Source organism: Pseudoalteromonas luteoviolacea H33-S (assembly GCF_001625695.1).
In the GTDB taxonomy this organism is placed as follows: Bacteria; Pseudomonadota; Gammaproteobacteria; order Enterobacterales; family Alteromonadaceae; genus Pseudoalteromonas; species Pseudoalteromonas luteoviolacea_B.
The window spans coordinates 1-230,686 of the sequence record NZ_AUXY01000133.1; the positions used below are offsets into that span (position 1 = coordinate 1).

Consider the following 230,686-nt stretch of genomic DNA (forward strand, 5'->3'; position numbering starts at 1 on the left):
GCCTATTTGATCAACAAGGCAAATCAAAACTAAAAAGGAACGAGGTTCATGGATAATCCTATAAGTAAATTTAAAGTGTGGTGGCAGGACTCACAGGCTAATAGCCCTTTAAATCAAAAAAATGCAGTGTGTGTATCTACTCTTGATGAGGGCGGTTTTCCATCAGGGAGATTTGTCGATTTAAAAGCTGTCAGTGATGAAGGCTTCGTTTTTTGCTCTTATATGGACTCAGAAAAAGGCAAGCAGATTTCGCATAACTCAAAATCAGCTATGACTATATGGTGGGATCATGTCGGCTACCAGGTTCGTGTTATCGGCCATGCAAAAGAGATTTCAAAAATTGAAGCCGATAGGTTTTGGGAAAAAAGAACAAGAAGTGCTCAGTTAACAACGTCTGCTTTTGAACAAAGTGCACCGCTTGAATCAGAAAGCCTTTTAGAAACGCGTTTACAGAAAGCGTCTATAAAATTGGATGGTCAGCCTGTGCCAAAACCTGATAATTGGGGAGGTTATGTCATTAAGCCGGTCTCAATTGAGTTTCTTACGTTTCGAGAGAGCAGGCTTCATTTGCGGGAATTATATGAGCGCACTGACGGCTATTGGAGCAAACAACTCCTTCAACCGTAAATGACATACTAAGGTTGTTAAATAGCGAGTTGATACGTAATTGAATTTGCAGTAGTGATACATGGCAAGGAAACAGTGAAGTACCTATTTATAATTCTGTTAAGCCTCATACTTGTGGCCTGCAATGGTGATAACTATCTGCGTGGTGAGGTAAAGCCATCGACGAATGGTAAAACATACTTTGGTGTCATCGATGATAATGGTGGTGAGTGTGGCCCTTTGCTCTTAGACGGTAAACCATGGAGTTTAGCGTTGGGTGAGATAACAGAAATTGAGGCTGGCGAACACACTATTCACTGTGGTGTATCAATTAGTTTCACTGTGCCTGAGGGCGTTATTTTTAAATTTGATTATTGGGGACCATAGCCATATTACAAACGTTTCATCTTATGAGGCCAAACTAGTAGGGCTTCACTTCCAGCTCGTTAATTTTCTTATTGTTATTGTGCGGGTTTGACGAGGTTATAGGGAATAACAATGAACATTCGACCATATACACAAAACGATCTTGCGGCGATTTTTGATATATATCGTCGCTCAAAGCTTGATGAGCTTAAGTTTGAGGAGAAAGTATTTACACTCCTGCCACTGGAGGAAGATAAGGAGCGGTTAAGAGGTTTAATGGAGTCACAAATATATGTGTATCAAGAACAAGGCCAAATTCTAGGGTTTGGCGCTAACTGTGGACATGAAATTCGCGCATTGTTTGTCGCTCCGAAGCATAGAGGGAAGGGAGTAGGGAAAGCATTGTTTGAGTTTTTATTGTCCAATATACATGGGCAGCCGTGCTTATATGTGGCAAGCACAAACCAACCAGCTAAATACCTATATCATGAGTATGGCTTTAGTGTCACAGAAACATTTGAAACTACATATAATCAAGTATCTGTGATAGCGCAAAAAATGGTGCGTATGGCTTCAGTTTAAACATCAGTAACTCAAGGACAGGCACATACTTATTGTTCAAAAAACTTGTTAATTGAAATTTAGTATGGTGTTTAAATTTAAAGGTGCCTGTCCTATTTGAAGTCTCTAATTAGACTATTAGCCCAGCATACCCTCATTCAAGACATGAGGAACGTAATAATATGTTTAAGACTAACTCGGAGGTGTTTAAAAAAGTCATAAGCCTTGTGGTTTCATTGCATTTTTTTAATTTTAGTAAAATGTAATGTTCATAAATTTTAAGGACATAGTTGTTTTTCAAGCAGCTTGATTTAACACGCATACAACGACTAAAAGAAAATAAAGTATGCCAAAGCAAGAATGGATGTTTATATGAAAAAACAAAATACAGTCGCAAAAATAGCGTTATTGATTTCAGTGTTTTCAGCTCAGTGGACTGTACAAGCTGATGATAAGTTAACAGCCATTTTAAACAACCTAGAACCGAAGTTGTTTGCACCAAATATTGTATCTACCAATCAATTTGATTATGGTTCTAGTTTATCTCCCGATGGCAAAAAGTTTGCGTTTGTTAGGGCGTTGGCCCGATTCTCACACAGTGCGCTTGTCATTACTCATAAACAAGGGGGTAGTTGGCAAACTCCAACTTTAATGCCATTTAGTGGCGAGTTTCATGATACTAACCCGTACTTCTCCAAAGACAGCAACACATTTTACTTTACTTCCAGAAGGCCCATTGAAGGATCTGATAAAGGTATATTTAAAATGTGGCAAGTAAACTTTGATGGCGATAAATTTGGTCAGCCCGAGTTAGTGCCTGGTAAAATTAACGGTGATCATAATGTGATCTATCCGACTGTACACACTAATAAAGATATCTATTTTTCATCTGTTATAAAAGGTTCTAAAGGGGGTATGGATCTCTTTATATCTAAGTATCATCCTCAAGGTTATCTAGCGCCAACTGAGATTTCAGAGCTTAACTCCACGGCCAGTGATGCAGATCCAGAGGTATCAACGGATGGAAAAGTGCTATTTTATACTTCAATGAGAGCGGGCGGTTTAGGGCACTATGATTTGCATGTATCGGTTAAGCAGAAGGATGGTAAGTGGGGGGAGCCTATCAATCTAGGCGACAAGATTAATTCACGTAGAATGGACTCAGATCCTATTTTATCAGCTGACGGCAATACGCTATTTTTCTCAAGTGATAAGAATCCAGAAGTGAAGGCCGTAAAAAATTATAATGAATTACTGAAACGACAGGAGAGTATTCATAATGGTCTTATGAATATTTATAGTGTCGATATAACCGAGTTAAATAGCTACCTTCGCAATAATATCTAAGCCATCAATCACAATACTTATTGCAATAATAGGAAAACATGTAGATTTATTTGCATGTTTTTCTGTTTGAACTCTATTACTAGAGGCACAAAGCTTTGTTATTGCTTCAACGCTATTGTAACGTGCCTAATTATGTAGTTGCCTTGTCGCTCCACGTTTTAGCTCGACAAACAAGGGGCAGCTCCAATTTTTGCCTCAGCATTGCTTTTTTGAGTATGAGCGGGCAAATGGAGGCAAATGGGAGGAGGCAAATGGGACAGGCAAGATTTGTCCACAACGCCGTACAAAGTCCATCTACCAAAATACTGATGAGATATTTTCTTTCAGAGGAGGAGAACGGCTACAGGTTTTTGAATTACCTAAAGCCGTAAGACCTAGTTATGTAATGCTTGGCATTGTTCGCCCTGCTAGATCTGCAGGAAAGCCTCTTTCTAGGGCAAGGTATTCAGCCCTTTGGGCGATTTGTTGTTCAGATATATCGCTAGTCATGGAGGTATCAACAAAGCTATTTCGACAGTGTTGTGAGTTTTCGTCAGTTAACAAACCAAGTTCGACTAATTTATCAAAGATGGTATTTGCCGCTGGCAGGGCAGACGATGCCTTGACGATTTCACATCGAGCATAGCTATTTGATTGAAAAGCCACATCAGCAACCCTTAGTGTCGCGTCAGCACCTGGTATTTGCTGCGCCCCATACATAGGGCGGCCACCAACATCAGCACTATTAAAATCAGGAATATAGCCAGCTACTTTTTCGATAGCTTTGGCGGTTCTTTCATTGATGATTTGTTCGTCCCACTGATGATTTACTTTTCTGATGTATTTGCTCGGTAACTCTGGTTGAGCACTTTCCTGTTTAGACGACACTAACCCATCCTCAAAAAGGGTAATGTCAGGCGTCATTGCGTGTATTTGAAAGTAACCATTAGGGTATGGAGTTAACTGCGTCATGCCATCTTTAGTGCCTCGAGTACCATGAAAGATAACTTCGGGCCATTTAGTCTGGGTGTCATTCCAACGGCTAATATAAGCGGCTTTAAATTCAACCATACGCTTTGGTTTGGCACCTACCATGTCATCAATGGTACCAGTTCTAAACCCACAGGCATTAATTAGATAGTCTACTTCAAATGTCTCATCTATGCCCGAGCGTGTTGTTTCAATCATCCATTTTTGTGCACTGTTTTGTGTGACTGAAGTCACTTGAGTGCTTGTGAGTAACTCACAATGTGGACTATTTTCTAGTGCTAAACTGGTTAATGCTGCTAGCCTGAAAACGCTAATGCCATATTCTTGTACTAAAAAGATCGGGAATTTAAGCCGCGTTAAATCTGTTTGCTTCGCAAAGGCTATCATCCATTCATCGGGGGTTTGTGGATGATTTGGAACCGATAATTGCGACAATTTTTCAATGTCTGCGCGTTGGTACAATCTAAAATACTCGGATGCAGGCCCCAGTATTTCATTTTGAGGATCTGACTCGACGAGCCTCTGATATTCCCTCTGCAGCACTGTTAGCCTAGATATAACATCGCTTGGTTCGCCTTTATCGTGCGATGGTACAGCCACGATTGTCGGCCTGTAATCTATGGCTTCTTGATACAGCTTTGCTGTATTAATCGATTGTTTTAATAAATCGATACACTGCTGATCTGATATTTCTCTATATAAATTGCCCCCTGCGTGCAGGTGACACATTGGCGGGCCATTGACTAAGCTACTCTCTTTTTCGAAAAGTAATACGTCAGCGCCTTGTTGGCTTAATTTTAATGCGATGGTTGCACCGCCAATACCACCGCCTATGATCCCGACGCGAGTATTGGCAAACTTTGGCTGTTTATTTATCATGCTCTACACAATAATGGAAATGTTAAAACGTCAAACTTCAAAAGGCTGAGCTTGTTAATGCGCTGATTCTGCAACGGGAGCTAGGGCTTCAATGATGTCGGCAAAATTATCTAACACCAGTGATGCGCCATGGCTATTAATGTCTTCACCGTGATTATATCCATAGGTTAAACCGATACTCTGCATCTCTGCTGCTGTTGCTGCAAAAATATCGTTTTTCGAGTCACCTATCATTAAACACGACGATGCTTTAACGCCGAGCGTTTCACATACGTAAATCAACTGCATAGGGTCTGGTTTGCGTTTTGGCAAGCTGTCTCCTCCGACAACCATTTCGAAAAGGTTGTCTAGACCTAAGTGCTTTAGAATAGGGCGAACAAACTGCTCTGGTTTGTTTGTAACAATGACCAAACGATAACCATCACGATGCAAGGTTTCTAATGTGCTTTTTACATTGGGGTATAGTGTTGTATCAACACATACATTTTGTTCGTAATAAGCTAGAAAAATTGAAAGTGCTTTTTCGACGTAAGCGGGATCCAAATCAGGGTTGATGTCAATATGACCTGATAATGCTCTTTTGGTTAACACGGCTGCGCCGTTACCAACCCAACTGCGGATCGTGTCGGTAGGGTAGGGTTTCATGTCTAATTCATGTAGCATTTGATTAATGCTGAGCGCTAAATCGGGCACACTGTCTATCAATGTGCCATCCAAATCAAATAGCAATACGTTTTTGTCGGTGAATTTCAATGTAAATTCCTAATATTGGCCCTAGTTTAAACCGCGCTAGTGTATCTTTAAAAAGAGCCACTTTCTACGGCTATCCTAGCTAAATCTTTGTGTTCTGTGTAAACCTTGTTGAACTGAGTTTTGTTCTTAACGTTTTAAGATTTTTGCACCAGAACTGTTATCCAAACGACTCTGTAATACGCCCCCTAAGTATTTTCGGTTCAAAAAAAATAATGAGTTTTTCTACAAATGGATAAGATGGTTTGCATTGCGATATCTTTGACGAACCGTGGTGAGCAGGAAATTTGGTTATCTTTACAAAAGCCAGATAATTGGCTTTAGATAAGAGACCATTTCCAGCGAATGGTTCGTGGTGAGCTGAGCTAATTAAACAACCACTATCATGCCTCGCTGAAGCTCAGTGATAATTTAGGGTGGGTAAGTCATGCCCTAACTCGAGACATCTTCAAAATATATCTGTCCTAGTTGTTCTTCTATTTGTCCTTCAGTTCGCTTTAAGAAGTGCCTGTCCGGTTTTGAGCGCGATTTTGAGGTTGGTTTTGCTAGTCATTTACTACTTTAAAAATACATTTAATAATTTTATATTAAAAACAAAAAAGGCCTAATTTCAGGGAGGGTAAAAGTACATGAATTACACTTTACGTAAAGCAAATGACGGTGATTTGGATTTTTTATTGAGCCTGCGCCGAATAACAATGGATAACTATTTGTTAAGTGATGGGGTGGATATAAGCGATAAAGAGCATATCTTCCGCATAAAATATAACTTTGAAGACGCTCAGATAATCCAAGTCAACAATAAAAATATTGGATTGTTTAAAGCTAGTTTCATTTCTGAAAAATCACAATGGTATATTTTTCAGATACAAATACTACCTTCATATCAAGGTTTTGGAATAGGTAGGAAACTAATCACTGATTTATGTGATAAAGCGAAAAAAGACAAACTATCGGTAGGCCTAAGTGTTCTCAAGAGTAATCCTGCGAAGAACCTTTATGACGCGCTTGGGTTTCAGGTTGTCGGCTCAGATTGTTCTGAATATGAAATGGAGTACGGTGCTTAACAAACGTGACAACAAGATAATAAGTAAAGCGATTGGATTGCAAGCCAATTTTCTAATTTGAACAAGTTACTTGTTATTACACACCCTCATAGCAATAGGTGGTTTTGCGCTTGTTTATTAAACGAAAGGCTTGGACATAGACATTATCTATAATGTATATGATGTGTGCTTTAGTGTTGGTTTCTGGAGTGTTGCAACATATGAGGTTTACATACAATTTACTATAACTGAATGTTCCTTGTTTAAAATGTTTGATTGCGCTTATATCGATGCATTAGTCTTTGATTGGTAAGTAAGCTAGGGTAACTTTCTTGACATATTTGCTGCGATTTCTAGGCTGCAAGTTTAAAATTCATTCCAATGATATCTCGCCGAAAATGCCGATTATAAGGTTGGATTTGTTCGTACATTGTAGATATTATGCAAGTTAGTTTTGCAGTTTATGATTGGTGTATTAAATTAGTTATATATGAAACCAGAAAAGCCAACAATACTTGGGAGTAATGAATTTAGACCATCAGCTAGGTGTCCTAATTGTAATTTAATAATGTATTTGGGGAATCGCTGCCCGCATTGCAACCATTTGTTAAATCATCCAGAGCAAAAAGCGCAGCATGAGTTCTGGAAGAGAACGCAAAGAGAAGGGTACATTAAAGGGGGTATCTTCTTTTCTTCATTTTTTATATTCATAATTCTAATCTTTGGTCTATGAGCAGTTAATTCTATCAAACGAGAAATTTTTATTAGTGCATTATGGTTTTTGGTTGCCACGGCTGTTGCTTGGGTATTTTAAATCTATACCTTCTAATGTTTGTTATAATTTATTTTTTTGATACAGCCTACTTAAATATGAAAACGATTATTTTAATCGATGACTAACTTTAGGTAAGATAATGTGAGCGTCTTTTTTAAGATTGCTTTGTTATGTATCTAAATAGGTAAATATTCAGCGACTGACACACTCTGTATGACAGTCGCTGATCAGCGGGTTAGTAGTAATACGCCATAAAGCACATATTACCAGTACAAGAAACATTGTAGTCGAGGGTCAAATTATATAGATATTCAATTGAACTGATATCGACTTCTGACAATTCGTTGTTATGTAACTGGAGGTAGCTTAATTGGCTATTATTTGCGAGGTCGACAGTGGTTAACTTGTTGCTGTCCAGATATAACTCTACAAGTGCACTGTTATCACTCGTATTGAGCTGCGTTAGCTCGTTGTTGTCAGCTATTAAATTTGTTAATGCTTCACTTTGGGTAATATTTAGTTGGGCGATATTGTTTCGACTTACTTTTGCGTAGGTTAGTTCAGGCTGCTCAGACAAATCAAGTGCACTTAGTTGATTATCGTTCACATGTAGCTCAGTCAGCATTGAGTTGGCGGCTATAGTAAGTTTGGTCAAACTATTGTTGCTTGCATGTAATGTCTGCAATGAAGGGTTTGCAGTGGTATCTAGGTCAGTCAGCTGGTTGTAGTCTACATTAAGAGTAATGAGAGATGGGCTAGACGCTAGAGTGAGCTCTGAAAGTTGGTTATTCACTGCCTCTAGTTCAATTAGGGAGTCATGGCTTCCCAAAATCAGTGATGATAAGTGATTTTCGCTTATATTGACTTTAGTCAGTAATGAGTGACTGCTCAGGTCAAGTTGTGTTAGTTGATTTGAATATACATCCAAATTTTGTAGTGCTGAGGCTGAAGATAACGCAAGTTCTGCTAATTGGTTATTACTAACATTAAGTTTCTTGAGTATGCTAGCCCCATCAAGATTAAAAGATGTGAGTAAGTTGTCAGAGGCCTCAATAGATACTAGAGCAGGTGTATTTGTTACTGTTAACGTCTCTAGTTTGTTATCGTTTACATTTAGTATCTCTAACTTAGGTTGATCTGAGATATCCAAAGTTGTTAACTCGTTAGAGTATGCAGTTAGAAAGTACAATTCAGTATTTTGGGTTATGTCTAATTCTTGAAGCTTATTGTTAGATAATGTAACACTTTCCAGAAGTAAGTTGTTGGATAGGTCAATTTCGGTTAGCTGATTGTTCGAAAGGTATAAAGAGGATAAGGCGATATTATCGCTAATATCCAATTGATAAAGTTGGTTATATTCCAATGATAAATATGATAAAAGCACATTGTTAGATAAGTCTATATTGGTTAGCTTATTGTTCGAGGCGTATAGGGTTATCAACTCCGGATTATTGGAGACATCTAGCTCAGTCAAAGCATTGCCGTTAACAGCCAAGTAATTCAGTTCTGTATTGCGTTCAAGGTCAAGACTAGTAAGTTGTAACCCATTGGCAGAAAGAGAGTAGAGCTCTGGCATACCAGACAGGTTAAGTGTCTTTAGTGGCAAGTGACTTAGCGATAATGAGTTGAGTTGAGAGTGAACGGATAAGTCTAAGTCATTTATCTGTATATCGCTTAGTTCTAGCCTAGTAAGCCGTGTTAAATGAGACAAGTCTATGTCTTTTATGTAAGAGCTAATACGGAGCTCTCTGAGATCAGGTATGGCAGAAAGGTCTAGCTGTGCTAGTCCGTGAGCAGATACAGTCAGTTCCTCAAGCTGCGAGTTGTTAGATAAGTCGAGTGAAGCGAGCTTATCACTATAAACGTGAAGGCTGTGAAGCTGATTATTATAAGATGTGTTGAGGCGGTCTATTCCCCGCGCATTTACATGAAGATTTTGCAACGATTTATTTGAAGAAATGTCGAGTTTATCAAGCTCTGAACTGTATATTTGCAGTGTTTTTAACGCTGTATTATTTTCAACATTAAGTGTTGTAAGGGTGCTGCTCTCAAGTGTTAATTGGGACAGAGCGGTATTTTTTGACACATCTATTGTTTGCAAACTATCCGAAAAGACGCTTAATTCTGCCAGGCTGGCATTTTTATCTAGTTTAATGCTTTCAAGTTTGGAGTCTGAAACTGACAGTTTTTCAAGTGCTTTAAAGTTCGAAAAGTCCAATTCTGTAAAACCATGGCCAGAGACGGATAGTTCAGTAAGCAATTCATTAATAGGGAAACTAAGTTTTGTAAGTTGGTTATTTAACAGGTGAAACTCTGTAAGCATTGGGTTGTGCGAGATGTCCAGTTGAGTCAGTTGGTTATTCTCTACAAAGAGTTTTGAGAGATTCGGTAACCCTGTTAAATCTAATGTCGAAAGCTTGTTATCCGCCAGTCGTAATTCCAACAACTCTGGATTTTGCGACAGTTTAATTGTGTTTAATGCATTATTCGCAAGATCGAGTGATTGCAAATGCGGATTATTCTTTAAATTTACGCTTGTTAGCGCATTCGAAGATAAATTTACATTCTTCAAGGCAGTATTCTTACTGAGGTTGATCTCAGATAGTTGGTTTTTTGATACTGTCAAAAATGTCAGGTGTTGAGCATCTGAAAGATCTAAGTTTATTAGTTGGTTGTCAAATAGCTCTAAATGGTTCAAGTTTTGCGAGTTAGCTAAGTTTAAAGTGGTTAGTGGGGTATGTGTGATAAACACATGACGTAATTCAGAGTTTTGTGACAGATCTAGCTGAGTAATATTGACTTCGCTGAGGGATAAATAGTTAAGTTTTGGGTTGTCAGAGAGTTGTAAATTGGTAATAAATGCATTTTCAATATACAAATTTTCAAGGTGAATATTTGTATTGACGTTAAGCTCCCAGAGCACTTGGCTGTTGATTGATAATGAGTGTAACTCGACGTTTTTAGACACATCTAAGGTTTCTAACTGAGCTGCATCTACAGACAAGCCTTTGATTTTATGATTCTTTGTGATATCGAGCGCTTTTAGTTGCCCACTGGAAATAGCAAGGTCTACGAGATCTGTGTGGTTAGAGATATCTAAAGCGTTTAATTGACTTTCATCGATATTTAGCCATTTGAGTTTGGCGTTGTTTGAAATATCAAGCGTTTCAAGGAGTGGGCTAGAGATCTCAAGCCAGTACAACTCTGGGTTTTCTGAAATATCGATGTTTGTAAACCTTTGATTATACAGTTCTAAGCGCTGAAGTTTTGAAAAATGCTTAATGGCTTCCGGGTTTTCTATGGGCTGATGACAGGAAATGGAAGTAACTTCATCTGTAAACGTGTATTCGCCTCGCATAGATAAACATTGAGTCAGTACAGGATCTATATCCAATGAACTGAGTTCGACTCGAGGTTTAAATATAATATCAACCGTGCAGTCTGACTGCATATTTTCAATGCTATACCAGTCGCCTGCCAATGTACCACCACACCCAGTCGCGGAGGCGACATAGTAGCCTTCATCTGGCTCTAGTAAGAAGCCAGTATAGCCATTTGCATTCACTGTATTTGCAGGGTCAATGGCTCTACCAGATCCGACAATATTGGTCGTTAAGGTATAAGTAACAATATTTGTCGTGGAAGAAGAGCTGTTTGTATTACTATTGTTGTTACTGCTGCTGCCACCACCACAGCCAATTAAAAAGAATGAGAGCAATGCAGCTACAGAAAAAGTTGGTTTATGTGTCAATTGTATACTCCAGAAGTTTATGCTAATAGCTTATCAGAGCGAAAATGCTCCGTATACGAAGTTAAGTTAACGGTATAATATAATTCTGTAAATAAAAAATATATAATTGTTTTATATTTTAAGTTTTATTCTTTTGCAATGGGTTTTGGTGTGTGACTTTCTTTAATTATAAATATATTTATCTTTATTTTTGCGGTGTTTTATACCTTTTTTGATTTTTTAGTGGGTTTATAGTGGGGTTTTAGGTCGCATAAAATCTTCTAATTTTCTTTAGAAGTAATGGGGTTTAATATAGTCTTTACTACACATGAAACTACATGCGCTGAACTTTTTAACCGAGCGAGTTTTTAGAAAGTAATTTAAAATAAAAGTATGGTTACTTAAAGGGGCAGGTATTTATGTTTGATTACTGCCTTCTCTGATTCCTGAATATATAGATATTGATCATTCGAACATGAATAAAGTGATCTCGCTCAAAGGCTTTCCTTAACAGATATATGGACTTATCAAGCTTTAAGCGTTGCTTTTAGAATGTTGACTCTAAAAAGCTTTAGGAAAGAGTTGGCATGCTAAATTCAGATGAAAGCTTCGGCTTAGTTTTTGGAAAGTAAGAAATGTTTAAAATTGAGAGATAAGGCGGTAAACTAGGCTGAATAATATAGTCACATTTTTTGGTCTCAGACTTAATGTGTTTGGATTGAACGCAGGTAAAACAATAATAGATAGGAGTATACATGCCACATTTTGTAATGGATTGCTCAGAAAGTATTTTAAAAGTGCATGATGAAGAGTTTATTCTTGAGCAAGTTTTTTTGGTAGCGAGCGCGACTCAATTATTTGATGACAATGATATTAAAGTGAGAATTAACCCTTTTAAAAAGTACTCAGTTGGTAACAAACGAGAGGAGTTTATTCATGTGTTTGCCTCTATTATGCAAGGTCGAACAGAAGAGCAAAAGGCGGCATTATCTCAGGCTGTGGTATCAAAACTTGTTGAGATGTTCCCAAACGTACCAAATATCGCCATGAACGTCGATGATTTTGAGAAGGCGACATATTGCAATCGTTCAATGATTTAGCGTCTTTATAAAAATATTGTAACTCGCATAGTCTCAACTCTGAAACGATATATCGAGATCATCAAGAAGTGGCATTAGTCGTCTAAAGATGGGTTAGGTGTTTGCTTGATATTTATGCTATTTTTTCGATAGATATTTGACTTGAATACAACTTAAGTAAGTCTACAAAGAATGGAGTATTTTTTGAGTGCTGACTCGAGTATTTGGGTAGCACCGCTTTGTATGTTTTGATGGTGTATGCGCTTTGATAAAAGGATATGTTGTGGTGACTAACAGCAAATATAAAAGGCTAAGCGATAGTAGGGATTTTATTGTTGATAATTACCACGCACCGCTTAGTTTATCCGATATCGCAAAACATTCATGTATGTCCCCATACCATTTTTTGCGTGTTTTTAAGGACAAATATGGTGAAACACCCAATGAATATTTGATCCGGCTAAGAGTCGAACAAGCAAAGATAATGCTTATTACAGAACAGTGCAGTGTCTCTGAGGTTTGTGAAAAAGTGGGTTATGCAAGCCTAGGTAGCTTTTCCTCTTTATTTGTAAAACAAGTAGGCCTGGCGCCGACGTCATATCGACGTAAGTTATGGGCTTTATCAGCAGAAGCCTATTGCTTTCCTGCTCAGGCGATACCTGCGTGCTATGCATATCACTTTTTGGGTAAATTGACGAAATGAGCAAGATTGAAGAAATATTCTTGAGATTATTTTTGTATGATGAAGATGATTGAACAAATAAGGAATATATAAATGATCACATCTATAGCACATACAACAATTTATGTTCTCAATCAGGAAGACGCGCTTGATTTTTATAAAAACAAGCTTGGTTTTGAAGTAGGAGATGATATGAAAGTGGAGGGCGGTTTTCGATGGTTGACTGTGCACCCGAAATCTAACCCCGAGCTCCAATTAGTATTGGCAGAGCCTAAAGAAGGGCCCATGTTTAGTAAGGACGCGGCAGAGAAAATACGCAGTCTAATTGAAGAAGGCGCATTTGGTGCGGGGGTTTTTGAAACAGAAAACTGCCAAAAAACGTACGAAGAACTTGTTTCGAGTGGCGTGGAGTTTATTCAACCGCCAACAGAGCAGTTGTATGGTGTTGAAGCGATGGCGCTGGATAACTCTGGAAATTGGTTTAGCCTGGTTCAACGGAAATAAGCATTGAATTTTAAAGTAGGGCATTTTTAATATATGCCCTAAATGTGGATCTTCTTTGAGTATGCCACTCAACCAAAACAATGCGTGTAGGTTAAGTGGCTTGCCTAGTGCCTCAACTTTTTAGCTTTGTGTTTAAATAAATGCAGGCAGGATTTTTTCGGCAATGACCTGCTTGAACGCAATGCTGTTATCGTTGGCTGTATGCACAATCAGTAGGTCTAACTCATCAATGATCATAATGATTTGACCGTTGCCGCCTTGAGCTGACACCCCTAAATATTTTTTATCCCCAACTTTTAAGTCTACTCCCCACCACAGATAGCCGTAACCTTGTTTAGATACATCTTTACCGCCCCAATGCACTTCATCATCACCGGTAATGACAAGTCTGCTAGTACCATCAGTGATAAACTTTTCAGGTATAAGTTGCTCGCCCTGCCACTTCCCTTTGTTCATCGCGAGCATGCCCCATTTGACCATATCCCGTGAGGTCATATTGGTACGCCAACCCGCTTCTGGCAAACCTGAAGCCCCATTCGTTCTCCATCGATAATTGCTGATCCCCATCTTGTCGAGTAACTCTTTTTTAATGAAGTCTTTTGCTGAGCCCGGAACGACCGCTTCGAGGACGTGCATAACCAGTAACGGCCCATAGCCATACTTGAATGTTTGCGAGTCTTTGGTGACGGGTGTGCTGTAGTTTAGTATTGTTTGGATCTCTTTTTGGCCCATCAATTGGTTTGGTAACTTATTTATCTGTGCCCTTTGCTCATCATTGGTTCGAATGCCTGAAGTCATGGTCAATGCGTGACGCAAAGTCACTTTATCGGCGCCTTTTTTAATTGCTCCTTCTAAGTTTAATTTTGTTAGAAAGCTCGTTATTGGCTTGTCTAAGTCATCCATGGAAAGGTAGCCTAATTGAATGGCCCGACCGAGCGCTAAACCTGTGTAGGTTTTTGTGACTGAGGCCTGATAATGAGGCAGGTTGACTCGGCCTTTTGCATAATAGGATTCAAAAACCAGTTTTCCTTTGTGGGAGATTAAAAGGCTGTCGTAATGACCATGCTTATAGTCTGCAAGTTCTTTTGCAAACTGTATGACCTGTTGTTTATCAGCTCCAGAGTTACCTAGATTGCCTACGGAGATCCCATCCTGTCTATTTTCCGGAGATGTATCGATAAATGCTTTTTCAAGAAAGGGAGTTTCTGTATAACCAATCTGTATATCTGCTTTTGCAACTACAGGGGCCTGGTGCGTATTTTCTTTATTGCTTGCTGAGGCAAGGCCGCTATAGCTGGATAAGACAGCAATGGTAAGTAAGCTTTTCACTGCGCATTTTATAGTCATTCTTTATCCTTGTTACTTTGTTGATAATTATTATTTAAACCGGATTGAGGTGATTTATGTTCGTTATTATTCACGCCAATTCATCTGCTGCTAAGTACTATAACGAGATAAGAAAGATGGACTTGAACTCCCTATGATTTTTTGATTACAGCTTGATGATTTGAATTATATCCATACTTATCAGTTGCTTGGGTTTTGTATGATTGTAGGTGAATTCAATCAACCTAGACCTCTTAAAGCGTTTATGCAGATTGTCTATTGGTTTTTTGGTTTATATTTTGTAATTTAGGTGAATAGGGATAACAGTGGAGTATACAAATGGATAAGGCGGTTAAAGCATGCTGGCAGCAGTATCCTGAGCATGTACGAGCCCGGCTGGAATTACTTCGCGGGTTAGTTTTTCAAGTTGCCAATGAACTCGATTTAGGTGACGTTGAAGAGTCTCTTAAATGGGGAGAGCCTAGCTATAAAGTAAAAGTAGGTAGCCCAGTAAGAATTGATTGGAAGCCCAAAACACCAAACAATTACTTTCTGTATTTTCATTGCCAAACAAAGTTGGTTGATACCTTTCGCGTGTTATATAGTGAAGCACTTGAATTTAATGGGAATAGAGCAATAGTACTCTCTTTAGCTGAGCCACTGCCAAAGGCGATCATTAAGCACTGTTTAGAATTAGCGCTTACCTACCAGCAAAGGAAGCACTTACCATTATTGGGCGCTTAGTAATCAGTTATGGTTTAATCATGAATGACTATTTGGCTCTACAAAGCTTACTATGACCGAGTAAAACTAGGAGCTGCTTGATGCGTGGTAAGCAGCTCTTTATGCGCACCAGCTAACAGTGCAATTTGATTTTATGCCTATATCAATTAGATTTTAAAGTTTTTCTCGGGATGTTTTGATTGATGTATCCAGAGCTAACAAGGTTGAGCTGGCCAAATCAAAAGTATAAAACTGGGGAGATTGGCCTTCTTGCGATATAAGCAACTTATTGTTTTCAATTGTTCTAAATGATCCGACGTCTTCCAATATTAGGCTTAAGCTTTTGCCATCAAAGGTTGAGGTAAATAACTTGGCTGAATCTTCATGGTCAAGATACCCATTTTGATTAGTGTCTTCATTAATGATCCGGTAAACGTTTTTATTTAATAAGTGCTCCTCTTCACTTGAGGAGAACCTTGCCTTTGAAAACTCAAGTAGTAGTCCGTCTTTTCTCAATAACATATGTGGTTTGCTATTTTCTCTTACAAACATCAAGTTAACGGCGTTCCTGGATAAGAAGTGTCCATTATATAAGTCGTGTGACACTTTTGGGCCTGTAAACATAGAATAAATCTCACTGTCATGATGTTGAGTAATATCAATTTCTTTGGAGATCAACTCAAAAATGTACACATCTTTTAACTTTGTTGAATACTCTTTTGTGTACTGTGTTTGTTTAATTTGCTCTTGAGGATCACTGTTATCGACCAGTGCAATTTTTGGTGGCTCATATTTATGGTCGAAGAATTTCGAAATAAACTCGACAGAAATGACGACAATAAAAAGTGTCACGGCCAAAAAGAATAAGACGTGATTAGATTTTTTTATGAAGTTTAGCGCGCTATCCATAATTCTCCCTGAAAGTGAAAAAGCATTTTAATGTTGCTTAAACACTATTTTATTGAATATGACATTAAGTGTCAGTTGTATATTTGTGTTTGTTTTTTGATAATCAAGGTGTGGAGTGTAATTTTAAGCTTAAATTTTGGTTCTCTCATGAATGTAATTATTTTGCGTTGCAAAAGAGTAAGTTCATCGAGCAATGTCTAATAGTTATGTAGTGATATGTTTATAAGTATATGTGAACTCTACCTTTCTCAGGTGTATGCTTGTTTATTTGACGGTGCAGACTGTCATTGAACGAATTAAAGACGAAGGAAGCTGACTGTGTTGGACGCGATAGAATGTTTGGACTAGAAAAACACGGAATATTACTAAGGTTGTGAAACGCGGTTTCGGATGAGGAATTATCTAGTGTACTTAAGGAGGTTTTTTATACAACCAATCACATGAGAGGGGTTATGAGTAAAAAGTGTTTGTACACAGCATGGTATAAATGGTAAGTACATACAGTCTAGTTACAGTGTTTATATCAGCTTTGGTGTTCTTATGCTCACGATATATATACACTGTCGCCATGAGAGTTATGAACTGCTTTTATCATTTAGATATAGTGGTCACTATTTTTGCTTAAAATGATAAACAAGCAAGGTTGCTACATGAAGACACTAATAGCCATTTCGCTATCTACTGCTACTTTTTTGTTTCTAATTTTTATCGCTAGCCTTTTTGCTGCTCAAAGTGCACATGCCAATGCTTCTATTGACGGCAGTGAAAAAATAGTTGAGACGCAAGCGTTAATCGGGTTAGAGCAGTATGTCGACTCTTTGATTGAGCGAGGCATGACGCAGCATTCAATACCAGGTGTCACCCTTGCCATTGTTAAAGATGGCGACGTAGCGCTGCTCAAAGGCTATGGCTATGCGGATGTGAGTGGCCGAAAGAAAGTCGACCCCCATACCACCCTGTTCCGTATAGGTTCAATCACTAAAACCATGACGGCCATCGCGGTTATGCAATTGGTAGAGCAGGGCAAACTTGCCCTTGATGTTGATATTAATGACTATCTCACTGAATTCAAAATCCCTAATACATTTGAAGCGCCAATAACCATTGCTGCTTTGCTCAGCCACCGAGCAGGCTTCGAAGAAGCGGACGCTGGTCATTTAATCAGCGACCAGCCTGAGCACATGCTAAGTACACCTGAATATCTGGCTAAATACATGCCAAAAAGAATTTGGCCTGTTGGTTATAACATGTCTTATTCAAATTATGGGTTTGGTTTGCTGGGGTATTTGGTAGAGCAAAAATCGGGTATGGACTTGGCATCCTATATGAAGCAGAACATGTTTGCTCCTCTAGCTATGCAAAATTCTACGCTACGTGAGCCGCTTGGTAGCAGCTATGGTGCTGCCAATATGAATGACACTCTGCGACAACAGTTGGCAACGGGGTATTTCAAAGACACTGTTGGGCGCAATTTGGCAAAGCCGTTTGAATTTCTAGGACATATTGGCGGTGCTGGGGCGGCCTCTTCAACTGCACATGATATGGCACTGTATATGCGTGCCCTGATGCGTCAAAACAATCAACTAGTCACGCCATTAACCAACGAAAGCATGAAGCACAGGCTTTATGACGATAGATCGCTCGCTGCAGATGTCGTTCATGGTATGTTTGAAGGTCACTTTAGAGGGCATCATTACTACCATCATTCGGGGGCTACGCTCACTTTCTCATCTAATATGGTAATTTATCCTGAGTTACAGTTGGGTATTTTTATCGCGAGTAATATGGTTGGCGGAGCCGCTCATTTAGCAGACTCTTTACCTAAGGTTATTCTACATAAGTACTATCAAAGTAAACCGTTAAAGTTAGTTGAGTCAACTGCGGCTGGTGCATATAGCCAGTTTCTGTCAGTGCCTGTTGCCACGCGTAAGTTAGAAGAATATACCGGATCTTGGTTGAGTACCCGTCGCTCTTACACTCAGTTAGAAAAAATGGCCGCCTTGGATAGTTCAGTGACAATTTCACTCGATGCACAGGGTGATTTGAAAATGCGTCGTTTGGGGAGTAACGTGTCATTTAAACTAAAACGGCTTCAAGAAAATGTATTTCAAGCAGAGTCTTATCACGGTTCTATTTTTTATTTTTATCCAGATAGTTCAGGAAAAATAGCACGCTTCTCTGCAAGTATGTGGTCTGGTGACTATGAAAAGATGAGCTTGTCGCAAAGCCCGTTTTTCTTTTATTTTGTCTTGGTGCTTGCCTCATTACTTGCACTGTCCACGTTAATACTCACTGGTAATCGAAAGAGCCGGGTTAAGCGCCTCAGTATATTCGAAAATACAGCCTGCATCTCTGCAGGTTTGATACTGGTTACTGTGATTGGTTTTATTTTCATGAATTCCGGTTTGGTGTTGGACGAATATAATTTCTTATTAAATTTCCCGACACTTGAAGTGAAATTGCTACTTTGCTTTGTTTTAGTCGTTGGTTTTACTACGTTAGTTAAGGTGGTTGGACTGGCATTTATTTGGCGTATGGTAGAGTTAGGGTGGATGCACAAGCTTCTTTATTCGATTTTTACTCTGAGCTGTATAAGCTTTTTATATGTTTTTTGGGTATGGAATGCGATAGGGTTTAACTACATCAGTTAAGACAATTAGCTAAATAGACTCAGTCATACGCAAGCTCTGCGTATAAAAGCTTTTTGTGTTGAGCCCACCATACCACTGTTGCTGAATGATAAGTGGGCTCATCTGAGTCTAAAAGATAGCGTAAAGCTTTGCTGCTATTTGCTCACCTTTCTTAGGTTTAAATCATGAAAGTTATAAGAAAAATCAGTGCTACTACTTACTGCTTTCATTTTGAATCCGCTGACCTTACCATCGAAGTCGACGTCAAAGTTTACAAAAGCATCCGCATTTAGTGTTCGGTCATGCCATTTTGCAACAAATCGGTTGCCTTCTAGGTGGTCAAGCTTACCAGTTAAAGCATTACCGCGAGAAAACTGAATATTAAGCTCGGAGCCTGTCACTGTGACATCCACTGTGCCATACCAATCATCCCTGTAAGTACCGGCATATTGAACAAGTGCGATAGGCGGTTTGGATGTGTTCAGTTGTAAGGGCTTTTCTGTTTTCTTTTGTTGTTTTTTGTAGGCTTCGTATCGTTTGTTGCCTTCTATGTACACATCAATGTAATTTGTGGGTTCTGCTTCAATATAGTGTTCTAGGATAGTTGCGGTTAGACCTTGAGCTGCTCGTGACCATTGATTTGTAAGCGCAATCACAGCAACATCTTTTTCAGGTAAAAAAGCGATATGTGAGGTCATGCCTTGTACCGCGCCGCCATGAGAAACATGTAAGTGACCATGAAAGTCCATCAAATTCCAACCTAATCCATATGCTTGAAAATGTGTCTGCGCGTATTTTTGATCAATATAAGAGACTTTCTTTAAAGTCACTGGCTTCCACAGTTCTGCGTGTTGTTTTTCAGAAAGCAAGTTTTGCCCATCAGGCAGTTTTCCTTTGGAAAGAAATAGCTGTGCCCACTTTGCCATACCCGCTATGTCACAATTAATTTGGGTATCATCTTTGAAAAAAGTGGTTTTGAGCTCACCTTCCACTTCCATATGCGGTATTGCACGTTTACTTGGTATTTTAATTCGAGTCGGGCTTGCTACACAGTGAGTCATTTGCAGCGGTGCTAATAATGCTTTTTCGACATATTCGTCCCAAGGCATCTTGGTGATTGCGCGTATAACTTCTTCGGCGACAATATACATTAAATTAACATAAGAATATTCAGAACGAAATGAACTGGTTGGTTTTAAATACTTTAATGCTGAGATGATTTCATCAGGCGTTGCGTGTGCCTGTGCATCAGGCCATTGTAATAAGTCCCCAGCTCCCAGAGGCAAACCAGAGCGATGAGTTAACAAGTCGCGAATAGTAAACTCTCTTGTTACCCAAGGATCATACATTTGAAAGTGCGGCAGATAATCAATGACCTTATCGTCCCAGCTGAGTTTGTTTTCATCTACGAGAAGTGCCAATGCCGCAGTTACAAATGATTTTGAAATTGACGCGACCTGAAATAGGGTATCCGTGTTTACTGGAGTATTGCTTTCAATCGATTGAACGCCATAGCCTTTTGCATGGACCACTTCACCACTTTTTACAACTGCCAATGCAATTCCTGGCACATTAAGCTCGTCTGTTGCTTTTTCAACAAGTGCATCTATTTGTTTTGGCGTTAATTGTGCACTTAGACATAGTGGGGAAAAAATTAACTGTGATAAGACGATTCCTGTATATACAGACTTTTTGATATAGTTCATTTAAATAGACCCTTTAAAGCAATTTACTAATTGATAAGGACATTACCAATTACTTCTTATTTTTCCAGTGCTTATATGCAAGCGGTGGCGTTTCTTCTGCAAAAGGCAGCAAAACTTATCAGTATGTGCGTTCGACTCTTCTTGAATCCTATTGTGATAAATATCAAGCAGATATGTGGGTGCTTTTTGGCTATTTTTAGCATGATATTCTCGACACAACTCGTAGCAAATGAATTTAATAAGCAATTTATTCAAGAGGTTAGGGTTTGTTATGATGAAGGCGAAAAGCTGTCTTCAAAGACGTTTTTCCTTCAAAACTGCAAAAAGATGTCGCTGGGTGAGGTAAAGCCGGGCAATAAGTTAACATGGATAGGCACCGCGTTTGACATAGACGCACCTGAACACATCGATAAACCAATTGGGTTGTTTTTTTCTGCCCAAGCGGCGGCAGAGTTTTACTTTAATGGCGAATTAATTGGCCGAAATGGTTATCCCTCTTCTCAACCTGATGAAGAGCTGCCAGGTGTGATGGACTTTGTTACTTATATACCTAAAGGGCTGCTGAAGAAGTCTCAGAATGAAATTATTATTAAACTGTCATCTCATCATAAAGCGTTTAATATCAGTCGCTCCATTGGGCTTGCGATAGTGGCATACTATGACTCACCTCAAGATATCGTATTGCATCATTATTTACCCACACTGGTGCCGTTAGGTGTATTGATCATTGGTTTGTTTTTCTCAAGCTTATTGGTGCTACAAGACTTGAATCCAAGGCGAGGCGCTTTTTGGCTTCCTTTACTCTCTTTGCTGGTAGTACTTCAATTGTTGACAGAAGTGTCAAGGGGATTAGTCGCATACGAATATACTTATCATGAAATTCGATTGGTGGTTATTTTATTACTTGGGACGTTGAGCGGTCTGAGTTTGCTGTTATATATCATAGATGGTTTTGTAAAGAATCATCGTAAGATCTGCTTTTTCCTATCCATGTTATTGACGTTTATATCTATTTATCTGGGCAGTACGATAGAAGACAAAACTGTGATCGCCATACAAGTGCCTGCTGGTATCAGCTTTTTAATCACAGCTTTTCAAGTATTTAATAGGCAGGAAAATGCGAGAAAACATGCAAGCGCACTTTTAATATTTTTTACCATAATTGCGGTGAACCCCCATGAATTTCTCGATCTCTATTTTTATTATTTTGTTGCTGCGCTTTTGTTGTTCTTTTTTGTTCAACATGCAATTGCATACAAAAACGAGCAATCTCAAAAGCAACTTGCACAGCAAAGAGCTGATCAGCTACAGCAAGCATTAGATGAGTATAGTGAGCAGCAGACGCCATCTAAGATAAAACTCAATCTTGCAGATAAAAGCGAGTGGATATCATGTGAGAGTATTTGCTTTGTGAAAGGAGCGAGAGATTATGTGGAGATCAGTCTAGTAGATAGGCGCAGCGTGTTGCATAACGAGACTTTGACTATCATGGAAGAAAAATTACCCGCAACATTTTTGCGTATACATCGCTCATACATTGTAAATAAGCAGTTGATACAGTCTCTTCAAAAGCTTCCATCAGGCGGTGGAAATTTGATACTGAGTTCAGGTGACACAGTACCCGTAAGCAGACGGATTATGCCAAAGGTTAGAAAGCAGCTTGATTAATGTCTTAATTTAGCAACGTCACCTATAACAAGTTCATTACAGTGGAGAGTACTGTAGATAAATTCTTAGATACTTACAAATTCAATAGTAAGTATCGCTCGCTTTTAAACCATAATTTATATCTTAATAAACCAGCTCATTCCTTCAAATAAGTGATATCAACTAGAGTTTGCCTAGTTTGAATATTCACACTCCTCTTGGTTTTTCGTTATCTATTAAAGTGTTTTCAGGACTTTTCGCTTAGCCTCATGTTTATAACTGAAATTTTTCGTCTGGTTTTTATTAACTTTAGCTTAATTAAATGTTTTTTTATTTTATTTTAAACTTGGTTTTTAAATTTCCAAGAGTTTGCCTTTGAAGAGGGGGATATACTTTTTAAGCTTTATTGGTGTGTGCTCTTTTCTTAATAAAAGTTTCGAGAATTCCAGGTTCTTCATTTAGGTTTATGTTTTTAAAGGTTTTAGTTTTTTGTTGTAATATTTGGTTTCATTTGTTGGCTCTCCTGCTTTGTTACTTTTTATTGTGTTTTCTGTGTGGTTTTCTATTTGTTTTTAAGTCATTTTTTTGAGTTTTGATGTTTTCTTTTTTGATTATATAGTTTTTAAAAAGTTGGTTTTTAAATGTCCTTGTTTTTTTAAAGGCCTTTTTGGGTTTTTATAATTGAGTTTTATTGGTTTTTATAAGTAGGTTTTTTTTGGTATTTAAAGAGGAAAGGAAGTAATTATGGGGAAGAAGAGTAAACTAAACCCGATTAGTATTTCAGTTAAATTGATGTGCTTAGGTGCACTCAGTACAGCACCAGCTCACATAGCATATGCAAATGAGGGGGCAATTGAAAAAATCGAAGTTACAGGGTCGCGCATCATACGTGAAGGTGCAATTGCGCCCAGTCCTGTTTCAGTGCTCTCAGGGCAAGATTTGGTTAATACTGGCGCACTGAGTATTGGTGAAGCACTAAATAAACTGCCGAGTTTAAAGCCTACTTTTGGGATGCAAAACTCAGGTCGTTTTATCGGAACTTCGGGCCTGAATGTATTAGATTTAAGAGGAATGGGGGTTGATCGGACTTTAGTACTTGTAAATGGGAAGCGACATGTGTCTAGTAGCGGAGGCTCCGCTATGGTTGATACGAATACCATTCCGACCGAGTGGGTTGACCGCGTAGAGGTTATTACCGGAGGGGCTTCTGCAATATATGGTGCTGATGCCGTTACGGGGGTAGTCAACTTTATACTGAAAGAAAATATTGAAGGTTTTTCTATCGCGGCAACCCATGGTGAGGCGGAAAACTCAAATTACGATAACCAAAAATTAAGTATCTCTTTTGGGCAAGACTTCTTAGAGGGAAGAGGAAATTTTGGTATTTCTTATGAATTTGCAACTCAATCAAGGTTGAATGCACTTGATAATGAATTTACAAACTATGCTGCTCGCGAGTTGACTAATTTTGAACAAGATCCGAATAGGCCTGATGACTTAAATAATCCAGACGAAAAATTTTATGACAATGCTGGATTCTTTAATTTGACGGAGGCAGGTGTATTTAACGCAGGCGGTGTTTATTATACGTTCAATGAAGATGGTTCTCCACGACCAATGCAGCTTGATTATAATAAGTTGGATGGGCTTGCCTGTGTTGATTGTGAGTATTTAAACCTACGTAAATTTTTAGAGATCCAGCCAACGTTTGATAGGCATATAATCAACTTTAAAACCAATTATGATATTAATGATGAGACTACTTTTTATTTTGAAGGTAAATTTGCAAAAATAGAGTCTGAGAATTGGGGGCAACCAAGTTATCATACGCGCTCAGGAATCACCCTCTCTCGGGACAATGCGTTTTTACACCCGCAAACAGCACAGATAATGGATTCAACTCTTGATGATGAGGGTAATCCAATAACTGCTCTTCGTATTAACCGTTTTAACGAAGATATTGGTCGTCGATTCGAAATTAATACACGTGAAACAACACGTTTTGTATTTGGATTGAAAGGTATTGTTGCTGAGGACTGGGACTACGAGGTATTCATCAATTCCGGTGTGACAGAGATCGAACGTGCAAATCATAATAATCTCGTCAGACCGAACTTCCAAGCCGCAATCGATGCTGTGTTCGACGATTCCGGTAATGTGGTATGTCGTGATACACAGGCGCGTGCTGATGGGTGTATGCCTATGGATATAATGGGTTTCAACCGCCCAAGCCAAGAATCCATCAATTACGTTAATACTCTGTCTGTCGGCACTGCGAAGTTAGAGCAGCTCAATGCTGGTGCAAGTCTTGCCAACGCTGGCGTTTATGAGTTGCCTGCCGGCACTGTAGGTATTGCTTTTGGTATTGAATATCGTGAAGAAAAAAGTCGTCAAACAGAAGATGACAATGCCAAAACTGGTGAAACTTTCTTTAATGTTTTAGGTGAAGATGAAGGTGAGTATGATGTATCAGAAGTGTTTGTTGAGACATCCATTCCTCTGCTAGGCGATATACCATTGGTTGATACGCTGACCTTAGAATTGGCAAGTCGCTATGCTGATTATAGTACAGTGGGTGATGTGACGAGCTGGAAAGTCGGCTTGGATTGGCAGGTATATGATGATTTAAGATTACGATCTACGTTATCTGAAGCGATTCGAGCACCAAATATCGTAGAATTGTTCGGCGCTACAAGTGAAACTTTCTATGGCGTTGACGACCCTTGTCGAGTAAAAAATATTAATAAAATGTCTGGGGCGGCAAAAACACAAAGAGAAGCAAATTGTGGTTTAATTGGTGTACCAGCAGGATTTGACGATTCATATGATTCTGCTAGGGTCCGGGGCGCACAATCTGGCAATGAAGAGCTTACTCCGGAAGAGTCGACAAGTTACACGGTAGGTGCAGTTTTTACGCCTAGTTTTATTGATGGCTTAACCTTTACTGTCGATTATTGGAATATAGAGCTAGAAGACTCTATTTCTCGTATTCGTTCTCAGCAAATTGTCGATCGCTGTGTTGATTCTAGTAGCATTGACAATCAATACTGCGAATTAATTACTCGTGCTGGCGATGGCCGAATGACTTTAATTGAGAGTAAGTCATTAAATATTGCAATGCAAAAGTCATCGGGTGTCGATTTTGAACTTAATTATGATATCAAAACGAGCTTAGGTAACTTTAAAACTCGCTTGCTTGCAACGCGCTTAATCGAACGAAAGCAATTTCCATTTCAAGAAGAAGTCACTGCGTTCGAAGAGTATGCCGGTGTAGATGCTGAACCGTCTTGGTCGGGGGCATTTGATATTGGTTACGCTTATGAAGATTTTTTTGCAAGCTGGAAAATGCGTTACATTGAACAGACAAATCGTTACCGTCCTGATGAGCTTGAAAAGAACCCTAACCCTTCAAATCATATGCAGTGGCCAACTTATGTGGTGACTGATATTTCAGGCGGGTATAACTTTGACAATGGTATAACAGCTAAAGTTGGAATCGACAATGTGTTTAATAAAGAGCTTATTCGCTACACCACAGCGACGTCTTCTGAAACTTCATCGTTTGACAATATAGGCCGCTTTGGTTACGTGCAACTCTCCTATAAATTCTAAGGAGAATTTTAGTCACATTGAAAAGGCATGCGTTTGCGTGCCTTTTTTGCGTAAAATAAGAACAAATGGTTTGGCCAAAAAGAGACGATAGAGTTCTAACAAAACTCATCGGTTCTAGCTGATTAAAAATGTAGGCTTTAGGTGAGTTGGCAAGAGCACTGGGGCAATCCTAGCGCTCCAATAACTTATTGTTTAGGTATGGTATTGCGCTTTGCTTGAAATAAAGAGCGCTTCTTTGGATCTGAGGACCTTTCAACTGCCAAAGCAAGTAGTTTATCTGTCTTCTCTATGTCCCCTTTTGAATGGTAAATTCTGGCTAATTCAAAATAGGGCTCAGGGAGGTAGGGCGTCTCAATGATAACTTCTTTTAGTGCTTGAATTGCTTTAGTAAATCGTCCTTTTTGAGCAGATCTTTGAGCAACTTGAATCTTATCAAACGGAGTCAATGCCGTTTCATCAAGTAAATTTTCCAACTGCTCAACAAGTTCAATATTATTCTGATTTTTGGCAATAGAAAGATAATTCGCAAGTAAGTTTTGACTAGTTAGATTATAGCTCTTTGCGTATTCATAAATCTTCATAGCATGACTTTCTTGCCCACTACGACGGTGCAGTACTGCTGAAATATTTATCAGCTCAGGGTCATAAGGTTTGTAACTCAATGCTTGCTTGAGCATATTAAAGCTTTGATTGAAGTTGTCCTCTAATAATGCGTCAACGGCTCTATTTGCATAAAATTTTGTAACAAGATCATGGTAGTTTGCATTATCGATAAAAAAACTGTCTTGGGCAGGGAAGTAATCAACGACTGTACCAGCTCTAATGACTTCAATTGTGTTTGGGTCAGAAGTCGCTTTTGGCGCTAATAGCTTGGTACGAAAATGATTTGAAATGAGGATGGTATTGTTACTTTTTTTAAATACAGGGACGGTGCCTACTTCTATAAATGTCGTATCCACTTGTGCAAGCTTTGCATATGCTTGAGTGAGTATGGCTAATGAAATGCAATTACCTTCATTTCTTTCTAATGACTCAATTGCCGTGAGGGTGTCACCGTCGTAAGTAAATAGGTCGATACGTTGTTCAAGATAATTAAAAATGATCTTATCTTCTCTAATCCCCTTAATGAGTTCGTTATTGAAATAATCTAAGAATTTTTCTTGTTCTTGGACGGGGAGTGTAAATATTTCTTGCTCATTTATCGTAAGTGCTTGCTCAAATGTGTCGTCACTAAACAGGTCAGATACCAAAGGGATTGTTTCAGGAGGAGTATCTTTTGTACTAGAGCAGCCACTTATCAGCGCCATAAAAAGTAAAAAAGTTATGTGCTTAGTCATAAATAATATCCTTAACGATTGTGACAACGGGTTTAGTTATGACATGAATTGATATGGTTTTCAATATAAGTGCGCAATAATAAGTGAGCTAAATCAGGCTTATATAGTATGTAAGCAGCTGTAGTTGCTTGTCGAGTTTGATAAATATAATTTAAAAACTATCCACAAATTCATTATTACTTGTAAATAGTAGTGGGTTTTAAAATAAATTATCTTTGAGCATTTTTTACCTAAATACCTGTTATTTCAATTTGTTATTAGTAAGTGAAAATAAATCAATTCATATTTGTTGTAATTTTCAACAGTTGGCGGTTAGTTTATATTTTTAATACAAACAAAAGGAAATTAAATATGAAGTTATCTCTTATGGGTATGGCAATTATCTTACTCTCTGCAAGTACATTGGTACCAACGGCTCAGGCATCTGGTTCTCCATATACACTGTGCAAGTATGAATTCGAGACCGGCGCTCCAGATCATATTAGGCCACCAAACTCAGAATCGTTCACTAAGTACTATTCTGGACATGTGAGCTGTCCATCAACCTATGTAGGGGCTTGGGGTTATTATTTATTAAAGATTCAAAGGCACTTTAATTAGAGTCAACCTAAATAAGTAGGTTACACGGCCTAGGTAACACGGTTTACTTTCAGAAAACTTGGTGCGCTAAACCTGCAAGTGCCTTGGCTGTGTAGATTTAGGAACTTAATCTTCATATAAGAACATTATTTAGCCTCACCGTTTTGTTTACTTATTTCAAGCCTACATACATCAATGTTTTAACAAATGAGCTTATAGCCTTATTGGTTGCTATCGAGAGTGTGTCGTTAGGTAAAGTTAGCAGTCAAAAATATGAGCAAAATATTTCTGCTCGTTAGTTTAGGGTTTTGACAAGTGCGTTCATTGTTTCTATCTATAGGTAAATTTAAAACTGCGTGCAGCGAAAAGGGGATCACAAGAAGTACTCACAAAATAGGAAACCAGTTTGAACAACTCAGTATATTCACGCCTTTGGTATCAAGCGTTTGCTGAGTTAATATTAGCTTTCGTACTGAGAGCTGAGCGTTTTCACCCTTTGTAGAAGCTACTTTAACTAAAATTGAAGCAAATTGGACTAGGAGCCAGGTTATAAAAAGCTGTATTGCACAAGTGGTGATATCTGGCGCTGTAGTCGTGCTATTTTTTAGAGGTGTAATTATAAAATTAGTAGTATTTGGTGATTAAATTTTATTTTTATTAAAATAAGAAAGTGATGGTTTTTGAAGTTAACCATCACACCGTGATTTATTTTAGTTAAATAAAATCACATTAACACATAGCAGTCCAACAGCAGGCTGTTTGCTGTTTATTTGTATATAGCAATGTATCACATGTTTGTGCTTTGACAGAGCCACAGTGATTGGTGCAATTATCAGTAAGGCGTCCACCACCAACTTCAGGGGTTGCGTTAACTGGAAGCTGCTTATTATCTTGGCTTAGGGATTTAAAGCTTTTTTTATTTAGGCTAAGTTTCATATTCAATCCTTTTAAATTATAATTGCAACTATAACTTAGTTGCTGCTTGGTTTTTATTAATTTTAAATGTATTTTAAAAATATAGTGCCCATTTAATTGGTATTTCTTTCTGAAAATTTTTATATTTAACAGTTCTTATAGCATTACCAATACGATTCAGTCATTTCTGGCTGTATAGGCCCCCAATGATACCTTTACCATGCTCACATCATTAGATATTAACGTCATAAAAGCTTAACGCTACTATCACTTGAGTGTTTTTGTTTTAATGTAATGTATCATAAGGAGGTCCTAAGTTACAGATTTATTTATATTGTGTAAATGTCTGGATTCTATAAAATTAAATATTTAATGCAGTTAAATTTCAGGCTGTTTTTTTCAAGACTTTATTGTTGACAAAGCCTAAATTAAATAAAATCATCAGCTTTGTTTTTATTGAACCTTTAGTTATGTCGAGCTTAAAAATATGATGTCTAAAATAACCGCTTTAGTTGAAGCAAAGCTTTTCCAAAACTTTTTGATAGCAGTCATTTTGTTTAATGCTGTTACCTTAGGCTTAGAAACCACCACTTTTGGCAAAAGCAATGCTGACCTATTGCACAAAATTGACACTGTCATCTTACTGATTTTCACTTTTGAGTTAGTGTTAAAGCTAATTGCTTATCGATTGCAATTTTTCAAATCCGGCTGGAATTGCTTTGATTTAATCATTGTTGCAATTTCTTGGGTACCTGCTGGTGGCGCGTTGTCAGTGCTACGAGCGTTCAGAATTCTCAGAGTATTACGCCTGTTCTCTGTTGTGCCACAGATGCGAAAAGTTATCGGAGCTTTGGGCCATTCGTTACCTGGGATGGCTTCGGTTGTAGGCGTGTTAGGGGTTGTGTTTTATGTTTCTGCGGTATTGACCACCAAGCTATTTGGTCAGCATCCTGATCCGAATATGCAAGAGTGGTTTGGGAGTATTGGCGCGTCTTCGTACACGTTGTTTCAGGTCATGACGCTAGAGAGCTGGTCAATGGGGATTGTAAGGCCCACAATGGAGCTGTTCCCTTATTCTTGGTTGTTCTTTATTCCCTTTATTGTTTTTACGAGCTTTGCGGTGCTAAACCTTTTCATTGGTATTATTGTCGACGCGATGCAAGTAATGCATGAGCAAGAAGAAAAAGAAGACGGTGCATCTGTAACAAAAGAGGACATTCAACGTCTTGAGGCCAAGCTGGATGCGTTGTTACAAAGCAACAAACACAGTTAATTGAATTTGTGCTGAGCAAAGCAGTTCAAAAGGGTGAGTGCAATATAATATCTTATTGCACTCACTCGGCGCTCTATATCGAGTGGTTAATTTGATTGAGACAAGTAATCGAGGGTGAACTCAGTGAGTGCACGAGTACCTAATTTAAAGGCTGATTCATCGGCAAAAAAGTAAGGTGAGTGGTTACTTGGTGCGTCTTTGGGATGCGTGTCTTTCGGGGTTCCTCCTAAAAATACGAATAAACCAGGTACCTCCATGGCGTAAAACGAAAAGTCTTCGGCGCCAGTCACTTTCGGCATATTGATGAGCCCTGATTCGCCGACTACTTTTGCAAGCGATGGTAGCATTTTCTCGGTCAGCAGTGGATCATTCACAGTCACAGGGTAGCCTTCTTTAATCACGACTTTGGCCTTATTGCCAGAGGCTTTTGCCGTATGCTCTGCGGTATGGGTTATTTTATCAAAGATCTGTTGTCTATTTTCCATATCAAAATTGCGAATTGTCCCTATCATATTTACTTCTTCCGGGATGATATTGTTTCGCACGCCGCCTGAGATTTTGCCAAAAGATACGATTGCAGGCTCTTTGGTAATATCAATTTGTCGACTCACAATATGATTGACTCCAGATACAATTTGAGCGGCGGCCGCAATGGGATCTGCTCCAGCCCAAGGTGTAGAGCCGTGCGTTTGCTCTCCGGTCACTGTAATTTCAAACCTATCGGCACTGGCCATCGTTGGACCACTTCGATATCCGATTTGGCCGACATTGAGCTTGGATGTGATATGTAAACCAAAAGCCACATCGGGCTGATATCTATCAAATATTCCCTGCTTTAACATCAGCTCGGCTCCGCCTTCTTCTCCTTCAGGCGCACCTTCTTCTGCTGGTTGAAAGACGAACATGACGTTACCTGCAAGCTCGCCTTGCATACTGCTGAGTACTTCAGCTGCCCCCATTAACATTGCGACATGTGTATCGTGGCCGCAAGCATGCATAATGCCGACATCAACGCCTTGATAATTTGTCATTTTGGTTGATTTAAAGGGCAAATCAGTTTTTTCCGTCACAGGGAGTGCATCCATATCCGCACGTAGCATGACTGTTGGCCCTGGCTTTGCGCCTTTTAAAAAACCGACGACACCAGTGTAGGCAATGCCTGTTTCGACTTGCATCCCTAAAGATTTTAAATGCTTTGCGACGAGCGCAGCTGTGCGCACTTCACGGTTGCCTAGTTCGGGGTTTTGGTGGATATCGCGCCGCCAATCAATGACTTTTGACTCAACTTGCTTGAGCAGTTTGATGTGATCTGATGAAGCCAATGTGTTATAGCTCAAACCCATCAACAAAATTGATAGCCCTATTTTATTTGTTATTTTCTTCATATCCTTTCTCATATTTTTGCTGCTAACACTTAGCATATCTAACACGCGGAATCGTTATTTTGAATTAAATTCGATGAGTTGCTAAGTAAAAAGGATTGATTTTGCTTTGGTTATTTTAGTTTGAAATGTTCTAAGATGTTGGGCTAATTTTTATATAGCTGTATTGTTATCAGTTTTTATTAGAAGCAGAGGAAAATTATTATGGGATATGTACTCATAGATACTTCATAAGCCTCAGCTGTGGATACTTCGCAAGGTGAAAGAGCAGACATGTTTGTCGCGATTGTAAATTGTTGTAAGTTTTATCTCTTTAAATTTCAATATCGCTATTTCTTGAATTAATCATGCTGATATTGTTAGAGGATAGGGTGAAGCGCTATCTAATTTATGCTATTGATGTGCCTTATTGCATACAGATTATTATCGTCTCTTTATACTTTTTTAGAAGTATCCGGTATATCAAGCAAAAAAGTAAAGCTGAAGCCTGAGCACTATATGAACGATGCGTACCCTTGCTTTTGGCAAGGTAAGCATCGTTTTTTAACTTTGATTACTTATTAACAAAGCCTTGAGTGACAAGTACCAAAAGAGTGGCAGCCATAAGTTGTACCTGTACAGTCTCTCCAATCCGTTCTGAAACCGCCAGCAACTTTGTCTGTTAGCTCTTGTGGTAGATTTTTATTTGTTTTAGTAAGGCTTTTCATACTTTTTTTGTTAAGCGATAGTTTCATTGTAATTTCCTTTTTTGTTTAATAGTTGCACATTAATCATAATGCGATTGAGTTATTTGGCTATTGAAAAATAATGAAATTAAATATTTTATATTTACTTCAATAAATGGGATAAAACTTGGTGAAAACAGACGTTTTATAAGTTTATTAATAGGTATAAAGTGCTGGATTGATTATTGAATTAAGTTTTTTGTACTTTTTATTTTAATAATATGCCGTGCTGTTACACATTCAGATTGTTCAAGTTTAGCCTTTTACCTCAGCATATTTATTACGTGTCTGGTGCTATTTTCATAAAAGTCATAAGTGACTAACTAGCTTCAAGCTTAATCGCGGCGGAGTCTGCTAGTTTGAGCGCTTTTCTTTTCGCAAAACACGGAGACTTGATAACAAAAGTTATTTGAGGGACGCTCAGGTAGTTAAGCCGATTAGGCCTAAGAGAGCTCATCTAATTGTATGAATAGCTTCTAAAATTCAACATGCTAGTTTCCACCTTATTACAGTTATAAATAATTAAGCAATTGATTTTAATGCTTATTATTATTTTTTGTGCTCCATTCTGATTTTCAGGAAAAATCAATGAGAAATCATAGAGACGTAAGGCGATTCTTTTTTGCATTGCATAAGCTGAATTTGCTTAATCGAGTTTGGCCTCGATGAGATAACGAATTGCGCCAATAATAAGGAAAAAACAATGAAGCTTTACTCTCATTCAATCACGTTACTTTTATCAAGTTTAATATTTAGCGCTACTGGATTTGCCAAAGGTATTGCGGGCCCTTATTTTGGGCAAACACCACCTGGCGAGACGCCAGAAGTTTTCGCGCCCGGTATTGTATCTAAGGAGCATCGAGATTGGACTGGCAGATTTACGCCAGACATGACTGAATATTACTTTACAAGAAACAATCGTGAGGCTCGAACCAGTACACAATTGATGTTTAAACTGATTGATGGGAAATGGCATGAAAAAGAGTTAGCGGCAGGTGTTGGCGGCGCTGTTTCCGCTGATGGTATGAAAATGTACTCAGGTAGAACCTATCGAGATCGCATAGGTGATCAATGGTCTGAACCAAAAAGTATTGGCAAGGCGTTTCAATCGATACCTATTATGGTGATCAGCGTATCAGACAAGGGTATGTATGTTTTTGATGAGCGCGAGGTTAAAGGTACAATTCGATATTCCCGTTTGATTGATGGCAAACGCGAGGCACCAAAAGCTTTTGGCAAGCAGATAAACTCAGGAAAATGGACTGCGCATCCATTTGTAGCACCAGATGAAAGCTATATTATTTGGGACAGTGAAAGAGAAGGCGGCTATGGTAAGACTGACTTGTATGTGAGTTTTCAATTAGAAAACGGCATATGGAGCGATGCAATTAACTTAGGAGATAAAATCAATACGCCTGGGCCAGATACAGGCGCTGTGGTGTCTCCTGATGGAAAATACTTATTCTTCAACAGAAAATTTAGCGAAGATGATTCGGATATTATGTGGGTAGATGCCAAAGTCATTGATGATCTTAGACCCAAGCGTTAAAAGTCATAGTATATTGTTAGTTGAATAAAGGCGCCTATTGAGCGCCTTTATGCATTTTTGTGTAATTGTTGTCCTTATAGTTTAAGTAATCGCTGTTTTTTCACCTACTCGTGCATATATTAATTTTTTTTCGCTGAGATACTCTACAATGGAGCTTGCACCTTAAGAGCGCTAGGAGAAAAGTTTGGCTAAAAAATATTATGTTGTGTGGAAGGGCAGAGAAACGGGAATTTTTACGACATGGGCACAATGCAAGTCTTTGGTTGATGGCTTTGCGGGAGCTCGATTTAAGTCTTTTCCGTCGTTAGCAGAAGCTGAAGCCGCGTTTGGTAAAAAATCTAATTTACAAGGTGAAACAAGTACGGCAAGTAAAGTTGGTAAAGCCCCAAAACCAGCGCCGTTGACGCAAGCGCAAATCGATACTATGCCATATGAATTTAAAATCTTTACTGATGGTGCGTGCGATCCGAACCCCGGTGAAGCGGGAACAGGTCTTGCGATTTATCATAGTAATCAATTATCTGAGCTTTGGTATGGGTTTTATCAGCCGGTTGGCACAAACAATACGGCTGAATTGCGAGGGTTAAAGCAAGCACTGGTGGTTGCTCTTGCTTATCTAGAACAAGGGCACTCTGTTGGAATATTTTGTGACTCGAGATATTCGATTGATTGTATTACTAAATGGGCCATGGGTTGGCAAAAAAAAGGTTGGACCAAGTCCGATGGTGAGATCAAGAATTTAGATATTATTCAACCGGCCTTTGAGATTTATCAAAAAATTGCGAGTAAGGTTAAGATCCATCACGTCAACGGGCATGTTGGCATAGAAGGTAATGAGCTTGCTGACAGGATGTCAATCGTAGCTATCGAGCGTCAATGCGAGACACTACGTCAGTTTGAAGACGTAGATAATATTGATTCTATATTGGCTTTGCGAGCAGGCTAGGCACACTATATAACACAATGATTTTATTTAAATAAGAGCAATCTACTTTCGGGTAAGAATAATATAGGGAGATATTGAACAATGAAATTCAGTTTTATCATACTTGTACTGGTGATTTTTTCTGGATGTACTTCGCAGCTATGGCAGGCACCCAGCTATCAAGAGAAGATTACCGGTTTTTACGCGGCTAAAGATAAAAAGTTATTGCTAATTACAGGCACAAAATACAGCTATGTTTTTGAGGCTGATGATTTACTGACAAGTTCATTAGAAGTAAGCAGACATATTGAATTTATTCCTACATATAGCGGTTTCAAAATCGATAGGAACAACCAGCTCACAGGTACACTTAAATTAGTGTCTAATAGGGTTGCAGATAAGAAAATGCTCGAGGTAAATAACATCCCATTAGATCAGTATGGCAATGTAGCGCTTGAGTTTAATTTAAAAGGTAAGCGCTATGATGTTGAAGGAGACTTTCCTTTTCAAACCTTAGCGGATGATCACTATGTTGTGATTGAAACGCCTGAAAGTGGGGTTACTAAAGTGGGTAAAATTGTCGTGACTCCCGTTGCCGTAGCCATTGATGCTGCAACAGTTGTGCCTATTGCTGCTTTTTTTGGTGTGTTGGGTATTTTAAACAAGGTTTAAGGGCTCGCCCATGTGAAACAAATGCACGGCAACAAAGCGTTTTATTTTATATCATGCTTTTTTTTACTTATGAAAAGAAGGCTCTGAGCTTTTTCAAGTCAGTTTTATTGTTAGGTCGATACTTTAAGAATCGACTACTTTACATTTGTTTATACTCTCTTTGTCTCATATCTCTTCTGTAATGACGGGCTCGGCCCAGCCATCTATTAATATTTTTTCATCGCGAATGCGCTTCCACGTTTTACATTAGTTTACACCACATATCGATTAAAGTTGGTACATTGGCTTCAGTGAATTGAGAGCTACTTGCTTGATAATAAATAAAAATAAATCTGTTTTGTTTGTTAGTAGGTAAACACTCGCATGAGTGCGATTGACCAGAGTAGTAAAACAATATGCAAAGCAAACTTGGAAACCTAAGCTGATTTTCGAGTGACAAGAAGTAAAGGATAAAACCATGAATAAAATTAAATCAATTTCAAGTGTGATATGTATTGCAGCGACAGTGATGTGTAATGTGAGTGTAGCTGCCTCATTTCCTGCGCTTAAAGGGGATTGGTTCGGCCAACAAACACCAGGGTTAAAGCCAGAGGTATTTGCAGCAAATACGGTGTCAATTGAAGGGCGTTATGAGTTTGGCGTCTCTTTTTCTCCTGATTTGAAAGAGATGTACTTTACCGCATTAGATGTGATTGAAGGAGTGGATACAAGCCCTAAAATTATGTATTCAAAAATCGAGAACGGGTACTGGACAAAGCCTAAAGAAGCTGGTTTTACCGGTGGAAAGATGAAGTATGAACTCGTTCCTTACGCAAGTTTAAATGAAGATCGAGTGTACTTTACCGGCAGAAGCCCTGACTCTAAAGAGTCTGGTATTTGGTATGTTACCAGAGAAGATGAAGGGCTAAGCGCAGCAAAGCGTTTTGAATCACCACTTAACACTGGGCGACTTTCTGATTTTAATCAGGGCATTGATGGAGATATGATCTTTACCAATATGTCAGAGCGCAGAATGTATACCGCAAAAAAGGAAAATGGGCAGTTTTTAAAGGCTAAGCCGATGGACATTGAATTTGGTTTGCATGGTTTTATATCACCTAATGAAGATTACTTGCTGGTTAACGCGAGAAACCGTGACGATGAAGCGAGAAAAGACAGTGATTTATTTGTCTACTTCAAAGAAGCTGATGGTAGTTGGTCCAAACCTATTAATTTAGGTACGAGTATCAATACACCTTACTCAGAAACTGTGGCAAGAGTGTCGCCAGATGGTCAGTATTTATTTTTTGCCAGATATAACGAACCAGATGATGTATCAAATATTTATTGGGTCAGTACGCAAGTTATCACTGAGTTGAAAGAGGCTTACTTCAAAGGGTAGTTAAGAATCATACATGAGCATGGTAAGGAAACTAACTTACCATGGCTCCTTACTGGGTAAAACTATTACTCTTGTCTGAGCATTTAATATTTCACAATATCAGTGATCATGTCTTTTCTTCTTTTATAGTTTCGTTTGGAAAAAACAATCCTAAATGCTTTTAGCATTGAAATTTAGTTTGTTGTATTTTTTAATGAACTTTATCATGCAGTTAGACTCTATACTCCGAATATTCACTAAACTTGATAAATCAAAGAAGTAAGTAACTGTAATTAAAGCTCATTGTTTTTCTATTGGATTCATACAAAAAAGTGAGTAGTGGGACTTTTGAAAATGGATAAAGTAGCTTATCAACTTGGCTTTATTGGTACGGTGGAATAATAAAAATAAATCAAGGAGATATATAGAGTGATTAAAGTGGCCCTTATCTTTTTGCTGTTGTTGCAGTTTAGCGTACATGCACAATCGCAAGTCAGTATTGCAAAAAGCTTTGAATTTGAATCAAAGATACTAAAAGAGCAGAGAACAATAGTGGTATCTCTACCGGATGGGTATGACGCTTCAAAAGCCGCTTACCCCGTGATCTACCTACTGGACGGTGTTCAAAATTTGAAACATGTAGTGGGGAGTGTTGATGTTTTAACACGCGTTGGTAGCATGCCGCCCAGTATTATTGTTGGGATCAAAAGTGAAAACCGAATGAAGGATTTTAGCCCAACAAAAATGGCTGGTGTTGAGGAGAGTGGCGGAGCGAAGGTTTTTTTAAATTTTTTGAGCAAAGAACTCATTCCTTATATCAATAATACATATAGAACAAATGACTTTAGCGTGTTAGAAGGTCATTCCCTAGCCGGATTGTTTGCCGCTTATACATTGATGGAATCGCCTGATTTATTTGATGCTTACATAGTGATGGGACCCGCATTTTGGTGGAATAAAGAAGAACCAGCGAAGGACTTTAAAGCATTTTTAAGCGATTCTGATACGTTAGATAAAGCACTGTACTTTGGTGTAGGAAAAGAAGATGGTAATCGCCATTCGTTGAAGCGATTTGTCAAAGAGCTCAAAAATACAACACCCAAAGGTGTTCGTTGGAAACATGAAGAGTTTGATGATGAAGGGCATATGTCGGCACCGCTGCTTAATAATTATTTTGCGCTTAAATTTATCTTTTCAGATATGAGGCTACCTCAGGCGGTTATGGATGACTTTAGCAGTGAGAAATTCTTAGCCCATGAAGCTGGCATTATGAAAAAATATGGTCAAGCAGCAAAGCAGCCTCAAGAAATATATGTGCCTCTGGCCCTGGAGCTGATGAAGCAGAAGGACTATGCAGGTGCTGTCACGGTATTTAGACGTAATGCTGAAGCTTATATCATGAATAAATACCCACAAAACTATGTATGGTTAGCTGAAGCGCTAGAAAAAAATAAGCAAGTGAAAGAAGCCATAAAAGTATATGAGCAAGCTTATACACTTTCACAAGAAACCGGTTATGGTGAGGCTGATAAGTTTGCTGAAAAAATTAAAGAGTTAAAAGCAAAGTTGTAAATATAGGTTTGTTTATTTCACAGTGTGCTCCTTGAATATTTTAAACTTGGGGCATACTGACAACACATATTTTTAGCGGGTAGGCTGAGTAGCCTATTTAACTGGAAGTACAAGTAATAACCAGTTGGTTTTACTTTCCATCTTATATTGATGGCTTTGAGTTGTTTATTTGGATCACTTGTGACCGCTGAATAAAGGGAAAGAGAATAATTACTTTCCCTTTATTCATAGCTTATTCAACAGGACTTATTTGAAATTAGCGCTTTCTAATACCCGGTACACAGCGGTAAAAGTTTGTTTTTGGTGCGCCAAACCATCCCATTGCTTTTGAATCATGCACAGCGTATAGCTCATATTCAGCACCTGGCTCTAATGTAATAGCAATAGATGTCATACCTTTAAAGCCAGCACGCTCAGGCTCTTTACTAAAGTTACACTCTAGATTAAGTACAACTTCACCAGATAAAACTTCACGAGGTTGACTTCCTTCGCCTGTATAATAAATGAAGCCGTGCTCATCATACTGTACACCAGGGATTAATAGCGCATTATTGTTATCAAAATCGAAGTCAGAAACTGACACCATTTTAACCACATCAACATGTGCGTATATAGTAGGGTCTGCAACTTCAGGTGCGTTTAATACTTGGTCATACGAGTAAATTGTCGCAGTTGTTGCCATTGCTGAGGTAGATAGAGCCGTTAGGGCAAGTGCAGCAAGTAATTTTTTCATTTTTTTATCCTTATTAAATTTAGTGAGTTTATGATTTATCGCCTGTTGACGGAAAAATAGTACCCGCGGAATGTTTTAATTGGGTTTATGTTTTATTAAGTGTTTGTTAATTGCGTGGTGTGGTGTGGTATTTATAGATGATATTTATCAAAGGTCAGTATTGATGATAATAGAGCATTCGTGCTTGAGATTATTTGCATAAATGATTGGGCTTTATTTTGTTGTTGCTATGACAAATGTGTGACTTCTGATTTAACTGAGAAATAACAATCTTGCCTCTATTTATAATGAAGTTGAAAAATTGCGCATGTATAAGGGTTGCTTATATAGCTGGGTGAGAAAGGCAGCACTTAACATTCAGATTAAACGACGCTAAGATGTCGCCAGTTTATTTTATATCAGTTCGATAATTAGCCTCTATTGTGCTTAATGCTTCGGCTGTAGTTGAGAGGTTGCTCCAAGATTATGCGCAAATCAGATAAAAAATTAGAAAAGGCCATTGTTGCTGCTTTGACAGAAGCGTGTGAGGATGCTTTAAAAGTGTATAAAGGGTTTGAGTGGTTAACGCATGTGGTTAATTATCAAAACTTTCCCGACAGCTTAACAGTCGTTTGTATTTTTGATAATCAAGAGAGCTTAAACTTGGCAGTGGGCGACAATAAAGGTACAGGGTTTAAGTCGGCGATTGAGCGTAAGTTAACGGCACACAACATCAAGATTAAAGGTATCACAAAGCGCATTTTATTTGATACCGAAGAGGCATGTGACGCTGAGCACAATGGTAATTGGAGTAAACGGTTGGATGGTGTGCAGCACGCACGTCATGTTTAACCGAAAGTGGACTTTTATGCTTACCCAAGAGATGGTCAGTCTTTCAAAAACAGACCTGTTTACACTTTAGTATTTTATCTTTCTCAAATTTAGAGTTAAAACTCTAGTTCGGGGTTTTGTAGCTTGCTAACTGGTTATACCAGTTGTAAGCTATAAGCATATATTCCATCATTTATTGCAACTATGCCATATATTGTATGTCGAGAAATCACAGTGCACTGTGAGGATAAATACCGACTTTCCGCAACTGTGTTTTTACCCAAAGGTACATTGAGAGGAGCCACTCTAATTGGCCCTGCTACTGGGATAAAGCGACAGTTTTATACCGCATTTGCAGAATTTTTGGCTGCCAATGGCTATGGCGTTTTAACTTATGATAACCGTGGAATTGGGCAATCTTTACAAGGTAATGTCAGTGACCATGACGCGACATTACAAAGTTGGGGGCAGCTTGATCAACAAGCCGCCATTGCAGCGCTGATAGCTGAATTTCCTGACTCCAATTATCATTTAATTGGCCACAGTGCCGGTGGACAGTTAATTGGTTTGGCATCTAACGCACTGAAGCTTAACTCAATGTTTAATGTTGCGAGTTCTTCGGGTCGGTTACTTAACATGAAGTTGCGTGATCAAGTTAAGTCTCATTTTTTTATGAACGTGTTTATTCCGTTTTCTAATTTACTTTTTGGTCATACAAAGTCTCAATGGTTTGGCATGGGAGAGCCGTTGCCTTCAGCTGTATCAAAACAGTGGCGTACTTGGTGTAATGGAAAAGGCTATGTGAAAACCGCATTTGGTAAAACCATAGACAAGCACTACTTTTCAGAGCTGACGCTTCCCGCTTTGTGGGTGAATGCCGTGGATGATTTTATTGCAAATGATAAAAATGTGCGGGATATGATGTCTGTGAGCCCTAACATGAAAGCAGAAACTTTAACTTTAAAGCCCAAAGAGTTTGGTTTGAAAGAAATTGGCCATATGAAGTTTTTCAGCCGCAGATCAGAGGTGCTTTGGCAAATATGTTTAGATTGGTTAGTTAAACACTCCGAACCGTGATTTTTAGGGTACGCCTTGTGAAATTGATAGTGGTATAATCATGTCCTTGAATCTGAATTAGCAGTATAGAAATCAGGAGATTAAATAAAAAATGGAGTTTAAAACAGCGCAAAAAGTTAAGTTGCATGGGCTTTATTTAGCTTTAACTCTATTAACTATGTCACTTGGGCTTGTAACCAGATCGAGCATGGTGGATTTTCCTCAGTGGGTCCATCTTTACCTTGGGGATTTTTTGTGGGCGCTAATGGTGTTCTGGTTAATATGTTCATTAAAGCCCAAGTTTACAAATATGCAGTTAGCTATGATCGCATTATTGTTTGCTTATTCGATTGAGTTCTCTCAGCTTTATCAAGGTGACTGGTTAAACACAATCAGGCATACCAAACTTGGCGCCTTGGTGTTTGGGTTTGGTTTTAAAGTGAGCGATCTAGCAGCATATACACTTGGTATTGGGTTTGGTGTGTTTATTAAACATACATTGTTGAACCAGAAGAAAAAGCATCAACTTCATTTCATGTAATATTCATCGCACTATTTACTACATCTATTTGTTACTTTGATTTAAAGCTGTGTTTTTAAACCTTGTTGACACCATTGCACTAAATATGGTGACAATACAGTGTAGCCAATTAGTAATACTTAATAAGGATTTTCTCATGAGTGCACAATCGGGTAATGAGCGAACTAAACATACTCAGGCATACTATATTGGACAGGGCGTAGCTGTGGGTAGCAGCATTGGATGTATTATTGGGTTGGCGATAGGGATACCATTTGGTTTACTCGCTTATATTGGGATCCCTATTGGTGCGGGTGTCGCTATTGGTGTTGCAGGTGGCGTAGCTATACACCGTGCAAAGCATCAAATTTTGGATTTACCGTAATTATTTCAAATGCGATTGGAGGGCGTTATGGATTTTTCGAGTACTATCGATGGTTTGATCTTGTTGTTTAGTGGTGCTGCGATCTTACTTTATACCAGTGGAAGATTGTTTCCTAAGCTCATCAAGAGTGAAGCGGCACTCGGCTATAAAGCCCCTTTATATTTTGTTGGGGCCGTCATCACTGTGCTGGGTTTTAGTGCAATAGTGCACGTGCAGCTTTGAAAAGATAATTTGGCTACGTATTATTTTTCATAGACACCTAATTACCTTCCACTTGTATTTATGTTTCTTTTCATTATCTATTAACTTTTGATTTTAAATGTCTCATTGTCAATGAATTGTATTAGCAATAGCTTATGGATTAGCTTTTGGTTAATAAATCGGTTCGTGCAATAATGCTCTCGATATAAATAACAAAACAATATGTGAAGGTTTATCTAGGGAGTAGTCATATTGAAACTAAAAATATTATCACTATTTTCAGCGGGTGTTTTTTCTTTATCGGTGCAAGCAACTACATTTGGGACGTGTGACGTTGCAATTAATATATCAGGTTTTGAAGCATCCACATGTGCCAAAACACAGGTGCCACTTGATTATACAAACCCAGATCAAGGCCAAATAGAGCTTGCTGTTCGTCAATTTCCAACAAAAGATGCTAAACAGTCTCGTGGACAAGTATGGCTTATACATGGTGGACCAGGTGAAGCAGGAGCAGGGTTCACTCCGTTTTTGTCTGTATTTCGGGAAGCGTTTAAAGGGTATGACATTGTTGTGCCGGATCATCGAGGCACCGGTGAGTCTAGTCGACTTTGCCCAGCTCAGGAGTCAGGAAGCAGTGAAGCGGGTTATGCACTGGGTAATACAGAGTGGGGGCCCTGCATAGGCTCTTTATACGCTAATCCATCAAGAACACAGGCGTTTACAATTACTCATGCTGCTAAGGATCTGGCAGGCTTAATCGAAAAGTACGGCTCTGATAAGGAAGTATATGTCTATGGTGTATCTTATGGTACGCAATTGACGTTACGCTTGATGCAAGTGGCTTCACCAAAGTTAGACGGTATTATTTTAGATGGGCTTGTACCAAAAGAAGGTGATACAGAATGGGAGATCAGCCATCGTACCAGAGTTGTTGATACTGTAGGGCGTAAGCTACTGACAGATAAACAAGAAAGGCAGTTTGAAACATTACTAGAGTCTGATAATAAAGTGTGGCAGTCAGTACTTGAGGGAGGGGATATTCGCCTTTTCATGGCTTCATTGCTTAACTATCATGACTTACGAAACCAGATCCCAGATTTAATTAAGCAATTAACTGCGGGCGATACGTCACTTCTCAAGCAAATATTGCAATCACTTAAAGACAAACAAGGCGATATCATTTCAGCATACCCAACAGCAGTGCCTTCTTTACCTCTTTCCATGTTGATCACAAGTTCTGAAAATAACAGCAGGACTAATTTAACCAAGGAAATAGTGAGTAAAGAGGCTGAAGGTGCGCTATTTACTAGTCACTTACCTCGATTGTTGGTAGATGTACCTGCGCCATTATACCCACGTGATAAATACTTCGGGCAGTTACCAAAGCAGCTCCCGAGAACCTTGATTGTGCAGGGCACGCTAGACCCTAATACACCTTATGAAGCAGCTCAATTACATTCAAAGCACCTTGAAAAGCTGGGTGATGTTCAGTTTGCTACAGTTAAGGATGCTGCGCATATTCTACCTATGGTCGCGCCTAAATGTTTTACTCAGTTGGCGTCACAATTTGTATCTAAAAATAAAGTCTCTGAAATATGTGAACTTTAAACAGGCCTAGTAAATGTACCGAGCAACTTATCAAAGTGTTCGGTGCTTTACTTTAAACTTCAAGCTTGAACTGAGTTTTATAAAAATTTACGTTCATAAAAATAAACTCTACAAAATGCTTGACCCTAACGTTAGGTGATAGTTAACGATGGGCTTGTCTTTCAGCAGTAACTAAAGGATTTAGAGTTGAATAAAGCAAAACGTTATAGCGTGAGTCAATTGAGCCAGCTTGCTGGGGTGAGTGTTCGTACGCTGCACCATTATGACAAAGTTGGCTTGTTAAATCCGCTCCGAGGAGCAAACGGTTATCGTGAGTATTCGCAGACTCACTTGATTAAGTTGCAGCAAATTATTGTGTACAAAGAGCTCGAATTTACCCTTGAAGAAATACAGAGTATTTTAAACGCAACGGATTTTGACTTATTGCAAGTTCTAAAAGACCAAAAAAGTATGCTGTTGAAACGACAAGAAAAAACACAGTTAATTATCAACAGTTTGGAGAATTCAATGAGTATATTAAATGGTCAAAGCAACTTAGATATCTTATTTAAAGATTTACCCTTAGAAAAAGTAGAGCGCTGGAAAGATATGATGGCCCAAAGCGCAGAAGATGGTTCCTTAGATGAGTATTATTTATCATTGCAGCACTTGAGTAGTGAGGATGCTGAGTTTGAATTACATGATTTCGATGTGTGGGTTTCAAATTATAAGCAATTACTGAGCTTGCCAGTTCATAGTAAAGAGGTGCAAGCCTTAGTTGAACAGCACTATGTCATCACTAATCGGCTTACCTACAAGACGCATGATGACGATACAGAATTCAAAGGAGTAAGTTATGAGGGGTATTTAGTCTATGCAGACTCAATTGTAACAAATGCGATATCTCGAGAAATGTATGAGCATTACAGTATAGGGCTGGCAAGCCATTTACATAAAGCAATGTTGCACTTTGCTGAAAACACATTAAAAGGCAATATCGACAAGTTCAAAAATTTGGGGCTAGTTAATAGTTAAACAGAGGGCTAATCCCCAAATTTGTATTTAAAATCGGTGATGGTGTCATCAACCCAAATATATTGACAAATCAAAACCAAACAAAGCAAATTCCTTCCCTTAAGGGCATTATCACTTATGCCCTTATTTCTTGTTTAAATTCATACTATTTCATAAATTTAGTACTTCAAACTCAGGTAAAATATAGGTGTGACCAGTTAATCACCTTGATTCCTTTTAAGTTATGACCGTTTTATGTAGTCTAGACGGGTTTTTATTTTTGGAGGCATTTCGCTATGTTGCGAATTCTTATTTCTGCAAGCTTAGGGCTTGCAGTAAGTGCAGGTGTGTCAGCACAAGATGTGATGACCCCTGAAAAACTGTGGGAAGTTAAACGTGTTACTGCGCTGGGATTAAATAAAGATAAAACCCATGTAATTTACAGCGTAACGACCCCGAGCGTGGCAAATAATGATTTTGCCAGCAAGGTATATCAGGTGCCTGTTAAAGGCGGGAGTGCACAGCTATTAGAAGCCTATCAAGGTCTGTTAATCGATAGCAACATCTCTCCTGATGGTACTAAAAAGCTATTTCATAAAAAGGTGAATATTGAGTCGGTTTTAGCTAGTCATAGACATAAAGACTTGTCTCAAGCAAATGCTTATGTGTTCGATGATCTAAATTATCGCCACTGGGATACGTGGAATGATGGTGGCTTTAAGCATGTTTTCTATCAAGATTTAGCGACTGAAAAGAAAGTCGACATCATGGAAGGTAAGCCTTACTCAAGCCCAACCTCTCCATTTGGTGGCTCAAGTGATTACATTTGGGGCCCTAAAGGCGAGAACATTTACTATGTGAGTAAAAAGCTGACGGGTACTGAATATGTTACCAGTACCAACACCGACATTTATCGTTATAACCTAGCGAGTAAAAAAACAACCAATATCACTGAAAGCAACCTAGGTTATGATAAGAGCCCTGCGTTTTCGTCAAAAGGAAATCTAGCGTGGCTTCAAATGGACGTGCCAGGGTATGAAGCGGATAAAAACGACATCATAGTGCGCATCAAAAACAAAGAAGTTAATTTGACTGAGCATTGGGATGGCACGGTAAATAGCTTCAAATGGAGCCCTGATGGCAAGCGCATTTACTTTGTTGCGCCAACCGATGGCACAATCCAATTATTCCAAGTATCAGTCAGTACTAAGCCAAAGATCAAACAGCTAACGAAAGGCCAGTTTGATGTGAATGGGATTGTTGCGGCAATGGATAAGCACTTAGTTGTGACACGTAGCAGCATGAACCGCGCATCAGAAATTTTCCGTTTTGACCTGCGTAAGAAAAACCTAACAGCACTGACTAAAGTCAATGACGCATTTTATGCAGGCCTTGACTTACCAACCGTTAAAAAGCGTATGGTGACGACAAAAGACGGTCAGGAAATGCTAACTTGGGTGATTTATCCACCTAATTTTGATGAAAGTAAAAAGTACCCAACATTACTTTATCTACAAGGCGGCCCTCAGTCTGCACTTTCGCAGTTTTATTCGTTCCGCTGGAACTTCCAAGTAATGGCATCACAAGGGTATATCGTTGTAGCACCAAATCGCCGCGGAATGCCAGGTCATGGTGTTAAGTGGAATGAAGACATTACCCAAGATTGGGGTGGTAAGGCGATGCAAGACTACCTTGATGCCATCGATGATGTGTCAAAAGCATCTTACGTTGATAAAAAGCGCATTGGTGCAATCGGTGCAAGCTTTGGCGGTTACTCTGCATTTTATTTAGCGGGCAACCATGATGGTCGCTTTAAAACCTTCATCTCACATTGTGGTATCTTCGATTTACGCAGTATGTACGGCACAACGGAAGAGCTATTCTTCGTAAACCATGAATTTGGTGGCCCATATTGGGAGCAAGGCAATGCCTCTATCAACCAAACATATAATGAGTTCAACCCAATTAATTATGTAGATAAGTGGGATGCACCTATGTTTGTGATCCATGGTGGCAAAGACTACCGTGTACCATTAGGCCAAGGTATTCAGGCGTTCCAAGCTGCAAAATTACGTGGTTTAGAGAGCCGTTTCTTATACTTCCCTGAAGAGAATCACTGGGTACTGACGCCGCAAAACGGCATCGTATGGCAACGTGAATTCTTCAAATGGTTAGAAGACACACTATAAACTAGCAACAAGTTAGTTTGTATTAAACGTTTTAATGCCTGAGTACAAACCTGTGCTCAGGCATTTTTAATTGCTTTGATAATGGTTTTGAAGCGATAAAGTCGAGTATTATCATGGGAGTTACTAGGTTAATTAAAGGACTATAAATGCGAAGCGGACTCAATCAAATTGCGGGTGTTAGGCTTCCCTTTGTTGGCTTGGCAAATTGATTAGATGAGCGCATTAAACTGAGATTAACTTCACCCGAAAGCCTTAATGGCCCGTCAACTACCTTGCAATGGGCTGCGCCGACAAAAAACAATGCGTATGCAACAGGAGTGCAAGTGCTTTGGGAGATGGAAAGCCTTCAGTAACACGTAAAAAGAATATACAAAATTATAAGCTTAGTTCTAGTACATCTTGATTCAATTAGAAAACCTGATCTAACAACACATACTTATTTTTATGTCTGATATTTTCCAAGCGAAGGGCTTGAGAAGTTTGTATTTATTGATGAGGGCTGTGTGTTATTAGCCTCTTTTTGTCGATTGGTGAGTAACTAAAAACTGAGCTACCACCTCTTCACCAAGTGTTTTAGAGTGCATTAGATTACGAAATCAGATAAAGACGGTTATCCAATAGAGATAACATGGAATGTTACTTTTGGCATATATCTGCGTAGTCATATGCGCTTGAAGCATAGATAAAAATGGCGATTGAGTAGTAAGTTCTATTTTGATTTATTTATATGTACAGATATACATCGCTCAGTATTTGTCAAATATCACTGTTATACGACAAGTGACGTATTTTAATCATTGCTAATTTGGTGACATCTGTTTAAGTTGTTGTTATGGTTGATAGTAATAAAGTGCGTATTTGAATCGCTGTTGTTATGCAACAGACATTACGCTGTTGTTATGCGACATTTGTCGTAGATAAAAATGTTAGGTTCTTAAGTGTTACAACTAGCATTTCATATTAAACAAAGTAAGGATATTTCGTGATTAAAGCATTTTTGTCTCATTCAAGTCAGGATAAAGAACACTATGTTCGTAATGTAGCCAATTGGTTGGATAAAGATGAGATTATTTATGACGAATATACTTTTGAAGAAGGTGAGAGGCCTTTAGATCAAATAATTGATGGCTTAGATAAGTCGGAAATTTTTGTACTTTTCTTATCAGATAATGCACTAAATTCTGAATGGGTAATAAAAGAAATAACTGAAGCTAAGATTAGGCTGGACAGTAATCAGATAAACAAAATATTTCCTATTATTATTGACGATAAAATACAGTATACAGATTCAAGAATACCTGAATGGTTAAGAGATAATTACAATTTAAAACCTATCAAAAGAGCAAATGTTGCTGCCAGAAGAATTCACAATAAATTAAGAGAAGTAAGTTGGACAAAACATCCAGAGCTAAAAATAAGAGAAAACTATTTTGTTGGCCGGCTAAATGAATTAGATTCTTTTGAAGAGAGAATACATGATTTTTCTAAAGAAAAGCCGACTGTTTTAATTTGCTCTGGTTTTAACGGTGTTGGCCGAAGAAGCCTTATTCACAAAGGGTGTTTAAAGACTAATATCTCGGAATGTTCTCACAAACCTTCCGCAATATTCTTAGATCGAAATGTATCAATTGAAGATTTCATATTAAAGCTAAACGATTTTGGTTTGATTGATTTTGGCGACTCACTTGAAGCATTGAGTGATAAAACTGTCGATGAAAAGATTGAATATATTCATCAGGTCATGAACGCAGCTTATAATTCTAAAGAATTAATCTACTTCATCGATGATGGTTGCCTTGTTAACTACAAAAGGGAGCTTAATAGCTGGTTTGCAAAGGCGATAGCTACTTATAATAAAACTGCTTATCCTATCTTCTGCATCGCATCAAAATATAAAGTAGCATTTCCCGCTAGGCCGAAAAATGACAGTTTCTTCTTTCTCGAAATAACTGAGTTAAGTACTGTCGAGAGGAAGCGTTTTTTTAGTCAGCTAGCAGGGTTATATAAGTTTGAATTATCACTTGAGCAGTTTAACGATATTTGTAATTTACTATCAGGGCTACCAGAACAGGTTACATTTGCAGCTGATATGTTAAGAGAAGATAACCAAACAAGCTTTCATGATAAATTGGCAATTTTAGCTGATTATAACTCTGAAAGAGCTGCGACCTTATTGAATAAATATGAAAACAACGAATCAACTTTAGATTTTATCCGAATGCTTTCAAAGTTTGAAGTTATTACTATGGATTTTCTGTTTTCAATAGTGAGTGAAGAAAAATTCTATCCTGTAATCGAGGAACTCGCAGCGGAGCATATAGTCGAATTGATCGGACTAGATGGAGATATTGTTCGATTAAACGATGTTGTAAGAGATTACATTGCAAGAAATAGATTAACTTTTAGCCCAGAACTTTCAGAACGAATCACAGAGCGAGTAAAGACCACGATTGAAAGAGATGATCTATTTGAATTGGACTCATCTGAGTTTATTTTTTCCATTAAAGAGGCTTTGAAAGAAGGCACTAATATTAATGATAAATTCTTAATTCCATCACATTATCTAAGGTGTATGAAGGATCTTTATTATAACCGAGGAAGTTTACAAAGGATTATTGAGCTAGCAGATTTAATTCTTGAGAAGGAGAATAATATCGATGACTCTGCCTTGCAGGATATTAGGTACTATTTATGCTTGGCTTTAGCAAAAACAAAGAATTCAAGGCTATTGAAAGAAGTGCAGTTAATAAAAGGCGATGAACATCACTTTTTACTTGGATTTTATTATAGATTGCAAGGTCGTTATAAGGATGCACTTGAGAGATTACAGAAAATTGAAAACAGCAGATATGTTGCAGCAAGATGTAAAAGGGAGATAGTACAAGTATATGTACAAATGGAAGAGTATGATAAGGCACTTGATTACGCAAAGAAAAATTATGAAGACAACCGTAGTAACCAATTTCATACCCAAGCCTATTTCAATTGCTTGATTAACACTGATGAGGCCAAAAAGAATAGTGTATTACTAAAAGAGTTGATTCATAACTTAAGGTCTATTGGATCTGAGCAATCAATTGAAATGTCGAATATCGCCGAAGCAATCTTTGAAGCTAAGATTAATGATTCAGAGGTTACTGCCTTTGATAAAATAAAAGACTGTATTGCTATATATCCTGATAATCACTATCCGCTACTTGCTGCATGTGATATAGCCTTAAAATTTAATAATTTAGGAGAGTTTGAATCGGCTCTCGAAGAGTTATTGCGAATAAGTAAAAATAATCATATATCTCAACGGTCTTTAAATCGATATAGAGCATTAAGTGCAGCTCTAAAAGGTGATGAAGGTGCTGCACTTTCTCTAATTAGAGATGATATAAATAGATACCCAGAAGAAAGTCGTCAGAGAACTACTCGAATGATTTGTGAGTTTGCTAAACGGAATAGAACCTAACAAGTCAATTCAAAGGTAAAAAATAGCTGGCTTTACTCCTTCGTCGCTAAGTTTAGCCAGCTATTTTATTGCCTCTGATTGAAGCGTTAGGCATCTTGATGAATTGGATTCATCTTCAACTATAAGGAAATAAAAGATGAAAAATAAACTTATGTTCGCTGCTCTATTTTTTAATGCTGCCTCCGCACATGCAATTAATTCTGATCTAAGAGGAGTAATTTTAAGTTTTGATGATATTCGATGTGGTGAATCGAAACAGGAACAAAAAGCAAACTTCAAAAAGTATACTCCTGCTCTCCTAAAACCACGTAAATCATATGGTGTAACCGTAATACCTCATGAGTATTCGATAGATTCTAGATTTAGTGTTTTAAATCCTCTAGACACAAAAGCTATAGCTTTCAATTGGTATCGAACCGAAATACCATCTGGGTATAAGTTCGAATTGCTATCCTATTCAAGATACATCATTCTTGGGCCAGAGAATGATAAAAATTTTGCATTACAAAACTATATGAAAATTGAAACTGATCTAAGGGAAAAACTAGGTGTAGAATTAGGTAGTCCACCTAAAATTCAAAAACATGGTAACACTGAACCTCAAAAATGGTGGCTCTATGAGCAAAAGCCGTTCAAGGGTGAGCTTTTTGTTAATTTGGGTTCGTTTAAACACAAAGGACAATGGTTAGCATCTGTTGAGAACTGAAAAAGGACAGACACAAATTTAGTCTCAGCTGAAAGCCATTATGGTTCATCAATGTTCTTGCACTAAACGGAGCCAACAAAAAGTAATGCGTATGAAACTGCAAGCGGGTGCTTTTGGTAGTGGATCGTCCTCTCAATCAGTCATAAAAATAAGACAAAAATTATAAGTAGAGTTCCACCGCATCTTGATTCAGCTTTATGAGCTGAACTAACAATATATGCTCATCTTTGATATCTGACATTTTCTATGTGAAGGGCTTGAGAGTTTTTTATTTTTTGATAAGTTTGCCACTTAAGCTGTACTCGTAATCTAAATGCTTTAATCAATCACAAGCCACTGCCATACAGTAAATAGGCTTTTAGTAAATGTCGATGAATGCTATGTGACAATTGAAGTACTTTGATAGTTTCTGTTTTGGTTACATTTGCCTAAGTTATTGTTATGCTATGGGTCGATAAAGTACGTATCTGAATCGTTGTTGTTATGCGATGCTTGTCGTAGTTAAAAGTGTTAGTTGTTAATGAAGGTTTGGTGTAATGGATACAATCATTTTTTATCTTTTAGGTTCATTAGCATTTGTATTTTGCTTAACAATAATTGTTCTTCCTCAGCTCCTTTACAAGTATATTTTACCATCTGCACCAGAAAGAGAGCTATCAATTGAAGCTAATATGTGGCCTTTAACGTTAGCTCCTGAACATTTTTCTAAATCAGGGCAAAGAATTAGGTTTATAGGTTTCAAAATTCTCTGGTGTTGTGCAGCCAGCATGGGTGTAATTATTTTAGGTATAATTTCTTTTTTGCTGGTTGTTAATTAACACCTAACAAATGAACTGAAATAGGACAGGCATAAATTTTTTGCTTTAATCGTGCAATGTTACTACTGTTTAAATATCCAGTTTAAAGTTAAGTTGAATAGAAAAAGGAATCTAATGGGACAGGCACATATTTATAGGCACATATTTATAAATTTATCCTCCCCATAAAACCGCGATTGCTCATCAATGATCTTGCACAGCACTGAGCCAACAAAAAACAATGCTCATACCACATAAAGCAAGCGCTTTTTGAAGTGGAGTACCCTCAATAACTCAAAAAATAACACAAAATTATAAGCTGAGTTCTACCACATCTTGATTCAGCTCGATAAGTTGGTCTAGCAACACATAGTTACCTTTTATATCTGATATTTTCCAAGCAAAGGGTTTAAGAGGCTTTAATTTTTTAATAAATTCCCCGTTTAAGTCGTATTGGGTTAAGTAACCTGATTTTATGTCATAGCTATAAAAGTGTTGTTTGTATAACACTAAGCTGTGGCCATTCAGTGTCGGCATTCGCTGGTATTCAGTGCTCTCAGAGTTAAGCATTCGCTTAAAAACCTGCCCATCAAAGTCACTGATATAGAGTGCATGGTCACTGAGCCAGACTGACTGAACATCGTCAACTGAGTGGGCTGTAAAAATTTGCTTGTCTAGGTCCAGTTGCCAAAGTGTATGGGCAGAGGGGTGTGATGCCGTGACAAAAACCCCTGATTGAGGGTGCCAGTTTAGTACTTCCACTAGTGGTGCTGGCGCTTCAATGATGTGAGTTTCTCCATTTAAATTAACCATGTTGAGCTGGGTTTGATGAATGACAGCCAGGTTTTGACCATCTGGAGACCAGCTAAACTGCTCAATTTTGCTGTGCTGCGAAAAGTGTGTCAGTTGCTTTTCTTGTACGCCGTCCCAAAGCCATATCTGATCTTGTCCACTGCGAGCAGAGATAAAGGCAATCAGCTCACCATTTGGTTGAAATCGGGCATACTTTTCTCGGCTTTTAGAGCGTGCAAAGCTTGGATATGGTTGTACGCTTTGATTCATTACGCGCTCTGTTTTGACGTCTAGATCACCACTGAAAGGGATGAGTGCGATATCCGTATCTTTATTGCCTTTGATGGCGATGATCTTGGAAGTCAAAGGGTGAGATTGCGCACTCACAATATCATTGAGTGCAGTTTGATACGCAGTCACTTTGCCATCCAGTGTTAAGTGATAAAGCTTACCATGTGAGACTGCCAACAATGCATTGCCATGATCCGAAAAACGGATAGAAAACTGGCTTACTTGCAGCTGTTGATTGCTTGTGTCTATTTCGCTTTGTTGCAAGAGTTCGCCGCGCTTATTGAGTATGCTCAGTATATGCTGGTTTTCTTGATTAAAGGAAAGCACTGCATACTGTGCATGTATTGGGTCATAGTCATATGTATAAACAGAATGACCTACCAAGTTAAATAGGGTGCCAGTGTGTTGTGCTAGTGCATTGAACTTAATTAAGGTCTGTGTGTTACCTTGGCGGCTTAAAAACGCATATTGGTGGTTTGGCAGTGCTACGGGTCGTGTTATCGAGTTGGCTTGGCACTGATAGGGCACAGTCGCAACTTGAGGCGTATTCAAGGCGGTAGCAAAATTCAGCATATTGATTTGCCAGCAGTTAGCCTGTAACGGTTCGTGTTGCGTGGTTTTGCTTTGATCACAATGGCGTTGCTTTGTATAAAGTATGTTACGCCCATCCGGTGTAAAACGTGTATCGCGGTAAAAGCCGGGCTCTACACTTAGCTGTTTTTCAATACCTGTTTGTAGGTTTTTAGCCCAGATATGGCTTTGGCATGAGTGCGTATGGCGATTAAATACGATGTATTGTCCATTGGGACTATAGGTTACTTCACTCTCAAAGGCATCTGTATAAGTGAGCTGTTTTAAAGAGTTCACTTTCAAAGGTTCGGGTTGCGTATGCCACCCTGTCAGTAAGCCAAGCATAATAATCAAAACGCACGGCAACCCAAAATATAGAGCCTGTTTGAGACTCAGTGAACTTTGCATGGCGGCGAATTTGGGTTTGTTTTCTGGTAGCCATTGCACATCTACCATGAGCCGATAGCCTATTTTGGGATGTGTCGCAATGATATGTGGCGACCTAGCGTCATCCCCAAGTACTTTTCTTAGCCGTGCAATACACCGCTGTAAGGCATTAGGGACAACCTCACTGCCTTTCCAAACCTCATCCATGATTTGTTGGTGGCTAACCACTTCAGGCGCGTTTTGTGCGAGTAAAAGCAGTACCTGTAAAATTTTGGGTTCTACCTTGGTACTTTGCTCTGCATAAGAGATTTCAGAACGAGATAAGTCTATGAGATGTTCTTGAATATAAAAACGCTGCGTTGGGGACATAATCTTATTTTACGGCTCGAAGTATGCTCGAGTATATGCAGTTAATTAGAGGCTGTCGAGTATCAAAATATTATATAACCTATTGTAAATTATAGATATCATCTATTCATCATGAATTCCTCAGTGTGCCTTTGTTGTGCTTTTCGGGCTTTAAAGCACAGTAATGGCGCAAAAGTCATTACATATGAAGGGAAATATTATGCGTATCTATTTCATACGAAAAACGTGGTCAAAGGCACATGACTGTCGAGCTTTATTTTGTGCACTCGTGGTGCTTCAAAGTGGTTCTGCTTACGCTGATGAAGCTGCTATTGAGGCAATTACGCGCGCTGCTGAAGTTTACGGTATAGACACAATTTCAAAACTCAAACAATTAAAGGTGGAGGAGTCGCTATATCGTTATATGCAAGGACAAAGTGGTCATGTTGAAGAGGGCTCGCATAGTCTGGTGTTACATCGGTATAAGCAACAACTTGAAATTAACTTTGCTGCCAAGAGTAAATCGTTTAAACGCAGTGATGAGAACTTAATTGGTAATTATGGTTATCATTCATTAGTTACGCTTGATAGACGTTATCTAAATGGCAAAGGGATGAAGGTAGATCATTGCATGCAAACGTATCAGCCCAGCACCAGAATGAGTTGGGACTCTGTGGCTTTTAATATGGAGCAGAGTGTAGACACGCTAATTATTAAGGAGCTCAGTGACAACCGTGCGGATGTGAGCAGTGGTGGGGTTACCTATATTCAAGGGGACGTTCATACGGTACTTAATTGGACGATTAATCAAGTGCGTAAAACAGCTTATATTGGTTCAGCTTCTGGTCTGTTGTCGCGCTTGACAACGAAAGAAAAAGGAAAAATGACGCGTTATGACTTTTTAGGCCATACACACAATAATCAGGGGCTTACATGGGCGAGTCAAACTATTGTAAGTCAAGAGCATAAACCCACCTTGCATGTGACAGAGCGCGTTGTCACACAGAGTACTCCAACTTTCCCCTTAGTGTTAAAACCTGATGGCTACAAACTTAGCGACAACGACACGTTTTTAGAATTTGCACAGGAGAGCGTAAATGAAGTTGCTAAGGGCGTATTTTTAGTCGGTCAAGGGTGGGGCTTTACTTTATTTGTTGATATTGGCACTTCCTATATCTCGGCAGGCTCATGGCAAATGCCTAATGATACATTCACATGGCAGCAAAGGTTAAACAAGTTGGATCAGCATCTGGGCACTCATAAGCCAGTGTCTCAATTTATTGTGACACACCACCATGACGACCATTTAATGGGGTTAAATGAAGTCAGTACACATGGCGCTAAAATACTTTTGATGGCGGAACATCAAAAGGCGGTAGAAGCGAGCCTAGAACAGCCTTTAACACCAAAAAATAGTGCGTTTCTACACGACGGTATGATGCTAGCCAATAACCAGGTACAGGTTTTTGATGTCCCAAGCAGCCATGCTGATCATAACCTCGTTGTGTATTTACCAAAGCAAAAGGTTGTATTTGCGGAAGATATGTTTGGCAGTAGCTTGGAGACGGGATTCCATTCACCTAATAGCTGGCCAAGTCGAGATGTATATTATCGGGCGCAGGTTTTAAACGAGAGGCTTAACGAGCTTGGTATTCAGGCTGAACATTTTGTGTCGTCTCACCATGGCCGAGTGCTCTCGAAAGATGAATTTAAAGCACTAGTGAACTTAAGTTGTCCAGAAGATAGTGTGTTAATAAAACGCCTTTATGTTCGTTAGCTCATTGCTCATTGCTCATTGCTCATTGCTCATTGCTCATTGCTCATTGCTCATTATTATGAACTAATATTTCAAAATAAGAATAACTATAAATTACACATTAAATAATTAATATTTGCCTAGTTATTTTCTTAATTCGGTTTGTATAATAAGTTCAGGAAGCGTTTTTATAAAATCGACTTGGAGGTCAGATGAAGTTTATATTTTTAACTTTATTAATGTTAGCAATACTTGGCTGTAGTCCGTTAGATGAGTTTTCTGCGCTTAAAAAGTTGAACGATGCTGAGCGGGTTTGGGTTTTTGCGCAGTTTAATGTCCCAGAAGAAGGCGGTGAGATAGAGTCTTATTATTACTATGGGGAAGTATCTAAACCTCTTTACGAGTCTATTTCAAACAATGAAATTGGCTCTGGGTTTATTTTAATGTCGAAGGTTAAGTATTGGGGGGATGACGATTTAATTCATGACTATGACAACAAAGAGACCTCAGGAGAGCTGGTCTTTCGAATTGAACATATTGCGACAGTAAATTTGATTAACACCCCTCCAGTTGCTGGTAAAGGTTATGAGCAAGTTGCAGACAAAGACCCATCTTCAGAGAGTGAATCTGCTCAAGCAGCTAGAAGTTCAATATAAAAGTTTTAGATGAATGAGTTAGATATGAAAGTAGTTGTTGTCGAGGCGCATGTCTCAGAGTTTCCAGAACCCTTTTTTTTAAACCAAGGTGAGCAAATAACGCTTGGCAATATGGATGATGAATTTCCAAATTGGGCTTTCATTAAAACGCAGTCAGGCCAACAAGGGTGGGCGCCAACTCAGTACATTAGAAAGAGTTCTGTAGCAAGTGAGGGGGTACTTACACAGGATTATGATAATAATGAGCTAAACACCTCGGTTGGTGAAAACCTGACAGTGCTCTTTGTGTTAAATGCGTGGTATCGGGTGAAAAGAGGTTTAGAAGAAATTGGCTGGGTGTCGGTTAGTACGGTAAAAACAGCAAAGTGAGAGTGAATTCTGGGGGTTGTTACAATGTCGTTTGGCGTTGTAGCTTACCCACTTCATTTAGAAAACAACAGCAAGGAAATGCGATGACTAGAATTGCTTCAAATAAAGAAGAGCTGTTGTCTGCCATTGATACGATTTTCCCTAAATTAATGGCAGATTATCGCTCGATATCTGCCAGTAAGTCTCGAGTATTAGGTGTACAAGGGAATATTAAAGGTTCCGTTGTGAGCGTATGCGATACCTTGGCTTATTTGTTGGGGTGGGGGAAGCTTGTTTTAAAGTGGCATTACTTAAAGCAACAAGCGCAGCCAGTGGACTTCCCTGAACGCGGATTTAAATGGAATCAATTAGGGTTATTGGCAGAGCATTTTCATCAAACATATGCTCATTGGCAATATGAAGATTTGCTTGCTGAGCTCGAGGTGTGTGTCACAGATATTCGAACACTGATCTTAAACTCAAATAACCATGAATTGTATGAAGTACCTTGGTATGAAAAGTGGACGCTAGGGCGTATGGTCCAATTAAATACGGCTTCGCCAATGATGAGTACACGCACAAAAATACGCCGGTTTAAGCGCCAATATTGCTAACAGGATATATTAAAATGAGCATGTGACAAAACCTGTGTAGATTTAACTAATTAGTACAGTAAATCTGACCGGCACAGTAAACAATTAGCTCGGGTATAAGTTAGTTTACCGAATGAGATGTTAGTTAGAATAACAAGGATAACGTTATGAAAACAAACGCGGTTTTTTTATACATTATATTAATTTTATGCAGCTTTACATCTGTTGCTAAGTTTTCAACCTTAGATGAGTCTTTAAAAGCCAGGGCGCTCACTCAGCAAATAGATATGCTGGGCAAAGAGGGAGAGTTTAGTGGTAGCGTTTTATTTGCCCGTAAAGGGCAAGTGCTATTTCACAAAGTTGTAGGGCAGATCCATCCTCAATCTAACCAATTAATAACCGAAAGTTCAGCTTTTAACTTGGGTTTATTGTCAAAGCAATTTACTGCAATGGCCATTATGATACTTAGGTACCAAGGTAAGTTAGATTACGATAAACCGATTCAGGCGTACTTACCTCATTTCCCTTACCCAGAAGTAACAGCGAGGCATTTGCTAACACATACTTCGGGTATCGTGAGCTATGAGGAATTGATAGATAAACCCATCCCAAAGCAGCTATTTACAAATAAAGATATAGTGTCGCTGTTTATCCAATTTACGCCAAATTTGGCGTTTATTCCCGGTAGTCAGTATAACGTTAGCAATACTGATTATGTGATGCTGGCGCATATCGTTGAGAGTGTATCTGAACAGTCTTTAGAAGAGTTTGCTAAGCAGCATATTTTCACACCACTCAATATGCATAACACACGTATATTCACGGCGTTATCAAAGAACGCTGAGTTTAAAAATAGAGTCTACGGGCTGTCAGGCAGCAAACAAAATGACCAGGTCCAAGTTAAAGGCGTGACAGGCGGCGGTGCTGTGTATTCAACTGCGGTCGATCTTTTAAAGTGGCATCAAGGCCTAAACAGTAATAAATTACTGCCGCCTTCGTTGTTAAATGAGGCATTTTCTCCAGCTATACTCAATGATGGTTCAACCGAATATTATGGTTTTGGTTGGGTTATTGATGAGCACCGCCCTGAAATAGTCTCTCACTCAAATGATGTACTTGGCTCAAACGCTTTTATTATCAGAAATATGAAAACAGATGAGCTACTGATTTTGATGAGCAATTACACTAAGGATATTAAGTTTACCAAGCTTAAAGCGCTCGTTTACTCTGGATTTGAAACGCAATTTAGCGATATTTATTAAAACCGCTGTGAGATGTGGCTGTTTTGCCATACTGAGGTATGGCAATTAAGTTATCTCTACACGATTTAAACGATGAGATTTCAATGGTAATAACTCACTCACGACTACACTATGAGATAATGAAGTATTTTGTTGAGCATGCAAAAGCGCCGAGTATAGACGAGTTGAGCGTTTTATTTGAACTCAATAAAGATTGTATTATTAAGGCACTAAAGTTATTACAAGCGGAGCATGGTGTTGTTTTGCACCCAATATCGAATGAAATTTGGGTGATGCATCCGTTTTCTGCTGCGCCAACTAATTTTTGGATTAAGTCTGGTGATATGGGCTGGTGGGGAAATTGCGCTTGGTGTGCTTTGGGGGCAGCTGCACTACTTGATCGAGACTTGACCATAACAACTACACTAGGTAGCGAGTCAAAACAGGTTGTGATTGAAATCACAAATGGAAAAATAGCGAACAAGCATTTGTATGTTCATTTTCCTATTCCCATGAAAAAAGCGTGGGATAACGTAATTTACACTTGCAGTACTATGCTGATGTTTGAGTCTGAATCTGACATTGATGCATGGTGTGAAAGACACAACATGCATAAGGGCGATGTTCAGCCAATTGAGCAGGTTTGGGCGTTTTCAAAAGCTTGGTACGGGCGACACTTGAGTCCTGATTGGGTAAAATGGACTGTGCAAGAAGCGACAGAGATATTTGAGCGCTTTGGACTCACTCATTCTATTTGGAAATTGCCAGTGGAAAAAGGCCGGTTTTGAGCAGGCCAATTAGCCTGCTCGTGAGCAATTATTTTACACAAGTATTTGGCAGGAGAATATCAACCCACACTAATCTGTGATCCGAAGAAGCAGCTCTATTCGCCACTAATTCAGCACCGGACTCGTGTTGTGCTGGCCAAAATACACCACCATTAATGACATTTAAATCACTAGATGGCAGCACGTAATCAGCACGCATTCCCCAATGTGCAGTATGTGCTACTGCATTTGCATTTTGCGGTTTGTTTAATCTTCCACCTTCTGATTTAGGCGTGGCTAAGTTGTTTACTCGACTGTGTGTGAGGATCTGCTTGATGGCATTAGGGTGCCCATCACCATCGACGTCACTGGCATTTAAATCACCGACAATCACAAAAGATGAACCGCTGAAACCGCCTTTCACACCTGCGTCATCGTAAATGTAGCTGTGACCAGTTGCAGAAATATAGTCTTTCCATAGCCTTAGTTCATCATGGTTTCTTTTACCATTTCTGTCCTCAGGCCCATCAAAAACAGGTGGCGTGGGGTGGCTAGCAAGTACGTTTAGTTGCTGGTTGCAGATCTGAACTGGAATATCCCAATGAGACTTTGAAGAAAGTCGCATGATGTCACGCTCAGATTGTGCATACCAGCTCTTACCATCTTTGGTGGTTGGCATCATGTTGTTTGGCATATCTTTCCATAGAAAGTTTTGAAAAGTACGCACTTGATCAGCGTCTATTGGGAACTTTGATAGTAGCACCATGCCGTATTGGCCCGGATATTTGCCAAAACCATAATGAGTGAGTTTGCTGTCTTTGCCAGTCAAAGGTGTTTTAACGCCCGTATTGACAGGTGCTAAATATACATGAGGATAAGAAATTGGTTCAAAACCATTTTGAGACACCTCTAAGTATTTACTTTTAAATAAGTTTATACCTTGCTCTGGGTCGGCAATATAGTCAAATTCATTTAAAAGGATAATGTCTGGGCGTGTGCGTTGAATGATCTCGGCAATATTATTGATTTGCTTTATTTCACCGCTTTTTAAGGCCTTAGTTAATACATTACCAGAAACATCTAACGCTTTGTCAGCTTGATAGTTAGTTGCTTCCATACTTACGTTAAACGTAGCAACACGTATCGTGGTGTCGTTAACAGTGGCTGCGTCAGTTGTTTGAGTTGATGTTTGTTGACAGCCTGTGCCTAGCAAAGTAGCAGCTAAGGCGATAGATACTAGTGATGGTTTCATTATTAACCTAATACAAAATGCAATTGACGATAGTCTACCTGTTTGTTGTTCAAAGAGGGTTTAAAAGTATGTTAATTATTTGGTTTTTATATTTTTTGAGAATAATTATGTAGATACTTCACAAACAATGAATATGCTGATAGTTTTTGTTATGGGTACTTAAAGTTACAAAAGAATTTGTAATTAGCCTAAAAACTGCGTTTTACAAAAATATAGTTAACTGAGCGAAGGTGCACAGTCAAACTCACAAAAACACCTGTTGTAGTATTTTACACTTAGGAGTAAGGCCTTGGTAAAACTAGAAGTAAATGATGAAATTTGTTTGAAGTTATTGTCTTTGTCGGATGCCCCAACGTTATTTACACTCGTTGATGACAACAGGCAGCACCTAAAACAGTGGCTACCTTGGCTTGATTTTACCCAGTCAGTTCAAGACTCTGAAGCATTCATTAAAACAACTCAAAAGCAATTACATGATGAACTTGGTTTGATGGGCGGGATATATTTAAATCATACCTTGGTTGGCATGTGCGGATATCATCCCATAGATAAAAGAAATAGATGTGCATCAATTGGTTATTGGCTTGCTAAAAAGTATCAAGGGCAGGGTATTGCAACCCAATCTGTGAGCTACTTAATTGATCATGCATTTGAAACCTTAGCGCTTAATAAGGTCTCCCTTTCTATTGCAGAGCACAATTACAAAAGCCAAGACATTGCGCTTCGATTAGGTTTTGTGAATAAAGAGTTTAAGCCTGACGCTGAGTTTTTATACGACCATAGAGTTAATCATATCTGTTATTGGATGGCGCAAGAGGAGTGGTTAGCGCATCAGGCGCATATTGATTAACAGGGCTTAATTAGTCATATTGAGTTAAAAACGTCACATCTAAATCGCCAAGGTGAGTGTGGGATGTTTTTATTTAAGCAAAGTCTTATCCTGTGTTAAATATGCACTTAGCACACATATTGCTTATTAATCTGTTCCGATAGATGTTACGCGTCTTATCTTGAGCGACTTTATTGCTTGCGTAATTTCTAGTATAAACTGGGTTTTTTATCGTGGATAAGAGTATGACCCAGTCAATACAGCAGCAAATTGGTAACATCGCCCTTGTCGTTGAAAGTTATGATGATGCCATCGAGTTCTACACAAAAAAACTACAGTTTACCCTAGTTGAAGACACTGATTTAGGTGCTGGTAAGCGTTGGGTTCAAGTTGCACCACCAAATTCAAATGGCACTAATTTGCTGTTGGCAAAAGCAAGCAATGATGAGCAAAGTCAGGCGATCGGTAATCAAAGTGGCGGACGGGTGTTTTTGTTCTTACAAACTAATGACTTTTGGCGTGATTATCATTTTATGAAAGACAATGGCGTGGTGTTTCATGAAGAGCCAAGAGTTGAACAGTACGCAACTGTTGTCGTTTTTGAAGATTTATATGGCAATAAATGGGATTTATTAGAACCAAAAAAATAGCTGCTGGCTCGAAGAAGGAGCTTCGTTAAGCTGGTCATCGAATATAGGCATATACCAAAAAATAGCGCATTATTTGTATTTAAGTTTGTTTTACCTCAATTCATTGTTTAATAAACACACTTCAATTAAATTTTTTATTAATTACTGAGTCTATGAAACGTATTCTTGATGCGTTCATATATTGCTTTGCCCTAACTATACGGGAAAACGAGCGATATACAGTGCACAGGATAGCAGCATGTGAGCGCATTAATGCGATGGCATGGTGAATGATTGTTTAAATATACAGACTGAGTAAACTAACATGGATATACGCCTATTCTCTCCTTACTTTCTTGGCTCTTATGGTGAAAATAACCACGAGTTTGAAGATATCTTTTTAGAGTTCTTTCGGGACCACGTTTATTGGCGACGTAGTTTTCATCCAGAAGATTTACCGCCAGTCTCTATTATTGAAAAACAATCTTCCCATTACCTAGAAACCATGGCCAAAACCAAGCAAGAACTGCATAAGCTAAGTGCGGATTTAAAGCAATCTGTGCCGTTTTCAAACCCACGTTATATTGGGCATATGGCATCTGATTTGCTGCTACCGGGAATGCTGGCGCAATTTATTACAGCGCTGTATAACCCTAACAATGTTACAGAAGAAGCTGCGCCAGTCACCGTTAAAATGGAGTTGGAAGTGGGTAACAAACTAGCGCAAATGTTTGGCTACAACTTGGACGCAGACAAAGGCGCAGTCGCTTGGGGGCATTTAACCTCAGGTGGTACGGTGGCGAACTATCAGAGCTTATGGATGTTTCGCTCCGTGAAGTACTACCCATTGGCGGTAAAGCGCTGTGGTGAGCTGGCAGATATTGACTTTGTGGATGGGCAAGGGCGTTCACTGCAAAGCATGTCTACTTGGGAGTTAATGAATCTCTCGATTGACGAAGTAGTGCAAATTCGTGTCAATTGCTTAAATAAGCTCAAAGCCATGGGTGATGAGAAGTATGATGAACTTATCGAGTTACTCAGAGAGCAGCGTATTGAACACCAAGGCCATATTGACTTTTTTGACCAGCATAAAGATTTAAAACAGCCCGTGGTGTTTGTGCCAGCCACTGCTCATTATTCATGGATAAAAGCCATGAAGATTTTGGGTATAGGCAGTAAAAACCTATGGCAAGTTCCTACTGATGAAAAAATGCGTTTAGATCCGACGGCACTTAAACAGTTACTGCTAAAAGCAAAATCTGAAAACCGTACTGTCCTTGCGGTGATTGGCGTTTTGGGGACTACCGAGTTTGGAACCGTTGATCCTATCGCTGACATTGTATCTTTGCGTGACGAAATGATCCGAGATGAGGGATTGAATTACTATATTCACGTGGATGCCGCATGGGGTGGCTACTTGTCGTCTGTATTTAGAGATGAAGACAATCGAATGCGCGAACATGAAGCGGTTAAAGCTGGGTTTGAATACTTCCCATCTGTCAAAGTCTACAATGCATTTGCCGCGCTATGCGAAACTGACTCCATTACGGTTGACCCACATAAGCTAGGTTATATGCCCTTTGGTAGCGGTGCATTTATCGCCAGAAACAAAAATATGTGTGGCTTTGTGGTGCAAGAAGCTGCCTATGTATTTGATAAAAAGAACCGATTTGTTGAGCCTGAGCCTAAATTAAATCAGTTAGGTCAGTATATTATGGAAGGCTCAAAGCCGGGAGCAGCCGCAGCAGCAAGTTATGTGGCACAAAATGTTTTACCACTCAATGCTGAGCATTTCGGAAAATTACCAGCGAGCACAATTCGCACCACAGAAGTGTTTTACCATAAGATTGCAGCATTGAGTGAAAAACTGGCAGGCAAAGCGACCTTGATTGCCCCCATAGAGCCTGACACAAACCTGATTTGCTTGGCCATTAACCCCGCGGGTAACACCAGTACTCGAGTGTTAAATGACTTTACTCGAAAAGTGTTTGAGCACATTAAAATTGAGAAGTCGACGCCAATGTTTAGTAAGGAGTTTATTGGCTCTTATACTTCTATTTTTAGAAAAAACATCAATGATAAAGTAGCACATAATTTATGTATTAAGCTTGGTCTTGATCCGCACTCGTTTGTGAGAGATGTTGAACAGGTTGAGTATCAAGATAACGCACTGTTTGTCTTACGACATACTTTGATGAACCCATGGTTATCAGATGATAAAAATGGCGTTACTTATATGGATATGTATCTTAACTACCTTGAGGAAATCATTTTGAAGGTAGTAGAGCAATAAATTCGGCCTATAAAAGATGCTGAGCTTTGGCCTGACAATGATGTCTGGGCTGAGCTTGGCAGATTAAAAGGTGAATATCTCAAGTTAATTCAGTCGACTGGATTATCTGCTTTTTGCTTGAGGTTGTTTTTTTGTACTGAAATAAAAAGCGGATTGTATTACCAGGCTCATTATTTTTCATAAGGGACAAAAATGAAAAGAATCTGTTTTGGAATCGTATTACTACTTTTATCTGTATCCGTGTTTGCGCGGCATGAAGGAGACTTATGTTGGGGGTGGGATGATAGCAATCCACCCGAACTTAAAGAAGAGGCGCTAAGAAGCTTTTTGGCCGATAGCCGGATAGGTAATATTTATATCTGTGGACAACCCATATTAATTACTAAACCTTTGATAATTGATAGACCTGTCCGATTTGAAGGTATAGGGCATACCGCTCAGATTATTGCTAAAAGTAAGTTTGCCGATTCTGCTGCTATGCTCAAGTTTACCGAAAATGCCAGTGGGAGCCAGATCAGGCAAGTTGTGATTGATGGGGGCTTTTTAGCAACAAAAGGCGTAGAAGTACAAGGTGTGGATGGCATTGATATTTCTTACTCGGTATTCAGTCGTTTTTTAGGAACTGATTTTAAAACGGGCACCATAACGCATTACTCAGAAATTTACCCAGCTCGGGCGATTCAGATCACAAACAGTCGTAATATTCATATTTTCAATAATTTCATAGATAGAGTTGGAGGGTATGACGCCAGTTCTGATAGGTATTTTAATGGTGTAGATCTTGTGAGGGAAGGGCGTTTGGCGCACAGGGGAATATCTATAGTCGGGTCAGCTTCTGGTCAGGTAGAAGTATCTAAAAATACCATTCGTGATGTTTATGGTTATTTAGATTCAAGCGCAATTTACGTACAAAGTATGGACTGTGTGGATCGTTGTTATTATGGAGTGATCTCAGATAATGACATTAATGCTTTTGGTAATAATGGCATTAAGCTTTTAGCAAGTAATTTCAATGTTCACTACAATCGCCTCTTTTCAAATGGTCAAAGTAACAGTGTGGATCGCCAAACAATAGGCACTACTTCATCCGCTATATTTTCACTTTGCCACTCGACGCCATGCTCAGAAAATATAATTTCAAGCAATGTCATAGAGCTACAAAGAGCGTACAGAGGGATACAAGCTATCGGTGAGCATTATGTTGGCGGTAATCAAGTCACAATTCATAGCCCACACATCACAGCCAGAGGTATGCTTACCTATGAGTTTTCACTTCAGGTTAGCTCAGGGTTGAGCCACTTCAGTGGTAACCGTATTTATGGGGAGGCTAAAAACCCGCATTTAGGTGCGACAAACTATGCAGATGGATACTGCATTAATAGTGTTTCACATACTTACCGTAGTGAGGTTTACCATGACTGTGATCCTGTGTTGCCCAGCACTGTCTTACTAAGGCATTAAAGGCAAATTCACTCACCCACGCTCGCAGCTTAGCTGGGTGGGTGAGACATGCTGCGACAACGCTGCACATAGTGCTTGTTCCTTGCTTTTATTTCTTTAAATTCCTGCTCAATTTATAGACTTTTTTGCCGATAACCAAATTACATGGATGGGCTTGGAGGAGCTATGAAAATTGAAAGTGCACAAATTGAGATGCGTAACAAACATGAAGGGCAATTTCACGTCAGTGAGCAGCGGACAGAAGTTACAATGCCTGAAGAGGAGCAAAGTGCTTTGTCCATGGCTGACACTGAAGTTACTAAGGCAGAGCAAGCTGCAAGTGACATGGAAATGGGCAACGATGCTAAGCTGTATATTCTTAAGTTATTGGTACAGAAGCTAACCGGAAAAGAAGTGAGTTGGTACGATGACACCATAGGTAAGGACGTAGCAGAGGCTGAAGCTGCCGCTGAGCTTGCTGCTGCAGATGCCGAGCAGCCCGAACCAACTCATGTTATTGTTGAGCGTTTAAGTCACGAGCACCAATCTAATGTATTTAAAGTAGGTGGGCACATTACACTCCAAAATGGCGAGCAAATTGCTTTTGCGTTTAAGTCTGTATTTGAGCAATCTCACACCAGTTACGAGCGTACGATTGAAGATATAAATATGAAAGATCCGCTAATTATCAGCTTTACCAATAAGGCAGTTGAGCTGGATAGTGAGCAGATGCAGTTTGATATTGATGCCGATGGCAAAGCAGATACATTCTCCCATCTTAAAAAAGGCTATGGCTTTTTGGCGCTGGATTTAAACAATAATTCGCGTATTGATGATGGCACTGAACTATTCGGAGCGCTAAGTGGTAATGGCTTTGCTGATTTAGCCAAATACGACCAGGATGGCAACGGCTTTATTGACGAAAATGACGAGGTATTTGACAGCCTCAAAGTATGGATAAAAAACAAAGATGAAGACAAGTTGGTGACACTGTCAGAGGCTAAAATTGGCGCTATAGGGTTGCAAAATGCAGATACCCCGATGAATATTCGCGAGCAAGGCGAGCTGAAAGGTGCAATCAGAAAATCAGGTTTTTATCTGGATGAGCAGGGTAACCCAAACTTAGTGCAGCAGATTGATTATGTGGTTTAGTTAACTGTGTACAAGCGACTAAAAATAAAAATCGACTTGGGGAATTGCAATATGTATTTAATTATTAAGGCTCTAGTTTTTTGGTCTGTTTATATGTTTTATACCGCCGGTTTACTATTTCTTTGTATCTTTTATAATCAGAAAAGGCATCAGAGAGCAGCTTCAAGTCGATGTTAAGCTCTAAGCCTTGTAATTGAATGAATGTAAATAAGTTAATAAATATGCAGTGCGAAAACCTAAGTTCATCTCTAGAGTAAGAAAATGGTACCCTGAGAATTGCAATGAAACTTCTCATTTCGTTCATTGAGATTAATGTCTTTCCTTTTCGCCATCTATCAAATTTTTTCTTTATAGCGGTGATATCAGGTTCATGTAACTCAGGAGAGTTTGAACTAATGGGCGGGTTCGTGATATCTGGATCTTGCATTCTCTTTTTAGCTATATCGCGATATAGGTCGGCCCATTTGATAGTCCGCTCGTTGGCATAGCCATGCTCGTCGCGTGACCATGCTTTTTTGAAATTAATAAGGAACTGTTCTGTTGAAAGGCTTAGTTTGTTAGTTTTCTCATTGAAGATTGGTAAAACCTTGTGGAGATATGAATATTCAGTAGTATTAAATTCAAGCTCCAAAAATAATTCAAATAAAGCTGCCCAGTACATTACTGATTTAACTAAATAAATATACATGGTGTTGCCGTCTAGATCAAAGTTGTTCTGTGTCTTGATGCTAAGCCATGTTTTTAAGTAACTTTCTATTAACTCAATGCTTTTAGCGGAACTTAGTTCTTCCAAAATAGTATGCTCAAGGTCACAATGAGCCTCTAGAAAGCTCCAGTAATATCTTAAAGCAATGTCTTCTTCCTGATTGTTATACTTACCGCCGTTAACAAAGGATTTTAATAAGTACCAGCTACCCATATTTTGTGGGTTAGGTTCTCGACTAAAGTTTAGCTTAAGAGAATCAGTATCAATATTGAAGTACGATTCAAAAATAGATAATCGTCTTCTACCATGCCTTATATCTCTAAAGATTTGATGATCGTGTGAAATGTTTTTATCTCTTTTAAGTTTTCTGGCGAGCTTAACTAATAAGTCTGATTCTGATGAAATGCACTTTAATGAAATTATGATTAACTCCGGCAGGTAATTAAACAGTAACCCTTTATTCATGCTTGTAGGAAATATCATATTTCAGTGAAAAGTCCCTTTTTTCTATTTGCTTATATGAAAAACTAACACTCAATTAAACAATAGAAAAGGAAATGTTATGACAAAATCTAAAATTACACCGCGAAACAACTCTGCAAATATGCCAAATGCTAATAAGGGTACACCAGGAACTAATAGGCAACACGATCAAGTTCATGGGAACCGGAGTAAACAAATTCAAAGGAGGCGTCAAGGGAAGAAATAACCTATAACAATTGGAAGTCTGAAAATATATGTAGGTTGGAGTAAGCTGACTTTTCATGATTATAGATTTTACTAAAAAACAATTAATGAACAAAAATCGCTCTTTTAATTGTTTTTTAGTATTTATTCAGATGGATATTATTTCACTTTATCATGTCGATTTGACGCAACTGCTTTACTACCTTCTAAATCCAGCATATACACCGCACCTGATGAATTGCCGTTATCATCGCGATGTGGTGCGGCAACGATGGCATGTTGATTTGATAGCGCGAGATTCCAGCCAAATCTGTCATCGATTTTTCCGTCTTTGGCGACGATCTTTGATGTGTAGTGCCACTGGCTACCTTGTTTTTTATACATATAGACAGCACCTGCATTGCTGCCGTTGGCGTCATGGTGCATCGCACTAATTAGGGCGGTGTCATTAGAGAGTGTTACGCCGCGTGCAAATCGGTCATCTGCATGAGCATCTGGCGCGACCAGCTTTTGTGTTTGCGTCCATTTTCCATCCGTGCGCTCAAAAATGTACGCTGAACCTGCATCCTCACCTACACCTTCAATATCGTCTCTTCTGGCAGAGATCAGTGCAGTATCGCCTCGCAGCGCAACTCGTACTCCGAAGATATCTGTATGTCCACCATCTTTTGCCATCAGTTTAGCTTGTTGCTGCCACTGTTTACCATCAAATTCATAGGCATAAACTGCACCGGCCTCTTGTGCTATTTCATCATGTAAGTCTGCACCGACAAGAATGGTATTACCATCAATCGCCACACTAATACCGAATAAATCATCCGCAGCACCGTCTTTGGCTGTGAGTTTTGTTTGATACTGCCAAGCACCGTTTTCGCGAGTATATACATAAGCTGAACCAGAGTCTTTGTGTGGAGCGTCACTGTGCGGCGCACCGATGACTAAAAAGCGCTCAGTCAGTGCAATGCTTTGTCCAAATACATCGCCAGCTTTACCATCAATTGCAGTTAAAATTTGTTTTTGTGTCCAAGTGTTGCCTTGTTTTTCGAATACCACCACGGCGCCAGAGTCTTTACCTCGGCTGTCTCTTCTTGATACACCTAACATGGCCATATTATTTTTAAGTGCCACATTACCACCAAGTGTGTCCTCGCTGAATGCAGGCTCTGCCACTAACTTTGCTTGTTGGTACCAGCCGTTGCTGCCGAGTGCATACACGTAGGCGGCCCCTGCATTTTGAATTGTTTTTGTATCCGCTTTAAAGGCACCGATCAGAGCAGTTTTACCGTCTACAGCAACGCTAAATCCAAAACTGTCATCGGCTTTGCCGTCATGAGGTAAAAGTTTCTGTTGATTGGCCTCGCCCTGAGAAGCCACAAGCAGAGTTAGACAAGATAACACTTTAAGTAGAGCACCCGATTTCATTATTATTTTCCTTGGGTTAGATAATGCTGTGCCAATATATGAAACTTTTTAATGCATAACAAGTGTCTACAGCGTCGGGTTTGTGCAAATTTATTCGAGGTTGACTCATATGCTATAAATGTTTGTTGAAACTGATCTTTGACTACTCCATAAGCCTTCTTAGAGTAATGCTGTGTAATAGATTTTTCTTATGAAAGTCCGTAATTTCGTGTCGAACACACATATATCAAAGGATTATCTAAAGTGAAGCTAGTTATACTATCTTTAATGTTTCTTATTGCTATGCCCATGTTTGCAGCGAGTAACGGGCAAGAAACGACAGCAAAAGGTATAAATACACAGGAAGCGCGGATAAAGGCGGAGCTAGAAAAGCGCTTAAATACCGCGATTATCTATTTGTTAGCATCAAATTTTAACGACCCTAGCTATTTGGCCAAATACAAATCTTTAGTCAAGGATTCAGAAGGAGATTTGTCGGTAAAAGCGCTGCGAAAAGCACTTAATGATGCGTCTGTTCTACTTGAAAACGCGCGTTTTATCAATCCACGCCAGGCTGTACTTTGTTCTCGAGAAGATTTCCAAAATGGCGTTTGTTTTGCACCGAGTTGTACACCTTGTATATTTGATAAACCAGGACCATTGGGGACAGGGTTATTGTGTAGAAAAGAAGAGTCGTCAGAACAGCTTCAAGCGTGTTGCGTCTCTGATGGTGGTGCGCCATGTGAAGTGTTTGATGACCACAGTCGCTTGAAAAACTCCGAGCTATTTGAATAAACTTATATCAGAGGACCTAGAATAATGCTTTAAATAAAGTTTTAATATAGGTTCTCACATACAAAATACAAAGCAATTTAATCGTCTTAATCCATACACAGCATTTTTGCTTATATTCATCGATAACAAATGGTTACATTCACTCTTACAAGGTAGAGTTCATACCGCTTAGACCTTGACTATACTCTGGTCTAATCAAGGTTTTGGTTCTCAAAGCGACACTTTTGAGTGTTATCGGTTTAATAAAGCGGATTAATAGCATGATCAAATTTACACTTGCTGCGCTGACTATGTTGGCTTCAAGCATGGCGCACGCGCTACCTAATATTCAATTCTCTAAACTCGACTTAACGCAAAACAAGCGTTTAATCATTTTTGTTGATAACGCGAATTCATTAAGCGGGCTTGCGGCGCAAGTAAACACAAAAACAAATGGTCAATTGCAAGGCGCAATTGAGAGCGCAGGCTTTAAAAGTGGGTTTGGTAAAACACAAACGTTTTATGGTCTGGCGCCTTTTGCACAAATTACAGTGATCGGTACTGGCTCTGATGCATTAACACAAGCTCAACTGCAAGACCTAGGTGGTTACGCAGCAGCGAGCACACCAGATAATGGCCATGCTCAGTATGCGATCGTGACTGATGCGCTCAATACGCAAGTTTCAACACCTTCAGCTTGGGTCGCAATGGGCGCAGGTCTGCGCGATTATCACTTTGATAAGTATAAAGCACAGGCAAAGCAATCCTCACCTCGTAACTTTGTGCTTCATAGTAACAACGTTGCTGCAGCTACTAAAAAATATAATGACGATTTACAGTACATGGTACAAGGCGTGCATCTAACCCGTGATATGGCGTCAGAGCCGGGTAAATCAATTTATCCGCAGAGCTTTGTAGACAGAGTAAAGGACGCTTTCGATGATATCGATAACGTTGATATCAAGGTAATGAAAGTCAGAGAAATGAAAAAGCGCAACATGGGCGCGATTTTAGGTGTTGGCTTGGGTTCTATCCATGAACCACGGATGTTGGTGATCAACTACCGCGGCGGTAACAAAAAAGACGCGCCAATTGCATTGGTGGGTAAAGGGATCACATTTGATACTGGTGGTATCAGTTTGAAGAAAAACAGCGGTATGTGGCAGATGAAATCTGATTTGTCTGGTGCTGCTGCGGTTGCCGGTACAATGTTAGCAGTGGCTAGTAGAGGTGAAAATGTCAATGTTGTCGGTGTGATGCCACTTGCTGAAAATATGCCAGCGGAAGATGCTATTCGTCCGGGTGATGTACTAACAACAATGCAAGGGACGACGATTGAGATCATCTCAACGGATGCCGAAGGCCGTTTGTTACTAGCCGATGCAGTACGTTATGCACAAGATGAATTTAAACCTAGAATACTGGTTAACATTGCGACGTTGACAGGATCAGCCGCAAGAGCGTTAAGTGATGAGTATGCGGCCATGGTTACGCGCGACTGGTCTCTTGCTCAAAATATGATGCAAGTCGGTGAAATCAGTGGTGAAGCGGTTTGGCCTTTGCCTCTGCACCCGAATTTCTTTAAGCAAATTAAGTCAGATATTGCAGATATTAAAAACTCAGGTGCAGGTAACCCGGGTGCAAGTATCGGTGCGGCAGTCGTTGCGACATTTGTAGATAAAGATACTCCATGGGTACACTTGGACATTGCAGGTGTTGATTGGTTAAATCAGCCGATTGCGGTGGCACCAAAAGGTTCTCAAGGTTGGGGTGTACGCTTTCTAGATCAATTAGTGAGACAAAACAGTAACTAATACATATCTTACCCTTTTTATGAGTGTTGCTGCATTTTAGTAGCACACTCTTTTCTAAACTAACAATTTGCATTGGGCTTGCCACCAAATCTTGGTAGCTTTGCAATTGACGAACTGTTACACCAAGGTCCATGCTGGAGCCTGAGCTTGTGAACTCGTGCAATGTTTAAATCGCTCCGTTCTACTATGGTGATTAATAGACTGCTTTTATTCACTAAATAAGCTGCATTACTGGTATTGAAAAACAGTATTGCGCTCATAGTTGTCGCTGCAAGCAAGGCGCCCATAATCAATGGCAGGTTATTTCTCTAGGTTTTTTATCTATAACTATTTTATGTAATTCAATGCCTTAAATGTTTATTTGTGCTTGAATGCGTTGTGAGTGAGATAAAGTATAGTGAGAGTAATTAGGGAGAAGTCGGCGAAAGAGTAAAGTCGAGGGCATTGAGAATTTACAAAAGTTTGCATTTAAACCTTTGCGAAAATTGGTACACTGCATATGCACAGAAAAGGGCTGCTGAACCATTTATAAAAACCAATGAGAAAGAAGGTCAGCGATCACATCGATTTTTACATCAACAAAAGGAAGTGGTTTGAGCATTAAACCAAAACTGCTCATCGTTGAAGATGAGCCGAGCATTTTAAGAGGCTTGACGGATTTATTTGTATTTCATGGCTATGACGTAGACAGTGCCGTTGACGGAAAAGAAGGTTTAGATAAGGGGCTTTGCGGCGATTACACTTGTATTTTGCTTGATGTCATGCTGCCTTCAATGAATGGCTTTGATATTTGCAATGCACTTCGAGCTCACTCTCGCACTCAACCAATTATGATGCTCACAGCAAAAAATGCAGAAGAAGACATCATTAATGCGCTGACTCTCGGTGCCGATGATTATGTATCAAAACCTTTTTCAACCTCAGAGTTAGTTTTACGTGTCAGTGCACTAGTTAGGCGCTCAGGGTGGACTGCAAAAGGCGATGTTATCTCGCTCAGTGATCAAGTTTCAGTGTGCTTACAGTCATTGACGGGTAACTCCTATCAAAAAGAGGTGAAGTATACCCGCAGAGAAGCAGAGATTTTGGCTTATTTAAACCGCAAAGGCGGTTTAGTGTCACGAGATGACTTGCTAAAAGATGTTTGGGGATACAAGGAGACCAAAGATATAGATACGCGCACTGTAGATATTCATATCGCTAAAATCCGTAAAAAAATAGAAATAGATCCCAAAACACCAAAGCACTTAATCACCCACAGAGGCGAAGGCTATCAGCTCTATACACTATAAGAATAACAAATGACTTTTATAAAAAATAAGCGCTTACTTAATTATTCTGAGCGTTTAAGGCGATTGCAGATTTCGGCGGTTTTACTCTTATTGCTGCTCCTCATCCCTCTCTCTTTACTGTTTTGTATTAGTTATCAGCAAGCGGAAAAAAACCGCTTGTCTGAGTATCAACAAGAAGCCAGCAATTTAGTCAGGGTTATTAACAGAAAGCTGTTTCGGATGACCAGTGCGAGCAATCAAATTCCGGTTGATGCATTTAACTATTATCGCTATGTGCATAACCCAGTTACTAAGCAAACACAAAAAGTAGTCTCACCTTTAGCACAGCTTGATGGGTCACAAAATATAACGGGACTTGTGGGGTATTTTCAAATTGATCATAAGGGCAATTTTAATTCTCCAATTTGGCCAAATGCGATTACAGTTGATGAGTTGTCTGACACTTCCAATGAAATACAAACCTTAGAGGCTATTACGCGTCGCGAAATGGCTGTATCTGTTTATCGCACTGTATTTCAATCTAAATCGATTAAAGCCATGTTGAATACTGGACTAGACCTTAAAAAAAATCAGTTTGATGTGAACTTCGACTTGTCTGAATATATCATCTTTTATCGTATTGTCCCTGTTTTGGAACAGCCCGTGCTGCAAGGGTATGTGGTAAAAAGAGGCCCGTACTTACACCCGCAAGTGATGGATATTCTTGAGAATAGGCGGTTTGATATACCGATTATGGTAACGCTTAAGATTGTGGATGAGACGCTACCCCATGCACACTTTTTATATCTTCCTTCAGAGAGTACACCGACAGTCTCACAGCCGAAAACAGTAGAAAGTAGTTACATACAACAGCCTATCTATGAAACTCGACTGGATTGGCCATATAAAAACTATACACTATCGGTGACATCAAAGCCCATGCCACTGGCTGAATCAACCATATTTAGCTTGATTTTTAACGGCATTTTATTAATCGCCATCGTTTCTGCTTGCTATGGGTTCTATCGCTTTAGTGTTAAGCAACTTGCACTTTCAGAAGAGAAGGTTAACTTTATTTCATCGGTAAGCCATGAACTAAAAACACCCTTAACATCGATAAAGATGTATTCTGAGATGCTTAAATCTGGCATGGTGGCTTCGCCAGAGCACCAAGGTGAGTATTTTGATTTTATCTGTGATGAGAGTGATAGGCTAGCAAGGCTCATTGATAACATTTTACAGCTGTCTGCTTTTGAGCGTCAGCAGCAAAATGTGGCGCCAGAGTATGTCCCGCTGACAGTATTGCAAAACATTATTCATTCTAAAATTTCGTCATTGACTGACAAGCACGGTTTTAAACAGGTGCATTGTATGGAATTGGCAGAGCCCGAGTCTGTTTTAGCGTATATTGAGCCTGATGCGTTTACGCAAGTGGTGATAAATATTACGGACAATGCCATCAAGTTTTTTGAATCAGCAAAGATAAATGACAATGATAGAAAGAAAATTGATTTTACTTTTTGCAGGCACCCCACAAACCAAAATATGGTTCAATTGGAGATCCGAGATTATGGTAATGGCATAAGCAAAGAGCAAGAAGAAAAAATATTTGAGCTGTTTTACCGAGGGAGCAGTGAACTGACGCGAAATACCAAAGGGACGGGGATTGGCTTGGCCCTTGTCCGCGAACTGGTGTTGTCACAGCAAGGAGAGGTCCAAGTGCAAAGAAGGCATCCAGGGTTGGCCTTATTGGTCTCATTCAAGTTAAAGTTGAGAGGCGAGTAAACAGCTGGTAGGGGTTATAACGCTCAAAGAACTTGAGTGCTAGCTATCTCTATAAGTTTTAGAGTCATTAAGCTATGGAGTTGATAGGTTTTTCAACTCCAACTTCTATTCATCTTTTTGATGTTGTGTAGGCTATGTACCTACCCCTTATTCCACCAAGATATAATATAGCTGTAACAACCTGTAATAGTTTTATTTTATACCTCCACCCACAATAAAGGCATTGTATTAGCACGTATAAAAGGAAGCATCGCAATGTTTTTAACCCAATGCCAAAAAGATGATATTGATTCAATTGTTGGTACGAGTAATGTGTTTTACCCAAATGATGGATTAAATGAGCTAGATGGTAAGTACAACGAGTCTCGTAAAGTATTTAATCGCAAATTTGATTTTGTACCAAGCGCGGTAGTTCATGTGACCAGTACTGAGAAGGTTTCTGGGCTCATCGCGTATTTACAGGATGAGGGGATCGATCTTACCGTTAAATCTGGGGGCCATGACCACGAAGGTGAGTGTGTTGCTACGGGAAAAGTATTGATTGATTTCAAATGCATGAATGCGGTTGAGGTAAGTGATGACAAAGCGCAAGTCAGGATCCAGCCTGGTGCAAAGTTTGTCGATATAAAAAAGGAACTTGATGCGCATAACCTTGGGATCCCGCATGGAACGTGTATGACAGTGGCGATTGCGGGTTACACTATGGGTGGCGGTTGGGGGCCTTGGACACGCAGATATGGCATGGGCTGTGAGCGATTAACGGGTGCAACGATTGTGCTTGGTGATGGCACAGTTGAATACCTTGGGGAAAGCGCGACTTACCATAATAAAACTCAGTCTGCTCATAATAGTCAGCTTTTAAGTGCCCTACGCGGTGGTGGTGGACTGAGTTACGGCATTGTGACTGAGTTTTTCTTTGAACCATTCGAGCTGCCAGAAATCGCACAAAGTTTTGTTATTAAGAATGACACGATACCAGCACTGAAAAATATTAAAGCAACGACCATTATTGCAGCTTGGGAGCACTTAATTGCAAACGATAAAAATCAGAACTTAATTGGGACCAACTTAAAAGTTGATGCCAAAGCAGTGGCCTGTGCATCTGAAATCAGTAAAGATGCTGTGCTAGATTGGCAAATGAATGGGCACTTTGGTGGCACAGTCGAAGAACGTGATGCGTTATTAGCTGCATGGGCAAAAGTCGTTGGCCTGACCGGGGGAGCAACTTCACAATCAAACGCTGCTAATTCTCTGTCGGAACTGTATAAAAACGTCAATGCAGATACTCAGGTACATTCAATTGCCAGTAATGCAACTGGTTATGCTTTGAATTTTGATAGCTGGGATCGTAGTACTGGCATTGAGCTTGAAACAGATGGTCCTGCACCGCATAAAATTACGTCGAGAATGCCGACTCCTGATTGGGATGAGCAAGGGCGAGAAGCGCTTGTGATGTCTTTACAGTCAACGTTGCTCTTTGATCAAAATAGTGACTCGACGGTATCGGCATATATTACGCTAGGCGCAATTAGTGGGCCGTTCTACACAAATAAACTCAAATCTCCATTAAGTGAAAGAGTGTCATGTGCATTTCCTTATCAAGACAGACCTTTCACCATTCAATATCAAGCATGGTGGGATCAACCTGACAAAGATAAGCCAGTGAGCAAAGAGCAAGAAATTGCCACACGCTTTTACGAAAATAGAGCGCAAGATTGGATTGAGTCATGCCGCAGCTATGATATTCCGCAAACTCATGGTTCGTTTATCAGCTTTAAAGATGCTTCGGTTGAAACGAAAGACTACTTTGTCGATAAGTATGAAGAGTTGATCAACACTAAACAAGAGTGTAGTAAAGACGAAAAATGCTTACTTAGAAGCCGTAAGACGATTATTTAAGGCTGTTTTATTTCCAGTCGAATCGCAATCACGCTACCCATGTTTTGTGGTTAGCGTGATTGATAAAGTAATGCTATCAAAACCCGCTATAATACCCACCATATTGAATTATTTATTAATTTAATCAGAAGCTTGCACTTTAGAACTCTGCGAGATAAGTTTCAGAGCCTAATGGCGTATTTATTTACTGAGAGAGACCAAAAAATGGAAAAACTGTTTTCATATGGCACATTGCAGTTAGAACATGTTCAAATTGAAACGTTTGGCCGTAAGCTAAGAGGCAAAAAAGACCAGCTTGTTGGCTATGTGCTATCTGAGGTTAAAATTACCGATGCAGAGGTGATTAAAACCAGTGGTAAAGACATACATCCGATTTTGAAATACACAGGCAACGAGTCAGATATTGTTGAGGGCACGGTATTTGAAATCACCCCAGAGGAGCTTGCTCAGGCTGATGAGTATGAGGTGGATGAATACGTTAGGGTAGCAGGGCAGTTTCAATCAGGTCAGCAAGCTTGGGCTTATGTCTGCGCGGCAACAGAGTCAGCAAGAGGCTAATGCTTTTCAGTGTGTATCTTATAAAGCATTGAGCAGTGTATGTTGTTCGGCGATTTGCAATAAAGCGGCTTTATAGTCGCCATTCACTTTTGTAAAGGTGAACATTATCAAGCCCGCTTCTGAGTCCAAAGAGCCTGTACTCCAAATAACAAAAGCCTCAGCTTGTCCTCCTAAAAATCTGAAATGGTAGGGTTTATCCCAAGGGTCTAGGGGGACATTATCGATTAGTTTAGGGGCTGTTTGCTCAAGGGCGTGTAGTTCTTTGATTTGACTAATATCATGTTTTAAAAGGCTGCTATATAAGGCAGCGGCAGTGCCTAAATGTTGGATATCCAGCTTAGCTGCTCTTTCTGGGGATAGCGGAAAACAATGTATTGTTGGTTGATATATTAATACTAACAGCAATAAAGGAACTAATATTAATAACGCGACAATGGGCTTGCTCAATGGATATTCTCCAGGTATGTACTATTCATCACTTTGCCTTGTCAGTAGTGATACTTTGTAGGTACTTCCTTCTTCTTTGAATAAATACATCACCAAGCCTTCCTCTGAGTCAATTGAACCCATACTCCAAATGATAAAAGTTTTAGGTTCACTTCCTAAATATTCAAAGCCGTATGGTTTACCCCATGGATCGAGTAGAGAATCATTTAACGTCTTGGTGAGAGTGTTTTTGTATTGCGTTACGTCGTCTGCGCGACTCAAATTCAGTTCCAGTGTCTTTTCGTTTAAAGCTAACATTTTGCCTATCACTGCGACATCTGATTGGATTTTTAACTGTGGTGGTGGGCCACATAGCGTTGTTGGCATAAACACAGGAGCAATACAGATTATTGTAAGTATAAGTGCGACATAAGCAGGGTAACGTTTCACGACTCAATTTCCTTGTTGCTCATTCATGTAAATACAGTTCCACTAAGCAATAACTTACTTAGCATGAATGAATCCTCACTTAATTAAAGGGGTAGTTTGAGAGCAGTGATTTATCCTGTTGTATAACTATGAAAGCTGTTTACGCATATTGAGCCCGCCACTTACTTGGGGTAGTGCCCAGTTGCTTTTTAAATTCCGTGTAAAAAGAGCTTTTATTATTAAAGCCGCTATCAAGGGCGATTTGAGTGATGTTATCCCTGGTTGTACTTTTTTTGAGTAGCTCACAAGCGAAATGGATTCTGTGCTCATTGAGCAATGTATAAAAGCTCTTGTTCATATGCTCATTGAGCAGCTCTGAGGTTTGATGTTGAGTCAGCCCAAGCTGGTCTGCAAGCTGTGCAAGCGTCAATTGGTTGTCTAAAAATACTTGTTCTTCTTCAAGTAACTCTTTGAGCTCATCGATGCAGCTTTGGGCAATCGATGGGCTTAGTTGCAGCTGCTTTTCTGATATTGGTGCACTAACTGTTCCAGCAAGGTGAGTTTGCTTGATGCGATAGACCGCAGTGAAAGAACATGCCAGTAAATAAACACAAACGCTGGTATTCAATAGTAGCCAAAGAGGGTAAGTCAATGGTGATTTACTTAAAAATGCGATGGCAACACCGCCATTGAGTGCAACTACAAACACGACCCAGTACAGCAATAACTTACTTTTCTTTAACGTTTTTGCGTTTTCTACACTTTGGCTATGCCAGATCGCCGTTATATAGCTGAACATCAAGCCAAAATAGACAACATACATGAGCGCTGTTTGTGTATGAAAGTCGGCGAGTTTGACTATTAGAAAAGCAAAAAAAGGCGTGCAATGTAGCAAGATTGTATTGAGCTTGGGTGTTACGTCATATCGATAGAACAAATAAGCAAGCCCACAAAATAATAAGATACAGTTGTTGGCTAACTGGGAAAGTAAAGGTGTATGAATATTAAATTTAATTTGAAGATAGCTGGTGAATGGGATCAGCAATAAAGCACAATTCGCTAAGGTCAAAAATGGCAAGCGGGTAATAAAGCTACACTCGAATCTTTGCATTTGGCCTGCACAAAATAATGTTAATAAACATGATACGAGATAAAACTCTTGTTGTAGTTCAAGCCACATAATCAACTTATCCTTAGTGAGCGTGGGTAATGCATGTTCTGAATTGTCAATTTAACTAAATTGACATGTGTAATGACCTGATAGATATCGATATTAATTCAAAGATTTCCTCTTTTATCAAGATGGAATAATTTTGTTTGCAGCGCTTTAAAACTAAAAAGGTGATAAATACAACGACTAGGAGTCATCATGAAATCTATTCAAGCAGGTTTAGTTTTATTAGGTTCGAGCTTTTTAAGTTTTAATGTGAGCGCTGAGCCATTAACAGCAGTGCAAGTAGAGCAGGTAAAACAAAATGTACTTGCATATATGAGTTCTTGGAATATTCACGAAGAAGCTGATCGTGTGAGTAATTTAGAGCAGGCCGTTAATCCAGGGTTTCGTTATCAAGACCCAACAACCGCTGGACTTAGAGTTACAGGGGCAGAAAGCATCAGTAATTGGATCGGGGATTTTCAGGGGTATATGCATGAGTATGGACTCTGGCCTTATGATGCCATTTTGGTGTCAAATATCGAAATTCATGGCAGCGTTGACAGCGCGAATATAAGGTTTAACTGGCATATTTCAGCATTTGATGGTGCTGTAACCATAGCTGAAGGGGTTGATTATGGTACTTCGTCAAACCTCAAGCTAGATTCGATTACTGGATTCTATGGTGCGCTGTCACCGCTATGTAGAGCGCCTGAATTTGAAGCTGGCAACACCTATGTGAGAGATAACCAAGTCACATATGAGCAAGCAATTTACAAGGCGAGCTGGTGGACTCAAGACTCACCTGAACAAAATCCAGAAGCTTGGGTAAAAGTCACAGACTGTAGCGTCAATCCGTAACGATTAGCAATCGTCCAGAGCGGCTCATCACGAGCCCTCTTTTATTCTTTCAGAAATTATTGAAACTTTATTTCTTGCCGCTAATATAAATAGGGTTTTGTCTAAGAAATAAAGGATTATTTTATGAAGAATAAGCACTATTTTATCGATCGTTCCCTTCACTGGTTTGCCGCTTTTTTGATCCTATTTATTTTAATGAATATGGGCACGCAAATTCACAATATCGATTACCGTATAAAAGGTCAGGCGCTGCACCGTCAAGATGCGATTGAAACGCATGCATTAATGGCGCTGGGCGTATTTGGTTTAATTTTGGCACGGCTTGGCTGGGAAAAGTTATTCGTAAACAGGCTTCCCCGTCAACCCATGCGCAATACATTCCATTTGGGATTAGTAAAAAGCGTACATACATGTTTTTATTTAATATTATCTGGGTTGGTGATCACAGGATTGGGTATGGCGATAAACGCCGAAGTGGTTATTCAATTATTTGGTGTGCAACTTTCTGATGCGATTAGCATTGACGGACGCTTCTATGCCAAAATGCTAGACATTCATTTAATGCTCATTGACACTCTGTGGTGGCTGATAGGTTTGCACTTTTTGGGCGTGTTGTATGCGCGTAAGTAGCTAGTTAAAATGCAGGGACAATGATTGTCCCTGCAAAATAATTTTTACTTGATGGTATCTTCTAAAGCTGCAAGCAATAAGGCCACGTTTTGCTCATTGGCTGTGCTGCCCATCAGACCTATGCGCCATGTTTTTCCTGCAAGCTGGCCAAGTCCAGCACCGATCTCTAGGTTGTATTTACTTAATAAAGTTGATCTGACTTGCGCATCTTCAATCCCATCAGGCATCAATACAGAATTGAGCTGAGGTAGACGATGTGTTTCATCAACCAAAAACTCAATGCCGAGCTTTTCAAGGCCATGACGAAGCTGCTCATGTAACCTTTGGTGACGCAGCCATGCGTTTTCTAGCCCTTCTTGCTTGAGCATAAGTAAGGATTCATGTAGCGCATACAATGAGTTAATCGGGGCAGTGTGATGGTAACTGCGTTTACCTTCACCAGACCAATAATCCATCACCAAGGATTGATCTAAAAACCAGCTTTGTACCTTGCTTTGACGAGATTTAAGTACTTCAACTGCTTTTTCACTGAAGCTGACAGGCGAGATCCCCGGTACGCATGATAAGCACTTTTGAGAACCTGAATAGATGGCGTCAATACCCCACTCATCAACTCTAAGCTCGCTGCCACCAAGCGAAGTAACAGCATCCACGATGCTTAGCGCGTTATATTGCTGTGCAATTTGGCATAAGTTTTTTGCATCACTGCGTGCACCTGTTGAGGTTTCTGCGTGCACAAACGCCAAAGCTTTTGCATCAGGGTTCGCTTTGAAGGCGTCACTCACTTTGTCAATTGAGACTGGATGACCCCATTTATCTTCGACAACAATGGCTTTTGCACCAACGCGTTCTATGTTTTCTTTTAAACGACCACCGAATACACCATTAATACACACAATGACTTTATCACCGGGCTCGATGAGATTCACAATACAGGCTTCCATTCCCGCAGAACCCGGCGCAGATAGGGCAATAGTAAAGGCATTTTGTGTGTTAAATGCATATTGCAGGAGCTGTTTTATCTCGTCCATTAAGCCGATGAATTGCGGGTCTAAATGACCAATAGTTGGCCTAGATAGGGCGCCTAAAACTCTCGGAGATACATTAGAGGGGCCTGGACCCATTAATATACGTGGTGTTGGATTAAAAGACTCAAACATAAAAATTCCTGTTGTTAGCGTGTTAGTCGATTTAAGCGATGAAGCGTTAAAAAAGCGCTTGGATTTTATCGAAGTTTTATTGTGTGTTTATTGATACATATTATCCAGTGTTTAAAGAAAATTTTATTTAATGATGGTTTCTGTTGAGCATGTCGTATTTTGCCATTTGACGTACATTAAATTCAAAAGACTGGCCAGTGCAACCAAGAATAAGCAGCCGCTCAAAACCGGAAACAATAAAAAGTCGATGTGTGTATTGCCTGCCATGATGATGACAAGCGGGGTAGCGCCTGCTGGCGGATGAACCACCTTGAACATCTGCATTAGGGCAATTGCTAACCCAACACCAATAGCCATGGATAAAAGGCTTGAGCCAAATAAAAATAATATAAACAAGCCGATAGCAGCTGAAAGGCAATGCCCGCCGAAGACATTTTTTGGCCTTGATAACGGGGAGTGAGGAACCGCAAAGAGTAATACACATGTGGCGCCATATGGGGCCATTAAGAGCGGGTGATGCACAAACGAAGAGAGCATACCTAATCCCCAAATTCCTAAAAAACCACCCACAAAACCTTTTGTGATATCAGTTAATCTACTCATTTTATCTCCTTATATTAGCGCTGTAATTTTAAATATGTACAAGTCTGTACACCACTTGATAAAAAGAGTACAGATTTGTACACTTTCAGACAAGTAATTTTTTTGGCAAAAAAACATGGATATACAGCAGCATATTTTGGATGTGGCAGAAGACTTATTTAACCAGCATGGGTTTAACGTGGTTGGTGTTGACCTAATAAGAGATGAAGCCAAAGTGTCCAAAACCACCTTGTATCGCCGCTTTGGCGATAAGCTTGGTTTAGTGGAGGCAGTGTTGCATAGGCGGCATGTGCGCTTTGAGCAAATGCTAGATGAGGTTGTCAGTGTTCATGACTGTCCGAAGGATAAAATCTCAGCCATTCTCGATTGGCATTTTGATTGGTTTGGTTCGCCGCAGTTTAAGGGGTGTATGTTTATGCATGCCCAATCAGAATTTAAATGCACAAAGCAAAAACCAAGTGAAATTGCCGTCGATCATAAAGCATGGCTGTTGTCCTTGTTTATTCGTGCTCTGGGTGAAAATCAAGTTAATGCACAAAAACATGCCGAGATGCTACTGACTTTTTTTGAAGGCATGATAGTACGCGCTGAGTTCGGTTGTATTTTGCATGATAAAGCGTTTTACAGATCTGCATGTTTGAAGTTACTACCATAGAAATAAATACATGTTTAGATAAATTGCTTTTTAAGCCAGTCAACAAAGATTTGCTGTTGTTGGCTGTAGCGTACTTCTTGCGAGGGCAAATAATATCCTAAGCTTGAGGAAACAGGTTGGTGAGCTGAACAAGTTAATACACCGTTTTGCTCAAGCATGTTAACTAGGCTGTGTGAGGCAAAAACACAACCAGCGCCAGCAATGGCTTCTTGAATGCAATAGAGTTCTTGGTCATAAGTGATAAGTTCATGCTGTTTATCATTCATCTGGTTTTGACTTAACCACGCTGACCAGGGGGCTTCGGAAAGAGATTGATTTTTCCACTTTGGCATAAAAACAGTACTTGGATTTATGCCGTCAAGGTTTGGATTGAGATATAAGTTAAATTGCTCAATTGAGAGAATTTGGTGCGTTTCAATGTGGCTAATATCACCAAACCGAATGGTAATAGCTTGATTATCATGAACCAGATGTTCGCCGGTGATCACCGAGACATCAATATCAGGGTTTAATTTCGCAAAATCTCTTAAGGCAGGGATCAGCATTTGGGCCGCAAAGGACGAGGTGGTGTGCACCACCACGCATTTACTTTGCTCTACGAGCTGATGAAGCGCTCGCTCTATGGTACTAAATCCAGAACTGGTGGCTTTTGCCAAATCTGCCCCAGCTTTAGTCAGCGTGACTTCTCGTGTTTTTCTAATGAATAGTTCGATGCCCAAGCGCGTTTCAAGGTTTTTAATATGATGAGACACATTGGTTGCCGTGAGATTCAGCTCGTCGGCTGCGAGTTTAAAGCTATTGTGGCGCGCTGCAGCGTCAAAGACCTTAAGTGCTTGCATTGATACGTTGGTCATCGGTTATTCCAAAAACGAAAATCATTTTAATTATACATGAGTAAAACTTATTTATAACTGGGTTCTTTTCATTTGTCGTGATATGGCAAAAACAGCAAAATTGCAGTCATAGAACAGCAACAATAGGTATATAACTCGATGTACTCAATACTTCATTTAGACTCAAGTATCAGAAAGCGTGTCAACGACAACCCAAACCATGACTCAATCTCTAAACGCTTAGCCCACAGCTTTATCGATAAATTAAAAGAAAACTCATCCATAAAAGCATATCAGCACCGCGACGTGGGGATGAACCCTCCACCTTTTACTGATCAGGATTGGTTAGGCGCTGTATTTACGCCACAACAGAGCCGCAGTGAACAACAGCGCCAGAAGCTGGCAATATCAGATCAATTAATTCAAGAAGTGAAAGTGGCCGATATCATCGTTATTTCTACCCCAATGTATAACTATGGTATGCCCGCACAATTAAAAGCATGGTTTGATCAGATAGTCAGGATCCACGAAACATTTAGCTTTGACTTAAATCGAGGTGATTTTCCACTAGAGCCGATTTTGAGTGGGAAAAGCTTGGTCCTAATTACGTCATGTGGAGAGTTTGGCTTCGAAAAAGGGGGAGTAAGAGAGACGATGAATCATTTAGCACCGCATATTAAAACCTTGTCCAAGTACTTAGGCTGTGAGCAAGTATTTGAGATTGCCTCTGAATATCAAGAGTTTGCTGACTTACGTCATCAAAACTCACTGGAGACGGCGTTTGTTGAAACACGCTCATTAGCAAATAAGTTTGCATAATCAATTTGTAACAGCAAAAAGCGATTTTTGCTGTTTATTCTCGGTCTGACTGTCTTTATTATTGGTGCATATCCATTAATTTGCCAAAAGGAGTATGGTTTGGCTGATAATTCTCAAGACCCTTCAGTTGCTCAAATATGTAAACATTATTTTGATGATCAAGGCTTACCAGAGCGGAAACTTGAAAGTTGGCACTTTTGTGATAATGAAGTGGATGCAAATGCATGCCTTGCTTTGGTGCTTTCAGGAGAGAAAAAGGCCACATCACCGTCTTTATGGTGGTATGAAGCAAATGATGAAGCATTGCCGCAAGTAGGAGATTTAAATGTAGTGACAAACTACCAAGGTGAAGCTCAATGCATTATAAAAACAACCAAAGTGTCTGTTACCCCATTTAATCAGATCAGTGAAGCTTATGCGCAAATAGAAGGAGAGGGCGATAAGTCACTTGCTTATTGGCAGCGTGTACACTGGGCATATTATCATCGAGAATTGGCGGGGACTGCATTTGTGCCTAAGCCAGATATGCCTATTGTATGTGAAGAATTTGAAGTGGTTTTTGCATTGGAGAAGCTATGATAGAAGCGGTAATTTTTGACATGGATGGCACCTTAATTGATTCCGAGCCCATGTGGCAACAAGCTGAAAAACAGGTATTTACAAGTTTAGGTGTGGATGTGACAGATGATTTGGCAGCCAATACTGCGTCAATGACAACCATTGGAGCTGCTGAGTTTTGGTATCAGCAATCTCCATGGAATGGACCTTCTATTTCACAAGCCGCTGATAACGTCGTCTCTTGTGTAGCGGAACTTATTTTACAAAAAGGTAAGGCATTATCTGGTGTGCATGAGGCTTTGGCTTATTTAAGTGAAAAGCAGATTAAGATTGGTCTTGCGACTAATGCGCCAGAGAGGCTAATTCCTGTGGTGTTAAATGTCCTCAATATTGCACATTATTTTTCCGTTTGCTGCTCATCAGAGGACGAGCTGTCAGGTAAGCCCAGCCCAGATGTCTACTTGAGTGCTGCGGCAAAGCTCAACGTTACTCCAGAGAAATGCTTAGCAGTGGAGGATTCTGTCACAGGGTTGCTTGCCGCAAAGGCTGCAAATATGCGCACATTAGCAGTGCCTTCAAGCGCTCAATTTAACTGTGTGCAATTTGCACAAGCAGATTTCAAATTGGCTAGTTTAGCAGGGCTCACATCACGACACTTAATTGGAGCTTGATAAAGCAGGTTGAACAAAATGCGTTCAAACACAGTTAAATAGGGTGTCTGACTTTGCAATTATTGCGAGCTGTTACTAGCATCAATTTGTGGTATGCACAAAATGACAACAGTAAGGAAGGCCATGAAGATTTTGATCGTAGATGATACCTACTTTATGAGAGAGCTTATCAGTGAAAGCCTGCAAGAACGAGGATTTAAAGAACTAACACAGGCATCCAATGGTGAAGAGGCACTCAAAGCCATGTCGGCTAAGTGTTACGATTTAATTGTAACTGACTGGAATATGCCAAAAATTAATGGCTTGGAGCTCATCAAAAGGATGAAGAAAAATCCGGCCTGTCGTCATACGAAAGTGATCATGCTCACTGGTGATACCACGCCAGAAAAAATACTTGAGATGAAAGAGTTAGGTGTAAACGGTTATATATCAAAGCCATTTACACCTGAACTACTCACGGATCTGGTACTTAAGCTGGCATAGCAAAGCGATTTAATTGGTTATAACTAGCCCACAAACCTTCCTCAAGCACTTGAAAAAAATCCAAAAGGCGGAGACTATAAGCGCAGTTTATCCACTAACCTGAAATGGAAATTAAAATGACTAAAGTTTTGCATACAGAATCTGCGCCTGCGGCAATTGGCCCATATGTTCAAGGGGTTGACTTAGGAAACATGGTGATGACTTCTGGTCAGATACCAGTAAACCCAGCGACAGGTGAAGTACCTGAAGCCATTGCTGATCAAGCAAGACAATCACTTGAGAATGTCAAAGCAGTGGTTGAGTCTTCGGGCTTGAGTGTTGCAGATATTGTAAAGCTTACTGTATTCGTTAAAGATCTAAATGACTTTGGTACAGTTAACGAGGTGTACGGTAATTTCTTCGATGAGCATCAAGTTGCTAACTACCCAGCGCGTTCGTGTGTTGAGGTTGCACGCTTGCCAAAAGATGTAAACATCGAAATTGAAGCGATTGCAGTACGCAAATAGTGCTGATGAAATGGTTAAGAGGGGCTTAGGTTCCTCTTTAAGCTGTAATGCTCTCTTAATTTACATACGAATAAAAATTCAGTAGCAAAAAAATGCTTAAACTCATCCCCTCTATCGCCGAACATATTGATGCCTTCATCGAGATGGAGCGACGCAGTGATACCTCAAAATTCATTATCCCTTATACAAAAGCGCAACATCAAACTGAAATGCACAAGCAGGATGTCATTTACTTATCGATATTATCGCATAATGCTTTATCCGGATTTATCATCTTAGCGCGACAAGCCAACAGAGAAGTTGAATTTAGACGAATTGTTGTCGATAGCAAATTTCGTGGAATTGGACAGCAAGCGATTGTACAAATGGAACAGTACTGCATGGCGCAGTTTGATACTCAAAGGATCTGGCTGGACGTGTTTGAGTCAAACCAACGCGGATTACATATCTATAATAAATTGGGTTACAAACAGTTTAATACTTCGCTGCATCAAGGAAAACCTCTAATTTTGATGGAAAAGTACCTGTAGATAAAAAACAGTTTTGACAAAAAATACAGGTACAGATATGCTGATAAAATGCACAAAATAATTAATCAGAATATTCGACACATTATTATCATCATTCCATAGGAATGGTGGGATTTGATGTGCAAAGATTTTATCAAACCCGCCCAATACGGCGGGTTTTTTTATGCGGTATTGGGAGACAAATTATTAAGGAAAATAAATGAAAAAAGTCGCCGTATTTGGCAAGCCAGGCAGTGGCAAATCGACCTTTAGTAAATATTTAGCAAAACAGGTAGACTTACCTCTGCATCAGTTAGATATCATGGTGTTTAATCAAGATGGCAGCCAAGTCTCACGAACGCAGTTTGATGACAACCACGACAAAATTTTACAGCAATCTAGCTGGATTTTAGAGGGGCTGGGTCCGCTGAGTTCTTTCAAGCAGCGCCTAGCTCACGCTGATACTCTTATTTATATCGACTTACCCTATTGGTTGAGCTATTGGCTTGTGACAAAACGCGCAATTAAGGGCTTAATTAAAACCCCAGAAGGGTGGCCACAAGGGTGTTCGATTATACAGGGCACACGTCAGTCATATCATTATTTAAAACTATCACGACAGTTTTGGAATGATGAGTTTGAACAGAACTTAAAAAACATCGCCAGTGACAAACAACTCTATATCGTACGTTCACTGAGCGAGCTTAAGTCGTTACAACGTCAGTTAGTTAGCTAACCTCTAAATAAATGAGCAATCGCCATTGCTCATTTTTACTATTCATCTTGGTCGAATGTGGCTTGCAGTAAGGATTCCGTTTGAATCGCAATGTCTTTCATTTTGATGGCATATTGTTCTAGTGCTTTTTGCTCTGGTGTTTGAGCAACAAACTTTGAAACTGGGATGGGGTAACCTGCTTGATCCATCGCGATAAAGCTAATGATGCAGTGGTTGGTTTCGACCATGTGTTGTTTTTGCGGATCGCCGCATCGAACCTGAATAAAAATTTGCATACTGGTTTTTCCTGTATGCGCAATTTTTGCTGACACCTCAACAATCTGACCCACTAAAATAGGCCTGTGAAAGCGAACGCCTGCCACGGATACGGTCACGCAATATGCACCGCTCCAGCCAGCAGCACAGGCATAACCAGCTTGATCTATCCACTTCATAACAACACCACCGTGTACTTTCCCACCAAAGTTGACATCGGTTGGTTCAGCTAAAAATCTGAAAATCACTTCTGATTGGTTGGCCATGTCTACCTCATCATTTTTTGAGTCTGAGGTAAGTATAGAAAAAAAGGGGCATTTCGCCCCTTGCAATTTAGGATATGTAAATAATTGGTTGGTTTTACATATTCGGGTAGTTGGGACCGCCTGCACCTTCAGGGGTTACCCAAGTAATGTTTTGACTGGGATCTTTGATATCGCAAGTCTTACAGTGAATGCAGTTTTGTGCATTGATAACAAACTGTTTCTCACCTTCTTCATTTTCATTCACTTCATAAACACCGGCAGGGCAATAGCGCTGTGCAGGCTCAGCGTACTGCTCAAGGTTCACAGAAATTGGGATCGTGCTATCTGTTAACTGCAGGTGGCATGGTTGCACTTCTTCATGGTTGGTATTAGATAAAAACACTGAAGAGAGCTTGTCAAAGCTGAGTTTGCCATCTGGTTTTGGATAAGTAATTTCTGTTGCATCTTTTGCAAGTCTCAATGACTCATAATCCTTGCTGATGTCTTTGATGGTGAATGGTAATGCGCCGGAGAAAAAGTTTTGGTCAATCATGTTGTAAGCACCGCCTAAGTAGCGGCCTAACTTGTGCATGGCAGGGCCAAAATTACGAGACTGATATAACTCTTCGTGTAGCCAGCTGGCTTTAAACTTATCATCGAAGCTGTGTAAATCTGCTTTCGCATCTTCTTGTGAGAGTGCTTCGATAAGGGTGTCTGCGCCAATGATCCCTGATTTCATTGCGGTGTGATTACCCTTGATCTTTGCAAAGTTCAAAGTTCCCGCATCACAACCGATCAATAAACCACCTGGGAAGTGCATTTTTGGTAAAGCATGTAAGCCACCTTTGGCAATGGCTCTAGCACCGTATGAAATACGCTCGCCGCCTTCAAGTGTTTGCTTAAAGACAGGGTGGTGTTTCATGCGTTGAAATTCATCAAAGGGGCTAAGATATGGGTTTTTGTAGTTCAGGTCGATAATAAGACCCACCACAACTTGATTATTTTCGGCATGATACATAAATGAGCCACCATGTGTCTCGTTATCAAGAGGCCAGCCTGTACCATGCACGACAGTCCCTTCTTTGTGTTTTTCAGGGTCTATTTGCCAAATTTCTTTAAAGCCAATACCGTAGTGCTGAGGTGTCGCATCTTTATCTAGCTCAAACTCTTTGATTAGCTGCTTACCAAGATGTCCTCGGCAACCTTCTGCAAATACTGTGTACTTGGCTCTAAGCTCCATACCTGTCATATAAGTGTCTTTTGGTTGGCCATCTCTATCTAAGCCCATGTCACCTGTGACAATGCCTTTTACTTCTTTGTCTTCGATGATTAAAGAGTGGGCACTAAATCCTGGGAAGATCTCTACGCCGAGCTCTTCAGCCTGTTCCGCTAACCAACGACAGACATTACCCATAGAAACGATGTAGTTACCGTCGTTTTTAAATGTTTTTGGCACCACCATGTGCGGCAAGTTTGTCGCGTTTTGCTCATCTTTGAATAGGTAGATTTCGTCTTCAGTGACTTTGGTAGTAACTGGTGCCCCTTTTTGTGCCCAATCAGGGATGAGTTCATCTAGTGCTTTGGTTTCGAATACCGCACCGGACAAAATATGCGCACCCACTTCAGAGCCTTTTTCTACCACACAGATCATGAGTTCTTGTTCTTTTTGCTGTGCTTGTTGAGCAAGTCGAATAGCGCATGATAGACCCGCAGGGCCCGCCCCCACTATGACGACATCAAATTCCATGGTTTCACGTTCGACCATTTTTACCTCGTATACATTGACGGTAGATTAACTTAAACTCAAGTTAAGTTCTTTTTACGTTAAGCTAAGGTTATTTTAGGTTGACGTTTACGTCAACAGGAAGTAGGCTGGTTTCATCAAATTGTTTCATTGACGTACGCGTCAGCTATACAAATAACCAGATGATGGAGTAACCATGAAAGTACTTGTACCAATCAAACGCGTGATTGACTACAACGTCAAAGCGAGAGTCAAGGCAGATAACAGCGATGTTGATCTTACAAATGTAAAAATGGCCATGAACCCGTTTTGCGAAATCGCAGTAGAAGAAGCGATTAGATTAAAAGAAGCAGGTAGTGCAACTGAAGTAATTGCCGTATCTATCGGTGATAAAGCTTGCCAAGAACAACTTCGTACTGCACTGGCACTTGGTGCTGACAAGGCAATCCACATCGAAACAGATGCAACATTAGAATCTCTTCATGTTGCTAAATTACTGGCTAAATTAGTAGAACAAGAAAACCCAGAATTGGTCATTCTTGGCAAGCAGTCAATTGATGCAGATAACAACCAAACTGGACAAATGCTAGGTGCATTGACTAAACGTGGTCAAGGTACGTTTGCATCTAAGCTTGTTATCGAAGGCTCAAACGCTGTGGTAACTCGTGAAGTCGACGGTGGTCTACAAACAGTCTCACTAGCGTTACCTGCGATTGTAACCACTGACCTTCGCTTAAACGAACCACGTTATGCAACACTGCCTAACATCATGAAAGCAAAGCGTAAGCCGCTAGATGTTATTGCAGCAGACTCATTGGGTGTAGATTTAACACCTCGTGTTGAGCTTGTTAGAGTCGATGAGCCTGCTAAGCGTGAAGCAGGTGTCATTGTAGAGAGCGTTGAAGAGCTAGTAACAAAACTTAAGACAGAAGCAAAGGTGATCTCATGAGCGTATTAGTTATTGCAGAACATGAAAATGGCGTATTGAAGCCAGAAACCGCAAAAGTGATCACTGCGGCTGTTAAAATTGGTGGTGATGTTGATGTATTAGTCGCGGGCAGCAATGTAGCTGCTGCGGCAGACTCTGTTGCTGGTATTGCTGGCGTCACGTCAGTGAAATTAGTAGACGATGCGAATTTTGAGCACCAATTGGCCGAGAACACCGCTGATTTAGTGGTCGAGTTGGCAGGTGGTTACAGCCATATCTTAGCGAGTGCTTCTACGACGGGTAAAAACATTTTACCTCGTGTTGCGGCGCTACTGGATAAATCACAAATTTCTGAAATTGTCGACGTAGTAGATGCAGACACCTTTAAGCGCCCAATTTATGCGGGTAACGCCATTGCGACGGTTAAATCACTTGAGTCACAAAAAGTTATCACTGTTCGTGCAAGTGCATTTGATGCTGCGAGCGAGCAGGGCCCTGTGTCTGTAGAGTCACTATCAAATGGCGCAGCGAACAGCCTAAGCAGTTTTGTTGGTGTTGAGCAAACTGAATCAGAGCGCCCAGAATTAACTGCTGCACCTGTGATTATCTCAGGTGGTCGCGGTATGCAAAACGGCGATAACTTTGCACTATTAAACGGTGTTGCTGACAAGCTAGGTGCAGCAATTGGTGCATCTCGTGCTGCAGTTGATGCTGGCTTTGTACCAAATGATATGCAAGTCGGTCAGACAGGTAAGATTGTCGCGCCAGATCTGTACATCGCGGTGGGCATTAGCGGTGCTATTCAGCACCTTGCTGGTATGAAAGACTCTAAAGTCATTGTAGCCATCAACAAAGATCCAGAAGCACCGATTTTCCAAGTTGCTGACTATGGTTTAGTCGCCGACTTATTTGACGTATTACCTGAGCTAGAACAAGCTCTGTAGCCTATTCTGGTTGTTGAAGCCGTGTGCGTTATGCCGCGGCTTTTTTCATTTAATATGTTTGAATTATAACAATTAATAATTATGCGCTGGCATGAAAGCCAAACTGATACACTTCAAGTTTGTTGATCATAGTTTCATAATTTCTGACCACATCTTGTGTTGCTGCGCCCTGACTTTTAACGGTGGATAAGTTTTCTTTTAATTGACCTATCACATCGAACTTTTCAGCTTTTGCTTGTGCAAGCGTCGTCCCGCCGAGCTCACCATCATGTTCAATTAAATTATATCGCCCAGTTAAAAATGCAACCTCGCCAATGCTTAACACGCCTTGCTGATAAAGCGCCTCTGCAGCATTTGATTGCTCTTCTAATGTCATATTAGAAAAATCAAATTGCCTACTGCGTATACTATTATGAGTATCTGTATGAGCACTATGGGCTGAGCTCGTTTCAGTCATGGCTTGGCGGTTTTTTAAAGCTTGATGCCCACTTAAGACTTGGGGAGAACTGGCTGTAATGTTACTGTTCATCTTTTATCCTTAAAATGAGATTGGGTGTATGAAGTATAAGCAATTAACATTCCATGAGGCATTCATTGTGAATAGACAACACTCGGGGACTGTCTAAGTATTTCGAAGCTCTGACGGTGTGACACCAAACCATCGTTTAAACGCGCGGCGAAAATTAGGTAAATCGTTAAACGCGAGTGCTTTTGCTACCTGTGCATTTGAGTAACCTTGTTGTTGAATACAAAATGCGGCCTGCTGGCTAAGCACTCTGTCTTTTAAGCTACTGAATTGACTGTTATGTTGACTGAGTTTTCTTTTCATTGTGGCTTCGCTTATCTTAAAGTGGTTGGCGAGATCTTCTAAGCATGCTTTGGGGTGATGGATCAAAAACGTTTCTGCATAAGATAAAAAGCCTATTGATGTGCAGGGCTGCAAAGTGACTAGATTGCTTTGTAAAGCTGAAACGGCATCGTATTGCCGCGTTTGAAGTGCTGTTTTTCGGATCTCGACAGTACAGGCGTGGTGACCAAATGATAGCTTACCAACCTGCATCGCATGGTAATGTTCAATGTGCGCAGGCGTGCTGTAGGGCAGTTGAAATTGTATCTCTAAATTATTGAATCGCCATTTGATAAAGCCATTTATAAGGCTAAGCCAAACCTCGAGTAAAAATTGATAGGTGCAAGTGGATGGCTCACTGACAGCGGGATTTACAAGTAAATGAATAGCTTGCCCTTCTCTAAGCATACGTATGCTGAAGTAGGGAAATAGGTCATTTTCCAGTTGTTTACAGGCTATCAGCAACGCCTTCAAGTCGATACAATGAAACAAATACGATGCATATTTAGCACAGAGACTATGCAATAGGTGTTGGCCTAAAACAAAGCTAATGTCTTGACTTAAATTGTGTTTTGTAATGTTTTCTATGATCTGTTCTAGTTGCGTATAACTCGATTTGTGGTTTTGATTTTCGAAATCCTTGTAAAATATTTTTGTGCCTTTGAGCGCTTTGTCTGGATGTATTCCCCGTTGCTTTGCCAGCTCAACCAGTGGTTCTAACAATTGATGACTGTTAAATCTTAGATTGTTTGATTCAAAGTAAGGCATTAACAAGCCTGCTTATTGTGAGCAAGTTGAGCCATCAGCTGCTCAAAAATCTGCTCACTTTGCATTGCAAATGAAACTTCAATGCACGCATAGTGCAGTGTACTCGGGTTTAATGTGACGAGATTTTTATCGTACTGGTGGTGGACTTTTGCGGCAGTGCACACTCGGTTTGTGATGTCTATGGCAGTACTGAGCTTAGTCGCAGGGTATAAAACAATGAATTTATCACCAGCGTAACGGCAGGTGAGATCGCAGCCTCGAATATTTAAAGTGATCAATTGCCCTGTGTCGCGAAGTAATAGTTCGCCTTTGGTGATACCGTGTTTAAAGCAAAACTGGCTATAGGCTTTTAAGTCTAAGATTGCGACACAGAACCGAGTACCATCATCGATGAGCTGCGAAACCTCCGCGTCAATTTGCTTTTCCATGTAGCGCGCACTGTATAAACCAGTCACATAGTCGGTAAAGGTATGCTCTCTAAAATGTCGCTCTTTTCTTAATAACGTTAAGTTTAAAAAAGTTTGCTCTTGATACCACCAATACATGGCAATGCTCATCACAATCATACCGAGTAATGCGGGGAAAGCTTCAAGTGAGCTGAGAGTTGGATGGATGTGGTTAAAAGAAAAGAACTCATCTAGGCAATCTAAGAGCAATGAAATCAGCATCAAGGTTAGGCCAAAAGAAAGCGCCGTCGTAACGCGTCCTTGTGGGCGGCTCAATAATGTTGCAACTAGCCACACTAAAGACATGGCAGCAAGTCCTCCTTCACCAATTGCGTCAAGTATTTCGAATTGGGCGTAAGGTTTTAATTCACCAAAGTGTACTGCCATTAATATTGTGATGGTGACAGACACGATAAGCAGTGCCCATAAATGAATGTGTTTTATCGATGTAATAAAGTGAGCCATAAATTGATGCCGAGCAAAATGTTTATTGTTGTTATGTTATTGCAGTGAAATTTCTTGAACAGGGTCAATTTAGCTCATTACTTTGACAGTTTTTTTAACTTTGATGGCAATTTAAGGCTAAAAGAGTCTCAGTTTATTGTTTTGAGCTTATTTAAGAGGGTGAAATTAGCTCAAATGCTCAGTGTTTTAATCTAAAAGCTAGCTAAATCAGTACCTTCGGTTTAGTGATGAAATAAATAATTCATATTGTCCAGATATTGTTGCTGCGATTTTTAGGGTAATCAATCAACACAATCTGTAAGAGATAAATATGAAACAATCACTACCGTTACCTTTTTCAAAGTCCTATCAAGCCATTGCGCTACTATTGGGCGTGTTTGCAAGTGGCACACATGCAAATACACTGCAAGGGCAAGTAGGAGATACACAAAATAAAGCGTTTTTTGAAGGCGCGCATGTCAAACTCGTTGAGTTAAATAAACACATCAGTACAAGTCGAGATGGACGTTTTGTGTTTACTAAACTGCCCGCTGGGGAATACACGCTGGAAATCTCCTATATTGGTGCTCAATCTTCCGTTCAAATAATAACAATCAATGACGACCAACTAACGCAAGTGGCTGTGAAGCTCAAGCCTGTGCAAGAAGATTTGGATAATATCATTGTGGTTGGCCAGCGCGCAGGACAAGCAGGGGCATTTAACCGACAAAAAAATGCCGACGGTATTATGTCTGTGGTGAGTGCAGATGGCATTGGCCAGCTTCCTGATCAAAATGCAGCAGAAGCATTACAGCGTTTACCGGGGATGTATATTCAGCGCGACCAAGGTGAAGGGCGCTTTGTTGGAATTCGCGGTATTGATCCTGGGCTGAATAATGTGTCGATTAATGGTGCCAACGTACCTTCGCCTGAGGCGGGTGTACGCAGTGTCGCAATGGATGTGATCCCCAGTGAAATTATTCAAAGCTTAGAAGTGAGCAAAACCGTTACGCCAGATATGGACGCCAGTGCGATTGGTGGCAGTATCAATGTAAAAAGCCTCAGTGCGTTTGACAGGCAAGGGCACAGTTATAGCTTTACGGCGCAAGGCTCTTATAACGAACAGGTTAGTGAATCCAGCCCTAAATTGTCAGCGAGTTTTAGCGATATATTTGCGCTTTCCAATGATACGCAGTTAGGTGTGGCGACAGCCGTTTCTTGGTTCGAACGAAAGTTTGGATCGCATAATATGGAAACGGATGGGGGTTGGATGGCTTTAGAACAAGAAGAGGCCTCAACAGGAGAAGATACTGCATTTTATGGCGCCGAAGAGATAGAGCAGCGTTACTACCTAGTAACTCGTGAACGACTTGGTGCTGCGCTCAACTTAGACCTTCATCATAATACATTCAATAAGTACTATTTGCGGACTTTATATAGTGAATTCTCGGACGATGAATATCGTCTTCGCAACGAATATAAGTATGACAAAGGCAAGTACATTGAAGCAGAGTCAAGTTCAAGTGCGGCATATTTCACTGACGCGGAAATGGACAGGGACACCAAGGACAGATATGAAGAGCAAAGTATTCTGTCGTTGGTGGCGGGAGGGGAGCACATACTGCAAAGCTGGTTTGTGGAATACAACCTTGGCTATTCAAAATCGGATGAAATTGAGCCTAACCGATTAGATGTCGATTTTGCAGGAGAAGGTTTTGCACTGGGTTACGGCAGTCTAGGTGACGCACCAACACTCGCTCACTCGGACAATGCCCATGACCTAAGTAATTTCGCATTAGATGAGATTGTCAGTGAGCATAACCTCAGCGAAGATGACGCGCTCAGTTTTAAACTCGATGTGAGTAAAGATTTAGTATTAAAAGGGCACAATGCACAGTTAAAAGCTGGTGTTAAATACAGCGACCGTGAAAAACGCAACCTTGTGAATACCAGCGTTTATGATGGCGGTTTTGATGACGTTACGGCAATGCGCTTTGCAACAGACAATCCAGGTTACGATCTTGGCCAGTTTGGACCTGGTCTGTCGCGCAGTGGCATAAGACGTTTTTTTGTAGAGAATCAAGCGCACTTCACGCTTAATCAATTAGAAACAGACATTGAGAGCAAAGGTAAATCTTATTCATCTGAAGAGCGTGTAGCGGCTGCATATGTGATGGCGAGTATCGACATTAATGATTTAAATGTTATTGCTGGGCTGCGCTACGAAGATACTGACTATGAGACATTAGGGAGTCGCGTTGAGCTGCTTAAAAATGAGATTGAAGACAGCGAACAAGTTGTAATTACGCCATGGAATGTCAGCAAAAGCTACGACCACTTATTACCAAACCTGACTTTCAGGTATGCCTATTCGGATGAAGTAATCACGCGTTTTGCCTACACACATACGATTGCAAGACCAAGCTTTGGTGATGCCGCTGCTTTTCAGTTATTAGAGAGCGAAACATCCAGTGATGACGATGGTATTCAAGTTGAGCGTAAAGGCGAGGTTGGCAACCCCGATTTAAATCCTTATGAATCGAGCAACCTTGATTTCTCAATTGAGTATTACCCCGGCAAGATTGGCATTATGTCTGCGGGGCTGTTCCACAAAAATATCGATAACTATATTGCTAAGCAGCAAGTCCAAGACAATGGCAAGTGGGATGGCTTTGAAGAGGTGATCCAGTCGGTCAATGGTGGAGAAGCCCAACTCAGTGGCATTGAGCTGGCATATACGAAAAACTTTGATAATGGCCTGATGATTTCAGCGAATGGCACTTTTATTGATGCGGATGAGGGTCTGCCAAATCAGTCTGACACAGTGGCGAACTTGATGATTGGTTATGAAAATGACGAGATCAGTGCCCGCCTCAGTGCTAGCTACAAAAGTAAGTCGTACATTATGACCGAGAATGATGCGCGAGTGTATCAAGACGCCCATAACCAAATAGACCTCAGTGTGAAGTATTTCATAGATGAGCAAACCCAGATTTACTTTAATGCAGTCAACCTGACGGATGAGCCGTACTACGTGTATCACGGCGAGCAGCGTTATAACTATCAGTATGAAAGTTATGGCCGCGCCTATCAATTGGGTATCACCTTAAGTTCTTTCTAATTTTCTAAAAACAACAATGGCGCTGCTTGGGTAACCTTGCAGCGAAAATGTATGAAGTTATCTACCTCTTGCTTCGCAGTATCTGCGTTATTACTCAGTGGCTCATTTAATGTGGCAGCTAAAGATTCTATTTCGTTTTTGGCTTTTGGTGACGGGGGATATCACCCTGATTATCCAAAAACTAAGCATATTAAAAAGCCTAAAAACAAACTGCAATTTATAGAAGCCGAACGCGCTGACTGGTTAGAGGATCACAGGCCAATAGAGGAATTTAATCACGCGCCAATTTACGTTTATCCTGGCACAGAAATCGCAACAGAAGATACCGGTGCTGCGGCTGTTGGTAAAGCAATGGCGACACTATGTGAGCGCAAAGCTTGCGAGTTTGGCATTCAGCTTGGCGATAATATCTACCCAGATGGTGCGGATGCGAATGATGGCAAAGATGACCAAAAGCGCATGAATGATTTGATATTAGGTCCCTTAAAGCCGCTATTTAAGAATAATAAAGAACTGGTGGTGTACTCTGCACTCGGCAATCATGATTGGAAGACATCTCGAAAGGGCGTAAAACTGCAAACGCAATGGATGGCTAATCAACCTAACTTTCATATGGATAAACGCGGATATTACAGTTACAAAATGGGCGAGGCAGGCAATGACGTAGAGTTTTTTGTGCTCGATACAAATATGCTGTTATCAGGGCAGCATTATTATGAAATTCCTCTGGCAAAAGATGGCAGTGAGCAAGGTCTTGCGACGGCACTGGCACACGGACATGCTGAAGTAGAGGACATAGAAATACATGAGTCGCCGGTCAATGGTGAAGACCATAAGCAACTTGCTTGGCTTGCTAAGGGGCTGAAAACATCAACCGCAAAATGGAAGATTGTGTATGGACATCACATCTTGTGGTCTATTGGTGGAACTAAATATGATGAGGGCCATGTACTTAGAAGACTGATTTTACCTGAGCTATGTCAGTATGCAGATGCCTACATTGCAGGACATGAGCATGATCTTGAGTTACTGACGGATGATTGCTCTCGTGTTATGCCGGGTAACAACAAGCCAAAACTTCCACTTATTATCAGTGGAGCAGCCTCAAAAATGCGTGGGACGCACACACCATTTTCTCAGCAACAAGAAAAACGTTACCCAGAATATGACTTAATTTGGGCTAAAAGCTTTATTTGGGGCTTTGCCCATATTGAGCTCGATAATCGTAGCGACAGCTTAAATGTGAGCTTTTATACCACACCACATGACAAGTCTGGACAAGTGATCCCTGAAGCGAGCTTTTCTTTTAAACATCGTAGTGAGTAGGACTATTTAAATTGCACTGTTGTATGTATCTGTGTGCAGCAGTGTTTTTGATTGTTAAAACTTATCAATAATTTGGAGTACTAGAAAATGGTAAGAATAATTCCCAAAACTTGTTAGAAAAGTATCTAAATTACGCATATGGGTACAATTGCAGCTGTTATATTTATGTAACTATCCAGTCGAGGCAACAATAAACATAGGAATAAGGAAATGAAACTTACAAGTTTAACATTGGCTGTGATTGCAACTTTGGGCGTGGCGCTATCAGGTAACGCGCAAGCCGAGGCGGAAATAAATTCACCTGTGCGTGTCGCGATTGATCATTTAGGCGTGCCTTGGGTGCATAAAGATGACTCAGCTGGGCTGTGGCGTGAAAAGCCATTGCCACATGGTCAAAAGGCCATTGCAACAGCAGGTGGATATTTTCACTATCATTTTGGTACCGGACCTGATGATAAAGGGTATGCATATTATGAAGGAGCGACTTTTGCGGTTGGAGAAAACGGCAATGCATATCGATACCAAAACTATGACTGGCAATCGGTTGTTGGCTGCTGGGGCGCAAAGGATGTAAGCTCATTTACAGTTGACCATGCATACTGCGTGAATGGCGATGGTACTTTGAAGAAGTTCAATGATGTCAGCGATAGTTTCGAAGGTTACTATGCCATTAGCAATGAAAAAATTAAAAAAATTGATGTTGCGCTGGGTGGTGTTATTTGGGCTATCACCGAAAGTGACAAGTTGTTTAAATATGATGGCGTAAAGTGGGCACAACAAAAAGTAGCCTGTGGCGATTTATGTTCGCTTGTTGACATCGCAGTTGGTGGCGGCCAAGTGTTTGTTGTAGCCAGTGTTTATGGCAGCAACGATGGACCGCAGAGCGTATACACACTGAATAATGGTAATCTGGTTAAATTTGGCTCATTTTATAATATCGATGTCGATAGAGAAGGTGTCATATGGGCTATCTCAAACTATACACGCACGCTATTTTTGAAACGCCCAGGCATGAGCGAATTTGTTGAAGATGTTCAAATGAGCTATAAGGTGTCGACTAATATTGGTAGTTAAATACAAATGTAAATGAAGAGGGGGAATAGACCGCCTCTTCTGACTTTAAATAACTTTTATTATTTATATGTAAAACTCTGCAATTATTAACTATTCAGTCTATCTTCATTCGCTTAGTCATATCTTACCGTTCTAGATTTACATTATTTTCCACACCTTATGGCTCATTTTAAGCTAATTAATATATGTGGAATATCCATAGATATATAAAATAAAACTAGGAAGTAACTCATGCTTAATAATTGGTATAAATCGACCTTATTCATTACATCTTTTTGCTTTTGTTTCGGTAGTGCGCAGGCTGCGAACGAGACACCTGAATCTAATTTAAAATATGAATTTGCACTTCAAGTTGGCACAGAGGCCTTGTATGAAGTCAAAATGACACTCAAAGATGAACAGCCTGCGGATATCACCTACTACGATGAAAAGAACAGACCGACTTATAGAGTAGTTTTAAATGTAGACTATGAAAAATCTATCAAGCGTGGAAAAGCGAGCACCATAAAGCATTCCATTCAAAAGTATAAAAACAACGATTGGGTAGAATTGTTTTCTCCAGAAATGACTTACTTGGTTGGACTACCAGGTAAACTCGAAATATATAACGAAGACAAGGTTAGAATGTCATTAAATGGTGAGCTGACCATTGCCGATAGTACGCACCTTTGATGATTAATTACTAAGCTTTATGAGAAATGAAGCTTAGTCAAACTAACAGTCAATGAGCAACATAAAATGACAGAATAATACATTTTTCATTTTCTTTGTTTCAATATAGAACAGCATTTAAGCTCGGGTGATGTTACCTTGGCAAATTAACATGGCTATACGAAGATAATATTTTTATCCATAGTTATTAAAAATCCAATATATCAATGGCCTGGGTTTATTTTATAAATATATTTGTAACATATGCGCTTATCTTCTAGAATCTGAGCGGTTTTCTGACTGAGTAAAGCGTTCAAATAATTGCGAGGTTGTCATCTCGCAAGGTTTTGGACAAAGGAGAGTAATGAAAAAAGCCATTTTTACTTTGGCCATTGGTGACAACCCAATGTACAAAGCTGCACTACATAGTTTTAAACTTTACGCGCAAAAGGTGGGTGCTGATTTAATCGTATCTGATCAATTACACTATAAAATAGATATTGTTAACCCCAAGTTTAATGCATCTCCTGCTTGGACTGAAAAGCTTAGGATTGGGGAGCTATTGCATGAGTATGACAGAGTACTCTACGTTGACTCTGATATTATCATTCGACCAGATGCACGAGACATATTTGAACTGCATCAAGAGTTAGATACAACTTATTGGCTTAATGAAGGTTTGCTAAAAGACCGCCAAGCAGATATTTCGCTTATTTGTGAAAAGTTAGGGCCAGTAGAATGGGCAACTGAAAGTGGTATGCCGACATATTACAATGCAGGAGTAATACTGACTTCTAAAGAAGCTGGGTTATTCTCAATAACTAATTTAGAAGACCTGCAGCTGTTATGTAATGAGGTCTCTTTTTACGAGCAAAGCTACTTTAATTATTGTTTGCATAAACATGGTTTAAAACATCAGGGGATTGATAAAGCATTTAATCACATGGATATGTTTGGTAATGGCAGCTACCTAGATGCCGACTTTATTCACTATGCTGGCAAGGGGTATGCTAAAACCAGTCGACGTCGAGATGTACAGTTTTTAAAGGATTTCTCGGCAATTTTCGACGGTATTGTATCTGCGGATGAACTTAAAAAGCTCAAAGAAGACGCATGGCAGGCCTATCTGAAGGTAATTTATAAAAAGTATCCTTTACCTAATATTTTGATAAAACTCTTTACTGAACGCTTTGTGCCGCGTTAGGAAGGTGGTGATAGCAGGGAAGGGGAGTAAGAAAGTGCAGTAAGGCTTACTGCACTGTAACCTTACAGACTAAGAAGTCTTTTTTTGACGGCTAACTAAACAATAAGAACCGTCTTTTGTGCTGGTCATATAGCCAACAAAGTTTTCATCTCTTTTATGAGCAAAAACATGTGTCTCGTCGTTCAATTTACCTTTGAATAGCCACTTTTTGAATACTTCCTCACGCACCACAATGCATGGGTTTTTAACAGCAAAGCTTTCTTTATACGCTACTTCACAATGACCCGCACTGTGAGACATAGAAAAAGTGATATGGCTTTGTCTGTCTTTATATTCAAGTACACCCGTTACCAACAAGGTTTCAAGCTCATTTTTGTTGGTTTGGTTTGATACCAATAAACGATGTTTTTTTGAACCAATAATATCACCTGCCATCGCTTTCAATTCACTATGACAATGTTTGACATTATATTTTTCAATAATCGTTTCAATCGAGTTTTTTGCAACCACCTGAGTACTTGCCATTAAAAGGCCAGCTATGAATAAATGTGTCTTCATAGCATAAGCTCTCTAATTTGAGCTGCAAGTTCATTAGGCGTTGTTGTATGGCTCATAGCGGTAATTAAATCGCCTTCTTTATTTATGATGTAGAATCTTGATGCATGGGCTACTGAGTATTCCATAAACGACTCTTCAAGGTTTTCGTCATCATAATAAACACCATATAATCCACCAACTTCTTTGGTTTGCGCAGCGCTGCCAGTCAAACCAGTAATACGCTCGTGAAAGTAGTCAGTATATTCCTTTAAATCTTCTACTGTATCACGCGCAGGGTCTACTGTAACAAGTAAGCCCTGCACCTGATCAAGCCCTTGCTTCTCTAAACGCATAAATGCATTTGTCATTACCGCCAGAGAGTTAGGGCATACCTCTGCACAAGACAGGTAGCCGAAGTACATGACGACGACTTGGCCTTTATAATCAGAGAGCGAAACAGGTCCGGCATAGCTTTGCAGCGTAAAATCTCCACCCAATTCATCGAACGACTTTCTTGTTTCGTTAAAGTCTTTAGTGGTTGTTGATAGATAAAACCAAATGAGTCCAATAATACCAAGAAAAGATAAAATCCAATGTAAGTGAGCGGCTTTAAACTGCTTCATAACTCTACCTTGCTGTCACATATGCATTTTGGTCAATATGAGCAAAATCAACTGACATTAGAACACTCATAGAAGTAATGGCAACCAGCGATAAAATAAATACGCGTTTTGCCCAAGTATGATTGTCCATACGATGGAAGTCGAAAATTGTGCTCAATAGCCAGATCAAACCAATGATGAACGTAAATGAGGCGAAAATAGCGCCAACATAGTTCAACGTGAATAGAGAAAGTGCAAGTACAGTAAAGGCAACAATAAAGCCAATCATGTGTTTTCTAGCAACTTCAACACCACTGACGATTGGTAAAACTGGAATATTTGCGTCTTTGTAGTCTTTGAATCGGTAAATAGCAATGGCATAAGAATGCGGGATTTGCCAAATACAAAAGATTGCCAAGATCACAACGGCGCCAATATCAAATTGACCGTTAACAGCACAGTACCCCATAACAGGAGGACATGCGCCAGAAATACTGCCTACAAAAGTACCGTATATAGATTTTCTTTTATAATAAAGCGTGTAAAGGCCAACGTATACCACGAAGCCTAGCACACCGAAATAAAAGCTCATCATTGATGCATACAGTGCTAAAGAGGCGAAACCTATGCAACCCAAAAGGGTTGCATAAGCCAAAGCTTTGTTCACCGAAATCGACTCTAAGAGTGGCTTTCGGTACTTTGTGCGTGACATCAACTGGTCGATGTCACGGTCAATCACATTATTAAAAACGCAACCAGAGGCGATGATACAAACTGTACCCACTATCATTGCTGTAAACGTAACGAAATCAATATTACCTTTGGCTGCGAGCACGTAGCCCGCAACCGCAGTGATTAAGTTACCAAAGATAATGCCTGGTTTTGTAATTAACAGGTAACTTCTTAACATTTTAATGTCCCATGAGCATGTTGTGATTTAAGTGCTCCATAATCCAAATGGAGCCAATCACAACTATGGCCACTGTCAACACAATAAACGCGGCTGAAGTAGTGTTCCATATTTGCTCAGAAGATGAGTTCATGTGTAAGAAAAATACAAGTTGTACAAATAGCTGTGCAATAGCTGTAACTAGGATGATCCCAAGCGTGATAGCTGGAGATGCCATATCGTACATTACAACTAAAAACGGAATAGCAGTTAGTACTAGAGATAGAAGTAAACCTATCGTGTACTCTTTAACGCTACCGTGAGATGCACCGCCAGTGCCATGTTCATTATTAGTGTGGCCCATTACATCACTCCTACTAAGTACACAACGCTAAATACACAGATCCAGATGATGTCTAGGAAGTGCCAGAATAAGCTTAGGCAAGATAGTCTTACCAAGTTATCTTCACTAAATCCGTCACGCTTGAAGTGAACGAATAGAACAAGCATCCAGATGATACCACCGAATACGTGCAAACCGTGTGTTGCTACTAGTGCATAGAATGCAGACCAGTAACCACTTGTTTGCGGCGTAGCACCAAGTGTACTGAAGTGCCAGAACTCATACATTTCTAAGCCAAGGAAACCAAGGCCTAGAAGTAATGTGATGACCAACCAAGTGATCATGCCTTTCATCTTGCGCTGGTTGGCTTGAAGCATTGCCATACCAAACGTAAAACTACTGAATAGTAGGAACGCAGTACCAACTGCAACTAGGTTAAGGTCAAATAACTCTTTTGGTGTAGGGCCGCCTGCGAAGCCGCCACTTAGTACTGCATATGTTGCAAACAATGTTGCGAACAAAATACAGTCACTCATGATATATATCCAGAATCCGAATATAGTATCACCACCGGTATCATGATGCTCATGATCATCGTGATGATCGTGAGCGTCGTTTGCGATTACGTGATCGTTTGACATGATTTAAAACTTTCCTCTACTTGCCTTTATTAGCTGCGTGTTCTGCAACAGCTGCCAAGTGCTTTGACTCGATTTCTTCAACTTGATCTACTGGTACGTAGTAGTCTTTGTTGCGATCAAATGAGTACGCAATCCAAGAAGCTACGATACCGATGAAGCTAGCGATAACCATCCACCAGATGTGCCATACGAAACCGAAACCTAAAGATAGTGAGAATGCACTGATCACAAAGCCAGCCCATGTATTTGAAGGCATGTGGATCTTTGAGTACTTCTCAGGCTTTTGGTAAGCAATGCCATGCTCTTTCTTGTAATGATGCTCATCACGGTCATGGATTTTAGGCAGCTTAGCAAAGTTGTAGAATGGAGGAGGTGACGAAGTAGCCCACTCAAGAGTACGACCATCCCACGGATCACCAGTTACGTCCATATTTTGCTTACGGTCTCTGAAGCTCACGTAGCCCATGTAGAACTGAACAGCAATACCAGCAGCAACGATGAATGCACCAACCATTGCAACGATCAGTAGTGGCGTCCACTCTGGGTTGTCATAGTAGTTAAGACGACGAGTCATACCGTTGAAACCAAGGATGTATAGCGGCATGAATGCAACGAAGAAACCGATTGTCCATAGTGCACAAGAAAGCTTGTTAAGTTTCTCGTTCAGCATCCAACCAGTTGCTTTTGGCCACCAGTAAGTAAGACCTGCGAAGTAACCAAATACTGCACCACCAATGATTACATTGTGGAAGTGTGCAATTAGGAACAAGCTGTTGTGTAGTACGAAGTCAGCAGCAGGTACTGCTAGCATTACACCTGTCATACCACCGATTGTGAATGTGAATAGGAAACTACACGTCCACCACATAGAAGCTGTGAATTCAACACGGCCCTTATACATAGTGAATAGCCAGTTGAAGATCTTAACACCGGTGGGGACGGCTATGATCATGGTGGCGATACCAAAGAAGGCATTTACACTTGAGCCTGCACCCATTGTAAAGAAGTGGTGTAGCCATACAACCATTGCTAGAACCATGATAACGGCAGTTGCCCATACAAGTGATGTATAACCGAACAGACGCTTACGTGAGAATGTAGCAGCGACTTCAGAGAACACACCAAATGCAGGTAAGATCAGAATGTAAACTTCTGGGTGACCCCATGCCCAAATGAGGTTTACGTACATCATTTGGTTACCACCAAGGTCATTAGTGAAGAAGTTTGTACCTAGGTATCTATCTAGCGTTAGAAGCGTGATAGTTACAGTAAGGATAGGGAACGATAGAATGATTAGTACGTTTGCACATAGAGAAGTCCATGTGAATACAGGCATTTGCATAAGCTTCATGCCAGGCGCACGCATTCTGATGATAGTAACGAAGAAGTTAACACCCGTTAGTAGAGTACCAATACCTGAGATCTGTAGTGCCCAGAGCCAATAATCGACCCCGACCCAGGGACTGTATTCAATACCTGATAACGGCGGATATGCTAACCAACCAGTTGCAGCAAACTCACCAACGAATAGTGAAATGTTAACTAGTAATGCACCAACCACGAATAACCAGAAGCTCAAAGAGTTCAGGAATGGGAATGCAACGTCACGCGCACCGATTTGTAGAGGTACAACTATGTTCATCAAGCCAACAACTAAAGGCATGGCTACGAAGAAAATCATGATTACACCGTGAGCAGTAAAGATCTGGTCATAGTGTTCTGGAGGTAGATAACCCGCCCCCACGCTGTCAGCGGTTGCTAACGCTTGGTGAGTACGCATCATAATTGCGTCCGCGAAACCACGGACCAGCATCACAATCGCTGCGATGATGTACATAATACCTATTTTTTTGTGATCCACTGAAGTGAACCATTCTTCCCAAAGGTATTTCCACTTACCCATTTTGGTAATAAGTGCGAATAGGAAGATACCGCCAAGTATTGCACAGATCATTACTGGCAAAATAACAGGGTCATGAACAGGAATAGAATCCCAGGTCAGTTTACCCGTGAGCGGATCCGGATCTGTGATTATGGTAGCTTTACTTGCCATTTTGAACCCCAGTGTATTTCTCTATGGTTTTCTTAAAGTGCAGAGGGTCGACATCCGAGTAGTAAACTACAGGATGGTCTTTTGATTTCTCGCTAAGCGCTTTGTAAGTAGGTTCGTCTAGCACATACTCTGATGCTTTTACTTTGTTAACCCAAGCATCAAAGCCAGCTTGATCTACAGAGTGAGTTTTGAACTTCATGCCTGAGAAACCAAAACCACTGTAGTTGGCAGACATACCGCGGAAGGTACCTTCTTTAGATGCCATCAGGTTAAGTCTATTTTCCATGCCAGCCATCGCATAAATCTGGCTACCCAAACGCGGAATGAAGAATGAGTTCATCACTGTGTCTGAAGTGATTAGGAACTCTACCGGCGTATTTACTGGGATTGAGATTTCGTTGACGGTTGCAATTTGCTGCTCTGGATAGATGAATAGCCATTTCCAGTCCATTGCCACTACTTGAATAGTCAATGTGTCTTTGTCTTTACCTAGCGGCTTACGCGGGTCTAGAGTGTGAGACGTGACATATGTGAAATATGCAAGTGCTGCGATGATCATACAAGGCACAATCCAAACAACAAGTTCGATTTTTGTTGAGTGTTCCCACGACGGCTTGTACTCAGCTTTTTTATTGCTAGTACGATACTTGTACGGGAAGTAAATAGACATAAATAATACAGGGATTATTACAATAAGTAATAAAGCCACAGAAATTATAATCAGGTCTTTCGCCTGCTCACCAATTGGACCCGCAGGGTCAAAAAGCGCTAGCTCACAACCTGTTAGAAGAAACGCCATCGTAAAAACCATTACGAATGACAAGGACTTTTTCAGCATATTCAACCTACTTGATATCGCGGGTAATTACCCCATTACCTGCCTGAATAAATTAACGAGATTAATGCAATTGAGAACTGTTTCCATTCACACCCCTCTCGGAGGGGAATGTTATAGGGAATGCAGCTAAAATTCAAGATTGACTTGACCTACATCAATACGTTCTAAATTCAAATTTAGATGTTTTTTGAGCGATTTATGTCTAGACTTCGTATTGACACCGTCAAAAAAAATTCTGGAGCGTGCGATATGAAAAGACTATTTTATTCCACAGATAGCTTGGATGATGCAGAAATGATTTCGGACGAAGTTCATCAACTAGGTATTGATGATCACCATTTTTACGTACTATCTCGGGATGAAAGCGGCATAAAGACGCATCATTTACACGGCTCAACTCAGATAGAGAAAACACAAATATTGTCAGCAAGAAAGAGAGCTTTTTTACTCGCAGGCGCAACTGCATTAGCATTACTGACATTCATGTATTTTTTTACTGACTTAACAAATAAATTTTTAATACAAGCTCTAGCAGCAAGTATTATTGGTGGTTTTGTTGTCATGTTCATCGTAAAACTAGCTGGAAAGTCATTTGATGAGTATTTCCAACTACTTGTCAATGAACACCTCGATGCTGGTGATGTGATAATTATCATCGATGTTGAACGTTCTCAAACACATAAAGTTGAAACCCAACTTGAGGGACACCCAAAGGCACAGTTTTTAGCCGATAGTTCAAATCTGGCGTCGCCAATACCAGACTGAACAAACAAGGTTGAAATAGTGGTGATAAACTTTGGAGAATGAAAAAAGTTATCACCACTCGTAGCATCAACTTTTGATTGCAACTTATGCTGCAGAGCTTACTTCCTTGTCAGCTTCCTCGTCCTTGACTGCCTTTAACTTGGGCAGCGGGTTTCTCGAACCAACAGCTTCTTCTATAGAATTAAAGCCATCGGCCTTCAACAATTTGACAAGTCCACGATTGATCTCGCTAATATTTTGCGGTCCGTCAAATATGAGAGTTGAAATCATGTGCAGGATGCTTGCGCCAGAGGTAATTTTTTCATAGGCGTCTTTGGCTGTGAATACACCACCTACACCAATAATTGTGAGTTTACCGCGAGTTCTTCTATAAACATGTCTGATCACGTTGGTAGAAATACGCTGAAGCGGTAAGCCACTCATGGCACCTTTGTGGAAGGGGAGTTCTTCTTTGACATATTCTTGGTTGAACTTGGGCTTAGCGAGGTTGGTTAACACAACGCCATCCATTTTATGTTCAACGCAAGCATCAACAATGATGTTAATCTCATCCAATGTCATGTCTGCAGCGAGTTTGACATAGATAGGGCGGCCATCAACTCTGTGCTTGTTTACTGCGATAAGTAATGCATCTAGATTGTCTTTATCAACAAATGGTTCGCCATCTTGCGTATTTGGACAGCTTATGTTGATAGTATAGTAATCGCCTATATCTTTGAATAGCTCCATTGTTTTGGTGTAGTCGTCGATAGAATCTTGTAGATCAAACTCCGGCGTTATATTCGATTTAGCAGCATTTATCCCCACTTTTAATTTACCAAAATTCACACCTTTTAATCGTGATGAAATTTTCTCAGCACCTTGGTTATTCAGGCCGTACCAAACGAGAATTGATTTTGACTTGACCATTCTAAATAAACGCTTACCAGGATTTCCTGGACAAACTTCACCGGTAAATGAACCAAGTTCAGCCAAGCCAAATCCAATCGATGGGTAAATCTTGGTTAATTCGCCATCTTTGTCAAAGCCTGCGGATAAACCTAACGGGTTTCTATATTTGATACCGTCAACTTCAATCTTCAGGCTGCGATGGCCGTAGTTGAAGAAAAAAGAAGTGAGCCAGCGGGTTAGAAAGTTTGAGCCCAGTATCACTCCGACACGTTTAAACATGTAGTGAGCATCTTCTGGGTCCATCAGGAATATGAGCGGACGAACCGCTCTGTATAGTAGCTTTAAGACAAAGTTACGAATGCCGATGATAAGGCGCATTTTCAACCTCCAAATTTGTCATCGATTGTTGTTGTTGGGTGCTGTTTTACGAGCACATCAGGTAACTCATGTTTTTAGCTTATGATCATTAAATAATAATAGCAATAAGAATTGTTATCATTTACAGTTGTTGTTATTCAAATTGGAGGTGCTGATGAAAAAGTGGATGCTGAAGCTATTGGGTACAGATGTAACGAAGCCGATTGTACGAAGTGTAGTCGAGCCTATTTGGCAAAGTACAGGCGAAGTTTTTTATTTATTGAATACTTTGCAATTACGCTATAAATCTCGTTACGGGATGGTCAGTGTTGATGCGTTTGATATCAATTCATTTATTAACAACGCGCACGATCCATTAGATGAACTTGTAAACGAGTTTGGCGAAGAGTTTTCTTTTTCTGTTTGCGCAGTTGGGTGGGAGAGACTTGGCAATCAAACTCGGGTGAAGGCCATTGATAACGCCGCAATGTTTAGATTTAACAAGTCATTAGATTCACCTACGCAGGTACTCTTTCAGCATCAGTTTTGTGCATCTGATGAGGTCAATAAAAATGAAGTTAATCTTGCTTTAACTCGAGGGGTATTTAAATATTATAATGTCCAAATTGATGAATTTATTAATCAATTGAAAGAAGCAAATAAAAGAATTAATCATGACAGAGCAAAATGTCATGGGATAACTGGAGAAAACTTTAATAAAGATGTCTTTGACAGGGTGTCTATGGCTTAAATAAGCCTTTGAGTCGGAGTGGATTTATTAAAAAACCACTCCATCTAAGCGTTACTGATCGTCGTAAGTTGCGATTTCTTGCTCTATGACAACTAGTTCAACGCCTGCCATCTCAAACATATCTCTGGTTTCTTGCGCTGCATGATAACGTTTTTTAGCAACGACTTTAGAAATGCCGCAGCTGATGATGAGCATTGCGCAAACTCGGCATGGCTCCATCGTGCAATACAAGGTGGCACCATCTAAAGGAACGCCATAGCGAGCAGCTTGGCAGATAGCATTTTGCTCAGCGTGAATGGTTCGCACGCAGTGTTGCCTTGTGGTGCCATCGCTATCGGTAACTTGCTTCATTAGGTGACCGACATCATCACAGTGTGGCAAACCAGAGGGCGAACCCACATAACCTGTTGATATTATTCTTTTATCTTTAACTATAATACAGCCTGATTTACCTCTATCACAGGTGGCCCTTTGTCCAACACTGTCAACTAAATCAATGAAGTATTCATCCCAATCTGGTCTCATTGCTTGTGCCTTCAATACTACTTACATGTCAATAGTATACTCAGTATCTAGCATAATTCGAAGCTTATCTTATCAATGAGTTATATCTTTAAAACGGATCAAATGTATCTGACGAATATAAAATTAATATGATTAATGTATCTATTTGTTTTGTTTTTTAGTATAAATTGTTTTTTCTTTTTTTATACTTTTGGTGTTGTGTGAAAAATAAATATTTATTGTTTTCTGCTTATTCTAGCTTTTTGGCGGCTGTTTTACATCTTGGGTGTATTATATTCGGTGCGCCTTGGTATAGATTTTTCGGGGCTGGTGAGCGAATGGCTACGATGGCTGAGGCGGGAGAACTTGAACCCACGTTGACTACTTTTGTGATTGTCTCTGCTTTAAGTACATGGGGAGTATTTGCATTGTCCGGTGCTGGCGTGATACGTCGATTACCTTTCTTAAAAACAGTTATCTTTATGGTTGCGTTAGTGTTTATTGGCCGTGGGGTTGCATTCCCGTTTATTATGCCTTTGTTTCCCGAAAACTCACTCACATTTTGGATAGTGAGCTCTTTGATATGTTTGACTATCGGCCTGTGCTACGCGTTAGGTGGATGGCAACTGCATAAGCAGCAAGCCAACTTATAAAATGACGCTTTGTCAATATAAATAAATTGATATTCATGGATTTTATATTACGTATATTCTGACTGGAACCACAATTACCTCCTATATTTCAATTTGGCACTAAACTTGATGTTCTAGCGAATAAGCAGATTTGGCTAGCTGAAATTCTACTTATTCGCTTATCAGTAGGTGAATCTGAGCTCATCAACAAGATGTATCTAACTAAAATTGTGCAAAATGCACCAATAGGGGGCAATAATGAACTTCTATGAAGTTAATTTCGATGGACTTGTCGGGCCATCACATAATTACGCAGGCCTGTCATATGGAAATGTCGCTTCAAAAGCAAATGCGAAAAAATTCTCTAATCCTAAACAGGCAGCGCTACAAGGATTAGACAAGATGTACGCTTTGGCACAGCTGGGCTTACATCAAGGCGTGTTAGCACCTAATGCGCGTCCAGATTTAAAAACGCTACGTGCTCTTGGCTTTGGTGGCAGTGATGGCGATGTCATTGCTAAAGCAGCCAAACTAGAACCTCAACTACTCAAAGCATGTTATTCAGCATCGTCAATGTGGACAGCAAATGCGGCTACGGTGTCGCCAAGTTGTGATACGCAAGACAGGAAGGTGCATTTCACGCCTGCTAATTTAAACAATAAATTACATCGTGCAATAGAAGCTGAGACAACGTCTCGTATTTTAAAGCAAGTCTTTAGTGATAATGATTATTTTGCGCATCATAAACCGTTACCACAGCATCCCCTTTTTGGTGATGAAGGAGCTGCAAATCATACTCGTTTGGCTGACTCGTATAATCACTCAGGTTTAGCTTTGTTTGTCTACGGACAGGATAATCAAAGCGACATCAGGCCGTCTAAATTTCCTGCTAGACAAACACGTCAAGCAAGTGAAGCGGTTGCACGCAGCCATATGCTTAAAACTGAAAACTGTCTTTTTATACAGCAAAACCCGGATGTGATAGACGCCGGCGTATTTCATAATGACGTAATAGCGATTGGTAATGAGAATGTATTTTTATTCCACGAACAGGCATTTTATGATCAGCAAACGTCAGTCAAGAAAATCCGTGAGGCCTATAAAGGTAGCCGACCTTTGCACTTAATTGAGGTCTCAAATACAGATGTGAGTGTTGAACAAGCAGTACAGAGTTACATTTTTAACAGTCAACTAGTTAGCTTGCCTAATGGCGGAATGGCATTGATAGCGCCGAGTGAATGTCAAAAAATCAATGAAGTTGAAACTTATTTAAGCGCACTTAAACAGGCAAGCAATCCAGTCAACGATGTTATCTATATGGATGTGAAGCAAAGTATGCAAAATGGGGGCGGACCTGCTTGTTTACGTTTGCGTGTAGTTTTATCTGAGCTTGAGCTTAAAGCCACAAATCAAGCTTGTTTGTTGGATGAACAGCTTTATAGCACATTATCAATTTGGATAAATAAACATTATCGTGACCAGTTAAGTGAATATGATTTGGCCGATCCGCAGTTATTGGAAGAAAACTATGCGGCTTTAGATGAGCTGACACAGATCCTAAAACTCGGGTCTGTATATGATTTTCAAAGAGAGTAAGCACTTAAGTTAGGCTATTCACAAGGGTAGCCTGAACAAACATCGTTATAGCTTGTTTTACTCATCAATTTTTACCCCTGTTAAATTCAAAAAATTATAGGTTTCTATAAGATATGAATACTTAGTATCGGACTTTAATTACGATATTGTTTGATTGTTCATTTTTATCTTTTTCTTCGAAATTAATGCGAGTCTGAATGGTGTGCTTGATTTTGTGTACTACATGAATCTTTGCAAAAAGTTGTGATTATCTATATTCCTCGAAAATGTACCCGAAATCTAAAGTGAATTTTTAACGTCCTTGATTATACTTTGCATATCTCTATCTAGGCATGTTTTATGTTTTCTGGTCGTTATCGGGTCGACGGTTAGATAAAGAGGTCTTGCTTGGAGTAGGTAGTGATGAACATACGATAACCAATGATAGGTGATTAGCTATGTCACTAGTACTTCGATGCGCACAGTACGTTTTTATAACCCTTGCTAGCCTGAGTAGTTCAATATGCCTAGCACTGGATAATCCATCTCAATCTGATGAGAAATTGAAACAAATCCTCAGCGATATTAACGCTAACTTAGTTGAAAAAGACTATCAATCAGCTTATCAAAAAGCGGAAGCTGCAAGTGACGAGTGGGCTGGAGAGCCAAGTTTTGACTTTTTGTATGCTCAAGCGGCTTTAGAACAGGCCAAATATGATGAAGCTATTTTTGCATTAGAGCGAGTGTTGGTTAGCTGGCCAGATCATATTCCTAGCCATTATTTGTTAGGTTTAACCTATGCGAAACAAAAAAACTATGCTCAGGCTAGTAGCGTTTTTTCAGATTTGTTAAATGCGCAATTAAGTTCGACAATGCGCGAGAGGGTAAGTCAAGCATTAGAAGCAATTGACCGCAATACACAAAAACTGGAGCAGTCATTTAACCACGCAATCTCGCTTGCACTGGGTCATGACTCCAATGTGAATAGCGGGGCGCTGGATGACAGAATTGTTATTGGCGGGTTGCCTCTCACTCTAGGCCAGAGCAGCTTGAAAACATCAGATAACTTTATGCGGTTTAAGTATCGTTTTAGAGGTAGTTGGCAGCAAACTCAATATCAAGGTTGGCGTTTGGACGTCAATTATTCAGATCAACGTCACAAGGATACTGAACAGTTTGATAGATACCAAGGCAATATTCGCTTTGGCTATGAGCATAAAAAAGATGACTTAACGCTCACCGCAGGTGGTCAATTTGGTGTTTTGGCACTGGATGATAATACCTATCAACAAGATATCGGAATGTATGGCTCTGCGCAATACAACATATCAACTCATTATTTCGCTGCTTTGAGCAGCTTTATTTTTTCGCAAAACAATGTTCAAGACCGAAATCTTGATAGTCGTATTTATACGATTCAAGGATCTGCAGGATATTCATCAGCGTTATGGTTGTTGAGGGCTGATATTGGATATACCTGGCAACCTGCAAGGTATGAAGAGGGTGAGCATTACGGCCGAGATTATAACTTTATTTCCGGGTCGGTAAGCCATAAAACCGGAGAAAAGGGGTTATTGAGCTTTAAAGCGCAATACAGAGATATTGAACATCGTGCAGATCACCCACTTTTCTTGTCGACAAGAAATGAAGAGCTTGTGATTCTGAATTTGAATTGGCGATACAGATGGAGCCAAGCGTTGAGTATTTATTTGTCAGCTTCCTACTACGACAAACATAGCTCAATTACCTTATATAGCTACGATAGAACAGAATGGTTCACGGGAGTCCGTTATGAATTCTAACTTTAAGTTGATTGTAAACTTTACATCAATATCAAGTGCCATGGCTCTCGCTGTAGTATTGCCATTTTTTGTCCATGCTGAACAAGCAGGGAAAACCATTATGTCTCGTGGTGATGTGGTTGCGACAGACAGCAGTAATGCGTCACAACGAGATCTCAAAAGGCGCAGCCCAATTTATAATGTCGATGTTGTAAATACGGGTGAATCAAGTCAGGCCCAGCTCAGAATGCAAGACGGCGCGCTCATTGCACTCAAAGCTCAAACTCAATTGAAGATTGAAGAGTACTCGCTTGGCAGTGCTGAAGGTGGCTCAGTAGTTATGGAGCTTATCTCTGGCGGACTTAGAACGATTACAGGTGAAATTAAAGGTGATAAAAGTAATTATAAATTAAAAACACCTGTCGGCAGTATTGGGATCCGTGGCACGCACTATGAAGTCGAATGGAAAAATAATGAGTTATTTCTAGCTGTTTGGGACGGTACGATTGAGTTAGATATGAGTGGTGCAACAGGTGCTGAAGGGCCTGTATTACTGGGTAAAGGCGGCGACTTTTCGTTTGCAAAGGTGAGTGAGAATGGCGCCGTTACATCACTACTTAAACCCCCTTCTGAGCTATCTTCATTGTCTTCGTCAGTAAGTGAATCTGCACAGTCAAGTGACTCTGAAGAACAAGGCACTACGGTTGCGAGTGCTGAATTAGACCCGAGCGAGCAGCCAATCCCGATATTAGAAGGGAGCTTTGCTCAAGTAGCCAATGATGTATCACAAAATGAGTTCATCAATGAACAAGAACTAGATAGCTTGGGGACCGCAGATATTGGTGAATTGATTTCCGAGCGAACTGGAAGCACAGACTATACGGTACTTGAAAGCATAGATGCCAGCTCGAGCCTAGGCGCTGTAAGCTCTATAAATATGCAAATGACAGTTGATTTTGATCGAGGAACTGTTGAACAAGGGGCATTGTCCTTTCAAGATTCTGGTGGTGAGTGGTTTGCAGCATTTAATGGCTTAATAACTACCGAAGGCATGGATCTTGGTATTAATTTTGCCTCTCATGGAAATAACTTAGCTCATGGGACAATTCAAAGTCGATTTATAGATGGACTTGAAAAGTTGAGTGGTGACTTCAATTTAAGAGAAATAGACAACCCGAGTGTGACTGCTCGTGGTGATTTTCTATTAGGCCAGCCTTAGGAGAAATATGATGAACCTAAGTGCATTAATACGAATTTTAGTTGCGATTATATTCGCAACGCTTATAGCGGGCTGTGGTGGTGGAGATGATAGAAAACCACTTCAGCAAAATAATAGCGCTTCTGAAGCGGCTGAACAGTCAACACCTTCAAATCCGCACACTTTTTCAAGTGCGCCTGTCGTGGTTGACTTTTCTTATCAACCCAAATTTAGACATGCTCGACTAGGTGCAACTCAGGTAGTTGACGAGCGGATGATAAATGGAACAGGTGATCTCACCCATCCTCAAGGAGCGTTTACTGAACGCGGAAATATCACAGTTGCGGTTGATAATATTGAAGACCCTGATGGCATTGCTCGAGTGCTTTTGGGGTTTGATAATGCAGAGCAAGCTATTGAGCTGTGCAGTGCAAATTGTGGTTCGCCTTTTAAATTTACTCAAACCGGAGTCAATCCATTTGACTTTGGCCAGCAAAGTGGCACTGTTAATCTCCAAGTGTGGGTAGAAGATCTTAATGGCAACCTCAGTGTAGTAGCGATTAAGCAGGTGAACTGGCAGCCGCAAAGTATCGTCGTTGAGCCTGCACAAAGGCAAGATGATGGTACCGTAGAGGTTAATTGGCTGCCACTTGATAGCGCACTGAGATACAACATTTATTTGTCAGAAGAGCTTATAAACAGTCGTGCGACGATCAATTCACTTCCTGCTAGCAATCGATTTGTTGCTTTGACACAGACCACTCAGTCATTTTCTGGTCTGGATCCTACAAAGCACTATTACGTCATGGTAACAGGCATAGATGGTAGCGGTGAAAGTGCTTTTAGTGAATCAATCCTGTTGCCTGCTACTGAGAACACGCCACCAATTGCAAGAGATGATAGTTTCTCAGGGCTTCAGTTTGAGTCAATTTCTGGCAATGTTTTAAGCAATGATGATGATTTGGGTTTTGGTCCGATTGAAGTTTTAGATGAGCTTATTACAGCGCCATCAAATGGTACCGTTAATATTTCTCCAAGCGGTAACTTTACTTATACCCCAAGTGATAACTTTTTTGGTAATGACAGCTTTATTTATCAAATTCAAAATTCACAAGGCGCAACGGCTCAGGCGGCCGTTACGTTGGAAATAGAAGCGGTAAGAGTTTCAATACTTACGCTTAATAATAGTTATGTAGTTGAAAAAAACACGGAGTTGGCTGTTACTGGGCGCGGCGTACTTGTGAATGATGTGCATTTATTGGATCAAGCACTGCAAATGGACACCCAGCCTGAGCGTGATGTAGAAAATGGCGCTTTGACACTAAACTCTGATGGTAGCTTTATTTATGTGCCAAATAGTGACTTCATCGGCGAGGATTCATTTATTTACCGTGTTCGGAGTAATGATGGTGAAGTGCAAATGGCAGAGGTATTTATTTCTGTACAAGATAGTGTTACCAGTATTCCTCCTGTCGCAGTGAATGACATGTTTGAGACCAGCGAAGATTTTATTTTGTCGGTTAGCTCACCCGGCGTATTAGAGAATGACACGGATCAAGCGCTGGATAATGTTTCGATTGGTATTGAGACAACCACAATGAGTGGTACTTTGGAATTGACCGAACAAGGCGGGTTTAGATATATCCCTAATGCAGACTTTTCTGGGCAGGACTTCTTTATTTATAACATTACCAATGAAGATGGCTTGAGCGCTAATGCTTTTGGTTTAATTAATGTCATCAGTGTCAATGATCCACCTATGGCCGTGGATGACTCTATCGAAGTTGCACAGGGTCAACCAACTGCAATAAATGTAACAAGTAATGATAGTGATAAAGATGGTGAGCTGGTTTTATCGACATTAGAAATTGTTATGCAGCCAATGCACGGAAATCTTTCGTTTGATTCAAGCAATGGGCAATTTATTTATCAGAGTGATGCCAATTACCGAGGTCCTGATTATTTTGTTTATACAATTGATGATAATGAAGGTGCTAAATCTAACGAGGCGCAGGTACAAATATTTGTTACAGGAGAGAACACAGCCCCCATGGCTGTAAATGACACTGCCAGCACTTCTCAAGGTATACCTGTAGATATTGATGTTCTGTCAAACGACTCAGACTCAGATGGCACGTTAGTGTTTAGTTCTATTGAGATCACGACAAACCCAGAAAATGGGCAAGTGAGCCTTAATTCAAGCGACGGCATTTTGGTCTACACGCCAAGTTCAGGGTTCTCAGGCACAGATTCATTCCAATATCGAGTTCAAGACAATGAAGGCCTAGTTTCTAATATTGCGTCGGTTATTGTGACGGTACAAGCTGTCAATCAGGCTCCTGTGGCAAATGCAGACAGTGCACAGGTGGAAATTGGTGCATCGGTTGTGGTGGTTGTGCTGGAGAATGATATTGATTCAGATGGCATGATTGATGGTAGTACTGTAGAGGTAGTCGCAAACCCTAGTAAAGGCACTGTTAATGTTGAGTCTACCGGAGAGATTTTGTATGTGCATACTGGGACAGCGGTTGGCACGGATAGCTTCTCATACCGAGTAAGAGATGATGATGGTGCACTCTCAAATATCGCACTTGTTTCTATTAATATTGTTGAGCCAGATACTACGCCAGTAGCGAATGCAGATACAGCGTCACTTGATAAGAACACGTCCGTTATGATTGATGTGTTGAGTAATGATGATGCCAAAGGACAGACGTTAAATTTATCTACCATCGAAATAATCAATGCTGTAGAGCATGGTTCCACTTCTACTGATACATCTACAGGCTATATTAGTTATATTCCAGTGAGTAACTTTGTTGGTACTGATAGCTTTACTTATCAAGTTATGAATAACTTAGGTGAAACTTCCAATGCTGCTACAGTCACCATTACAGTATTACCTAGAAATTACCCACCTACGGTTTCGCCCAACTCTGCAAATATAGACACAAATGTTTCAATTGGTGATCTGGTGCTTCAAATTGCAGCTGTCGACCCTGATGGTGATGGAATTAGTTATTCATTGAGTGGCACGAACGCTAGTTTATTCTCAGTAGCTGCGAATGGACATGTTACTGTTGCCAATGCAACTCAAATAGTGAGCAATGGTGAGGCGGTATATAACTTAACCGTTGAAGTGTGTGACGATATTTCCCCTCCTTTGTGTACCAGTGCGCAAATTACTATTAATGTCAGTGTGGCGGTGCAAAGCTTTGTCGCGAATAAGCTTACTTCATTTGGTACGGATGGAGAGCAGGTTGTTCGTTTAAGGGCAAGCAAAGAGTACCATGAGTATGGTCAAACTATTTTACTTGCAGATGGCAAATTGCTAACAGTGGGTGGTGTGGGTCAATTTGAAGCGAGCATCAGTCGAAACATACACAGAGCAGCTGTGAGCAAGTTAAATACCGATGGACACTTTGATAGAACATTCGCAACTAACGGTGTCTTTACAAGTTATTTTGGCATCGAAGTAGCAGGACAGCCGCAAAATATTGTCGCGAGCTCGGTTGCGATTGACAGTGAAAATAGGATCTATGTTGCGGGTTATGCCGACTTTGGTACGACTAAGGAGCTGCTCATATTCAGATTGTCATCTGATGGTAATCATGATACCAGCTATGGTGCTGGCTCTGGGTACACTCAGTTGCCATTGACATCTGGTGCAAGTGTAGAGCCTGTGGCCATATTTGTAGGTGATTCACAAGTTGTCACTGTGGTTTCGAACGTGACTGTTGGGTCACAAACGACAATTATGGTACGTCGTATTGATAATACAGGAGGGGTAACGGGGTCTTTAGATATTGCACCAAACTCTTCTCAGTTTGCCAACGGTGCAACTGAAATAAATAACACGATAGTAATGTATGGTGAAACAACTTCTGAAGCAGGTAATAAAGATGTACTAATGGCACGTTTTGACAGTGCAAGTTTGAACTTAGATACATCTTTTGGGGCCTCGGGCATATTGCAGCTTGATTTAACATCTTCATCGTTTGACGACAGAGCTAATGATGTAATCCTATTATCAGATAACAAGCTATTGGTGACAGGTGATAGTTATTTACCTGGCGGTACCTTTAAATCTACTTTTGTAATGCGCCTGGCTAGCAATGGTGCCCTTGATACAGATTTTGATACGAACGGTTTTAAAGTTTACGAATTTAATGAGTTACCTTCTACAAACATTAGTGGTTTAGATTTAAGCGCTTGGCATGCATCAGGAAAAGGTCTTTTTGCAGATGAGACTCACTATTACATTGGTGTTGGAAGAGGGCAGTCAACAAGCTCCTACAGCGTTGCACAAATCTTTAGAGTGTCTCATGCGGGAGTCGCAGATAGTGGCTGGGTGCCAGATTTAGGTGGGCCAACTGTGTTTAATTCTTTAGGGTTAACGCCTGGTGGCATGATCCGCACAGCACAAGGGTTGCTGCTTCCTGGTTATAAATATAACTTAATCGGAAACAATTTCTTTAGATCATATTGGTTTGGTGAATTCACTTTATCAGGTGTCCTTAACTCCGCATTTGGTAGCGGTGGAGAGGTTAGCAATACGGTTGGGGATGCTGATGAGCGATTTGAGTTTGGTTTCACCTCTTCATTACAAAGTGACAGGTTCTTCCTAGCTGGCGATGCCAAAACATCTCATGATAATGATGTGCCATATATCTATAAATTGGATGCCACGGGTAAAGGAAGCTCAGATTTTGGTAATCTGGGGATATCACAGGTTTCTACTGGTATCAATGCTGTTGCAACTGCTTCTGCTCAGTTAACTTCTGGCAACATATTAATGGCATTCCAAGGGGTTACTTCTACTGCTGATGCCTATATTGCTAGTTTTGCGAATGGCAAGATACAAGATATGACATTTGCAGCGGGGGTAAATCAGGGAATTGTGCAAATTGCCGCGAGCACTTATTCAGGCGAGTCAATTACAGTTAAGCGTTTATATGGGCTTGCGACAGGCGGATTTCTTGCGTTTGCAAAAATATTTGATGGCTGCATAAATCAAAGCTATGGCTTTGTCTTCACCAGCTCTGGTGTACTGTCTAATGCGTTTCAGTATCCAGTACCAGGAGAACCTGCTTGTAATACTTCAGCAAGGAGCATTGATTTTGTTCATCCAGTTTCGACATTCCTTGTTGGAGTAGGTACTGATGAGCAAGTATTCCCTGAGCCACGAATTATTCTTGCCAAAGCGACTGTTACTGGCGCATTAGATACAACTTTTGGTACTAACGGCGTTGCGGAATTAGATATCGGTTTATCTTCAGGAGAGTCGATTTCACTTACTGGATCTTTGGTTGATTCTGAAGGCCGATTTGTGATCTTCGGCACCGGCGGAAGTAAAAACTTTGTGATGAGAGTCAATAGTGACGGCTTAATTGACAGCACATTTGGTTCTGGCGGTGTTTTGATGTTTGAGCAGTTAGGCACAACCCCAGTTGTTGTTAAACAAGGCTGGGTCCAAAGCACTGGAGAGTTGGTGTTATTCTTACAAGAGTCAAGCGGCCAAGGTATTTACATTGCTCGGGTTAAATTAGCTGATGATGCGGGTACTCTCGATACAGCGTTTAACTCTGTCGGTTATCAAAACTTCTCGGTGTCCATGACAGGACAGCTTTCCTCTGCTATTAGTTTGAATAATGGCGATAGTTTTGTGCTGGTTTTACAACAGGATGAGCCTAAGGTCATTGTGTTGCAAGCGGGTATCATTGAAATAGCTGACTAGCGAGGTTGATATAGAATGCGGTTAAAATTCTACGGTGTGCGGGGCTCTATCCCCACACCGGGACCAAATACAGTCAAATATGGTGGCAATACGGTGTGTGTATCACTGCAAAGCCAAAGCAATACACACATTATCTTAGACTCTGGAACAGGTATAAGACTACTTGGTGACGAGCTAATGAAAGATAAGCGGGATATTTATATTCTGCTTAGTCATAACCATTGGGATCATATCCAAGGCTTTCCGTTTTTTGTGCCTGCGTATATGCCAAATAAAAATATCACAATCATTCCAGGTGTAACTGATGCTCAGGCGCCTGATGCGATTTTGCGGCAAATGGATGGCAGTTATTTCCCTGTGCAATATGATGATTTGCCGTCAACGGTGAAAGTTGTGCAGCAGCAAAATGATACTTGGCACTATCATGATATTAAAATTGAGCGTATGGCGATGAATCACCCTGGTGGCGGTAGTGCATATCGCTTAACGGTTGATGGGCTAAAAATAGTTTATGCAATTGATAACGAGCTGTACCCTCCAAATGATCCGGTGACGAGTTTTGATAAGTGGGTTGAGTTCGTCGATGGTGTTGACTATTTAATCCATGATGGGCAGTTTATCCCCAGTGATTACCCTTTAAAGATGGGGTGGGGGCATTCGCAGATTAAAGATGCTTTAGATTTGGCGGTACAAGGCAAGGTTAAAAACTTAGTTCTTATTAGTCATGACCCTGCAAGATCAGATGATGACCTGGACCAAATAGCACAAGACATTGGTAAGCAGGGCTACGATTTTAAAACCATTATTGCCCATGAGGGGCTCATAATTTAATGAAATTAGCTAAGCATTTTAAGCTATATCGACTTCAATGGGCAGCTGGTTTTATTATTACGTTTTTATTTATATTGCTTCATCTACTAGCTTTGTCTCCCGCAGCGCCTTATGGACAAGTTCTAAAACGCTTTGAAGGATTGGCATATGATGTACGTCTAAAAGAAACTCTTTCTTGGCAGCAAAGGTCATTTTTACCTATCGTGATCGTTGATATTGACGAGCAAAGCTTGATTGAGGTTGGTCGCTTCCCTTGGAGTCGTCACGTTATGGCAAAGCTACAAGACCAACTTGTTGCTGCTGGCGTATCTGTTGTTGCATATGATGTTTTGTTTTCCGAACCAGAACTTAATCCAGCGAACCAAGTTGCCAATCACTTAAGCGAATTTGATCAAGATACTACAAGTAAATTACGATTAATTGCGCCTGAAATTGATGCAGACATCGCCTTTTCAAAAACACTCGACGCCACAGATACTGTCTTGGGTATGTTGTTTGAACATCAACAAGATATTTTAGTAGGGAAGCTACCTGCTCCCATTTTCGCCAGTGAAATAACCCCCACAAATCTTCCAATCCCTGATTTTGCTGGACATGTGGCGAATGTTAAAGTGTTGCAGCAAAATAGCCCAGGCACCGGGTTCATAAATAGTGCGCCTGATGGTGACGGTTTTGTACGTTATTCTATGTTGATGATCAAACACAATGAAAACGCTTACCCGGCATTGGCTTTAGAAGCAGCAAGATTGTATACCTTGGCAGATACTGTAGAGATTGTTGCTAAGCCATTTGGTGATGGGCACAGTGTGCAAGGGATAAAGTTAGGCACAACGTTAATTCCAACTGATGACTATGGCCGTGTAGCTATTCCATTTCGAGGACCTGCGTTCAGCTTTCCTTATGTTTCTGCTATTGATGTGATTAATGGAGAGGTAGATAAAACGCTATTCGACCAAGCCATTGTATTTGTAGGTACATCAGCCGTTGGTCATGCGGATCTTCGTACCACGCCAGTGGGCGTTCAATATCCGGGTGTTGAAGTACATGCAAACGTATTAGAAGGGTTAGTTTTTCCTGAGCTGCTGCCTTCAAGGCCTGATTGGATAGATGGTGCTGTGGTTGTATTACTGTTCTGTTTAGGTTTAGTCACCTCGATTGTGTTACCGCTACTAGGCGTACTTGGCATGACAATATTTGCAGGAGTTATCACCTCCTGTTTTATCTTCTTTAGTTTTTATGCTTGGGTTGTTTGGCGATTAGACTTCCCCCAAGTTGCAACGCTTGGCCTGATTATTTCGCAAACTACCGTACTAGGTAGCCTTGGCTTTGTGAAAGAACATAAAGAGCGTGTACAGATAAAGTCGATATTTGATCAATATGTTCCACCTGCACATATCGCTTCCATGCTTGAGCAACCAGACCAAGCCTCTATGGAAGGCGAAAAGCGTGAAATGACGGTCTTGTTTGCAGACATACGTGAGTTTACCAGTATTTCAGAGTCATTGGACGCGGGAAGGTTAAAAGCTTATCTGAATCAATATTTTTCTCCGATCACCAAGATCATATTTGAATATCAAGGCACGATAGATAAATACGTCGGTGACATGGTGATGGCATTTTGGAATGCACCATTGCTGGTTGAACAGCACCCTGAGCTTGCTGTTAAATGTGCCATGCAAATGCAGCAGCAAGTAGAGGATTTGCAAGCACAAATGCTTGAGCAAGATTTTCCGCCTTTTGCGATCGGTATTGGGTTAAATACCGGTGATATGAATGTCGGCGACATGGGGTCAGAGTACCGACGAGCTTATACTGTGCTTGGTGATGCCGTTAATTTGGGCTCTCGCCTTGAAGGGTTAACCAAGTTTTACGGGGTAGGTGTACTTGTGAGTGAAATGACCTATGAGCAGTGCCCAAATATTATTTTTAGACCGATAGATAAAGTAAAAGTAAAAGGGAAAAGCCTGGCAGTAACTATTTTTGAGCCAATCGCGTTAAAAAATGCGGTGACGCAGGCACAGTTTGATGAATTAAAACAGCATGAAGCAGCTTGGCAGTTGTATTTATCACAATCTTGGCAGGAAGCTTTGTCAGCTTTTACTAAACTAATAGAGTTACAACCGCAAAGAAAGATTTATCAGCTTCTTTGTGAAAGAGTGCGTGAGATGCAGTCGAATCCACCGAGTGAAAACTGGGATGGCAGCTATACGCACAAATCAAAATAGTATGGGTGTATAGGGCCATGGATCTGTCAATTCGTAGCACAGTAGCTGAAGAAGACATCATAGAGAGTCAGGTTGCATTAAAGCATCTGCTTAAATTAGCGATTGAGCTTTCGTCAGAGCATGATACCGACAGGTTATTAGAGCATATTTTGGAGTCTGCAATTGCGCTGAGTAATGCAGAAGGCGGAACAATTTATTCTGTCTCAGAAGATGCGCAACTTAAATTTGCCACACTGATTAATGAGCCGCTTGGCTTACATATGGGAGGGACATCCGGTAAAGAGATACCATTTCCCGCGATCCCAATATATTTAGAAGATGGCTCTCCAAATGAAAGTGCATTGGTGGCACTTGCTGCAGCTAAAAAAGATGTTATCCGCATTGACGATGTTTATGACTGTACAGATTATGATTTATCTGCAGCCAGAGCAATGGATAAAAAAACAGGCTATCACACCCAGTCCGTATTGACGGTCCCTATGGCAAATCATGAGCGTGATTTAAATGGCGTATTGCAACTGATAAACCCTCGCAGTAAAGATAAAGTGGTTAGGTTTTCTTCAGACTTAGTAGAATTGATCTGTTCCATGAGTTCATTAGCGGCCGTTGCTTTAACTAACAGGCAGTTAATTGATGATATGGAAACACTCTTTCAGGCATTTACACGCTTAATTGCAAAAGCGATAGATGAAAAATCGCCTTACACAGGAGGTCATTGTCGACGCGTACCCGAGTTGACCATGATGATTGCAGATGCGGTGCATGATGCTCAATCAGGACCCATGGCTGAATTTATAATGACTGCTGCAGATAGACATGAATTATCGCTCGCTGGGTGGCTCCATGACTGCGGGAAAATTGCTATTCCAGAATATGTCATGGACAAAGCCACTAAATTACACTCTGTGTATGATCGCATCGAATTGGTAGTCGCTAAAATGGAAATCGCTAAAAGGGATATTGAGCTTGATTATACAAAGCAAATCATTAAAGCGGAGATGCTGGATCAGCAAGAAAAAGCAAATAGCTTGAAAGAAGAATTACAACGTGCCTTGCAAACGTTAGATGATGAGAGTGAGTTTTTATCTCGAGCAAATATTGGCGGTGAATTTATGAAAGAAGCCGATCAGCAACGAGTACAAAGCTTGGCGGATAGTTATCAGGTTTTAATTGCAGGCTTTGAACAGCCCCTACTATCAAAAGAAGAAGTGTATAACTTGAGCATAGCCAGAGGCACCTTAACAGCTGAAGAGCGAGTTGTGATCAATAAGCATATGGATATTACGCTTGAGATGCTTGAAGCATTACCTTTTCCAAAGCATTTAAAACGTGTGCCTGAATTTGCGGGGGGACACCATGAAAAAATGGATGGTACAGGGTATCCAAAAGGCCTTACCAGAGATCAAATGTCAGTACCTGCACGGATCATGGCTATTGCCGATATTTTTGAGGCATTAACCGCGGCAGATAGGCCCTACAAAGACGCGAAGCCATTGAGTGAGTGTTTGTTTATTATGGGTAAAATGAAGCTCGGAGACCATATTGATCCGGACTTATTTGATGTATTTGTCAGCTCCGGTGTGTACTTAGAATACGCTAGGCAATATTTGAAGCCAGAGCAAATAGATGAGGTAGATATAGATAAAATTCCTGGATATAACAAACCTGAAGGGTAACTAAGTAATACGCCAAGGTGGATTTAAGCGGTTTTCTCCAGCCCAGTAGAGCTTAATTTTATTGTTAGACGGGTCTAACAATATGGCTTCTTTCCAAAGGTATCTCTCCATAGTAGGTAGTTGTTTAAACTCAACGCCTTTATCTACAAGTTCTGCAACCCACTGCTCTAATTCAGGGTGTTCAAAATATATCACAGCGCCGTTGTTAAACTTTTCATCTTCAAGAGAGAGTGAAAAAGAACTTGTGCCCTTTGGGCACTCAAATCTAGCATAATGTGGCGTATCTACAATTAATGTGAAGCCAAGCAGCTGATAAAAGCTCACTGCTTTTGGCATATTGGTAACGGGCAGAGTCACTTGGTTTAAATTCATGTTTATTGTTTTCTCTGTTGGCGAGTTTAAAGCCATAATTTCAAACAATGCAGTTGTTGTAAACAGCAAAGCAGTTGTTAATTATTGGAACTATCTTGCTCTTCAGGACCGTAGCACCGTATATATTCAATAAGGTCAGGGAAAAAACTTAAAAAAGACTGCTCAAGTGGTTCAAAGTGCTCAAAAATCTCGACGCCTATGCCATGAAATCCGTTTTTAAACCGTATCCTGTTGGCAATATTATCAAGCGCTTGAGTAGTGCCAGTAAATGAGCGGTACTGGGTAAACCAATCGTGCGTAATGACATTTTTTATGACCTTTTGCATAGGTGGGTGCATGATGGGCAGCTTTTGACTTAGAAGCCGATAACTATTACTTTTGAACTCGTCAAAATGACAATCGCTAAACTGATCCCAGTGTTTTATCAATAAATGGTCGTACAATACATCAATTGCAATACCTGAAAAGCGTCTACGTTTGGCTGTAAATATTATTTTTGATTGCTTAACTTGCGGATGAGTGTCCGTGAATTTGTCTACCAAAATATGATTTTTTAGCGCTCTTTTCGTCTGTGGCGATAGGGTTTTTGTGTCCACGCCTTTTTGAAAATCACCAAGCAAGTTGCCATGGTAAGACTCTGCGTTGTTTTGCGCGAGGAATAAGTGGGCTAGATAATTCACAGATCACCGTTTCATCATATTAAGAAGAATTTGTTAATTCGCTATTATTACTATGCGGGCAATGGAGAAATTATCAATAAGTACGAACTGAAAACCTTTCCTTTAACAGTTATTTCTCTAAAAAGAAAATTATTGAAATCGCGGCCACTAACTAAGTTGTTCTGCTAATCTTAACTTATGAGCCCTTATAAAGACGACCATTGATGCCTGATCTACTGAACTTTGATAGCGAGGTACAGTTATGATTGCATATGGATTTTTGCCTTTTTCAGCCTACGTTATCTCGGATTTTATCTTTTTTCACCGTAATCGCTCTATTAGTGTTGATGTGCTTATTAGACAGGTTCGCTTTACAGGAGTAGAAGCGCTTGGGCTGGTGGTGTTAATAGCCATGTTGATTGGGGCGCTCATTATCGTACAAGGTTACCCACTGTTAGCCGCGATAGGCCAAGGTAATTGGATTTACGATATCTTAATTTCTACCATAGTGCGCGACTTAGGACCATTTATAGTGTGTTTTATTGTGTTAGCTCGTTCAGGGACCGCAATCACTACCGAGCTTGGTAATATGGTTGTCAGCAAGGAAATTGATGCATTAGTTGCAATGGGCGTCTCACCCATTTCTTATCTTGTCGCCCCCCGTGTATTAGGCATGATTGTATCCCTAGTGCTGCTCATGAGCTACTTTGTAGCATGCGGTATTTTTGGTGGCTATTTAGTCAGTAACGCATTTCAATCAATCCCCGTAAGTACATTTTTTGCAAAGTTAATTAGTGAATTACATTGGTTGGACATAGTCATCATGCTTTTGAAAGTTGCATTATCAGGCTTGTTTATTAGCTTAATTGCCAGTTATCACGGTTTGACTGTGAATCGCGCGATTACCGAAGTGCCGCAACGTAATATCAAGGCGGTTGGCAGAGGGCTTATTTCAATTTGCTTAATTCATGTTTCTCTGACTTTGCTGTACGTGATAATTACAGGCCAATAGTGATGCAGATTGAGTTTAAAAATATCTCCCACAGTGTGAAAAGCAGGGCCATATTTAGTGATATAAACGCTCATGTAAATAGTGGTGAGTGTCTAGTTGTGTCTGGACGCTCTGGTTGTGGGAAGACCTTATTTTTTAGCATTGCTAGTGACATCATCAGACCTGATGGAGGGGAAGTAGTCATTGATGGCTGTAATGTCCGCAAAATGAATGCGCAGAAATATGCTGACTTTCGAAGAGACTTAGGCGTGGTATTTCAATTATCAGGGCTAATTTCAAATTTAACTCTAGAAGAGAACCTTTTGCTGCCACTAAATCGTCATTGCAAAGAGTTAGATAAAGCTGAGAAGTATAGCCGTATTAACGCGCTAGCTGAGGAGTTTGCTTTGACGCAATATTTACCACAGCGCACCGAGATGCTTTCATCTGGTCAGGCATCTTTGGCGGGTCTTGCACGCGCACTGTTATTAAAGCCTAGAGCTGTGATATGGGATGCACCTATGACGGAAATTGATGAGCAATGGAGTCATTATGTGTTGAAACTCTTATTAAAACTTAAAGATCAAGGCACGACATTGGTTTTATGTTCAAATCGAAAAGAGGTGATCAGTAACTTGGCGGACGAGCAGTTAGAGCTTAATGAGCTGTTCTGTTTGTCGGAGTGTTAGAGCATGCAACATAGTGTAAATAAAACAAATAATATCGTACTGGTTTTTGGTATTGCGGGTATTTTGATGTTGCTGATCTTGACCTCAATGATCTTGGTAAACAATCATACTTTTGCCGATAAAACGTATTATAAAACGGTGCTTCAAGACGCAAGTGGGCTGAGTGCGTTGCCGGCCATTTATTTTAAAGGATTAAAAGTAGGGCGAATAGATGGATTTAGATTGAATCACGACACCAATTTGATTGAGGTTGATTTATGGATATTTCAGGAATACCAAAACAAGGTCGTTGAGTATGCTGTATTAGCCGGCGAGCAGCATCCAATTTTTGATGATGTAACGACCTTTGAGTTGATTTTACCTGATAAAAAACGTGTTGATAGCTATATTCAATTGGCACCAAATAGTTTTATTCCACATATTAATAGTGAGTTAGGTAAAAGTTATGTGGAGCAGGGGGCAATTGCTCAAAAAGGCGATGATATTGAGAGCATACTCGCCAGTATTAACCAGCTTTTACAGAACTTTCAAAAAGAAGATAACCCCGAGGCTGGAGCGATATTTAGAGTCTTAGACCGTGTAGCAAAAATTAGCGACAATTTGATGGTGGTGAGTGAGGAGGTCAGAAGCAGTGATTTATTGCCAGATGCTGAGCGTACATTGGCTCAAAGCCAGCAGATACTTGAACAAATGCCAAAAGTATTAGCCCAAATTAATACCACACTATTAACGACCGAGCGCCTAATGGGACAAGCTGGCACTACTTTAAATAACTACGCATACCCAGCTGAGATTGTCGGAGATATAACCGAAGGTCAATTACCTATTGTACTGAACAACCTCAATGAAAGCCTTACAGTGATGCAAACCATGCTTAAAGAAGTGCACAGTGAACGTGAGCAATTTGCCATCGCGATACATAGCATGCAGCAAGTGTTAGATAAAATGGATAAGACCTTACAGGCGCTTAATAATCATCCCATTCTGAAAGACGGTATTGAAAAACAACCGCAAACCACAGGGATAGAGATGCATGATTAGAAGCTTGGCATTGGTAGTGGTGTTTGTATTGATAAACACAAGCTGCTCAAGCGCGCCTGAAAAGCAATATCGGGTGACAAAATATTTGGAGTTGACAAATACTTGGATGGCGCGAGGAGATAGAAAAAGGCAAGAGGAAAAACTTGATCTTGCTTTGAGTAATTACGACACAGGCCTTAAATATGCTAATTTGCGAAATGATTTGACGTTAATGGGGGTTTTGCAGCTCAAAAAGGCGACGATTTATATTAATCAAAGTCGATTTGAATTTGCTTTAAAGCTCATTGAACAAGCGAAAGCACTGCATAAATATGAAGGTGCTGAGTTAAAACTTCCTATAAGAGCGTTAGAAGCAAAGCTTGCACATGCACAAGGTCGCTTTAAAGAGGCGTCAGCCTCTGCCTTGGCGCTAAGCGAGGCATATAAAGATGATAATGAGCGAAGTATTTACTATCGATGGTTAGGTGTGATGTACGCAAGCGACAGTATAATGTTATGGGAAGAAATGGACAGAGATTTGCGCTCGCTAGATAACCTGAAAGCGCGTGGCGAGCTTGAAAATATAGAAATATTATCATTTGTTGTATATAACAATGCGTTGTGGAAAGTGCGTGATAAGCATGCACAGGCACAAATAGCAATTGAGCAGGCAATCGCACACTTTTCAGAGTTAGAGTTGACTAACAAGATTAGAGATTGCTACGCGCTTGCCGTTAAATTATATAAAGCTCAGGGAAATGAGGATAAAGCAGCTTATTTCCTAAAACGTTTGGATAGTTTTAACCCTTATTTTTAAAAGCGCAATAAATCGTTGTGCTATGTTATGCGTCTTCTATTAAGTGTAGCTCACTTCGGTTTCTGCCATTGTGCTTGGCTTGATAGAGTGCGTTATCCGCTTGTAATTGGGTTGCTTCAAATGCGGCCTTTGATACAGTTTCTGTGCTAGCAATGCCTGCACTCAAGGTTACTTCACCAACTTGTGTGTTGACTTGCGCTAAGCTGTGAGTAAAAGCACGCCTTATTTTTTCGGCCAGTTGCAGTGCATGGGCAGGGTTACTATCGAATAAAACGATACAAAATTCTTCTCCTCCCCAGCGGGTAACAAGGTCTGATGCACGCACAGATGCATGCAGTTGTTTACCTACATGAGCAAGAATTTGGTCGCCAGTTTGGTGTCCGAACGTATCATTTATTCTTTTGAAATGATCTACGTCTAACATGATAACAGTCAAAGAGTGACATTTTCTTTGTGAGAGGGGCATGATGTTATCAAGGCATTTAGTCAGGCCACGACGATTGAGTAGTGCTGTTAATTCGTCATGATGGGCAGCGTATTCGAGTTTTCTCACAAACCTTCCGGCACTGAGTAGCATGAGTAAAGGAATACCTGCGACAATTCCAATTAAAGCCACTACCCATGTGTAACCGCCAACCCAGCTAAACTGCTCTCCGATACTGGGTAATGCGCCGAATGCACCATAAAGTGTATATAGAAAACTTAAAATAAGCTCTAAAAGCACAACAGATACGGTGATTTTTACAGCGATATATTCGTTTTTATCTTGCTTGGCATGCTGCCACAGGACCCAAGCATAATTTGCTCTAACATAAAGCAGCCAAACTCCAATCACCAACAGCCGTATTGAGCGTTCCGGTATAATCAGCGTAAATACTACAGACAGTACCAAAACGGGTGCGATCAGAAGTAAAACTTTTTGTTTTGAAGGCGGGCTATGTACAAAGTGCCAAGCCCCAATTAACCAAAGTGCATGCCCGATAATAAGACAGGTATTAAAGGTCACAACCATGATATTTCTTGGTATTCCTTGCAGGGTTAACTGAGAAAGGTAAGCAACAGATAGGATACCAAGCGCAATGGCCCAATATCGCGCGCCCTCAATAGTCTGGCTCATCCTTGTTATGGCGCTCAATACAATTGCGCCAGTCATTGATGCGATGAAAAGTGAGAGCATTAAGGTTAAGTCATGAACTTGCACTTATTACATGATCCTTATCAAGTCATAGAAAATGACTTTAAGTTGAATTGTTCCCCAAACTTGGAGCCCAATAAAAGCTTAGCAAATGTTGATGCTTTTGCATGAACTTGCCGATTAGATAGCTATTAATTTTGGACCATAATTTGCAATTATTACTATATTTTAATGTGAGGGGTAGTATGGAGGTGAATGTGAAGCAGAGTATCAACAAGCTATTTGTATATGGTTCTTTGGCGCCAGATCGTGAAAATGCTAGCGTGTTGGAGCCTTTGAAAGCGACATATCAAAAAGGCTGGGTAAAAGGCAAGCTTTATGAACAAGGGTGGGGCGCAGCGATGGGCTATCCAGGAATTGAACTGAGCACTGAGGGAGATTGGATAGAAGGCTACTTGGTCAGATCGAGCAAACTCAACGATTTTTGGCAGGTGATTGATGAATTTGAGGGGCAAGAGTATACGCGGCAAGAATGTGAAGTGAAAACAGCCTCTGGAGAGTGCCACAGAGCCTACATTTACACATTAATCAGCTAAAACTGTGAAAAGTCAACGCTAACTATTATCGGTACTGTATAGATTATGAAAAAAGTTTTGTTCTTTTTATTGTTAATGCATTGCCAAGCTATGGCGGAACCAATTCGAATTATCGTAAATGATTGGACGAGTCAAAAAATCCTAGCAAATATTGCAGAACAAATTTTTATCCGATTAGGATTCGAAGTAGAGCTGATCACAGTGACTGTAGATGAACAATGGTTTTTATTAAAGACAAATAATGCCGATCTGCAATTAGAAGTGTGGCAAGGTACGATGGAGGATAAGTTTAATCAATTGCATCGTGTGGGAAAAATTGTTGATTTGGGGGAGTACTCTGTTAAAACACGAGAGGATTGGTGGTATCCATTGTATGTTAAAGATATGTGCCCTGGGCTACCAAATTGGCGAGCACTAAGAACGTGTGCAGATATATTTAAACGGGTAGGCTCAAGAGGAAAAGGCGTATATATTGCAGGTCCATGGGAGAAACCAGACAGGGCACGGATCAAAGCATTGGGCCTCAACTTTATCGTCAAACAAGTTGATGAGGGCAAGGAAATTTGGCAAGAGCTTAAATATGCGATTGAGAAGCGGCATGCAATTTTGGTATTTAACTGGACTCCCAATTGGGTTGGAGCGGTTTACCCTGGAGAGTTTGTAGAATTTCCGCAATACGCTAAGGAATGTGAAGAAGATAGCAGCTGGGGTGTCAATTCTGAATTAGTATTCGATTGTGGTAACCCCAGGTCGGGCTGGTTGAAAAAGGTCTCAAGCCGACGCTTTGCTGAAATGTTTCCGTGTTTATCCGGTGGAGTTAAGAGGTTTGACTTAACTAATGAAGAAATTGAAACGCTGTCCGCCCAAGTGGATGTTCATGGGCGTACAGTTAAACAAGCAGCGCTGGATTGGATTAAAACCAATAAGTTATTGTGGGAAGAGATTTTTTCAACTTGCGAACCTCAACTAAATTAATCTACTGAGATGTTGACTGTCTGAGTATCAATTTGGGTGGCAATAATGTGTCGGTTATATCTTCACCTCTGATTAAAGAGAGTAGGTTTGTAACAAGCATTTGCCCTGCAAGCGTTGTATTTTGCTGAACTGTGGTTAGAGATGGTGTGATATAGTTTGATGCAGCAATATTATCAAAACCAATGACATTGACGTCTTCGGGTATTCTTAAGCCTGCTTCTTTTAATGCTTTGATGGCGCCAATGGCAATTAAATCACTGGCGGCAAACAAAGAATCAAATTTTATATTGTTTGCCAAAAGAGAATGTGTAGCGTGATAGCCCGAATCCTCTGTTGATATGGCATTTGCAATATGTCTTTCACCGCATGAAATACCGTGGCGCTCTAAAGTTTCTTGAAAGCCTTTGAATCGAGTTAAAAATTCAGGGCTGTGTTCTGAGGCGTCTCCAATAAAGACGCAGTTTTTTCTTCCCTTTTCGATAAAGTGTTGAGCTGCCAATTGGCCGCCACCATAGTTGTCACAACTGACAGTTAAATCGGGCCTCCCCTCAACATTTGCGCCCCAGCATACGAACTTGGTATTTTGTGATAATAGGTTTTGTAACCTTGATTGGTAATCCATGTAATCACCGTAGCCCAGTAAAATGATGCCATCTGCGCGATGACTGTCTTCGTATTCAGCACGCCAATCTTGGCTGATAGACTGGAAAGAAACCAATAAGTCATATCCTTCTTTAGCACATGCTCTAGTAATGCTTCCGAGCATGTTTAAAAAGAAAGGATTTATTTGAGACTCATCACCGGTAGGATCTTCAAATAATAAAATAGCCAAGGTTGCACTTTGCTGAGTGCGTAAATTACTGGCATTTTTATCGACTTTATAATTGAGCTTCTTAGCGACCTCCCACACTTTTCTTCGCGTTTCTTCATTCACAAGGGGGCTATTTCTAAGCGCTCTAGAGACGGTTGATTGAGAAACGCCTGCAAAATGTGCAATGTCGAAGGAGGTTGCTTTACCTTTTGTTTTCATGTTCAAAATTAGTTTAATTGAGTCTTGGACATTGTCTTTGATTATTTTTTTTTTGCAACCAATTTCATAAAAGGCGTAAATTTTTATTGATGTACTTTGACACCGGTGTCATAATGTCGGTGTTTTATCATTTTGTTGTCAAAACGTATTTGGCTGCCCTGAATTAGGGCAGCTCTTTTTTCAGCCAGCGTGCAAAGTTTCGGCTGATGATGATTTGGGATAACAAGTGGGGCTAGCCCCAATAGGTGTTTGGAACACCGCAACAACAGAGAAAAACAGCATGAGCCAGACAACACTTAATAGTTTTAATGGTCATGACCGTGCGTTCGAGCCGATTATCGTTGCCGATATTGGTGGTACTAATGCTCGATTTGCCGTCGTGACAGGATACGATTTAGACTCTAATCAGTTTACAATTGCCCATCAACTTACTTTTCCAAGTGCAGAGTTTCAATCCTTTGAAACTGCTTTATCAGCTTTCCTCGATTCACTGACTATTTCGAAACCTTCTAGAGCTTGCTTCGCCGTTGCAGGACCTATCAAAGGACATCAAGTATTTTTAACTAATTTGGGCTGGAATTTTAATACCCAAGATGTTCAGAAACAATTTGGTTTTGAGCAGTGTGCGGTGATTAATGATTTTGCGGCATTCGCTTATGCTGCGCCTTATCTAAAAAAAGAAGACAATATACAGATTAAGGCAGGACAAGCAGCTAAAGGTGCAAACATAGCTGTGATGGGACCTGGTACTGGGTTTGGTGCGGCTTGTCATGTCAGCGATATCCACAGCAGCTCTGTATTGAGTTGTGAAGCTGGGCATATAAGCTTGGCAGCAGTAACTGAATTAGACAGGCAATTATTACAAGTATTAAAAGAAAGCATTGGGCATGTTTCAGTAGAGACCGTGTTTTCTGGCCCAGGGCTTGCGAGGCTTTACAAAGCAATGGCGCAAGTCAAAGGTGTACAAGCTGAAGATTTAAATGCTGCACAGGTAAGCGCGAAAGCGGGAGAGTGTGAAGTATGTGATGCGACACTCAACCAGTTTTGTGACTGGATTGGTAGTGTTGCAGGTGATCTTGCGTTAACTTTCGGGGCGTTAGGTGGCGTGTTTATTGGCGGTGGGATTTTACCACGCATGACTGAACGGCTGATCTCAAGCAGGTTTGTTGAAAGGTTTACAGAAAAAGGGATAATGTCTCAGTACGCAGGGCAAATTCCAGTAACTCTAGTTGTGCAGGATAATATTCCTCTAATTGGAGCGGCAGCATGTCTGCATAGCCGTAACCAATTTTCATAAATTGGAATAAGTATGAAAAAAGTAACCATTAACAGCGTAGCTGAGTATGCTGGGGTATCGAAAAAAACGGTCTCTAGAGTACTCAATAATGAGCCTAATGTTAGTCCAGCTACGCGTGAAAAGGTACTCAAAGTTTTTAAAGAGCTCGACTATAAGCCAAACCCTATCGCGCGCGGACTGGCGCGCAATAAAAGTTTTATTATTGGGTGTTTATATGACAACCCGAGTAAAAGTTATATTACTCGAGTGCAAAGCGGGGCTTTAGAAGCGTGTCACAAATTCAACTATAATTTGCTTATTCACCCATGCGAGCTAAGGGGTGATGAGCTAATTCATAACGTTGATCAATTACTGACTACGTCGAGGCTAGATGGCTTGGTGTTGACACCGCCATTTTCTGATTCACAAGAGCTAATTGATTTTTTAAAAACACAGAATATCCCGTTCGCTCGTGTTGCATCTGCTTTGGAAGACGACACTTCTATTTCTGTGCGCAGTAACGATGAACAAGGTGCCTATGAACTTACTGAGCACCTAATATCACTTGGTCATAAAGAAATTGCTTTTATTAAGGGCCATCAAGACCACAGTGCAACTGAAAAACGCTTCAGTGGTTATCAAAATGCGTTACTTAATCATGGAATTGAATTTAACGAAGGTTTGGTAGCACAGGGTAACTTTAGTTATCACTCGGGTGCTGATAGTGCAAAACAGATTTTAGATCTGGAGCCAATGCCAACTGCGGTTTTTGCATCTAACGATTACATGGCAGCAGCGGTGTTGAAGCTTGCAACGCAAAGGCAGCTAAGAGTCCCAGAGGATATTTCAATTGCAGGTTTTGATAATGCACCGATCGCCAGGCATATTTGGCCGGGTTTGACCACAATTGCACAGCCTGTAGAGGAGATGACTCGCCAAGCTGTTGAGCAATTGATTTTGCAAATATCTGACCCATCGACAGAAGTTTATCAAAAAGTGCTTGAAGCAAAGCTCATTACTAGAGAGTCGACTGCTGCAAAATAACCAGTTTTAATTACATCTACTTGTCAAAAGCCCAATCCCTAGCGATTGGGCTTTTTTTGTCCATAATTTAGATATGACCCTAATTTAATCTAAATTTAATGTTCTACAGGTTGACACCGGTGTCATAAGTGTGAGTTAATACAGTGACACCGGTGTCAGGTTGAGGTGAGAGACAACCTGTCAGCGTACCTTTGAACGGGTAAATCAAAGCTGCTCAGTACATGTGAGATGTGCTGAGCCTTTTTCCTCTAAACATGCAGAGAGGCGGATTATGTTGCATCCTCGAATTCAAGAAGTTACTGAAAGAGTCGTTAAACGCAGCCAGACAACTCGTAGTGCCTACCTTAAGCGTATACAAGAAGCAAAAAAACAAACACGCGTAAGAGCTGGACTTGGGTGTGGTAACTTAGCACACGTAATGGCTGCTTGTTCAAGTAGCGATAAGGCAAGACTAAAAGCTGACGATCAGCCAAATCTAGCGATTATCAACTCTTACAATGACATGCTTTCTGCACATGTTCCTTATATCGAATACCCAGACCTAATTAAAAAGATAGCGACAAAGTATGATGCCACAGCACAGGTTGCTGGCGGTGTACCTGCGATGTGTGACGGTGTTACACAGGGGCGCGATGGTATGGAGCTGTCTTTATTTTCACGTGACGTTATCGCGATGTCTACCGCAGTAGCGTTGTCACACGATGTGTTTGACGGTGTTTTTTGCTTAGGTGTGTGCGACAAGATTGTACCTGGACTTTTAATAGGTTCACTTTCTTTTGGCCACTTACCAATTTTCTTTTTACCAGCCGGCCCAATGGAGTCTGGTATTCCAAATAAAGAAAAAGCGCGTGTCCGTCAAAGCTTTGCACAAGGCCTAGTTAGCCGTGAAGAACTATTAGAAGCGGAAAGTGCTTCATACCATAGTGCGGGTACTTGTACTTTCTATGGTACTGCAAATTCAAATCAGATGCTGATGGAGATCATGGGTCTTCATTTGCCAGGAAGTTCATTCATTAATCCATACACTGAGTTACGAGATGGTCTAACTGCCAGTGCTGTGAAAATGATGCTAACACAACTAATTGAAACTAAATCAGCAAACCCAATCGGCGAGATTGTTGATGAAAAGACTGTTATCAATGGCTTAGTTGGTTTACTCGCGACAGGTGGCTCTACTAACCACGCAATACACCTAGTTGCAATGGCGAAAGCCGCTGGCGTACAGATCACATGGAAAGACATGGCTGAGCTGTCAGAAGTGGTGCCACTTTTAACCCGAATTTATCCAAATGGCTCAGCGGATGTAAACCACTTCCAAGCGGCTGGTGGTATGGGCTTCTTAATGCGTGAACTGCGCGATGCGGGTTATTTACATAATGATGTTAAGACTATTGTTGGTGAAGGCCTAGACGACTACACCAAAGAGCCAGTTTTAGATGTTGATACCAATGTGATCATGACCAACAGTGAAGGCCCAAGTAAGGTTAAGTGGGTACCATGCCCTGAAAACTCTTTAGACGAAGATGTGCTTAGACCGGTATCAAATCCATTTAACAAGCAAGGCGGCTTGCAACTATTAACAGGTAACTTGGGTAAAGCGGTAATTAAAGTGTCAGCCGTTGACGAGAAACACCAGTTTGTTTCTGCACCTGCAAAAGTATTTAGCTCACAGGCCTCTCTTCAGGATGCATTTGCAAACGGCGAGCTAAATCAAGACTTTATTGCTGTAATTAAAGAGCAAGGTCCTAAAGCCAAAGGCATGCCTGAGTTACATAAGCTGACGCCAGTGATGGCAACCTTGCAAGATCAGGGTTATAAAGTTGCGATTGTGACAGATGGTCGTATGTCAGGTGCGTCAGGTAAAGTACCTGCGGCTATTCACCTAGCGCCAGAAGCCGTTGAAGGTGGCATCATTGCGAAGATCCGCGAAGGTGACATGATCACGCTAGATGCGCCAAATGGTGATTTAATTTTACATGTTTCAGATGAAGAATTAGCAGAGCGCGAACTAGAACTTACTCAACCAGAGCTGACATTCGGTACAGGCCGAGAGCTATTCACCGGGTTTAGAAACATGGTGAGTAGTGCAGACTTGGGTGCTAGCGCCTTTGGTATCGACGAATAAAAACATTGGGGATGGGGTAAATATGAAAATACAAGAAATCTTATCGGCAGCGCCCGTAGTACCGGTAATTGTTATAGAAGAATTAGAAGACGCAATACCATTGGCACGAGCTTTATACAATGGCGGACTACGTGCACTTGAAGTTACGCTTAGAACACCTGTAGCAGCTGAAGCGGTAAAGCAAATTAAAGAAGCATTGCCTGAAGCTTATGTCGGTACTGGTACAGTTGTGGACAAAGCTTCTTTTGAAGCGTCAGTTAATGCGGGTGCAGACTTCATGGTAAGTCCTGGTGTGAGCTCAGAATTACTAGAACTTGCTAAAAGTACTGATATCCCATTTTTACCTGGTGCTGCTACACCAAGTGAAGCAATGGAACTCGCCTCGCATGGTTTTAAGTATCTAAAGTTTTTCCCAGCAGAAGCAGCTGGCGGTGCACCAATGCTTAAGTCAATTGGTGGGCCTCTTCCGCAAGTGACATTTTGCCCAACAGGTGGAATAACACTTGAAAGCGCGCCTAAATACTTGGCGTTAAACAATGTAGTTTGTGTTGGCGGTACTTGGATGTTGGATAAATCGCTAATTGCAAATAAAGACTGGCAAGCCATCGAAGCGCTTGCAAAACAAGCAAGTGAAGTTAAATAATTAGGGGAAAGTAATCATGATCAACATCGCAATTAATGGCTATGGCCGCATCGGTCGCAACGTACTACGCGCACTTTACGAATCAGGTCAAAATGACCAAATCAAGATTGTTGCTATCAACGATCTTGCGCCAGCAGAAACAAACGCGCATTTAACTCAATTCGATTCTGTACATGGTCGTTTCAATGAAAAGTTAACACTTGCGGGTAATACACTTGTTATCGGAAATGATGAAATTACACTAACGCAAGAGCGTGATCCTGCAAACCTGCCTTGGAAAGCATTAAATGTTGATATCGTACTAGAATGTACGGGTATTTTCACATCGCGTGAGGCTGCTGCTAAGCACATTGAAGCGGGCGCAAAGAAAGTCATCGTTTCAGCGCCAGGTACAGACTTAGATGCAACAGTGGTTCACGGCGTTAATAGTGATGTGTTAAACGAAAACAGCAATATTATCTCAAATGCATCCTGTACAACTAACTGTCTTGCACCAGTTGCAAAAGCACTAAACGATGTTATTGGCATCGAGCAGGGTAGCATGACAACAATTCATGCATTTACAAATGACCAAAACTTATGTGATGTGTACCACAAAGACTTATACCGCGCTCGTAGTGCAACTCAGTCTATGATCCCGACCAAAACGGGCGCTGCAAAAGCAGTTGGTTTAGTATTGCCTGAGCTTGCTGGCAAACTTGATGGTATGGCTGTGCGTGTTCCTACTGTGAATGTATCTTTGGTTGATTTAACTTTCGTTGCTAAGCGCGAAACTACGACTGAAGAAGTGAACGAAATTGTAAAAGCTGCTGCAGAAGGCGCGATGGCGGGTGTGCTTGAATACAACACGTTGCCACTTGTATCAATCGACTTTAACCACAACCCAGCATCTTCAGTATTCGATGCAACGCAAACTAAAGCAGAGGGTAAACTTGTTAAAGTGATGGCTTGGTATGATAATGAGTGGGGTTTCTCAAACCGTATGATTGACCAAGTTAAAGCACTAGGTGCATTCTTATAATTGCAACTCAGAATTAAAATGAAGCCCTGCAAATTGAAGTGACCCCATAAAGTTGGACTCATTTCTAAGCGGCTACCAAGGCCTGATTTCGATACGCTATCGGACTCAGGCCTTTTAGTTTTAGCTTAATTCGTTTGTGATTGTAATATTCTATATATTCTTTTATGGCACTTACCAGCTCGGTAACACTTTTGTACTCATAACCGTGATACATTTCCGTTTTCAATATGCCAAAGAAATTTTCTGCTACGGCATTGTCTAGGCAGTTTCCTTTTCGAGACATGCTTTGTGTAAGATTGTTCTCAGCAATGAATTTTCTGGTCAACTGATGTTGATATTGCCAACCTTGGTCAGAATGAATGAGCGGTCGTTCATGCCATGCCAACTGCTTAACAGCATTGTTTAATGTATCTGTAACCAAGCTTAATCTTGGTGAAGTTCCAACCTCATAACTAACGACTTCTTGATTAAACAGGTCAATGATTGGTGACAGATAGACACGCTGGTTAGCTACCTTAAACTCGGTGATATCGGTTACCCATTTTTGATTCGGTTTCACAGCAGTAAAGTCTCTGTTAAGCGTATTGTCGATATGCTTACCTTTGGTGCCTCTATAAGACTTATAGCGCTTTGGCCTCACTACTGATTGCAGCGACAATTGCTGCATTAAGCGTTGAACAGTTTTATGGTTAATTAAAGTGCCTGCGCTGCGTAATGTTGATGTTATGCGCCTATAACCATATCGTCCTTTGTGAGCATGGAATATAGACTTAATTTGCTTTGTTATTGCATCATATTTGTCATGACTATCGCCTTTGTTGCGATGGTAATAGTAAACACTTTTAGGCAACCCACTGGCCTCAAGTAAATGGGATAGTTTAAATTTGGCCTTAAGCTCACTCACTACTTTTGCTTTTTCGTTGTTTGTTTTTCCTGAGCCAAGGCACTCCACTTTTTTAGAACAGCATTCTCCGCTCTGAGGTACTCAAGCTCTTCTCTTAATTCTTTTTCAGTCATTGTTTTCGAGTCTTTAGCATTGGCGGATTTGGACATTTTTGCTCTACTTAGTTTCGGGTGAGTTAGTTTTCCCGAATTATAAGCACAAAGCCATTTGGATAACATGCCAGGAGAAGATAAATCGAAAAAGGCACTGGTGTAAGTTAACGACCACCCTTCTCGTTTCATTCGTTGGATCATTTCTAAGCGAACTTCACTTGTATAAGGCTTTTGCTTATGCAAAAAAGCGTGTTCACCATGAAGACGATAAACTAAACACCAATATCGTATTTGCCGTGAGCTGACATTAAATTGTCTATAAAGTGAGCGCGAACCTTGAGTGTTGGCTTGCGTTGCAACTTCTAGTTTGAACTTTTTACTGTATTTAGACATAAAAAGACCCCCAGTAATTAGAATGTCCAACTATTGGGGGTCACTTCAAAATGTGCGGGGCTTTTTTATGTGTATTGGTTTACCTGAGTACTTAGCTAAAAAATATTGTTTTATAAATATACGATTTTGGTGCGTATTCCTTGCACAATAAGTTGATTATGTTCATGTACATTCGACATGGGGTACAAAACCTCTAATCAATTGGTATAAGTGACTTGAGTATCAACGCGCAATATGAAAAAATTCCAACCAATTAAAATACAGTAAACTCAGAATCGAGGAACATAATATGCGCATTATCCTTTTAGGCGCGCCTGGTGCTGGTAAAGGCACTCAAGCTCAATTTCTTATGGAAAAATTTGGTATCCCTCAAATCTCTACAGGCGATATGCTTCGCGCTGCTATCAGCGAAGGTACACCGCTAGGCTTAGAGGCAAAAAAAGTGATGGATGCTGGTCAACTAGTTTCTGATGAAATCATCATTGGTCTAGTTAAAGAGCGTATCGCAAAGCCTGACTGTGAGAAAGGTTTCCTGTTAGATGGTTTCCCTCGCACTATTCCTCAAGCCGATGCAATGAAAGAAAATGCGATTACGATTGATCACGTTATCGAGTTTGATGTTGCTGACGAGATCATCGTTGAGCGTATGGGCGGTCGTCGTGTACACCCTGGTTCTGGTCGTGTTTATCACGTTGTTTACAATCCGCCTAAGGTTGAAGGCAAAGACGATGAGACTGGTGAAGACCTTATTATCCGTGCTGATGATACAGAAGAAACTGTACGTAAGCGTTTAGGTATCTACCATGACCAAACAAGACCGCTTGTTGATTACTACAACAAAGAAGCAGAAGCGGGCAATACGCAGTACCACAAGCTAGACGGTACACAAGCTGTAGACGCTGTAAGTCAGCAGCTTGGTGAGTTACTTGGTTAATTAGGTAATTAATTAGCTTTGAACCCAGTTGCGATGCGGCTGGGTTTTTTTTGTCTAAAATTTGGGTTTATAAGGGGGACGAAAAAGGAAAAGGCGCCTGAAAGCTCAAGCGCTAAAAATCTTAAGGGGGAATTCAAATGCCAAACAAGGTTGTTTGGACATGCACATTAAACACTTTTTTGATGACTAATTTATGACAGTGTCTTGTTTGTTTCTGCTGAAGCCAAGTTCATCGGCGCTTTGGGGTTTACTGAACCAATAACCTTGATATTCAGTAATGCCTAGTGCATCCAAGCGTTCGAAGTCTTCTTGGGTTTCAACTCCCTCAGCTAATAGTGCAATCTGCATGTTTTCACATATGGTTTTTAGTCCCAGTAATAGGGAGCGTTGTTTTTTAAGATCCGTGATATCAGATATTAAACTTCTGTCTAACTTAAGCCTTTGTATTGGACATTCAAGCACGCGTGCAATATTTGAATATCCAGTACCAAAATCATCAACGCTTAAAATAAAACCAAGCTTGTTTAGCTGCTCCATAATGTGATTATGGTCTTCAGCGAAACTATATTCGGTTAACTCTAGCTCAATAGACTGAGGTGACACGCCATAGTGTGTCGTTATTTCTTTAATTGAAGTGATAAAGTGAGGATCTTCAATATCCCTTGAGCTGATATTAATTGCGACAGGCACAGTGATATCGGGTGTACTGGTTAAAAGTTGGCAAACCTTTTTCAACATAGTTCTTGTGACTTGATTTACTAAGCCAAACTCTTCTGCTATGGGAATAAACTGCGAGGGCGGAACCCAGCCCAATAAGTTGTTATGCCACCTTGCTAGGGCTTCAAAGCCAATAATGTCTTTGTTGGCATTATGTTTACTTTGCAAATATAGTTTTAACTCACCTAGCTCGATGGATTTTTCCAGTAGCAAAGCCATTTCATGTCTTGCTAAAGTTTGCCTACGAGTCATTTGATCAAAAACGGTGATCATCTGGTTTGGTGCTCTCAGCTCACAGGCTTGTAGTGCATTTTTTAATAATCTCTCGGCGATATACCCGTGCTCCGGGTAGGTGGCAATACCAATGGCATATTTAGAGTGAAACTGATGTTGTCCGAGCTTTAGCCAAAAGTCGAGTTGTTTATGCCAGCGGCGTGCAATGTCTTTTAATGGCGCCTTTGCTTCTACTAAGATAGCTATTCTTCCTGCACCAATATAAGCAATTTGATCTAATAACTCTGCGTCTTGCTCTACAATTTGGTTTATCCGTGCATAGAGAGTGCGGTGTTGCTCTCCATCAATCATATAATCAAGCACATGTTTGTTTAAATTGTCAGCGATCAGTAAGGCAAAAGGTTCACCTCTGTCTATGTGCGCTTGGAGCTGCTCTAGTAACCACGTTTTATTTGGTAGATTGGTTGCTTTATCAAAGTACTTGGCTTGTTGATGGGCAACGTCGAGTGTGAGTAGGTCTTGTTGAAGTTGTTGCTGATCTGACACATCTTGTAGATACCAAGCTTTAATATTGTTTGAGTGTTGCTCTTGTGCTGCGACTTCAATACATTTCTCATCTACGGTAAATGTTTTTGGTATTGCATCAACAAGCTCACTGTCGTATGTAAGATAATCAATGTTATCCGGCGTAATGCGTGAAAGTAACAAGGGCAGTGGTTGCGTCTGGATATTCAGCAATCTTTTCGCTTTATCGTTTGCTTCTACAATATTTAGGGCGTTATCAACTAGGATAATTGCGTTAAATGATTTTTGGAAAAAGCGCTGATAAATCTGCTTTTGTGATTTTAAAAGGGTGTTATTTTCATGCATGTGCTGGTTTAAACGGTTTGCAGCGAGGCTTGTCCTCCAAACAGCAAGTGGAATACAGCAATTTAGGAAGAAAAACAGCAAAAGTTGAATGTGTAATACGGCATCAACTAACATCCTACTTTCTTTTGGTACAACAGAGATATCGACGTTCTTGAGTATCAGTATGAAAGGGATAATGTTTAATAGCGCATAAAAAACGGCGGTTTTTTTCCCCACTAAAATCAATGCGATAATAGGTGTAATGTAAACAAAGATAGAGCCTAAATGAGCAAGTTCAATGCTTGGAATGAATAACTTGATCATCACCCCAGCAGTGATAATGCATAACAAGAGTAAATGTGCGGTGAGATAAAAAGAACGATTACTCAATAGCAGTAATGTGCCAACTGCGAGTGTGAATCCGGTAGTTAAAGCAATGACATAGTTTAACTCGTAATCAATTGCCGCTGGTAAGCTATTTAGAAAAATGCCCAAGCACAGTACTAAGCCCGTCGCCAAAATAATACGAAGGGCGCTAAGTCGCCATGTAGGTACGTTTACTTTTGGTTTTTGTTCTTCTTCAAGTAAGAAAAATCGGCTTAATGTACTCAAAACTAAATATTTCGTATTATTATTTTGAACAATACTAAGGTCTAACTGTACACAATTCAATGACAAATCAGCGAAATAAAGACTTAAATCAAATTGACTGCGTTGTCATTTTTTAATTATCTAAGATAGAACGATTCGAGTTGGTTTTTTTTTGAACTTAGTTGTTAATTTACGGTTGCGTTTGATAATTAATGTGATGTTTAAAACTTTGTATATACAGCTATGTTGACTGATTAGTATGCAAAAGAATTAGTATGTACTGATAAAGGCCAAAAAAAACGGTAGTATAGGGCACTTATCCACGACAAAAAATTAAGTTTGAGTGATTAATAATGAGCAAAGGGTTCATGCTAGTTTGCGATGGCAGTAATGGCGCAGGCAAAACAACAGTGATTAAGGGGATTGAAGCTTACCTAACTTCGAAAGGCTATGAGGTTGTTTTAACTCGTGAGCCTGGAGGCACAGAAATTGGTGAAAAAATCCGTGAAGTTATTCTTAATCCAGAGACCCCTCAAATGACGGACATTGCAGAATTAATGCTATTTGGTGCAGCACGTGCACAGCATATTGAAGAAAAAATTAAACCTGCACTTGCAGCGGGAAAGGTGGTTATTTCCGATCGCTTTGATGCTGCAACTTTCAGCTTTCAACATTATGCAAGAGGCATTGATTTAAAAGTCATTAAAACAATTAATGATTTAGCGCTAAACGGGTTTAAACCTGATATGAATCTTATTTTAGACCTCGAGCCAGAACTTGGCTTGCAGCGAGTTCAGCAACGAGGCGAGGGTTTAGATCGCTTAGAAGACGAAAAAATTGATTTTTTAAAGAGAGCCAGAGACGGATATCTAGCGCAAGCAAATGCACAACCAGAGTTATTTACTGTTGTGGATGCTCGACATTCTCAAGAGCAAGTATTGCAACAGTGCCTTAAAGTGGTGGATAGCTTAGTGATGCGCCATTCATGAAGTATAAATGTAATCAAGGTGCGGCATAATGTTTCCTTGGATTGAGTCAGTTAGATCTCAAATGCAAGAGAGCTTTGAGCGCAATCGCTTTCATCATGCTCAGTTGATACACGGGCTAGTGGGCGTCGGTAAAACAGCGCTTGTTCAAAGTTTAAGTGAAGATCTATTGTGTACAAATAGCAGTACTCTCGCTAGCTGTGGCCAGTGTAAAAGCTGTTTGTTACTGCGCGCCCAAAACCATCCAGATTTATTACATCTAATGGCCGAGTCAGGTAGTATCGGAGTTGATGAAGTCAGGGCATTGAATGAATTCGTTTTTCATTCGGCACAACAGGGTGGTAACAAGGTTGTTGTCATTGAGCAAATAGAAAAAATGACAGAATCGGCTGCGAATGCATTACTCAAAACGCTCGAAGAACCCGCGGCTAAACGATATATTTTAATGACGTGTAATGATATATCCAAGGTTAAGGCAACCGTATTGAGCCGTTGTAATCAAGTTCGGGTGGCAGTGACAGATGGGACAGCAGCAAAGCAGTGGTTAGCTATGAAAGGAATTTCAAGTGAAGCACACTTATGGGCTGATAATTTCGCCAATCAGCCGTTGCTACTTGAACAGTGGTCTAGCCAAGGGATCATGCCTGAAGTGGATTATTTATGGAAAGTAGCGCATGATATTGCTAGCATTTCTGATATAAATGCACTTGAAAGTTCGCTTGCAAAAGGCACTAACTTGTATACCGTATTCACGCGTTTTTTAATTTCTGCGGTTAAGCAGCAGCTAGTGGCTGGCCAAATTAATTTTGTGCAGTATCATAATTGCACACAACAAGTTGAAAAATATATGTCTGATCATCATAAAATTTTGGGCATAAATAAGCTTTTGAGTTTGTCCAATTTGGTATTTGGAATACAGCGTGTGCTAAGACAGGATTGAATATCATGCAAGAATTATTAGTCGATATTGAAGACAACGACGAGTTATATCGCAGTTATATGCCATTTTTAAAAAATGGCGGCATGTTTGTAAAAACCAATAGCCGCTTTGATATGGGTACGCCAGTGTCTATGCGTTTGATGCTGCCTGATGCGCTGGAAGAAGAAGAAGTGACAGGTAAAGTCGTTTGGATCACGCCTCAGGGGGCGCAAAATTCAAACCCACCGGGTGTAGGTATTAGTTTTGACTCTGAGTTTGAATTGTTAAACGATAAAATAATAAAAATGCTGGGTACTTCACTCAATTTAGATAAACCAACTTATACGATGTAAGAAAGTAGTAATGATAGTAGATTCACATTGTCATCTTGACCGATTAGATTTCGACAAGTTAGATATTCAGTTACCAGAAGTTTTGCAGGCTGCACGCGATAAGCAAGTTGAACACTTTTTATGTGTTAGTGTCACGCTTGATCAATTCCCAAATATGTTGAAAGTCATCGAGCCGTTTAAAGATGTGTCTGCCTCATGTGGAGTACATCCTTTGAATCAAAGTGATGCGTTAAATAAGAGTGAGCTATTAGAGCTAGCTCAACATCCCCGTGTTGTTGCAATTGGTGAGACTGGTTTAGATTACTATTACGCTAAGGATACACATCAAGTTCAGCAGGAAAGCTTTGCAGGACATATAGATGTTGCGAATGAACTGAAAAAACCGCTGATCATTCATACAAGAGATGCGAGAAAAGACACCATCGACATAATGAAGGCCCATAACGCCCAAGATTGTGGCGGTGTTTTGCATTGCTTTACCGAAGATTGGGATATGGCTAAAAAAGCCATTGATATGGGCTTTTACATTTCAATTTCAGGGATAGTCACATTTAAAAATGCAGTTGATTTGCAAGAAGTAGTGAAAAAACTACCTTTGGATAGACTTTTAATTGAGACCGACTCTCCTTATTTAGCGCCGGTCCCTCACCGTGGGAAAACTAACCAACCAGCTTATGTTCAGGATGTGGCTTATTTTGTTGCGGATCTTAAAGGGTTGCAATACAAAGAGCTTGCACATGCGACGACCGAAAATTTTTACCAACTTTTTAGTTTAGCAAATCGCAGTAACCAAAGTAGTGAATCAATCTAATCTCCCCCTATTTTTATGCGGGCCTATGGTCCGCAGAGCTGAACCTCACCAAATTTGCTTGCAGTTTGTTACGACGAGAACAACAAACTTAAAGGTCGAGCTGAAGGGGCATCAAACGGTGTCAGATCAAACTGACATACGCCTAGGTGATGCGCTATTTTTGACTTTTGTCCATGTTAGTCCGCTACAAGGGGAGTTTAAGACAGATGAAGAGATCCCTTATCAGCTTTTAAATGCAGGCGAAACAGCGGATCTAATCAATTTGAGCTATCAGGATTCACCTCAGATAGTTGTACCCAAGTTATTGAAAAATGTACTGCATGGTTCGTGCAGAAATCCGCATCACCCAAGCAAAGATAGCCTTGTTGAAGCCGATTCTTATATGGCTCAAAGTTATAAAAATAGTGATGAACGAGCCAGCTTGCTGATCTTATCAGGTGATCAAGTTTATGCAGATGATGTTGCAGGCCCAATGCTTGTCGCAGTTCAGCAGTTAATTGATTTACTTGGGATTTATAAAGAGCAAGCATTAGATTTGATGCTGCCAAGTACAGTGGATGACCAGCTTTACAACCGGGACTCTTTTCTCCCCAAGGAGCCTTGGAAAAGTCGAAGTAAACTTACTTTGGGTTATTGGTTACGAAAAGATGAACCTCATTTTTCCAGTGTTAAAGCCGCTAATCATCTTGTCTCGATAGAAGAGTTTGTGGCTTTTTATGTCTTAAATTTCAGTGCTAAGGCTTGGCAGTTAGTCACCCCTTTTGAATTTGACACTCAAGGCTTGAGTGCAAATCAGCAAACATTATTTGAGGCTGAATCAAGGGCATTGAAAGAATTCATTGCAACTTTACCTAACGTGGAAAGGTTGATGGCCAACGTCTCCACATTAATGATGTTCGATGACCATGATGTGACAGATGATTGGAATTTAACGCCTAGGTGGGAGCAAAATATTGCCAATTCTCAAGCTAGTAAGCGTATTGTCAATAATGGGCTGATCGCATATTGGTTGTTTCAAGGTCTTGGTAATGATGCGCACCAAGTGTCTGGTCGATTGTTAGGCGGATTTTCCAATTCTTTAAAAGACAATGTTTGGTATTTGCAAAGTTTTGATAAAGAGATAAATCGATTTGGTCAATGGCATTATTGTTTAGATACGACACCAAAAGTCGTTGTGATCGATACCAGAACTCACCGGTGGCGAAGCGAGCAAGACTTTGATGAACCCAGTGGCTTGATGGATTGGGAAAGCCTGATGGAGCTACAGGAAGTACTGATTAATCATGAAAGTGTACTGTTGGTGAGCCCTGCGCCAGTCTTTGGTGTAAAAGTTATTGAAACCATTCAGGCAATTTTTAATACTTGCGGCGAGCCATTAGTGGTGGATGTTGAGAACTGGATGGCACATGAGGGAGCAGCTAGAAAGCTTATTGATATCTTCAAGCGAGAAGATACTCCTAAGGAAACAATTATTCTATCTGGTGATGTACATTATTCATTTTGTTTTTCGGTTCAGGCGAGGTTTGGTCGTCATGACAATCGGATCTGGCAGCTAACTGCTTCGGGGATTAAAAATGAGTTCCCCAAAGGTCTATTGGCGATTTTGGAAAAACTAGATATTGCGTTATTCGCTACTTGGAGCCCATTTAACTTATTTACAAAGCGTTGGCAGCTCGCTGTTTCCAAGCATAAGTCTGATTATGAAAACGGACGGTATCTGGTTTCGGGCTCTGCGATTAGCTTGGTGAGTATGGATAAGGGCAAACTGGTTAAATACACTCTACTTCACGGGACAGGCGAAGTAACCCAATTTGATTTAAACTAAACCTCACGGATTAAAGCGCTACACGTAGCTTTTGCTATAGTTACGTTTAAGTATAGAGACTTAAGTGGCATTTATGCTTTTAATACAGCGCTTGCATGTGATGTGTATAGGATTAACACTGGTTATTAAGCCTTTTGTACAAGGTGCCCTTTGTGTTGTTTTGCTGTGTGCTGTTTTTGTTACGGCGGCAAACCCTGTCTTTACGGATACCTCTCAAGTTATGAGGCGATTTGATTATGAGTCAGGCCTCAGTCAAGTTACTATCATGGCACTTACCGAAGATCAGCTGGGCTACATATGGATTGGTACTCAGGCTGGGCTTAATCGATTTGATGGCCATGAATTTAAACAGTTTAGCAGTACGCAACAAAACCCCAACGAGCTAGCTGGTTCGTTTGTGACAGGGCTGTGCCACAGTGGTGAAACAGTTTGGATAGGCACAAGCACTGGGCTCAGCGCATATCACACAGTGACAGGGCGCTTTCAAAGTTTTTTAGAAGAAAATTACCAAGCCATTACTTCAGACAGAGTAAAAACACTCAATTGCAGCGGTAATTATATTTCGGTCACCACTGAAAACCATGCTTTTTATCTTATCGACAAAGTGACACTTGAGCCGGTTGCGCTAGATTTAGCTGGCCGTTTTCCTAGCCATGCGATCGCCTACAATCATCAAGTCTTTTATATCACTGAAAGCGGATTTAGTACGCTGAACCTGCAGTCTAAGAAAAGTGACTTGTTGCTCGCAGGAGAATTTAAGTATCTGGCACTACGCGGAGAGCGCGTTTTTCTGATCACCAAAGAAAATCAATTGCTGAGTTATGACACATTATACGAGCGTGTGCTTTGGGAGATATCAGTTGGTGCCGGAGCTGGGCTTGAATTGAACAACTTGCACATATCAACAGGGAAATTATTCGTCGGTAGTAATTATGGTGTTTATTTATACGACTTAAATGGCAATTTTAAAAAGCACTGGTTTAAACATGAAGGTCAGGGACTTGGCTTACAGGACAACAGCATCATGTCTGTATTAGTCGACAGTAATCAAGATCTATGGTTTGGTACTGAGACAGGTGGGTTACATTTCATTAGCCAATTAAGTGAGAACTTCGGTCATATCAGTGCTTTTAACTATCCACATAGCCCACTGCCTGAGCCTGATATTAGAAATTTTGCATTAGATAGGTTTGATAGACTTTGGCTGGCAACCTCTTCAGGCTTATATTTTTTCGATGGAACAGGGTTTAAAGGAGCACACCGCGTTTTTCCGAACCTCTCGGTTGTTGAGAGTGCATTTATAACTAAGTTGTATATTCGCGACCAATATATGTGGATTGCAACACGTGGGTTAGGTATTTATCGGTTTAACTTAGATGACGGAACATTATTGAATATTATTCCCGATGTCGGTAAAGGCCCAGAGCTGAGCTTTAATGACATCATTGAGTTTCAAGGTCGAATTTTGGTGAGCTCACGCTCAATGGGTTTGTTATTTTTCAACGAATCATCAAACAAGCTAGAGCCATTTTTAAACATGGAGAATGCGCCCAGTCACGTTTCATCACTACTGCCTCAAGGTAATGCGCTTATATTTGGCAGTATCGGCGATGGGCTTTTCAAATATGAGGAGGGCAGCTTAATACAACTTACAATTGCAGATGCTTTGGCTTCTGATATCGTATTTATGTTGCAAGCTGATAGCTTTGGTCGGGTCTGGGCTGGAAGTGAAACGGGCATTTCTGTTATTGATAATACGTTTTCTGTGGTTAGAACCATCAAAAGGCAGGACGGGATAGCAAATAGTGCAATTTGGGCCCTTTTGTATGACGAACAAGATCATATTTGGCTAGGCACGAGTGGTGGTTTGTCACGGATAAATATTCATGACTTTAAAATTGATAATTTCTTACCTGTAGATGGCGTGCAAGGTAATGAGTTTAATTATAATGCGAGCTGGCTAGCGCCAGATGGGCGAGTATTCATTGGTGGGTCAAATGGGTTTAATCAATTTCATCCTGAGCAAATAACCATATCTCCATTAATTAGGCCATTATTAACCTCCAATATTGAGTTATTGGGTAAAACATTACACCCGTCGATAAATAAAGAATTAAAATTGGCACCCGAGCTCACTACTTTCCTCGAACTTGAATATGACCAAGATATTGTGTCTTTGCATTACTCAAGTTTGGACTATGGTTCTGAAGGCCTTAGATTTTACTATCGTATCATTGGGCTCAGTGAGCAGTGGCTTAAGCTTGCTGATGGGGTTAGGCAAATTAATTTGCTCAAGTTGAACCCAGGCAATTATCAAGTTCAGGCTTATACAATTAATCGTTTTAATCAAACATCTCCTGTCCATCATTTTGATATAAAAATTAATGCGTCATGGTGGTGGAGTAACTTGACTAAAACACTTTATTTCATTCTTTTATCACTTCTTCTTGTCATGTGGTTTAGGCAGCGACAAAAGCGATTCTTACAAGTTGTTAATGACAATAAAATAATGAATGAATTGCAGGAGCGTTTAGAGCTTTCTTTGTGGGCCAGTCAGGACGAAATGTGGGATTGGCATATTGATACAGATAAAATTTATCGCCACAGTGTGAGACCTCGAATTGAATATGGACACTGCAAGGCTGAGATGTCCGTCCATGACGCTGTGCAGTTTATACATCCAAAAGATTACATTGCTTGGGAAGAAAAACTCGAAGCTTGTCTAGAAGGTGAGCAAGATACGTATGAGATCGCAATTAGAGTAAAAACGATTGATGAGCAATGGACATGGGTATTGGAGCGAGGCAAGGTAGTCAGCAGAGACAGTCATGGCAAGGTTAAGCGACTAGCTGGTGCATTAAAAGACATAGCTGAGCTCAAAGCACATCAAAATGCACTTCAGGCATTAAATGAAGGCTTAGAAATTAAAGTTGCGGTGCGTACTGATGAACTGTATCAAAAGAATCAGAAGCTAGAGCAGGCGATGATCGAGCTCAAAAGAACACAACAAGAGCTTATTGAGAGTGAAAAAATGGCTTCACTTGGTAATGTTGTTGCTGGTATTGCCCATGAGATAAACACTCCTTTAGGCATTGCAATTACGGCAATTTCGTATAACCAAGAAAGCTTGCAGCAAGTTGCGACTAAATTAAAAAATCAGACACTTAAACAGTCCGACTTAGAACAGTCTATTGAGGAGCAACAAGAGGGCTATTTATTGATGAGTCGTAACCTTGACCGTGCCAAAGAGTTAATTAGTAACTTTAAGCAAGTCGCGGTTGATCACTCCAGTGAGGTTCAGCGAGAGATAAATGTAAAATGTTATGTTGAGGATGTCTTTAAGTCTTTAAGCCCTTTAGCAAATGGCAAGCAAATAACCTTGGATATCGAAGGGGATGAGGATGTGAATGTTGATACTTATCCCGGCGCTTTATATCAAATCCTAACCAATTTATATAACAACTCGATATTGCATGGCTTTGAAGGAAAAGAGTCTGGTGGAGTGAGTGTAATAATACAACAAATAGATGGCTATTGGTCGCTGGTTTATAAAGATGATGGTGTAGGGATGAAGGCGGATAATTTACAAACAATGTTCGACCCATTTGTTACCACTAAACGCAGTCAAGGGGGGTGTGGTTTAGGTATGCATATTGTTTATAACTTAGTCACACAATTACTTAAAGGCGAGATATCAGCCTGGTCAAAACCTAATAAAGGTCTAGAGGTGAAGTTGAAAGTGCCAGCAGTACGTATGAATGAAAAAAAAACAGGCTCTAATTAAAGCTAGCCCATCCTAATTCATATTTTATACAGGGCTAGCGTTAATATATTTAAAAGGGGTTAATTTATATAGGTAGATATATCCCGAGTGATGTTATTTTGATTTAGTTTCCAAGTCTCGACCATGCGAGTTGTACCACCTGTATTTCTACAGACTATTTGTGCTGAAATTGTTGCTGTTCTGGCATCATAATAGGTAGGCTCATCAAAAGAGATAATATCATTTATAAAACCATCACTGTGCCATGGCTCTAGTTTTAATGGTGCGTCACTTTCAATACTTGAAGCAGTACAAAAACCAGTCTCTTCGCTGTTATCAATGTTTAAAGTAGCTTGATAGCGTACATCTTGATAAAAACCTGGATAAAGATGATCGCCATCTTGCCAGTGAGATGCTGTCATTTTGCTTTTTAATTTGATTTTAGGTGCTGGGGCAATGTTATGCCTTAATCGTACTGATGAATTTGAGTTATCGATGCACTGTACCTCAATATACTTTTCTTTATGTTCGTGGCCACGCTCAAGTTGAGCCGTTAAAATGCTTCCATTTATTTGCACATCAGCGAGATGAGTATGTGTGTATTTTTCGAAAATTGCGGCGTGTTGGCAAGGGAGTTCGTTACCTGGGTATGGAGCATAAACACGGATGTCGTATGCAGAGCTTGACTGGGTCACCATCACATTTAGTGCAGTTTGGTTATAATAGGTGACTCTACCAGGCGTGCCATCAGTATCGTGTATGATTGATGATGCTAAAGCAGATGTATTTATTATGATCGCCAAAGGTAATACTCGATTAATTCTCATTTTACATTCCTTTTTACATGTTGTGAGAATTTACTTTAGCGTGCACATAGTATTATTTAAAGGGTTAGGTAGTATTTGTTGATGAGTTATTATATTTTCAAAAGTATTTAAACAATTAAAATAACTAAGTATAAAGGGTATAAATTAGAGTGGGTTTATTCTGAACTTTGTCGCAAGAGGCGTTAGATGTAAAGAGATGAGAGCCCAAAAAGAAGGCATGAATTATAGCTTCATGCCCTCAATGAATTGTATTACATTACACGCATACCTGGCTCAGAGCCGTCGTCAGGGTTTAAGATATAAATTTCTTTACCACCTGGACCTGCGGCTAAAACCATGCCTTCAGACATACCGAAGCGCATCTTACGCGGCTTAAGGTTTGCTACCATCACGGTTAACTTGCCTTCAATGTCTTCTGGTGCATAGGCTGACTTGATACCTGCAAATACTTGACGCGTTTCACCACCTAAATCTAACGTCAATTTAAGCAGTTTTTCAGCTCCTTCAACATGCTCAGCTTTAGCGATTTTAGCGACACGTAAGTCAACCTTAGCAAAGTCATTGAATTCAATTTCGTCTGCGATTGGCTCTTTAGCTAGCGGGCTATTTGGATCTAAAGCTGGTTTAGCAGCTTCTAAGCTTTCTTTCGATGCGTCTACCATCGCATTTACCTTATCTAAATCAACACGCTGCATTAATGCTTTGAACTTATTAATTTCATGACCAACTAATGGCTTTGATACTGTTTCCCAAGTAAGTTCTGTTGCTAGGAATTGCTCGACGTTTGCACTCATGCCAGGTAATACTGGTTTTAAGTAAGTTAGGATGATCTTGAACATATTCAAGCCAAGTGAACATACCTGATGCGCGCGTTCTTGAGTCGCTTCGTCTTTGATCAATACCCAAGGAGCTTCAGCGTCAATGAACTGGTTTGCTTTGTCAGCAAGTGTCATGATTTCGCGAATAGCACGGCTATATTCGCGATTCTCAAAGTGGGTAGCAATGGTATCAGAAACAGCACTGAACTCTGCTAAAAGCGCTTCGTCCATGATGCTGTCACTTAATTTACCAGCAAACTTCTTAGTAATAAATCCAGCACAGCGACTTGCAATGTTCACAACTTTACCGACAAGGTCGGAGTTTACACGCTGTGCGAAATCTTCTAAGTTCAAGTCTAAGTCAGTGATACCGCTGTTTAGCTTCGCAGCGTAGTAATAACGCAAGTACTCAGGGTCTAAATGCTCAAGATAAGTACGTGCTTTGATAAACGTACCTTTAGATTTAGACATCTTGGCACCGTTTACAGTAACGAACCCATGGGCAAATACATTAGTTGGCTTTCTAAATTCTGCGCCTTCTAACATTGCAGGCCAAAATAGGCTGTGGAAGTAAATGATGTCTTTTCCGATAAAGTGATATAGCTCAGCGTCTGAGTCTTTGCCCCAGAATGCGTCAAAGTCGATGCCACTTGTGTCACATAAATTTTTAAAGCTTGCCATGTAACCAATCGGTGCATCTAGCCACACGTAGAAGTATTTGCCTGGTGCGCCTGGAATTTCGAAACCAAAATAAGGCGCATCACGGCTGATATCCCATTGCTGAAGACCTTCAGCAAACCACTCTTCCAGCTTGTTTGCCATTTCGGCTTGTAAACTACCTGAGTGTAGCCACTCTTTTAACATGCCTTCAAAAGCTGGCAGATCAAAGAAGTAGTGCTCTGAGTCTTTTAAAACGGGCGTTGCGCCAGACATTGCTGAGCGAGGGTCTTTTAATTCTGTTGGACTGTATGTTGCGCCACAGGCATCACAGCTATCACCGTTTTGATCTACTGCATCACATGTAGGGCAGGTACCAGTTACGAATCTATCTGGTAAAAAGATATTTTTCTCTGGGTCAAACAACTGCGAAATAGTACGCTTTTTGATGTGGCCCTTATCATTTAGTCGAGTATAGATAAGTTCACTAAGAGCTTTGTTCTCATCGCTATGTGTGCTGTGGTAATTGTCAAAAACGATATTGAAATCAGCAAAGTCACGCTGTCTTTCAATACTGACATTCTTAACCATTTCTTCAGGTGTGATACCTTGCTTTTGCGCGTTCAGCATGATCGGCGTACCGTGTGCATCGTCAGCACAAACATAGTATGTCTCATGGCCACGCATTTTTTGGAAGCGTGACCAAATATCAGTCTGAATGTATTCAAGTAAGTGCCCTAAATGAGTTGGGCCATTTGCATATGGTAATGCACTTGTGATGAGAATTTTTCTCTTTGTCATAGTTTTCCCAAGGTTAATTAGCCGCATCGGCTAACGCCAGTGTCACTTTGTATTCAATTTGACGGTTAAATTAAATACAAATATTTTGACCAACTGGATTATGCCCAAATAACGCGATTTTGACTGGTCTTAATTTATCGAATGTTACATAATTCCTGCGTTCTTTTCATCACCTGATGGCGTTTTATTTGTATGTTTGGCATCAAGAAGTTTTTTAGTAAAGAAGATCCACAGCAAACTGAGATTATGAAGCTATTAAATAGCTATCGTAGTGCGATTTTTCCGATGGGGGTTCAAAACGAGTGGATCTCATCGATTGAAAAAAGTAAGCCGCAATATCGTGTATTAATTACGCTCCCTTTTGCTGCACATAATCAACAAAAGCAACTTGAGCAATATTTACATAAAAACAAGATAAAAGAAGTCGCTGTTACCATTGAAACCAGTATTCCAGCTTCATACAAATTTAAGAAAATAAAGCATATTGTGCTTATTGCTTCCGGTAAAGGCGGGGTGGGCAAATCAACAACCGCAGTAAACCTAGCTTTAGCGCTCGAGCAAGAAGGTGCAAAAGTAGGACTACTTGATGCGGATATTTATGGACCTTCTATTCCATCATTGTTGGGTTTGGTTGGAGAACAACCTACAGCGAAAGATGACAAAACACTGAACCCGATGCAAAAATATGGATTAAATACGATGTCTATTGGTTACTTGGTACCAGCCGAAAATGCAACGGTATGGAGAGGACCAATGGCGTCGCAGGCATTAAATCAGTTACTTAATGAAACCGACTGGGGTGAATTAGATTACCTTATTGTTGATATGCCACCAGGAACAGGCGATATACAGCTTACTATGACGCAAAAGTTACCAGCCAGTGGTGCGGTCATTGTTACAACGCCACAAGACTTAGCGCTAGCAGATGCACAAAAAGGCATTGCCATGTTTGGGCAAGTTAATTTGCCCATAATAGGACTTATTGAAAATATGAGTTACTTTAACTGTCAGCATTGTGGTGAGAAAAACGCGCTTTTTGGTTCTGACGGCGGCAGTGAGTTAGCGGCGCGCCATGGTGTGCCTTTATTAGCTGAGATCCCACTAGATATTCAGATTAGAGAAGAGTCAGAAAAAGGGGAAAACTTAATTTCTCAACGCACTAAGGTGGCTGAACATTATGTTTATTGTGCACAGCTTTTGAGTAGTATGTTGCACTTGCAATCAGCTGAAACATCAGCAGTCGAAATTACTTTTTCTGACGACTAAATGTCTATTTTATATGATCTTGGGGATTTTATTTCTCTTGAACACTGGTAATTGGGTTGTTAGTCATCATACTTATACATGTGGTTCTTAGGGGTGTCTGGTTGAATTGACATTAACGTTGACATGTTTGTGATAGCCTAGGCTATTGGCAATCGAAATCACTTACTCAAGGAGGTGGGTATGTGGTTGTATGTTAAGAACATTGCATTGTTTTGCATGCTTTTAATTTGTAGCTATGGTTCGTTTGCATCTCAAAGTTATATCATTGAGCAAGTTTCAGATACATCAAACCAATTGACCATAGATTCTATCATTGATCGTTCAGCGAGCTTTACTCAAACAAAGGGAGAAATTCGCTTTGTTAAAGGTGAGACACTTTGGTTAAAAGTCTCTAGTGTCAGTGAGCTAGCTAACGAGTCTTTAGTTGCTTTAGGTTCCATTGAGGGAACTCTCAAGTTGTATCAAGTTGCTAACGGTAAGGTGGCTGCGTATAAGTTTGTTTCACCAGAACTCGCGCATCTTGCCCCAAACCTCCACATATTGCCTTCTATCACATTATCTACCGACAATCAGAGCTATGATGTCTATATTAAAGTGCAAGCTAAATACAGTGGCATGTTATCTTTATCTGTGATGTCGTTGGAACAGTATAGAGAGGCGCTTAATTCGCGGTTGTTTATTGCTGGTGCCAGCAGTGGTATCCATTATTTCATTGCTTTTTTTGTGTTGTTGATGGCGATAAGTCAGTCACGAAAAGGGCTAGCGGTTTTAGCAGCTTATTTTGTCTGTGTCAGCATCCAAACAGGTGCATATAATGGGGCCAACAACCTAATTTTCCCAAGTGAATTGGCAAGCTATTTTGCAGTTTATCAAAGCCAAATCTATCTACTCTCTTTGATTTTTGCGGTACTTTTTCTGAATTATTTTGTTGTAGTTAAACGCTGTGACCCCAAATATACTAGGCTTGTCAGTGCATCTATTTGGGCACTAGCAGGATTAGCTGTTTTGATAGCTCCTTTGAATGCGCAGCACTCTCTTGTCTTCCACCTACTCGGTAGCTTGATCTGTTTCTTATTGTATATTCTGGTATTACAGAATCAGTTTTACGAACATAAGCATGAGGTAGTGGCGATTGTTATCGCTTGGCTGCCTATTTTTATCTTTAAAATGTATGTTTTCATGAATCAATTTGGAATGTATGTGTCGATTGATCCATCCGTACTCAACCAGATATTTATCACGCTACATGTTGTTTTACTTGCGGCATACTTGTACTGGCATGATAAAAACAAGAAAAAACAACTGTTGTTCTATGCCACTCATGACAAAGATACAGGGGCCCCTAATCGCTATATGTTGCAGCAGAGTTTAGACGGCTTAGGTAAAAGTCAAAAAGATCATACTTTACTTCTTTTTCGCCCGCTGGTTTTGCAAACCATTCGATTAAATATGGGCTGGAGCTATGCTAATGCTCACCTAAAAAAGTTATTGATGAAAGTGGGTGAGCAGTTAAATACTTATGGTAACACTGTAATTGCAGGGCATGATAATGTGCATACAGCCATCTATCGCCTAGATGATTCATTGTTTGCAATTGTTTTACTTGGAAAGTTTGAACTTAGCCAGGTAGAGCAGTTTGTTTGTGTTTTGTCTGCTAGCTTTGAGGAAGGTGTTGATTTTGGCGGAGACTTACTGGTAGATCAACTAGAAATAGGGGTGGCGAGTAATCCAATTCATGCAACAAATGCAGACGCATTGATACAGTGTGCAATGCAGGCGATGGCTGCAAAGCCCGCCGGGAGTAACAAGTGGCAGCTTTTTGACTTTAGTAATTCAATTGTCTCTCAAAGGCGGATAAAAATTGCTTCTGCGTTAAAGGTGGCTATTGAGCGAGAGCAGCTTAGTCTATACCTTCAACCTCAGCTCCATCTTGGAACTGGTCGTGTATACGGTGCAGAAGCATTATTAAGGTGGCATCACCCTGAACTAGGTGTTGTGCCGCCCAGTGAGTTTATTCCTGTTGCTGAGTCTTCGGGTATTATCTACGAACTTACTGAATGGGTGATTGAAACTGGATTAAAGCAGCAAGCTGAGCTTGTTCAATTGTTACCTGATCATACCTTATCACTGAATATCTCAGGTAAAGATGTAGGCCGCAAAGAGCTAACGGTGCAACTTATTGAGTTAGTGAATCAATATACTTTAGTGCCGACACAAATTGTTTTGGAGGTGACTGAGTCAGCAACAGTGGAGAATGAAAATACGTTGTTTGATACTTTAGGTGATTATCGAAGCATAGGGCTTAGAGTTGCGATTGATGATTTTGGTACTGGGTATTCATCACTGGCTTATTTAAGTCAGCTTGGATTTGATAAATTGAAAATAGATAAACGCTTTGTTATGGACGTAGAAAGTTCGAGGACCAACCAAACAATTTGTAAAGCCACTTGTGATATGGCGCACAGTTTAGGATCTGTTGTTGTTGCTGAGGGAATTGAAAGTGAGCAAAGCTATCGTCAGTTGCAACAGTATCAGTGCGATATTGGGCAAGGGTATTTTATTTCAAGGCCACTACCTTTTGAAGACTACAAAAAATGGCTGCATAGAATGATTGAGGTTGAGGACGTTATTCATTACCTCACATCTTAAGTGTTACTTACAGACATAGTTTCAAGGCAGCGAGAGATCAAGTTGCCGAGTGTCATAAAGTCAATGGGCTTTGGCAGCATATCTGTCATTCCCACCTCAGATAGGTGTCTTTTGCTGAGCTCATCTGTATTAGCTGTCATAGCGATAATGGTAGCATGAGGTGGAAGTAGTTTACGATCAAAAATAACCTTTGCAGCTGTCAGCCCATCCATAACCGGCATCATACTATCCATGAATATGATGTCGTACTTATTATTCTGTTCACACTGTTTTATTGCAATTTCACCATTGCTTGCAGTATGCGGGGTTATATTAAATTTATTTAAAAATGCTTTCATCACTTTTAGATTAATCAGGTTATCCTCCACAACGAGCACATTCAAGATAGATGCGTCAAAGCTATGCTGTTTTAGAGGTTTTTCAATTGCGGGCTTTGGCACTAATTTTAGGGGGATACATACACTAAATTGGCTGCCTTTTTGTAGGGCGCTGGTTATATCAATTGTGCCTTGCATGAGATCTATCAGTTCTTTCACAATGGACATACCAAGCCCTGTTCCGCCAAAATGACTACCTATTTCGTTTTCCCCTTGTTTAAATGGTTCAAATAAATACTGAATGCTTTTGGGTGACATGCCTATACCTGTGTCATTCACATCAATAAAAAGATTGACACCATCTGTGCGAGGTTGAGAATGGACTCTGAGACTCACGCTGCCATATTCAGTAAATTTGACGGCGTTACTAATAAGATTAGTGATAATTTGAGTTAGTCGTAGTGGATCACATGTTACCCAGCATGTTTTAGGTAATTCGATGTCAGAGCAAAAATCAATGCCTTTGTTGCTTGCCAGCTGTTTAGATAATTCTACAAGGTCATCGATTAAGGGAGGGATGTTGCAATCTTGGTGAGTTAAAGAAAGGCCTTCTTGAGATATTTTTGAGAAGTCTAAAATTTCGTTTACCAGGCCAGTTAAAATGTCTGTGCTGCGTAGCGCAAGTTGAAGGTGCTCTGTAATCTGATTTTCATCAGTTTCATCCATTGCGCTTAATAGCATGCCATTTATCCCGTTTAATGGGGTTCTCATTTCATGGCTTATTTTCGCCAAAAGTAAGCTACGCTCATTTAGCAATTTCTCGGCATCTAATTTTTGTTGTTGAAGGTTGTTTCTTAGTTCAACATCTTTGGTAATGTTTTGTATGGAACCAATTAGATACATTTCTCCATCTTGATCAATGGTTCTTTCCCCATGACATGACACCCAAATTTCTCTGTTTAGTTTGGTTTTGACTTGTAATTCTAACTCCCATGGCAAGCCGCTATCTAAGGCATTATCAATGGCACCGGAAAATGCTTGGCGGTGCGCATCTTCGTTGATGAGTGCAAACCATTCATTGAGTGAGAGTGTCGAATCTAACTCTAGTTGATGGATCCGCTTAGCTTCATCGCTCCAAAAGACTTGATTAGAAGATATATCAATTCGCCAACTGCCCATTGATGCAACTTGCTCCATTTTTGCTAGCGTTTTGTAGTTAATCTTGAACTTGCTTTCAGACTCTATTCTTGCAAGTTCACATCCTAACCACTGAGCAAACAACTCGACATAGTCAATGTGTTCGGCGGTAAAAGGGTTGCTCACCTTAGCAGCTGAAAAGTTAATGGTTCCAAATGTTTGACTTGCAATGCGTATCGGTGCACCGATATAGGATTCTAGTTGGAAATTTTGATAGCAAGGGTGGGAAGCAATATTGCTCGAACCTGCATGGTGAAAGGACAGCGCTTTATTGGCTTTTAAAGTGTGAGTACAGTATGTGCCTGCTAAGTCAAATTGGCATTTTGGTTCGAGTGAAGGACTATCTGACTCGACATACAAAATGGTGTATTTATCATCAATAACTTGACTCACAATTGCTATTTCTAGATCAAAAACATCGAGTCCAAACCGCAGTAATGATTGAATTTTTTCCTCGGTGCTCAATTCTTGTTTTGATACAATATTATGAAATTGCCTTAAAAAACTCACCAAGTTAAATCCTTCTGAACTAGTACAAGTTATGCGCTAATAGAATAAATATAAAAACTTTCGCAAGATGAATAATATATTAATATTTCTGATAATCAATTGGCTTGGTGATTATATTTACGTTAATTAGATTGGAAATACAGTGCATGGCCTAGCGTATGAAAGTAGCGTTCAATATTTTGGGTTATCGGTTGCATCTCATCTGTGAGGGGGAACCCTCCGGCGCGCTCCAACTTAGAGTTGATGACATCAGACACTAAGAATTCGTTTTGAATGCTAGGTTGATGTGCAACAAAACATTCGAAAGCACGTGCTGTGAGCTCTTGTGGCAAACTATAATAGAGCTGATGTGCCTGTTTGTCTAAATGAATACCTCTTTGAAAAAAGGCACTTGGTTTATTGCCATCACTGCTAAGTAAAATACTTTTATAGATTTGGTCGAGCAGCTGATTGAGTGGGTGAGCTGTCTCTGGTGAGTTTGTGAGCCAAAGCGATGAAGCAAAGTCGTTGGCCTTACTAAACCCAAATAGGTGTTTACATATATAGTGATCAAATGCATGCCACCATTCATGCGCAAGTGCGCCACCTCCAGCATTTTTTGCAAGCGCTAAAGTTCTAGTGGATGGGGCATAATGAGCCTGTACGCCCTTTTGGCCACCACTGCCAAACGCGAGGTTCAAAGTACCTCTTAGGCCAATAGCGGTTGGAGGGAGAGAGAGTATTTGGGCAAGATCAGCCAGTGAGTCATAGATCAAATTGGCACTCAGGTGTTGTTCTTCTTTGGTAACCCAATTTCCTAAAGTAATCGTTTTAAAGCCAAATGTCGTTTTCAATTCGTCAAAACAAACTTGGTCACCAAACCGATAATCAGGTCCCGAGCGCTTAAAATGCCTGTGTAATCTAGTGCTCTTCATTGAGGTATCGTTGTTTAACGTCTGCGGGCATAAACTTTGTTTGCTCATGTATCATACCTGCGAGCAAATCATGCAGCGGCTTAACGTTTAACGATTCATAACAGGATAAGAAATGTGCACACGCTTCTAAGGTTGATAAACTGTACGATTGTTCAGCTTTTCTAATCGAATACTTATTCTCTGGCAATTGTGAAAATGAGACTTTTGGTAGATCATTCAACCAAGGGTTTAGCATGGTAATTTTATTTACTTTTTTCCAAGTGCCGTCTAATACGAAAAGTGTGTCTATTGGGTTTACATTTTTATCAATATTTTCAACTTGAAGCGCATTTTCGCTTGGAAATAGCAAAGCACAATGACTCGAAGAAGCTATTTGTTGTGGGATTGAAAAATCAGACGGGCTCTCACCTACGTATATTTGAATATTGCTTAATTGAAGATTTAGCAGTCTAACTGTATTTTTTGCTACACAGACTTCGTTCGGGTGCTGCAATATGATGATCGTTGTTTTATTGCTAATCACAGGGCTAATATAGTGACAAACACATGTTTTAATAGAAAAATGGCAAATATTGCAGGTACTTCTTTTCATATAGGCTTGGAACAGGTTACATTGGTATATATCTTAACATAATTTATAGTTGGCTTTGCTCTTGTTGATACTCTTAACTAGCATATAGTTATAATTAGATACACGGGCAATAGACAATAAAGGACTTTTATGGATACTAGAATTGATGAAACTTGCTTGGAAAACATGCAGGCACTGCTTGGAGAGCAATTTAATGATACGTTAGAGTTTTGTCTAAGCGAATTTGATCGTCTGGCAAATGAAGTTAAGGCGACGATAGATAATGACTTAGAAGCCGCAACAAGAAATGCGCATAGCCTTAAATCAAATGCGGCACAATTCGGCGCAATGAGTTTAGCTGATGTGGCTAGAACGATTGAAATGTCATTGGTCGAAAACAATGTAGAGCTTGCTAAGACGCAAGTCAGTGTTTTGTGCTCAGAGGTAGATGCCTCTAAAGCGCTTTTACAAAGGTGGTTAACGTCCAGTGTGTAAATAGGGAGCTTAGGCTGGTAAGAGCGCTATCGAATCGTAAATAAATAGATGTATTGCCCTAATCACACTTCAGTTAAATAAATCCCGCGATTAACCCTTTCAAAACCCCTCATTCATCGTTATGCTAAGTTTGGATTGAGGGGAATATCATGAATAAAATAAGTAAAAGCAATAAATTAAATGGGGTGTGTTATGACATTCGCGGACCTGTTTTGTCACAAGCACAAAAAATGGAAGATGAAGGCGTCAAAGTCTTAAAACTCAATATTGGTAACCCAGCGGCTTTTGGATTTGACATGCCTGAAGACATGCATCGAGACATTATTAGAAATTTGCGAAACGGGCAGGGATATTGTGATTCAAAGGGATTGTACTCAGCACGTGTTGCTGTTTACCAATACTATCAGCAGAAAAACTTTCCAAATATCAGTGTTGATAACACCTTTATAGGCAATGGGGTGAGTGAGCTGATCCAAATGGTCACGCAAGCTCTATTGAATGACGGCGATGAAGTATTGATCCCCGCTCCTGATTATCCGCTTTGGACTGCCTCTGTTAAATTAGCAGGGGGTGCGCCAGTGCACTACATGTGTGATGAATGTGCAGATTGGTTCCCTGATATTGCCGATATCAAAGATAAGATCACCAGTAAAACAAAGGCACTGGTATTAGTTAATCCGAATAACCCAACGGGAGCCGTGTATAGCAAAGCGCTTTTACAAGAGCTTATCGAGATTGCCAGAGAGCACAAGTTACTTATTCTAAGTGACGAAATTTACGAGAAAATACTGTTTGATGGTACAGAACATTTTTCAATTGGTTCGTTATGTGATGACTTACCCGTGATTACGTTCAATGGATTAGCTAAAACGTACCGAGCCGCTGGTCTTAGAATGGGCTGGATGGTGGCAAGTGGTAAAATTTCTGTCATGCGTGACTTACTTGAAGGCTTAAACATGCTCGCTTCTATGCGTTTGTGTGCAAATGTACCAGCACAATTTGCGATACAGCAGGCTTTGGGTGGTGTGCAATCGATAGACGACCTGCTTCTACCCGGCGGGCGTTTGTATGAGCAACGCAATATTGCATGGCAGGGATTGAATGAAATTCAAGGCATATCCTGTGTAAAACCAAAAGGTGCTTTGTATGCCTTTGCGAAAGTTGATACAAAACACTTTAACGTTAAAAACGATGAGCTAATGGTACTTGACCTATTAAGAGAAGAGAAAATATTGCTCGTTCATGGTCGGGCTTTTAATTGGCCTTCTCCTGATCATTTTAGGTTGGTTTTCTTGCCTCATAAGGATGAGCTAGAACCTGCATTACAGTCTATGCATCGCTTTTTTGATCATTATCGACAGTAAGGTTTATTTTTAGAAGGGCGTTTAGCCCTTTGCGATATTGGTAATAAACTGAGAATATAATTTTGGTAAATTTGCTAATATCGCTTCCTTTCCAAGAACATCTTGCTCAGAAATCACTTGTTGAATTGTGTTTAGTGATACATGTTGCTCTAATTTATACGCGGTCTCTAGATGGCTTATATGCCAAGGCTCCGCAGCAACTCCGCCTCGATATTTATCGTACGGTCTAAAAAAACCGAATTGTGACAATGACGCATCAAACCAGCATGAGAATTCATAAAATGGGCCGCCTGATTGATATTCCCAAGGTTCAAGCTGCAATGACTCTCCAGCTCCAAGGCAGTTACTGGCGTAAACATCCAGATCACTGCCAAAATGATGTCGGCTTGTTCCAGGCAAGGCTGAAAACAACATTATTGCCTCGACAATTTTTTCGTCACTGAGATGGTGAATATCAACAGGTGCACTATTTTTATCAAGAATAGGACGTTTACCACTAAATTTAGCATTCCAAATCATGGCTTGACGCTGGAAATCTCTATGTGCAGATGCAATCGAAAACGCAAAACCAGCTGTTTTAGCTGCTTTACTAAGGGCGTCTAAGTCCTTGATTACCTCTTTGTGGACATACTTATTTTGATACTCAACTAAATGAGATGTGTCTAACCCAAGTGCTTGAAGCGCAATATTATTCATTACGCTTTTACCAATAGCTTTTCAAGAATAGACTCGTAGATGAGCGCTAAATCGTCTAGAGATTTGGCACAGACTTGCTCGTCTACTTGGTGGATTGTCTTATTCACCGGGCCAAGCTCAATAACCTTGCAGCCTGTTTGTGCGATAAATCGACCATCTGAAGTACCGCCCGTTGTTTCAGGGTTTGCTTTTATACCTGTGACTTCTTTGATAGCTTCCAATGTGACGTTGAGCAACTCACCTGGTTCGGTTAAAAAGGGTAGGCCATTCACTGTCCAATTAAGCTCATAATCTAGGTTATGCGCTTTTAATATTGCATTTACGCCGTCTTGTAGCTGCTCAACAGTGGATTCTGTACTGAATCTGAAGTTGAACTGCACATCAACAGTACCAGGGATGACATTGCCAGCCCCTGTACCACCGTTAATATTTGAAATTTGAAAACTGGTTGCAGGGAAAAACGCGTTGCCCGAATCCCATTCTTTATTACTCAGCTCGGTAAGTGCTGGTGCGACATCATGAATTGGGTTTTTAGCAAGGTGGGGATAAGCGACGTGACCTTGAATGCCTTTCACGGTTAAGTAGCCAGTTAGGGAACCCCTGCGTCCATTTTTGACTACATCGCCTAATGTTTCTCTAGATGAAGGCTCACCGACAAGGCACATATCTATTTTTTCGTTGCGCGCTTCAAGTAAATCGACGACTTTTGTGGTCCCATTTATGAATGGCCCTTCTTCATCGGATGTGATCAAAAAGCTGATCGAGCCTTGGTGGTTAGGGTGCTTGGCAACAAATCGTTCTGTCGCGACAACCATAGCCGCGAGTGACCCTTTCATGTCGGCTGCGCCTCTGCCGTGTAAAATACCGTCTTCAACTAAACCGGCAAATGGTGGGTGGCACCAATCTTTTTCATTGCCAATTGGCACGACATCTGTATGCCCGGCAAAGCAAAAATGCGGGCTTTGCGTGCCTTTTCTTGCCCATGTGTTGAGTGTATCAGTAAAAAATAGCTCTTCAATATTAAACCCCAGCTTTTCGAGACGGCTATTCATTAAGCTTTGGCATCCAGCATCTTCAGGTGTGACTGATTGGCGTTGGATAAGGGCTGAGGCAAGTTCAAGCACTTCGCTAAGTGGGGTTTGGCTCATTTAAAAATCTCTTGATATTGCGCTGCTTTGAAACCAATGTGTAGCTTCGAATCAACTTGTAAAATAGGGCGCTTGATCATAGCAGGTGCGTCGAGCATGTATTGCTTGGCAGATGATTCATCAAGTGTTTGTTTTTGCTCGTCGCTAAGGGCTCTGTATGTGGTGCCACGTTTATTCAATACCGTTTCCCAACCTAGCTCTGTCACAAAGCTGTCTAATAACTCCGGTGTTAAACCATCTTTTCGGTAATCATGAAAGGCAAACTCAATATTTTGTTCTTGTAGAAATTTTTTCGCTTTCTTAATCGTGTCACAATTTGGAATACCGTATAAAACTATGCTCATAATTTACTAGCTCTTGATAATGTTATTAGCGGATCTTTGCCCGCGTTGACTTGATTTAGCGGATAATAACACGGGCCTAATTTATCTGCATTGAGAATTATGAGTGTGCCTGTGATGGGCAAATCCTGTGGTATATCGAAGTAGCAGAGAATATCGCCAGTGATGATGTGTTTTTGTCCAACACAGTGTTTAATAAGGTTTTCCATTTTACGATATTCGTTGGGAATACTAAGGTGTAATAAAAATTGCAATCCGGATTCTGCACGGATCACGAATTCACAGCCTTGTTGACCAACCTTTATTATTTTGCCATTGCAGGGTGACATCATCAGTGCTTGATTCATTTTGACACACACGCCACTGCCTATCATGCCAGTTGAAAACAGAGGTAAAGGATGGTTTGTCAATGGAAAGACTTTACCAGTAAATGGGCTGGCAATATGTAAAAGTGGATTGGCAATTTGCGCAATTGGTGCGTAATTAATAGGTTTAGAAAATATCATTAAACAAAAAGGTAACCGTCTTTTCTGAGCGCTTGAATTGCATTATTTAGTTGTTGTTCTTTAACCAGAATATAGTCAGTATCGTATGTTGAAATGGAAAAAATAGACACATTTGCACTCGCTAATACACCTGAGATGTTAGACATGATCCCAGTCAGTGAAAACCCCAATGGACCGATAATCTCGATGGCTCTCCAGTATGGCTCAGCGGCGAAGCTATCAACTTTTATGTCAGAAGGACAAACGATTGATAATTCTTCAGTTGTTTTAGCAATAAAAAAAATATCAGATTTGAGTACATTACTAGGAATGCTCTCATCGCTATCTAGGCTATGAATCGTAAAGTCTTGTTGTAGTATTTGTAGCGTTTGTTTTGACATACTTGCGCTCTAACTGCATCGACTTCTTCATAGTATAGGTAAGCAAAAGGAAAAGAAACCTTTTTATTTAGGGAGTAGAGATTGCCTACTCCCTTGATAGCGTTAAGAAAGGCTATTTATGGGCGTTGAGCCGCTTGGATTGCCGTCAATGCAATCGTATAAACGATATCATCAACCAGTGCTCCACGGCTTAAGTCATTTACAGGCTTTCTCATCCCTTGAAGCATCGGACCAATACTGATGAGCTCGGCGCTTCGCTGTACTGCTTTGTATGTTGTGTTACCTGTGTTTAGGTCAGGGAATACAAATACAGTTGCTTTGCCAGCTACTTTACTATTTGGTGCCTTTTTACGTGCGACATTTTCCATAATCGCTGCGTCGTATTGTAACGGCCCGTCAATATCTAAATCTGGGCGTTTTTGCTGTGCTAATTCAGTTGCTTCTCTTACTTTATCAACATCAGCCCCTTGGCCTGAAGTCCCTGTACTGTAACTAATCATCGCAACTTTTGGCTCGATACCAAATGCAGCAGCTGAATCAGCTGATTGAATCGCGATATCAGCCAATTGTTCAGCGGTTGGATCTGGGTTAATTGCACAGTCACCATAAACAAGTACTTGATCAGGTAGCAACATAAAGAACACAGAACTCACTAAAGATGAGTCTGGTGCAGTTTTGATCAACTGTAGAGGAGGGCGAATGGTATTCGCAGTGGTATTAACCGCACCTGATACAAGTCCATCTACTTCATCTTCAGCTAACATCATGGTACCAAGCACGACATTGTCTTGCAGTTGTTCTGCGGCGACGACTTCAGTAAGTCCTTTGTTCTTGCGCAGTTCAACCATAGGTGCAATATACTTACCAATCGCTTGGCTTGGGTCGACAATGGTGATGTTTTCATTTAACACCACGCCCTGTTGCGCTGCGATACGTTGGATCTCTTCATGGTCACCAAGTAAGACCGTTTTAGCAATGCCTCGTTCACCACAGATTGCTGCCGCTTTGATTGTGCGTGGCTCATTACCCTCTGGCAATACAATGGTTTTGTTTGCTCTACGTGCTTGATCTGTCAGCATGAATCTAAATGCCGGTGGCGAGAGCTTTCTGGTGCGAGCAACACCTTGAGATAAACTATCTAGCCAATCTGGGTCGATATGATCAGCGTTGTGTTGCTTCACCTTATCAATGCGTTGTTCATCGTCCGCAGGTACTTCCATATTGAAGTTATGTAGTAATAACGATGTTCTCCATGTATCTGCTTCGGTTGCAAGGATTGGCAAGCCGGTATTCATTGCTTGCTCGCACAATTCCATGATCCGCGGCTCAGGCTTGAAGCCACCAGTCAGTAAAATTGCCCCTAATTTTGTACCATTCATAGCTGATAGGCATGCAGCGACCAAAATATCTGAACGGTCGCCAGGAGTCACTAAAAGGGCGCCTGGAGTAAAGTGATTCAGGATGTTAGACACTGTTCGCGCACAAAAGGTAACGCGGCGGAGACGTCTGTGCGCCATATCACCTTCATTGATGACTTCGGCTTGTAGATATTCACTTAGATCTCTAACTCGTGGTGCAACAAGATCGAAATCCCAAGGGATAGCGCCAAGCAACATAAACGGATGTTTGCGGAAGATTGGCAATGAAGCCAAACGGTTCATCTCGTTTTCTAGTTGCTCTGGTTCATGTTGGTCAACCAAATCAGCACGAGCGCGGCCATCTTCATCTAGTGGCGCGTTGACCTTATTGAAAATACAACCAAGTACTCTCGCATGATCTATTCCACCATAGTTACCTGAGGCAATCTCTAAGCGGTCTTCAAGTTGGTCGTTGGTGTCATTGCCTGGTGTTAATACAAACACGATATCAGCGCCTAAAGTTTGGGCGATTTCTCGGTTTACACGACCAGCATAAGGTTGTTTACGTGTTGGCACCATACCTTCAATGATGGCGACTTCATCATCTTGTACGCTGCTTTCAAAGCGCTCTACTATTTCCTCTAGCAGGTCATCGCCTTTACCATCACCAATCATTTGCTCTGCATAATGCAATTCGAAAGGCGTAGGAGGCGCAATTGATGACCCTTGCTTGATAATTAAAGTCGACTTCTCAGGCCCTAAATCAGCATTTCGAGGCTGAGCAATCGGTTTGAAAAAGTTAACTTTTACAGCTTTTTGCTCTAAAGCTCGCACTAAACCGACAGAAACAGATGTCAAACCAACCCCAGTTGAGATTGGAATAAGCATGATCCTACGACCCATAATTATTGCTCCCCAGCAAGTGTTGCCGCATCTTGTGCAATAACAAGTTCTTCATTAGTTGGTATAACCATGGCAATAGGCGTAGATGAGCCTTCAGTAATAACGCCCTCGCTGCCAAATCTTGCAGCTAAGTTTCTCTCATTGTTTAACTGGAAGCCTAGGAAGCTTAACTGGTTGACAACACTTGCGCGGATCACATCAGAGTTTTCACCGATACCACCAGTAAATACCAAAGCATCAATCCCACCAAGTGGTACTGCAAAACTCGCAATTTGCTTTGCAAGTCGGAAGCAGAATATGTCTAAAGCTAGTTTTGCTTTTTCATGACCTTGGGAAGCATTTTCTTCGATTGTACGGCAGTCGTTTGACAGCTCACTAATGCCAAGTAAACCACTTTCTTTATTCAATAAAGTGTCGATCTGTGCTGCAGAGTAACCAAGCTGGTTTACTAGGTAGGCAAATAAGCCCGGATCAATATCACCGCTTCGTGTGCCCATCACAAGGCCCTCTAGAGGCGTTAAGCCCATACTGGTATCTACTGATTTGCCATTTTTAACCGCACAAACAGAGCATCCGTTACCAAGGTGTGCAGTAACAATTTTAGAAGATTTATTACCTAAGCCTAATTGTTCGATGGCTTGTGCCGATACGTAGTAATGACTGGTTCCGTGGAAACCATAGCGTCTGATACTGTGTTGTTCGTACAATTTATATGGCAATGCGTATAAAAATGCGGTTGCATCCATTGTTTGATGGAAAGCAGTGTCAAAAACAGCAATTTGAGGGAGTGTTGAAAATGCTTCCGTGGCCGCTTCAATACCCAGTAAGTTAGCTGGGTTATGCAAAGGCGCAAGTGTTGCTGTTTGCTTGATTGCTTCAAGCACTGTGTTGTCTATAAGTGCTGATTTGGTGAAGTGTTCACCACCATGCACGACGCGGTGTCCAACAGCAACAAGCTGTTGATCGAGCTTTAACGACTTTACTAGTTCAACCAGTTTGTTTATAGCGACTGCATGGGCGTCGCCATTAGATAGAGAAATAATGTGCTTTTGGCCATTAACTTTATATTTGATTTGAGGTGATTCTTCACCCAAGCGTTCCGCTAACCCGGATAAATGCTCTTTTGCAGAGCTCGAGTCTATGATTGCAAATTTGAGGCTAGAGCTGCCACAATTGAGGACCAAAACATGCGACGATGACATAATGACTTTCCGTTTTGACAATAAGAGTAGTTGCGTATTAAGCTAAATAATGACGTTCATTCAGCATTACACTTAATACTAAGGTATAATTGACATGAATGACCGTAATTTTACCTTATTTTTTTGAGAAAAGTTAGCACCTAGGAGTTATGATGCAGAAAAGTCTTATTTCACAAGTGCAACTGGGCCGTCAATATGCCAAAGAATGGCCAATGCGTAAGGAACTCGCGCCTTTATTTCCCGAGTTTAGAGTGATTAGGGCTACGGATCTGGCTTTACAAACGATGCCAATTTTAGCGATTTTTACTGTTTTTTTTCAAACAAGTCTACTGGGTATGGCGTATTTACCTCAATCAATTGCGATTGCGTTGTTTTTTCTAACGCTGCCAGTACAAGGATTGTTATGGTTAGGGAAGCGATGTGAGACAGCCTTAACCCCTGCACTGAATTCTTGGTATAGAGATTTGTACCAAAAAATGGTTGCTAACGGTTATCAAGGGGATCTTTGCACACGAAAGCCCACTTATCGTGAGCTGGCTAAATTACTCAGTGACATGTTCGATAAGATGGATAAAGCCTTCACTAAAGAAAACCTGTAAAAAGTTCAAACGCACAATAATTGATGTTTATTGTGCGCCTCTTTAAATTAGGCATTGGTGATTCTTTTTATCTTAAGCAAGCCTAATATGATTAATAGCCAATACATGGCCCCACCAGAGCTAGATGATTCTTTGTTTGCATTATTTTCAGTTGGGTTTGATATAGCTTTTGGCTGCGTTTCAATTTCGGCTAATACTTCTATGCCATATGGCTGTTCAAAAACATGTTTACCTTTGAATAGGGCCGCCACGTGAATTGTGTGTTTACCAGCTTCTTCGAAGGTAAATTCTACTTGTTGTCCACTTAGTTGTAGGTCATTAGGAAGCGTCCATTCGTAGTTCAAGGCTAAGTCGTATTCTGAGTTCAGTTCGATACTGGCACGTACTTTTTCTCCCTTGTGTATATCGTTTGGTGCGATTAAATTAAGTGATTCTATCACAGGGGTGATGGCGTTTATTTCGTATTGCTTACCATAGCTAAGGTTATCACTGACCGTTTCAGTAAGTGAGACGGTATAAATCCCAGGTTTTGTATAAGTATGGTTAGGGCTTGCCTCTGTACTCGTTGAGCCATCACCAAAATCCCAAAAGTAGGTTTTTTCTTGTGCATGGAGTTGAGTAGGTATAACAAAAGCCAGTACACAAGTTATCAGCGATATCCTTTTTAACAGCATTTAATGTCCTTTCCCATTTATGAAGATAATATATTTCGATTTAACAGTCTTTTATGGATTGTTTGATACGTGAACAAGCGCCTAACTTAATATATTTATATGAAACTTTAAATACATACTTTTATATTATGAAATTGTTTATATAGTGAACTTATTTAGGGGTTTTACTGGATTATCTCAGTTTAATTGGTTATTTTTTACTGGTTTTTTGACCACAAAAATAATTTCAGGAAGGACTCCAGTGCGTAAGTTAGGATTTATATTTACCTTGGTCGGCTGTCAAGCTTTTATGTGTGACGCTAGAGCACAACAGGTTTCGCCGTTTCCATACCAATATGAAGGTTACCATATACATTTATCAGACCAACCCGCTGATATTCAATATAAATTAAACAAAACTAAGGAAGTAGATACGTCGTCTACCTTCAAACATTATGATTTGTACTTGGATGATGTAAAGGTATATGACAGTACATTGGTTTTAAAAAAAACACAGGACGGTAACGGGCAGCTAATATCTGGAAATTTAAGCTTTGTAAGTCAATTAACAGAAAGCTTAGCAAGTTTGAAAATAAAGAAGCCTAAGTTTAATTACAAAGATGATTATGTCATGGAGCATGTTTTACAGACTTATCCATTTGTATCAGATGTGGCACAGGTTAATCGCTTAGTTGTTTTAGGTAGGCAACAAAAACTTCATTTTATTTATCAAGTCGAAGTAAAATCAAAGGAGCAAAGACGCCAGTTTATTACCTTGGATAGTCTAACTTTAAAGCAGTTAGGTGTATCTGTCAGTAAATATGCTTTCTCAGAACATCATGATGAGAGCTATCACCCGGTAGCAACAACAACTGGGAATTACAAACTTGGTCTAAACTGCCACCAAGCTCCAAACATGCCAACTCAAAAATGCCAAAATACTGTTTTACCGCTTGAGCACCCCATCACACAGCAGTTTTTTCCAGATGCGCCAATAGTCAGTAATATCTATTATCGAACAAATAACAACGCTGCATTTAGCGAGTTTGATGGTTATCCAATGGTTGTTAAGCTTCACGATAATCGATGCACTTTTCAAAACAACTGGGTTGAAACATACCTTGGTAGCGCTTTAGAACCATATTCATACGCATGTCCAGATGGTGTTGAAGAGGCCCACGGTATCAGTGGTAATCCATACTTTTATTATTTTTTAAAAGGTGCATTTAAAACGGTAAATGACGGTCATTTTTTTGGTGGTATTACTGCCCAAACCTTGCATTATCACTTTAAACAGTTGTTTCCAAACCAGCAAAGCCGTTGTGAAAAGGAAGCGGGTTATTGCTTGAATAAAATAAAACAGCGTGTTGATGCAGGAAATTTATATCAAAGCAGTTGGGACGGTGAATTTACAAATTATGCAGGAGGAACAAAGGGCTCCCCATTTCCACATGGTAGTTCATTGGATATTGTTGCTCATGAAATCGGACATGCGATATTAGAGTGGAATACGAATAATATTATTTCAGGCTTTAATTTTGAAGATGAGCCAGTAGAACTTCGTGCGAAGAGAAGTGCATTACATGAGAGTTTTTCGGATATGACAGCGATTGCTGTTAAAGATTATTACGCTCGGCATTTGCAAGCAGAGCCTTTTGATTCTAACTGGGTGCACTCTGCAATTTATTCGAAACTATACGATCAAAATGAAATGCTTTGGGCAATAGGCTTTGACGCAAGATTGTCTGATACATTTTCTCGACATGCAGCTATGCCGAGGCTTGATGGCGTTAGCATGGATGACTATAGAGAGTATGATCAGACTGTGGGGTCGCATCAACGTGCTGGCGCGTTAAATAAATTGTTCTATTTAATCGCTTCCAGTGATGGTTGGGATATTCAGCGAGCATATCAGCTAGTGTTAAAAGCCATGACAGGGTGTTTTTCAGCCACAGCAGGTATGTATGAAGCCTCGCAATGTATTATTGCAGTGGCTGATGCTCCTGATGCAGAACATATTACACAGCTCGCTGAAAAAGTTGGATTTATAGCGACTGACAAAGAGCATACTCAATTAAATGTATCTATTGATCGCCGATATGGCAGCCTAAGGTATGACTTTAGTGATATGAGGGTTTCACAAGACAATACTTCGGTTGTCGAGGTTCAAATTGGTTCAAATCCCGTTATGAGATGGACACCAGATAATGAACTCGTTTGGCAGGGTATCATCGCTGGGCAACATACACTGGGTGCAGGTGAACATGACTTATCATGGTATGTTGAGCTTAATGATGGCACAGAATTAGAAACTAAAAGGTTGGTGAGTTTATTTGACGGCGTATTATGTAAACCACAAGGTATTAGCGATCAGTATATTACTAGCCTTTCAATTAATGCCCAAAACCATGAAGTAGAGCAAGGTTTTAATGAGTTGACCAGACTCGATCCAGTTTTTAAACAAAGCGGTTTAAACATAGATTTTATTGGCCTTAATCCCGAGATATCGATATCTACTTATTTGGATTTGGACAGAAATGGGTATTTTGATACTAATAGTGAAAAAATGGTCAATCAGAGCAGTCAGGAAGGTGAGTTTGTCTTTGATCTCGCTCAGTATCAAAAATTGGGTGCTGGACCTATTGTAGTAAGGTTTGTGTTATCTGCACAAGAAGAAACCTCTAGTTGCGCAGGTTTAACCAATGCGCAAGTGATTGATCTAAATATAACATTACGTGAAGGTCATTACATTGCTCCGGATATTGATTTTGGCTACAAACAGAAAAACAGTGAGATCCACTTATCTATCAATCAAGACTTCACTAGTGCGTATTCTTTTAGATGGGTTTTTGGTAATGAAGAAATAGAAACCTCTGAATACCATATTGTAAAATCAATGCCGCAGACATCAGAAGTGACGTTAATACTGCTCTATCATGGTGTCGAGGTGAACCGTGTCGATAAAAGTGTAGCTGTATTACCAGAACCAGCGTTTTCTATTGATTGTCAGCAAAATGGTACGGAATGTAAGTTATTATTGGTAGGTGACTTACCAAGCAATATCACTCGGTTTGCGTGGAAAATAGATGACCAGCACTTCACTAGCAGTAATGACTTTCTAATTTATGACTTTGGTACAACAGGACTGAAAAATGTCACTGCATTACTCACCCTGCAAGGCGCCTCTGTTATATTTGAACGGTCACAGTCTATTGAGTTAAAAGAAGTTGTGGATTTTGATGTTGATGTACAGCAAGAAAACAATGACTTCATACTAAATATCTCAAAAGCACTTCCGGCTAGTTATTCGTTAATTTGGGTGGTTAATGGCATCGAATATCCGCATAGTCAAACTGGAACTATTTTAACTGCGTTGTCCCCTCAAGACAGTGTAAGCTATATATTGCAAAAAGATGGTGAATCAATTTTTGAGAAACGTATTGATATTGCTCATGTAAATGACCCTAACTTGAAGATTGGATGCCAAAGTAACGGCCTAGAATGCAAGTTTTTAGCAGAGCATCAGTCTACTGCCACTGATATAAAGTATGTGTGGGACTTTGGTGATGGCACTGTTATAGAAAATAATGCACAAAGCATTAATTACAGTTATCAGGAAGCTGGAGAATACATTGCGAATATTACGCTTGTCATTGATGGAAGAGCGAGGTTTACTGCTCAACTATTGGTAAAAGTCGACGTAATTAAACCTTTAATAAATATCGGTTTTAAGCAACACAATCAAACATTGTCTCTGAGCGCTTCAGGTGAGGTACATGATGGGATGGCATTTCAGTGGTTGATCAACAATGAAATAAGATACGGTCAGACGATTGATTATGATTTTCCTGACAAAACACAAATAACAAGTATCAAGCTTACTGTGTATGAAAAGGAGCAAGAGGTGCTTGAGGTTTTTGAGAATATTCAGGTCTTTGAAAGTTCTGGGTTAGATTTTAAGTGGGCTCAAGACAATTCAGAAGAGCCACTACAGTTTAGTTTTTCTATACAGAAGGGCATGAACTAAAATGTTTAAGCCCGTTGCGATTTGCATACGGGCCTAATTGTTAATCACTTTACTAATTTTTTGTACTGAGTGATTAAAAACGAAAAGGTAATATCATGAACGTCTTTGCGAGAGAGCTCTTCGTAATGAGAAGCTTTAAATTTCCATGCAAAAGGCGTCATTTGAATTAAGTGCTTAACAATATCAGTCGCGACTGCCTGATTATCTTCAACCAGTGTTTGTTCAATCACTTCAAAGTCTTGTGGACATTCCGGCGCTTCATGTAAGTGCACGTTATCATAAATTTTTTGTTTTAGTTCAAACAAATGCTTAGGGCCAGGCCCAACAACGATGAGTGTGCCATCGTCTTGTAACAAACGAGCAGACTCTTGTGCAAATACTGGTGCGAATATACTTAATACCACATCCGCCTGTTTGCCCTTAAATGGCGCGTCTTTACTTGAAGCGACACTAAAGTGTGGTTTTTCATAACGCTTTGCAGCATATTTTACAGCAGGTTTACTGATATCTAATCCATACACTTGGGTCGAATCTGGCACTTTAGCCGCGATTGCGTGAGTGTAGAAACCTTCTCCACAGCCAAGGTCTATCACGATATTAGGGTTTTTACTTGTGATGAGCTCTGCCAGGGATTGCTGCAAAAAGCGGTAGTGGCTCGTAGCAAAAAATGCACGTCTGGCCTGCACCATATCAAGATTATCGCCTGGTTGCTTAGAGCGTTTAAACTGTACAGGCAATAAATTGATATAGCCTTCTTTTGCAAAGTCGAATTGATGACGGTTAATGCAGCCCAGTGTATTGTTTGTCTGTGTTAATGCCTCTGAGCAAATAGGGCAGCGGTAATCTAATGTCATCTATCTAAATATTCCTGATCATAAAAAGTCCTAACCCAATTAGGACGATAAGTGATCATTAATGTGATGGCCATGCCATTTAACATGGCTTCAGGGAACCACATGATCACTGAGTAAAACATATAGTTGTATTGCAACGTTTGCCAGTCGTATAGACCTAAGGTCCAATAGTAAACACTGGTAATTAGTATTTTACAGGCAGCAACAAGGCCTGCGCAAATAAATGCACATACAAAAATATATATAAAAAAATGTTTTGGCAGGTATTGGTAGCAAATAACAAAAAGACCATAACTGATATAGACAGGAATAATCCCTGTTAGTAACCAAAACGAGAAGAAATCAACTGGTGTTGTAGCAAAAGCTAAGTGGAGTAGGGAAGCCAGTAGCGTGCTGATTAAAGACAGTCGCCAGCCAAGCACCAAAGTAACCGTTGTTATGGCCAATATATGGATATCCAAATGGGGGAGGATCCCCGCCTGTATTTTCCATAAAATAGCCATAACAAGCGCACAACATAATACACCTGTTTGTCTTTGCGGTGTTTTGAGTAGTGTTAATAGTTGTGTTTTATCAAAACTAACTACAAATGCGAACAAAGAAAACAGCATAGTTGCCATAAAATGTTACCTGTCATTATTAGGGCAAACTATCTCTGTGCTTAAATATCGAAAGTAGCCCAAATCGGTGCGTGATCTGAAGGCTTTTCAATACCTCTAAGCTCATAATCAATATCACTTTCTGTACAGGTTGCCATTAAGCTCTCTGTTGCAAGCACGACATCAATTCGCAGCCCTCTGTTATCGTTAAAGCCTTTAGAGCGGTAATCAAACCAAGAATATTTATCTTGTGCATCAGGTGTAAGTTCTCTAAAGGTGTCTTTTAATCCCCAATCCATCAGCGTTTTTAGCCACTCACGTTCTTCTGGCTGGAATGAGCATTTACCGGTTTTTAGCCAGCGTTTCATATTTGGTTCGCCAATACCGATATCACTGTCTGTAGGTGAGATATTAATATCACCCATAACGACAAGATTAGCCTCTGGAGATTCGTTGTTATTGAGGTGAGTCATTAAATCTTTATAAAATTGACGTTTATATGGGAATTTAGTCTCATGACTAATGTTATCACCTTGTGGAAAGTAGCCATTCATTACAGTGACTTCTTTTCCATTGTCGCTCTCGAATACGCCCGTGATCATACGTTTCTGCGCTTCTTCAGTATCTGTCGCAAACCCTTTCAGAATAGATTTGGCTGGTTTCTTTGATAGCAAAGCGACGCCGTAGTGGGCTTTTTGTCCATGAAAATAAACGTTATAACCCATGGCTTCTACATCGTCGATAGGGAATGCTTCGTCATGGACTTTTATTTCTTGAAGCCCTATTACATCTGGCTGATGTTTGTCGATAAGTGCTTGTAGTTGGTGAAGCCTTGCTCTAAGACCATTGATATTGAAAGAGATAATTTTCATATTAGAAAGTCATTTTTAAATAAAAACGAGTGTAACACTTTTGCTGGTGGGATAGTTGAAAAGTTTACGGATACTCATGACTTGTTTGTTAATTATTTAGAACGATTTGCATAGTTAAAGCGATGTGTTTATGAATATGTTAATTGATCATTAAATGTTCAGAAAAGTTTGTTTTTATCATTTACAGCGTGATTTTTGGTTATATAATGCGCAGCAATTCGTTCATCCGAGGTAAATTATGTTTAAATCTTTCACTGTTGCTGCACTTATTTCTCTAATATCTACGACTGCTTTTGCATCTCAAGCTCAAAGCTTTAAAGCAAGTAATGCATCTGCAATCTCAAAAGTATGTGAGGTTGCTGCAAATCAAGGCCTAAGTGCTGCACGTAAAGAAGGTGCTCAGCAAGGCATATTCATCTCGCGATTTTCAGAAACAGTAAAGTGCAATGGTGAAGATATTCGCACATTCGCAAAAACGCAAAGTGATGTTCAAGTTGCTAGTCAACCTAGCAAGTCAAAGCTAGTTGCTAAAAATACGTCAGTTGCAACTGAGCTTTGTATGAAAGCTGCGAAAGAAGGCTTAGATAGTCTTAAAACTTATCGCGGTCAAGCGAGAAGCCTAAAATGTAATAACTTACCTGTTAAGCAGTTTGTTCAGCAAATTCATAGAGCTGCACTGTAAACCAAATATAATCAATTTTTAATTAAGCCTGACACATCGTGTTGGGCTTTTTTATTTTCTGTTATTTTACCTTTCATAATTTAAATCATTTCTCTTTTATTTCCCGTTGGTAACACCTGTAAGTTATACCCTCTCAATTGTGTTTTTATTGTTTTTTCTATGTGTTATAAAGGTTAATTAGATGTTTTATTTAATAACACTACGGAGAAGAAAAAATGAAAAAGGGGATTACGCTAATTGCATCTGCAGTAAGTATTGCGTTACTAGGAGGGGCAAGTCCAAGTTACGCGAATGAAAATGAAGTGGAGCGTATTGAAGTAACAGGATCGCATATAAAGCGTTCGGACCTCGAAGGGCCATCGCCAATTCAAACAATCTCAGCAGGGGATTTAGCTGCGACTGGTTCAACTGACCTCATCGGTGCTTTACAAAAACTACCCGTTGCTGGTGCTGGTACCTTCAGTACACAAGGTAACTCAAGTGATGATACAGCTAACGGCGGTTCAAGCGTTGCGTTAAGAGGGTTAGGGGCATCATCAACACTGGTATTGATTAACGGTCGCCGTGTTGCTGTTAGTCCATTTGCTAAAGATATTGAAACATCTTTTGTAGACTTAAATACAATTCCTGTGTCTTCGGTAAAAAGAATAGATGTGTTAAAAGACGGTGCATCAGCGACTTATGGTTCTGATGCGGTTGCCGGTGTAATTAACATTGTATTGCGTGATGACATCGATGGTTTTGAAGTGGCGGGTAAGATTTCTGACACCGCTGATGGTGGAGCAGAAGAAGAAAACTTTACACTATTGTGGGGTAGCTCAACAGACAAAGGGCATCATAACTTCTCTCTGGATTACTTTAAGCGCGGCGATGTATTTTATGCGGATAGAGACTATGCATCTACGGCTGACCAAAGATTCAGAGGGGGTAATAACGCCCTGAGTTCATCGGGTATTCCGGGCAGTATTGAAGTGGTTAGAGACAGAGTAACTGACGCTCAATGGGAAGGATTGGAAGTTGCACGTGTCGAAGATGATGGCACTATTGTGAGAAAAACTCTGTATGCTGACGTGTTTGGAAATGACAAATGCCCAACGGATTTGATTATTGGTGATATTTGTCGTTACGACTATGCTCCGCATATGACGTTAATCCCATCTACAGAGCGTATTAGCTTCAATTATAATGGTGTACAAGAGATCACGGATGGTATTGAAGGCTTCGCGGAGTTCTCCGCACAGCATACATCTACTTTCATTCAAGGTGCAGCGAGTCCAAGCTTTACAGAGTTATTTATGGATGGTGACAACCCGAATCACCCGCTTGCGGACCAACCCGATCACTTTCTTCATGGTGTAAATATTTCAATGCGTCGACGCACGGTTGATATCGGCAACCGTAAAAAAGACGTCGACTCAGAATATTATCGTGCTGTTATGGGTATGCGTGGCGAGTTTAAAGAGTGGGATTGGGAATTTGCATATTCTTCAATTCGCTCAAGTGCGGTTGAAAAAGGCTTTGATGGTTTCCCCAATAAGTTAAGAGCACAAGCGGCTATTGACAGTGGCGAATGGAACCCGTTTGAGCCAAGCCAGAACTCACAAGCTGCGTTAGATAAAATCGAAACGACCACAACACGTTATGGTGCGTCAACGATGCAATCTTTTGATGCGACGATTTCAGGTGAGCTATTTGAATTTGGTGACGGTTATGTCGCAGCTGCGTTTGGTTTAGAACATCGCTATGAAAAAATAGAAGATAACCCGGACAGCCAATATTTAAACGGTGAAATATTTGGTACTGAAGCGACACAAGCAAATGGTGACAGAGACAATACAGCGATATTCGCAGAATTTAATGTGCCAGCGACTGAAAACCTAGAGTTACAATTAGCCTTAAGACACGAGGATTATAGTGACTTTGGTAACACGACAGATCCAAAAGTGGCATTTCGCTGGACACCACTTGAAGAAATTGTCGTGCGTGGCTCATGGGGCACAGCGTTTAGAGCACCTTCTTTGGTGCAGTTACACCTGGGCAAAACAGAAGAATCTCCGAGTGTTATAGACCGCGACCGCTGTAAAATTACCAAAGATCCATTAGATTGTGAGCCTTTTGAATATACAGCCGATGTTGCGGGTAATAAGGCCTTACAGCCAGAAGAGTCAACAAACTATAATTTAGGTGTTATTTGGCAGGCATCTGATGAATTTAGTATCGGTCTGGATTACTGGAACTATGACCAAGATAACCTGATTAAAAAAATTGGTGCTCAAGACATTGTAGATTGCTGCGGCGACGATTCAAGTCTAGTTATTAGAGATCCAAGTACAGGAGGCACGCCTGGTCGTATTCGTCGTATTAAAGATACATTCGTCAATATTGGTGGCAGAAAAACAGATGGTATCGATATTGACTTAGAGTATAGATTACCAACTCAAGATATGGGTGAGTTTAAGTTTGGTTATAACGTTACTTATGTAATGAGTTATGATGAAGAGCTGGTCCAAAACGATGCGAATGGCAATCCGCTTACTGTTATAGAAGACGAAAATGGCGAGTATCAGCACCCAGATATGCGTTGGAATGCACGAGTAGATTGGGCGCTAGATGATTGGGTAGCTAATTTTAGTGTGAATTACATTGATTCATATAATGATTTAGCTGATAGCGATGGTAATAAATTTAAAATTGATTCTTGGACAACGATAGACACCAGTGTCACATATATTGGCTATGAACAATTAACTTTGACCGTGGGTGCATCCAACTTGACTAATGAAGAAGCACCATTTGCGCCGTCTGAAACAATGGGTGTAGATAACAAAACCCATAGTATTCTTGGTAGACAGGCTTATCTGAAGTTTGCTTACAAGTTTTAAATACTTAAATTTTTAAAATATCATGCCCAACTGTAAATTGTTGGGCTTTTTTTCGCTGAATTTTACAGCACCTATCTTTGAATAGTGTTTCATTACTTCTACTCTTTAACTTATTAGCCGAAGGGTTTTCGCGATGTATTGCTTTAAATTTATCGTTACTGGCACTGTTCAAGGTGTTGGGTTTAGGTATCACACCAAAATAACAGCCCATACATTAGGGTTGGCTGGCTATGCTAAAAATTTACCAGATAGAAGTGTTGAAGTTGTTGCTGCTGGAAACCCTGACAAAATAGCGCAATTAGAGTTGTGGTTGCAAAAAGGCCCTGTAATGGCGAAAGTAAGTTCTGTTACTCGAGAAAAAGTAGATTATTTAGTGGGCGATGACTTCGAAATTTATTAATAAGTACACTTTTTCTAAAATATAATTTGGCGGATTGACTGTAAATCTAGGTGTACAGTTATTGGGTTTGGCCAAAATGCAGCCTATTAAGGTATAAAAAAAAGAGGCTAATTAGCCTCTTTTTTCAAATAAAGCGAGTGATTAACGCTCGCCTTGGTCTTTATAATCGCGTGCTGTGTAGCCAGTATATAGCTGACGAGGACGACCGATCTTATGACCAGCTTGAGAAAGCATTTCGTTCCAGTGTGAGATCCAGCCAACTGTACGTGACATAGCGAAAATCACAGTGAACATGCTTGTTGGAATACCGATTGCTTTAAGGATAATACCTGAGTAGAAATCTACATTCGGGTAAAGCTTCTTCTCGATGAAGTACGGGTCTTCTAGAGCAATCTGCTCTAGCTTCATTGCAACGTCAAGAAGTGGGTCTTGAATATTCAATTCTTTAAGTACTTCGTGACACGTTTGACGCATTACTGTCGCGCGTGGGTCAAAGTTTTTGTAAACACGGTGTCCGAAGCCCATAAGACGGAAAGGGTCGTTCTTATCTTTTGCTTTTGCTACGTACTCGTCGATACGGTCAACAGAACCGATTTCTTCAAGCATTGTTAGACAAGCTTCGTTTGCACCACCATGCGCAGGGCCCCATAGTGACGCAATACCAGCAGCGATACAAGCGTATGGGTTTGCACCTGAAGAACCCGCTAAACGTACTGTTGACGTCGACGCATTTTGTTCGTGGTCAGCGTGAAGCATGAAGATACGGTCCATAGCTTTCGCAAGAACCGGGCTTACTTTGTATTCTTCAGCTGGGACAGAGAACATCATGTGTAGGAAGTTTTCTGCGTAGCTTAAGTCGTTACGTGGGTAAACGAAAGGTTGACCAACGTTGTACTTGTATGCCATCGCTGCAATAGTTGGCAGCTTAGCAACTAGCTTAGTGGCACAACGCATACGTTGTTCTGAGTCTGAAATATCTAAATCATCGTGGTAGAAAGATGATAGTGCGCCTACTACACCACACAGCATAGCCATCGGGTGTGAGTCAACACGGAAACCTTGGAAGAAAGCTGCAATTTTCTCGTGCATCATAGTGTTACGAGTGATCTCGTCAGAGAAAACTGCTAGCTGATCAGCGTTTGGTAGCTCACCATTTAATAGTAAGTAGCATAGCTCAATGTAGTTTGAGTGCTCTGCAAGCTGTTCAATCGGGTAGCCGCGGTGAAGAAGTACACCTTTTGCACCATCAATGTAAGTAATAGATGATTCACAAGAGCCAGTCGACATGAAACCAGGGTCATATGTGAAGAAGCCGTGAGCACCTAAAGTACGAACGTCGATAACGTCTTGGCCTGCTGTGCCAGAGTGGATCGGTAGTTCGATTGGATCGTGCCCATCGATATGGACTGTGGCTTTCTTATCTGCCATCTAACTTATCTCCTATGGAATAACAACATTCTGATTGTTATGTTGTGATACTAATGTTAAGCAAATTCAGATCATTGTAACTTATAAATGGGGTGAAAAGTCAATTTTTCTAAGAATTATGCAAAAATGTATAATAAGTATTCTGGTGAGATTAAATATTATACCATTGGCTAATTCGCAAGCGTACGAAACTAAACAAGAATTGTAAAAACACGCACAGCCTTATATACTGTCAACGGTTTTATACCGTGTCGTCTGTGGGTAAACCTATTTTTACATCGAAGTTTTACAGGCAAGTGATCTTTTAAGTGTTTAAACAGGTTTATCTAGAGTGTGCCATTTGTGCATGTCGTGCAAGTGGGTTGATAAAAACAAGTAGATGAAGCTCTTATCGAGCAAAGATGGGCAAGTAACTGTGAAAAAGCAAAGACCTGTAAATCTAGATCTTACGACTATATCTATGCCAGCAACGGCAAAGGCGTCGATCTTACATCGTGTCACTGGTGTCGCGTTGTTCTTCGCGCTGACATTTGTCATTTGGGCGTGGTCTGAATCTCTCTCTTCTCCTGAAGGATTTGAATTTGTTAAGGAGCTTATGACTGGCTTCGTAGCAAAATTCATTGCGTGGGGCACCTTGGCTGTATTGTCTTACCATATCATTGGCGGTATCCGTCACATGATCCAAGACATGGGCCACTGGGAAGAGTTAGAGTCGGGCAATGCAAGTGCTAAAATTGCAATCGCCATTTGGGTAATCGTTGCGATTCTTGGTGGAGTGTGGATATGGTCTTAAATCAAGCAACTCTGAAACGTGATGGTGTACAAGATTATGTATCACTGCGCGCAACAGCATTAATCATTGCAGCTTACGCTGTATTTATCGTGGGCTACTTAGCGTTAACTCCTGAATTAACGTATGAAGCGTGGTCTGGGTTATTTGATAACCTAGCTATGAAAGCTGCAACTATTATTACACTTGTTTGTATAATGGTTCATACTCGTATTGGCCTTTGGCAAGTTCTTACTGACTACGTCAAGTGTTCAACAATGCGTTCAGTTTTAGGCTTTGTATTAAATCTAATGGCACTTGCATATGTTGCTGTTGGTTTGTTTGTTCTGTGGGGTGTTTAAGTGAAATATAATGTCCGTGAATTTGATGCTGTAGTTGTCGGAGCCGGCGGTGCGGGTATGCGTGCTGCACTTGCTATTTCTGAGTCAGGCAAGACATGTGCTCTTATCTCTAAAGTATTCCCAACTCGTTCTCACACAGTATCTGCGCAGGGTGGTATTACGGTAGCACTTGGCAACTCTCATGAAGATAACTGGGAATGGCACATGTACGATACCGTTAAGGGTTCTGATTATATCGGTGACCAAGACGCTATCGAATATATGACTAAAACGGGTCCTGAGGCGATCACTGAACTAGAAAATATGGGCCTACCATTTTCTCGTTTCGAAAATGGTCGCGTTTATCAGCGTCCTTTCGGTGGTCAGTCTAAGCACTTTGGCGGCGAGCAGGCTGCACGTACTGCAGCAGCAGCTGACCGTACTGGTCACGCACTACTTCATTGTCTATACCAACAAAACGTTAAAAACAAAACTAACGTTTTCTCTGAATGGTATGCGCTTGACTTAGTTAAAAATGATAAAGGCGACGTGGTTGGTGTTACTGCGATTGAAATTGAGACTGGTGAAGTTGTTTATTTCAAGTCTAAAGCGGTAGTACTTGCAACTGGTGGTGCTGGTCGTATTTATGCATCAACCACGAATGCACACATCAACACTGGTGACGGTGTTGGTATGGCTGTGCGCGCTGGTATCGGCATGCAAGACATGGAGATGTGGCAGTTCCACCCGACAGGTATTGCAGGTGCTGGTACACTCGTAACTGAAGGTTGTCGTGGTGAAGGTGGTTACCTTCTGAATAAAGACGGCGAGCGTTTCATGGAACGTTATGCGCCTAACGCGAAAGACCTTGCAGGTCGTGACGTTGTTGCACGTGCAATGATGACAGAAATCCGTGAAGGCCGTGGTTGCGAAGGTCCTTGGGGTATTCACATTAAGTTGAAACTTGACCACTTAGGTGAAGAGATGCTTAACCTACGTTTACCTGGTGTTTGTGACTTATCTAAAACATTTGCTCACGTAGATCCAGCTGAAGAGCCAATTCCAGTAATTCCTACATGTCACTACATGATGGGTGGTGTACCTACAAACGTTAACGGTCAAGTACTAGATGTAGATAGCAATGGTAACGAACGTATCGTTGAAGGTCTATTCGCTGTAGGTGAGATTGCATGTGTATCTGTACACGGTGCAAACCGTCTTGGCGGAAACTCACTGCTAGACTTAGTTGTATTCGGTCGTGCGGCTGGTAACTTCCTAGGCTCTTACCTGAAAGACTTTGAGTCAACTGGCGAAGCGTCTAAAGACGATGTTGATGCAGCGTTTGCTCGTTACAATCGTTGGGAGACGTCTGAGGTTGGCAAGGGTGAAGATCCGGTTCAAATCAAGAAAGATCTACAAGAGTGTATGCAGCTTAACTTCTCGGTATTCCGTGAAGGTGACTCAATGGCTGATGGCCTTAAGCAGCTTAAAGAAATTCGTGAACGTCTTCAGTATGCGCGTCTTGATGACAAGTCAACTGAATTCAACACGCAACGTATTGAGTGTCTTGAACTAGATAACTTGATGGAAACAGCATACTCAACAGCAGTTGCTGCTAACTTCCGTACGGAAAGCCGTGGTGCGCACTCAAGATTTGACTTCCCTGAGCGTGATGATGAGAACTGGTTATGCCACTCAATGTATCACCCACAAAGTGAGTCAATGACTAAGCGTGATGTTAACTTTGCGCCGACTACGCGTGAAGCATTCCCACCTAAAGCTCGTACGTACTAGGAGTTAAACGATGGCAACAGCAACTTTAGAATTATCTGTTTATCGTTACAACCCAGATGTTGATACTGCACCTCGTATGCAGGAATACAAACTTGAGGTTGAAGAAGGTCGTGACATGATGGTGCTTGACGCACTACTTATGTTAAAAGAGCAGGACTCGACACTTTCTTTCCGTCGTTCATGTCGTGAAGGTGTTTGTGGTTCTGATGGTCTAAACATGAATGGTAAAAATGGCCTTGCATGTATTACTCCATTGTCTGCTCTACAAAAGAATGGCAAAGGTAAAATTATCGTACGTCCACTTCCTGGCTTGCCAGTAATTCGTGACTTGGTAATTGACATGAGTCAGTTCTACACTCAATACGAGAAAGTAAAACCTTACTTGATCAATGATAAGCCAACTGGTGGTGAAGAGCGTCTTCAATCTGTTGAAGATCGTGAAAAGCTAGATGGTCTTTATGAGTGTATTTTATGTGCATGTTGTTCAACTTCATGCCCATCATTCTGGTGGAACCCAGATAAATTTATCGGTCCTGCTGGTCTTCTTCATGCGTATCGTTTCTTGGCAGATAGCCGAGATACAGCAACTGAAGAGCGTTTAGCTGGTCTTGATGACGCGTTCAGCGTATTCCGTTGTCACAGTATCATGAACTGTGTTAGCGTTTGTCCAAAAGGTTTGAATCCAACCAAAGCGATTGGACATATTAAATCTATGCTATTAAACCGTTCGGTTTAAAGCATATTATTATCTTAAGATGGCATGCTGAGCATGCCATCTTGTTTTCGTTTAAGTTTAAGTTTCTGCGCTAGAGAAAAGGGCTAATAAATGCACGAAGGTGTGATGAAAGCATGGCTGGAATCTTCTCACTTATACGGCGGCAACGTTGCATATGTAGAAGATCTATATGAGGCGTATCTTGACGATGCGGCTTCAGTGCCAGAAGAATGGCGAGAAGTGTTTGATCAACTGCCTAAAGTAGAAGGTGTTGATGTTGATATTAAACATTCCGATGTAAGAACACAATTTGCTGAGCTTGCTAAGAACAAACACAGAGAAGTAGTAGTTTCTGCAGAAGGTGCGGCAGATGCAAAACAAGTGCGTGTGTTGCAGCTTATTAATGCATTTAGATTTAGGGGCCACCAAAATGCCAATTTAGACCCGTTGGGTTTATGGCAACGTGACCGAGTTCGAGAACTCGAATTGGCTTACCACGATTTAGATGATGTGGATCACGATAAAGAATTCAACGTTGGCTCTTTTGCCTGTGGCAAAGAGACAATGAAATTAAAAGACTTGTATGCTGCGTTAAAGTCTACCTACTGTGGTTCAGTTGGTGCAGAGTACATGCACATCACATCAACCGAAGAAAAGCGCTGGTTACAACAACGCTTAGAAGCCGGTTTCTCCAAGCCTCAATTTAGCAAAGAAAACAAACTACGTTTATTGCAAGGCTTAATCGCTGCAGATGGTCTTGAAAAATATCTTGGTGCTAAGTTCCCAGGTGCAAAACGTTTCTCACTAGAAGGTGGCGATGCACTTGTACCAATGCTTAAAGAGTTGGTACACAGAGCTGGTGAAAGTGGCCAAGAAGAAGTTGTTATCGGTATGGCTCACCGAGGTCGTCTTAACGTATTAGTTAACGTCCTTGGTAAGAACCCACAAGAATTATTCGATGAATTCGCTGGTAAATATGGCGAGTCTGCAGGTTCTGGTGATGTTAAGTATCACATGGGTTTCTCTTCTGATTTCGCGACGCAAGGCGGCGATGTTCACATGGCATTGGCGTTTAACCCGTCTCACTTAGAAATCGTTAACCCAGTGGTTATGGGCTCAGTAAGAGCACGTCTTGACCGTTTAGATTGCGCAAGTGGCTCTAAGGCACTACCAATCACTATCCATGGTGACTCAGCTATTGCAGGTCAAGGTGTTGTACAAGAGACCTTTAACTTATCAAAGACACGTGCATACGGTGTTGGCGGTACTGTTCGTATCGTTGTAAACAACCAAGTTGGTTTCACAACATCTAAACCAGAAGATACGCGTTCTACAGAATACTGTACTGACATCGCTAAAATGGTTCAGGCGCCAATCTTCCACGTTAACTCTGACGATCCGGAAGCGGTAGCATTTGTAACGCAGGTTGCGCTTGATTTCCGTAACAAGTTTAAGCGTGATGTTGTTATTGATTTAGTGTGTTACCGTCGTCACGGTCACAACGAAGCTGATGAGCCAAATGCAACTCAGCCTCTAATGTATCAAAAGATCAAAAAGCACCCTGTACCGCGTCAGTTATACTCTGACAAGCTTGTAGCTGAAGGTGTATTGTCAGCACAAGAAGCAAAACAGCTTGCTGATGACTACCGAAATGGCTTGGACAATGGTGTGTGTGTGGTTTCTGAAATTCAGCCAGAAACGAAGCATTCATCTGAGTGGTCTAAGTATGTTGGTCATGACTGGGACACGCCTTATGAGACAGAAGTTTCTGTTGATAAGCTTAAAGAGCTTGGCGAAAAGGTTGCTAGCTATCCAGAAGATCACAAAGCACAGTCTCGTGTTAAGAAAATATACGATGATCGTAAAGCGATGGCAAAAGGTGATAAGCCGCTCGATTGGGGTATGGCTGAGACACTTGCATACGCGACTATGGTTGACCAAGGCACTGACATTCGTCTAACTGGTCAGGACTCTGGCCGTGGTACTTTCTTCCACCGTCACGCTGTTGTTCATAACCAAAACGATGCGTCTACTTACTTACCATTGCAAAACATCAGCCCAGAGCAGGGTACTTTTGAGGTTTATGACTCAGTACTTTCTGAAGAAGCTGTTTTAGCATTTGAATACGGTTACGCGACAGCTGAGCCAACTTCACTGGTTCTTTGGGAAGCACAATTTGGTGACTTCGCGAACGGTGCGCAGGTTGTATTTGACCAATTCTTAAGTTCGGGTGAGCAGAAGTGGGGCCGTTTGTGTGGCTTGACTCTATTGCTTCCACACGGTTACGAGGGTCAAGGTCCAGAGCACAGTTCTTCACGTATGGAGCGTTACCTTCAGCTTTGTGCTGACCACAACATGCAAGTATGTGTACCAACTACGCCAGCGCAAGTTTATGCAATGTTACGTCGTCAATCAGTACGTCCTTTACGTCGTCCATTGATTGTAATGACACCAAAATCATTGCTACGTCATCCATTAGCAGTTTCTAGCCTTGAAGAACTATCTGATGGTGTTTTCCACAATATGATCGATGAAATCGATGAGATTAAGCCGGAAAACGTAGAGCGCGTTGTATTCTGTAGTGGTAAGGTTTACTACGAACTACTTCAAGAGCGTCGTAAGCTTGAACTAAACAATGTTGCTATTGTACGTGTTGAACAGTTATATCCATTCCCTCACAAAGAGATGGATGAGATCATGGCTCGTTATCAGCATGTAAAAGATTTCGTATGGTGTCAGGAAGAGCCACAGAACCAAGGTGCTTGGTACTGTTCTCAACACCATTTCTGGGAAGCAATCCCTGCAGGTGCAAACCTAACATATGCTGGCCGTAAGGCATCAGCTGCACCGGCATGTGGATATATGTCTACCCACACTAAAGAACAAAACGCGTTGATTGCTGACGCATTAACAATTAAAAAATAAGGAATAAGAGATGACAACCGAAATTAAGGTGCCTGTTCTTCCTGAGTCAGTTGCAGACGCGACCGTTGCGACATGGCATGTAAGCGTTGGTGATACGGTAAGCCGTGACCAAAACCTAGTTGACATCGAAACGGATAAAGTCGTTTTAGAAGTTGTAGCACCTGAAGATGGTGTAATTGTTGCTATTTCTGAAGAAGAAGGCGCGACAGTATTAGGTGAGCAAGTAATTGCACAAATCGGTGCTGCAGGTGCGGCACCAGCTCAATCAAACGAACAATCAGCAGCGCCAGCGGCAGCGGCGCCAGCAGCAGAAGGTAAAGAAGTGGACATTAAAGTACCAGTACTTCCAGAATCAGTAGCAGACGCTACAATCGCAACTTGGCACGTTCAACCAGGTGAGGCTGTAAGCCGTGACCAAAACCTAGTTGACATCGAAACAGACAAAGTTGTTTTAGAAGTAGTTGCACCTGAAGATGGTGTAATGGGTGAGCACTTGCACGCTGAAGGCGACACTGTACTTGGCGAGCAGGTTATTGGTAAGCTTTCTGCAGGTGGTGCACCAGCAGCACCAGCACAAGCAGATGCTGCATCTTCTGATGAAAACGCTGATGTGCTTACGCCTTCAGTTCGTCGTTTAATTGCAGAAAAAGGCCTAGATGCTTCACAGATCAAGGGTTCTGGTAAAGGCGGTCGCATCACAAAAGAAGATGTTGATGCATTCTTGAAAGCACCTGCGGCTAAGCCTGCTGCAGCACCTGCAAAAGCGGCGGCAGCTGTATCAGCTCCAGCAGCACCTGTAGGTGATCGTACTCAGAAACGTGTTCCAATGACACGTCTTCGTAAGACAATTGCTAACCGTCTTCTTGAAGCTAAGAATTCAACGGCAATGCTTACTACGTTCAACGAAGTGAACATGAAGCCAATCATGGACCTTCGTAAGCAGTACAAAGATGTATTTGAAGAGCGTCACGGTATTCGTCTTGGTTTCATGTCTTTCTATGTGAAAGCAGTAACAGAAGCACTTAAGCGTTTCCCTGAAGTAAATGCATCAATCGACGGTGATGACATCGTTTACCACAACTACTTCGACATCAGCATCGCTGTATCTACACCTCGTGGTCTGGTAACTCCAGTACTTCGTGACTGTGACAAGCTATCTGTTGCTGAAATCGAAAAAGGTATCCGTGAGCTAGCGCTTAAAGGTCGTGATGGTAAACTAACAGTTGACGATATGACTGGTGGTAACTTCACAATCACAAACGGTGGTGTATTCGGTTCACTACTTTCTACGCCTATCATCAACCTACCTCAGTCTTCAATTCTTGGTATGCACAAAATCCAAGAACGTCCAATGGCTGTAAACGGTAAGGTAGAAATTCTACCTATGATGTACCTAGCGCTTTCTTATGACCACCGTCAAATCGATGGTAAAGAATCGGTTGGTTTCCTAGTAACAATCAAAGAATTACTAGAAGATCCAACACGTCTACTACTAGACGTTTAAGCAAAAGATTAAATCTTAAGCTGTATGTGTGCAATTAAGCGACATACAGCTTTTTTTTTGCGCCTTTGGTCTAACTGGGGTTTTATTAAAACGCCGTGGGATCTATACTATGTGCGCAATTTGGGATAGCTGATTATTTGCATAAATATTCAGCATTTTTAGTATAAAAAATTGGATAAAGCATCATGAATTTGCATGAGTATCAGGCAAAACAACTTTTTGCCGAATATGGTTTACCTGTGTCTGAGGGTTACGCTTGTGACACTCCTCAGGAAGCAGTTGAAGCTGCTGGTAAAATTGGTGGCGACAAGTGGGTCGTTAAATGTCAAGTACACGCGGGTGGCCGTGGTAAAGCTGGCGGTGTTAAGCTAGCTGATAGCAAAGACGAGATCCGCGCATTTGCTGAAAACTGGTTAGGTAAAAACCTAGTAACTTACCAGACTGACGAAAAAGGTCAGCCTGTTGCTAAGATCCTAGTTGAAAGCTGCACTGATATTGCAAATGAGCTATACCTTGGTGCTGTTGTTGACCGTGCTTCACGTAAAATCGTGTTCATGGCTTCAACTGAAGGTGGTGTTGAAATCGAGCAAGTTGCTGAAGAAACTCCAGAACTAATTCACAAAGCTGAAATCGATCCACTAGTAGGCCCTCAGGCATACCAAGGTCGTGAGCTAGGCTTCAAGCTTGGTCTTAACCCAGCACAGATCAAACAGTTCACTAAGATCTTCCTAGGTCTTGCGAACATGTTCATCGATCACGATTTTGCACTTCTAGAGATCAACCCTCTAGTAATCACTGACGAAAACAACCTACATTGCCTAGACGGCAAGATTGGTGTTGATGGCAACGCGCTATTCCGTCAGCCTAAGATCCGTGAATTCCACGATCCTTCACAAGAAGATGCACGTGAAGCTCACGCTGCAAGCTTCGAGTTAAACTACGTTGCTCTAGACGGTAACGTTGGTTGTATGGTTAACGGTGCAGGCCTAGCGATGGGTACAATGGACATCGTAAACCTACACGGCGGTAAGCCAGCTAACTTCCTAGACGTTGGTGGCGGCGCGACTAAAGAGCGTGTATCTGAAGCATTCAAGATCATCCTTTCAGATGACAACGTGAAAGCAGTACTAGTTAACATCTTCGGTGGAATCGTTCGTTGTGACATGATCGCTGAAGGTATCATTGGTGCAGTTAAAGAAGTTGGTGTAAGCGTACCTGTAGTTGTACGTCTTGAAGGTACTAACGCTGAAGCTGGCCGTGAAGTACTAGCTAACTCTGGTCTTGACATCATCGCTGCTGAATCACTAACTGATGCTGCAGAGAAAGTAGTTGCTGCTGCGGAGGGCAAATAATGTCTGTACTAATTAATAAAGATACTAAAGTAATCTGTCAGGGTTTCACTGGTGGTCAGGGTACTTTCCACTCAGAGCAAGCTATCCAGTACGGTACGCAAATGGTTGGTGGTGTTTCACCTGGTAAAGGTGGTCAAACTCACCTTGGTCTTCCAGTATTCAACACTGTACGTGAAGCTGTAGAAGCAACTGGCGCAACTGCGACAGTAATCTACGTACCAGCTGCATTCTGTAAAGACGCTATCTTAGAAGCTATCGACGGTGGCATCGAGCTAATCGTTTGTATCACTGAAGGCATCCCTACATTAGATATGGTTGATGTTAAAGTGAAGCTAGAAGAAACTGGCGTTCGTATGATCGGTCCTAACTGCCCAGGTGTTATCACTCCGGGTGAGTGTAAGATTGGTATCATGCCTGGTCACATCCACCAGCCTGGTAAAGTAGGTATCGTATCTCGTTCAGGTACTCTTACTTACGAAGCAGTTAAGCAAACTACTGACGCTGGCTTCGGTCAATCAACTTGTGTTGGTATCGGTGGTGACCCAATCCCAGGTACTAACTTCATCGACGTACTAGAAATGTTCCAGAACGATCCTAAGACTGAAGCAATCGTAATGATTGGTGAGATCGGTGGTACAGCAGAAGAAGAAGCTGCAGAGTACATCAAGCACAACGTGACTAAGCCAGTTGTTTCTTACATCGCTGGTGTTACTGCTCCTCCGGGCAAGCGTATGGGTCACGCTGGTGCAATCATCTCAGGTGGTAAAGGTACTGCTGATGAGAAGTTCGCAGCTCTAGAAGAAGCAGGCGTTAAGACTGTTCGCTCTCTTGCTGAGATCGGTTCTGCACTTAAAGAAAAAGCTGGTTGGTAATCTTTTACCATTCAGATAAAAAGGCTCCTTAGGGAGCCTTTTTTGTTTTAACTTGTCCCGTCCTAGTTAAGGTTGACACTTTTCAAATTTAAATTTGGAGAATGTCATGACATCTATATCTAAGAGAACCCAAAGAGATTATTCGCTTGCCTTTAAATTATCAGTTGTTGATAAGGTAGAAAAAAGCGAATGCACTTACAAACAAGCACAAGACCATTATGGTATCCAAGGGGCTTCGACAGTTTTAGTTTGGCTTCGTAAGCATGGCCGTCTAGATTGGAGTAAAGGAACACCTAATCATATGAGTGAGGTCGGTTATATGTCAGAGCCCAAAGACTTAACGCCAGAGCAAAAAATCAAAGCACTTGAGAAAGAGCTAGAGGAGGCAAAACTCAAGCCACAGTTCTTCGAAACGATAGTTGATGTACTTGATAAAGATTTCGGAGTACGTATTAGAAAAAAGCAACGCAACAAGTTATTGAAGAAAAAACCATAGCCAAGCTATCGGTAAGTAAAGCGTGCATGTATTTGGGCATTACTCGGCAAGCTTATTACAAGCGTTGTAAAGTGAATGCAAACAACGCACTACTTGAGCAAAGTGTTCTCTCATTTGTGAGGCTTGAGCGCATGACTCACCCTCGTATTGGCACGAGAAAGTTACAATATATGATGAAACAATCTCATATATCAATCGGAAGAGACCGCCTATTTACTTTACTAAGGCTAAATCGTTTATTAGTACCGAACAAACGCGCGTTCCATAAAACGACACATAGTCTTCATCGTGTCCCGTCCTAAATAAGGTTGACACTTTTAAAACTTTTTTTGAGAGTGAGAGACAATCGATAGTTAAGCCTACCTAACGCAATCATACTCAAAGTAATTAGTCTTCATCCTTCAATTAGCTGGAGCTGTTCATGTGCAACTTGGCGATATAACCTGTAAACAAGTGGATTATGGTAATCAAGGTCGATCAACCGTTTTCGTTAGATTCGAAAGTATGCGTGTCTAAATTGCTCTCAAGTTATATCAAAGCGACAAAGTATGGATAAGTTAAAAATCCAGGACACTCTAGTGAAACCTACCAGCTTAAAACAGGTTAGCTAATGCCAAAGTCATGGGCTGGACCTTTCGAAGGTGTAACTCATGCACACAAAACTAACAAGAGGTGAGTATTTAAAAAAGCTTATAGTTTTATAACTATATGCCCTAGTTAAAACAAATGTATATATATTTTGTGTGAACTTTATTCGTTTATTGCGTTTTTTATTTTTATATTCATATATGTATTTTAGTTGTTAACTAATGGTTCTCAAGCTGTTATATTGCCCCCGAATTAGAAAAAGGAGAATAATGTGCGGTTAATTTTCAGTTCAATAGTTTTGGGGTTACTTGCAGGATGTGGTGGAGGTTCTTCAAACGATAATCAAAATACAGCGCCTTCTGTTGCAGCTGCGAATAGCTCATCTACCAATAGCTCTTCAACAAATAGCTCATCGTCCAATAGGGCGCCAATATTCAACTCAGAACGAAATTGGTCGGTTATCGCAAATACCGAGACAAGTAAGGTTTTTACGCTTTCTGATGCCGATGGAGATGAGATTTCAGCTCAAGTAGACAATTTACCAACTTGGTTATCTTTTTCTTTAGAAGGGAGTAATCTAACACTGGTTGCTAAACCAACTTTGTCAGAGGTAGGTACTCATTCAATTGCAGTGACTTTGTCAGACGGTGAAAGTTCTGCAAATCACAACATTGAAATAACTGTTGAAGATGACTCAACGCAGCACGCAGAGGATCCAATTGCGCTTGATGACGACACTCTAGTCGGTACTTGGTCGAATGCGGATGAAGGCCTTTTATTTTATTTTGCTGAAGATAAGTCAGGCCTAGGTAAAATAAAGCAAACTAACTTTGCGTTCTCTTGGGATAATAAAGGCACCATAGAGCTGCAAACCAAAGAAGTTGAATGTTTTGTTAATTGCAGTAGTGCAGATTTGCTATCCATCGAGGCATTTTCCCTAAGCGATGATCAATTACGCGCTAAGCTCTTTAAGAATGAGTCAGAATATGACTGGATCACCCTTACAAAGGGTGACGTAAAAGAGCTTGAATACAGTGAATATAGTGAGCAAAGACTTTCGGATTATGTAAATGTCAGTGAGCTAACTACCTCTGAAACAGAGATGTCTAGATTTATTGGTTACCTACATGTTAACTACGGTGATTACAACCAGTGGGTTAGTTTTAATGACGAAGCGGATTATCGTGCAACGACTGGCTTTGAATTATTAGATACGCGAGTTAGCGCATCTACGCCTAGCGTTTTAACACTAGATTTTGAGAATAAGGTTACTCAAAACACAAAAAGCTTATCGTTCAGGACACATATCACAGCAACTAAACTGATCGCCGCGGTTGATGATTATGCTGCATTTGAGTTTACATACCAGTTCAAACTTGATGCCTATTCATTTGTTGCCAAGGATGAAATTGAGGATTATGTAGGCTTAGCGGAGGTGTTGGAACCACGTTCTAGCTATAAAATATACAGAGGCATTACCTTCTTGCCATTTTCTAATCTGTCCGCAAATGCCAAGCATGGTGGCTTTTCTACCACGTGGTTTATAGATTTGGCGTCAGGTGAAAGGTTCAAAGGTAGTAATGCTCGGGTGAGTATTAATTCTGGTAACAATGCCAGTTTAGTTTCTAAAAATCTAATTACAGGAGACGAAGAGCCTGTAGAAGTAACTTTTGAGAAGTCATTCGGTGGCTTAACCTACAAAATAGACAATTTTAGCAAAACAATTAGCTATGCTGAGCTTTATGATAATAGAAAAGCATTTATCTACACACGAACAGATCCTGCAAAGAAGGTTTTTTCAAATGCTTATATAAGTCAGTTTATTGAGCTTGATAAGGTCACTCAAGATGATTATTTGAAACTATTCTATCGCGATGGTACTTTTCTGAATAATAAAGGCTTTGTTGAAATTGTTTATCCTTTAGAAAATGGTAAAGCCGTAGTCTTCAGTGATGATGCACAAAGTCCAAATGGACGTTGGAAATTCGAAGACGATAATAGTATGACCTTGATAACTCCATGTTATGAGGATAGCTTTTCCGAGTGCTTGAATAATGACGGTGATCTGACTGTTGTTAATTATAAGTTGATGCAAAAACTTGATGAGGGTTATTGGTTTAAGCAACTTCGTACTGACAGAGAGGTAAGCCCACAAGGTCTTATTCTCACTTCTAATACTGAAAGCTTGGAATTTATGCGTACTTGTAAGGGGACATGTAACGCCAGCAGTAACTAAACTGTGTCAAAGGCAAGCAGTCTGCTTGCCTTTCCTATGTAAATCTATATTTCATCTCTTATTATTAGTTTTTATTTTAAACTAACGCCTTATTTACTCTTTAAATAAGCCTGCAATTAAATGTTCTTGAAGTTTGCCATAAATCCCTGATATAAATAACCTTTCTGCATAATATAATAGGTAACGTCATGTCCAAAAAGGACTTTGTAAGTCATTTACTAACAGAATGTGATGTCATGATCCGCTATGCTTCCGGTGAAGGTAAGACTGTGCCCAGTCATATTCCCAATACAATTTATCAGTTACAAAATAAGCATGATATTGACGAATATACTTTGCTCTTGGAAAACGAGCTCACTGCTTTAACTAAGTGCCACAAAGAGCTTTCGCTCCTTGTTTACCCTGCTAAACCGCTTACTCTGGCTATCATGGATAAAGAGTCAGCTTCAGTAAGCTGGCTGAGGTTTTTGGGGCCTGTAAAGCTGGTTCGCCATATGTCTTTATTAGCGTTGTTCTTTTTAATCTCAATCATTGCGTTGTCAATTTCTCCTGAAGTGAATCAGAAAACCATCAATGAAGGCTTGTTTAATTCTGAAGGCAGGGTGCTTTTATTAAACCAGCTCTTCTTACTTTGCTGTGCAGGTCTTGGGGCGACTTTTGCTTGTTTATATAAATCACGCAACTTTATACGATCGTGTAACTATGACCCTAAATTTGATTCAACTTATTGGTCTATGGTGATTATGGGCTTCATGGCGGGTTTGATGATTGCAGAGTTGATCCCTACACAAGACATTACCCAGAGCCCTAGTTCATCGATTGGCGATTTTCATAAACCATTGGCAGCGCTTCTTGGCGGCTTTTCTGCTGATGTTATTTATAGTGTATTGAATCGACTGGTTGAAGTGCTCAATCAGCTCATGGGGAGTACAGATCAAAAGGCTAAAGATAAGGTAAAAGTTACCCTTACTAGGGCTGACTTAGCAGAGCAGTTACAGCAACAAAACAAGGATATTAAAGACTCTATTTTACAGAGCCAAAAATTGAACCAGCAGGTCTTTAGTGCACTTTCTACAGAATTCACATCAACAGTATTTAACAAAAGTGATTTTCAGCCTGCATCACAAGATATCAACCGACCCAGAACAGATGGGGCAGATGTCCATAATAAGAAGACAAAATCAGAGAAAGAGCAGCCTGTATTGTCAGAGTAATAATGCACTTTTGAGTGGGATAGCCAGTTACAAAACGTCCCGTAATTTATTGTATATTTCGTAATAAAGGATTACATTTAAAGCGAGGTAAACTTTACGGGAAGCGTATTTGCAACACATATTTTTTTTGTTAGTGGTGGCTTTACTTTACTCATTGCCTGCATCAGCATTTTCAAAACCACAGTTACTGGAGTTTGAAGCATCGGTTGTTTCCTCTCCTGCTCAATTACTTAAAATGGAAATGCCTCCTGTTGGCATCGATGAGCTGTTATGGTTGACGCTTAGAGCCCGCGCTGCGTTCTTTAGAGGCGATATCGATACTGCGGCGAAACTTTTTGACTTGGGAAAGGCCAGAGCACAATCTTCACCTTTACAACTTACTTCTGGTTACTGGTTTTTATATCGTGCTTTTTTCTCAGTAGAGCAGGGTGATTTAAATAAAGCGAAGCAGTATATAAAGCAAGCTAGCCTTTGTTTTACTCAAAATAGAGAAAGTGAGTTTTTGGTACGCGCTCACGCGATGGAAGCTATCATTTCAGTGTGGCGAGAAGAGTATAGTACTGCATTAAAGCGACTTCAGACGGCGCAAGGGCTGATGTCTAAATACTCTAACGAGCAAGGTGATATCACTAAATTATTGGTCTATGATGCGCTAACAGCTTATTACTCAACGTTGAAATTTTACGTCAAAGCACTAGGTTATGCACACCAAGCACAAGAATTAGCTGACAGACAAAATAATGTTCTGGATGGTTTACCTGTAAAATATAACCTGTGCTTAACATTATTGCGAGCTGGGCTGCTTGAAAAAGCAAAAGTATGTTATTCGCAAATGCTTGTAGCTTCTGAAGAATACGATTTGCCGAGGTATAAATTTTGGGCTTTATCAGGGCTTGGTAAAATAGCGTTATCAGAAAAAACATTCGAGCTATCCATAAAACATTTTAATTCAGCCCAAAGTACACAAAAAAGCGCCATTATAAACCCCGCGCACATTATTGTGCTACACAATAACCTCGGGTATGCATATGCACAAACTAAGATGTTTGATAAAGCACTTGAGCAAATTACGTTTTCAAAACAGGTTTTGAGTACATATCACAGCCCATTAAATAATAGATATATGAGACAAACACTCAAAATCGAAGCGGATGTGCATCAAGCGAAGCAAGATTTTCCGCAGACAGTATCCACATTACGTACTTATATTCGCCTGCTCGAGGAGAGCGAATTAAAGACACAAGGTAAGCAGCAAAATGATAATCAAAATGTAATAAGGTTAGATCGTAGGGAGAAGAGTTCGCCTAAAGAACACCGGCAAAATTACAGTTCTAAAGAAGATGGAACGTTGACAAAGGCATATATTTTTATTGCGTTGTTACTTGCTTGTTTGATTGGCCTGATTATTTATCATAGACAGTCAACAAGTAAATTGACTCAAGACTTGTATTACAGAGATATCGCCACAGGCTTATATAATAGACGCTATTTGATTGAAAAACATGATGATTTTACAAGTTGTCATGTGGATTATGCTATGGCGCTTATCGAGGTAAATTCAGAACTTAGTGAAAGGTATAGCAGTAACGTGTTTGAGGACTCTGATCTTAGATTTATTGCCGACCAACTGTTGATGCAATTTCGAGATGATGGTGATTTAGTCTGTAGGGTGAGTGATCAAGAGTTTGTAATCATGTGTTTAGGGATGAAAAAAACAGTTTTACAAAAGCGATTAGCGGCGCTCAATAAGGTCTTGATAGCACAGAGCAACAAGGCCCCGTTGTCAATATCTGGCGCACTCATATGCTCAGATGAGGGCGACTTTGGAAACATATTTGCCGAATTAGAAAGTCGCTTGAACCATGTCAAGCGCACAGCCAAAGGGCAGGTGATTTCGTTTTAATCACCTGCTTTAAAAGGCTTTTTTAATAGTTATAACTAATGTGTTGGAAAAATCGCATTGTTATATCTTGCTTTTCTGGGTTTACGGGAAGCTGAGTTATAAATCGCCTTACCATGGTTTCAACATTGTTCATGAATTTTCCATACCCCGTATCTTTGTTATCACTGTCGTTAGCTACGATAACAAAATGCATTACATCACATAGATATTCGGCGTCCCAAATTGTGTGGGTTTGTCCGTCAATAAGCGAAGTGTCAAAGCTCAGCTTTTGCAGTTCTCGGTTGTGTGCTGATTTATCAATTTGGCTATTCCTGACAATAGGCAGTCTACCATCAGCTACAAATCCTATATGTGTCAGCTGAAGCTGATTACATGTTGTCAGTAGTTTATCTTCAATATGCCTGTAAAAGTTCGCATAGTCACCAGGTCTGAGCATATGCTGGTATTCGGTTTTAATGGCTCTAGTGATCGGAACAGAGAATGTAACATAGGTAATTTCACTATGAGCCTCAGGCAATGAGCAGTTTCTGGCTTGATAACGAGGGTATAAGCTTCTCAGCTTATAACCATATGTTTCTCTATGACCTTTAATTTTTGAGAAAATATCATATGTGAGATGTTGATGGTCTCTCACTTTTATCTGCATATTTTCTTCTTCATATTGAGACTGAAGTGCGTCTAAAGCACGCTTTACTTTACTATGAAAAGACGCAGCATTTGCTCTTAGTTCATCACCTGTGGCTAAAAACAAGAAACGGATCTTTCTAGCTTTATGATCTTCATCACTGTAAACCTTGTGCGCTTCATGATATTTAGGGTTGTAAAAAAACAGGATTTGTTTGTCTGTTTGTAAACTGTAAGCCTCTTCGTGATATCTGACAACGGGCAGCTTGTCATTTACAATAAGCTGTACGTTATATAATTCATATTCATCACACAGTGCAAATAGCTTTCTTGAGAGGCGCTGATAAGCACTTTCAACATCATCAAAGCGTTCATAGAAAGAGTTCTCGGGTTTAAACTCTGCCAAAATATAGTGGTTATTGCGAGCATTGGTTGGAATATAGACACGATGTAAATTCAATGAAGCCATTTTTAATCCTTAACGATACACCTGATTTTTAGCTCATATTATTGAATTTAAATGACGATTTTATTGCGCTGGAACAAAAGTTGTCATAATAGTTGAATTGAAGCTGATAACATCTACTGCATTCATTTGCTCATTTGTATCGCTATTTAGGATAAGTCATTAGACATGTAAATAATTCTCGTTTAAAGTTCTGTGGATTATTAATGGGAACAATACAATGAAACTAATGCCTTTGAGTGATCGTTCACTCAACTTTCTCGCCTTAGGTGAGGCAAATAATAATAATGCAAATTCATGTGACTTACTCATTTTAGATGGTCAATACGATATGGAAGTGTTGGCAACTAGTGTTGATCAAATTGCACGTACTCATCCAGTTTTGCAAAGTCGAATCGTGAGAAAAGGGCTTAAGTATTATTGGCAATATGACGCGTTACTGTATCCACCCAAATTATATTTAGATTGGAGTGACCGCTACAGTGATGTTGAGCAATGGCATAAGGCGCTTAGGCAATATGCCATTGACAACCCTATTGATCCTTTCGCAGGCTCACCGTTGAAGTTTGTTTATATCCGCTTTAAACATCTTAGTGCAATGTTGTTTCTTTCCTCTCATGCAGCCTCTGACGCGCGAAGTGGTTATATCCTGTTTGAACAATTGCACTCCATCTTGAATAAGCAAACTTTTCCTGAGGAAGATAATAGCTTTTGTGAAGAGCATCTGATTTTTGATAGAGTTAAATTAAATGCAATACTAAAGGCTGGTAAATACTTAGTGTCTGAGCTGTTCAAACCCAGCGCTAAAATTACGATTGAAGATTCTAGCAATTGGTCTGTAGATTATTATGATTTTGGCACTGCGGCTACAGAGTCTTTAGTGAGATGGGCTAGACAGCATCAAGTATCTGTTAATGTTGCGCTTAACTATGTACTTAATAAAGCATTAAATAAGGGCGAAAAGTACACTATTATTGAGACTATTTCGATTAGAGGGATAGCAAAGCAAGATCTCGCATCTTCGTATAACAATTTAATTATGCCGTTCGGTTCAGAAGTCGGAGGCGATAGCTGTTGGGTTCAGGCGTACCAAGCGCGTCTACAGAATTTGAAACGTGAGGGATATAAGGTGCACCAAGCAGAGCAGCGCATACAATCTTACTCAATAAATTTGATGCCTAAGTTTGCGTTAAAACTACTCGTTAACTGTTACAAACACCTGTTTCTGAGAGGAAATGTGATCTTATCTAATTTAGGAAGACTAGATTTTGATTTAAGTTATATTGGCGAGCATAAGATTGTAGATACCTACAATTTTAGCGTCCCTTTGCCGCCTGCTGGTTTAGCATTGGTTGTAAGCACTTATAAAGAAAAATTACGAATTTCTTTTGCTCATAGAAGTAAAAATATAGAGCCGATAATAAAAGCTATTAAACATGAACTGTCAGTACTAAATGAATAAGCATCAAATTCAATTATTCATACCTTCTTACTTACGAGAAGGTATAGTGTTTAGTATTGCAAGTAATTTTCTTTTTTTGCATCTCTTAACTTAATCCTTCTTTGTTACTCAAATTTTAGGCTAAAAATGTACTTTGACTCTAAAAGCAAATAATTTATGGCAGCAGAATAGGGTTATACATTAAATAAACAATGGTTTATATATTGTATTAATTTTGTTTTCACATAAATGCTATGCGCGCGTCTTTCCTCCGATATAAATTTTTTTATTGGAGAAATGATGTTACATACAGGGGAGTTAGTTGCAGCAAAACAAAGGCAACTAAAAGGACATAGTGAGTTTTGGACAATTTGGCTTGAAAACAAAGAAAAACTATTAAGCTGTTGCCACCGTTGGCTAAGAAACGATAGTGATAAAGTTGAAGATGTACTTGCGCAAACTTGTGAAAAGGCATTTCGAGCATATAATCAAGCAAATTATACAATAGAAAATGAATTTGCTTGGTTATGCCGTATTGCTCACAATTTATGTATGGATGAACACCGTGCAAGAGCTAAACATCAAGATATAGTCAATCACGTATCTGAGCTGCCGGATCACTTCTTTTTTGCAGATAACCAATCCACCTCTTTAGAAAGCGACCATTGGAATACCAGTTTATATGCGAAGTTAGTAAATGAAATCTCTATACTTCCTAGAGATTTACGTCTTGTGATGCAATATAAATTTCTCTATGAAATGGAGTACCCAGAAATTGCAAGTAGACTGCAATTATCACTAGAGAATGTAAGGAAACGGGTACAGCTAGCAAGAAGGCAACTGACAAATTTAAAAGAAGAATATAAGCGGTATTGTTAACACCTGATAAGGTTCAGCACATTGTACAAATATATTTTCCAGTAGTTTTATAAGAGTAATGATTTAAATCAATAAAATTATTTCACATATCTTTATGTATTACGTTTATTGCCTGCAAGGTTTTAAACATCAGCCCAACCTTGAAAGTGGTCTCAAAAATTGAGGCCACTTTTTTTGTTTCAATTAACTTAAATTTTCACAAACTATCTCGAGTTTCGTCAGTACGGTATTAAAACAGTAGTAAGCATTCTAAATTGTTTATTACTTAACTTTAAAACATAAACCTCTGAAAAGATCGCTCCATTATGTGGGCGATGTGGCGGAGCGTATCTAGGATTTGAGATGACAACAATAAGAAATTGGTACGTTGTTTACACTAAGCCGAATACCGAAAAGAAGTTTGCAGAACAAGTATCGAATATTAACTCTGGATGTGATGTATTTTTACCATTAAAAGTTGAAAAAAAACAGTGGAGTGATCGTGTTAAAACAATAAATACTCCTTTATTTAAATCATATGTATTTGTTTACCTAGACGACTTTGAATATCACCATATCAAACGCTTAAATGGGTTTGTAGATTTTATAAAGTTTAATGGCAAAGCAAGTATTGTTAAGAGCGCTGAAATTGAAAAGATCAAAGCGGTTATTTCTTCGGGTTTTGAATGTGAAACAGTACCTAATAGGTTAGCTATTGGCAGTCAAGTAGAAATCACAGTTGGAGCTTTAAAGGGTTACCAAGGTTACTTGGTAGAGCGCACCAACGACAGCGTATTTGTAATTGAAATAGCAGGTTTAGATCAAAGTTTGATGCTATCGGTTCCAGCCGACCTGTTACAAGTTGTTGAGGCCAGATGATGGAACAACACTGTTTTTATAACCTAATGTGTACTTGCGTAATCTTGTTGGTTTACGTTGAAGCGTTAGTAATTAGTATTCAGATCAAAGTGCCTGTGCTAAAGGCACAGAGAAAGCAACTTTCAGTCAATTCTATGCAGCCTTTAGAGTTAAGCGTACGGGGTTTAAATGTATGTTAGCACCCGATCAAGTGACATCACAACAATTTGAACTAGAAAAGCAGCTTGCTCGTTGTTTTTTTCAAATTGGAGCTGCACTGTCACAAGATGAAGAGAATATACAACTTTTGATGTCTCATTTTGATGATGCGTTAGAGCAGTTAATTTGCGCGGCTAAGTTTAAGTTTGTTGCACAGGTGTTTAGTCTTAAAAAATATGAAATGAGGCTAATTGCTCTTGTGTATATTCAAGAGCTTGAACCTGATATTTTGACACCTTTTATAGGATTGAGTTGGTATGAAAATGGCCCAACACTTAGCCTTGATAAGTTATTGTATTTGAGTCAATTGGGTAATAAAAGGGCGTTGCTATTTAATGGAAGCCTTCGCATGAAGGTGTTTGAATGGCAATTATTACAATATGGACCTTCGCAATCGCTGACTGAACGTGTTTCTATACACTCAGGGCTATTACATTATTTATTGACAGGTTCTTTAAGTCTTAAAGAAGAACACGTCGTTGCATTTGATAGTTGTGCTTCACAAGATACTATTTTTAGGTTTTGTATGGATGAGATGGAGGATGATTTATCTAGCAACCAAATTTTCCAGATTGATACTTATAATACAGATATTGCTCGCTGGTATTCGCAACAACTTGCCTTTCATGAACATGCTTTGTTTGGCTTTTTTCATGATGAGCGACTTCAGAAAATGGATTACACCTCATTTATCTGTTCATTAGTAGATGTCATCCTTAGTGCTGCAGGTAAGCACATATTCTTATTTGCTGATGATTTAAATTGTGTTTCTCCCTTGATTTTCGAAAAACTAGATCAGTTAGATCTTGGGGCAGCTAAGGTATCATTCGTGAGTCCATTGGCTAATCAGCCAAAAGAAGCGCAAGCGTTTTGTAAGAGGATTAAATTTAAAAAGCCTTCAGCTAAATCTCTTGAAGATACTTGGCAGATGTTATCGCCAGCACCAAATAAAGCGGAAGCCGCCTCAATTACGTCTCGTTACCCTGTTTCGATACATCGTATGTCAGTATTGGCAAGCACTGCTAAACAAAATATGCAAAGTGAGTCTAATTTTTGGGACATGCTTCAATCACTGTGTTTACGTGAACTAAGTAAAGGTCCTGAAGAGCTGGCAAAGCTGGCTGAACCTCGGTTTAAAATTTCGGATATGGTTTTGTCGCCACAAGTGTCGTTGCAGCTTGGTGAGTTGGTTGGTCGAATAGATAAAAAAGCGGATTTGCAATCCCAATTATCTCGTTTTATGCCAGGCTGTAAAGCACTTTTTTGGGGTAAGCCGGGTACGGGTAAATCAATGGCTGCGGAGGCCATTGCAGGGGAGCTTCAGCTGCCTTTGTATATCGTGAACTTAGCTAATATCGCGAGTAAATGGATAGGGGAGACGGAAAAGCACCTAGAAAAGCTTTTTGATCAAGCCCAAGATCACAATGCCGTTCTGATGTTTGACGAAGCCGATGCGATATTTGCGAAAAGAAGTACTGTAGAGTCTAGCCAGGATAAAAATGCAAACACGGGCGTAAGTTATTTACTTCAAAAAATAGAACACTACAGCGGCCTTCTACTGTTAAGCACAAATCTTAAATCTAATTTGGATGATGCTTTTTTACGACGGTTCCACAATGTGATTGAGTTTACATTGCCAACGCCGGAACACCGAGAGCAGTTATGGCGTCGCGCTTTGTCAAAAAATGGCAATGATGTCCTCATGAATTCGATAACAAGTTTGGCACAAAGATTTGAATTAAGTGCTGCACAAATTTTCAATATTACGGAGTCTGCGTTATTACAACGTTTGATGATAGATCATAGAGATATAGACCCTGAATCGCTCGCGAATGCGCTTAAAAGAGAGCTTTCAAAACAACACGAAGGATTTATGGCACAGCATGAAATAAAAGCCTGGTTGCAAGGAAATTAATATGGATCCAAACATTATTTACAACACACAACAAGCGTTAAAAACATTCCTCACTGAGCGAATTTTGTCGGTGAGTAATGGAACTGGTACAGAGCTAGATAGTGAAATTGCGCTTAGTTTTGTTGCCCCGGATAAAACTTTTTACGACAAACATGTCAGTGACGAGCCAACGGTTAGCTGTTACCTGATTGGGGTCGCTGAAGATATAACTCGTCGTCAAAGTGAGCCGCCAAGAAGTTATTTGAACATTTCTCAGACCCATCGCATTCATCATAAAGAGCCAAGGTTTGTTTCGTTGACTTATATGCTGACTGTATGGAGTAAGGCTGAAGCAGGCAGTGCAGAGCTTGAACATATGGTACTTAGTTATTTGTTATGTGGACTAGGTGCTTATGACTTTTTACCTGAAGACATTCTGGCTAAGTATGGGGTAGAGGATAAGCCTTATGGGATCCGAACACAGTTATTTGGCAATGAGCATAGTGAAAAAGTAAGTGGTCATGTATGGCAAGCTTTGGGCTCGACACCTAAACCTACTTTGTTACTTTCTTTGTCTGTACCTGTGCCAGTATTTACACCTGATGTATTGCCAGTTATCCAAGAAATTGAAACTAACATGGATAATAAATCAGCTTAGAAGCATTTTTCCTCCACCAAATTTCGCTTGCTGCATCAACTCTCCCCCGATGTAGCAAGATTTCTCAATTTTAGACTAATCACCAAAGGTTAACTATGAAACATTCAGAATTGAATACTGAACTGCGCGGATATTTTGAAAATGGCGACATACCAACTCAAATCGAATTTCGCAAACTGATCGATGCGGCAACGGATAATTCATCTACATTCAGCTTATTGGCACACCTGTTTGGTGTCACTGTTGATTGCGCGATAAGTGAGCCTGATCTCGATTTACAATCAGATTTGACGGCGAAATTAGCTGAGTACTCTCTGGTTCCTGGAGAGCAAGTTATTTTGCATGCGCAGCAAGATATTACAGAGAATGGTGTATACATATTTGAACTAGAGACAGTTGAAGGAGAGAAAATCGCCAAGCTGACCAAGCAGACGATTAATGAATTTGAAGGCATGCTAATTAAAGCGAATCGTTCTTTAGACGACAGTGCAAGTTATTATCATTATGTTATGGAAAGTAATACTGACCAAAATCTAGATTGGCATAAGGTTGAAAATTTTGATGTACCTGACTACTACTCAGAGCACATCCAAAACGCTCGCTTTCCAGCAGAAATTGATTTAACACAGCAAGGCAGCGTCGAAAACAGCAAATTGACGGCCAATTATTTAGTTGGTAATGGTGCAGCGATCACGGATTTAAATAATGCCAATTTGCCCGCTCAAATAGACCTCACGCAAATAGATAATAATTCAAGCCTTAAAGCCAAAGACATCATTGGAGATGGTCAGCAATTAACGGGGTTAGATGCAGGTCATCTGCAATTTGGACAAGTTCCACCACAGCGTATCGACTTTGCACAAATGGGTGATATTGAGTCAGGCAGCAGCGTAAAAGTCCTGAACGCAGATCATGGGTATTGGCTTAATCAAAAAGTTGAGTCGCTGGGGATCTATACTTTAATACCAGATTTTATCACTTGTGCTGAAGTCAATACGCATATCGATACTGCTTCACCATTGCTGATGCTCGATGGTGTATCATTGCAAGCGGGCGATCTTGTTTTGTTAACAGCCCAGCTAGAGCCAAGTGAAAATCGTATATGGCAAATTCAATCAGACAAAACACTGTCTTTACCATCGCCAGAGATTGCCTTAAGCCCAGGTGCCGCAGTAAAGATCAATGCAGGTACTGTACATCAGCATAAAGTTTTTGTTTTAGCCTCTCAGTTTGAAAATTTACAGGGGGATGTTGAAAACCAATGGCAGGCTTCAGCTCAAGTTACATTGGCGGGCGCCGGTCTCAAGGTCATTAATAATCAACACTCGGTAGATGTTGCTACACCAGCAGATATTGAAGCGGGTGTCACAGATAAGCTACTCGATGCTGCTCAATTCAAAGCGCAACAATCTTCTGGATCAGATGCTTTAAAAGCAGATTACAACGCTAAAATCACCGTTCAAAAAGAGCGCATTGATAGCATTTTGGAAGCGAGTGATGCAGATGCAGATTCATTTAAAGAAATTGTTGATTTGATCAACTCAGTAGACACTGAGTCGGATCAAGCTTTTGCAAGCTATGTACTGAGTAATGATCAGAGAAGTGCCCAAATAGAAACCGATCTGGCTACAGAGTCGAGCACGAGGTCACAAGAGGTAGCATCACTTCAGACAGCTTTACAGCAAGAGGTGTCAGTTCGTACAGCAGATTCGGCATCAAGATATACCAAGGCGGAGGCCGATCAACGCTTTCTAAAATCCGTCAATACCCAGCTTGTAGGCACAGTGGATATTACGCAGGCTAATTTTAACGGCAATATGGCTGTTTCAGGAGCAATCACCGCAACGGGTGATGTGACTGCTTTTTCTGATGCACGGCTAAAATCAAATATTAAACCCATCACAGAGGCGCTCGCAGCCGTAGGAAAGCTAGAGGGTGTTACATTCGAACGCGCTGATGGTCAGTCTGATAGGCGTTATACCGGGTTGATAGCGCAAAACGTAGAGCAAGCCTGTCCTGAAGCTGTATACGAGCAAGATGACTATAAATCTGTTGCCTATGGCAACTTAGTTGGCCTATTAGTTGAGGGTATTAAAGAACTAAATAACAAGGTAATGAGTTTAGAAAATCAAGTTGCCAAACTTGAGTCTAAATAAAGGGAGTGAAGGTGAATGACTTTACAAACGAATGGACCCATATCACTCAAGAATATTGGCGATGAATATCGCGACTCACAGCCCCATGAATTAGGTTACTTCAGCGAGCATGTCGACAAAGTGCCAGGCGACACACTCGCAATCAGCGAGTTTTACGGCAAGTCAGCTCAAACGATACGCCTAGTTGATAAAACGTTTCAGGTTTATACGCAGCGCACTGCTATTATTCCAATCGCCAATATTCTTGAGGGTAGCTTTGATGAATATAGTAATGGGCAAGACCCTATTAGGCTGATTGCGGCACAAAACCCTCAGTTTGGGACTGTGCTTATACGTGGCGCCAATATTGAATTCACCTCAAATAGTGGAATTGGCAGTGCGGCCCGTTTTGATTTTGTTGTTGAAAACAGCATAGGGATCCGCAAAACACATTTTGTCACCATGTCAGTTGTAGCGGTCCCACCAATAGTATGTAATCCAGATACCTTGAGCCTACAGCAAGGTGAATCTGTGTTTATCAGCAAACAGCAATTGATTGCCAATGATGAAGATGGCTCGGGCACTGGCCTATCCTTAATCGGTGTATCCAATGCACAAGGCGGTACGGTATCTCTCAGTGGAGACACTATTACTTTTCTATCTACAGGGCTCGCAGAGCAACCTGCGCAGTTTAACTATCGTGTTAGAAATGGTCACAGTGTTGAACAAACTGGTACGGTCTATATTAACATCACACCTTTACCTGAGCTGGAATCGTACATATACCGCACCCAGCAGCAATCAGATGATGCAAGGCAAAGTTATAGCCCGCCGACGATGCAGGATATCTTCAATAATTGGGCAAGATTTAACGGAAACGAGTATTTCCTAAATAAACAAGATGCCGAAGCTCGCAATAGCGCCAATGCAAAAGCTTGGTTCTATCGCGCTTCTACAGATAGTGTCGTTATGCCGCTCAATGTATCGCCTTCAAATGGGTTTGTATCCTCGGAGAAAGTCGATAACTACACCTTAGAGGCGACGTTAAGTTCGGATAATAGTGATAATGATACAATTGGTGTCGTTGCTGCTTTTGTTAGGGAAGGGAACACAAACTATGTCCTAACGATAGTGCTCAATACAGGTGGTACAGCGCCCGCTTCAACAGGGTGTGGTGTGTATTTTGGTTATGCCGGTGTAGGCTCTGGTTCTGATAAGTTACTCGGGCAATACAACATTGGAACTGGTGGCGGATGGAATAACAAACGTGTGCGCGTAAAAGTTCAGCGTCAAGATGATATTTTTAAATTTTACGTGACGCCATGGAACCAAACGGGCAATTTCCAATCTGCCAGTGAGATTATTGTTGATTTGAATAACGACACGGATTTACATCGCTTCAAAGGCAAGCAATCTTATGGCTACATCACTTACTCCCAGCCAAATTCAACCTACTTGGATACCGATTTGCGCGGTGGACTAGACGTATCGAGAATTTACGATGCGCAAAATAATTTTGTATGGGAATACGTGAATGGAAGTTGGCAGAAGGTATCAGGCAGCATACAAAGTCATTTAGGGTACATCAGAAAGGTCTTTAATCCGCAAAGCCAAGAGCGCTTTCTTATTTCGCAATCAACAGTCAGCTACTTAGGGAATTTGGTGGAAAACAGTGCGTGGAATAGCACCAAATTGCTTGATGAAAGCCAAAATATTCTGGCGGAGCAAGCTTTATCACAAAATGGCGCGCCAGCTGGGAGACGGATGTTAGCCTTGTATACCAAAGGGAAAGAAGAGAAAAATTATCTAACCGGTAAACCAAGTGTGTCTTCTACATCAGCACATACTCATCACAACAGCAGTCCTGGCTTTAATAATTTATCGAGTAAAAATTGGTTTGCTGATAATGAAATAGACTTGGCAATTACCAATTTCGTTGGCGGTACCGTGGTATTTGAGGGCGGAATTGTTGGTCGGATCACCAGCATAGGCAATGATAATGGGACGAGTGCTTTTGTGCATTATCAAGTCACCAGTTACCGCTTGTTTGAACTGATCCCCGAAGTGTCATCCCAGCACCTTTAAAGATGCTTTGCAGCGTTGTGTTTAATCCTACCATGACAGTTGCTGCTTGAAATAAAACTCCAATTCTACAACCTGTAGTGTTTCAAACCTGAAAGCTACATTTATCAAGGAGGCCATAATGGCTTTAAAAACTCTCTCTGGTATTCTCTCAGCCATTGATGCTGAGCAAATCGCTGTCAACATGACAGCGACAAAATCACTTTATAGATACACGGGTATTATTGACCGTGTTCATAAAGTGAAAACTGATACCAATGTAAACCTGCCTACGGCGAATTCGGATGAGTATCTCACCAATACATTAGCGCTTGCTGATGGTGAAAAAATCCTACTCACCAAGCAATCTGCACCTTCTCAGAATGGGGTTTATCAAAGAATTGCTGACACGCTTAATAAAATCACTTACCCAAATGTTGAGTTGGGCAACCTAGTTGAGTTGTTGGGCACGCCCCCTACATCCTCTACCGTTTTTTATAAACTGATGGAAGGCGATCAGTGGAGTGAAGTTGCATTAAGCGATGGCGCTGTGTCAGTCGCAGTTTAATCTCTTTGGCCAAGTGTGAGCACTTGGCCTTTTATTTTAAATGAAGGGTTAAAAATGAGGTGTGCACATGACTTTTAAATATCTAAATGTCAATGCTTTACTCAAAAAAATAGACCAAAATCAGCAATATATTGAGCGTTATATAGGCTTCATTGGTGCGGTAGACAGCGTATTTGAAGAACCTATATCTCTGTCACAGCCAATGCCTCCAAGTTATTGGCAATCTTTAGTGTTGTTAATCAATCAAACGCAAAAAATTGAAAATGGTTTGTACCAAATAAGCTCTACAGGGCTTTGGCAACGCCTCCCAACTGAGATTGAGCTTGGCAATATTGTTGCTTTAAAGGGAGCAAATGAAAATACGATTCGATATTTTAAATTAATTAAGCTAAGCCCAGAAAAACAGATTTGGCAGCCATTCACCATAGATAGCGTTAAAACAATCAATATGTCATCAGTGTAATTGCCGGATGGAATTGACGATGGAAAGCTCCTTAAGAAAAACCCTAAAATCTTTTTTTAGACGTGGCGCAAAGCCAACAGAATCTCAGTTTGCGAAATGGCTGGACGCATGCTTACTGCAAAATGAGGACGGCATCAGAATAAGTGAGGGTGGATTAGAGTTTAGTAATGATGTCACCATCAAAGGCAACCTCAAACTTGATGGTACATTTTGGCTGTCTGCGGATCCACAAATAGCGACTTTATTGGATGATGCTCCACGCAGTCAAGCGATCCCTGTTGGCGCAATATTTCTTTGGTATGGTGAGGTGCTACCGCAAGGCTATGAGCTGTGCGATGGGCAGCTTGGTCGGCCTTTTTTGTCTCCCCCGAATAAACATGTCAATTACATAATAAAGCTAATTAAAGATGGAAATGATTAAGGAAGAAATTTATGTCCGATCACGATTTTGATCATTCGCAACGGTTGAGATTGGAGCAACTCGAGTATGCGACGCTACAGGATGCGCCACAATCATGCCAAATAAATACAATGAAAAACTATGGTGAGTTTCGCAGAGCCTCTGAAGCAGATATATGGCCAACGTTTTTATCAGAACAATTTGTCGAAGAGTGGCACAATCAAGCTTGGTTAAAAGTTTATTTAGAATCTATTCTGGCCTGGTTACATGACTTACAAGACAATGAGTTATTAGATACTTCAAAGCCTGTTTATTTGCTGCAACTAGGGGCGTGTGGGTACAAGTTTGGGTTGTCTTTGATGCATAAATTACAGCAGGGCTGCGCTGAACAAGGCCTGCTGCATATTCGTTTATGTTTGCTAATCCATACGCCAAGCAAGCAAGAACAAGCACTTTTGAGTCGACATCCTGACTTTCAATTTCACAAAGCGCATAAACGCGCACTTATTATCGACTGGGGGATCACCTCAAGCATTTCACCACTACCCAAAAAAGCTATTTGTGAAACGGATATTGATTATGCAAGCAACCCAGCTATTTTGATAGCCAATGGTACGTTATCTCAGCTCGCACAATCGCTTTATCATGTTCATTATTACGAGGTTTACAGAGCTGATGTCGCACGCGTATATGAAAGTCCGATAAATATAGATACCACGATAAATGAGGTAGATGCGTGTTTTGAATTGCCATTTTTGCAGCAAATCAAGAGCAAAGTTATCAACAAAGATACTCAAGATAACGAGCGTATAGAGCTTGCTTACCAATGGACTAAGGTGAGTGTAGAAGACGAAAGTCGGTATTATGACTCACAATTATCTGAGCGCATAAAGCAGTTACTGGAGTATCAAAGTTCAAAAGGAAACAGCGAAGTGATTGCTGTGCCCGTACAAGCAGCACGAGTAATTAATGCCATCGACTATTCGTTTAATAAGGGAATACTGGGATTGATTAGCGATCACACCAACGATCAAAAGGGATTACGGTTATCCAGCAGTATTAATTTAGTGGGTATGGCTCTACCCATTGACTTTAGCTCTATAAATCAATTGCTTTGTGAAGACTTAAGTATGCAAAGTGGCAGATTATCAAACGACGAAACTGGTTGTGTGATGGTTTTGTCTGAAAAACGCGCTATCGAGTTTAATTATGCAAGACATGCTTTTGATACCAGCTGTGCAAACGAGCAACCAAAGGCAAGAGCGCAAATAATGCAGAGCTTAGATAGTGCTACCGCCGCTTTATCCGATGCTCAAATCCGTGCTTTTATTGTGCAAACGGATCACGACGTAAAAGTGCTTAAATTATTTCTACCACGCCTTCGTAAAGAAGGTGTGCCTCTTAAGCATCGTTTAGCTTGGTGCCAACTTCTTTCCCAGGTATGGGACAACTACATTGCCAATCTTGAAAGTGAGTCTTTTGCCTTTGAACTTGGCCTATTAGCCGTTGCATTAAACCATTGGTCTTTAGCTAAAAACTGTATGCTTATGTGCTTAGAAGTCAATGGTCCAAATTCAGTGTTCTTACATAACTTGGCACGGGTGGCTTGGGTAACCGGTGAACTCGATATTGCACAGCAAAGTATTGATTTAGCCATATCAATGAGCGAGAAAAAAACACAAGCGGAACAGCTAAAAAACGAACTTTTACACTATCTGCAGCGCTGTGAAAAGATACTTTGGTATGACTGTGAATATCAAAGTACACACCATGAAAACAGTGCGCTTAAATTGCTCCCTTTAGGTGAGCACCAATTGGGAGAGTATTATACTCAATATCGCAACCAAGATATCTCTGAGCGACTAAGGGGCATAAAGTTAGATAGCTTAAAGCAATTAAAACAGGTATGGCCAATTTGGCAAGCGCAAGGGGACAGTAATCAAAAGGCTCATTTTGCCATGGTACATGCTGAGTTCGGACTTGTTGGCGGGGTAGTTTTTGACTTTGATGAGATCGAAAACACGTTATCTTCTGAGGAAGTAGATAATAAAACAATTCAATCTGCGCACTTGTCATTTTGGGTAGGTGAAGATTATCAACATAAAGGTTTTGGTGCGCTCGGTGTCAATTTAGCTATAGAACAAATTCGTTCAATAGCCCATAAACTTAATATTACTTATATTAAAACCTCAGCTTGGTGCCACAACATCCCATCTCGAAAAATTTTGAAAAATTTAGGATTTATCGAGTCGCCAGATACTCAAGGTGCTGGTGTTGAGAAGGAGGTGTTTTATGAATTTTATTTTAATAGGAACGTGAAAGGTAAATAAAATTTAGAATGTTTAAGTGTATAAAAATAATAAATTTTACAAGTTATATGTTTATCTTTTTAAAAGGTGATTTAAATGAAGATCAATGCAAGGAGATCTTATATGAAAGGTAGTTACAAAAATTATAACGATGGCCAGTTAATAGAGCCGTTAGTTGAAGATGAAAGTACGCAGAGTTCAACTCAATCAACTTATTATACGTCAGGGAAGTATATTGATAGTAAGAGTAAGTTGAGATTGTTTGGGTTGTCAAACTCGTCTAGTTGTGCTGTGTATTATCAAGCATCTAAAACGACTGTACGCCATCTATATGAAATCGGAACTAATAAAGGTGGTTGCACTTTTAGTGGTGTTAAACAGCAACATAATTCAGGTTCAGAGAATAAACATCTGAATTGGAATAATTAACTTTAGTTTATTCTGTCATTGCTATAACACCCCACCTTTTCCGGTTTTTAATTTTAACTTTATTTGTGAGTGACTTTTTAAAGTTAATCACATGTTCTGCTGTAATTAAATTTAAACTGGAGAAAAATATGTTATCTAAGAAAAGTACAGGTGTGAAAAAAAGCAAGCATGTTAAAAACTTGCCGAGCACTTATAAAAAAAGCAAGACGGGGAAATATGCATTAACAAGTCAAAATCGGTTACTGCTTTATTCAAAACCAACGAGCCCGGCATTAGTACCTGCAAAAATGTTTAGCCACTTTACTAATACGTATGCTGATTATAGCGAGCATTGGAAAAGCAATGGAGGCAACAAGCAACTAGGTATTTACAAAACAGATTGTGGTAAATATGCAAGGCTGCTGAGGTCAAAAACCACTAAAAAAGAGAAAGATAAAGTAATAAAAGATAGCAAGCAGGCTAAAACTAAGCCTCAAGTTGGTGATACATATTATATTTCACCACGGACTAAGGCACAGCCTACATTCAGTACTTTGACTTCAGGTTTGGCTGTTGAAGATCCTGTTAGTGACTTAAATGCAAAGATCAAAAAACATGCTACAAACTTTCATGTCGCCACTGTGGTTGCAAATGATGGCAACACAATTATTACATCTGAGGTCAATGCTGCATTTCAAAACAATACAACGCCTTGGTTCTCGATGTATGAAGGAGGTATGGGCTTTTATAAAACCTTTAGACTGGAATACAGCAATCTTGCTAAAGATAAAAAAAGTGGTAAGTGGGAAGTAACTCAGTCTCCGAAAATTCAAAGGCAAAGTATTAAGTAATGAACTTGATTACTCAGCGATATTTTCAAAAAAAATAATTTTTAAAAACTAACTTTTGGAAAGAAATTATGCAAACTTTTAAAAATAAATATGATTCAGAAAACTCACCAAGAGATGTGATGGTTGGGGATACTATGAATAACCAGCACTTGAAAGGCCTTAAAGATGACCAGATTCAAATCAAAAAATCTCCTACGAGTAAGGCCGAAGTATTAAGAAATGCATGGAGTGCTGGATACATTGGCGCAAAAAGAGAAAATAACGCTAGTGTGGTCAATAGTGTGCTACAGATTAATAGGAATGATTTAGTTGAGAGTTTACACAATAATCAGGCAAACCATTTAATAGAGTGGAAAAAGCACTCTATGCTAACAACGGATGCACAATTAACTTACTTGGGAATGAGTAATAAGGATTTGAAAGGAAATAATACGGGTAAAAGGCTTTTATCTGTTGGTGAGCCAATCACTGAATTCAGTGTGGTATCAATAATAGATCCAATGCAAATTAATCATTTAGAAAGCACTAATACGTTACAAAAGAACCCCACTCATGCAAATTATTGGTATGCGAAATGGACTGGAAGTGAAATTGAATCAAGTGGTGACTTAGATGGTGCAAGTTGGGATGAGATATCCGCAGCAGCAGATAAGGGGATCCAAGGAGATAACCCTCCGTAACCGTTTTAATTAAACCACAACGTATAAAAAAGGGGCTCATATAAAGGCCAATTAAAGAGTCGCATGCTTTTTGATTAAATAATTGTGTAGCACGGTGTATAAGCTGTGCTTTTTTTCGAAGAAGATTAATTCGTGTGTGAAATTTTGACCATGGGAGATTATGGCTATTAGAGCAAACTAAGCTGCTAAGCGGTCAAGATTAGTCACTCTTCTTTGGATTTTAAGGAAATAGCATATAAGCACTGGTTGCAACTTCACTCTAACTACCTACGCCGAACCATAGGGTTATTTAAAGTCATATGATTGTGGTTGAGTGTAATAGAGAGTAATACTTTTTTGTCTGGTTATCGCTAAATTTAAGGCTCACTCAATACTGAGTGGGCCCTAAACTTGGGCAATATGAACAGACAAAAGGAGCACATATTATGTCTAATGAAAATTGGGTACTTAAAACATTCACTAGTGGACATCAGATAGACAACATCGGTACTGTACAGGCTTTTTTAAACACGGAGCTGAACGGCGCACAAAGAGCAGTCTGTAAAATTGCTTACTCTGATTACCATACTGGAGATGCCAGTGTTTTTGTGATGTACCCGACAGATGTAAGCAAAGTAGATTGCTTAACTTCGTTCAATTTGTTTGAACAACATACGGTAAATAACAGCCACGACTCAGAAACGTTAGCACAAGAAATTGTGCACTTTTTAAATGCGTTGCCAAGTGCACAGGCTAATAGTGCGCGTGTCGCTGCATCAGACGCAAAAAGCAACCCTGCAACATTTACAATCTGGTACCCTAAAGCCTAATAATTGACTAAATTGTGATAGCTTTAATTACTTAGAGTCTCATACTCACTTTGCCGCAGAGCCATCACATTCTCTGTAGCAAAGTGTTTGTATTCAATAATAAAAACTCCAATATCATTCAGATTTTACGATAGGCCTTGATGTTTTAAATCTGAAAAAGGTCTTTCAAACTTACCTCGCATAACACAATCCAGACACGAATTTACCCCACAAGAAGGCGACGCATTATGATGTCAAATATGGACTCTACATACTCGGTTGATAGGCAAGAACAGAAGCAAAGAGATAAAGCGTTTCGGCAGCAAAGATATCAGTCAGATGAGGAGTCGCCACGCTTTAGAGATCGCAGTCCCATTCGTCGCCCAGCCTATGAACTCGCACGCACCAGCTCAAATATGAGTGTTCAAGATGAAGAAGATATTGAGACAATTGTACTTGATGATCTAGATTACGTTGAGTCTATTTCTCAGGATGAATATGGCAGCTTCATTCCAATTTTGGATCAATATTCAGCGGATTTAACCTCCACCGAAAAAGTGGAAGAAGCCATAGAAGTGATAGGTAGTAGTTACTTTGATGTCTTATTGGATCCTGAGCAAGTACAAGAAGTGGCGCAATATTATTACCAAGTTGTAGGCGCTAGGCTAAGCCACATATATAAATTACTTCTTCCTGAAAGTAGCAATGTGGATTTTGCATTTAGTGCGATTAATGAGGTTGCGCTAGCTGAGATGCCGGGTGCGCATCTAATCCAAAACTTTGCCTATCAATATAATCCATCTGTGATAGGTGCGACATTTTCAATTAACCCTGCATGGAATATTGCAATACCAGCTGGTGGCAGTGAAGAAAGAGTGCGAGAAACCACTGGATCTGATTCAATCAATGATACAAAAATCAGGTTTTTTGCCGCAAAAGATTTTAAGTATAAAAATGCAGCTGGCAAAGATGTCACGATCAATACGATTGTGGGAGATAAGGTTGAAGCGCGGTTATCCCGTCTAGCACCACGGGGTGAGTCGGCCGAGGTCAATGCCGATCAAAGTGATTTGATGAAAAATGTGCTTGTTTACAACAATAACGGAAATAACGCCAATGAAAAAGGGTGGATCCGTGGCCATCTCCTTAACGATAATTTAGGGGGGTCTGCACTAAAATTTAATTTATATCCGATCACGGGTTCTGCCAATAAAGAACATCATTCTCGGGTGGAGTCACATGTTAAAAACCTTGTAGAAGCAGGTTATATCGTCGAATATAAAGTGGAGGTTGTACCAACAGTGCCCGCACCTCATCAAAAAGAAACGGCACCCGGATATAAAAGTGGCGCAGCGCCTAAAGCAAATTTGCTCTGCTCAGTAAAAGTATTGAGTGACACCAGCACAGATACAGCCAGTAACTACCACCCAGAAGGGTCATTCTCAGTGACCATTACGTCTGAATACAAAACCAAGCATGCTTCATCGGGGGATGTGTCGACTTTAAAAGCGTTTGCAATTAAAGCCATTAAAAGTAAAGACAATACGGTTGATAGCAAAGCCTATATGCGGCCATGGACAAGTAAAAAAGGGCTTACCAAACCGCTGGGCTTGTCTCATAAAGATGATAAGCATATTCGAGATAAAGATTATAAAGATTGGACTGACAAGCAAAAAAATAGCAAGTTCTGGACATGGGATCAGACTCGCATTGATGCACTCAAAACTGCACTAAAAGGCTAAACCTCCCTAATTAAAACTTTAGATAGCTGCTTCACACATGCACTTGTGCCTCTAACCAGTACCTCTTTCAAGTTTCTATTATTTACACACGCAACAATAGGAAATTATTGATATGCAACAACAAGAACAGGAGCATGCTCCTTCCTTCCAAAATTACCCCACGCGAACAGCTTTATCTGTGAGTAATGCATTACAGTCTGATTCTGTGAGTGTTGATCTGTTGTCATCAGGCGTTGACGTTGCAAAACGATATGCCTCGCAAGTGGTCTGGGATCACTTTAATGGTGACGCGACAGCCAAGCTGATTATCTCGAGTGTATTTAATTATGCAGTGACTTCGTTAAAGTCTCTGAACCCGTGGGTCACTGCCATAGCGCAAGCACTATTGCTGTTGGCAAAAGTCCCGCCTGGTGTGGTTTCTGCGGTTTTGTGGGCGGTCGGAAAAATTTGGCTTTGGGTCGCAAATAAGTTTTACAACGGCGGCTGGATAGCTGCGGCTTGGGGAGATATTGATGAGCCATATATTTATCAATGGCTAAAAAAGGGCAGTGACGCCCACGGTGCGCTTCGGGCACTAGTAGACAATTTACAAGATTGGGTTAAGTATATTCAGGACAAACTGAATAGCCGGGTTGCTCGTCTAATAGGTGTGGCTGAGTCTAACAGTGAAGAAGAGCAAAGTAATCAACAGCAGGCTCAGCAAGGGGCGCAAGAGTCATCACCTAATCTAGTAGATAACAAATTTATTTCATTAGGGATTAACCAACCAGAACTGATGGACTGGGAAGACGGTGCAAGTAAACCCAAAAGGGCAGGTCTGCATGGTACTGGTGTGGCCAAGGTGAACCTACTTGGCCAGCAATTTGGCGGTGATATTGATATTAAGCTGCCTTTTGGAAGCGGCTGGGAGGTGGCGGTATCGCCGGTTTTTGCAAGTCAACAAGGTGTTGGCTTTAGCGGTTATATTGAAGCTCACCAAGTACTAGGTGATGAGTTGGTCATTAATGAAGCGGGCCTTGCTCGGTTTAAAGCGAGCATTGTAGGTTTAAATATTGCCAATAAACGTGTTTATTCGGACTTGATGTCGCTGGATTACAACAAACAGCAAAAAGAAGTTCATTTTGCTGGTGATGCCCATGTGCCTCTTTGGAATAAAAAGAAGCTGGATGGTGAGTTTGACCTTAAAATGGATACTGCTGGTAAGTTTAAGTCGGGAAGGACTAAGGTCTCTTCAAAAGACACGTTTGAAGTGATCCCCAAGTTCTTATCAATTAGCAATCCAAGCGGTGAAGTGGAAGTAAAAGAAGATGCATCACCAGAGTTTGAAGTAGGGACTGATGTGTCGCTTTATGGTTTACCAGGTGGCGTGAAAGCATCCGTGACACAAGCAAAAGTGATGTACCACGATGAGCAGCTCGGGGGTGAAATAGAGCAAGCTGATGTCGAGATCCCCATCAGTAAACACACCACAATGACCCTTGCGATGACCAAAGCCAAGTTCACAAAAGATGCCATTGAAGCTGAAAACGCCTTTATGGACCTAGAGCATGATAATTCAAAAGTGCTCAATGAAACCGCCATTGTCGAGTCTGACTTTTTCTCAGGTAACTTTGATTTTAGTAAAGTGTTTGAACTTAAACAGTTAAAGGTTCACCAAGGTTTAAACTCGCTCAAATTTGCCGGCGGTAAATTTACCTATGAAAAAGATGAAAATAATGGTTTACAGCTACTTAGAGCACGCATTTTGGGGCTTGAAGCCTATTATGATAGAGAAAAACGAGAAGGGGGTATTTCAGGTGAGTGGCATAAAGGCATTAGTTTCCCTGCATTCTCTTTAGACTTTCCAGTAGGCGCAGGGGTTGCAGGCGTCGGTGTTGATATTACTGGTGGCTTCGACTTTGGTGCAGGTATTGGTGCAACACTTAAAAACGATGAGAAAGATAATACCGATACACAGATGTTATTTTCGGTCTCTGGTGAAGCCTCTGCCAGTGCAAAAGCCAAAGCAAGAATTGAAGCCGGTGCTTTTGTGGGGGTTCCGTATCTTGCCAAAGTGCAAGCGGGCGTGTTTGGTGAGATCCGAGGTGGTGTCGCCGGTAAGGTCAATACCACTGGCCGCTTAAAATACACGCGCGGAAAAGGCGGCGACAGCTTTGGTCAATTTGCCATTGACAGTTATATACCAATGAAAGGTGACTTTAGCCTCAAAGGCTCGTTAGAAGCGGAAGTAGGCGCTTCGATAAAGGCCAAAGTGCTGACTTTTGAGAAAGAAATCGCGTCAGTTTCCATCGGTGACTGGACACTTGGCGAATACACGTTAAACGGTACAATCAAAAAAGATCCAAACGGCAAAGGCTATATTGTTGAGCGCTCTAAAAGTGAATTTACCAAGGGTAAGCCAGAACCAGCACAAGTGACAAAAGAGACCTTAACCGTAGATAAATGGGTAGATCAGCTGGAAAAAGACCACACTCACATTGAATACACTGAGGATGAAGCGAAAAGAAAATTACCAGAGGTAGCACGTAAAACGGTATATAGTCATTTGAGCCTGGTACAAAAAGATGATGTGAGTGATCGTTATAAAAATCTACTTAAACAAATTTCGCAGCAAAATAAGTTCGTTAAAATTTATCGAGAAACCAAAGCAGGGCGGGATAAGTTGCCTACCAGTGGCACCTATATTTGGACCTCTAAAGTCTGGAGTGAAGCGGTACAGCGCAAGAGCTTCTGGATATTTGAAATGAGTAAGAGTAAAGCCAAAGTGGCGGATAAGTTGGATAAGTATCACAAAACCAATTCTATCTTGGATCGCAGGGTAATACTGGCGGAACTTGAAGAAATTGCATCAGACTATCGTCAAAACCGTTCAAAGAATGAGGATAACAAAGAAGCAGCAAAAGAGTTTTTAGACAGTATTGATAAAGAGAGACTGATTTTGATGTGATAAACAGACTGAGTTGTCATCTGTAATCGCCTTGATGATTGTTAAGTTTTTAACAACGCATGTAATAAGGCGTAATAGATATTGGCAAGTGAGTTCATTATGTTGCTAGGTAGATTTGAGTAGATGCAGCGTCGATTTACTCGTATCGATACAACATGTAAAAGGAACATTTATTCATGCCAAAGCTTAATTGGCGACACACACACTCGGTCAGAGATGGCCCCAACTTAGGTCTTTAATCAAGTGAACGCAAAAATATATATGTGTGCTTGTGGGCCTTCAATTCAATAAAAAGCAGCCATGCGGCTGCTTTTTTTGTTTTTATATTTATGTGCGCTTTTAAAATCATCTGATGATTATCAGATAATTTTAGAAGAGTACTTATATATTTAGCTGCATTATACTAAGTTAAATACGAAACTTGCGTAGTATAGGCTAAATGTTATTCTTAAATAGTCGCTTTATTGCCAGCAATCACACAATGAGAAACCACCTGATTACGCGGTCGAGTCTCATAGCCACCGGATTTAGTCGTTTTAAATACTTTAGAATGCGCGCCTACTCCATTTCCTCGGTCAACATCAGAGCCATAGGTACCATCATTGGACATATTTGTGAATTGAACATCATGATCATGTTCACCAACCATATCAGCTTGCCACGTTCTTGGTTGTCTGTTTTTATCTACACCTCTACCTTCGTCGAGACCTCTAACAAACTCTCCTCGAAAGTCACTTAATTGAACGGAGTGCGCATTAGGATCATCCGTGTAGTAGAAAACAAGCTCAGGCCACTCACTTGCATAAATAGTTTGACCATGAAGAGGTATGCAGTTCTTTGGTCTTTTATGTGCTAATTCAAACATTTTTATTTCTCCAACTATCCCGTAACTCTGGTTGGCGGGAGCTAGAGTAAATGATTTTCCGTCAGCATTTAACGTCAATATTGATCCTTCAATTGGAGCCGCTTCACAATTTTGTCCATTATCATCACATAATTTGGCCGAATAACCATTTGAAGAGTAAGAGAGTACGGAAAAAAGAATCGTAAAGTAGGTAAAGTTTAATTTTTTCATTTTAATCCTTTATTTAAATAAGCTTAATTTTTGAGATGGTTACATCCTGGCGAAGTTATAATATAAATTATTTAATATTTAACTCAAGCTAAAGTCCGTGAATATTTCAGTTTATGTTTTTTAAGTGTTTTATTCTGAAATTTTAGAAAAGCAATGTTGTTTTTTTCGTGTAAGCTTGTGTGTGCTCTTAGGCTGAGGAAGGTGAAAATATAATTCTGAGTTGATATTTTAAAGGGCGGATGAACTGTATGGTATTTTAGTCGCTATTTTAATAAAGTGGCTAATTAATATTTCAGATTTGATGTGGCATAAAAAATAGGTGTTGTGTTAATCTTTCTTACTAATCGTTGTAAGTTAGAGATAAAGGAGTGTTGTAAATTGCTTTTATTTTATTATAAAAGGGACTTGGTGAGAGGGGACAATGTAGAGTGCCCTGCCTGTAAAAGTTCACATTGTTCTTATACATCTAGTGTGAATTATATCACATTTATGATACTTCCTATTTTTCCAATTAGCCATTGGCACTGTTACAGCTGTTTAAATTGTTTGAAAGTGATAAAAACACAGCCTGACTCGATAGAGCACTATCCTAGAGTAAGTAAAATTAGAGTTTTTAATAAATTTATAGGTATACCAATCGCCATAGTTATATTTTTTATGGTGCAGGTCTATAATCAAAGTTTGGAGAGAGTGCAGCAACAGTTTCGTCTACACCCTCAAAAAAACGATGTTTTATTTATTAATAACTTCAAGATCACTGCAGAACCTAGACAAGTCTTATACCCCTATCGAATCGCTAAAATAACTAAAGTAGACGTTGAGGACCAAACTCTATCTTTTGCTCTGAGTAACTTACGATATAAGAATATGTCCAGAGTAAAGAGAGACTTTGTAGTACAGCGCTACTTGTTTAACAGCTATTTTGATGAGAAAGAGCTAAAAGTACCTATCAAAACAATGTTCGATGAGGAAAAAGTGATAAAGATAAATAGACCTTTTGAACCATTAGATGTTGAAAATTTACATGGCGACGTTGAGTTCGATAAAAGTTTTGAAGAAGTACCACGGATAAAGTAAATGGTAGCTGACCGATGAGGTTTAAAGCTATAAAGTGCTTATTTAGAGAATACTGGCTGTATATCAGGCATGTAAGTATTAAAACCATCATACTTTATGTACCTACAGGTGAATATCTAGGTAATACCTGAATAAAGATACACATATTCAAACTGTTTCACGAGATTTTAGTGTTAATGATAGGTTTTCTTGCCCGAAGAGAGTAAACCGTCATCATAGCTTATTACTGTCTGGCTATGATGGAGCGCCAGCGCACCTTTCAGAATATCGACGTTATGTGTATATGTGTATCAGCATCATGATAAACAAGCACTCAATCACAACGTATATATCTATTTATCGACAACGGCTGATTATTAGAATTGATATAAACAGAATAGCAGCTCTAGTGAGCTGCTATTTTTAGACCGTATTTAACCATTAGTTATTTAATGATTAGTTGGTCTTCGTATGTGTAGATGCTGTTTGGATCTGTTAAGTTGAATACTTTAACAGCCATCGTTTTACCAGCCGCGTTTTCACACTGAACGATTTGGTAAAGAACCGGTTGTGCAGTATCGTTTGTATATACTTTATCTTGTGTGAATACATCTGAGTGGAATGTATTTGATGTATCACTGCCGTGGAATAAACCTAGAGATAGGCCACGGTTAGCTACTGTATAACAGTATGACTGGCTCTTGTTTTGGTTATTTACGTTTAGCGTGCTCTTAACACGGAACGCTGAGTGGTAACCAAAAGAGTAAGGTTGGTTAACGAACTCACCTGCTGGTTCTACAGTGATGTCCCAATCTACAATTGGAGCGCCAGGTACGTTTACAAGAACGTTATACCATGTGTTGTCTGCATCATAGCAGCTTAAGTGAAGTGTTTTATTGTGAGTAAGCTTGTCTTCTGCAATCGCATTAGTCACACCAATTGTTGCAGCATTCGCGTTAGCAGCATCTGCCTGAATACCAACGTTTACTACGTGGCTGTTATCAACATTTGAATATAGGTTACCGTTATCGCAGCGAGCGCCGTCACGAAGTTCAACATCAGCTGAAAAGTTATGTGCAAATTCACTGGTAATAACCACACGGCTAACTGGGCCATATGAGTATACAGTATGACGGTCATAACCATTTGTATCAGCAACATTGATAGGTGCAGCAACTGCACTTACAGCAGTTAACATAGCAGCAGCGAGAGTACCTACTTTAAACATTTTCATCTTTTTTCCTTTGGTCGTTCTTAGTTCAGTTATTTTTCACTTGTTAGTTTTAGTCAGTTACCACTTGGGCCCAAAGTGTTAACGAGATGAAAAGTAACAAACAAAAAAGGGACGAGCAAATAAGTCATACTATGAGAGAAGTTTGAAAAATGAATAATTTTATACGCTTAAAAAACAAGTGTTTAAGTGTGTTTTTGTATTTTCAATGGGTGTTGTGAAATGCTTTTCTATGTAATCCATAACCATTAATCACCATTAAAAACTTATTCATTGTTTTAAAATAATTAATTATTTGAATTTTGTGTAAATTCATGGGTGCTGAATTGCATTTTATGAATGGTAAAGTCTTATTTTAGATGAAAAGAGCAAAGTGCATTCGAGAAGCTCACTGCTATTGAATTGTTTTTACTGCGTCTGCTAGTTTTTTCTCAGACCATTTCTCCGGTTTCGACGGGGGCTTGCCTTTTTCAAGTGTTGTGCCTGTCCTGGGGGTTGAGATCACAACTCGGCCAAACTCATTTTCGATTACGATTGGATGTTCACTGTCGAGTAAAATAATATCGATGGTGTCTGCATTATATAAATTGCCGCCCCAAAAGTCGGTGCCTCTAATGCCAATAGAGCCCATAGGTGTTTTAATTTTAAAGTTTGGGTTTGTGACTTTTGTGATTTCTCCTGTGACCACTCGAAATGCTCCTTTAATAAATTCAAAGTGCGCTTCAGATGTTGTTTTATGCTCAAATTGGTTGACGGCAAATTGCGTGTTTTCACCAAGAGTAACTATGGTTCCCTCAGTAAACCTGAATTGCGCCCTTGCATGTTTACCAGTTTTTAGCGTGTCGGCCTTGTAAATTTTAGCTTTGCGCTTTAACTGGCG

At 40.3% G+C, this 230,686-nt stretch carries 193 protein-coding genes and 1 pseudogene (1 of these 194 cut by a window edge); 131 read left to right on the top strand and 63 right to left on the bottom strand.

Going from position 1 to position 230,686, the window contains the following annotated elements; all coding sequences use genetic code 11:
* The first annotated feature begins 48 nt into the window (after positions 1-48).
* The 4 genes from N477_RS23930 (at position 49) to N477_RS23945 (ending at position 2,880) form a co-directional block, all read left to right on the top strand.
* Positions 49-627: a pyridoxine/pyridoxamine 5'-phosphate oxidase gene (locus N477_RS23930; protein ID WP_063364138.1), complete on the top strand. Its 579-nt coding sequence runs from the start codon at positions 49-51 to the stop codon at positions 625-627.
* Positions 628-702: 75 nt separating this feature from the next.
* Positions 703-993: a hypothetical protein gene (locus N477_RS23935; RefSeq protein ID WP_063364137.1), complete on the top strand. Its 291-nt coding sequence runs from the start codon at positions 703-705 to the stop codon at positions 991-993.
* 111 nt (positions 994-1,104) lie between these two features.
* On the top strand, positions 1,105-1,554 hold the full coding sequence (locus N477_RS23940) for a GNAT family N-acetyltransferase (protein ID WP_063364136.1): 450 nt from the start codon (positions 1,105-1,107) through the stop codon (positions 1,552-1,554).
* Positions 1,555-1,905: 351 nt separating this feature from the next.
* Positions 1,906-2,880 (top strand): PD40 domain-containing protein, encoded by a 975-nt coding sequence (locus N477_RS23945; protein ID WP_063364135.1) that lies wholly within the window; start codon positions 1,906-1,908, stop codon positions 2,878-2,880.
* A gap of 378 nt (positions 2,881-3,258) precedes the next feature.
* Here the strand turns inward: N477_RS23945 and N477_RS23950 are convergent, their stop codons facing one another.
* Together N477_RS23950 and N477_RS23955 are read right to left on the bottom strand one after the other, a co-directional pair.
* The gene (locus tag N477_RS23950) at positions 3,259-4,728 is read right to left on the bottom strand and encodes an FAD-dependent oxidoreductase (RefSeq protein ID WP_063364134.1); all 1,470 of its coding nucleotides are present in this window, start codon (positions 4,726-4,728) and stop codon (positions 3,259-3,261) included.
* 54 nt (positions 4,729-4,782) lie between these two features.
* Positions 4,783-5,481 (bottom strand): phosphoglycolate phosphatase, encoded by a 699-nt coding sequence (locus tag N477_RS23955; protein ID WP_063364133.1) that lies wholly within the window; start codon positions 5,479-5,481, stop codon positions 4,783-4,785.
* 626 nt (positions 5,482-6,107) lie between these two features.
* Between N477_RS23955 and N477_RS23960 the strand changes: the two genes are divergently transcribed.
* Entirely contained in the window at positions 6,108-6,545 is a 438-nt protein-coding gene (locus tag N477_RS23960) for a GNAT family N-acetyltransferase (RefSeq protein WP_063364132.1), read from the top strand.
* 989 nt (positions 6,546-7,534) lie between these two features.
* Here the strand turns inward: N477_RS23960 and N477_RS23965 are convergent.
* The gene (locus N477_RS23965; RefSeq protein ID WP_063364131.1) at positions 7,535-11,050 is read right to left on the bottom strand and encodes a hypothetical protein; all 3,516 of its coding nucleotides are present in this window, start codon (positions 11,048-11,050) and stop codon (positions 7,535-7,537) included.
* 734 nt (positions 11,051-11,784) lie between these two features.
* Between N477_RS23965 and N477_RS23970 the strand changes: the two genes are divergently transcribed.
* The 3 genes from N477_RS23970 to N477_RS23980 all read left to right on the top strand — a co-directional run bounded on the left by N477_RS23970 (position 11,785) and on the right by N477_RS23980 (position 13,294).
* A complete protein-coding gene (locus tag N477_RS23970; protein WP_063364130.1) occupies positions 11,785-12,129 on the top strand; it encodes a 5-carboxymethyl-2-hydroxymuconate Delta-isomerase in 345 nt (114 codons plus the stop codon).
* Positions 12,130-12,394: 265 nt separating this feature from the next.
* The gene (locus N477_RS23975) at positions 12,395-12,811 is read left to right on the top strand and encodes a helix-turn-helix domain-containing protein (protein WP_269200127.1); all 417 of its coding nucleotides are present in this window, start codon (positions 12,395-12,397) and stop codon (positions 12,809-12,811) included.
* A gap of 72 nt (positions 12,812-12,883) precedes the next feature.
* The gene (locus N477_RS23980) at positions 12,884-13,294 is read left to right on the top strand and encodes a VOC family protein (RefSeq protein WP_063364128.1); all 411 of its coding nucleotides are present in this window, start codon (positions 12,884-12,886) and stop codon (positions 13,292-13,294) included.
* Between the two features lie 132 nt (positions 13,295-13,426).
* Here N477_RS23980 and N477_RS23985 read toward each other — a convergent pair whose 3' ends face one another.
* Complete coding sequence (locus N477_RS23985; protein ID WP_063364127.1) at positions 13,427-14,641, bottom strand: serine hydrolase domain-containing protein; 1,215 nt, start codon at positions 14,639-14,641, stop codon at positions 13,427-13,429.
* Between the two features lie 318 nt (positions 14,642-14,959).
* Between N477_RS23985 and N477_RS23990 the strand changes: the two genes are divergently transcribed.
* The gene (locus N477_RS23990; protein WP_063364126.1) at positions 14,960-15,364 is read left to right on the top strand and encodes a DUF1801 domain-containing protein; all 405 of its coding nucleotides are present in this window, start codon (positions 14,960-14,962) and stop codon (positions 15,362-15,364) included.
* Positions 15,365-15,517: 153 nt separating this feature from the next.
* Here N477_RS23990 and N477_RS23995 read toward each other — a convergent pair whose 3' ends face one another.
* Positions 15,518-16,252, bottom strand: coding sequence for a hypothetical protein (locus N477_RS23995; RefSeq protein WP_063364125.1), 735 nt, complete (start codon positions 16,250-16,252; stop codon positions 15,518-15,520).
* A 650-nt stretch (positions 16,253-16,902) separates the two neighbouring features.
* Between N477_RS23995 and N477_RS24000 the strand changes: the two genes are divergently transcribed.
* Positions 16,903-18,903: a serine hydrolase domain-containing protein gene (locus N477_RS24000; RefSeq protein ID WP_063364124.1), complete on the top strand. Its 2,001-nt coding sequence runs from the start codon at positions 16,903-16,905 to the stop codon at positions 18,901-18,903.
* 134 nt (positions 18,904-19,037) lie between these two features.
* On the opposite strand, the gene N477_RS24005 is transcribed toward N477_RS24000, so the two are convergent.
* The gene (locus tag N477_RS24005) at positions 19,038-20,588 is read right to left on the bottom strand and encodes a serine hydrolase (protein WP_081216620.1); all 1,551 of its coding nucleotides are present in this window, start codon (positions 20,586-20,588) and stop codon (positions 19,038-19,040) included.
* Positions 20,589-20,774: 186 nt separating this feature from the next.
* On the opposite strand from N477_RS24005, the gene N477_RS24010 reads away from it, so the two are divergent.
* The gene (locus tag N477_RS24010) at positions 20,775-22,256 is read left to right on the top strand and encodes a LytR/AlgR family response regulator transcription factor (protein ID WP_196760692.1); all 1,482 of its coding nucleotides are present in this window, start codon (positions 20,775-20,777) and stop codon (positions 22,254-22,256) included.
* A gap of 723 nt (positions 22,257-22,979) precedes the next feature.
* Complete coding sequence (locus N477_RS24015; RefSeq protein ID WP_063364122.1) at positions 22,980-25,847, top strand: TonB-dependent receptor domain-containing protein; 2,868 nt, start codon at positions 22,980-22,982, stop codon at positions 25,845-25,847.
* 185 nt (positions 25,848-26,032) lie between these two features.
* Here N477_RS24015 and N477_RS24020 read toward each other — a convergent pair whose 3' ends face one another.
* Positions 26,033-27,184 carry a tetratricopeptide repeat protein gene (locus N477_RS24020; RefSeq protein ID WP_063364121.1) on the bottom strand — a complete coding sequence of 384 codons (1,152 nt, stop codon included), beginning with the start codon at positions 27,182-27,184 and terminating at the stop codon, positions 26,033-26,035.
* Between the two features lie 351 nt (positions 27,185-27,535).
* Here N477_RS24020 and N477_RS24025 point away from each other — a divergent pair, with 351 nt between their 5' ends.
* Entirely contained in the window at positions 27,536-27,784 is a 249-nt protein-coding gene (locus tag N477_RS24025; RefSeq protein WP_063364120.1) for a hypothetical protein, read from the top strand.
* Between the two features lie 708 nt (positions 27,785-28,492).
* On the opposite strand, the gene N477_RS24030 is transcribed toward N477_RS24025, so the two are convergent.
* Entirely contained in the window at positions 28,493-28,699 is a 207-nt protein-coding gene (locus N477_RS24030; RefSeq protein ID WP_063364119.1) for a hypothetical protein, read from the bottom strand.
* Positions 28,700-29,165: 466 nt separating this feature from the next.
* Here N477_RS24030 and N477_RS24035 point away from each other — a divergent pair, with 466 nt between their 5' ends.
* On the top strand, positions 29,166-29,951 hold the full coding sequence (locus N477_RS24035) for an ion transporter (RefSeq protein WP_063364118.1): 786 nt from the start codon (positions 29,166-29,168) through the stop codon (positions 29,949-29,951).
* Positions 29,952-30,037: 86 nt separating this feature from the next.
* On the opposite strand, the gene N477_RS24040 is transcribed toward N477_RS24035, so the two are convergent.
* Entirely contained in the window at positions 30,038-31,336 is a 1,299-nt protein-coding gene (locus N477_RS24040; protein ID WP_063364117.1) for an amidohydrolase, read from the bottom strand.
* Positions 31,337-31,893: 557 nt separating this feature from the next.
* Positions 31,894-32,067, bottom strand: a complete 174-nt coding sequence (locus N477_RS26205; protein ID WP_155732025.1) for a hypothetical protein — start codon at positions 32,065-32,067, stop codon at positions 31,894-31,896.
* 694 nt (positions 32,068-32,761) lie between these two features.
* On the opposite strand from N477_RS26205, the gene N477_RS24045 reads away from it, so the two are divergent.
* The 5 genes from N477_RS24045 to N477_RS24065 all read left to right on the top strand — a co-directional run bounded on the left by N477_RS24045 (position 32,762) and on the right by N477_RS24065 (position 38,136).
* Positions 32,762-33,607: a PD40 domain-containing protein gene (locus N477_RS24045; RefSeq protein WP_063364116.1), complete on the top strand. Its 846-nt coding sequence runs from the start codon at positions 32,762-32,764 to the stop codon at positions 33,605-33,607.
* A 184-nt stretch (positions 33,608-33,791) separates the two neighbouring features.
* Positions 33,792-34,553, top strand: a complete 762-nt coding sequence (locus N477_RS24050; RefSeq protein WP_063364115.1) for a viroplasmin family protein — start codon at positions 33,792-33,794, stop codon at positions 34,551-34,553.
* 81 nt (positions 34,554-34,634) lie between these two features.
* Entirely contained in the window at positions 34,635-35,204 is a 570-nt protein-coding gene (locus N477_RS24055; RefSeq protein ID WP_063364114.1) for a hypothetical protein, read from the top strand.
* A 457-nt stretch (positions 35,205-35,661) separates the two neighbouring features.
* Positions 35,662-36,585 (top strand): PD40 domain-containing protein, encoded by a 924-nt coding sequence (locus N477_RS24060; RefSeq protein ID WP_063364113.1) that lies wholly within the window; start codon positions 35,662-35,664, stop codon positions 36,583-36,585.
* A gap of 408 nt (positions 36,586-36,993) precedes the next feature.
* Positions 36,994-38,136: an alpha/beta hydrolase-fold protein gene (locus N477_RS24065; protein ID WP_196760693.1), complete on the top strand. Its 1,143-nt coding sequence runs from the start codon at positions 36,994-36,996 to the stop codon at positions 38,134-38,136.
* A gap of 256 nt (positions 38,137-38,392) precedes the next feature.
* On the opposite strand, the gene N477_RS24070 is transcribed toward N477_RS24065, so the two are convergent.
* The gene (locus tag N477_RS24070) at positions 38,393-38,869 is read right to left on the bottom strand and encodes a hypothetical protein (protein WP_063364111.1); all 477 of its coding nucleotides are present in this window, start codon (positions 38,867-38,869) and stop codon (positions 38,393-38,395) included.
* Positions 38,870-39,334: 465 nt separating this feature from the next.
* Between N477_RS24070 and N477_RS24075 the strand changes: the two genes are divergently transcribed.
* The 11 genes from N477_RS24075 to N477_RS24125 all read left to right on the top strand — a co-directional run bounded on the left by N477_RS24075 (position 39,335) and on the right by N477_RS24125 (position 51,615).
* Positions 39,335-39,700 carry a hypothetical protein gene (locus N477_RS24075; RefSeq protein ID WP_063364110.1) on the top strand — a complete coding sequence of 122 codons (366 nt, stop codon included), beginning with the start codon at positions 39,335-39,337 and terminating at the stop codon, positions 39,698-39,700.
* 183 nt (positions 39,701-39,883) lie between these two features.
* Positions 39,884-40,756, top strand: coding sequence for an alpha/beta fold hydrolase (locus tag N477_RS24080; protein ID WP_063364109.1), 873 nt, complete (start codon positions 39,884-39,886; stop codon positions 40,754-40,756).
* A 187-nt stretch (positions 40,757-40,943) separates the two neighbouring features.
* The gene (locus N477_RS26535) at positions 40,944-41,276 is read left to right on the top strand and encodes a DUF2809 domain-containing protein (RefSeq protein WP_269200128.1); all 333 of its coding nucleotides are present in this window, start codon (positions 40,944-40,946) and stop codon (positions 41,274-41,276) included.
* A gap of 136 nt (positions 41,277-41,412) precedes the next feature.
* Positions 41,413-41,640 (top strand): hypothetical protein, encoded by a 228-nt coding sequence (locus N477_RS24090; protein ID WP_063364107.1) that lies wholly within the window; start codon positions 41,413-41,415, stop codon positions 41,638-41,640.
* A 27-nt stretch (positions 41,641-41,667) separates the two neighbouring features.
* On the top strand, positions 41,668-41,862 hold the full coding sequence (locus N477_RS24095; RefSeq protein ID WP_063364106.1) for a hypothetical protein: 195 nt from the start codon (positions 41,668-41,670) through the stop codon (positions 41,860-41,862).
* Between the two features lie 231 nt (positions 41,863-42,093).
* Entirely contained in the window at positions 42,094-43,452 is a 1,359-nt protein-coding gene (locus tag N477_RS24100; RefSeq protein ID WP_063364105.1) for an alpha/beta fold hydrolase, read from the top strand.
* Positions 43,453-43,638: 186 nt separating this feature from the next.
* Positions 43,639-44,466: a MerR family transcriptional regulator gene (locus tag N477_RS24105; RefSeq protein WP_063364104.1), complete on the top strand. Its 828-nt coding sequence runs from the start codon at positions 43,639-43,641 to the stop codon at positions 44,464-44,466.
* Between the two features lie 275 nt (positions 44,467-44,741).
* On the top strand, positions 44,742-46,634 hold the full coding sequence (locus N477_RS24110) for an alpha/beta hydrolase family protein (RefSeq protein ID WP_063364103.1): 1,893 nt from the start codon (positions 44,742-44,744) through the stop codon (positions 46,632-46,634).
* 982 nt (positions 46,635-47,616) lie between these two features.
* Positions 47,617-50,091 (top strand): toll/interleukin-1 receptor domain-containing protein, encoded by a 2,475-nt coding sequence (locus N477_RS24115; protein WP_063364102.1) that lies wholly within the window; start codon positions 47,617-47,619, stop codon positions 50,089-50,091.
* A 136-nt stretch (positions 50,092-50,227) separates the two neighbouring features.
* Positions 50,228-50,797, top strand: a complete 570-nt coding sequence (locus tag N477_RS24120) for a hypothetical protein (protein WP_063364101.1) — start codon at positions 50,228-50,230, stop codon at positions 50,795-50,797.
* Between the two features lie 536 nt (positions 50,798-51,333).
* Positions 51,334-51,615 carry a hypothetical protein gene (locus N477_RS24125; protein ID WP_063364100.1) on the top strand — a complete coding sequence of 94 codons (282 nt, stop codon included), beginning with the start codon at positions 51,334-51,336 and terminating at the stop codon, positions 51,613-51,615.
* Positions 51,616-51,906: 291 nt separating this feature from the next.
* On the opposite strand, the gene N477_RS24130 is transcribed toward N477_RS24125, so the two are convergent.
* Positions 51,907-54,003 (bottom strand): winged helix-turn-helix domain-containing protein, encoded by a 2,097-nt coding sequence (locus N477_RS24130; protein WP_063364099.1) that lies wholly within the window; start codon positions 54,001-54,003, stop codon positions 51,907-51,909.
* Positions 54,004-54,202: 199 nt separating this feature from the next.
* Here N477_RS24130 and N477_RS24135 point away from each other — a divergent pair, with 199 nt between their 5' ends.
* The 6 genes from N477_RS24135 (at position 54,203) to N477_RS24160 (ending at position 59,364) form a co-directional block, all read left to right on the top strand.
* A complete protein-coding gene (locus N477_RS24135; RefSeq protein ID WP_063364098.1) occupies positions 54,203-55,759 on the top strand; it encodes a hypothetical protein in 1,557 nt (518 codons plus the stop codon).
* A gap of 191 nt (positions 55,760-55,950) precedes the next feature.
* Positions 55,951-56,394: a hypothetical protein gene (locus N477_RS24140; RefSeq protein WP_063364097.1), complete on the top strand. Its 444-nt coding sequence runs from the start codon at positions 55,951-55,953 to the stop codon at positions 56,392-56,394.
* Between the two features lie 24 nt (positions 56,395-56,418).
* Positions 56,419-56,763, top strand: a complete 345-nt coding sequence (locus N477_RS24145; protein ID WP_063364096.1) for a hypothetical protein — start codon at positions 56,419-56,421, stop codon at positions 56,761-56,763.
* An 83-nt stretch (positions 56,764-56,846) separates the two neighbouring features.
* On the top strand, positions 56,847-57,356 hold the full coding sequence (locus tag N477_RS24150; protein WP_063364095.1) for a ClbS/DfsB family four-helix bundle protein: 510 nt from the start codon (positions 56,847-56,849) through the stop codon (positions 57,354-57,356).
* A 146-nt stretch (positions 57,357-57,502) separates the two neighbouring features.
* Positions 57,503-58,597, top strand: a complete 1,095-nt coding sequence (locus N477_RS24155; RefSeq protein WP_063364094.1) for a serine hydrolase domain-containing protein — start codon at positions 57,503-57,505, stop codon at positions 58,595-58,597.
* A gap of 119 nt (positions 58,598-58,716) precedes the next feature.
* On the top strand, positions 58,717-59,364 hold the full coding sequence (locus N477_RS24160; RefSeq protein WP_231098168.1) for an alkylmercury lyase family protein: 648 nt from the start codon (positions 58,717-58,719) through the stop codon (positions 59,362-59,364).
* Between the two features lie 28 nt (positions 59,365-59,392).
* Here N477_RS24160 and N477_RS24165 read toward each other — a convergent pair whose 3' ends face one another.
* Positions 59,393-60,595 carry an endonuclease/exonuclease/phosphatase family protein gene (locus N477_RS24165; RefSeq protein WP_063364092.1) on the bottom strand — a complete coding sequence of 401 codons (1,203 nt, stop codon included), beginning with the start codon at positions 60,593-60,595 and terminating at the stop codon, positions 59,393-59,395.
* A gap of 289 nt (positions 60,596-60,884) precedes the next feature.
* Between N477_RS24165 and N477_RS24170 the strand changes: the two genes are divergently transcribed.
* From N477_RS24170 to N477_RS24190, 5 genes are all read left to right on the top strand, one after another.
* The gene (locus tag N477_RS24170) at positions 60,885-61,445 is read left to right on the top strand and encodes a GNAT family N-acetyltransferase (protein WP_063364091.1); all 561 of its coding nucleotides are present in this window, start codon (positions 60,885-60,887) and stop codon (positions 61,443-61,445) included.
* 224 nt (positions 61,446-61,669) lie between these two features.
* On the top strand, positions 61,670-62,074 hold the full coding sequence (locus tag N477_RS24175) for a VOC family protein (RefSeq protein ID WP_063364090.1): 405 nt from the start codon (positions 61,670-61,672) through the stop codon (positions 62,072-62,074).
* Positions 62,075-62,378: 304 nt separating this feature from the next.
* Positions 62,379-64,346: a pyridoxal phosphate-dependent decarboxylase family protein gene (locus N477_RS24180; RefSeq protein WP_063364089.1), complete on the top strand. Its 1,968-nt coding sequence runs from the start codon at positions 62,379-62,381 to the stop codon at positions 64,344-64,346.
* A 192-nt stretch (positions 64,347-64,538) separates the two neighbouring features.
* Positions 64,539-65,807, top strand: coding sequence for a hypothetical protein (locus tag N477_RS24185; protein WP_063364088.1), 1,269 nt, complete (start codon positions 64,539-64,541; stop codon positions 65,805-65,807).
* 165 nt (positions 65,808-65,972) lie between these two features.
* Complete coding sequence (locus N477_RS24190; RefSeq protein ID WP_063364087.1) at positions 65,973-66,938, top strand: hypothetical protein; 966 nt, start codon at positions 65,973-65,975, stop codon at positions 66,936-66,938.
* Between the two features lie 64 nt (positions 66,939-67,002).
* Here N477_RS24190 and N477_RS24195 read toward each other — a convergent pair whose 3' ends face one another.
* Both N477_RS24195 and N477_RS24200 read right to left on the bottom strand, forming a co-directional pair.
* Positions 67,003-68,109, bottom strand: coding sequence for a hypothetical protein (locus N477_RS24195; RefSeq protein ID WP_063364086.1), 1,107 nt, complete (start codon positions 68,107-68,109; stop codon positions 67,003-67,005).
* 381 nt (positions 68,110-68,490) lie between these two features.
* A complete protein-coding gene (locus tag N477_RS24200; protein ID WP_063364085.1) occupies positions 68,491-69,753 on the bottom strand; it encodes an FG-GAP repeat protein in 1,263 nt (420 codons plus the stop codon).
* Positions 69,754-69,996: 243 nt separating this feature from the next.
* On the opposite strand from N477_RS24200, the gene N477_RS24205 reads away from it, so the two are divergent.
* The 6 genes from N477_RS24205 (at position 69,997) to N477_RS24235 (ending at position 77,830) form a co-directional block, all read left to right on the top strand.
* Entirely contained in the window at positions 69,997-70,527 is a 531-nt protein-coding gene (locus N477_RS24205; RefSeq protein WP_155732026.1) for a hypothetical protein, read from the top strand.
* A 260-nt stretch (positions 70,528-70,787) separates the two neighbouring features.
* Positions 70,788-72,320, top strand: a complete 1,533-nt coding sequence (locus tag N477_RS24210; RefSeq protein ID WP_063364083.1) for a leucyl aminopeptidase — start codon at positions 70,788-70,790, stop codon at positions 72,318-72,320.
* Positions 72,321-72,913: 593 nt separating this feature from the next.
* Entirely contained in the window at positions 72,914-73,609 is a 696-nt protein-coding gene (locus N477_RS24220) for a response regulator transcription factor (RefSeq protein ID WP_063364081.1), read from the top strand.
* Between the two features lie 9 nt (positions 73,610-73,618).
* Positions 73,619-75,373, top strand: coding sequence for a sensor histidine kinase (locus N477_RS24225; RefSeq protein ID WP_063364080.1), 1,755 nt, complete (start codon positions 73,619-73,621; stop codon positions 75,371-75,373).
* Positions 75,374-75,628: 255 nt separating this feature from the next.
* Positions 75,629-77,272, top strand: a complete 1,644-nt coding sequence (locus N477_RS24230) for an FAD-binding oxidoreductase (RefSeq protein ID WP_063364079.1) — start codon at positions 75,629-75,631, stop codon at positions 77,270-77,272.
* Between the two features lie 204 nt (positions 77,273-77,476).
* The gene (locus N477_RS24235; RefSeq protein ID WP_063364145.1) at positions 77,477-77,830 is read left to right on the top strand and encodes a gamma-glutamylcyclotransferase family protein; all 354 of its coding nucleotides are present in this window, start codon (positions 77,477-77,479) and stop codon (positions 77,828-77,830) included.
* A gap of 18 nt (positions 77,831-77,848) precedes the next feature.
* Here the strand turns inward: N477_RS24235 and N477_RS24240 are convergent, their stop codons facing one another.
* From N477_RS24240 to N477_RS24250, 3 genes are all read right to left on the bottom strand, one after another.
* Positions 77,849-78,277 (bottom strand): type II secretion system protein GspG, encoded by a 429-nt coding sequence (locus tag N477_RS24240; protein ID WP_063364078.1) that lies wholly within the window; start codon positions 78,275-78,277, stop codon positions 77,849-77,851.
* A gap of 21 nt (positions 78,278-78,298) precedes the next feature.
* Entirely contained in the window at positions 78,299-78,706 is a 408-nt protein-coding gene (locus N477_RS24245) for a hypothetical protein (RefSeq protein ID WP_063364077.1), read from the bottom strand.
* 139 nt (positions 78,707-78,845) lie between these two features.
* On the bottom strand, positions 78,846-79,865 hold the full coding sequence (locus N477_RS24250) for a helix-turn-helix domain-containing protein (protein ID WP_063364076.1): 1,020 nt from the start codon (positions 79,863-79,865) through the stop codon (positions 78,846-78,848).
* A 189-nt stretch (positions 79,866-80,054) separates the two neighbouring features.
* Here N477_RS24250 and N477_RS24255 point away from each other — a divergent pair, with 189 nt between their 5' ends.
* Together N477_RS24255 and N477_RS24260 are read left to right on the top strand one after the other, a co-directional pair.
* A complete protein-coding gene (locus N477_RS24255; RefSeq protein WP_063364075.1) occupies positions 80,055-80,699 on the top strand; it encodes a hypothetical protein in 645 nt (214 codons plus the stop codon).
* A 123-nt stretch (positions 80,700-80,822) separates the two neighbouring features.
* Positions 80,823-81,329, top strand: coding sequence for a cytochrome b/b6 domain-containing protein (locus N477_RS24260; RefSeq protein ID WP_063364074.1), 507 nt, complete (start codon positions 80,823-80,825; stop codon positions 81,327-81,329).
* A 44-nt stretch (positions 81,330-81,373) separates the two neighbouring features.
* Here the strand turns inward: N477_RS24260 and N477_RS24265 are convergent, their stop codons facing one another.
* Positions 81,374-82,489: a pyridoxal-phosphate-dependent aminotransferase family protein gene (locus N477_RS24265; RefSeq protein ID WP_063364073.1), complete on the bottom strand. Its 1,116-nt coding sequence runs from the start codon at positions 82,487-82,489 to the stop codon at positions 81,374-81,376.
* A 123-nt stretch (positions 82,490-82,612) separates the two neighbouring features.
* A complete protein-coding gene (locus N477_RS24270) occupies positions 82,613-83,092 on the bottom strand; it encodes an HPP family protein (protein WP_063364072.1) in 480 nt (159 codons plus the stop codon).
* 115 nt (positions 83,093-83,207) lie between these two features.
* Between N477_RS24270 and N477_RS24275 the strand changes: the two genes are divergently transcribed.
* Positions 83,208-83,747 carry a TetR/AcrR family transcriptional regulator gene (locus N477_RS24275; protein ID WP_063364071.1) on the top strand — a complete coding sequence of 180 codons (540 nt, stop codon included), beginning with the start codon at positions 83,208-83,210 and terminating at the stop codon, positions 83,745-83,747.
* Between the two features lie 14 nt (positions 83,748-83,761).
* On the opposite strand, the gene N477_RS24280 is transcribed toward N477_RS24275, so the two are convergent.
* Positions 83,762-84,601 (bottom strand): LysR family transcriptional regulator, encoded by an 840-nt coding sequence (locus tag N477_RS24280; protein WP_063364070.1) that lies wholly within the window; start codon positions 84,599-84,601, stop codon positions 83,762-83,764.
* Positions 84,602-84,739: 138 nt separating this feature from the next.
* Here N477_RS24280 and N477_RS24285 point away from each other — a divergent pair, with 138 nt between their 5' ends.
* The 7 genes from N477_RS24285 to N477_RS24315 all read left to right on the top strand — a co-directional run bounded on the left by N477_RS24285 (position 84,740) and on the right by N477_RS24315 (position 88,862).
* Positions 84,740-85,399, top strand: coding sequence for an FMN-dependent NADH-azoreductase (locus tag N477_RS24285; protein ID WP_063364069.1), 660 nt, complete (start codon positions 84,740-84,742; stop codon positions 85,397-85,399).
* Between the two features lie 99 nt (positions 85,400-85,498).
* Positions 85,499-85,978: an ASCH domain-containing protein gene (locus N477_RS24290; protein WP_063364068.1), complete on the top strand. Its 480-nt coding sequence runs from the start codon at positions 85,499-85,501 to the stop codon at positions 85,976-85,978.
* Entirely contained in the window at positions 85,975-86,628 is a 654-nt protein-coding gene (gene hxpB / locus N477_RS24295) for a hexitol phosphatase HxpB (RefSeq protein ID WP_063364067.1), read from the top strand. The genes N477_RS24290 and hxpB overlap by 4 nt, the downstream gene beginning before the upstream one ends.
* Before the next feature lie 123 nt (positions 86,629-86,751).
* The gene (locus tag N477_RS24300) at positions 86,752-87,111 is read left to right on the top strand and encodes a response regulator (protein WP_063364066.1); all 360 of its coding nucleotides are present in this window, start codon (positions 86,752-86,754) and stop codon (positions 87,109-87,111) included.
* Between the two features lie 116 nt (positions 87,112-87,227).
* Positions 87,228-87,617, top strand: a complete 390-nt coding sequence (locus N477_RS24305) for a Rid family detoxifying hydrolase (protein ID WP_039609725.1) — start codon at positions 87,228-87,230, stop codon at positions 87,615-87,617.
* Positions 87,618-87,709: 92 nt separating this feature from the next.
* Positions 87,710-88,147 (top strand): GNAT family N-acetyltransferase, encoded by a 438-nt coding sequence (locus N477_RS24310; RefSeq protein ID WP_063364065.1) that lies wholly within the window; start codon positions 87,710-87,712, stop codon positions 88,145-88,147.
* A 199-nt stretch (positions 88,148-88,346) separates the two neighbouring features.
* Positions 88,347-88,862 (top strand): hypothetical protein, encoded by a 516-nt coding sequence (locus N477_RS24315; protein WP_063364064.1) that lies wholly within the window; start codon positions 88,347-88,349, stop codon positions 88,860-88,862.
* Positions 88,863-88,900: 38 nt separating this feature from the next.
* On the opposite strand, the gene N477_RS24320 is transcribed toward N477_RS24315, so the two are convergent.
* Both N477_RS24320 and N477_RS24325 read right to left on the bottom strand, forming a co-directional pair.
* Positions 88,901-89,383, bottom strand: a complete 483-nt coding sequence (locus N477_RS24320; RefSeq protein ID WP_046357112.1) for an acyl-CoA thioesterase — start codon at positions 89,381-89,383, stop codon at positions 88,901-88,903.
* Positions 89,384-89,477: 94 nt separating this feature from the next.
* Entirely contained in the window at positions 89,478-91,127 is a 1,650-nt protein-coding gene (locus N477_RS24325; protein WP_063364063.1) for an electron transfer flavoprotein-ubiquinone oxidoreductase, read from the bottom strand.
* Positions 91,128-91,302: 175 nt separating this feature from the next.
* On the opposite strand from N477_RS24325, the gene N477_RS24330 reads away from it, so the two are divergent.
* Positions 91,303-92,055: an electron transfer flavoprotein subunit beta/FixA family protein gene (locus N477_RS24330; RefSeq protein WP_039609730.1), complete on the top strand. Its 753-nt coding sequence runs from the start codon at positions 91,303-91,305 to the stop codon at positions 92,053-92,055.
* The gene (locus N477_RS24335; RefSeq protein WP_063364062.1) at positions 92,052-92,978 is read left to right on the top strand and encodes an electron transfer flavoprotein subunit alpha/FixB family protein; all 927 of its coding nucleotides are present in this window, start codon (positions 92,052-92,054) and stop codon (positions 92,976-92,978) included. The genes N477_RS24330 and N477_RS24335 overlap by 4 nt, the downstream gene beginning before the upstream one ends.
* Positions 92,979-93,057: 79 nt before the next feature.
* On the opposite strand, the gene N477_RS24340 is transcribed toward N477_RS24335, so the two are convergent.
* The 3 genes from N477_RS24340 to N477_RS24350 form a co-directional block, all read right to left on the bottom strand.
* Positions 93,058-93,507, bottom strand: coding sequence for a hypothetical protein (locus tag N477_RS24340; protein WP_063364061.1), 450 nt, complete (start codon positions 93,505-93,507; stop codon positions 93,058-93,060).
* 93 nt (positions 93,508-93,600) lie between these two features.
* Entirely contained in the window at positions 93,601-94,593 is a 993-nt protein-coding gene (locus tag N477_RS24345; RefSeq protein WP_063364060.1) for a helix-turn-helix transcriptional regulator, read from the bottom strand.
* A complete protein-coding gene (locus N477_RS24350; protein ID WP_063364059.1) occupies positions 94,593-95,504 on the bottom strand; it encodes a GGDEF domain-containing protein in 912 nt (303 codons plus the stop codon). The genes N477_RS24345 and N477_RS24350 overlap by 1 nt, the downstream gene beginning before the upstream one ends.
* Positions 95,505-95,814: 310 nt before the next feature.
* On the opposite strand from N477_RS24350, the gene N477_RS24355 reads away from it, so the two are divergent.
* From N477_RS24355 to N477_RS24375, 5 genes are all read left to right on the top strand, one after another.
* On the top strand, positions 95,815-98,604 hold the full coding sequence (locus N477_RS24355) for a TonB-dependent receptor (RefSeq protein WP_063364058.1): 2,790 nt from the start codon (positions 95,815-95,817) through the stop codon (positions 98,602-98,604).
* Positions 98,605-98,655: 51 nt separating this feature from the next.
* On the top strand, positions 98,656-99,930 hold the full coding sequence (locus N477_RS24360) for a metallophosphoesterase (RefSeq protein ID WP_063364057.1): 1,275 nt from the start codon (positions 98,656-98,658) through the stop codon (positions 99,928-99,930).
* Between the two features lie 210 nt (positions 99,931-100,140).
* Positions 100,141-101,004 (top strand): hypothetical protein, encoded by an 864-nt coding sequence (locus tag N477_RS24365; RefSeq protein ID WP_063364056.1) that lies wholly within the window; start codon positions 100,141-100,143, stop codon positions 101,002-101,004.
* A gap of 231 nt (positions 101,005-101,235) precedes the next feature.
* Positions 101,236-101,676: a hypothetical protein gene (locus N477_RS24370; RefSeq protein WP_063364055.1), complete on the top strand. Its 441-nt coding sequence runs from the start codon at positions 101,236-101,238 to the stop codon at positions 101,674-101,676.
* A gap of 343 nt (positions 101,677-102,019) precedes the next feature.
* Positions 102,020-102,859, top strand: a complete 840-nt coding sequence (locus N477_RS24375) for a hypothetical protein (RefSeq protein ID WP_063364054.1) — start codon at positions 102,020-102,022, stop codon at positions 102,857-102,859.
* A gap of 69 nt (positions 102,860-102,928) precedes the next feature.
* Here the strand turns inward: N477_RS24375 and N477_RS24380 are convergent, their stop codons facing one another.
* Genes N477_RS24380 through cyoA form a run of 7 tightly spaced genes read right to left on the bottom strand, consistent with a single transcriptional unit; the run spans position 102,929 to position 108,723 of the window.
* Positions 102,929-103,417 carry a hypothetical protein gene (locus N477_RS24380; RefSeq protein WP_063364053.1) on the bottom strand — a complete coding sequence of 163 codons (489 nt, stop codon included), beginning with the start codon at positions 103,415-103,417 and terminating at the stop codon, positions 102,929-102,931.
* Positions 103,414-104,019, bottom strand: coding sequence for an SCO family protein (locus tag N477_RS24385; protein ID WP_063364052.1), 606 nt, complete (start codon positions 104,017-104,019; stop codon positions 103,414-103,416). Before N477_RS24385 ends, N477_RS24380 begins: the two co-directional genes overlap by 4 nt.
* 4 nt (positions 104,020-104,023) lie before the next feature.
* Positions 104,024-104,908: a heme o synthase gene (gene cyoE, locus N477_RS24390; protein ID WP_063364051.1), complete on the bottom strand. Its 885-nt coding sequence runs from the start codon at positions 104,906-104,908 to the stop codon at positions 104,024-104,026.
* Between the two features lies 1 nt (position 104,909).
* Positions 104,910-105,251: a cytochrome o ubiquinol oxidase subunit IV gene (cyoD, locus tag N477_RS24395; protein WP_039609741.1), complete on the bottom strand. Its 342-nt coding sequence runs from the start codon at positions 105,249-105,251 to the stop codon at positions 104,910-104,912.
* Entirely contained in the window at positions 105,251-105,871 is a 621-nt protein-coding gene (cyoC, locus tag N477_RS24400; RefSeq protein WP_039609742.1) for a cytochrome o ubiquinol oxidase subunit III, read from the bottom strand. The genes cyoD and cyoC overlap by 1 nt, the downstream gene beginning before the upstream one ends.
* 16 nt (positions 105,872-105,887) lie before the next feature.
* Entirely contained in the window at positions 105,888-107,924 is a 2,037-nt protein-coding gene (gene cyoB, locus N477_RS24405) for a cytochrome o ubiquinol oxidase subunit I (RefSeq protein WP_046356169.1), read from the bottom strand.
* A complete protein-coding gene (gene cyoA / locus N477_RS24410; RefSeq protein ID WP_230851852.1) occupies positions 107,914-108,723 on the bottom strand; it encodes a ubiquinol oxidase subunit II in 810 nt (269 codons plus the stop codon). The genes cyoB and cyoA overlap by 11 nt, the downstream gene beginning before the upstream one ends.
* Positions 108,724-109,011: 288 nt before the next feature.
* Between cyoA and N477_RS24415 the strand changes: the two genes are divergently transcribed.
* Positions 109,012-109,527 carry a hypothetical protein gene (locus N477_RS24415; RefSeq protein ID WP_063364144.1) on the top strand — a complete coding sequence of 172 codons (516 nt, stop codon included), beginning with the start codon at positions 109,012-109,014 and terminating at the stop codon, positions 109,525-109,527.
* An 84-nt stretch (positions 109,528-109,611) separates the two neighbouring features.
* Here the strand turns inward: N477_RS24415 and N477_RS24420 are convergent, their stop codons facing one another.
* A complete protein-coding gene (locus N477_RS24420) occupies positions 109,612-110,796 on the bottom strand; it encodes a quinone-dependent dihydroorotate dehydrogenase (protein WP_063364049.1) in 1,185 nt (394 codons plus the stop codon).
* Positions 110,797-110,950: 154 nt separating this feature from the next.
* On the opposite strand from N477_RS24420, the gene N477_RS24425 reads away from it, so the two are divergent.
* Positions 110,951-111,526 (top strand): hypothetical protein, encoded by a 576-nt coding sequence (locus N477_RS24425; RefSeq protein WP_063364048.1) that lies wholly within the window; start codon positions 110,951-110,953, stop codon positions 111,524-111,526.
* Between the two features lie 51 nt (positions 111,527-111,577).
* Here the strand turns inward: N477_RS24425 and N477_RS24430 are convergent, their stop codons facing one another.
* A complete protein-coding gene (locus tag N477_RS24430; RefSeq protein WP_039609746.1) occupies positions 111,578-112,051 on the bottom strand; it encodes a deoxycytidylate deaminase in 474 nt (157 codons plus the stop codon).
* A 200-nt stretch (positions 112,052-112,251) separates the two neighbouring features.
* On the opposite strand from N477_RS24430, the gene N477_RS24435 reads away from it, so the two are divergent.
* The 8 genes from N477_RS24435 (at position 112,252) to N477_RS24470 (ending at position 127,685) form a co-directional block, all read left to right on the top strand.
* Entirely contained in the window at positions 112,252-112,683 is a 432-nt protein-coding gene (locus N477_RS24435) for a hypothetical protein (protein WP_063364047.1), read from the top strand.
* A 237-nt stretch (positions 112,684-112,920) separates the two neighbouring features.
* A complete protein-coding gene (astB, locus tag N477_RS24440; protein ID WP_063364046.1) occupies positions 112,921-114,258 on the top strand; it encodes an N-succinylarginine dihydrolase in 1,338 nt (445 codons plus the stop codon).
* A gap of 437 nt (positions 114,259-114,695) precedes the next feature.
* Complete coding sequence (locus tag N477_RS24445) at positions 114,696-116,039, top strand: tetratricopeptide repeat protein (protein ID WP_063364045.1); 1,344 nt, start codon at positions 114,696-114,698, stop codon at positions 116,037-116,039.
* On the top strand, positions 116,029-117,237 hold the full coding sequence (locus N477_RS24450) for a FecR family protein (protein WP_063364044.1): 1,209 nt from the start codon (positions 116,029-116,031) through the stop codon (positions 117,235-117,237). Before N477_RS24445 ends, N477_RS24450 begins: the two co-directional genes overlap by 11 nt.
* Before the next feature lie 7 nt (positions 117,238-117,244).
* Positions 117,245-122,953 (top strand): Ig-like domain-containing protein, encoded by a 5,709-nt coding sequence (locus N477_RS24455; protein ID WP_081216615.1) that lies wholly within the window; start codon positions 117,245-117,247, stop codon positions 122,951-122,953.
* A gap of 15 nt (positions 122,954-122,968) precedes the next feature.
* Positions 122,969-123,784 (top strand): MBL fold metallo-hydrolase, encoded by an 816-nt coding sequence (locus N477_RS24460; protein WP_063364042.1) that lies wholly within the window; start codon positions 122,969-122,971, stop codon positions 123,782-123,784.
* A complete protein-coding gene (locus N477_RS24465) occupies positions 123,784-126,009 on the top strand; it encodes a CHASE2 domain-containing protein (RefSeq protein WP_081216614.1) in 2,226 nt (741 codons plus the stop codon). Before N477_RS24460 ends, N477_RS24465 begins: the two co-directional genes overlap by 1 nt.
* 17 nt (positions 126,010-126,026) lie before the next feature.
* Positions 126,027-127,685, top strand: coding sequence for an HD domain-containing phosphohydrolase (locus N477_RS24470; RefSeq protein WP_063364041.1), 1,659 nt, complete (start codon positions 126,027-126,029; stop codon positions 127,683-127,685).
* Here the strand turns inward: N477_RS24470 and N477_RS24475 are convergent, their stop codons facing one another.
* On the bottom strand, positions 127,686-128,057 hold the full coding sequence (locus N477_RS24475; protein ID WP_063364142.1) for a VOC family protein: 372 nt from the start codon (positions 128,055-128,057) through the stop codon (positions 127,686-127,688). It abuts the gene before it with no gap.
* A 77-nt stretch (positions 128,058-128,134) separates the two neighbouring features.
* The gene (locus N477_RS24480; RefSeq protein WP_063364040.1) at positions 128,135-128,737 is read right to left on the bottom strand and encodes an ACP phosphodiesterase; all 603 of its coding nucleotides are present in this window, start codon (positions 128,735-128,737) and stop codon (positions 128,135-128,137) included.
* Positions 128,738-128,978: 241 nt separating this feature from the next.
* Here N477_RS24480 and N477_RS24485 point away from each other — a divergent pair, with 241 nt between their 5' ends.
* Genes N477_RS24485 through N477_RS24500 form a run of 4 tightly spaced genes read left to right on the top strand, consistent with a single transcriptional unit; the run spans position 128,979 to position 132,233 of the window.
* Positions 128,979-129,728 carry an ABC transporter permease gene (locus tag N477_RS24485; protein WP_063364039.1) on the top strand — a complete coding sequence of 250 codons (750 nt, stop codon included), beginning with the start codon at positions 128,979-128,981 and terminating at the stop codon, positions 129,726-129,728.
* 2 nt (positions 129,729-129,730) lie between these two features.
* A complete protein-coding gene (locus tag N477_RS24490; protein WP_063364038.1) occupies positions 129,731-130,396 on the top strand; it encodes an ATP-binding cassette domain-containing protein in 666 nt (221 codons plus the stop codon).
* A 3-nt stretch (positions 130,397-130,399) separates the two neighbouring features.
* The gene (locus N477_RS24495; RefSeq protein ID WP_063364037.1) at positions 130,400-131,437 is read left to right on the top strand and encodes an MlaD family protein; all 1,038 of its coding nucleotides are present in this window, start codon (positions 130,400-130,402) and stop codon (positions 131,435-131,437) included.
* Positions 131,430-132,233, top strand: a complete 804-nt coding sequence (locus tag N477_RS24500) for a hypothetical protein (protein ID WP_063364036.1) — start codon at positions 131,430-131,432, stop codon at positions 132,231-132,233. The genes N477_RS24495 and N477_RS24500 overlap by 8 nt, the downstream gene beginning before the upstream one ends.
* A gap of 25 nt (positions 132,234-132,258) precedes the next feature.
* On the opposite strand, the gene N477_RS24505 is transcribed toward N477_RS24500, so the two are convergent.
* Positions 132,259-133,434, bottom strand: coding sequence for a sensor domain-containing diguanylate cyclase (locus N477_RS24505; RefSeq protein WP_063364035.1), 1,176 nt, complete (start codon positions 133,432-133,434; stop codon positions 132,259-132,261).
* 191 nt (positions 133,435-133,625) lie between these two features.
* Between N477_RS24505 and N477_RS24510 the strand changes: the two genes are divergently transcribed.
* Entirely contained in the window at positions 133,626-133,964 is a 339-nt protein-coding gene (locus tag N477_RS24510; protein WP_196760694.1) for a gamma-glutamylcyclotransferase family protein, read from the top strand.
* 90 nt (positions 133,965-134,054) lie between these two features.
* Positions 134,055-134,939: an ABC transporter substrate-binding protein gene (locus N477_RS24515; protein WP_231098167.1), complete on the top strand. Its 885-nt coding sequence runs from the start codon at positions 134,055-134,057 to the stop codon at positions 134,937-134,939.
* Position 134,940: 1 nt separating this feature from the next.
* Here the strand turns inward: N477_RS24515 and N477_RS24520 are convergent, their stop codons facing one another.
* Positions 134,941-135,969: a LacI family DNA-binding transcriptional regulator gene (locus tag N477_RS24520; RefSeq protein WP_063364032.1), complete on the bottom strand. Its 1,029-nt coding sequence runs from the start codon at positions 135,967-135,969 to the stop codon at positions 134,941-134,943.
* Positions 135,970-136,249: 280 nt separating this feature from the next.
* On the opposite strand from N477_RS24520, the gene glk reads away from it, so the two are divergent.
* From glk to gap, 5 genes are all read left to right on the top strand, one after another.
* Complete coding sequence (glk, locus tag N477_RS24525; protein ID WP_063364141.1) at positions 136,250-137,266, top strand: glucokinase; 1,017 nt, start codon at positions 136,250-136,252, stop codon at positions 137,264-137,266.
* Between the two features lie 12 nt (positions 137,267-137,278).
* Positions 137,279-138,289: a LacI family DNA-binding transcriptional regulator gene (locus tag N477_RS24530; RefSeq protein WP_063364031.1), complete on the top strand. Its 1,011-nt coding sequence runs from the start codon at positions 137,279-137,281 to the stop codon at positions 138,287-138,289.
* A 271-nt stretch (positions 138,290-138,560) separates the two neighbouring features.
* Positions 138,561-140,414, top strand: a complete 1,854-nt coding sequence (gene edd / locus N477_RS24535) for a phosphogluconate dehydratase (protein ID WP_063364030.1) — start codon at positions 138,561-138,563, stop codon at positions 140,412-140,414.
* 22 nt (positions 140,415-140,436) lie between these two features.
* Entirely contained in the window at positions 140,437-141,057 is a 621-nt protein-coding gene (locus N477_RS24540) for a bifunctional 4-hydroxy-2-oxoglutarate aldolase/2-dehydro-3-deoxy-phosphogluconate aldolase (protein WP_063364029.1), read from the top strand.
* Positions 141,058-141,073: 16 nt separating this feature from the next.
* Complete coding sequence (gene gap / locus N477_RS24545; protein ID WP_039609764.1) at positions 141,074-142,078, top strand: type I glyceraldehyde-3-phosphate dehydrogenase; 1,005 nt, start codon at positions 141,074-141,076, stop codon at positions 142,076-142,078.
* A gap of 64 nt (positions 142,079-142,142) precedes the next feature.
* On the opposite strand, the gene N477_RS24550 is transcribed toward gap, so the two are convergent.
* Together N477_RS24550 and N477_RS24555 are read right to left on the bottom strand one after the other, a co-directional pair.
* On the bottom strand, positions 142,143-142,982 hold the full coding sequence (locus tag N477_RS24550) for an IS3 family transposase (RefSeq protein ID WP_231098166.1): 840 nt from the start codon (positions 142,980-142,982) through the stop codon (positions 142,143-142,145).
* Positions 142,982-143,467: a transposase gene (locus tag N477_RS24555; protein ID WP_063364028.1), complete on the bottom strand. Its 486-nt coding sequence runs from the start codon at positions 143,465-143,467 to the stop codon at positions 142,982-142,984. The genes N477_RS24550 and N477_RS24555 overlap by 1 nt, the downstream gene beginning before the upstream one ends.
* A gap of 289 nt (positions 143,468-143,756) precedes the next feature.
* Between N477_RS24555 and adk the strand changes: the two genes are divergently transcribed.
* The gene (adk, locus tag N477_RS24560; RefSeq protein ID WP_063364027.1) at positions 143,757-144,401 is read left to right on the top strand and encodes an adenylate kinase; all 645 of its coding nucleotides are present in this window, start codon (positions 143,757-143,759) and stop codon (positions 144,399-144,401) included.
* A gap of 186 nt (positions 144,402-144,587) precedes the next feature.
* Here adk and N477_RS24565 read toward each other — a convergent pair whose 3' ends face one another.
* Positions 144,588-146,813 carry a GGDEF domain-containing phosphodiesterase gene (locus tag N477_RS24565; RefSeq protein WP_155732028.1) on the bottom strand — a complete coding sequence of 742 codons (2,226 nt, stop codon included), beginning with the start codon at positions 146,811-146,813 and terminating at the stop codon, positions 144,588-144,590.
* Positions 146,814-147,145: 332 nt separating this feature from the next.
* Here N477_RS24565 and tmk point away from each other — a divergent pair, with 332 nt between their 5' ends.
* From tmk to N477_RS24595, 6 genes are all read left to right on the top strand, one after another.
* Entirely contained in the window at positions 147,146-147,781 is a 636-nt protein-coding gene (gene tmk, locus N477_RS24570) for a dTMP kinase (RefSeq protein WP_063364025.1), read from the top strand.
* A 28-nt stretch (positions 147,782-147,809) separates the two neighbouring features.
* Positions 147,810-148,718 (top strand): DNA polymerase III subunit delta', encoded by a 909-nt coding sequence (holB, locus tag N477_RS24575; protein ID WP_063364024.1) that lies wholly within the window; start codon positions 147,810-147,812, stop codon positions 148,716-148,718.
* Positions 148,719-148,723: 5 nt separating this feature from the next.
* Complete coding sequence (locus tag N477_RS24580; RefSeq protein ID WP_063364023.1) at positions 148,724-149,050, top strand: PilZ domain-containing protein; 327 nt, start codon at positions 148,724-148,726, stop codon at positions 149,048-149,050.
* Between the two features lie 10 nt (positions 149,051-149,060).
* Positions 149,061-149,861, top strand: a complete 801-nt coding sequence (locus N477_RS24585) for a TatD family hydrolase (RefSeq protein WP_063364022.1) — start codon at positions 149,061-149,063, stop codon at positions 149,859-149,861.
* 25 nt (positions 149,862-149,886) lie between these two features.
* Positions 149,887-151,686, top strand: a complete 1,800-nt coding sequence (locus N477_RS24590) for a hypothetical protein (RefSeq protein WP_063364021.1) — start codon at positions 149,887-149,889, stop codon at positions 151,684-151,686.
* Positions 151,687-151,759: 73 nt separating this feature from the next.
* Positions 151,760-155,470 (top strand): two-component regulator propeller domain-containing protein, encoded by a 3,711-nt coding sequence (locus tag N477_RS24595; RefSeq protein WP_081216623.1) that lies wholly within the window; start codon positions 151,760-151,762, stop codon positions 155,468-155,470.
* Between the two features lie 59 nt (positions 155,471-155,529).
* Here N477_RS24595 and N477_RS24600 read toward each other — a convergent pair whose 3' ends face one another.
* Entirely contained in the window at positions 155,530-156,276 is a 747-nt protein-coding gene (locus N477_RS24600; RefSeq protein ID WP_063364020.1) for a hypothetical protein, read from the bottom strand.
* Positions 156,277-156,527: 251 nt separating this feature from the next.
* Complete coding sequence (gene metG, locus N477_RS24605) at positions 156,528-158,552, bottom strand: methionine--tRNA ligase (RefSeq protein ID WP_063364019.1); 2,025 nt, start codon at positions 158,550-158,552, stop codon at positions 156,528-156,530.
* A gap of 192 nt (positions 158,553-158,744) precedes the next feature.
* On the opposite strand from metG, the gene apbC reads away from it, so the two are divergent.
* Entirely contained in the window at positions 158,745-159,818 is a 1,074-nt protein-coding gene (gene apbC / locus N477_RS24610) for an iron-sulfur cluster carrier protein ApbC (protein WP_063364018.1), read from the top strand.
* Between the two features lie 180 nt (positions 159,819-159,998).
* Positions 159,999-162,467: an EAL domain-containing protein gene (locus tag N477_RS24615; protein WP_063364017.1), complete on the top strand. Its 2,469-nt coding sequence runs from the start codon at positions 159,999-160,001 to the stop codon at positions 162,465-162,467.
* Here the strand turns inward: N477_RS24615 and N477_RS24620 are convergent.
* The 3 genes from N477_RS24620 to N477_RS24630 form a co-directional block, all read right to left on the bottom strand.
* Positions 162,464-164,491 carry a hybrid sensor histidine kinase/response regulator gene (locus N477_RS24620; protein ID WP_063364016.1) on the bottom strand — a complete coding sequence of 676 codons (2,028 nt, stop codon included), beginning with the start codon at positions 164,489-164,491 and terminating at the stop codon, positions 162,464-162,466. The two genes, N477_RS24615 and N477_RS24620, sit on opposite strands and share 4 nt — an antisense overlap.
* 122 nt (positions 164,492-164,613) lie before the next feature.
* Positions 164,614-165,453, bottom strand: a complete 840-nt coding sequence (locus N477_RS24625; RefSeq protein ID WP_231098165.1) for a CLCA_X family protein — start codon at positions 165,451-165,453, stop codon at positions 164,614-164,616.
* Positions 165,392-165,997 carry a tRNA-uridine aminocarboxypropyltransferase gene (locus tag N477_RS24630; protein WP_063364014.1) on the bottom strand — a complete coding sequence of 202 codons (606 nt, stop codon included), beginning with the start codon at positions 165,995-165,997 and terminating at the stop codon, positions 165,392-165,394. The genes N477_RS24625 and N477_RS24630 overlap by 62 nt, the downstream gene beginning before the upstream one ends.
* Positions 165,998-166,126: 129 nt before the next feature.
* Between N477_RS24630 and N477_RS24635 the strand changes: the two genes are divergently transcribed.
* Positions 166,127-166,471, top strand: a complete 345-nt coding sequence (locus tag N477_RS24635) for an Hpt domain-containing protein (protein ID WP_063364013.1) — start codon at positions 166,127-166,129, stop codon at positions 166,469-166,471.
* Between the two features lie 149 nt (positions 166,472-166,620).
* Positions 166,621-167,835: a pyridoxal phosphate-dependent aminotransferase gene (locus N477_RS24640; RefSeq protein ID WP_063364012.1), complete on the top strand. Its 1,215-nt coding sequence runs from the start codon at positions 166,621-166,623 to the stop codon at positions 167,833-167,835.
* A gap of 21 nt (positions 167,836-167,856) precedes the next feature.
* Here N477_RS24640 and N477_RS24645 read toward each other — a convergent pair whose 3' ends face one another.
* The 7 genes from N477_RS24645 to N477_RS24675 form a co-directional block, all read right to left on the bottom strand.
* Positions 167,857-168,531, bottom strand: a complete 675-nt coding sequence (locus tag N477_RS24645) for a M15 family metallopeptidase (RefSeq protein WP_063364011.1) — start codon at positions 168,529-168,531, stop codon at positions 167,857-167,859.
* On the bottom strand, positions 168,531-169,679 hold the full coding sequence (dapE, locus tag N477_RS24650) for a succinyl-diaminopimelate desuccinylase (protein ID WP_063364010.1): 1,149 nt from the start codon (positions 169,677-169,679) through the stop codon (positions 168,531-168,533). The genes N477_RS24645 and dapE overlap by 1 nt, the downstream gene beginning before the upstream one ends.
* Positions 169,676-170,023: an ArsC family reductase gene (locus tag N477_RS24655; protein ID WP_063364009.1), complete on the bottom strand. Its 348-nt coding sequence runs from the start codon at positions 170,021-170,023 to the stop codon at positions 169,676-169,678. The genes dapE and N477_RS24655 overlap by 4 nt, the downstream gene beginning before the upstream one ends.
* On the bottom strand, positions 170,020-170,526 hold the full coding sequence (locus tag N477_RS24660; protein ID WP_063364008.1) for a PTS glucose transporter subunit IIA: 507 nt from the start codon (positions 170,524-170,526) through the stop codon (positions 170,020-170,022). Before N477_RS24660 ends, N477_RS24655 begins: the two co-directional genes overlap by 4 nt.
* Positions 170,526-170,906, bottom strand: coding sequence for an ACT domain-containing protein (locus N477_RS24665; protein ID WP_063364007.1), 381 nt, complete (start codon positions 170,904-170,906; stop codon positions 170,526-170,528). The genes N477_RS24660 and N477_RS24665 overlap by 1 nt, the downstream gene beginning before the upstream one ends.
* Positions 170,907-171,022: 116 nt before the next feature.
* Positions 171,023-173,167 (bottom strand): phosphate acetyltransferase, encoded by a 2,145-nt coding sequence (gene pta, locus N477_RS24670; RefSeq protein ID WP_063364006.1) that lies wholly within the window; start codon positions 173,165-173,167, stop codon positions 171,023-171,025.
* 2 nt (positions 173,168-173,169) lie between these two features.
* Complete coding sequence (locus tag N477_RS24675) at positions 173,170-174,369, bottom strand: acetate kinase (RefSeq protein WP_063364005.1); 1,200 nt, start codon at positions 174,367-174,369, stop codon at positions 173,170-173,172.
* A 152-nt stretch (positions 174,370-174,521) separates the two neighbouring features.
* On the opposite strand from N477_RS24675, the gene yfbV reads away from it, so the two are divergent.
* On the top strand, positions 174,522-174,968 hold the full coding sequence (gene yfbV / locus N477_RS24680; RefSeq protein WP_063364004.1) for a terminus macrodomain insulation protein YfbV: 447 nt from the start codon (positions 174,522-174,524) through the stop codon (positions 174,966-174,968).
* A 47-nt stretch (positions 174,969-175,015) separates the two neighbouring features.
* On the opposite strand, the gene N477_RS26635 is transcribed toward yfbV, so the two are convergent.
* Positions 175,016-175,642, bottom strand: coding sequence for a PKD domain-containing protein (locus N477_RS26635; RefSeq protein ID WP_063364003.1), 627 nt, complete (start codon positions 175,640-175,642; stop codon positions 175,016-175,018).
* 241 nt (positions 175,643-175,883) lie between these two features.
* On the opposite strand from N477_RS26635, the gene N477_RS24690 reads away from it, so the two are divergent.
* The gene (locus N477_RS24690; RefSeq protein ID WP_063364002.1) at positions 175,884-179,648 is read left to right on the top strand and encodes a M4 family metallopeptidase; all 3,765 of its coding nucleotides are present in this window, start codon (positions 175,884-175,886) and stop codon (positions 179,646-179,648) included.
* Between the two features lie 44 nt (positions 179,649-179,692).
* Here the strand turns inward: N477_RS24690 and rlmA are convergent, their stop codons facing one another.
* From rlmA to xthA, 3 genes are read right to left on the bottom strand one after another with little or no spacing between them, the layout of a single operon-like run.
* Complete coding sequence (gene rlmA, locus N477_RS24695) at positions 179,693-180,502, bottom strand: 23S rRNA (guanine(745)-N(1))-methyltransferase (RefSeq protein ID WP_063364001.1); 810 nt, start codon at positions 180,500-180,502, stop codon at positions 179,693-179,695.
* A complete protein-coding gene (locus N477_RS24700; protein WP_063364000.1) occupies positions 180,499-181,122 on the bottom strand; it encodes a hypothetical protein in 624 nt (207 codons plus the stop codon). Before N477_RS24700 ends, rlmA begins: the two co-directional genes overlap by 4 nt.
* A gap of 41 nt (positions 181,123-181,163) precedes the next feature.
* Positions 181,164-181,973 (bottom strand): exodeoxyribonuclease III, encoded by an 810-nt coding sequence (gene xthA, locus N477_RS24705; protein WP_063363999.1) that lies wholly within the window; start codon positions 181,971-181,973, stop codon positions 181,164-181,166.
* Between the two features lie 238 nt (positions 181,974-182,211).
* Between xthA and N477_RS24710 the strand changes: the two genes are divergently transcribed.
* The 3 genes from N477_RS24710 (at position 182,212) to yccX (ending at position 185,937) form a co-directional block, all read left to right on the top strand.
* Complete coding sequence (locus N477_RS24710; protein ID WP_063363998.1) at positions 182,212-182,655, top strand: hypothetical protein; 444 nt, start codon at positions 182,212-182,214, stop codon at positions 182,653-182,655.
* A gap of 215 nt (positions 182,656-182,870) precedes the next feature.
* Positions 182,871-185,537 carry a TonB-dependent receptor plug domain-containing protein gene (locus tag N477_RS24715; protein ID WP_063363997.1) on the top strand — a complete coding sequence of 889 codons (2,667 nt, stop codon included), beginning with the start codon at positions 182,871-182,873 and terminating at the stop codon, positions 185,535-185,537.
* A gap of 133 nt (positions 185,538-185,670) precedes the next feature.
* Positions 185,671-185,937 (top strand): acylphosphatase, encoded by a 267-nt coding sequence (yccX, locus tag N477_RS24720; protein WP_063363996.1) that lies wholly within the window; start codon positions 185,671-185,673, stop codon positions 185,935-185,937.
* A gap of 141 nt (positions 185,938-186,078) precedes the next feature.
* Here the strand turns inward: yccX and N477_RS24725 are convergent, their stop codons facing one another.
* A complete protein-coding gene (locus tag N477_RS24725; protein WP_063363995.1) occupies positions 186,079-187,365 on the bottom strand; it encodes a citrate synthase in 1,287 nt (428 codons plus the stop codon).
* A 415-nt stretch (positions 187,366-187,780) separates the two neighbouring features.
* On the opposite strand from N477_RS24725, the gene sdhC reads away from it, so the two are divergent.
* From sdhC to N477_RS24785, 12 genes and pseudogenes are all read left to right on the top strand, one after another.
* A complete protein-coding gene (sdhC, locus tag N477_RS24730; RefSeq protein ID WP_145925080.1) occupies positions 187,781-188,158 on the top strand; it encodes a succinate dehydrogenase, cytochrome b556 subunit in 378 nt (125 codons plus the stop codon).
* Positions 188,149-188,496, top strand: a complete 348-nt coding sequence (sdhD, locus tag N477_RS24735) for a succinate dehydrogenase, hydrophobic membrane anchor protein (RefSeq protein ID WP_063363994.1) — start codon at positions 188,149-188,151, stop codon at positions 188,494-188,496. The genes sdhC and sdhD overlap by 10 nt, the downstream gene beginning before the upstream one ends.
* On the top strand, positions 188,497-190,269 hold the full coding sequence (gene sdhA, locus N477_RS24740; protein WP_063363993.1) for a succinate dehydrogenase flavoprotein subunit: 1,773 nt from the start codon (positions 188,497-188,499) through the stop codon (positions 190,267-190,269).
* A gap of 10 nt (positions 190,270-190,279) precedes the next feature.
* The gene (locus N477_RS24745) at positions 190,280-191,005 is read left to right on the top strand and encodes a succinate dehydrogenase iron-sulfur subunit (RefSeq protein WP_039609797.1); all 726 of its coding nucleotides are present in this window, start codon (positions 190,280-190,282) and stop codon (positions 191,003-191,005) included.
* 90 nt (positions 191,006-191,095) lie between these two features.
* Positions 191,096-193,909: a 2-oxoglutarate dehydrogenase E1 component gene (gene sucA, locus N477_RS24750; protein ID WP_046356224.1), complete on the top strand. Its 2,814-nt coding sequence runs from the start codon at positions 191,096-191,098 to the stop codon at positions 193,907-193,909.
* A gap of 10 nt (positions 193,910-193,919) precedes the next feature.
* On the top strand, positions 193,920-195,413 hold the full coding sequence (odhB, locus tag N477_RS24755) for a 2-oxoglutarate dehydrogenase complex dihydrolipoyllysine-residue succinyltransferase (protein WP_063363992.1): 1,494 nt from the start codon (positions 193,920-193,922) through the stop codon (positions 195,411-195,413).
* 185 nt (positions 195,414-195,598) lie between these two features.
* A complete protein-coding gene (gene sucC / locus N477_RS24760) occupies positions 195,599-196,765 on the top strand; it encodes an ADP-forming succinate--CoA ligase subunit beta (protein ID WP_023399327.1) in 1,167 nt (388 codons plus the stop codon).
* Positions 196,765-197,637 (top strand): succinate--CoA ligase subunit alpha, encoded by an 873-nt coding sequence (sucD, locus tag N477_RS24765; RefSeq protein ID WP_063363991.1) that lies wholly within the window; start codon positions 196,765-196,767, stop codon positions 197,635-197,637. The genes sucC and sucD overlap by 1 nt, the downstream gene beginning before the upstream one ends.
* 106 nt (positions 197,638-197,743) lie before the next feature.
* A pseudogene (locus tag N477_RS26545) lies at positions 197,744-198,423 on the top strand (IS3 family transposase); the annotation flags it as partial.
* Positions 198,424-198,992: 569 nt separating this feature from the next.
* On the top strand, positions 198,993-200,957 hold the full coding sequence (locus N477_RS24775) for a hypothetical protein (protein WP_063363989.1): 1,965 nt from the start codon (positions 198,993-198,995) through the stop codon (positions 200,955-200,957).
* Between the two features lie 188 nt (positions 200,958-201,145).
* Positions 201,146-202,171 carry a hypothetical protein gene (locus N477_RS24780; RefSeq protein WP_063363988.1) on the top strand — a complete coding sequence of 342 codons (1,026 nt, stop codon included), beginning with the start codon at positions 201,146-201,148 and terminating at the stop codon, positions 202,169-202,171.
* 109 nt (positions 202,172-202,280) lie between these two features.
* Complete coding sequence (locus N477_RS24785; protein WP_063363987.1) at positions 202,281-204,074, top strand: diguanylate cyclase; 1,794 nt, start codon at positions 202,281-202,283, stop codon at positions 204,072-204,074.
* Between the two features lie 22 nt (positions 204,075-204,096).
* Here N477_RS24785 and N477_RS24790 read toward each other — a convergent pair whose 3' ends face one another.
* Entirely contained in the window at positions 204,097-205,167 is a 1,071-nt protein-coding gene (locus N477_RS24790) for a DUF3083 family protein (RefSeq protein WP_063363986.1), read from the bottom strand.
* A 217-nt stretch (positions 205,168-205,384) separates the two neighbouring features.
* On the opposite strand from N477_RS24790, the gene N477_RS24795 reads away from it, so the two are divergent.
* From N477_RS24795 to N477_RS24875, 17 genes are all read left to right on the top strand, one after another.
* Positions 205,385-206,626 carry a hypothetical protein gene (locus N477_RS24795; RefSeq protein ID WP_063363985.1) on the top strand — a complete coding sequence of 414 codons (1,242 nt, stop codon included), beginning with the start codon at positions 205,385-205,387 and terminating at the stop codon, positions 206,624-206,626.
* Positions 206,627-206,902: 276 nt separating this feature from the next.
* On the top strand, positions 206,903-207,484 hold the full coding sequence (locus N477_RS24800) for an RNA polymerase sigma factor (RefSeq protein ID WP_231098164.1): 582 nt from the start codon (positions 206,903-206,905) through the stop codon (positions 207,482-207,484).
* A 342-nt stretch (positions 207,485-207,826) separates the two neighbouring features.
* On the top strand, positions 207,827-208,342 hold the full coding sequence (locus N477_RS24805) for a UpxY family transcription antiterminator (RefSeq protein ID WP_063363983.1): 516 nt from the start codon (positions 207,827-207,829) through the stop codon (positions 208,340-208,342).
* Between the two features lie 172 nt (positions 208,343-208,514).
* Positions 208,515-210,455 carry an ATP-binding protein gene (locus tag N477_RS24810; protein WP_063363982.1) on the top strand — a complete coding sequence of 647 codons (1,941 nt, stop codon included), beginning with the start codon at positions 208,515-208,517 and terminating at the stop codon, positions 210,453-210,455.
* A gap of 1 nt (position 210,456) precedes the next feature.
* Positions 210,457-211,092 carry a Pvc16 family protein gene (locus tag N477_RS24815; RefSeq protein ID WP_063363981.1) on the top strand — a complete coding sequence of 212 codons (636 nt, stop codon included), beginning with the start codon at positions 210,457-210,459 and terminating at the stop codon, positions 211,090-211,092.
* A gap of 95 nt (positions 211,093-211,187) precedes the next feature.
* Positions 211,188-213,248 (top strand): tail fiber domain-containing protein, encoded by a 2,061-nt coding sequence (locus N477_RS24820; protein ID WP_063363980.1) that lies wholly within the window; start codon positions 211,188-211,190, stop codon positions 213,246-213,248.
* 15 nt (positions 213,249-213,263) lie between these two features.
* Positions 213,264-215,312, top strand: coding sequence for an Ig-like domain-containing protein (locus N477_RS24825; RefSeq protein ID WP_063363979.1), 2,049 nt, complete (start codon positions 213,264-213,266; stop codon positions 215,310-215,312).
* Positions 215,313-215,430: 118 nt separating this feature from the next.
* Entirely contained in the window at positions 215,431-215,856 is a 426-nt protein-coding gene (locus N477_RS24830) for a hypothetical protein (RefSeq protein ID WP_063363978.1), read from the top strand.
* A 67-nt stretch (positions 215,857-215,923) separates the two neighbouring features.
* Complete coding sequence (locus N477_RS24835; RefSeq protein WP_063363977.1) at positions 215,924-216,319, top strand: hypothetical protein; 396 nt, start codon at positions 215,924-215,926, stop codon at positions 216,317-216,319.
* A gap of 19 nt (positions 216,320-216,338) precedes the next feature.
* A complete protein-coding gene (locus N477_RS24840) occupies positions 216,339-216,740 on the top strand; it encodes a phage tail protein (RefSeq protein ID WP_063363976.1) in 402 nt (133 codons plus the stop codon).
* Positions 216,741-216,751: 11 nt separating this feature from the next.
* Positions 216,752-219,049, top strand: a complete 2,298-nt coding sequence (locus N477_RS24845) for a GNAT family N-acetyltransferase (RefSeq protein WP_063363975.1) — start codon at positions 216,752-216,754, stop codon at positions 219,047-219,049.
* 102 nt (positions 219,050-219,151) lie between these two features.
* Positions 219,152-219,457, top strand: a complete 306-nt coding sequence (locus tag N477_RS24850; RefSeq protein ID WP_063363974.1) for a hypothetical protein — start codon at positions 219,152-219,154, stop codon at positions 219,455-219,457.
* 128 nt (positions 219,458-219,585) lie between these two features.
* The gene (locus tag N477_RS24855; protein WP_063363973.1) at positions 219,586-220,287 is read left to right on the top strand and encodes a hypothetical protein; all 702 of its coding nucleotides are present in this window, start codon (positions 219,586-219,588) and stop codon (positions 220,285-220,287) included.
* Positions 220,288-220,355: 68 nt separating this feature from the next.
* A complete protein-coding gene (locus tag N477_RS24860) occupies positions 220,356-220,967 on the top strand; it encodes a hypothetical protein (RefSeq protein ID WP_063363972.1) in 612 nt (203 codons plus the stop codon).
* 425 nt (positions 220,968-221,392) lie between these two features.
* A complete protein-coding gene (locus N477_RS24865; RefSeq protein ID WP_063363971.1) occupies positions 221,393-221,776 on the top strand; it encodes a hypothetical protein in 384 nt (127 codons plus the stop codon).
* A gap of 227 nt (positions 221,777-222,003) precedes the next feature.
* Positions 222,004-223,497, top strand: a complete 1,494-nt coding sequence (locus N477_RS24870; protein WP_063363970.1) for a DNA/RNA non-specific endonuclease — start codon at positions 222,004-222,006, stop codon at positions 223,495-223,497.
* 112 nt (positions 223,498-223,609) lie between these two features.
* A complete protein-coding gene (locus tag N477_RS24875; RefSeq protein ID WP_063363969.1) occupies positions 223,610-226,444 on the top strand; it encodes a hypothetical protein in 2,835 nt (944 codons plus the stop codon).
* A 448-nt stretch (positions 226,445-226,892) separates the two neighbouring features.
* Here N477_RS24875 and N477_RS24880 read toward each other — a convergent pair whose 3' ends face one another.
* A complete protein-coding gene (locus tag N477_RS24880; RefSeq protein ID WP_155732029.1) occupies positions 226,893-227,309 on the bottom strand; it encodes a hypothetical protein in 417 nt (138 codons plus the stop codon).
* 1,077 nt (positions 227,310-228,386) lie between these two features.
* Between N477_RS24880 and N477_RS26390 the strand changes: the two genes are divergently transcribed.
* Positions 228,387-228,596 carry a hypothetical protein gene (locus tag N477_RS26390; protein ID WP_155733175.1) on the top strand — a complete coding sequence of 70 codons (210 nt, stop codon included), beginning with the start codon at positions 228,387-228,389 and terminating at the stop codon, positions 228,594-228,596.
* Between the two features lie 424 nt (positions 228,597-229,020).
* Here N477_RS26390 and N477_RS24890 read toward each other — a convergent pair whose 3' ends face one another.
* Both N477_RS24890 and N477_RS24895 read right to left on the bottom strand, forming a co-directional pair.
* A complete protein-coding gene (locus N477_RS24890) occupies positions 229,021-229,809 on the bottom strand; it encodes a hypothetical protein (protein WP_063363966.1) in 789 nt (262 codons plus the stop codon).
* 391 nt (positions 229,810-230,200) lie between these two features.
* Positions 230,201-230,686, bottom strand: partial view of a FecR family protein gene (locus tag N477_RS24895; RefSeq protein WP_063363965.1) — the 3' portion only. Its footprint extends 117 nt past the window's final position; only the last 486 of its 603 coding nucleotides appear in the window; its start codon lies off the right edge, out of view — the gene reads right to left on this strand; it ends in the stop codon at positions 230,201-230,203.

Coding starts and splice junctions, on each gene's coding strand:
- N477_RS23930 (WP_063364138.1), top strand. CDS start 49: ATGGATAATCCTATAAGTAAATTTAAAGTGTGGTGGCAGGACTCACAG.
- N477_RS23940 (WP_063364136.1), top strand. CDS start 1,105: ATGAACATTCGACCATATACACAAAACGATCTTGCGGCGATTTTTGAT.
- N477_RS23945 (WP_063364135.1), top strand. CDS start 1,906: ATGAAAAAACAAAATACAGTCGCAAAAATAGCGTTATTGATTTCAGTG.
- N477_RS23950 (WP_063364134.1), bottom strand. CDS start 4,728: ATGATAAATAAACAGCCAAAGTTTGCCAATACTCGCGTCGGGATCATA.
- N477_RS23960 (WP_063364132.1), top strand. CDS start 6,108: ATGAATTACACTTTACGTAAAGCAAATGACGGTGATTTGGATTTTTTA.
- N477_RS23970 (WP_063364130.1), top strand. CDS start 11,785: ATGCCACATTTTGTAATGGATTGCTCAGAAAGTATTTTAAAAGTGCAT.
- N477_RS23980 (WP_063364128.1), top strand. CDS start 12,884: ATGATCACATCTATAGCACATACAACAATTTATGTTCTCAATCAGGAA.
- N477_RS23985 (WP_063364127.1), bottom strand. CDS start 14,641: ATGACTATAAAATGCGCAGTGAAAAGCTTACTTACCATTGCTGTCTTA.
- N477_RS23990 (WP_063364126.1), top strand. CDS start 14,960: ATGGATAAGGCGGTTAAAGCATGCTGGCAGCAGTATCCTGAGCATGTA.
- N477_RS23995 (WP_063364125.1), bottom strand. CDS start 16,252: ATGGATAGCGCGCTAAACTTCATAAAAAAATCTAATCACGTCTTATTC.
- N477_RS24000 (WP_063364124.1), top strand. CDS start 16,903: ATGAAGACACTAATAGCCATTTCGCTATCTACTGCTACTTTTTTGTTT.
- N477_RS24005 (WP_081216620.1), bottom strand. CDS start 20,588: ATGAACTATATCAAAAAGTCTGTATATACAGGAATCGTCTTATCACAG.
- N477_RS24015 (WP_063364122.1), top strand. CDS start 22,980: ATGGGGAAGAAGAGTAAACTAAACCCGATTAGTATTTCAGTTAAATTG.
- N477_RS24020 (WP_063364121.1), bottom strand. CDS start 27,184: ATGACTAAGCACATAACTTTTTTACTTTTTATGGCGCTGATAAGTGGC.
- N477_RS24025 (WP_063364120.1), top strand. CDS start 27,536: ATGAAGTTATCTCTTATGGGTATGGCAATTATCTTACTCTCTGCAAGT.
- N477_RS24030 (WP_063364119.1), bottom strand. CDS start 28,699: ATGAAACTTAGCCTAAATAAAAAAAGCTTTAAATCCCTAAGCCAAGAT.
- N477_RS24035 (WP_063364118.1), top strand. CDS start 29,166: ATGATGTCTAAAATAACCGCTTTAGTTGAAGCAAAGCTTTTCCAAAAC.
- N477_RS24040 (WP_063364117.1), bottom strand. CDS start 31,336: ATGAAGAAAATAACAAATAAAATAGGGCTATCAATTTTGTTGATGGGT.
- N477_RS26205 (WP_155732025.1), bottom strand. CDS start 32,067: ATGAAACTATCGCTTAACAAAAAAAGTATGAAAAGCCTTACTAAAACA.
- N477_RS24045 (WP_063364116.1), top strand. CDS start 32,762: ATGAAGCTTTACTCTCATTCAATCACGTTACTTTTATCAAGTTTAATA.
- N477_RS24055 (WP_063364114.1), top strand. CDS start 34,635: ATGAAATTCAGTTTTATCATACTTGTACTGGTGATTTTTTCTGGATGT.
- N477_RS24060 (WP_063364113.1), top strand. CDS start 35,662: ATGAATAAAATTAAATCAATTTCAAGTGTGATATGTATTGCAGCGACA.
- N477_RS24070 (WP_063364111.1), bottom strand. CDS start 38,869: ATGAAAAAATTACTTGCTGCACTTGCCCTAACGGCTCTATCTACCTCA.
- N477_RS24075 (WP_063364110.1), top strand. CDS start 39,335: ATGCGCAAATCAGATAAAAAATTAGAAAAGGCCATTGTTGCTGCTTTG.
- N477_RS24080 (WP_063364109.1), top strand. CDS start 39,884: ATGCCATATATTGTATGTCGAGAAATCACAGTGCACTGTGAGGATAAA.
- N477_RS26535 (WP_269200128.1), top strand. CDS start 40,944: ATGGTGGATTTTCCTCAGTGGGTCCATCTTTACCTTGGGGATTTTTTG.
- N477_RS24090 (WP_063364107.1), top strand. CDS start 41,413: ATGAGTGCACAATCGGGTAATGAGCGAACTAAACATACTCAGGCATAC.
- N477_RS24095 (WP_063364106.1), top strand. CDS start 41,668: ATGGATTTTTCGAGTACTATCGATGGTTTGATCTTGTTGTTTAGTGGT.
- N477_RS24110 (WP_063364103.1), top strand. CDS start 44,742: ATGTTGCGAATTCTTATTTCTGCAAGCTTAGGGCTTGCAGTAAGTGCA.
- N477_RS24120 (WP_063364101.1), top strand. CDS start 50,228: ATGAAAAATAAACTTATGTTCGCTGCTCTATTTTTTAATGCTGCCTCC.
- N477_RS24125 (WP_063364100.1), top strand. CDS start 51,334: ATGGATACAATCATTTTTTATCTTTTAGGTTCATTAGCATTTGTATTT.
- N477_RS24130 (WP_063364099.1), bottom strand. CDS start 54,003: ATGTCCCCAACGCAGCGTTTTTATATTCAAGAACATCTCATAGACTTA.
- N477_RS24135 (WP_063364098.1), top strand. CDS start 54,203: ATGCGTATCTATTTCATACGAAAAACGTGGTCAAAGGCACATGACTGT.
- N477_RS24140 (WP_063364097.1), top strand. CDS start 55,951: ATGAAGTTTATATTTTTAACTTTATTAATGTTAGCAATACTTGGCTGT.
- N477_RS24145 (WP_063364096.1), top strand. CDS start 56,419: ATGAAAGTAGTTGTTGTCGAGGCGCATGTCTCAGAGTTTCCAGAACCC.
- N477_RS24150 (WP_063364095.1), top strand. CDS start 56,847: ATGACTAGAATTGCTTCAAATAAAGAAGAGCTGTTGTCTGCCATTGAT.
- N477_RS24155 (WP_063364094.1), top strand. CDS start 57,503: ATGAAAACAAACGCGGTTTTTTTATACATTATATTAATTTTATGCAGC.
- N477_RS24160 (WP_231098168.1), top strand. CDS start 58,717: ATGAAGTATTTTGTTGAGCATGCAAAAGCGCCGAGTATAGACGAGTTG.
- N477_RS24165 (WP_063364092.1), bottom strand. CDS start 60,595: ATGAAACCATCACTAGTATCTATCGCCTTAGCTGCTACTTTGCTAGGC.
- N477_RS24175 (WP_063364090.1), top strand. CDS start 61,670: ATGACCCAGTCAATACAGCAGCAAATTGGTAACATCGCCCTTGTCGTT.
- N477_RS24180 (WP_063364089.1), top strand. CDS start 62,379: ATGGATATACGCCTATTCTCTCCTTACTTTCTTGGCTCTTATGGTGAA.
- N477_RS24185 (WP_063364088.1), top strand. CDS start 64,539: ATGAAAAGAATCTGTTTTGGAATCGTATTACTACTTTTATCTGTATCC.
- N477_RS24190 (WP_063364087.1), top strand. CDS start 65,973: ATGAAAATTGAAAGTGCACAAATTGAGATGCGTAACAAACATGAAGGG.
- N477_RS24195 (WP_063364086.1), bottom strand. CDS start 68,109: ATGAATAAAGGGTTACTGTTTAATTACCTGCCGGAGTTAATCATAATT.
- N477_RS24200 (WP_063364085.1), bottom strand. CDS start 69,753: ATGAAATCGGGTGCTCTACTTAAAGTGTTATCTTGTCTAACTCTGCTT.
- N477_RS24210 (WP_063364083.1), top strand. CDS start 70,788: ATGATCAAATTTACACTTGCTGCGCTGACTATGTTGGCTTCAAGCATG.
- N477_RS24225 (WP_063364080.1), top strand. CDS start 73,619: ATGACTTTTATAAAAAATAAGCGCTTACTTAATTATTCTGAGCGTTTA.
- N477_RS24230 (WP_063364079.1), top strand. CDS start 75,629: ATGTTTTTAACCCAATGCCAAAAAGATGATATTGATTCAATTGTTGGT.
- N477_RS24235 (WP_063364145.1), top strand. CDS start 77,477: ATGGAAAAACTGTTTTCATATGGCACATTGCAGTTAGAACATGTTCAA.
- N477_RS24250 (WP_063364076.1), bottom strand. CDS start 79,865: ATGTGGCTTGAACTACAACAAGAGTTTTATCTCGTATCATGTTTATTA.
- N477_RS24255 (WP_063364075.1), top strand. CDS start 80,055: ATGAAATCTATTCAAGCAGGTTTAGTTTTATTAGGTTCGAGCTTTTTA.
- N477_RS24260 (WP_063364074.1), top strand. CDS start 80,823: ATGAAGAATAAGCACTATTTTATCGATCGTTCCCTTCACTGGTTTGCC.
- N477_RS24265 (WP_063364073.1), bottom strand. CDS start 82,489: ATGTTTGAGTCTTTTAATCCAACACCACGTATATTAATGGGTCCAGGC.
- N477_RS24270 (WP_063364072.1), bottom strand. CDS start 83,092: ATGAGTAGATTAACTGATATCACAAAAGGTTTTGTGGGTGGTTTTTTA.
- N477_RS24275 (WP_063364071.1), top strand. CDS start 83,208: ATGGATATACAGCAGCATATTTTGGATGTGGCAGAAGACTTATTTAAC.
- N477_RS24280 (WP_063364070.1), bottom strand. CDS start 84,601: ATGACCAACGTATCAATGCAAGCACTTAAGGTCTTTGACGCTGCAGCG.
- N477_RS24285 (WP_063364069.1), top strand. CDS start 84,740: ATGTACTCAATACTTCATTTAGACTCAAGTATCAGAAAGCGTGTCAAC.
- hxpB (WP_063364067.1), top strand. CDS start 85,975: ATGATAGAAGCGGTAATTTTTGACATGGATGGCACCTTAATTGATTCC.
- N477_RS24300 (WP_063364066.1), top strand. CDS start 86,752: ATGAAGATTTTGATCGTAGATGATACCTACTTTATGAGAGAGCTTATC.
- N477_RS24305 (WP_039609725.1), top strand. CDS start 87,228: ATGACTAAAGTTTTGCATACAGAATCTGCGCCTGCGGCAATTGGCCCA.
- N477_RS24310 (WP_063364065.1), top strand. CDS start 87,710: ATGCTTAAACTCATCCCCTCTATCGCCGAACATATTGATGCCTTCATC.
- N477_RS24315 (WP_063364064.1), top strand. CDS start 88,347: ATGAAAAAAGTCGCCGTATTTGGCAAGCCAGGCAGTGGCAAATCGACC.
- N477_RS24320 (WP_046357112.1), bottom strand. CDS start 89,383: ATGGCCAACCAATCAGAAGTGATTTTCAGATTTTTAGCTGAACCAACC.
- N477_RS24325 (WP_063364063.1), bottom strand. CDS start 91,127: ATGGTCGAACGTGAAACCATGGAATTTGATGTCGTCATAGTGGGGGCG.
- N477_RS24330 (WP_039609730.1), top strand. CDS start 91,303: ATGAAAGTACTTGTACCAATCAAACGCGTGATTGACTACAACGTCAAA.
- N477_RS24335 (WP_063364062.1), top strand. CDS start 92,052: ATGAGCGTATTAGTTATTGCAGAACATGAAAATGGCGTATTGAAGCCA.
- N477_RS24340 (WP_063364061.1), bottom strand. CDS start 93,507: ATGAACAGTAACATTACAGCCAGTTCTCCCCAAGTCTTAAGTGGGCAT.
- N477_RS24345 (WP_063364060.1), bottom strand. CDS start 94,593: ATGCCTTACTTTGAATCAAACAATCTAAGATTTAACAGTCATCAATTG.
- N477_RS24350 (WP_063364059.1), bottom strand. CDS start 95,504: ATGGCTCACTTTATTACATCGATAAAACACATTCATTTATGGGCACTG.
- N477_RS24355 (WP_063364058.1), top strand. CDS start 95,815: ATGAAACAATCACTACCGTTACCTTTTTCAAAGTCCTATCAAGCCATT.
- N477_RS24360 (WP_063364057.1), top strand. CDS start 98,656: ATGAAGTTATCTACCTCTTGCTTCGCAGTATCTGCGTTATTACTCAGT.
- N477_RS24365 (WP_063364056.1), top strand. CDS start 100,141: ATGAAACTTACAAGTTTAACATTGGCTGTGATTGCAACTTTGGGCGTG.
- N477_RS24370 (WP_063364055.1), top strand. CDS start 101,236: ATGCTTAATAATTGGTATAAATCGACCTTATTCATTACATCTTTTTGC.
- N477_RS24375 (WP_063364054.1), top strand. CDS start 102,020: ATGAAAAAAGCCATTTTTACTTTGGCCATTGGTGACAACCCAATGTAC.
- N477_RS24380 (WP_063364053.1), bottom strand. CDS start 103,417: ATGAAGACACATTTATTCATAGCTGGCCTTTTAATGGCAAGTACTCAG.
- N477_RS24385 (WP_063364052.1), bottom strand. CDS start 104,019: ATGAAGCAGTTTAAAGCCGCTCACTTACATTGGATTTTATCTTTTCTT.
- cyoE (WP_063364051.1), bottom strand. CDS start 104,908: ATGTTAAGAAGTTACCTGTTAATTACAAAACCAGGCATTATCTTTGGT.
- cyoD (WP_039609741.1), bottom strand. CDS start 105,251: ATGGGCCACACTAATAATGAACATGGCACTGGCGGTGCATCTCACGGT.
- cyoC (WP_039609742.1), bottom strand. CDS start 105,871: ATGTCAAACGATCACGTAATCGCAAACGACGCTCACGATCATCACGAT.
- cyoB (WP_046356169.1), bottom strand. CDS start 107,924: ATGGCAAGTAAAGCTACCATAATCACAGATCCGGATCCGCTCACGGGT.
- cyoA (WP_230851852.1), bottom strand. CDS start 108,723: ATGGCGTTTCTTCTAACAGGTTGTGAGCTAGCGCTTTTTGACCCTGCG.
- N477_RS24415 (WP_063364144.1), top strand. CDS start 109,012: ATGAAAAGACTATTTTATTCCACAGATAGCTTGGATGATGCAGAAATG.
- N477_RS24420 (WP_063364049.1), bottom strand. CDS start 110,796: ATGCGCCTTATCATCGGCATTCGTAACTTTGTCTTAAAGCTACTATAC.
- N477_RS24425 (WP_063364048.1), top strand. CDS start 110,951: ATGAAAAAGTGGATGCTGAAGCTATTGGGTACAGATGTAACGAAGCCG.
- N477_RS24430 (WP_039609746.1), bottom strand. CDS start 112,051: ATGAGACCAGATTGGGATGAATACTTCATTGATTTAGTTGACAGTGTT.
- astB (WP_063364046.1), top strand. CDS start 112,921: ATGAACTTCTATGAAGTTAATTTCGATGGACTTGTCGGGCCATCACAT.
- N477_RS24445 (WP_063364045.1), top strand. CDS start 114,696: ATGTCACTAGTACTTCGATGCGCACAGTACGTTTTTATAACCCTTGCT.
- N477_RS24450 (WP_063364044.1), top strand. CDS start 116,029: ATGAATTCTAACTTTAAGTTGATTGTAAACTTTACATCAATATCAAGT.
- N477_RS24455 (WP_081216615.1), top strand. CDS start 117,245: ATGATGAACCTAAGTGCATTAATACGAATTTTAGTTGCGATTATATTC.
- N477_RS24460 (WP_063364042.1), top strand. CDS start 122,969: ATGCGGTTAAAATTCTACGGTGTGCGGGGCTCTATCCCCACACCGGGA.
- N477_RS24465 (WP_081216614.1), top strand. CDS start 123,784: ATGAAATTAGCTAAGCATTTTAAGCTATATCGACTTCAATGGGCAGCT.
- N477_RS24470 (WP_063364041.1), top strand. CDS start 126,027: ATGGATCTGTCAATTCGTAGCACAGTAGCTGAAGAAGACATCATAGAG.
- N477_RS24475 (WP_063364142.1), bottom strand. CDS start 128,057: ATGAATTTAAACCAAGTGACTCTGCCCGTTACCAATATGCCAAAAGCA.
- N477_RS24485 (WP_063364039.1), top strand. CDS start 128,979: ATGATTGCATATGGATTTTTGCCTTTTTCAGCCTACGTTATCTCGGAT.
- N477_RS24490 (WP_063364038.1), top strand. CDS start 129,731: ATGCAGATTGAGTTTAAAAATATCTCCCACAGTGTGAAAAGCAGGGCC.
- N477_RS24495 (WP_063364037.1), top strand. CDS start 130,400: ATGCAACATAGTGTAAATAAAACAAATAATATCGTACTGGTTTTTGGT.
- N477_RS24500 (WP_063364036.1), top strand. CDS start 131,430: ATGATTAGAAGCTTGGCATTGGTAGTGGTGTTTGTATTGATAAACACA.
- N477_RS24515 (WP_231098167.1), top strand. CDS start 134,055: ATGGCGGAACCAATTCGAATTATCGTAAATGATTGGACGAGTCAAAAA.
- N477_RS24520 (WP_063364032.1), bottom strand. CDS start 135,969: ATGAAAACAAAAGGTAAAGCAACCTCCTTCGACATTGCACATTTTGCA.
- glk (WP_063364141.1), top strand. CDS start 136,250: ATGAGCCAGACAACACTTAATAGTTTTAATGGTCATGACCGTGCGTTC.
- N477_RS24530 (WP_063364031.1), top strand. CDS start 137,279: ATGAAAAAAGTAACCATTAACAGCGTAGCTGAGTATGCTGGGGTATCG.
- edd (WP_063364030.1), top strand. CDS start 138,561: ATGTTGCATCCTCGAATTCAAGAAGTTACTGAAAGAGTCGTTAAACGC.
- N477_RS24540 (WP_063364029.1), top strand. CDS start 140,437: ATGAAAATACAAGAAATCTTATCGGCAGCGCCCGTAGTACCGGTAATT.
- gap (WP_039609764.1), top strand. CDS start 141,074: ATGATCAACATCGCAATTAATGGCTATGGCCGCATCGGTCGCAACGTA.
- N477_RS24555 (WP_063364028.1), bottom strand. CDS start 143,467: ATGTCTAAATACAGTAAAAAGTTCAAACTAGAAGTTGCAACGCAAGCC.
- adk (WP_063364027.1), top strand. CDS start 143,757: ATGCGCATTATCCTTTTAGGCGCGCCTGGTGCTGGTAAAGGCACTCAA.
- tmk (WP_063364025.1), top strand. CDS start 147,146: ATGAGCAAAGGGTTCATGCTAGTTTGCGATGGCAGTAATGGCGCAGGC.
- holB (WP_063364024.1), top strand. CDS start 147,810: ATGTTTCCTTGGATTGAGTCAGTTAGATCTCAAATGCAAGAGAGCTTT.
- N477_RS24580 (WP_063364023.1), top strand. CDS start 148,724: ATGCAAGAATTATTAGTCGATATTGAAGACAACGACGAGTTATATCGC.
- N477_RS24585 (WP_063364022.1), top strand. CDS start 149,061: ATGATAGTAGATTCACATTGTCATCTTGACCGATTAGATTTCGACAAG.
- N477_RS24590 (WP_063364021.1), top strand. CDS start 149,887: ATGGTCCGCAGAGCTGAACCTCACCAAATTTGCTTGCAGTTTGTTACG.
- N477_RS24595 (WP_081216623.1), top strand. CDS start 151,760: ATGCTTTTAATACAGCGCTTGCATGTGATGTGTATAGGATTAACACTG.
- N477_RS24600 (WP_063364020.1), bottom strand. CDS start 156,276: ATGAGAATTAATCGAGTATTACCTTTGGCGATCATAATAAATACATCT.
- metG (WP_063364019.1), bottom strand. CDS start 158,552: ATGACAAAGAGAAAAATTCTCATCACAAGTGCATTACCATATGCAAAT.
- apbC (WP_063364018.1), top strand. CDS start 158,745: ATGTTTGGCATCAAGAAGTTTTTTAGTAAAGAAGATCCACAGCAAACT.
- N477_RS24615 (WP_063364017.1), top strand. CDS start 159,999: ATGTGGTTGTATGTTAAGAACATTGCATTGTTTTGCATGCTTTTAATT.
- N477_RS24625 (WP_231098165.1), bottom strand. CDS start 165,453: ATGAGCAAACAAAGTTTATGCCCGCAGACGTTAAACAACGATACCTCA.
- N477_RS24630 (WP_063364014.1), bottom strand. CDS start 165,997: ATGAAAAGAAGTACCTGCAATATTTGCCATTTTTCTATTAAAACATGT.
- N477_RS24635 (WP_063364013.1), top strand. CDS start 166,127: ATGGATACTAGAATTGATGAAACTTGCTTGGAAAACATGCAGGCACTG.
- N477_RS24640 (WP_063364012.1), top strand. CDS start 166,621: ATGAATAAAATAAGTAAAAGCAATAAATTAAATGGGGTGTGTTATGAC.
- N477_RS24645 (WP_063364011.1), bottom strand. CDS start 168,531: ATGAATAATATTGCGCTTCAAGCACTTGGGTTAGACACATCTCATTTA.
- dapE (WP_063364010.1), bottom strand. CDS start 169,679: ATGAGCCAAACCCCACTTAGCGAAGTGCTTGAACTTGCCTCAGCCCTT.
- N477_RS24655 (WP_063364009.1), bottom strand. CDS start 170,023: ATGAGCATAGTTTTATACGGTATTCCAAATTGTGACACGATTAAGAAA.
- N477_RS24660 (WP_063364008.1), bottom strand. CDS start 170,526: ATGATATTTTCTAAACCTATTAATTACGCACCAATTGCGCAAATTGCC.
- N477_RS24665 (WP_063364007.1), bottom strand. CDS start 170,906: ATGTCAAAACAAACGCTACAAATACTACAACAAGACTTTACGATTCAT.
- pta (WP_063364006.1), bottom strand. CDS start 173,167: ATGGGTCGTAGGATCATGCTTATTCCAATCTCAACTGGGGTTGGTTTG.
- N477_RS24675 (WP_063364005.1), bottom strand. CDS start 174,369: ATGTCATCGTCGCATGTTTTGGTCCTCAATTGTGGCAGCTCTAGCCTC.
- yfbV (WP_063364004.1), top strand. CDS start 174,522: ATGCAGAAAAGTCTTATTTCACAAGTGCAACTGGGCCGTCAATATGCC.
- N477_RS26635 (WP_063364003.1), bottom strand. CDS start 175,642: ATGCTGTTAAAAAGGATATCGCTGATAACTTGTGTACTGGCTTTTGTT.
- rlmA (WP_063364001.1), bottom strand. CDS start 180,502: ATGACATTAGATTACCGCTGCCCTATTTGCTCAGAGGCATTAACACAG.
- N477_RS24700 (WP_063364000.1), bottom strand. CDS start 181,122: ATGGCAACTATGCTGTTTTCTTTGTTCGCATTTGTAGTTAGTTTTGAT.
- xthA (WP_063363999.1), bottom strand. CDS start 181,973: ATGAAAATTATCTCTTTCAATATCAATGGTCTTAGAGCAAGGCTTCAC.
- N477_RS24710 (WP_063363998.1), top strand. CDS start 182,212: ATGTTTAAATCTTTCACTGTTGCTGCACTTATTTCTCTAATATCTACG.
- N477_RS24715 (WP_063363997.1), top strand. CDS start 182,871: ATGAAAAAGGGGATTACGCTAATTGCATCTGCAGTAAGTATTGCGTTA.
- yccX (WP_063363996.1), top strand. CDS start 185,671: ATGTATTGCTTTAAATTTATCGTTACTGGCACTGTTCAAGGTGTTGGG.
- N477_RS24725 (WP_063363995.1), bottom strand. CDS start 187,365: ATGGCAGATAAGAAAGCCACAGTCCATATCGATGGGCACGATCCAATC.
- sdhD (WP_063363994.1), top strand. CDS start 188,149: ATGGTCTTAAATCAAGCAACTCTGAAACGTGATGGTGTACAAGATTAT.
- N477_RS24745 (WP_039609797.1), top strand. CDS start 190,280: ATGGCAACAGCAACTTTAGAATTATCTGTTTATCGTTACAACCCAGAT.
- sucA (WP_046356224.1), top strand. CDS start 191,096: ATGCACGAAGGTGTGATGAAAGCATGGCTGGAATCTTCTCACTTATAC.
- odhB (WP_063363992.1), top strand. CDS start 193,920: ATGACAACCGAAATTAAGGTGCCTGTTCTTCCTGAGTCAGTTGCAGAC.
- sucC (WP_023399327.1), top strand. CDS start 195,599: ATGAATTTGCATGAGTATCAGGCAAAACAACTTTTTGCCGAATATGGT.
- sucD (WP_063363991.1), top strand. CDS start 196,765: ATGTCTGTACTAATTAATAAAGATACTAAAGTAATCTGTCAGGGTTTC.
- N477_RS24780 (WP_063363988.1), top strand. CDS start 201,146: ATGTCCAAAAAGGACTTTGTAAGTCATTTACTAACAGAATGTGATGTC.
- N477_RS24790 (WP_063363986.1), bottom strand. CDS start 205,167: ATGGCTTCATTGAATTTACATCGTGTCTATATTCCAACCAATGCTCGC.
- N477_RS24795 (WP_063363985.1), top strand. CDS start 205,385: ATGAAACTAATGCCTTTGAGTGATCGTTCACTCAACTTTCTCGCCTTA.
- N477_RS24800 (WP_231098164.1), top strand. CDS start 206,903: ATGATGTTACATACAGGGGAGTTAGTTGCAGCAAAACAAAGGCAACTA.
- N477_RS24805 (WP_063363983.1), top strand. CDS start 207,827: ATGACAACAATAAGAAATTGGTACGTTGTTTACACTAAGCCGAATACC.
- N477_RS24810 (WP_063363982.1), top strand. CDS start 208,515: ATGTTAGCACCCGATCAAGTGACATCACAACAATTTGAACTAGAAAAG.
- N477_RS24815 (WP_063363981.1), top strand. CDS start 210,457: ATGGATCCAAACATTATTTACAACACACAACAAGCGTTAAAAACATTC.
- N477_RS24820 (WP_063363980.1), top strand. CDS start 211,188: ATGAAACATTCAGAATTGAATACTGAACTGCGCGGATATTTTGAAAAT.
- N477_RS24825 (WP_063363979.1), top strand. CDS start 213,264: ATGACTTTACAAACGAATGGACCCATATCACTCAAGAATATTGGCGAT.
- N477_RS24830 (WP_063363978.1), top strand. CDS start 215,431: ATGGCTTTAAAAACTCTCTCTGGTATTCTCTCAGCCATTGATGCTGAG.
- N477_RS24835 (WP_063363977.1), top strand. CDS start 215,924: ATGACTTTTAAATATCTAAATGTCAATGCTTTACTCAAAAAAATAGAC.
- N477_RS24840 (WP_063363976.1), top strand. CDS start 216,339: ATGGAAAGCTCCTTAAGAAAAACCCTAAAATCTTTTTTTAGACGTGGC.
- N477_RS24845 (WP_063363975.1), top strand. CDS start 216,752: ATGTCCGATCACGATTTTGATCATTCGCAACGGTTGAGATTGGAGCAA.
- N477_RS24850 (WP_063363974.1), top strand. CDS start 219,152: ATGAAAGGTAGTTACAAAAATTATAACGATGGCCAGTTAATAGAGCCG.
- N477_RS24855 (WP_063363973.1), top strand. CDS start 219,586: ATGTTATCTAAGAAAAGTACAGGTGTGAAAAAAAGCAAGCATGTTAAA.
- N477_RS24860 (WP_063363972.1), top strand. CDS start 220,356: ATGCAAACTTTTAAAAATAAATATGATTCAGAAAACTCACCAAGAGAT.
- N477_RS24865 (WP_063363971.1), top strand. CDS start 221,393: ATGTCTAATGAAAATTGGGTACTTAAAACATTCACTAGTGGACATCAG.
- N477_RS24870 (WP_063363970.1), top strand. CDS start 222,004: ATGATGTCAAATATGGACTCTACATACTCGGTTGATAGGCAAGAACAG.
- N477_RS24875 (WP_063363969.1), top strand. CDS start 223,610: ATGCAACAACAAGAACAGGAGCATGCTCCTTCCTTCCAAAATTACCCC.
- N477_RS24880 (WP_155732029.1), bottom strand. CDS start 227,309: ATGTTTGAATTAGCACATAAAAGACCAAAGAACTGCATACCTCTTCAT.
- N477_RS26390 (WP_155733175.1), top strand. CDS start 228,387: ATGTCCAGAGTAAAGAGAGACTTTGTAGTACAGCGCTACTTGTTTAAC.
- N477_RS24890 (WP_063363966.1), bottom strand. CDS start 229,809: ATGAAAATGTTTAAAGTAGGTACTCTCGCTGCTGCTATGTTAACTGCT.